Below are 230,686 nucleotides of genomic sequence, written 5' to 3' on the forward strand. Positions count from 1 at the left end.
TTTAACTCCGCCAAATGGCAGTTCAGCTACGGAATCACCGAAACGGTTAATAAATACCATACCGGTTTCAATTCGCGAGGCCAGATTTTTGGCGCGTTCAATATCTTTACAGAAAACGGTTCCGCCCAGACCAAAATTAGAATCATTAGCCAGTGTAATTGCTTCTTCATCATTTTTTACAACATACAACTGTGCTACAGGTCCGAAAAATTCTTCGAAATAAGCCGGATTATCCCGGCTGATATCCGTGATCAGTGTTGGGGCAAAAAAATTATATTCATCTAGCGGATTATTACATAATATCTTAGCGCCATAATCAATGGCAGTATAAAGCTGATCACCCAATATATTCAAGACCTTAAAAGATGAAAGGGGTGCCAGAGTAGTCTTTTCATCCATTGGATCGCTCATAACCACTTGAGCAAAATCATCCTTAACGATTTGGATAAATTGATCGGCTAATTTTTCATGAACGATAAACCGTTTTGCCGCAATACAAGCCTGACCGGCGTTAAACAAACATTCTGTTACTGCAGTATGTGCAGCGGCTACGACATCCGTATCGTCTGTAACGATGAATACACCATTACCTCCCAGTTCCATAGTCGATTTTTTCAGTTTACTACCAGCTAGTTCGGCTACAATACTACCGGTATCTTCAGACCCTGTTAGAGTTACACCTTGTACACGCTGGTCAGCAATGATTGCTACTATCTGATCATAGCTAACATATAAATTAGTATAAGTACCGGCTGGTGCTTTGGCTTTATGCAACAGATCTTCCACCAGTTGGGCACATTGCGGAACATTACTGGCATGTTTGGCTACTACCGGATTGCCTACGGCAATAGCTGGTGCAATTACTCGGATAAGCTGGTAAATAGGAAAACTCCATGATTCAATTGCCAGAATAATACCGATAGGGTGATGTTCTACCCAACCAGTACCTAGTTTGCTCGGATAGGCTATTGGTTTTAATAATTCAGCAGCATGTTTAACACAGTACTGAATAATTTCAATGGAGTTAATAACTTCGTTACGACTCTCTACAATACGTTTTCCCATCTCCATTGTAATAGTACGGGCAATCTTTTCCTGATGCTCTATCATTAATTTGGTCAAGCGCTGTAATAATTCCAGTCTTTCATCAATATTTTTGGGTTGTGACCATTCTGACTTATATAGTGTATGAGCCTGAGTCAGTGCGCTTTCAACTTCAGCATCAGTATGATTGGGAAAAATTTTGATAAGCTGCCTAGTGAGGGGATCAATGGATTGATATGCCATATTTAGCTATCCTTCAAACATATAATTGTAAGGATATTTTGTCTGTAAAATACGGAGCAGGAGAAAACAATTGTCCGAATTATGTGAGAAAAAATTTTAACAAAAATTATAAATATTAATATAGGCTATTAATGAATGTATGGCAGAAAATCAAGTTATCATAAAGCAGTATAGCTAGAATATGATTTACACTATCAGAGAACTGGACAGTATCATGAAAAATATTAAAATTGATTGGTGATTTTCCTTCATTTTATCTAAGAAAAGCAGCCTGTTTTACAGACTGCTTTTTGCAGAAGCAGTGAGCTTATTCCTGATCAAGTACCACCAATTTATGGTTAACAAATTCTTTAATACCCAAATCGCTAAGCTCACGTCCGTAGCCCGAACGTTTAACTCCGCCAAATGGCAGTTCAGCTACGGAATCACCGAAACGGTTAATAAATACCATACCGGTTTCAATTCGCGAGGCCAGATTTTTGGCGCGTTCAATATCTTTACAGAAAACGGTTCCGCCCAGACCAAAATTAGAATCATTAGCCAATGTAATTGCTTCTTCATCATTTTTTACAACATACAACTGTGCTACAGGTCCGAAAAATTCTTCGAAATAGGCCGGATTATCCCGGCTAATATCCGTGATCAGTGTTGGGGTAAAGAAATTATCTTTAGCTGGCTGGTTACCGCATAATACTTTAGCACCATGAGCAATGGCTGCATCCAGCTGTTCTTGTAGTGTTTCTTTGCTTTTACGAGATGAAAGGGGTGCCAGGGTAGTCTTTTCATCCAGGGGATCGCCCATCACTACCTGGGCAAAATCTTCCTGAACAATCCGGGTGAATTGTTCAGCCACTTTTTCATGCACTATAAAACGTTTTGCTGCAATACATACCTGACCGGCGTTAAACAAGCGTCCTGCTACTGCGGTATGTGCGGCGGCTACTACATCTGCATCATCTGTGACAACGAATACATCATTACCGCCCAGTTCCATAGTAGATTTTTTCAGTTTACTGCCAGCCTGTCCGGCTACAATACTGCCGGCACCTTCTGAGCCTGTCAAAGCCACACCCTGTACGCGTTTGTCACCGATAATGGTTTCTATCTGCTCAGGGGTTACAAACAGATTGGTATAAGTACCGGCAGGTGCCTGAGCTTCATGCAGTAGATCTTCCACCAGTTGCGCGCATTGCGGAACATTACTGGCATGTTTGGCTACTACCGGATTACCGACAGCAATAGCCGGTGCAATAACCCGGATAAGCTGGTAAATGGGAAAATTCCATGGTTCAACAGCCAGAATAATACCGATAGGATGATGTTCTACCCAGCCAGTACCCAGTTTGCTCGGATAGGTTAACGGTTTCAATAACTCGGCAGCCTGTTTTGCATAGTACTGAACGATTTCTATGCAATTAACAACTTCATTACGGCTTTCTGCAATGCGTTTGCCCATATCCAGGGTGATAATTCGGGCAATTTTTTCCTGATGCCGTGTCATAATTTCAGCCAGGCGTTGCAGTAAGGCCTGTCTTTCGCTGATATTTTCCGGTTGCGACCATTCAGACTTATATAAAGCATGTGCCTGAGTCAGTGCGTTTTCTACTTCAGCATCTGTATGATTGGAAAAAGTTCTGGCCAGCTCGCCAGTAAACGGATTGATAGATTGATAAGCCATGTTCAGCTATCCTCCACAAGTAAGATTGTAAGAATATTTTGTCTGTAAAAATGCAGAGCAGAAGAAAGCAGCTGTCTGAATCATACTGAAACAGGTTTAATTCGATTAATAAATGTTAACAAAAGCTGCTAATGATTGTACGGCAGAGGAAAAGTTGCTGTAAAGAAGCTTATAAGGATGAATGTAGTGGTTTGGGTAAAGGATATTCAACACCATTATAATGTAATGTGTATTTTCTTTTTATTGACTTAGTTACTTCTTCAACACATTTCCCTTTTTTATTTAATTTACCAATTTGTTTTTGTTCATTATATGAAATAATCAAATCTTTATAATTATTGGTTGTGTTTTTTCCTAATAATAAAGCAGCATTTTTGCTATGGAATTCAGCAATACAATTATCATCCAATTCACCACCATCGTTTTTTAATACTAACTTATTAACAACTAGATTGAGTTTTTCATTTTTTTGCACATAGAGATTAATTATTTGTTCAGAGAAAGGAAAAATACGGGAATAATTTCTAAAGTTAGCACGAATACCAAAAGCTCGGGATTCATTATTAAGCTGATAATGAGCAGTATCGATTTCAAAATCAGTTAATTCAACAGCGTCACTATAAAATGCATCCTGTTCCCATTTATGAGCAATTAATTCACCACTTTGCGTATCCACAAGCAAAACATCAAGATCATAATAAATTGTCCCTTCGATTTCATTAGGAATTGGTAAAACCACAATTGTTTTACTTTTATCAGCAGGCCATATCTTACAAACTGCATTATCACTGCCGCGAGAAGAATGATATTTTTCAAGTAAATGATTAATCCATTTTTCACAGTTAGCACTACTTATCATAGGAAAGCAAAGAGTGATGACTAGTAATAATTTTTTTAAATTTTTCATTGGGTATTTTTTATTATTAGTAAGAATTTACTTTTAAGTGAAAATGTAATATTGCCTATAGTTTTTGATTCTTTCGAATCTAAACAAAAAATTTAATGAAGTTAATTGAATTTCAATTAAAATTTACATAATTAATTTACATAATTTGTATTGGAACATTAATTAAATTTATAAATATAATCACTCCGTGATTTTACTCATGTAATAACAGGAGCTAGCATTATAATTTAGATTGATAATCTAAAACATTCTAATTTTTAATATCTTCTTTATATAACACGAAATAATTTCAATCTGATCATCAGAATCTTCTATTTAATGAATAAAATTCATTGCAACAGAAGCATTCAGTAAAGTTGGTTTGGCACTTAAATCTGATTTGATGCTAATAGAATTTAGTATCACAGCCAGACTATGACTCGTACTACGAAGGGGCCGGCCAGTACCATAAATAAACCAGCCAGAATCATAGTCAGGCTGGCAACCACGCCTTCATCAGCATTACGCTGAATTGCCCGAGAAGTACCAAATCCATGTGCGGCATTACCAAATGCAGCACCATTAGCCAGATGCAGACGGCTGCGGCTTAATGCCAGTGTGATATCACCGAAGAGCATACCTGCCAGTCCGGTTATAATGGTAAATACAGAGACCAGAGCGGCAGAGCCATGAATTTTATTTGCCAGCTCAATGGCAAACGGAGTAGATACAGAACGGGCCATCAGGCTATAGGTCACTTCGTGGTTAAAATGAAACAGACGTGCCATCAGATAAGCGCTGCCCACCCCGACAAACATTCCAACGATAATTGCTGTCATCAGAATCGGTAACTGACGTTTCATTACATCACGATATTGATAAATCGGAATGGCAAAAGCAACAGTGGCCGGACCAAGTAAACCTGAAATATACCGCGTATATTGATTGTATTGGGCATAGCTGATATTAAGCCATTGCATGACAGCTATGGTTAATACACTAAAAGTAATAGCGGGTGACAAAAATATAACTGGTTTAGCGCGATAGCATTTTTTTGCCAGTGCATATAATGCGATTGTCCAGATAAAACAGCCGGCAGCAATTATATTCATAACAGATATCCAGTAAAAATTTATTGTGTGGCAGTCTAAATATGGCGATGTTTAATCCATGCCCGGCGCAGGCGATAACAATATTTAAGAGTAAGTGCAGTACTGCTCATTACCAGGAATGTACCTATGACGATGCTAATAATCAGCTGCCATCCTTCAGCTGCAAACAATGCTTTATATTGCACTACTGCGATAAGAACAGGCATAAAATACAACATTAATTCGCCCAGTAAAGCCTGAGCACCGCTGGCTAACCAGGACAATTTCAGTATATTTAGCTGTAATAAAAGCAATACCAGAACTAGCCCGATTACACCGCCAGATAAGGGAATATGTGTCATTCTTTCGATGCCTGACCCTATCAGCCAGAATAAAATGATTAATAAAATTTGTGCGCATATACGTAAGCAGTTTGTCTGACGAAGGTGTAACATATTCATTTTGGCTTTTCTCTATAACCAGTTATTGAAAACTTACCATTATAATTAGTCTTATTAGGCATAATATGAATTATAATTTTATTATTATTCTTTTTTTGAATATTTATGATTGATATAAAGGCACTTCAGTGCTGGGTTGCTCTGGTTCAGAATCACAGTTTTTCAGTTACTGCGGAAAAACTGGCACTATCCCAACCGAGTGTAAGCAAGATTATCCATGCACTTGAAAATGATTTAAACGTAGCCTTATTGCAAAAAGGCGAAAACGGACGCAAGCGCCAGGTGCTGCCAACGGAAATTGGTCAGTGTGTATATGAACGTTCTCTGCAGATACTTAATCAGGTGTCGCTGCTGAAACAGGAGGTAGAAGATTATCGCGAACTTAAATCGGGTATGTTGCGTATCGGAATGTCGTTATTGGGCAGTCGTTTGCTGACGCCGGCTTTTTTTCGTTTTCATCAGCAATGCCCGGATATTGAACTGGCTTTTATTGAAGCAGGTACTCGTGATATTGAAGCTGCATTGCTAGATAACCGTTTGGATGTAGGGCAGTTGTTGTTACCCGTTAGAGATGAGTTTGAACATATTCCTTTATGTAATTATCCGATGATGGTGCTGTTTCCGCGTAAACGCCTGGTTCAAGTATCAGAATCCATGTCGTTACGCAGTCTGCGAGATGAATCTTTTATTTTGTTTAGTCGTGGATTTGTTTTGTATGAACGAATTGTCAATGCCTGTCGTGATCAGGGGTTTGAGCCAAATGTAGTTTGCTGTACCAGCCAGTGGGAGCTTTTACGTGATATGGTAGCAAAAGAAATGGGCATTGCTTTACTACCCAGTTATTATACGGATGAATTTGACGATAAAATATTTGCAGCTGTTCCGTTAACCGATCCGGCTATTAACTGGAGTCTGTCCATGGCATGGCCTCGCCACAAAAAACTGACACCGGCTGTAAAAGCGTGGCTTAGAGTAATCAGAGAGGAATTTTCACGTTAATAATCAGAATTAATTGTCTGCTTAAGTAGTATAAATAGCAGGGGAGTGAAAAAATGCCGGGTAAACTTATCATTAATTAAAATAATCGCCAGAAATAAGATTGTTTATCTTTACTATTTATTTGATAATGTTGTTTAATATTAATAATTGTTATTATAAAGATATTCAGCTGATAAATTAGATTCAATAAATACCTTAAAAATACTCTGAAAACCAGTTTTGTAACTCCTGTTTCACCTCAAATTGCTGCAATCTAAAATATGAAAGGTTTTTCATGATCAGCAAAGTATTCGGAATACCTTATTATGCTGTTGTATTTACTTCCCAACGCAGCCATGGTGATTTCGGTTATGCGGAAATGGCACAAAATTTATTAAATGAAGCTGAAAAAATGGAAGGGTATTTAGGAGCAGATAGCGTTAGAGATGCGGAAGGAACAGGCATTACCGTTTCATACTGGCGTACACTTGAGGCTATTAATAAATGGAAAAACCATACTTTACACATGGAGGGGAAAAAAATGGGTATCAAGCAATGGTACGAAGAATATTCAATCCGTATCAGTAAAGTTGAAAATGAAAAATTTTTTGAATCTTGTGATTCAAACTCAGATGAATAATAAGGTAATTGGTAATAGCTTCTTATCCGTCTGAGCTTATTATTTATAAATCTGCATCAGTGCAGAATCAGTAGTTTAACCATACATTCTGGTCGCGATTGCTCAGACCATTCAGTTTATTCAATTCTCAGAGTACATATGGTCCTGCATAATTTTTTCATAAACTGCATCAGGGACATAACGGCGAATCATGGCCTGCCAGTTTTGCGGTCCGACCATGCCTTTTATCATGGTTGATGATACTTCGGCATATTCACGCGGTGGTATCAGGAAAATAGTGGAAATTTCCGGCTGTAAGTCATGATTGATATGGCGCATGGAACGCTCATACTCATAATCAGAAGCGGTACGAATACCACGGATAATGAAATCTGCACCAATACTGCGCGCATAATTAACCAGATACTGATTTTGAAAACTGGAGATTTTGACATTGGGAAAATTTGCCGTGATAGCCTGAAGCATTTCTTTACGTTCTTCAACTGAATATGTGGCATTTTTTTCCGGATTCACGCCAATAGCGACGATTAGTTCATCAAATAATGGTTGCGCTTCACGAATCATCCACAGATGGCCATTGGTAGGTGGATCAAAGCTGCCGGCATAGACTGCACGGCGGATGGTTGAATTAGTCATTATTGCGTATTCCGAACTGCTTTTTGTCATGCGAAAAAAATTAACCTGTATGCTGATATTTTGCTGTTGCGTATGAATAATTTAATTATAAACAGTTATTGCTTTTCAATGATTTTATTACAAAGCTGCGCAGCTTAATCAGTTGCGTCTGAATTGTCAAAGCATAATTATTTTTTATTCTTAACAGAAAACTTTAAGCCTGATATTGATAAATGGTGGTTAATAAATGCGGTTATATTTCTGATACTTAGGGTAAAAATCTTGTAAACTTGCCGTGAAGTATTTTGAAACTATAAGTGGTAATATGTAAATAGATTGCCTGGTGGAGTGTTTATTTTTGATAAAGGCAATGAATTAAAAAGATAATAGGAAATAGTATAAAATAATCAATTTTACTGCAATAGTATACAGATTAGTTGGTTTATCTAGTTATTTTGCCATATATGAAACCTCAATCAGGTTTTTTCGTTGTGTATCACTGGAATATTTTCTTTACCAAATTTATATCAGGTTTAGTGTTTATTTTGTTATTTTGTTTAAAATTGAAATCTTTTTATATTTTTCTATTGTTTTTTTTAGTGGCAGTTTCTCTTAATAACTACTATATTTCAGAGATTGAATTGCAGCATAGAGTATTCAGACTTTAATCAGATAAATATTGAATGTATTTTCAGTTTGGCAATGTGTTAGTGTTTATTTGATTGAAATTATTAAAATTTTAAAATTATATTTTTGTTGATAAAATAAAAATGATCACATATATGGTTTTAAATCTGTATTGTTTATCATTTGGTATTCATAATTAGTAACAGAAATGAGATATTAATTACTAACATGATATATTGATGAGAATGGTTTTCATCCTTTACAATCTTAATCTTTTTGCCGCTATTGATTAATTAGAGCAAAATTTGAGTGATATACGGATTATTAAGCAAATGAAAAAAAAATGGGTTAAAAGGTTTGTATGGTTGTTAGTTGTGGTGGTGCTGGCTGCTATTGTATGGAGCCTGTTTTTTAAACCTAAAGATCAGATGAATTTTGTGACAGATGATGTTCGCCGCAGCGATATCATGCAGACAGTTAATGCCACAGGAGAAATTGCGGCGGCACAATTGGTTGATGTTGGTGCTCAGGCTTCTGGCCAGATCAAAAAACTGTATGTCAAACTAGGTCAGCAGGTTAAAAAAGGTGATTTGATTGCTGATATTGATTCTACTACCCAGTTAAATACCCTCAACACTAATAAAGCTAAGCTGGATACTTATCGTGCTCAGTTGGTATCTGCTCAAATTGCATTGAAAATGAAGCAGCGTGCATTTGACCGTGAACGCGCGCTGATGGGGCAGGATGCTACCTCTAAAGCAGATTTTGATAATGCTCAGGATAATCTGGCCGCAGCACGGGCTAACGTGGCTGAGCTGAAGTCACAAATCCGGCAAACACAGATTGCCATTAATACTTCAGAAGCAGATTTAGGCTATACCCGCATTACTGCTCCAATGGACGGTACAGTTGTATCCATTCCAGTAGAAGAGGGACAAACTGTGAACTCCAGTCAGAATACGCCAACGATTGTACAGCTGGCTGACTTAAGCAAAATGCTGAATAAAATGCAGATTGCCGAGGGCGATATGAGTAAGGTTAAGGCAGGAATGCATTTAACTTTTACTACGCTGGCGGACAATAACAAAGTGCGTAAAGCTACTCTTGAAGCAGTAGATCCGGGGTTAACCAAGATGTCTCAGGGAAGTTATGACACCAGTACGGATACAACTGATACAGCTATTTATTACTATGCCCGGGCTCTGGTTCCGAATGATGACGGCACACTGCATATCGGGATGACTACTCAGAATAATATTTTTGTGAAATCTGTTAAAAATGTACTGACTGTATCGAATCAGGCAATTAGGCATAACCGTGGTAAACAAGTGGTGAAAGTGCTGGACGATAATCAGCAGGTACAGGAAAAACAGATTCAGACTGGTATTACAGACGGTATGCGCACAGAAGTGAAATCAGGCCTGAAAGAGGGTGACCGGGTAGTTTTATCTGCGCTGAGCAAGGCAGACGCCAAAAATGGTGTCAGCAAAGAACCTAAAATGCGCGGTCCGAGAATGTAAGCCATGAGTTTATTGGAAATTAAGGCGATCAATCGCTGGTTCGGTACTGGTGAAAACCGGGTTCAGGTGCTCAAAGATATTAATCTGAGCATAGAAAAAGGCGATTTTGTAGCTATTATCGGTCAGTCTGGTTCGGGTAAGTCTACTCTGATGAATATCATTGGCTGTCTGGATGTGCCGTCCAGCGGTTCGTACAAAATTGATGGCGTAGAAACTGCTGCTATGACCGCAGATGAACAGGCCGCTTTGCGCCGTCGCAGCTTTGGTTTTATTTTTCAGCGCTATAACCTGCTCGGCACATTAACAGCACGTGAAAATGTAGCCCTGCCAGCTGTATATGCCGGTATGGAATACGATGAGCGAATGAAACGGGCGGATGAGTTGCTGGCTCAGCTCGGGCTTGCCGGTAAGGAAGAAAACCGTCCCAGTGAACTGTCCGGTGGTCAGCAGCAGCGGGTAAGTATTGCCCGTGCGCTGATGAACGGCGGCGAAATTATTCTGGCAGACGAGCCAACAGGTGCGCTGGATACCGGTAGCGGAAAAAATGTGATGGAAATCCTGCATAAACTGCATGATGCCGGTCATACCATTGTAATGGTTACACATGATCCGACGATTGCTGCTAATGCTAACCGGGTAATTGAAATTAGTGACGGACGGATTATCGCCGACCACAGTAAGAATACAGATATTCCGCCCAGCAATATTGAGAGTATTGAAGAGCATAATTCATGGCATTTTTACCGTGATCAGTTTTTTGAATCTTTTCTGATGTCTATTCAGGCGATTATGGCGCATAAGATGCGCTCGTTTCTTACGATGCTCGGCATTATTATCGGTATTGCTTCAGTGGTGTCGGTAGTTGCACTGGGAAGAGGGTCGCAGGAAAAAATTCTTGAAAACATCAATGCTATGGGCACAAACACGGTTTCCGTATATCCGGGTTACGGATATGGGGATCGCCGTTCTTCGCGTATTAAAACGCTGACTGTTGGTGATGCAGAGGTCCTGAAGCAACAGGACTATGTTGACAGTGTCACTCCGGGTGTTAATACCAGTGGTACGCTGACTTATGATAATCAGTCTCTTTCAGCTCAGTTATACGGTGTAGGTGACCAGTATTTTGATGTACGCGGTATCAAGCTTGCTTTTGGCAGGCTGTTTAATGAGGATGATGTAACTCAGAACAGTCAGGTAGTCGTAATTGATGACAATACCAAAAACAAATTGTTTGCTGATGGTACTAATCCGCTGGGAAAGGTTATTCTGTTTAATAAACGGCCATTGCGTATTATCGGAGTAACAGAACCCAATAATAACGGCTTTTCGGACAGTGACAGTTTACAACTGTTTACTCCTTATACCACGCTGATGAACCGGATTTCCGGCTCTAAATACATTACTTCAGTTACGGTAAAGGTAAAAGATAATGTCAATTCACAAACGGCAGAAAAAGGCATTATTGAATTACTGAAAGTACGTCATGGTACAGAGGACTTTTTTACCCGTAACAGTGACACTATTAAGCAGACAATTGAAAGTACTACCGGCACCATGACTCTGCTGATATCAAGTATTGCGCTGATATCTCTAGTCGTAGGCGGTATCGGGGTGATGAATATCATGCTGGTATCGGTAACCGAGCGGGTGAAGGAGATTGGTATACGCATGGCTATCGGTGCACGTCAGCACAATATTCTTGAACAGTTTCTGATTGAAGCGGTGCTTATTTGTCTGATTGGCGGGTTGGTAGGTGTACTGTTTTCGTTTGCCATCAGTATGCTGTTTAATTTGCTGGCAACAGATTTTGCTATGTCATTCTCAACAATTTCTATTGTGATGGCTGTACTTTGTTCAAGTGTAATTGGTGTGATGTTTGGTTTTATGCCGGCAAAACGTGCATCGCAGCTTAATCCTATTGACGCGCTGTCACGCGATTAATTGTGTTGATGCTGAAATTTAAATCTGGCGGAAATGGCTGTACTGCATTGATAAATGCAGTAAGCGTCAGAATAAAAAGTTACGATGATGAGAGATAATTTTGTGAAAAAACGCAGCGCAGTATGGATGCTGAGTCTGAGTCTGGTGTTAACGGCCTGTGCTACGCATAGTTCCTATCCGCAGCAAAGCATGCATAAAGCCGGAATGCTGAGCAGTGCAGAAATTGCTGCGCAGTATCAGGTTAATGCTAACTGGTGGGAAATTTACCATGATGACACTCTGAATCAACTGGTAAATACTGCGCTGGCTAATAATGTTGATTTGCGTCAGGCAGCACTGACAGCTGAAAAAGCACGTTATAGTGCCCGCCTGACAGCAGTAGACCTGGTACCGAATGCCAGTGGTTCTCTTGGCGCCAGCAGCTCCAAAGATCTGAAACATGGCGGGGTGTCCAGCCGTAATTTTACCGGCCAGCTCGGATTAAGTTATGAACTGGACGTATGGCAGAAAATTCGTGCCAATACCAATGCGGCACGCTGGAAATATCAGGCCAGTGAAGAGGATCTGGCCGCCAGCAGACTCTCACTGATTAATAGTGTCGTCGATAATTATTTTCATCTTGCCTACATTGATGGTGCAATCAGTTTAACTAAAGACAGTATTGAACAATACCGGCAGATTGCCAGAATCTCTCAGGCACAGTATCAGGTAGGTAAAGTCAGCAGCATTAATGCTACTAATGCCAAACAATCGTTACTGAGCGCAGAGAATAATCTGACCTCATTGCAGCAGAACCGGCTGGAAGTATTGCAGAATCTACATAATTTACTCAATCAGCGTCCGGGTGAGGTAACGGATATTCAACCAACATCTTTAAATCAGATTCATTTGAGTGAAGTGAATCTGAATGTGCCATTGTCTGTTCTGGCTAATCGTCCTGATTTACGTGCGGCAGAATATCGTTTGCAATCTGCTTTTTCCAGTCAGCAGGCAACTAAACGTAGCTGGTATCCGAGTATTAGTTTGAATGGTGCGGTTAATTCGCGTTCTGAGGCTGCTTCTTCGGCTTTACATTTTCCTGTCGGTACGGCAAGTGTTAATGTAAATTTGCCTTTTCTCGACTGGCAGACTCTGTATTGGCAGAACAAACAGGCTAAGGCAGATTTTGAAAGTGCTAAACTGACTTTTGAACAATCTCTGACTACCGCCCTTAATGAAGTTGAACGCTATTACCGGCAATACACGCTTAGCCGCAATACATTGGCCAATAATGAACAAAAATACCAGTACGATTTAAAAAACAGTCGCTACTACCATGCCCGCTATCAATACGGTACTAATCCGCTTAGTGACTGGCTGGATGCATTGAATACTCAGTATTCTTCGGCACAAAATGTGTTAAACAACCGTTATAGTGTCCTGCAAAATGAAAATCTGATTTATCAGGCTATGGCCGGACGCTATCAGCCGCAATAATATTCAAGCCGGCCTGTTTGAAAATATACAGGCCGGCTTTTTATAGGTTAGTTGATAATTGAATTATTTTTCTGTTTTCATTACACTAATGACTAACAAAAAAATCGCCCCTCAAAAAGGGGGCGCAAAAAGGAACACAAACCACTACCAATAGAAAAGTGCTAAATAAATTGTTGAACAAAAACAATCTATTTTAAATCTGTGAGTATGTTCAGAAATGGCTGCAAAATATTTGTGAATATTTGTGTCGTTTCGTGAACATAGATGCATCATAAACAAATTATTTTCTAATTGCAAATGATAGTTATTATTATTTGCAAAAATAACTGAGAATTTTATTTATAATTTTGTTTTTAAAAGAAAAATAAATAGTGGTATATATACCCGTTAATAGAGACTATGACAAAAAATACTAAAAAATAATGTTTTATCCGGATAAAACAGCTTGATGACTATTAGTTTGTAATAGTCATCTGTTGGATTTGCCTGCTGAGTAATTTGTTTTACCGGCACGGACGGCTGTTATGCACCGGAGTTGATTTTTTAGTATTATCGGAGTTTTAAGTCAGCGGTGTTCAACCGCATAAAGCATTGAATCAATATGCGTCAAATTATTCTTGATACTGAAACCACCGGACTGTATGCAAACAATGGTGATCGCCTGATTGAATTTGCCGGTGTAGAAATGGTAGACCGGCGCCTTACCGGAAATAATCTGCATCTGTATATTAATCCTGAGCGCGATATTCCAGACGAAGCTGTGGCAGTACACGGAATTACACTGGAAAAGCTACAGGAAATGAATGCACCGGTGTTTGCCGGTGTGGCTCAGCAGATTGCCGACTACCTGCATGGTGCCGAACTGATTATTCATAATGCTGCATTTGATGAAGGCTTTCTGGATATGGAGTTTGAGCGTCTGGGTATGCCCAAGATTGAAACGATTACCAGTGGGATAGTTGATACGCTCAAAATGGCTCGTGATAAATATCCGGGACAGAAAAATTCGCTGGATGCTTTATGTACGCGGCTGGAAGTAGACCGCAGTAAGCGTGTACTGCATGGTGCACTGATTGACTGTGAATTACTTGGTGAAGTTTATCTGGCCATGACCCGAAGCCAGTTCAGTCTGGTAGATGAACTGATGGCTACTGCTGCTGCCAGTGAAAATCAGATTGCAGACAGCAAATATCAGATAAAACATACTGGGTTAACAGTAGTGGAACCCAGTGCAGAAGAACTGGCTGAACATGAAGCTTATTTGCAGGCGTTGGATAAAATAGTTGGTGAACCCTGTATGTGGCGAAAATGGCAGGAAAATAACGGGGATAAATCTGTATGACCCGGCATGTAGTGCTGATTCCTGCCGCGGGTGTCGGAGCACGATTTGGTGCAGAATGTCCGAAACAGTATGTTACTTTAGCCGGTCAGACTGTATTACAGCATACAGTGTCGCGACTGGCACAAATCAGTGCAATTGATCTGTTTTTGATTGTTGTATCAGAACAGGATGAATATATCGATGCTGTCTATCCGGCAGATTTATTACCTCCAGATGTGCATATCCTGCGCTGTGGCGGAGCAACTCGGGCGCAAACTGTGCGCAATGGGATTGTGCAGGCGCAAAAATATTTTAATGTACAGGATAACGACTGGGTACTGGTACATGATGCCGCTCGCTGCTGTGTGAGTACGGATTCTGTAAAACGTTTATTAGCTGCTGTGCAAGATCATGCAGTAGGCGGGTTACTAGCGCTTCCCGTAGCAGATACGCTTAAACAGGCAGATGAGCAACAGCAGGTAAGCCGGACAGTGAACAGGACAGGTTTATGGCAGGCTCAGACTCCACAAATGTTTCGTACCGGTATTCTGGCCAGAGCACTGGCACAAGCAGATTTAGATGTGATTACAGATGAATCTTCTGCCGTAGAGGCGCTTGGTCTGACTCCATTACTGGTAGCAGGGGACATACGCAATCTGAAACTCACCAGTGCACAGGATGCGTTACTGGCTAGCTATTTTTTACAGCAGGACACCATTAAATGAGTTCTTTAAGAATTGGTCAGGGTTATGATGTGCATCAGCTCGTTAGCGGGCGGCCATTGTTACTTGGCGGCGTAAAAATTCCTTTTGATAAAGGTTTGCTTGGTCATTCTGATGCAGATGCGTTATTGCATGCGATTACCGATGCACTGCTGGGTGCAGCCGCTTTAGGTGATATTGGCAAGCTTTATCCGGATACAGCTGCTGCAAATAAAGATGCCGATAGCCGTGTACTGTTACGCGGTGCCTGTGCTGCCGTTCGGGCTGCCGGCTGGTGTGTGGTCAATGTTGATAGTACGGTTATTGCTCAGGAGCCGAAATTGCGTCCTTATATAGATCAGATGCGCATAAATATTGCAGCTGATTTGAATATAGCTGTGGATGCAGTAAATGTTAAGGGTAAAACCAATGAAAAATTAGGCTATCTGGGGCGGAAAGAAGCTATTGAGGCTCAGGCAGTCGTATTGCTGACGGCAGTTTAATCCTGTTGCGGCATCAGTTATAATTTCGTGCAGGAATAATTATTGTTTGAAATGTACTTAAAGTTAAGCTGATCAAGGAGCAGTAGAATGGCCACACAGGATGAGTTGAAACGTCAGGCAGCGCAAAAAGCTGTTGAATATGTCAATGAAAACGAGTATCTGGGTATTGGTACCGGTTCTACCGTGTATTTTTTTATAGAGGCACTGGCACAAAGTAAAAAGCAGATTAAAGGTGCAGTATCCACATCTGCCCTGACCAGTGAAACTTTAAAAAAATTTGGTATTCCGGAAGTAACACTCAATGAAGTGAATGGTTTACCGCTGTACATTGATGGAGCTGATGAAATCAATCATTTATTGCAGATGATTAAAGGTGGCGGCGGTGCATTGTTAAATGAAAAAATTGTTGCCAGTGCTGCTGAGAAATTCATTTGTATTGCTGATGAAAGTAAATATACCAGTCGTCTTGGTCATGTATCGTTACCAGTGGAAGTGACACCCAATGCTCGTTCACTGGTAGCGCGCCGGCTACTGAAACTTGGCGGAGAGCCTGAACTGCGTCTGGGTTTTACTTCTGATCATGGTAATCAGATACTGGATGTAGCTAATTTGAACTTTGATGAGCCGATTAAAATGGAAGATGCCATTAATAAGATACCCGGTGTAGTGGAAAATGGTTTGTTTACTCACCATCCGGCTGATTTACTGGTGCTGGGTTGCAGCGATGGTGTCAAGGTATTAACTGCCAGAGTCTGAATTCGCTGCACAGAAGTATTTAATATTACAATTAATTAATATCTGCGCAGCCAGTTACCTGAAAAAAGGGTAGCTGGCTGCTGTTGTTTTAAAGGTTTATTCTGTTCAGGCCGACATATTTAACAATGTGGTTTTCTGATAAATGCATAAAAGACAAAAAATTCTGACTAACTGGCGTAAAATTCTGGTCTGGGTGGCTGTTATTCTGACAATCGCTAAAGTGTGGTTGCCGGAAAGTATAATTACACCTTTAGCGGAATGGACACAGAAAGCGGACAGTATTGTGCGCTCTGTACAGGATTTGCTTAATGGTAAGCCGCCTGTAAGAGGAAAAAAATGGGCAGTAGCCAGTAAAGGACGCTATTCCGGTAATGTTGACAGTGTGCATGACGGAGATACTGTGCATATCAGAGACAAGGACGGGCATACGCATAAAGTTCGTCTGGCTAATATTGATGCGCCGGAAATCAAACAAGCTTATGGTATAGCCAGTCGCGATGCCTTAAAAGCACGTATTGAGGGTAAGTATGTTGATGTCAATGTGGTTGCTATAGATCAGTATCAGCGTGAGGTTGGTCAGATTATATTAAATAATGCAGATATTAACTTATGGATGGTTCAGCAGGGATATGCATGGCATTACGACTCAATTGCTAAAAAGCAGCAGGATCGATTAGGTTTTGGCCGTTATCAAAGTGCTCAGATACAGGCGCGCCAAAATCGTCTCGGTTTATGGCACAATGCCAGTGCAATAGCACCGTGGCAGTTTCGTCAGCAACAAAAAAACCGATAATGGTTTAATTTCATGAATGCACAAAAGCGCAAGAAAATATTCACTCGTTTGCAGGCCGTCTGTCAGAATCCGACTACAGAGCTGATATATCATTCACCATTTGAATTATTGATAGCTGTTATGCTCTCGGCACAGGCAACGGATGTTTCTGTCAATAAATGCACTGTACATTTATTCCAAATGGCACCCACAGCACAAGCCATGCTGGAGTTAGGAATAGATAAAGTTATGGAGTGTATTCGGACCATCGGTTTATATAAAACCAAAGCCAAACATGTGATGGAAACTTGCCGGATTCTGGTGCAGCAGTATAACGGAGATGTTCCGCAAACCAGAGAAGAGCTGGAGGCATTGCCGGGAGTAGGGAGAAAAACGGCTAATGTTGTGCTGAATACAGCTTTTGGTCATCCAACGATTGCAGTAGATACGCATATTTTCCGGGTATGTAATCGTACTGGTCTGGCACCGGGTAAAACGGTACGTGAAGTTGAGGATAAATTAATGAAGGTGGTGCCGAAACAGTTCAGACTTAATGCACATCACTGGCTTATTTTACACGGACGTTACATATGTAAAGCGCGTAAACCGCTGTGTGAGCAATGTCTGATAAATGATTTGTGCGAGTACCCGGCAAAGTCGACTTTAACCGTCTGATTGTGTAACTTAACGCCTCTTTTCGTTACAATATTATTAATCTTTGCTTGTGTAAGAAAACAAAAAAGTTAGGGAAGTGGATGCGGATAAATCGCAAATATATGTTGACAGCAATTTTGTCAGTGTTGTTGGTAGCAGCAGGTTGTGACAGGCTAGAACAATGGTTTGGCAAAAATAAGGACGGTCAGGGTTTTGTGAAGGAAATACCTGCCGGTACTGATGGGAACAGCAATCAGGTAGCTATGTTGTTGCCCGATTTTACCCGGCTGGTCGACCAGCAAGGTCCGGCAGTAGTCAATATTCAGGCTACACGCAATAACCGTAATATCGATAATGAAGCCGGTCCGGATGCTTTGCCTGACAATGATCCGTTTTACGAATACTTCAAACGCCTTTTGCCAAATGTACCGCAAACCCCGCAGGCAAATGATGATGAATATAATTTTGGTTCAGGTTTTATTATCAGTAAGGATGGTTATATTCTTACCAACACTCATGTAGTCAACGGTATGAATAATATTAAGGTTTTACTGAATGACAAACGTGAATTTCAGGCAAAACTGATTGGTGCTGATGCTCAGTCTGATGTTGCATTATTAAAAATCAATGCCGATGAATTACCGGTTGTAGAACTGGGTAATCCTGAAGAATTAAAAGTCGGAGAATGGGTAGCGGCCATTGGTGCGCCGTTTGGTTTTGATAATAGTGTGACTGCAGGCATTGTTTCAGCTAAAGGACGCAGCCTGCCGGAAGAAAACTATACGCCGTTTATCCAGACTGATGTGGCTATTAATCCCGGAAATTCAGGTGGACCATTATTTAATCTTAAGGGACAGGTAGTAGGAATTAACTCACAGATATACAGCCGCAGTGGTGGCTTTATGGGTATTTCTTTTGCCATTCCGATTGATGTGGCCATGAATGTAGCCGAACAATTGAAAACATCAGGTAAGGTACAGCGAGGCCGGCTTGGAGTAGTTATTCAGGAAGTCAACTATAATCTGGCCAAATCTTTTGGTCTGGATAAAGCTAATGGTGCGCTGATTACTCAAGTTGTTGCCGGCGGACCGGCAGCTAAAGCAGGCTTATTATCCGGTGATATCGTACAAAGTGTGAATGGCGATGAGCTAAAGAATTCAAGCGATTTGCCGGTGAAAGTTGGTTTACTGCCACCAGGTAAGCAAATCGTTCTGGGTATCTGGCGTAAAGGTCAAAAAGAAGAAATCAAGGTAACGCTGGATAATGTGTCTCCGGCTGTAGCTAATCCGGCCAGTTCTGCCAGTAGTACCATTATGCCAACTGACGGAACCAGTTTTGCCGAACACCGTCTCGGTCTGGTATTGCGGGCAACAGCTCAGGGGCTGATTATTGAAGACATCAGCGGGCTGGCTGCACAGGTAGATTTACGTCGTGGCGATATTATTATCGCCGTTGGTCAGAAACTGGTACATGACGAAAAAGATTTTGATAATGCAGTAGCAGCCAGTGGAAAAAATGTACCTCTGTTAATCAGGCGTGCAAACAATACCCTGTTTATTGCTATGATGTTGCCGTAATCTTTTCATAAAGATATTGTTTTTAGGATATGTTCTAGTTGGATTATCAGTTAATCGCACAGGTCGTTTACACCATTATGTAGGTTTTATTAATTGCTCCATTGTTAATGATGGATCACTTTCTGGTCAGACCACACGCGATTCATTCAGAAAAATTTTGGAATAATTTATGTTGTCAGTACATCCCAAAGCATTAGCACGTGGTCCGGTTATGGCTGATGTGGCAGAGTTCAGGTTAAGTGATATCGAACGTGAACGTTTATGTCATCCGGCCATTGGTGGTGTGATTCTGTTCCGGCGCAATTATCAGTCACGTGCTCAGTTAACCGAGCTGGTTGCGGAAATTAAAGCATTAAGAACACCGGAGCTTATTGTCGCTGTTGATCATGAAGGCGGGCGGGTACAGCGCTTTATTCCCGAATTTACCCGATTGCCGGCCATGCGTACTCTGGGACAGTGCTGGGAGCAGCATGGTGCAGCAATGGCCGACAAAATGGCCGAAACAGTAGGCTGGGTGCTGGCTACTGAATTACGTGCCTGTGGCATAGATTTATCATTTACGCCTGTTCTGGATTTGGACTGGGGTGAATGTGCTGTTATCGGTAATCGCAGTTTTCATCAGCAGCCGGCTGTAGTCAGCTCTCTGGCAGTAGCTTTGCAACGTGGTCTGGCTCGTGGTGGTATGGCTTGCTGTGGCAAACATTTTCCCGGGCATGGGGCCGTCAGTGGTGATAGCCATCTTACCTTGCCGGAAGATAACCGCAGCTGGGAAGAATTATGGGCTGATGATATACAGCCATTTAAAGATTTAATTCATAATGGTATGCCGGCACTCATGCCCGCACACGTGGTATACCCTAAAGTTGATCCGACAGAACCGGCAGGATTCTCCACTATCTGGCTGGAGGGTGTTTTACGCGATAAAATGCAGTTTGACGGAGTGATTTTCTCTGATGATTTAACTATGGAAGGAGCCAGCTGCGCCGGTGATATCCATGCACGTACAGCGCAAGCTTTTGGTGCCGGCTGTGATATTGCTCTGGTATGTAATAAACCAGACTGGGTAGATAATCTGCTGACCGATTTTGTCTGGCCGGATATCAGCTGGCTGGCACAGCGCTGGCAGATGATTGCCGGTAAGGGGAGTGCAACAGAATATGTTGCTACTATGCAGACACCTGAATTTCAGGCAGCTCAGCAACTGGTAGCCAGTCTGGCCTCTGCTCAGGATACTCTCAATGGTGTTCAGGTAGGCGAAGCCTGCTAATTATTTCTCCGAACAACAAAAAAGCCATAGTGAAACTATGGCTTTTTTAAACTGCCTATCAGATATCAGGCATTTTTAAAGTCGATTACCATACGACCAGTAAACTTACCGGCAGTCATTTCATCGAAAATATCATTGATATCTTCCAGAGGGCGCATAGTTACTTTTGGTACTACTTTACCTTCTGCACCAAACTGGAATGCTTCACGCAAATCTTCACGTGTGCCTACCAGTGAACCTACCACTTCAATACCATCCAGAACCAGACGCGGAATATTCAGATCCATAGTGTCAACTGGCAAGGCTACAGCAACAATACGTCCGCCGGCACGTACAGAGGCTACGGCTGAATTGAAAGCAGATTTAGCTACAGCAGTAACTACTGCGGCGTAAGCACCACCTACTTTTTCCTGAATGATTTCTTCTACTTTTTCTTTAGCAGGGTTCAGAGTCATATCTGCGCCCATTTCGCGTGCCAGCTCAAGTTGTTTTTCATTGACATCAATAGCAATTACTTTAGCATTAAACACGTTTTTGGCATACTGCAACGCCAGATTACCTAAGCCACCAAGGCCATAAATCGCAATCCACTGACCCGGCTGGATATGAGAAACTTTGATTGCCTTGTAGGTTGTCACACCAGCACAGGTAATACTGCTGGCTGCTTCAGAACTCAGTCCGTCTGGTACTTTAACTGCATAATCTGCTACAACGATACATTCTTCAGCCATACCACCGTCTACAGTATAGCCGGCATTTTTAACTTCACGGCAGAAGGTTTCGCGACCACTGTTGCAATATTCACAATGTCCGCAGCCTTCAAAGAACCAGGCAACACTGGCACGGTCACCCACTTTTAAAGAAGTAACATCTTCACCTACAGCAGTTACAACCCCAATACCTTCATGTCCCAGTGTTACACCAGTTACGTCGCCAAAATCCGCATTTTTTACATGCAAGTCGGTATGGCAAACGCCACAGCATTCCATTTTCAGCAATGCTTCATTGGCTTTCAGTGGGCGTACAGCTTTATCCTGGATGGCAACTTTTTTGTCTTTTGTTACTACGGCTGCTTTCATAATGAACCCTTTTCATCAGTAAAGAAGAAGTGTTTAGTCTGTTAGTTTCTGTTCTCAGATAAACAGACCGGTACAACCAGAAAATCATTTACCGGATAAAATCGATACCGGTATAAATATAATCCTGAATAAAAATGACAGAAAATTATTCAGAGGTGTAAATGTACCTCATATTACCGATTAAATGTCATTTAAAACAGGATTAAAATATTTATTTTCTACCAGTTATTCTGACAGATATATCAGTGCAGTACCAGCACTGGTATATAAAATAATTGTAACTCTAAATAAAGCATCTGCGTAAGACTTAATTGCAGCAAAATACCATATATTTATAAGAAATTTTAATAAATTTCAATGATTCCTTTTTGCTATTGTCCTACTAATCAGATTAGCTCAGGTAAGAAAACATAAAATCTGCATAGAGGCATGCACACCTAAATTAAGACAATAAAACAGTATGCAAAATTAACTATTACATGGGTAAACATTGCTGGAAATCAAGAATAGTATGACTAACGGCATATACATCTGATCCATACACCTATCTGGGTTCGCAGATTCCACTGATAGTGAAATCTGGAAATTATGTCATCTGTGTGCATCCTGATAAGATGCTTTTATAGTCAGTTTTTAAGTTTGAAAATATAGATGTCCGAAGTTCTGTTATCGGCGGAGCTGGTAATTTTAAAAGCCAGTACTGGTTCTCAAGCCTGTTTCTAATCGAAAAAGCGACTAATCCTGAATAGGCCGGATAAAGCATGTTATGATGCGCTCGCTTAATGACCCTGAAACTGAAATTAGATAAACAACATCATGAATACCCAGACTAGCCGGCGCAAACGCGTTCTTAATGGCGTGCTGTTACTCGATAAAGACAGCGGAATGAGCAGTAACAGTGCTTTGCAGCGGGCGCGCTTTTTATATGGTGCGGCCAAAGCAGGGCATACCGGTGTACTGGATCCGCTGGCAACAGGTTTGTTACCCGTATGCTTTGGAGAAGCAACTAAATTTGCTCAGTATCTTCTGGATGCAGATAAAGCTTATATAGCGACTTTACAGCTGGGTGCGGCTACCAGCACAGGTGATGCTGAAGGTGAAATCGTTGCCACTTCCGATACTGTGATTACACTGGCGCAGGTACAGGCAGCCATTTCTGCTTTTAGTGGTGAAATTACTCAGACACCGCCTATGTATTCAGCTATTAAATATCAGGGTAAGCCATTATATGAATATGCCCGTGCGGGTATTACCATCGAACGGAAAAGCCGTCAGGTTACGATTTATCAGATAGATATTATTGACTTTACTTTTCCGCGGCTGGTCATCAGTGTGCGTTGCAGTAAGGGAACATATATACGTACTTTGGCTGAAGATATGGCCAAACATATGGGAACTGTAGCGCATCTGACTGCATTACGCCGCACTGCTACTGCCGGCTTTACAATTGAACAGACTCATTCACTTGCTGCAATCAGTAATCTGGATGAAGCTGCACGGGATAACTGGCTTTTGCCTTGTGATGTACTCGTACAACATTTTCCGGCTGTCACTCTGAATGATAAAGATATTTTGCAGTTACAGCATGGTGTAGCCGTGCATTCTGAGCAAAATTATGGCACAATGTGCCCCTTGCGTATTTATGCTGTTGATGGCCGCTTTATCGGGCTGGTGCAATATCAGGCTGCCAGCAGGCGTTTGAAAGTGCTGCGTCTGATGAATACGGCTTATATCAGTTAAATATGTATCCGGAGTTGGTATTTGTTAATGACATATATTAGCTTGGCCAACTTGTCTGCCGTAAGGCTTTTTTTAAGAGTAAATTACATGTTATCTGTTGAACAAAAAGCACAAATTATTAAAGATTATCAACGTGCCGAAGGGGACACTGGTTCTTCTGAAGTACAAATCGCGTTATTGACTTTCCGTATTAATGATCTGACTGGTCACTTTAAAGCTAACCCGAAAGACCATCACAGCCGTCGTGGTCTGTTGAAAATGGTTAGCTCCCGTCGTCGTTTGCTGGCCTACATCCGCCGCACTAAACCGGATACCTACCGCGAATTGATTGCACGTCTGGGTCTGCGTAAATAAGCATTCTCCATCTGAAAAAAGCCGTCTTTAAAAAGACGGCTTTTTTATACCTTATCGTACCTTTCTACTTTGAGCGAACAACAAAGGTAATTGGCCAAGGCATGGACAGCCTTCGGGATGTCTATAACAAGCTTAAAACAACGGTAGAGAACAGGTTGAGCGTGCGGCAGGATACTTGACCAGAAGGGTACTGAAAAGGTTGCGATTGCGCTGAGTAATGATAAGGATGATGACGAACCAAGTATGTGACAAAATTGAAACAAAATAAATTTTAACGTATTGACTTATAATTTAGTTAAAGCGTTTAATTTCTTTATCAATACTGGCAGTTTTAAGTATATCAGCAGTAACTGCTACCGCTGCTGATCAAAAGCATTCTAGTGTAACTAGTATGTTGAGTAGTAAGAAACAGAATCAAAAATAAGATAATGAAGGATTGCTGCGTTTATCAGTAAGTCAGCTTAAACGGTGCAGCCAGCAACATAATCGTTGTACTGAAGGCCTTATTCCTAATATAGGGTTTCATCAGTGTTATGCAGCCTATACGTATTGTCTTGGCCCTGATAGTGGAGGTATTTTTGACTTACCTGGCGGGGCGGCGAATCATGATTGGTAATGGATATGGACAAATCAGAGTTTTCTCATGAGCAACTAGTTGAGATTAACCAGAGAGCTAATGAATTAGGTAAGGCTCTTGATCAATTTGCTCTAGATTTACGACATAAATATCATTTTTACCCTGATCTAACTGTTCATGCATGTGGAACAGCTTTAGGTAATATGATTAACATAAATATGCTTGTCTATCATCTGTGTCCTGAATTAGCACCACCATATTTACATGGTACTGATTATTCCGTTGTTGTTGAAAGGATCAAACAAGAAAAACAAGAGTTTGATAATGAGATAGCGCGATATGAACAGAAATAAGTTGCAAAATCTTTGTGAAATTAAAAAAAGCCCCAAACGGGGCTTTTTTGTTTAGCTTACAGTCTATGACTTAATCGCGCTTCAGCATATACCATAAAATTTAATAGCTCGCTTATGATACAGACAGCTTGTAATTGTCCTAGCGCCCCTGTTTCAAGCCACGTTTTATCTTCTGCCAGAAAGAGCAGGCAGCGGCATAAGCACTATAACTAATACCTTGCACGCTAAATGCTTTAGCTTCCTGTTTTTGGTTAAATCTTAGCTGTATCCAGCGTATTTCGCGCTTACATTTTCTAAAATGAAATATCAATATTAAAATCAGTATTGGTATTGATTTGTTCAACTGCCGGAGCAATTACGAATTTTTAAAGGCTACTAATTTCTTTGTATTTGTCGCCAATAGCCTTGAATCAAGGCTGAAAAATCAATACTACACACCGGCAGAAGAGAAATGCAAACAAATCTGAATTATCCTATTTCGTTATATAAATCGGGATTTAAACGCGCATTCTGTGTCTGACACCAGTCCAGATGATCCTTATTTAAATGAAAAGCTTTTGCCTGAAATTCTTTCAAAGCTTCCTGCTGTTCTATCTTGCGAGTATATGAGCGTACAAAACGGCGTACTTCATTGGATGTTTCCAGAATCAGACCGGGTACAGACTGTGGCTTACCGGTGGCAGAATCAATGGCGACCATGGTGAAATAACTGGAATTACTATGACGAATTTCTCCGGTAACCAGATTTTCCGCTTCTACACGAATACCAATCATCATGGATGATTTACCTACATAATTGACCCGAGCTTTAATTGAGACCAAATCACCCACATAAATTGGCGTACGGAAATTAACAGTATTAATAGCTGCTGTTACCGTTACAGAACGTGAGTGTTTACAGGCACATGCATACGCGGCCTGATCCATTAAAGCCAGAATACGTCCGCCAAAAATAGTGTTGTTTGCGTTGGTATCTTCCGGATGCATCACAACAGATAACAGTACATCACTGTCAGTTGGTTTTTTATACAAAAATTCAGACATTACTTTGTCCTCAATAATACAGGTACAGCCAGATCCGGTTGAACCAATATGGTGATTTACATTAATAAAATCAATTCTAACATACAAGCAAATAGTTTTAATATTAATGATTTTGGGTAAAGAAAAAATGTTTGGTCAATAGAAATATTTTTATGGCAGATTGAAAAAGACCAAAAATGCATATCCTGAGCTTAACCAGCGTCGTGACAGTCATTGAGTTTGCGATAAGGTAAAAAATATATGTTAGAATTTGACCATAATACAAAATGTATTTATAGCCTGTTACAGGCTTGATTAAAACCTCATTAATAATCATTTTGCAAATCACGCCCGGCCAGAAACCCTACCTATGTATATGCCTGTTACGTGTACATTGTTAGGTTTTTTAGCAGGTGCGGTATCTGCAAAAAATTAGAATGGAAACACAATATGTTTAATAAACACATTAAAACCTTTCAATACGGCAATCAGACAGTTACTTTGGAAACTGGTGAAATTGCCCGTCAGGCAGCCGGTGCAGTAAAAATTTCCATGGGCGATACTGTGGTACTGGTAGCCGTTACAGCTGCTAAAGAAGTCAAACCTGGTCAGGATTTCTTTCCGTTGACTGTAGACTATCTGGAACGCACCTATGCAGCCGGTAAAATTCCGGGCGGATTTTTTAAGCGGGAAGGCAAACAGAGTGAAAAAGAAATCCTTACCAGCCGCCTGATTGACCGTCCGATTCGTCCTTTATTTCCGGAAGGTTTCTACAACGATATTCAGATAGTTGCCATGGTAGTTTCAGTTGATCCGGAAATTGATTCAGATATTCCGGCTATGCTAGGAGCTTCAGCTGCACTACTACTAACAGGTGTACCTTTTGCCGGTCCGATTGGTGCAGCCCGTGTCGGCTATGTCAATGGTGAATATGTTCTTAATCCGACAAAAAACCAGCTCGCTCAGTCACAACTGGATTTGGTTGTTGCCGGTACAGAAAAAGCCGTATTAATGGTGGAATCTGAAGCAGATGTACTGTCTGAAGAAACCATGCTGGGTGCAGTAGTATTCGGTCATGAACAGATGCAGGCAGCCATCCGTGCCATCAATGAATTTGCAGATGAAGTTAATCCGGAAATGTGGGACTGGCAGGCTCCTGTTGCTGATGAAAGCCTGATTGCCAAAGTACGTGAGCTGGCTGGTGCAACAATTGATGAAGCATTCAAAATCAAGCAAAAACAAGCCCGTACAGCAAAACTAGATGAAGCATGGTCTGCTGTTGAAGCGGCTTTGATTACCGAAGAAACTGATACCTTACTGGCTAACCAGATTCGCGGTATTTTCAAAGATCTGGAAAAAGAAGTAGTTCGTGGCCAGATTCTGGAAGGCCAGCCGCGTATTGACGGCCGTGATACCCGTACTGTTCGACCTATTAATATCCGGACCGGCGTATTACCGCGTACACATGGTTCTGCCTTGTTTACCCGTGGTGAAACTCAGTCACTGGCTACAGCAACACTGGGCACTCAGCGTGATGAACAGATTATCGATGCTCTGAGTGGTGAATATACTGACCGCTTTATGCTGCATTACAATTTTCCGCCATACTCAACCGGTGAAGTAGGCCGTATGGGTGCACCAAAACGCCGTGAAATCGGGCACGGCCGTCTGGCAAAACGCGCACTGCTGGCTGTATTGCCTGATGTTGAAGATTTCAGCTATACCATGCGTGTAGTATCTGAAATTACTGAATCCAATGGTTCTTCTTCCATGGCCAGCGTATGTGCTGGATGTCTGAGTTTGCTAAATGCTGGCGTTCCTCTGAAAAGCCATGTTGCCGGTATAGCCATGGGTTTAATTCTGGATGGCAATAAATTTGCTGTACTGACTGATATTCTGGGCGATGAAGACCACCTTGGTGATATGGACTTTAAAGTTGCCGGTACCACTACTGGTGTGACTGCTCTGCAAATGGATATCAAAATTCAGGGAATTACCAAGGAAATCATGCAGATTGCACTGGCTCAGGCGAAAGAAGCTCGTTTGAATATTCTCGGACAAATGCAGGAAGCAGTAAAAGGTCCGCAAGAATTATCTGCACATGCACCACGTTTATTTACTATGAAAATCCATCAGGACAAGATTCGTGATGTTATTGGTAAAGGTGGTGAAACTATCCGTGCATTAACTGCAGAAACCGGTACTGAAATTAATATTGCTGAAGATGGTACGATTACCATTGCTGCCAGCACCAGTGAAGCAGGAGAAGCGGCCAAACGCCGTATTGAAGAAATTACTGCTGAAGTAGAAGTGGGTAAAGTATACGAAGGCACAGTAATCAAGATTCTGGATAACAATGTTGGTGCTATCGTATCAGTTATGCCGGGTAAAGACGGCTTGGTACACATCAGCCAAATTTCACATGATCGTGTGAAAAATGTAAGCGATTACCTGCAAATTGGTCAGCAAGTTAAAGTAAAAGCACTGGAAATTGATGATCGCGGCCGTGTACGCCTGTCAATCAAAGCTTTGCTTGAAAAGGCACCGCAAGAACAAAAACCGGCTGAAAATTAATCATTAATATTGAGTATTCAAGACTGCCTTACATGTAAGGCAGTCTTTTTTTGTAGCAAAATAGAAATATTACATCATTTATAAGGGGTATAACCTATTATAAGAATAATAAGAAATTGCATCATTTAAAGCAGTTTTTTTGAAATCAGTTTTATAATTTGAAAATGTCTTAGATAAAAAATCAACAATGAGATGAGTAATTTCACGATGAATCTCACTTCTATTCCGACTGCCGCCATCCTTACAAATAATTCCTTCTCCTTCTTTTTCTTGATTCAATATATCAATTGCATTAGATTTACAAATTTGGATAAAACTAAAATGCATTGCATCTGGAATAATAATATAAGTTGAGGACGATTTTGGTAGAAATTCTTGTACATAACCCGATTCAAGTTGTGTATTTGTATCACCTATATCAACTCCTGCACCAATAATAAGAGATGGCATTTTGATTTTTTGTAAGCTTTCAATGGTAAACCCTCTTGTCAAACCAGCATCTAATGATACGAATGTTTTTATCCTGGGGTCTGACATATTCTTATTAAGCTCTGAATTTGCCAGACCAAGTTCAGATATCAAATGACAAGCTTTTAAATATGAATATTTATTACAATCTTTCTTAAATGACTCTGTATCAAATCTGGCTCCGGAAAGTGCAATTACTGACCAACCACCAAGCGAGTGGCCTATAGCGGAAATCTGATTTAAATTAATGATATTTGAGAATGTTTGATTTTCAGCCAGTGCATCAATAGTTTTACTTAAATCTTGTGGTCGTAACCATAATTTGGCTGACTGCTCAGTATTCTGATCAAATCCAGTTGTCCCCGGATGATTAGGAGCTGCAACAATATATCCCTTTGTAGCTAATGCATGTGCAAGCCAGCTTAAACTTCGCCAGCTCCCACCGTAACCATGTGAAAGTAAAATTAATGGCGATTTAGTACTCTTTATTTCCGGTACTGCATCAGCAATAACTTCAGAACCATCAAAAATAGCATTATCAGCTATAGTTATTAAATTTTGCTTATTATTAGTGGCATACCAAACAGCAATATCTAGTGGCCTTCCATCTTGTATATCATAGTGAATTCGCTTAAAACCAATATGTTCTGAAGCGTTGGAGATAAGTGGAAAAAGTAAAATAAATGAATTGATAAAGCAAAAAAGTAATTTAATCATAGCATCCCTCTTTAATAAGGGAGTGTTGTTATAATAATTTCAAATAATATAATAAGGAATAAATCAAAGCCATTATCAATAGCAGTAATCAATATTCCGTTATATAAATCAAATTCAAATCCGGAAATGAATATAAAATTTAATTATCAATGATTTCAGCGTTTACTTGTTTTTTATGATAAAGATAATCAGCTTTTCGGAAAACCATTCCGATTAACATCATAACAGTGGAAACTTATCAGCATTTCAAAATATTCAACAAGCTCAACAAGTAATACTGAATTTAATATGTACTAAAAACTATATCTGTTATAGATATGAGAGCTATACTGCTGTTTGCAAACAAATATTGTCAGAGCAATTTATGTAACGGAATCAAGGAAAATTGATTCAGTTATGATTTGCTGATTAAAAAATAGGCAGTTAAATTTAATTTATATATAACAAGAATATAAATTACTTATCCACAGTTTATGTGCAACACCATCCCAATAATCACAGGAATAATGTGTATTTATTCATCTTATCGTATACGCTGACAGATACGTGGATAAAGACTGGGAAAACAATATCAGGTATTATGATTGTGGATAAACTAAAATATATTTATTATATTGACAGGATTGAAGATTTACTTAAGTATATTTTATTTTATGATTTTCCGCCTTTAATATGGATAGTATCTAAAGCTGAAAAAATATCGAAGCAGATTTTGACAAGCACAAGTTGCGAAAATTTGATAGTTCATCAATATTGTATGGAACACAACATGTAAAAGTATAACCATACAGATGCTATTATTATTGCTGTGACAGAAGTTTCCGAACTAAGCTTCAAATCAGGCTTTATCAGAAGCAGGCTGACATTTAAATTTAAGCAAAAGGAATATCTTATAAAAGTCCCGAACTTTATTCTTGTCGCGAAATGGAAAAAAAGAAATCTGAAAAATATCTTTCAGCGTTACATGATTAAATATTCATAAAAATACCAAATAATTATTTCTCAGTATCAGCAGATAATAATATATTTCATAATCAAATATTTCTAATGATCCAATACGAACTCTTTTAAATTAATCACAATAGTCTATTTTCTGTTTTTCAGTGCCGGCTTTGTATTTTGAATTTAATTTTAGCGGTGACAGTGTACAGAAAATACAAAACAGCCATGTAGTAAATATGAGGAAAGTCTATAATGCTGGTTTTCATCGCATAGAGACAGAGAAATGCAGCATATCCACATCATTGGTATCGGCGGAACATTTATGGGAGGAATTGCCGCTATAGCCAAACAGGCAGGCTATCAAGTAACTGGTTGTGATGCCAAAATGTATCCGCCCATGAGTACACAGCTGGCTGATTTGGGCATTGATGTGGTGGAAGGATTTGAAGCAGCACAGCTGGACAGATATCCCGCTGATGTCTATGTAATTGGTAATGTTGCCCGTCGCGGCATGCCTGTCATTGAGGCCATCCTTAATCGTAACTTACCTTATACTTCCGGCCCGCAATGGCTGGCAGAAAATATCCTTCAACAACACTGGGTACTGGCAGTAGCCGGCACTCATGGTAAGACAACGACAGCCAGTATGCTGGCATGGGTGCTTGAAGATGCTGATCTGGCTCCCGGATTTCTGATTGGCGGGGTGCCGCAAAATTTTGCTGTATCAGCGCGCCTGCCTCAGGTACCACCGGCTGAGCAATCTACATCTGAACCAGAGTGCAGTCCGTTTTTTGTCATCGAGGCAGATGAGTATGACACAGCTTTTTTTGATAAACGCAGTAAGTTTGTCCACTATCGTCCGCGTACGGCAATTCTAAACAATCTGGAATATGATCATGCGGATATTTTTCCCAATCTCGCAGCAATTCAGACTCAGTTTCATCATTTGATTCGTACAATTCCCAGTGAAGGGCTGATTGTTGTTAATGAACAATCGGCTGCACTGGATGAAGTTTTACAGCAAGGCTGCTGGTCAGAAGTAGAAGGTTTTGGTCTGAATAAGGATTGGCAGATTGGTGAAATTTATGCAACCGGTGGCTTCGATGTACTCTATCAGCAACAAAAGGTGGGACATATAGAGTGGAAACTACTGGGGCAGCATAACCGCATGAATGCACTGGCAGTAATTGCTGCGGCACGTCATGCAGGTGTGTCAATCCGGCAATCTTGTGCAGCATTGTCTCGTTTTGAGAATGTTAAACGGCGCATGGAAGTCAAAGGTGTTGTTAACGATATTACGGTTTATGATGATTTTGCTCATCATCCGACAGCCATTGCCACAACTATTGCCGGTTTGCGTCAGAAAGTTGTTAATGCACGTATTCTGGCTGTGCTTGAACCACGCTCTAATACTATGAAGCTGGGTACCATGAAAGCTGCTTTACCTGCCAGTCTGGCGGAAGCTGATAAAGTATTCTGTTATGCCGGCGGGGTTGACTGGGATGTTGCGGCTGCACTAAGTCCGTTACAAGATAAAGTAGCAGTTTTTCAGGATATGCAGTCACTGGTTGAAGCTATCACTGCACAGGCAGAGCAGGGGGATCATATTCTGGTCATGAGTAATGGCGGCTTTGGTGGTATTCATCAGCAATTACTGACTCAGTTACAACACAAAGCAAATAATTAATTATTTTTGTACTGAATTCAAGTTAAAACAATAACCTCTGGTTCAGATTTTCTAAAGGCCGGAGCTATCTGTTATTTCAGGTACTCAGGCTTTTATTTTATGTGTGTTTTCAAACAGTGCAGTGTCAGAATAAATATAAAAAATAATGAAATTACATGGTTGATAGTACAACAGAAGCAGAGCGATACAATATTTCAGGAAGCCTCATAAACCGTAGCTTTTGCCATTTCAGTATGATTCATTTTTCCGTATGCATTCTGCCAGCTTTGTGCAGCTTCACGCTGGTCACAGTTTTTGGCTACTTTAATCTGGGTTGGATTCATTTCAGTATAAGTTAAATTCGCCAGATGCTGGCAGTCCAGCGTTTGCGAAATCAATGCCGCAGGAGCTGTAGCACGAGCTGGTACTGAATGAAAATTGCCCAGCAACAATAATAAAGCCATTAACCCATATATTTTTAATAATTTCATAATCCATTCCTTATTTAGAAAAATCTAATAAATTGTTTAATTTTTATTATATTAATTAGAAAAAAATAAATATTCAAGGAATTTATTTCTTAAATATTTAGTTACTTTTCATTTTTCTAAAAATGAAGTATAATAAAAACAAATTTATTGACGTTATTTCTAAGAAATTGCCGGAATTTGTGCATGCAAACATTTAAAGATCGTCTGGCTTCACTGTGGCCGGGTGAGCGCCAGTCTAAAATTGCTACAGACATTGATATGACTATGGCCGGTTTCAGCCGTATCTGGCATGAAGGCGGGTTACCCAAAGCAGAAACCCTGAAACGTATCAAAGAATTAAAAGGTTGCAGTATTGACTGGTTGCTGACCGGAGAGGGGGAGCCCTTTCCTGAACAGCAAACTCAGGCAGCACATGATACGCTGGGTAATCCGGTGAATACTGAAGATTTTGTTTATGTACCGCGTTATGCAATTGAAGCAGCTGCCGGACATGGTAGTTTAGTTGCTAATGAAAAACCGATGTTTACCATGGCGTTTCGCAAGGATTGGATAAATTCAATGATTAGCCCTGAAGTTAGTGGCTTGTCAGTGATTTCGGTCAAAGGCGATTCAATGGAAGGTGTACTCAATGACGGGGATACCATTCTGGTACAGCAAATGAATCATATACGCCGTGATGGTTTGTATGTACTGCGTATTAACGATAATCTGCTGGTTAAGCGTTTACAGCTGATGCCGGGTAATGTAGTGAATGTTATTTCTGCTAATGAAGCCTATCCGAGTTTTGAAATCCGGCTGGATAGTGAAAGTGATGATGTACAAATCATCGGTAAAGTATTGTGGTTTGGCCGTTATCTGTAATGTTCTGATAATAAAATTTCATACTGAAGAGCCAGTTTGATAATCCGGGTATTACTGCAGACACATTATTAACCGGTTAACTCATTTATTCTGGACATAAAAAACTGTCTGAATTCCAAAATTCAGACGGTTTTTTTTGCACGTAAAATTCAGCTTATGGTTTTAGCCTTTATAAGCACTGCCATCAGCCAGTAACCATTCAGGTTCAGCACCTTTATCAATTACATCCTGATTAACAACCACTTTTTTTACATCGTTTAAATCCGGCAAAGCATACATAGTATTGAGCAACGCTTTTTCTACAATTGAGCGTAGGCCGCGGGCACCAGTTTTGCGCGCCATGGCCAGCTTGGCAATTGCCCGTAATGCAGAGGGTTGTACTTGTAGCTCCACACCTTCCATCGCAAACAGAGCCTGAAACTGCTTAATTAATGCATTTTTAGGTTCGGTAAGGATATTAATCAGTGCATCTTCATCCAGCTCAGTGAGCGTTGCAATAACTGGCAGACGGCCGATCAGCTCGGGAATCAAACCGAATTTAATCAGGTCTTCCGGTTCTACCGTCTGAAACAGCTCGCTTACATTGGTATTTTCGTCTTTGCTGTGTACCGCAGCACCAAAGCCGATACCACCTTTTTCAGTACGCTGACGGATAACTTTTTCCAGTCCGGCAAATGCACCACCACAGATAAACAGAATATTAGTAGTGTCTACATTAATAAATTCCTGATTAGGATGTTTGCGTCCGCCCTGTGGCGGCACAGATGCAACAGTTCCTTCTATCAGTTTAAGTAAAGCCTGCTGAACACCCTCACCGGAAACATCACGGGTGATAGAGGGATTATCACTTTTGCGGGAGATTTTATCGATTTCATCAATGTATACAATGCCTTTTTGTGCTTTTTGTACATCAAAATCGCATTTACCCAATAATTTAGTGATAATCTGTTCCACATCCTCACCAACATAGCCGGCTTCGGTAAGTGTGGTGGCATCCGCCATTACAAACGGAACATCCAGTTTGCGCGCCAGAGTCTGAGCGAGCAGAGTTTTACCCGAACCGGTAGGTCCGATCAGCAGAATATTGGATTTAGACAGCTCTACCTGACCTTCTTCCTTACCCAGACGCAAGCGTTTGTAATGATTATATACCGCTACAGCCAGTGATTTTTTTGCTGTTTCCTGTCCGATTACATACTGGTCAAGATTAGCAACAATTTCTGCCGGAGTAGGCAGTTTTTCCTGCCCGTCTCCGTCAGCTGCCGGCATGCCATTCTCTGTAGAAGAAGCACCCGGATTATGTAGCATTTCATTGCATGTATCCACGCACTCATTACAGATTAATGCGTTTTCACCTTCAATTAAATTTTTAACTTCGTTTTCAGGTTTACCGCAAAACGAACAATAACGAATTTCTTTACTCATAAACAGGATTTCATCAAGAAAATAGAGCTTATATTGAATGCCGGACCAAATACATAAGTGATATCGTATCGGATTCAGCCAAAAAACGAGTATATAGTTTTATCAGGCTGATATCAAACTGAATGCTAGTGTGGTTTTAATCACTGAAGAAATCAGTTTGATAATGAAAATCTGATTAAAATATCGTTTATAAACACCTTTTTTAGCCAAATATAATAAGAAAATACCGGACGTAAGCAAATTTGTCTTATAATTAGATTGAGAAACAATATTTTTATTGAATAATTGGACGTTAAAAACTTCTTTCAAACACAGATAATAATTATGTCTGTGTCTCTTTGCGTCCAGTATGAAGTAGTATTCTCTTGAGAAATAAATTACCCTGATTCAGGGTCAAAAAGGAAGTTATCATGTCATGTTTATCACGTCTGCGTCGCTGGCAGTGGGTAAGCCTGTTAAGCAGCAGTCTGTTTTTTGCAGTACCTGCTGTGGCCGGAGATATAGATGTTCTTGGTCAGTTTATCGAACAAAAGCAGGCAGGTGGTCAGTCTGACACACTCAGTACATTTATCAGCAACCATCCTGACGCCAGTCTAGAAACCCGTGCACAGGTTGCCGGTCCTTTATTGAGCTCACAATCGGCACTGATTATGAATAATCAGACCGGTGAAATTCTTTACCAAAAAAATATCAATCAGGTACGTTCAATTGCATCCATTTCTAAGCTGGTTTCAGCAATGGTAGTGCTGGATGCCAATCAGAACATGAATGATCAGATTACCATCACAGATGCTGAAATTGACCGGCTGAAAAACTCAACCAGCCGTCTGTCTGTTGGTACAGTAATGACCCGGCGTGAGCTGTTGCATATTGGTTTAATGAGTAGTGAAAACCGGGCAATCCATGCTCTGGCACGTACTTATCCGGGCGGTATGCCGGCATTTGTAGAAGCCATGAATAATAAGGCGGCTGAGTTGGGAATGACTAATTCACGTTTTTACGAACCAACCGGGCTTGATCCGCGCAATCAGTCCACTGCACGGGATTTGGCTTTACTGGTGCGTGGTGCCAGCCAGTATCCGCTTATCAGACAATACTCAACAGACAATTCCGGTTCGGTATACACCAGTAATGGCAGAGTAGAGCAATATCACAACTCCAATGCACTGGTACGCGAAGGTTTATGGCCGATCGCGCTGCAAAAAACCGGATATATTCGTGAAGCAGGTCGGTCTATGGTGCTGCTGACCAGCGTGCAGAACCAGCCGGTAACCATTGTTTTACTGAACTCTCCCAGTTCAACAACCCGCGTAAGCGATGCCCGCGCTTTACGTTCATGGGCGATGCAGCAATCCTTATAAACCATATATCTGTTATCAAAGAGCCCCGTTAGCGATAACGGGGTTTTTTATCAATAAATCTATCCATTTATATCGTAATGTAACTGTCAAAGCAGTTAATGAACATGATAGAAAGCCAGACATAACGAATTAACATCAGCAACTGAAAGTAATTTAACAGATATGATTAATAGCGTTTTATAAATGAGTCAGTTGATTCGTCTGCATCTTTTGTTTGTAAAATAATGAGCAAGGCATAGTTTCCGAGAATAGTACTGAGTAAAAAGCTTAATCATCAGTGTAAAATATTGGTTCTGAGACTGATAAATATTCCTGAGGTATGAATGAATGGATGTCACCGGTTGATAAACAAGACTCGGTCGTAGCAAAATAGAAATGTAATACCATAATATTGGAAATCGAATAAATATTGACTTATCTCATAAGGGACAAATAGAGGTGTTATCTTTAAACAGAGAAAGATACTGACATGGCAATATTAATTACAGGTGCTTCTGTAGGATTTGGCGCAGAAATGTGTCGTGTGCTGGTTCATGCCGGTTACCATGTTATTGGTGCCGCACGGCGGTTGGATAAGCTGCAAGATTTACAGACAGAACTGGGTGCACAGTTTTTACCATTACAAATGGATGTAGCCGATAAAAGCAGTGTAGATAATGCATTAGCCTCCTTACAGGGTACTTGGGCGGATATTGATTTACTTGTGAACAATGCCGGGCTGGCGCTGGGCATGGAGCCGGCTCAGGAAGCAAACTTTGCTGACTGGGAAACCATGATTCATACCAATGTTCTGGGTTTAACTTATGTCACCCGGCAAATATTGCCACGTATGGTAGCTAAAAATAGCGGCTATATCATTAATCTGGGTTCTACTGCTGGCTCATGGCCATATAAAGGTGGCAATGTTTACGGTGCTACCAAAGCTTTTGTACGCCAGTTCAGCCTGAATTTGCGAACTGACCTGGCTGGTACACGCATACGAGTTACCAATATTGCCCCCGGTTTATGCGGTGATACTGAATTTTCCAATGTACGCTTTCGCGGCGATGATAAACAGGCTGCTGCCGTATATGAAAATATCAGCTATCTGCAACCGGCAGATATTGCCAACACCATATTATGGCTGTATCAGACTCCGGTACATATGAATGTTAACCATATTGAAATTATGCCGGTATCACAAACCTTCGCCGGTCTGAATGTAACCCGTGATTTGGCTTGAGGTTTGAGTCATGACGGATAAACTTGCATGGTCGACAAGAACCACTGAGAAAACGCGCATATTGGCTCAATGTGAAGCACAAGGTGTAACCATTACTCAGTTGCGCGCACAGGTTTTGGATATCGTGCTGAGCATGAGCGGAGTGATTAAAGCTTATCAGGTTTTGGCTCATATGCAGCAAAGTAGTCACAACACAATTGCCCCACCGACAGCGTACAGAGCACTGGATTTTTGGACAGAACAAGGTATTCTGCACAAAATTCCGGCGATTAATGGCTATATATTATGTCGGCATGCTCAGCATGATTGTGGTGAACAATGCCAGCCGGATCATATTCATCACAGTGATTTTGTGCTGGTATGTAATCAGTGCGGAGCAGTGGATGAACAAAGTATGAGCCCGGAATGGGTAGCTTTACGACAGAGGGTAGCTGATAGCGGATTTATACTTAATGATGAACATATTGTTTTGACTGGTATGTGTAGCCAGTGTCGTACTCAAAATGAAAACTTTAAATAAGTTATCCTGTCAGTTTTGGATTCTTAAAACGGTTGAAACCATTCCTTTATCTTTTATGCATAAGAAACGCCGAATTATTCGTGAAAAAATGGTTAATTAAACAACATTATTACCTATACATTCTCAAGGAACTAAGTGAAGTTACCTATCCGGATGGCGTTTTATAATGTTGAATGAAAACTATATGCACTAAATTTTATTGTTATAGCAAATATCCTACTAACGGAATAAATTGTGTCCAAACAGTAATAAAGAAAAACAAATATAGATTACATTAGATTGTTGCGTCTGACATTATTTCCATTATTTATTGTATGACATGCTATCCTGTAATAATTAAATAGGATTGAAAGCGATATTGTCATATCCGATTATAAGCCAGCATTTAAAATAAATGTTAAATAAAGTTTTTTTATGATAAATAAAATTAGAAAATTTGATCTAGAGTAAAGTATCTAATTTTAATATCTGTATTATGAAGTCTGTCTTTGAACTTTTAGAATTTAATTCTTAAAAGATTATAACTATTATTTGATCTGATTCTAAGCAAACGCTGAACTACGGTAGCTAACAGGGAATATAGATTAATAAATAACAGTTAATATTTTACCAATTAAGTTATTGGAAGCAGAATGAATACATTGACATTTCCTATTATCTTTATGCTGGTTTGTATCTATATTGAAGCAATATTATTGAAATGGATTAAAAAGCAGAATATTAATTGGCTTGATATTATCTTCAATTTAAATTCTGGGCATATTGTTTTGTGGTTATTCAGAGGCCTGGAAATTTTATGTTATGCCTATGTTTATCAAAATTGTAGTTTAAATTTATTTTCTTCAACCCCAGTCTTTTATATATGGATATTTGCCGTCTTTGCCTGGGATTTTTGTTTTTACTGGCAGCATCGTTTATTACATACTTTTCGTTTGTTATATGCTGTTCATTTAATTCATCATCAGGGTGAAAATTTTAATCTATCCTTGGCGGTCAGAAATTCCTGGTACTCTTCTTTACTGTCTGCTGTGTTTAATGTTGGTTTAGCTTTTCTCGGATTACCTACCGAAATCTTCTTAGCAGTTTCTATGATACATTATTCTATCCAGTTTTTTAATCATAATGATTTCACACCCCGACTAGGCTTTTTAGAGAAAATTTTTGTCACGCCCAATCATCATCGTGTGCATCATATTAATGACAGATATTATTCTAATCGCAATTTTGGTGGTTCATTTATTATATGGGATAAATTATTTGGTAGCTATGCGGAAATGCCGGAAGGTACGGTTAATTATGGTTCTCCGGGTGTGAAAACATTTAATCCGTTATTGGCCAGTAATTTTCCTTTTATGCAAATATTTAAAATTCGTTTTCAACCTTCTTCGTTTCCTAACAAATTTGTTATTTCAAATTTACTCATGACTTTAGGTTCAACAGCATTGTTTATTTTAGCTATTAGTTATATCTATACATATGGGTACGGTCTGAACGATATTAGTTTAACTCAATATATATTATTTGCTTATCTGGCTGGTGGAACAATTTTTCTGGGCGCGATGTCCGAAGGTCGCCCGTGGGGAATAATAGGCTGGATAATATTAACTATAACTATGCCTTTGTTATTTTTGTATGGATTTCAATGGCATCAGACCTACTGGCAAATTACTATGGCACTGCTGAGCATACATGGCATCATTATTTTCATTAACTGGATAAGAGTGTATCGAAAATCTTTGCCTGTAATCGAACCTTAAAGCCGAGTACGGATAAAATATGAGATCTGAATTAAGAGAACTTGAATACAATTCGCAACAGGATAAAAGTTTAAAAAAAGCTCTTAATGATGCTTTGCAAGAATATCTGACTACACATCAAGATCATCGCTATGCTGACAGGGGTATGAAGTTCAAGTTGGCAATACTTTGTCTGTTTTGTGCTGCAAGCTATATTACGGCATTACATCAAAGCTCAGTAATTTGGTTTTCATTATTTTATTTTTGCTATATTACCTTTGCGCTGCTGCTGGCTATTAATGTAGTACATGATGCTTCGCATAATGTTTTTTTCCGTTCCGGACGAGCAAATAAATGGTTAAATTGTCTTATTACCATTCCCCTGGGTATTGATCCAGACTGTTGGCGTGTTCGTCATGTTATTCAACATCATCCTTACACTAATGTTGAATACTACGATTTAGATATTGATTATAACGGAGTGTTGCGACAAACTCCGTTTCAGGTACATTATTGGTTTATGCGCTATCAGCATTATTATTGGCCAATAGTAGCAGCAATGACATTTCCGGCAATTGTCTGGTGTTTTGACTGGCAGGACAGATTAGGTCTTAAGTTCAATGTTAAAAAATTTACTAGCCAGGGCTGGAATGGATGGATGGTATTTTTACTAGCTAAATGGGTACATATTTTACTGGCGTTCATTTTGCCGGCTTGGGTATGTCCACAATTCAATTTTAGCTGGATTGTACTGGTTTATTGTTTAAGTCAAATGTGTTCTTCTTTGATATTTGTCATATTGATTTTAGGTAGCCATTGGGCTAAAGCTACTTTCTATCAGGCGCCGGAAAATGGATATTTTATGCATGGACGTTTGCAGCATGCTTTTAACACAACGCTCAATTGGCATCTAAAATATGGCTGGCTTGAATATTGGCTGGGCGGATTGAATTTGCACTTAACCCATCATTTATATCCCGGTGTTAGCCACCGGCATTATCATAAGCTGACTCCTATTGTGGCGGATATAGCACAGCAATTCAATATTTCGTATCAGGCTTTATCTTTAATCGGTCTGTTTAAATCCCAACAGGAATTTCTAAAGAAAATGGGAAGCAATTATCGAGAAAATTAGTCGTAATATTTGCTGTTATCCGTGCTAATCAAAGTAAAATAAATCCGCATCTGCCAACGCTTACAAAATTAAGACCAAAATTCAGATAATCTTGTTGAAACGAGAATAATTTGCCAGACGGCTATGTTACGGTTATAAAGAGCATAGCTGAGGATAAAAATTCGGGAGTAACTGATGCAGAATGTAAAAGTAGCTATAGTGCAAATGGTATCTGGTACTCAGGTAGCAGAGAATGTGCGCACAATGCAACGACTGGTGCAACAGGCAGCTGCTGAGGGTGCGGAGTGGGTAGTATTACCTGAATACTGGCCGATAATGGGTAAAGACGAAACAGATAAAGTAGCTATAGCTGAGGTTTTTGGAGATGGGCAATTGCAAACAGCTTTGAAAACTCTTGCTGCTGAACTGGGGATCATATTATTTGGTGGTACCATACCTTTACAAAGTACGGATAAAACCAAAATATTTAATACCATGCTGGTGTACGGATGCTCAGGAGAATTGCTGGGTTTCTACCATAAAATGCATTTGTTTGGTTACACTGGTGCCAATGAGTCTTACGCAGAAGCCGATACAATACTGCGAGGCATGGATGTACCGGAGCTGAGAATTGATAATATCGCAGTGGCACAGGGTATTTGTTACGATTTACGTTTTCCTGAATTTTTCCGTGCCCAGCTTCCGTTTGAAGTACTCGTGTTACCGGCAGCATTCACTTATACCACGGGTAAGGCACACTGGAACACATTATTAACTGCCAGAGCAATTGAAAATCAGTGTTATGTGCTGGCGTCTGCACAGGGTGGGCAGCATCAGAATGGCCGCCGTACATATGGCCACAGTATGATTATTAATCCATGGGGAGAAATCCTTGCTTCTTTGCCAGAAGGAGAGGGGGTTATTTGTGCAGAGCTGGATACTGAATTTCTGCAATCAGTACGAACTAAGCTACCGGCACTACAGCATCGACTGTTGTAAATATGTTTTTTTAAGTTAGTATTTTTTGAACCAGCCTGAATTTAATCCATATTTAAGCCCAATATTTGGACATAATGTCTGAATAATGGGCTTAATAGTTTCAAAAATGGTACATTCACAATCATTTCTTGTCCAAAAATGCGATTCATGGCATGATTATTGATTAAAGTTTGAATTAAGAAGTAAGGGGCAGTAGCGATGAGTGGCGGAACAAAGAAAAAGTCGCATTCTCAGTGGAGCTCGCGGATGGGGTTTATGCTCGCCGCAGCAGGTTCAGCAGTTGGTTTGGGTAATATCTGGAAATTTCCCTATATGGCCGGTCAGATGGGCGGTTCTGCATTTGTGCTTACCTACCTGATTTGCATGTTTGTGATTGGTTTGCCTATTCTGGTGGCTGAGTGGCTGATTGGCCGTCGCGGGCAGAAAAATCCGATTCATACCATGGAAGATGTAGCTGCTGATGAAGGACAATCTAAATCATGGCGCTGGGTAGGTATTATCGGTGTACTTGGTTCATTCCTGATTCTTTCTTTTTACAGTGTTATTGGCGGGTGGGCTGCTGATTACATTTTTCTTGCCGGTACTGGTACTTTTAAAGGTTTAAATGGCGAAGGAACCGGTCAGGTCTTCCAGCAATTTCTTGGTAGTGTAAGCCATTTACTTACATGGCATACCGTCTTCATGTTTGCTACCGCCTTGATTGTAGCCATGGGTGTAGGTGCCGGTTTGGAACGTTCTTGTAAAGTGATGATGCCGGGGCTGGGTCTTTTATTAATTGGTCTGGTGGTTTATGCGGCTGTTGTCAGCGGACCTTCATTTGGTAAGGCTTTTGCTTTCCTATTTACTCCTAACTGGTCTGCTATTACCGGTAAGGCAGTACTGGCGGCATTGGGGCATGCATTTTTCAGCCTGTCTCTGGGCATGGGTATTATGATGGCTTACGGTTCCTATCTGGGTAAAGATGTGAATCTGATTTCTACAGCACGTACTGTAGTTATTCTGGACGTTATTGTTGCCATGTTATCCGGTATGGCCATTTTCCCGCTGGTATTTGCCAATGGTCTGCAACCGGGCGAAGGTCCGGGTCTGATTTTTGTTACCTTACCTATCGCTTTCGGCAATATGGCCGGTGGTACTATTATTGGTGTTGTATTCTTTATTTTCCTGACTTTCGCCGCCCTGACTTCCTCAATTTCATTGCTGGAGCCGACAGTTGAGTTACTGGAAGAAAAAACTCATTTGGGACGTAAATCAGCGACTTTAGTAAGTAGTTTGTTTATCTGGGCATTGGGTATTGCCTGCCTGCTGTCTTTTAATGAGTGGCAGGATATTACAATTTTCGGTAAAAATATATTTGATTCTCTCGATTATCTGACCAGTAAGCTTATGTTACCATTAACCGGTCTTGGCACCATTGTATTTGCCGGCTGGATAATGAATCAGGAAAGAATTCGTCAGGAGCTGAATTTAGGCCAGGCTGTATTTGCTTGTTGGAAAGTGCTATGCCGTTATGTTATTCCGATAGCTGTAATAGCAATTCTGATTTATGGATTTATGTAATCAATATATAGTTAATATTCTCATATCTGAGTAACAAAAAATCCCGGAATTATCCGGGATTTTCTTTTATGGATTCACTAATTACTATAGAAAATGCTTGAAAACAGATATAGATATTTAATAAATATTTGGATTTACATCAAATATCTGCAATTGTTACTATGCTTTAATCTGGTTTAAATCCATTCTGGATAAATAACATAAGATAGTTCAGTTAATAACAGATTTTCTGAAATTTTAGTTTCTTAGTTCAATTTAATCTGTTACATGCTAACGCCGGCTTTGCGTGCGATGGCCAGGCCATCTTCTACACTCATATATTGAGCCGGCTGGATACAATCGCGCAAAACAATTTCTCCCTGGCTGAACATCACCAGTTCATTAACCGCCAGTTGTTGCCACTGCTCATTACAGGTAAGCGGTAATGTGGCAATTACTGCTACACGATCATGTGGTGTAGTAACCGCGGAAAAATCAATAGCCACGTCTTCATCTGCCAGAACAGCCTTACCAAAAGGCGCCTGCCGGATAATATAAAAAAGCAGGGTACTGGCATGGGCAATTAACCAGTCACCATTCGAAAGCATATAATTAAATAAACCATACTGACGCAGCTCAGCAGTAATTTCTGCTATAGCATTAAATAAAACTTCTCGCGAAGGCTTGTGACGAAAGTGCTGGCGTAGCTGCTCAAGCAGATAGCAAAAAGCCTGTTCTGAATCCGTAGAGCCTACTGGGTTGAAATATTCACCTTCAGAAGGATTAAAACGGCGCAAATTGCCATTATGTGCAAACACCCAGTATTCTCCCCATAACTCGCGTACAAACGGATGTGTATTTACTAAATGCACTTGTCCCTGAGTAGCTTTGCGAATATGGGCTATTACATTTTCCGATTTGATTTTATATTGCTGCACCAAATCTGCGACAGGTGAGCTGGCACAAGGCTTATCATCCTGAAGCAGGCGCACTCCGTGCCCCTCGAAAAAAGCAATGCCGAAACCATCTGCATGGCTGTCAGTGAGACCTCCCCGCAAACGAAAACCTTCAAAAGAAAAGACAATATCAGTAGGGGTATTGCAATCCATGCCTAACAACTGGCACATGTATTATTTCTCCATAGATAAATCAACAATGTAATTTTTCATATTTCACCAAATAAAGATTATATATCGTGATTGTATTAATTCCTGCTTTATAAATATAAATCCTTTTGCAAAACGCTAACTATAGTGATATCAGCCTTAATGCTATCAGGGAAATAAGCTAATGCATACAAATAATTCTTAGAAAGATATATATTGTTATGTTGAAGCTATTTAAGAAAAGCAGATAAAAAATAAAGATGGTAATAGTTATTAAATGTGGATGAAAAAATAATTTTAAATGAATGCTGTGATTTGAAAATTATTAGGTTTAGAGGTTTTTTGATATTATTTATTTAGTATATAAATGATTAGGATTTATTAAATTTTATAAATTAATTTTCTATTATTGATAGATAAATTATAACTTAAAATTAAGTAATTACTTAATTTTATGCTAATATTTAACTAAGATTAATTGTTGTTAATTTTTATTGTATAATTACATTCAAGTTATCTATTGGTTTATTTTATAAGAGAATATTTAATGATTTCCTGCGAAATGAATTATAATAATGTAAGTAAAGATGGTAAATATATTAAATTAATATGTAAAAATGTAGGAGAATTTGATGTATTTTCAGGTGCTTCTCCAATGACAAATATTGCAGAATGTGCTTTTAAAATAAATGCAGCTCTGCCACCTGGAAATTATTGGATTGTGGATAGACCTTTTGGTAGTATTTATGGCGAGGCAATAGCATTATACAAAGATTGGGAAAATGGAACAAATCATAGGGAATGGTTTGGATTATATAATGATATTACAATGAGTGACTCTTTATTTGTCAATGGCGTTGAAAGAGGGGGATTTAGATTGCATCCATTACGTCCGGATGGTTCAGGCGTGTCATGGGGATGTATAACTTTTCGAAATATTTCTGATTTCCAAGAGCTAAGAAGCGCCCTTCTTACTACACAAAAAATGAGGATAAAAAATAAAATCTTGGCCTATGGAAACGTTATAGTTACAGGGAGTACTGATTATGCCAAGTGTAAAGAGTAAATTAGTATTTTTTATTATTTTATTTATATTTATCTATATTATTTTGCTATCACTAATATTCTTTATAAATCCTTTATGGAAGTTAATGGAGAAAATATCATTTTATATCGATGGAATATTGAACTCAACAGGAATTGCGCTGGCTGATGGAGAATTAGATCCGGCTGGGTTTTGGGTGGTTTTTGGAATTCCTTTATTGGCTGCATTTATTATTACTTATTGTATAAAAAGATTCGTTAATTTTCATAGTTAGCATAATTTTTAAGTTTAATTTAATAAAAATCTTTTTATAAACTATATGAGTAAAAGTTATGGTTTAAATTTTTAATGCTTTAGTAAATTTTAAGCTAGAGTTGATTAACTAATAATTTGTAGAAATCAATTTAATTATGTTGTCGATTAATATAAACAGTTACTTGAAAGTTAATCCAGTCTCTTTATTCATATTCAAGCGGTATAAATTTTACACCGCCTGTTTTTTAATCAATTAATTGATTATATCATTATATTTTTTATTAATGATTTTTCTTTATCATTTAATCTATCAATCTCTTGATAAATATCTTTATCATGTAATTTTTTTATGACAATTTTCATCTGATTAATGATTTGGGGTAAGTAATCCACAAATCTGTCATAGTAAATATCATTTAAAGCTTGCTTCTTAATTTCTTCATCCTTTCCTTTAATTGTCATTAGTTGATTAGCAATGGCTTCTATTTGCTGAATTTTTTGTTCAACTGCCGCTTTATCCAGATTTTTGAATTGATTTTTTTCTTCAGATTTCTCATTAATCAAGGTAACAACTTCATTTATTGAATCCATCATATCTATGCAATTATATTTAAATGTTAAACCTTGATTTTTTATATCTAATTTTTGTATATCATGAGTTTCTTTATAAAATTTATGATAAGCAGCACTAGCAGCCATTTTTGCTGAAATAAATTCACCATATGCATTTATTATATTATTAAGTAGCTCTGGTTCTTTTTTACAGTCATCAAGCTTATATTCATTGTTATAATAATTTATATAGTTCATTTAAAGACAAAGCTAAATTACTATATCACTCAGTATATACTTTACCAGCTGCATCTAGTTCAGATAATTGAGGCTGGAGTTTTATCAATTTTTCAATAAGTGTGTTGTAATTATTTATTGCTTTATCATCAATACGTTCATGACCACTCATTATCTTTAAATATACGCCCGGATCTTTTTGGATGGTTTGTAAATTACATGTATTATTTTTATCACCGCATAAATCTAATACTTTTTTAGCCTTAGATTCTATATAGTTTAAATTGGACGAATAAATCCGTATATCTAACTTATTCTCTACATCCATAATTTAATTATTAAAAATACTTAACCAAAGATTTGCTTTTTCTGCTTTTGCATATACTTGTTCAATATCATCAGTCGATTTATTTCTTTTTAAATGAGACGATGCTGGGTCTGTTTGTTCTGCTGCTTCGGATTGCTTATCAGCTGAATTTTGTTTAGATTTATCATTACAACCAACTGATACTTAATTTATAACAGTCATTATTGATTAGCGCATTATATATAATGATAAATGAATATTAAATATAACAATTATGTGATTAAATAATAAAATTTAACTATAAAATTGATAAATGACTAATCCATTCATCTTGGGATGATTTCTGTTAAACAAATTTATGAAAAATTGTGTTGTATAGAAGAAACATTGAGCATAAATTGTTTAGTGAATATCTGAGTGCTCTTTTATTATCCGATTTTTTTTATGTATGGATCTAATGGATTTCCTGTTAGTAATTTATTTTGCGTTTAAGTATCACTATATTTTTTGATAAATATTTTTAAATAAATATTAAATAAATCTGAATGTAATAAATGATTATATAAATAATATCAATATCTTTTAATTAAAGATTAATTATATTTTCACCTATGTAATACTAGGTTTAGTTGATAACTAATCAGAGAATTATGATTCTGGCTAAAAACCATCTGACTTGATTTTTTCACTGACGGAAGCATATTGTCTGATTATTTTGCCGGGATTGGAATGATGACAGAAAATAAGATGGTGCAAGCCGATCAGTTAACGAGGTTTATGTTTGATGACTGCCCTGTACGTGGTCTGCATGTGAATTTGCAGCAGGTATGGCGGCATGTGGCAGAAAATAAAATCTATCCTAAGGCAATTCATCAGGCTCTGGGTGAGCTGACTGTAGCTGCGGTATTGTTGGCCAGTAATCTGAAATTTGACGGTAATCTGATTGTACAGGTGCAGGGTAAGGGCGTTTTGAAAATGCTGGTGGCGGAAGCTACATCGGCAGCAACCTGCCGGGCAACAGCACGCTGGGATGAATCTGCTGTCATTGATGACAATATGACACTGGTAGATTTACTTGGCGAAGGAGGAATGTTTGTACTGACTTTGCAGCCCTCACAGGGTGAATCCTGGCAGGGTATGGTCGAGCTTAATGGTAGCAGTATTGCTCAGATGCTGATGAATTATATGGCGCGTTCCGAACAGCTGGCTACGTATATTATGCTTGCTGCGGATGATGATCATGCCAGCGGTCTATTACTGCAAAAGTTACCCGAACAGGATATAGATGAAGATAGCTGGACAGAGTTATCAGCTTTATCTGAGACGCTTACGGTGGATGAGTTGTTGCGGCTGGATGTGCAGACATTGTTATTCAGGCTGTTTCATGAGCATGAGCTAAGGGTGTTTACACCACAGAATGTTGAATTTTCCTGTACCTGCTCGCGCGCTAAGGTTGGCGATATGCTGCTATTGCTTGGCGGGCAGGAAGTAGGTGAGGCTGTAGCGGAGCAGGGTAGTATTGAGGTGAACTGTGATTTTTGTCATGCACGCTATGTATTTGATGAGGCAGATGTGAATTCTTTGTTTGGTACTGATATTGTGGCTACTGCGCAGGAGGAACTGGCCGCACGTCAGCTTAATCATTAAAAGTACATTGATAAAAAATAGCCGGATAAATGTTATCCGGCTATTTTAATGGCTAATACTGATCAGATTCTGATTTAGTGCTGCATCAATGTTTCGATTTCTGCGGTAGTTTTAGGTACAGAAGCAGTGAGTACTTCATTACCGGTTTCTGTAATCAGAACGTTGTCTTCAATGCGGATGCCAATATTATGAAATGCCTGAGGTATATCATCTGCTGAGCTGATATATAAACCAGGCTCTATGGTCGTTACCATTCCCGCCTGAAGCAAAATAGGCTGTTCATTGCTGTCAAAACGGCCACCAACATCATGAACATCCAGTCCGAGCCAGTGTCCAAGCCCATGCATATAAAAACGCCGATAAGTCTGAGTTTCAATATTCTGCTCTAGACTGCCACGGAGTATGCCCAGATCAATCAGTCCCTGGGTTAGCATGCTGATGGCTGTAGCACTGATATTCTGCCAGTTTGCTTGTTTTACAGTAGAGGTAATGCTCGCCTGGTTAACAGCCAGTACTATATCGTAGATATCTTTTTGTGCACTGCTGAAACGCCCGCTGACGGGAAAGGTGCGGCTAATATCACCAGCATACATCTGGTATTCGGCACCTGCATCAATCATGAGTAAATCATTTTGCTGCAATTGACAGTTATTGCTGACATAATGCAGACAACAGGCATTTTTGCCCCCGGCAACTATGCTGTTGTACGATGGATAGCGTGCTCCGCGTTGCATGAATTCATGCAGAATTTCTGCCTCTACCTGATATTCATACTGACCGGCACGAGTAGTCTGCATGGCACGAATATGAGCTTGTGCGCTGATTTCTGCGGCAATGCGCATGATCGACTGTTCATGTTTATCTTTGATAAGACGCATCGGATCAAGGATGCTGGCCAGATTTACCAGGCTGTCAGGTGCAATCGTACTGCCATTGGCACTGCGATAATTGGCTATACGGGCAACTTCATACCATAATTCAATGAGCTTAGGGTCATTTTCAGGATATAGTCCCCACAATGCGAAGAGTCGTCGGTGACCAGTCAGTGCTTGTTTAAGCAAAACCGGCCACTGGTTGATATCATCGGCTGAATCGAAAGCAAATTGCTCTCGTGCAGCTGTATAACCATAACGGAAACCGTTCCAGATTTCGTGTTCAGGGTCTTTATTGCGGCACAGAAGAGTGGAAGTGTGTTCACGTCCATTCAGTATCAATGCTGCTCCGGGCTCAGGAAAACCGGTCAGGTAATGAAAGTAACTATCCTGTCTGAAGGGATATTCTGTGTCATTACTGCGGCGTTGTTCCGGAGCGGCAAATATAATAGCAATACCATCTTCGCCGATTTTATTCAGTACAGTCTGACGGCGTTGCTGGTAAACGGTAATATCCATTTTAATATTTCTCCCTGCTGCTGTTGCGGCGAGCTGTTTGTATTTGACGAGCCAGCCAAAGTGCCAGTGTGGCACCGATGAGGTCGGCCATTGCATCCATTATATCGCCCTCACGTTTAGTGAACAGCGCCTGAATAATTTCGCTGGAAGCAGCCCAGATAATGGCAGTTATAATTAACAGGCGTAGCGGAATTGTGATGCCGGCACTGAAGCAGGATTTGGACAGGAGCCAGAATTGGCCGAAAAATAAGCCAAAGTGACAGATTTTATCAAATTGCGGAATAGGTACCGGATTACCGCTTGCTTTGAAGAATAAAAAATACAGGCTGGCCAGAAACCAGATGGCGGCAAGGAACAGCCATTTATTCATCCATGATAATTTCATAATGAGTCTGTTTCAATTAGCCATTGCTGACACAGGGTAGCCAGACGGTTAAATTTACTGCCGCGTTGTTGAAACAATTGTTGCCATAATTTTACTGTATGTACATCTGGTGCTTCATCAAGGCTGCATTCGTTGAGCCAGAAATCTAAAATTTCAGCGCATTCACCGGCAGAAGCTGTTTGAAAAAGTTCGGTTATAGCTTGCATGAATCAATGGTAATAATATGCAGTTAATGATAAAAACGGACTGAGTAACAGTCCGTTTTATGTTTATTCAGTTTCCAATACGGCTGTAGTATAAACGTTCTGAACATCATCAAGATCTTCAAGTGCGTCTAGTAAACGCTGCATTTTTTCAGCTTCTGCTCCTTGCAGAACGGTTTCATTAACTGCACGCATGGTTACTTCGCCATCGGCCGCGTGCAAACCCGCTGCTTCCAGTGCTTCTTTAACACTGCTGTACTGATAGGGCTCGGTGATGACTTCTTTAGAACCATCTTCCTGTACGATAACGTCTTTAGCACCTGCTTCGAGAGCAGCCTCCATCAGAGTATCTTCATCCACTTCCGGGCTGAAAAGTAAATAGCCCTGATGAACAAACTGAAAAGCTACTGAGCCGTCTGTACCAAGATTGCCGCCATGTTTGGTGAAGGCATGGCGTACATCGGCTACGGTACGGGTTTTATTGTCGGTCAGGCAGTCTACCATTACTGCCGCTCCGCCAATGCCATAACCTTCGTAACGCAGTTCTACATATTCAACACCTTCAAGATTACCTGTACCTTTATCTATTGCCCGCTGAATATTATCTTTGGGCATGTTGGCATCAGTGGCTTTATCCATTGCCAGACGCAGGCGTGGATTGGCATTCGGATCGCCACCGCCCAGACGGGCTGCAATGGTAATTTCTTTAATCAGGCGGGTGAAGATTTTGCCGCGTTTGGCATCCTGACGACCTTTACGATGCTGGATATTGGCCCACTTACTATGTCCTGCCATTTTAAATTCCTTATTGCTGTGTTGATTTTACATACCAAAACAATGCCAAAGCTGAGCGCTTTGGCAAGTTTTAATATCATCAAATAATTGAAATATGGTATTAATTTTACCATATTGCTCTTTTATTGAGTAGATTCTATCCGGATAGTATAAACGGCGGGTAATCTGGATTACTGTTTGCCTGCTGAGGTTTGCCAGTATTTGAGCCATGCCTCGCAGCCGGCATGGATAATGGTGCAGGTTTCTGTAAAATTACCGCTGAAATAAGGGTCTGGTACGTAGTCATATTCGCTGTCTGGTAATAAATCGGTAATTTTGTAGACTTTATCCGGACGACTACACCCAAAAATACGGGATAAGTCTTGCAGGTTTTTATCATCCATAGCAATAATATGATCGTAAATGGCAATATCCTCCGGCCTTACTTCACTACTTTGAAAATCATTAGTACTGATTTGTTTTGCATGCAAAATTTCTTTGGTGCCTGAGTGCATGTCTTCACCATTGTGCCAGCCCGAAGTACCGGCGCTGGCAATTTCAATCTGTTCACTCAGACCTTTTTTTGTTACCAGGTCGCGCAGAATGTATTCTGCCATGGGAGAACGGCAGATATTACCCAGACAGACAAATAATACTTTAGTTGCAGCCATCAGTGACTCCGTGGAAAAAGTGGGTTATGCCCGACCATATTGATAGATTGGGCATAACTAGGCAATTGGGCCTGTGCACTGATTGGTTCATGTAACAGGCGAATATTTTCAACATGGCACTCAGCCAGCAGATCAATGAAATTTTGTATTATGCTGTCAATGTTGTCTGCCTGTGTTAGTGGCCAGCGGAAAATTTGTGGCTGAAGTTCAAATACACTGTCGGTTGCGTTGAAGCCAAATAATATATTCCCGCCTTCCTGAGCAGCAATAACTACGCCAACCCGTGGACTTTGCAGGCGAATCGCTCGGATAGCATTAGTCGTAAAGACATCACAGGCCATTCGCAGACGCATGGCACTGCCAGAGCGTAAGGCGTTTAATGGTGATTGTGGCGCAAGCGGGTTGATAAACAGCGTAGCACCGGCTGTAGCCAGATGAGTTTGCCAGACTTGCATGAGCGGCAGGGCAGTATCTGCCAGATTGCAGTTAAGGGCAGATTGAATGTCTGGTCCGGAAAAACCAAGGGCATAAAAAACCTGTACTGATTGTCCGCTTTCAACTATTAGTGGTGTTTTAGGTAACTGACCAAGAAAATCTGCGGCCATTTGTTGATTTTGTTTAGCAGCATACCATTGACTGGCTTTGATATGGGTCAGGGTAGTATCACTCACAAGATGAGATGCCCATTGAATTTTATTCCATTCATCAGACCATGGACGGTTTTTGAAGATTTCAGCAATGGCTTTTGCGGGTATGCTGTCTGGCAGAGAGATATTTTCTTTAGCACCACCTACTATTATTACGGACAAAGCCAACCATTGTACTTCTGTCTGATTACGTGCTTGTAATACAGTTTCCATACTGTTCCACAGTGCATTGTAAATATCACTATTGGCCGCCATAGCCAGTGCTACTGAAAGATTGGTATAGTGATTTTGTGCCAGCATACGGCTGATTTCAGTTTGCAGGCTCTCACGGGCAAGGGTAGTTAGTGCTTTTGATGTAGGTGTTACAAGACTGGCTGCATGCAGCAGCAGTTCGTTTTTAACCTGATCGGTAGGAAATGCGCGGGTATCAGGCAAACAATGATGGGTGTTCATGATGTTGATCGGTTTTATTTAGTAGACTTAGTAAATATTCTATTGTAACAAATATGATCAATAAAACTCCCTTCATAAAACAACATCTGGTTAAATATGCATTAGGCTTATAGTTTTTACACTATAATATATCCGTTAGAACCTTTGCCTATTAATTGCGCAAACAAATTTGGCAAAGTTTATATGGTGAAGGTTTAGAGCAAGCTATTGAAGTTCCTGAACTGGCTAGTAGTGTAAAAGCCATTCAATCAAGAGCTAAAGCGAACGCTGATATTTATGAATCGATTTTTCCATTTATCCCAAGTAATTATCTTTATAAAAAAATAGAGAAGTTAAAGTAAGATCTTTTGCATCAATATGGCCAGACTTAGATTATAAAAAATTAGATAATTATGTTAAGGAAAAATACAATAAAACAATGGAAATGGCAAATGGAGACTCTAAAATTAAATCTGAAGTACGTCAAAAGAAAAGCATGCTCGAAGACGAAACGATCAAGTATTATTTTGAAAAAGAATTAAAAATGCCATTTAATCCTGTTTTTTGGCAAAACTACGATATTAATCAATTTACTGAATTACAACAAATCAAAGGGTATATTACCCTGTTGCCCATTCACTGGACTGAAGGTGAAAATAATGCCATTCCTTACCATATCCGGTTAGTAACATAAGGATAACAATATGAAAAAAGCTATTTTATTAACAAGTTGTATGACTATCAGCAGTATTACACAGGCTGCTGATTTAACATTTAAACCAGAATGCATTGGATCTTATTCTATTGATCTTCCAGATAATATTGAAATCGCTCTTTTTCCGATTGAGCGTTATTACAACCTAGATCAAATTATCCAAACTATTTTTAGACGGTAAATGGGCTATTCTTTCTACGTTTAATTATAATCGTAATAATATAGATATTGCTGATGGTAAATTTAACAAAAAAATTCTACAAAATATTGTTAACCAATTAAATAGCGATTATGATGAACGATTGAAATCTAAATATGAGTATAAAATTAAAAATATAAATAATAACAATAAATTAGTTGGATATTATAGTGATTATGCTAGTAATCTAGCTTTAATAGCCAATGAACGAATTTATACATTCTATTCGAATGAACGTTACCAAGGTAAGGAAAAAGATTTTGCATTTTACAAACAAAATGCCAAATCAATTATCAATAATTTTAGAACTCGAGAACTGTTTGAAGTGCCTAAAGAAGCAGGGAAATGTATACCCTATGGTTTTGTTGCTGGTAATGATAAAACGATGCCAATTAATATGACGGTCTCTTTCCGCTTAAATGAACATCCCGATATTGTAATTTCATTTTCAGAGAGTACATGGTCATTTACTAATTCATTGAGCTTTAGCAGCAAAGATGAAATCAATCTGTTTTGGAATACGAATTATGATATTAATAATGATAACATTAAAAATATCAAATTATTAGGCTTTCCCTTTAAGTATCGAGATATTAAGATGGATGGACGAAAAGGATTAGCAAGCTTCGTGGAAATACGTTATAAAGATAACGCTCCGTCTGATTACGGTTACTATAGTATTGTCGAATATGATCCAGTAGTTAAACAAAGTTCAAAAAATTACCCATGGTTAATTATGTCAGTAATCGGCAAACAGAGCGAATCCAAAGGCAAAACTCCACTGACGAAAGATGAGATATATGAACTAGCAAAAAAAATTGAAGCCTCAATTAAACGAAGAGCAACAGAGCAATAATTGATCATTAAACCTATTATGATAAAAATTTAACGAATATTTTGTGCCGTTGAGTTAGAGATGTCTTCATCATTTCGTTGCGCAATTGTAAGTGCCCATGAACATAGTTCGGCTAACGCAGGACAGACTTGATGGCCTAAAGGACTTAGTGCGTAAATGACTTTTATTGGTGGTTTTTCACCAAATACTTGACGGGTAATCAGGCGATCTTTTTCCAATTGTTTAAGTTGTAGACTTAATGTCATTTCGGTAATTGCAGGTATATCTTTCCGTAATTCATTAAAACGTTTCTCACCGTTTTTAAGGTAATGCAAAATCACACTTTTCCATTTCCCACCAATTAAATCCATCGCCATGCTGATTGGGCAATCATAATATTTATCATTATAAATGATTTTACTTGATTTGATTTTTGTTCCCATTATGACCTCACTATCTATTTTGATAGATATTGTCATAAAATAATTTTTAAGTAAACTATTTATACCAACTATAAAATTGATAGTTTAAATAACAAGGACATATTATGGCATTAATCATATTGGCTCATCCCAATACAACACAGTCTATTGCTAACAAGACAATCGTTGACACGGTAAGTCAAAACTTACCAAATAGTGAAATTCGCAATATTCATCAGTACTATCCTAATTACAATATCGATGTTAAAGCTGAACAAGCGGCATTATTACGGCACGATTTTATTGCGTTACAGTATCCAATGTATTGGTATAACATGCCTGCAATTTTAAAAATATGGTTTGATGAAGTTTTTACCTATAATTTTGCTTATGGTTCACAAGGTGATAAATTAAAAGGTAAAAAATTATTACCTAGTCTAACTATTGGGCAGCCTGAACAAAATTTTCAGCAAAATGGCCACTTTATGATGGATGATCTATTACAACCTGTTAAGCAGTCAGCACAGTATGCTCAGATGGTCTATCTTGAGCCTATTTTGCTGTACGGTGTTTCAACAGTGTCTGGGCTCAGTCAGCAAACTATTGCGGATAAAGCGCATCAACATAGTTTGAATTTGATTGATAGAATCAGGCAGGGAAAATAACGTTTTAGTTTTATCGACCGGTTTAGGCATAAAAAACCAGACGCTAAGTCTGGTTAGTTTTGTCTGAAATGTAATACTGATATTTGTCTGATATTTTGTGCTTGCGGCAAAAGCTGTACAACAAGCAAACATATGACTATCCAGCTTGAAACTGAAATGTGCTGCCCATATTTTAAATTGACAACAATCATATATTTGGGCTTTTGAGAAAATTATGAAACAGACACACAGTTTTCAGACTGAAGTAAAACAGTTGTTACAGTTGATGATTCATTCTTTATACAGCAATAAAGAAATCTTTTTGCGGGAACTGATTTCCAATGCTGCCGATGCGTGCGATAAATTGCGCTTTGAGTCTCTGAATGATGCTTCTTTGCTGGGAGATGATGCAGAATTCAGGATTAAGGTTACTGCTGATGCAGAAGCTAAAACCATTACTGTATCTGATAATGGTATCGGTATGACTGAAGCCGATATTATTGAACATCTGGGTACCATTGCTAAATCCGGTACCAAAGCATTTCTGGAAAAACTGACTGGCGACGATAAAAAAGATGCCAATCTTATTGGGCAGTTTGGTGTAGGTTTTTATTCTGCTTTTATCGTGGCTGATAAGGTAACTGTTGAAAGCCGCAGGGCAGGTGCTGCAGAAAATCAAGCTGTACGCTGGGTGAGTGCAGGAGACGGCGAATTTACTGTTGAACCGATTAGTAAGTCTGCCCGTGGTACAGATGTAATTCTGCATCTTAAAGATGATGAAAAAGATTTGTTGTCTGACTGGACTCTGCGCCGGATTGTAACGACTTATAGTGATCATATTTCTGTGCCGATTTATATGAAGAAAGCGCCTGAATATGATGAAGAAGGTAATGTAAAAGTTTCAGATGAGCTGGAAGTGGTTAATCAGGCTCAGGCTTTATGGCAGCGGCCGAAAAATGAAATTACCGATGAGCAGTACCAGACTTTCTATCGTCATGTATCACACGATTATGATGATGCTTTAGCGTGGACACATTTTCGTGTGGAAGGACGGCATGAATACACCGGATTGCTGTACATTCCAAAACATGCACCATTTGATTTATATGAGCGTGAACCCAAGCATGGTGTACAGTTATATGTAAAACGTGTATTCATTATGGATGATGCGAAAAAGCTGATGCCTTCTTATCTGCGTTTTATTCGCGGAGTGATCGACAGCAGCGATTTGCCTTTGAATGTATCCCGTGAAATTTTGCAGGAAAGCCGTGATCTGGATGCAATTCGCTCTGGCAGTGTTAAAAAAGTATTGTCTCTTTTAGAAGATCTGAAGAAAAATCAATCGGAAAAATATGCTGAATTCTGGCAGGTGTTCGGTAATACACTGAAAGAAGGTATTGCTGAAGATTTCACTAATAAAGACAAAATAGCCGGTTTATGCCGGTTTGCCTCTACGCATAATGATAGTAGTGAGCAAAATGTTACTCTGGCTGATTATATTGGTCGGATGAAAGAGGGGCAGGAAAAAATTTACTATATTACTGCTGATAGTTATGCTGCTGCTAAAAATAGCCCGCATCTGGAAATTTTCCTGAAAAAAGGTGTTGAGGTACTACTGCTGACTGACCGTGTGGATGAATGGGTGGTAAACAGCTTATCTGAATTTGACGGCAAGGGTTTGGTAAGTGTAGCCAAAGGTTCACTGGACTTAGGTAATCTGGCTGATGAGGAAGAAAAAGCAGCCCAGGCTAAAACAGAAGAAGACAATAAGGAACTGGTAGAGCAGATTAAAACTGCTCTGGGTGATAAAGTTGACGCTGTTCGTGCCACAGCCCGTTTGACAGAAAGTCCGGCATGTCTGGTTGTTGGTGAACATGATATGAGCCAGCATCTGGCAAGAATGCTGGAAGCTTCCGGCGCAGCTGGTCAAATTCCGCAGACCAAACCAACACTGGAAATCAATCCGGATCATCCTTTGATTAAGAAAATTGCTTGTGAACAGGACGAAGTACAGCGCAATGAACTGGCTGAGCTGGTATATGATCAGGCTTTGCTGGCTGAAGGCGGTAAACTGGAAAATCCGGCGGCATTTGTCAAACGCATGAATCATTTATTGCTGACACTAAATCAGTAATATTGTTTTTATCAGACCAAAAGAGCTGCTTTCATAAAAGCAGCTCTTTCAATTCATTAATAAAAATTTTAAACAAAATGTTCAAACATTCTTAAAAATAATTATTTATATTATAATTAACAACTTTTTGTAAAAAATGAAGTTTTTTGGTTTTAACATACTTATAAATTATTTATGGATAATAATAGTATTTAAAAACCATGTGATTCTTCCGATATGGCACTTAGTGAAGCTTGGCTGTTTGGATTTAAATTCTATGAAGAGAATGGATTACCTAAATTTAAACCCACTGAACAGTTTCAGAAAAATTATAATAATTTACCGTGTGAATAAAAGTTTAAGTTAAATAGAAATATATTTGCATTTTTAGTCCATGGTATTTTTATATTTAGCTATGTGGCGTAAAGCTATTTCAATGACATTCTGTTTAATGGTGCTTTATTTTATTATAACGATGTTTATTCCGTTTAAAGCTTCTACTGGTATTAGTGTGGGCGATTTTTCAGCCAGAATGTTTTTTTGGATTCCGGGTTAATTTTCTTATTACTTACATAAAGTAAAAAATCAAAAACTTTCAATATTTTTGAAGGATTATATTAAATAATTTAATAATCTAAACAATTTCTAATTTCTAAAATGACTATTTACTGAATCTCAGTAAATAGTCATTTAATTATCAATATGAAAATATATTTTTTAATATATAAATTTTTATGTGGCTCGGATTTTTCCAGTCTGATATTACAAATGGCATTCTATCAATTTAATAACAGCATCAATGCCAGCGGGCATTGATGCTGTTAGGGTATATACACTTTGTATTTATTTGTACTTTTTATGGTATATCTGAATAAAATATGCCAGAATTAAAAATGCCAGAAAAGGCACGCCAAATAATAAAGTAGCATGGAATATCGGGGTAAACCATGTGGTGATCATGATGCTGATGATTGCCAATAAACCGGCTATAGTGACAAATGGAAAACCGGGTACACGAAATTTCAGTTTTTGCTGTTGCCGCTGCATCCGGATGCGAAAACACAGATGTGTCAGAAATACTGCCCCCCAGCTGAATAATGCACCAAACATAGACAAAGCTATCATAACCGGAAAAGCCGTTTCCGGATTTAAAATATAAACCAGTGCGGCGACAGCAATACCGGCAGAAGATAAAGCCAGTGCATTCAGTGGTACGCCATTACTTTTTACTTTACCGAATATTTGTGGTGCTTCGTTAGCGCGAGACAGACTGAACATCATACGAGTGGCAATATAGAGCATACTGTTCATGGCTGAAAGTGCAGCAACAATGACAATAAAGTTCAGAATACTGTCGGCAAATGGTATACCTACATTTTTCATTACGCTGACAAACGGGCTGGTGCTTCCTTCTTTAATTAATTCCTGCCACGGTACCAGCATGACAATCAGACTGAGTGCAAGCAGATAAAATATCAATAGCCTTGCAAAAGTTCCTTTAAACGCGGTTTTAACTGCCTGTTCAGGATTGGTGGCTTCACCTGCGGCTATAGCGATCATTTCAATACCGAGATAGCTGAATATGGAAATAATAACACCGGTCCAGATACCGGAAAATCCATGCGGAGCAAAGCCGCCGCTAAACATGTTTTGTTCAATTCTGCTGATACTGCTTTGCGTTAGTAATACACTGATGGCCAGTACAATAAATACGATAATGGCAAAAATTTTAATGGTGGAAAACCAGTATTCAACTGAACCGAAAGCTTTGACACTATAGGCATTAACGCCGATCAGGCAGCATGAAAATAGTGCAATCCATATCCATGAATCAACCTGTGGAAACCAGAATTTCATGTATTCAGCGATGGCTGTGACTTCTGTACCCACAGCCAGAACAATACAGGCCCAGTAACTGTAACGCACCAGAAAACCAGCCAGAGGATGCAGATAAAATTCAGCATACGCACCAAAAGAACCCGAAGTAGGGTGCTGCACAGTCATTTCTGCCAGACATCCCATTAAAGCCAGTGCAATCATGCCGCCCAGTGCATAACTGATGATAACAGCAGGGCCGGCAAAGCCAATGGCAAATTTGCTGCCTAGAAATAAGCCGGTTCCTATTGCTCCGCCAATGGCAATCATGCTCATCTGACCGGCGGATAGCTTTTTGTGTAATCCTGTTTCCCGAGACTGAATACGCTCGAAATTACCCATCGTTTTTCCTTAAGATGAGAAGCATAAGCCGAGCAGAATATTCATGCCCGGCCTGTACCTGTGTGGATTAAAGAAATGCAAATCAGGTTACCTGTCCGCGCGTGTGAAACTGTGGCTGTGCCCACTCCTCATTAATTAATACCTGTTTCAGATGTTGAACAGCATGCCAGATATCGGTATAACTCAGATACAATGGTGTAACTCCCAGGCGAATCACTTCCGGTTCGCGATAATCTCCGATTACACCGCGGGCAATCAGAGCCTGAACTATGGCATAACCATGAGGATGACGCAGGCTGACATGGCTGCCACGGTGAGCATGTTCACGCGGTGTAATCAGCGTTAAGTTATGTCCCGCACATTCCTGCTCAGTAAGAGCAATCAGTAAATCAGTTAGCTGCAGAGATTTGTGCCGCAGTGATTGCATATCTGTTTGTAAAAAGATATCTACGCCGCTTTCTATCAGGCTCATAGATACAATTGGCTGTGTACCGCATAAATAGCGACGGATATTGTCTGCAGGTGTATAGCTTTCAGCCATATCAAACGGCCGCGCATGACCCCACCAGCCGGATAATGGCTGGCTGAATGCAGTCTGATAACGCTCATTTACCCACAGCATAGCAGGTGCGCCGGGACCGCCGTTCAAATATTTGTAAGTACAACCAATAGCAAAATCACTGTTACTGGCATTCAGATCAATAGGTACAGCACCGATTGAATGACACAAATCCCAGATAGTTAAAGCACCATGCGAATGTACCAGTACATTGATTGCTGCCATGTCATGCAGGTAGCCGGTACGATAGTTAACATGAGATAACACTACAACAGCAGTGTTTTCATTAATACGGGCGGGCAGATCTGCCGGTGTATCTATTAGATGAAGTTGATAACCCTGATTAATCAGAGCCATGAAACCTTCAATCATATAAATATCGGTAGGGAAAGAATCACGCTCAGCGATAATGATTTTACGATTATTGTCATTATTCTGCTGAATATGGATGGCTGTGGCCAATACTTTAAACAGATTCAGACTGGTTGTATCGGTAACAACGGTTTCATTTTCCTGAGCACCAATCAGCTGACCGACTTTATTGCCTAATCGTACCGGTAAATCCCACCAGCCGGCTTTATTCCAGCTATTAATCAGATCGGTACCCCATTGCTGATTAATCACTGCCTGAGCATTTTCTGCAGCTTTTCTGGGTTTCGCACCCAAAGAGTTACCATCCAGATATATAACCCCTTGTGGTAATTCAAACTGATTTTTTAGGGGAGCCAGAATATCGGCGGCATCCCATTGCTGACATTGTTCTAGTGTAATCATTTTGTGCCGGTTGAATTTCAAAATGAATAGTGTACTGAATTGTTGCCAGTTATGGCGAATAAAATTTAAATTAATTTATCCGAATATTTATCTTAATCAATCTGTGTCAAGATAGATAAATATTATTCTGTTTTATTCTGCTGGCTGCCGATTTTAAATATTTGTGCCACTATACCCATTATCAGGATGATGGCCGCCAGTATGCTGGTATATATTACTTCATATTTATAGGTTCCTTCGATAATCATGATAATAATCGAAGCAATAATCAGCCCGATAACCAGATAAGTCAGCCATGGAAAGCACCACATTTTAAATGTCAGTGTCTGCCCTTGTTTTTCCAGTTTTTTTCGTAGAAATAATTGTGAGCAGCTGATAGCGAGATAAACATACAGGGCAATCGTACCGGTAGCTGTCATCAGTACATCGTAAACATCCATTTTGGCGGTAGCGGTGAGATACACTGCAAATAGGGTAAAGACACAGGAAATAAGCACGCCAATTTGCGGACTGCCATTTTTCGAGGTATAGGACATGATCCGATGAGCATCGCCGCGTTTTGCCAATGAATATAACATGCGCGAACAGGTATACAGAGCTGAATTAAAACAGCTTAAAACTGAAGTAAGGACAACAAAGTTGACGATATGACGTGCCTGAGGAATTCCCAGTGAGGTTAATACTACACTGTATGTTCCCCATGTGGCGTCATTCAGCCGCGGGTCGTTATACGGAATCAGACAAACGGTAATAAAAATCGAACCTACATAAAACAGGATGATGCGCCAGACAACAGATTTTGTGGCTTTACGAATTTCTGTAGCCGGATGGCTGGATTCTGCAGCAGCAACAGTAACGATTTCAGCACCAATATAGGCAAACATAACACCCAGCAATGCAGTTACCACAGATGATGATCCTTTAGGCATGAATCCCTGATCAGTTAAGTGTGTCCAGCCTTTTGCATCTGCCTGACCCCACGGCCATAAATAGATAATAGCCAGACTGCCTACAATCAGAAACAATACAATGGCGACTACTTTGATTAAAGCAAACCAGAATTCAAATTCCCCGTAATTTTTAACATCCATCAGATTGATAACAACCAGAGCTACGGTTACTGCCAGCATATAGCTCCAGATGGGAAATACAGGAAACCAGTTATTAAGAATTTTACCGGCTACATAGGCTTCCCAGCCCATGAGCAATGCCCAGAAAAACCAGTATAACCAGCCAATGCTGAAACCTGCCCAGCGGCCGATAGCAGTATCAGCATATGTGGAAAAAGAACCGCTATCCGGATGAGCTACAGCCATTTCTCCTAACATGCGCATAATCAGCATGACCAAAAGACCGCCGGCACCATAGGCAAGAATGGCTGCGGGTCCCGTATGGTAAATTACAGAGCCGGAGCCAATAAATAAAGCCCCTCCGATCACGCCAGCAATAGAAATCATAGTCAGATGGCGTGATTTAAGTCCGTTTTTCAGTGTGGATGATGTGCTCAAATTAATTCTCCTTTGGAAAGAGTAATATCAGACTGAAACACCTTTTGCTAGCTGAATTCAGTCAACAACGCCCCATCCTGATTTATGCAGTGCATTCAGGATTTTTATAATTATGAAGAAAGCGGCAGCGAAGCAGATTATGGCTGCCGCGGATTCAGGAATTACTGGTCAATGCCGGCAAGAAGTACATATTTAATTTCAACGTAATCTTCTATACCGTATTTAGAACCTTCCCGACCAAGACCGGATTGCTTGACGCCGCCAAAAGGTGCTGCTTCATTTGACAGCAGTCCTGTATTGATGGCTACCATGCCATAATCCAGATTTTCGCTGACGCGTACTATTCTGCCGATATCACGACTGTAGAAATAACTGGCTAGCCCGAATTCGGTGTCATTAGCCCAGCTGACAACTTCTTCTTCGCTTTCAAAACGAAATACCGGCGCCAGCGGACCGAAAGTTTCCTCACGAGCAACTTTCATGTCCTGAGTAACATTTTTCAGTAATGTAGGCTGGAAGAATAATTCTCCGTGATTATCTGCGGTTCCGCCGGTAACGATTTCCGCCCCTTTGCCAATAGCATCAGTAATATGTTCCTGAACTTTGTTAACTGCACCTGCATCGATTAATGGTCCGACAGTTACGCCCTGATCCAGTCCGTTGCCTATTTTCAGTTTGGCAATGGCCTGAGCCAGTTTATCCACGAATTCATCATATACAGCACTTTGTACGTACAACCGGTTGGCACATACGCAGGTCTGGCCGGCATTGCGGAATTTAGAAATCATTGCACCTTCTACGGCTGCGTCGATATCAGCATCATTGAAGACGATAAATGGCGCATTACCACCCAGTTCCATAGATACTTTTTTTACTGTACCGGCGCACTGAGCAATCAGTTTACGACCTACTTCGGTAGAGCCGGTAAAACTGAATTTTTTTACCCGGTCGTCTTCAGTTAATACTTTACCAATTTCACTGGAGCTGCCGGTAATGACATTGACTACTCCGGGCGGGATGCCGGCACGCTGTGCCAGCTCAGCAATGGCCAGTGCAGATAATGGTGTTTGCGAGGCCGGACGAATAACAAAAGTACAGCCGGCAGCCAGAGCCGGAGCAATCTTGCGGGTAATCATCGCATTCGGAAAGTTCCACGGCGTAATGGCTGCACATACGCCGATTGGCTGCTTAAGTACCATAATCCGTTTGTCGTTTGACGGCGCGGGTATGGTGTCACCATAAATACGCTTGGCTTCTTCTGAATACCATTCCAGATAAGATGCACCATAGGCAATTTCACCTTTAGCCTCAGCCAGCGGCTTCCCCTGTTCTGAAGTCAGGATAATGCCCAGATCTTCCTGATGCTGCATCATTAGCTCAAACCAGCGGCGCAGAAGATTACTGCGTTCTTTAGCTGATTTGGCTTGCCATGGTTTCAATGCTGCATGTGCTGCTGCTACAGCACGTTCAGCTTCTGCTGTACCCATGCGGGGCACGTCTGCCAGATTGTTTCCGGTAGCCGGATTGATAACTGAAATAACTGCGCCATTATCGGCGTTCAGCCATTGTCCATTTATATAACACTGGGTTTTTAATAATGCAGAATCATGCAATTGCATAGTTTTTTCCTAAAAAAACTGAAACAGACATGACAGGCTGCCGGTAAAATATTCTACCGGAGCAGCCTGCAGACAATGAATATTATTGAGCCTGACGCAGGGCAGTTTCAAGTATATTCAATGCTTCATCAAATACATGATCTTCAATAGTAAGCGGATAGAGACAACGAATTACATTGTAATACTGTCCGCAGGTCAGAATCATCAGACCGTTTTCCAGCGCCAGTTGCTGTACTTTTTTGGTACGTTCAGCATCTGGTTCTGAGGTACCGGGTTTAACTAATTCAATGGCGACCATAGAGCCTGGTCCGCGTACTTCTGCAATAGACGGAATAACTTCTTTTAAATTATTAAAGCGTTCTTTCAATCTGTTACCCAGAATATTGGCGCGCTCGCACAGTTTTTCTTCTTCGATAACATCAATAACTGCATCAGCAGCAGCCAGTCCCAGCGGACTACCGGCGTAAGTGCCGCCCAGGCCGCCTACTACAGGAGCATTCATGATGGCTTCTTTGCCTACTACACCGGAAAGCGGAAAACCGCCGGCCAGGGATTTGGCAATGGTCATTAAATCAGGCTGTACGCCGGTCAGTTCGGTAGCAAACATTTTTCCGCTACGGGCAAAGCCGGACTGAATTTCATCAAAAATCAGCACAATTCCGTGTTCATCCGCCAGCTGGCGTAAGGCACGCAGAAATTCATTTGGTGTAACATTAAAGCCGCCTTCACCCTGAACTACTTCGATAATAATAGCAGCAACATCACTGGGCGCCAGATGGCATTTGAAAATATTATGAAGACCGTGCAAGGCATCTTCAATGCTAACGCCATGCAGTGTATTCGGATAAGGTGCATGTACGATATCAGCAGGGAACGGCCCGAAATCTACTTTATAGGGTGCGATTTTGCCGGTTAAAGCCATAGTGAGATTGGTACGGCCATGAAAGGCACCGTTAAATGCGATTACACCACGTCTTTTGGTATAGGCACGGGCAATTTTAATGGCATTTTCAACAGCTTCAGCACCAGAGGTAACAAACATTGTGCGTTTGTCGTCGGCAATAGGTGCTCTGGCATTAATTTTTTCGGCAACCTTAGCATACAGCTCATATGGAACAGTATTAAAACAGGTATGCGAAAATTTCTGCAGTTGATCAGCTACTGCTTTTTGTACTTTGGGATGCAGATGACCAGTATTCAGAACGCCGATGCCTCCGGCAAAGTCAATGTAACGCTTACCTTCAGGAGTCCAGAACTCAGCGTTTTTAGCGTGATCAATATAAAAATCGCACATGAAACCAACGCCACGAGGAGCTGCGGCCAGTTGACGCTGACGAACATTGCTTGTTTGACTCATAATATTTTCTCCAAAAAAGTGCAGACCGGCCTAAGCAGGTTTTTACTAATATCAACCGTATGATATGTGTTCTGACAATATAATTAACTGACTGAATCTATCAGTCTTATAATTGATTGGTTTATTCGGTTAAATTACGGGATTAAATTTATACTGTCAATCTGGGTAAATATTCTGCTAACGTAGAATATTGAAAAAAATTCAATAAGAATGAAATTAAATGTTTTTATAATTGGTATTATTGGTAATTAATATTAATTATAAATATTATTTTAAGAATTAATTGCTTAATTTATGCGTATATTCTTAATTGCTGAGCGTCTGCAAGCAGGCAAATAAAGTGCAGCCTTATTTGATTATTGATTTCAAAGATGTATAGATGTCAGTGTTAATTAAAAAGGCTAAACCGATTGGGTTTAGCCTGATAGATATTGGGGGCGTGTAGTGTTATTCAGTTAAAACTAATCAATACTGCTGTTAAGAAACTATTTTTGGTATGGACTGGTTTAGCAATAATGAGACAGAAAATAAATAAAACAGATACCATTGCAAGTGCAATCGCATAAATCATATGATAGCCGAAGTTGGCAGAAATTACGTCCTGTAACAAACCAAGCAAATAGTACTGTATAAAGGCAATTGTTAAACAAATTAGAAATTAAATAGTTCAATTGGGAAGCTGATCCTGAAAATACAAGATACAGACATTGGCACCCTTGATTAATTTTAATTTTTATTGAACATGTCGAAGTAGGTTTGGTTAACGAAACAACTATTGTAATTCCCACTCATTTTTGATGTCTTCAATTGATGGATTAGATTTTACTTTACCATTTACAAATACCAGCGGAAAAGCCATTGTTTTGACATACTCAACTCTGTCAATCATCTGATTTATTTCTCTTTCTGACATTTTGGCTAGATTATGATTGAAAGTGTAACCACTAATTCGGGTAGCAGGAATATTCTGTTTATTTAATTCTGTGGCCAGATAATCAGCAATCTTTGCCTGTCGTGACGGACAATTGATTGGAGCCATAATGACAATTCCCTTACTTCCGGGAAGATTAACTGATATATCCAGAAAACCATATTGATCAGTTCTGGATTTGATATCCTGATCAAAATCAAAATCAGTACTGGAGTTGATATCCTGAACAAATATTTTTTTTTCTTGTTTGCTTTTATGCCATTGATAACCCGCAAAACACAGAGCAAAGAATGCTACTATTGTTAGAATAACTCTGTTCATTAATCTTCCGCTTTTTGAGATTATCCGGTTATTTACAAATGTATATGCTTAATATCAAAGTAGAACCAAGCAAAAATAAAGTACGGGTTTATCAATTGGTTTTGCATCATGCGGATTGTAAACTTTCCTTGTCCTATTCGCAATATTTTGTATATTAATGTTAATTAAAAAAAACAATTTGTTAAATTCAAATAGGCTTTTTATCACTGAATGACGGAGAATTTATTTTTCTTTCTAAATTGTCTGAGTAATTCAGAGAAGCTCCTATTATTCTTTTGATAATAATTTTTGTTAATATATGATTTTTCCCAAACACCCACATTGCAACCAAACCTGTAACTATTTAGCGCCTTCAATGATGGCATCTTGAGTATGCTCAATAATTTTGCTACTGCCTGACTATCAATCAAAGGGCTTACGTTAACACCTGCATCCATACCGTGACTAAGGTCAAATTGTTGATAGTTTCTTAGAATTTAGGCACAAACTGGTCGTTGACAGCGCTTTGCACATAAATATGATTGGCACAGACTTAGGTTTGTCCGTCATTGTGGAATTTGAAAATTATGGCGGTGGTTACTGCTGCATCAATATCTGTATCATTGAAAATAATAGATAAAGCTTTTCCCAAGTTCTATAGAAACTTTTTTACTGAAAATGCTTATTACGCAATAAGTTTTGTTCCAACTTCGTTTTTAAAGTAATCCGGGTGGCAGTTACCGCACATACAGCTTCTGCGGTAACCATTTTAGGATTATCAGCCAGTTTTTCACCGATTGCAAGATTGGATACGGGTATGATTTTTTATCATCTGCATTTAATTATTCACCATCAACTTAGCACTGGGTTTTGAATAATTTAGAATCATACAACTGCGTTTTATTTTCCCTGAAATATGACTATTTAAACGTTTACAACTGTTAAACGATAATATGATAGTGTCAGATAGTTTAGGAAAAATATTTGTTTGTTAATGCAGATTTTTGGTGGTATGAATTTATTTATTACTACAGTGCTTTACTGATATTGATAATAGATGTTTTAAGATAAGCCTATAGTCAGTTTTAGAATCTTGTTAGAATGGTGATTACGGTGCTGATCAGTGATTAACCTTTGAGGGCGATTTAATTGTTGAAGGCGGTGGCTGAATAATCAGGCACAAGATGAAAGATAAAATTACCATGGCTAAAGAAATGGTATAGATACTCTGATGGCCGAAGTTGGCCGAAATTACGCCCTGCAACATACCGGCCAGAATAATACTGCAAGAAATACAGTTATTAAACAATGTAGAAGCAACACCCGTACGTTTAGGTAATAAATCCTGGAAATAAATCAGGCCGATACTGGCTATTATGCCGATAAATAAACCATTAAAGAATTGTAAACCAATCAGCATCCATTCGTTTTGGGTAGAAACCATACCGATATAAAATATGATGCCGCAAATGACTGCAAAACAAATCAGATTTTTATTACCAAAGCGCGGTACCAGCATGCTGGCAATCAGCATAGCGGGAATTTCAATGGCAGCAGCTATGCCCATCAAATGTCCGGGCAGTGACGGTGAACCGGGCAGAATGTCATCGATATATAAAGGCATATCAATCAAATACATCATATTGGCTGTACCCATACTGATTGAAGCGATAAACAGCAAAATGACATTAGGATTATTGAAAATCTTTTCTTTTGGCTCTTGTTTTTTAGTAACAGATGTTGGACGTTTTATGACAGGAAAGCACAGAAAAACGATCAGCATGGCTACAAAAAACATAGCTGCCGCACTCAGATACATAATGGTAAATCCGTAATTCACGGCTAATGCAAATGATAATGGCGGACCGATTACCCAGGCCAGTGACAATTGTGCCCGTAAAATGCCATTGAAAACGACAACGTTGCGGCCAGTTTTATCTGTATATTCACGTGCAGATGCAAAAATTTGCGGCATAGCAGCAGAGGTAAATGCTGAAAAAAATATGCCTATGGTAACGAGGATAAAGTATTGGCGCGAAAATGCAAATGTAATGCAATTTCCTATGCCCATTAGACAACAAAATAGAATAATATTCCGTCGAACACCTTTATTATCAGAGTATTGTGCCAGCAGAAAGCTGATGACAATGCCGGCAACGGCATTGATTGAGTAAAACAAACCTACCTGATATGGATTAACCTTCACATCTTCGGCAAGATAACGGCTGAGTGTCGGTGCCTGCAATGCACCGGCAATACCAATAATAAATGCGGCAACCAGAAAAGAACCCAGAATAATATAAGCCTTTTGTTTTATCGCAAGGTTTTCTTTCATAACTGACTTTTCTATTCTGAAAAGTCAGTTATATCATAAATCATGGTTATAGGTATTTAAAACTCTTAATAAGAATGTCATATTTTATTTAATAAAGCACATAAGTTATTGTTAATTTGTTAATTAAATTTCAAATTTGAATATTTATTAAATTTAAATTTATTGATAGTAAATATAAATACAGTATATATGAAATCGTGTTTGATAAAAAATAGCAATATGATTATAAAAGCCGATAAATTTTTATCTAAAAATAATTGGCAGAGACCAGTGTTTGTATAAAAAATATTTGATTATTACAAATTAGTTTATACGATTAATTTAAAATGAAATTTTTTGGTGAATTTGAATAATTTTTCAACGAAAGTTTCAAGTAATTGAGGATACAAAAAGTTGTTAATGGCTTTTTATAGTATTGACGATACCGGACTAAGCCATCAGAAGCTGTTTATTAACAAAATTGTGCAGGATTAATCGGTTACAGGGTAAGCAGGATAATCCTGCAAAAGTAAATATTTAAATCAGCTTCTGTGTATGCAGCAGATTTTCAATTTGTTCTTTATTCCAGTTATTGCTTACAGCCAGTGTCAGGATAGCCACAGCAGTTTCCAGATTACATTTACCGCCGTTGATAACACCGGCTGCACGCAATTCATGTCCTTGTGCGTAAACAGCAGAGGCACATCCCTGTAAAACCTGACTGATATTCAGAACAGGTATAGATTGCTCACTAATCTGTCTGATTGCAGTCAGAAAATTCCTATCATTAGGGGTATTGCCATTGCCATAGCTTTGTAGAATTACTCCGTCAGGCGGATTGTGAGTAAGACTGGCGGTAATCATTGTCAGATTAGCACCCGGAGTCAGAGTAAAGCAGTGAATTCTGGCTGATGTACTGATGTCATATTGTGCAGATAGGTCTGAATTGCCGGCAACAGGCAGATTAGTATTAAACCATCCTTCAGATTCTGACCATTGAGCCAAGGAACCAAACTGCGGATTGGCAAATGCGTCTGCCTGTTCTGTACTGATTTTGCTGCTGCCGACGGCCGGCCAGAGCTGTCTGTTAAAGGCAATGGCAGTTTGGGTAAAACCCGGCAGGCTGAATGCAGCTAGTGCAGTACGCAGGTTTTGTGGTGCATCACTGTTATCAGCTTCCAGGGGTAGCATGGCTCCGGTAAGGATAATGGGGATATTCAGTTTCGGCCGTGCCAGCGCAATTATATTGGCACTGTAGGCCATGGTATCGGTACCGTGCAGAATGAGCAGACCATCATAATTTTCAGCTTTGCTGTCTATCCAGTTAAGCCATGTCTCCCAGTTTGAAAGGGTAATCGCTGAAGAATCAATCAGTGGTTCACAAATAAACCAGTCGCATTTGAGCTGGTGACTGTATTCCTGAAAAATGGGCGCAGCCAGGCTGGCAAGATTGGCAGCCGGAGCCAGTCCGGCCGGTGTTTGCTGCATACCAATGGTTCCGCCAGTGTAGTAAACAGCCAGATGTTTCGGGGAGTTCATATATACAGCCTTTCATACGGTTACTGGTATTAGTGCAAGCATATCACGAACGGGTTTTGTTTACTCTGGCTTACGCGTACAATAAGGTTTTTTCTGTGTCTGAAGAATGGTAATCATGATTCGTACTCGTTTTGCTCCCAGTCCTACCGGTTTTTTGCATATTGGTGGTGTGCGCACTGCTTTGTTTTCTTGGGCATTTGCACGTAAACATCATGGAAAGTTTATATTACGAATTGAAGACACGGATCTGGAACGTTCTACCGCTGAATCAGTGCAGGCAATTATGGACGGTATGCACTGGGTTGGTCTGGACTATGATGAAGGTCCGTTTTACCAGACAAAGCGCTTTGACCGTTATGCTGAAGTTTTACGTGAGTTAGTGGCTTCCGGTCATGCTTATTATGACTATACCAGTCGTGAAGAGCTGGAAGCAATGCGGCAAGAAGCTGAGGCACGTGGTGAACACTTCTGGTATGACCGCCGCTGGCGGCCGGATGAAGGCAAAACACTGCCACCTGTACCCGAAGGTGTTCAGCCGGTCGTACGTTTTAAAATGCCGCTAACTGGTGAAACAGCATGGGATGATTTGGTTAAAGGTCATATTGCCATTGCCAATCAGGATCTGGATGATCTGATTATTGCGCGTGCCGATGGTACCCCTACTTATAATTTCTGTGTAGTTGTAGATGATTATGATATGGGTATTACGCAGGTTATCCGAGGTGATGACCATGTCAACAATACGCCTAAACAGATTAATATTCTTTTAGCTATGGGTGCAGCTTTGCCTCAATATGCTCATTTGCCAATGATTCTGAATGAAAAAGGCGCAAAAATGAGTAAGCGACGGGATGCAGTTAGTGTAGTTGATTATGACCGGCAAGGTATTTTACCTGAAGCTTTACTGAATTATCTGGCGCGACTCGGCTGGGGACATGGTGATGATGAATTCTTCACGATGGAACAGTTTGTTGAATGGTTTGATTTAAAAGATGTTAGCCCTTCAGCCAGTCGTTTTGATCATGAAAAGCTGTTGTGGCTGAATGCGCAGCATATTAAAGCCAGTGATAATTCCCGTCTGGCTGAGCTGGTGCGCCCGCGTCTGGCACAGCAGGGCATTGAAGTGACTGAGCAGCCGGATTTGGCTGAAGTGATAGCACTGGTTAAGGAACGTGCTCAGGATTTAAATCAGCTAGCTGAAGAATGCAGATATTTTTATGTTAAAGCCACTCCCGGAGAAAAGGAAGTAGCTAAACACTGGGATGCTGATGCTTCGGCACGTATGCAGCGCTTTGCAGCCCGGCTTGAACAGTTATCACATTGGGATGCGGAAAGTATTCACGCTCTTTTTGCACCATTTTGTGAAACAGAAAATATTAAAATGGGTAAATTGGGTATGCCTTTACGTCTGGCTGTATGTGGTACAGGAAAAACCCCGTCGATTGATCAGGTGCTGGCTTTATTAGGGCGTGATGAGGTGTTACGCCGTCTGCGTCAGAACTGAGTTTGATTTGCATTTACACAGGCTGCCGGTCTTGTGATTATTTGTCTTGAGACAGATATTACAGTACCGGCAGCCTGTGTTATTTAGGCTGATAATATTGAGTAAAAATTTTTTGTGTGTAAATAAAAAGCTGATTATGGATGTAAATTGTGTATTTATGGCTTTTTTGTGTAAGTTTGATACACAATTAATTATGCCGGCAGGTTGCTGCTATGCTCTGCCTGTGGCACAATCTGCGCCGGTTTTGGATGAATGTAAATGAATACAAAAGCAAATTTATCACAACGTATTGTTGTTGGCATGTCCGGTGGAGTGGATTCATCGGTTACAGCCTGGCTGCTCAAGCAGGGCGGTTATGATGTGCGCGGTGTCTTCATGCAAAACTGGGAAGACGATAACGATGACGAATATTGTTCTATCAAGCAGGATTCACTGGATGCAGTAGCAGTGGCTGATCTGATTGATATGGATATTGATATTGTTAATTTTGCAGGTCAGTATAAAGATAATGTCTTTGCATATTTTCTTCAGGAGTATCAGGCTGGTCGCACACCCAATCCTGATGTATTGTGTAATGCAGAAATTAAATTCAAATGTTTTCTGGAACATGCGCTGAACGGTGGTGCAGATCTGATTGCAACAGGACATTATGCACGTAAGGATGTACGCGATGGCGTACATTATCTGCTCAAGGGGCTGGATCAGAATAAAGACCAAAGTTATTTTCTGTATCGACTGCAACCATACCAATTACAGCGTGCATTGTTTCCGCTCGGTGACCTGGAAAAATCTGAAGTACGCCGATTGGCGGAGCAGGCTCAGCTACCCACATCCGGAAAAAAAGACAGTACCGGAATCTGCTTTATTGGTGAACGCCCATTCAGACAATTTTTACAGCGTTATCTGCCTACTAATCCGGGAGCAATGGTGACACCGGAAGGTAAGATTGTAGGTGAGCATGAAGGACTGATGTATTACACACTAGGGCAGCGCAAAGGTTTGGGTATCGGAGGCGACGGTGAGCCGTGGTTTGTTGCCGGGAAAAATTTGCCGAATAATGAGCTTCTGGTTGTGCAGGGACATGATCATCCACTGTTGTTCAGTCGCAGCCTGATTATGCATGATTTAAGTTTTACGACACCAGAGCGTCCGGCAGAAGGGCGCTATGGCGTGAAAACACGTTATCGCATGCCTGATGCGGCGGCTCAATTGCGTTATCTGGCTGATGATTGCGCGGAACTGGTATTTGATGAACCACAATGGGCTGTGACGCCCGGTCAGTCTGCTGTACTGTATGCTGGCGCTGTGTGTCTGGGTGGTGGTATTATCAGAGATACCGACAGTCATAGTATTCAAAATAATTAATTTAATCACTTATATCAACAGACTGGCTGGTTACAGTCAGTCATCTTGCAGACAATGCTGATGTTCTGATTTGATGTTTTCTTTGCAGTCTGTTTTGACTGATATTTCCTTACTTCACTTTAAATTAGACGCATTGTTGCAGAGGAAAAAGATAATGGAAAAAATCTGGTTACAAAGTTATCAGGAAGGGGTGCGGGCAGAAGTAGATGTGCGTGCATATTCGTCAATTATTGACGTTCTTGACACCAGTGTGAAGAAATTCGGCCCGCAGCCAAGCTTTTCCAATATGGGTACTACACTCACGTATACTCAAACTGCTACTTTTGTAAATCAGTTCACCTCATATTTGCAGAATGTATTGAATCTGCAAAAAGGTGAGCGGGTAGCAATTATGATGCCTAATGTATTGCAGTATCCGATTGCGGTATTCGGGGTGTTACAGGCTGGCGGCGTAGTTGTGAACGTTAATCCTCTGTATACGCCGAGGGAATTGGCTCATCAGTTGATTGATTCCGGTGCGACTGCGATTATCGTACTGGAAAATTTTGCGCATACTGTGGCTCAGGTACTGGAGCAGACTGCAATCAGGCAGGTGATAGTGGCCAGTATGGGCGATATGCTTGGCTGGCTGAAGGGTACTGTAGTGAACTTCATGCTGCGCAAAGTCAAAAAAATGGTGAAGCCTTTTCGGATTGAGGGAGCAGTTACTTTTCTGCAGGCTCTGGAATTAGGGAAAAAACAACGTTTTACTCCGGTACCGCTTGAGCTGGAAGATTTGGCCTTGTTGCAATATACCGGCGGAACAACCGGTATGTCCAAGGGCGCAATGCTGACACACGGTAATATTGTAGCCAATATGCAGCAGGCATCAGAGTGGATTAAGGCAAATCTGGTGCCCGGACAGGAAGTAGTAGTAACACCATTGCCGCTATATCATATTTTTTCACTTACTGTGAATATTATGATTTTTGCTAATGCCGGTTCCAAAAATATTCTGATTACCAACCCACGTGATATTAAAGCTTTGGTCAAAGTTCTGAAAAACAATCGGGTAACGGTAATGAGTGGCGTTAATACTCTATTTAATGCACTGATTCATAATGAAGAATTTAAAACGATTGATTTTTCAACCTGGAAACTGGTGCTAGGTGGAGGAATGGCAACTCAGAAAATGGTGGCGCAGGAATGGAAAGCCATTACGGGTGTGCCCATTATTGATGCTTATGGTCTAACTGAGGCCAGCCCCGGCGTGTGCGCTAATCCGCTGAATAATCCTGAATATACGGGTACTGCCGGTTTGCCGGTTTCGAATACAGATATTGAAATTCGTGATGATAACGGCAAGGTTCTCGGGGTTGGTGAAGTAGGAGAATTATGGGTTCAAGGGCCGCAAGTAATGAAAGGCTACTGGAACCGGCCGGAAGAAACAGCTAAAGTTCTTGATAGCCGTGGTTTTGTGGCTACCGGTGATATGGCTGAAATTGATGCTAAAGGTTATGTAAAACTGGTAGATCGCAAAAAAGATATGATTCTGGTATCGGGTTTTAATGTATATCCGAATGAGGTAGAAGAGGTTGTAGCCGCTATGCCTGAGGTGCTGGAAGTGGCTTGTATCGGTGTACCTAATGAAAAATCAGGCGAAGCAATCAAGTTATTTGTAGTAAAACGGGATCCGAATCTGACTTGTGAACAAATTATTGCCTATTGTCGCCAGAATCTGACCGGTTATAAGGTGCCTAAAGATATAGAGTTTTGCTCAGAATTGCCCAAATCTGCTGTAGGAAAAATTTTGCGTAAGGATTTGAGAACATAAAAATAATATTTTGTTATAAAAAATGGATACTGCTAATATAGGAGCAGTATCTTTTTTTATTCAGTAAATAAAATGTAATAATTTATTTATTATGGGTATCAAGCATAATAAATGATATAAACATATTTATAGGTTTTATTTGTTTAATATTAAAATTTTGTTTAGTTATAATAAATAAATGAATTTACTAATTTTTTAGCTTAATTTATTGTTAAAACTGAATTGTAAATCAATCCAATTTCGATTGTAATTCAAATGAAATATTTAATTTAGAATGAATATTTTTAGTATTTGTTGTTGGCAATAATAAGAAAGCTGGAATTTTATTTTTAATTTTAAATCTTTATTCTACTTTCAGTTACTTAGCAGAAATTCTTTAGATTAAGTTGATAACTAAAAACTGATATTGCTTTTTGGAGCTAATTCTAATCATGTAAATATGCTCATGCTACTGAGGATAATAGTCAATTTTCTTTCTTATTTGAATACAATTAATATCAATAGCATAATGATATTATTCATTATATTTATGCAGCAAATATGTCTGAATTAAATAGTAATCAGGCTGGAATGCTGGGTAAATTCATATCCAGAACACTTTGTTTCTGGCTTTCACGAAATTCTGCCAGTTTTTGTGCCAGCTGCGGATTGTCATTGGCCAGCATGGAAATGGCAAATAAAGCAGCATTGGCTGCACCAGCTTCACCAATAGCAAAAGTGGCTACTGGTACGCCTTTAGGCATTTGGACAATAGACAGTAGTGAATCTTCACCGCGCAAATATTTACTTGGTACAGGTACGCCCAGAACAGGAACGGTAGTTTTGGCAGCAACCATGCCCGGCAGATGAGCAGCCCCGCCAGCGCCGGCTATAATCGCTTTCAAGCCTCGGGAACGGGCGGTTTCAGCGTATTCAAACATTAAATCCGGAGTACGGTGTGCGGATACAACCTGTATTTCATAAGGAATACTGAATTGTTGCAAAAACTGCTCTGCCTGTTGCATAACCGGATAGTCACTATTGCTACCCATAATAATGCCAATTTGCGGAGTGTTCATCGAGTTCCTTTTTTGATTGGTAACAGGTTTTTTAATTGATGCCTGGCTTTAACAGCGGCATTACTGTTTGGATAACTATTGATAATGTGCTGATAAGTAAGGCGGGCAATATCCTGCTGCTGTAAATGAGTCTGACATTGTGCCACCAGATAAAGGGCGTTGGCACTTTGACTGTTTTGCGGATAAAGGCTGTTAAAGCGCTTGCCGATATTAATTACCGATTCACAATTATTCAAACGGGAATGGTTTTGCAGCAGCAGCCACATGCGCTCTTGTGCCTGGGCGCTACCATTGCCACCACTATCAGCATTTTTCAGCAGACGAATGCTTTGGCTATAAAGACCGGCATTATATAGCCGACGTGCTTCGCTGGTATTATCATTAGTAGCGGGGGCTTTGGTCGGAGTATTGTGACTGACCGGAGTACGTACATTCAGGTAGCGCGATAATGTATCTTGTTGCTGACGAATATCATTCATCTGGTTTTGCAGGCCATTGATCTGTACCTGTAAAGCATTCAATTGCGTCTGAATCTGGTCAAGCTGCTCAGTGGATTGGTTAGTATTTGTATGTACTTCTTCCGCTACAGAAGTGCTAGCTGCAACAGAGGGGGATGGTATGTTACTGCAAGCACTGATACAAAATGTAACTATCAGGATTAGGCTGAAATAGTATTGATTTAAACGTGAATTCATGTATTTTTCTCCTCCGGTTGTTTATTATTATCTTTTCTGAATAAGTGTTAAACCATCACCAAGTGGTATAGTTAACGGAATTATCCGCGTATCGTTTATCAAACTGGCATTGAACTGACGCATAATATGAACACTTTCTGATTCATTAGCATTGGCTGTCTGTGCAACACGGCCGTGCAATAAGACATTATCAATGGCGATAATACCGCCGGGACGAACCAATTGCAGGCAGCGCTCAAAATATTGAGGGGTGGGTATCTTATCCGCGTCTATCAGAGCAATATCGTAATAATTGTTTTGATTACTGGTAATCAGTTTATCGAGGGTTATTATTGCCGGCTGCAGATACAGCTGGATTTTATGGCTGACATTAGCCTCTTGCCAGTAGCGGCGGGCAATATCGGTATAGGTTACGTTAATATCACAGGCAGTGATATGTCCGTCTTCCGGCAGTGCCATTGCCATAGCTGTACTACTGTAACCGGTAAAAACACCAATTTCCAGATAGTTGCGAGCCTGAATCATCCGTGCAAGCCATACCATTAATTGAGCCTGTTCCGGTGCGATACTCATATTACCCTTGCGATGCCGTGCCGTTTCAGCACGCAGCTGTGCCAGTAGTGGCGCTTCTGCAGGGTTTATTCCGGCAAGATATTGCCTCAGCTCCGGGGTATTCAGACAACCGTTCTGGCTCATAACGGGTTAAACAGGGATTATTCAGTCAGATAGGTATAGCCTTTTTTCGGCAATCTGGAGGCGGCAAAGTTTGCCTCATCTTCTGGATTGAGCTGTACATCCCATAGCATGCCGCGATGTTCGATTTGTGCTTGTGCTTCTTCTGGGTGCTTAGTCAGAAATTCATTCAGAAACTGGGTAGTGTCAGACTGATAATTATACATATCGGTTTCTTCTTACATGATGAGTTCAGAAACGGGTGTATTATATACAAAGTAGGCAGTGGTAGTGAAAAAAATGCCGGCAGATTGCACTTGTCTGTGCGGTGAGGAATGATGAGATACAGATAGATAGGTTATACTATAGTACTTTATCGGTCGTGGTTGCTGCGGCACGCGAGTATTTTTTCACAAGCTTTTGTATTATTTATGCTAACAAAGTGGTTACATAAGGTTTTGCCGAGAAAGTCTGCCCGGCTTGGCAAAAGGCGGGAAATCTCATTGGCACAACACCATATTCAGGCAGATGATCTGAGTTTTGCGGCGGAAAAAGTCATTACCCGCTTACAGAGAGAAGGTTATCAGGCTTATGTGGTGGGCGGTGCTGTACGTGATTTACTGCTTGGAGTGGCACCAAAAGATTTTGATATAGCAACAGATGCTACACCCGAACAGGTGCGAAAACTTTTCCGGCGCAGCCGTATTATTGGCCGGCGTTTTCCGATTGTGCATGTTATGGTTGGCCCGGAAACTATCGAAGTAACAACTTTTCGCGGCGGTGCGGTTAACAGCCATAATGAGTTGGGCCGGATAATGAAAGATGTGAGTTTCGGTACATTAGAACAGGATGCAATGCGCCGGGATTTTACTGCCAACGCTTTGTACTACGATCCGAAACGACAAGTTATTCTGGATTTTCATCATGGGGTTGAAGATATTCTCAACCGGCGTTTGGTAATGATTGGTAATCCGGTCGAGCGCTATCAAGAGGATCCGGTGCGCATGCTGCGGGCAGCCAGATTATCTGGAAAACTTGGCTTTACCGTAGATAAACATACATCTAAACCAATAGCTGAATGTGCGCAGCTTTTAAAGCGGGAGCCGCCGGCACGGCTTTTTGATGAAGTGCTGAAAATTTTGTTCAGTGGTTATGCACAGGCCTGCCTGCGTCAGATGAATAAACTTGGTCTGAAAGATATTCATCCGTTGCTTGATGCATTAATGCCGGGCGGAGAGGATAATGACAATATTGCTGCATTGGCGCTGCATAATACAGATGAACGGCTGCGGGCAGATAAATCAGTTTCTATGGGTTTCGTATTAGCTGCTATATTATGGCCGCATATCAGAAAGGCATGGCAGCGGGAGCTGAATAACGGTATGCGCTCAAGTGCTGCTATGAATGCAGCAATTAGTTCAGAACGCCATTACGTAGATAAAAACTGGGGTGTGCCGCAGCGATATAGTGTAACTATGCGTGAAATCTGGAGTTTGCAGCCGCAGTTTGAGATTATGCGCGGGGCTCGTCCTTTCCGCTTACTCGGACAGCCGCGTTTTCGTGCTGCTTTTGATTTTATGTGTCTGCGTGCCAGTCTAGGGGAATTATCTCAGGAAACAGTTCAGTGGTGGCAGGCTTTTCAGCATGCTTCAGAGGCAGAGCGAGAGCAGTTAATCCGTACAGCCTCACAAATAGAAAAAACTTCAACAAGACAAAAAAGATACCGTAACAAACACGCTAACAAACTCAAGCAGGAGGAAACATGAATTTAGTTACAGCGGTAATTGCTTTAGGGGCTAATCTCGACAATCCACGTAAACAGGTTGAAGCAGCTCTGGCGGCTTTAAATCAGGTAAAAGGATTGCGGGTAAAGGCAATTTCACCTCTTTATAGTACGAAACCAGTAGGTATCACTGATCAGCCGGATTTTGTCAATACAGTTGTTCTGGTTCACACGACTAAGAGTGCTCATGAGTTATTAAACACTTTATTAGAGCTGGAAAATAAACTTGGCAGGATACGTGATGTCCCGAACGGACCGCGTGTGATTGATCTGGATCTGATAGATTATAATCATCAGAATATTAATGATGCCGATCTGGTCTTACCTCATCCGCGTGCATGTGAACGGGCTTTTGTGATGGTTCCGCTGGCTGCAATTGCGCCGTATTATGTAATCGGTACTCATGATAATGCTTCTGCGGTAGCTGCAACATTATTAAAAAAAGAGCCGGATGCGGTGACTATTATTACTGATATAACTGATATTATTGACGATCAGGAATAAAAGCAGGGGAAAAAGGAGTATGGATTATCGCTACATAGTCGTAGAAGGATCCATTGGCAGTGGTAAATCTGCTTTAAGCCGCCGTCTGGCGCAGCATTTTGATGCTTTACTGCTGTCGGAAATTCCGGAAAGCAATCCGTTTCTGGAAAAATTTTATCTGAATGCGGCAAATCACGGGCTGGCGACAGAGATGCATTTTCTAATGCGCCGTTGTGAGGCAATAAATGTAATTTATGCTGAAGATGAGCGACGCTCGCGGATTGTAGCTGATTTTCTGCTTGAAAAAGATCAGATATATGTGCCGGTAATTTTACGTGAAGAAGAGCAGACTCTGTACTGGCAGATTAAGCAGAAAGTGATGCCGAAATTTCCGGTACCGGATCTGGTTATTTATCTGGAAGCTGATGACGAGTTACTTGACAAACGTTTGCACCAGCGGGATGACGGAATGGTAAATCTGTTTCCGGCTGGTTATTTACAGCAGATTCACGCAGAATATCGTCGGTTTTTTCATTTATATCAGCATGCTCCGCTATTGATTGCTAATACTAATGAGCTGGATTTTCTTGGTAATGACGATCATTTTGAACTGTTGCTGAACACCATTGCCAATATGCAGGGCAGTCGTAATTATCTCAATTTGAGCGAATAATTATTTAAAATTGTTTGGTGAAATAATTATTTCTGTTGTCTGCGTGGATATTTCAGTCAATCTGATTTGTCGTAAATTAGCTATATCGGCATTTTATGCCGTTTAATTTGAGTAAAAAAATATCAATGACAATATTCTGTTAATATGGTATTTATTTTCTCTTTGCGATGGATTTCAGACTTACAAACTGTACTTTTTATAGAAAAAAGTACAGTTTTTGTATATGGAATTGCAAAATTCAGATACGTATTTTTCCGGCATTATCGAGGATGAAATTACTGGTTTAGTACCAACATCTGGATATATCCATATTAGATAAATAGTTTTAAAGATATCCCGGTCAGATGAGAATAAAGGATGGCAAAATATTTGTTAATCTGTTCTGGTTTGGCTGTAGTCTGTGGTATTTTGCCGGTCATTACAACTAGCCGGATATTTGTTGTAACAAATTTGGGTTTCTTTAGCCGGAATGCAGGTTAAAAATAAATGAGCTGTTATTACCGGCAGTATTTTCTGATAAAACATAAATAGCGGATTTATCTGTATATGCATACTATTCATACTTTAAGGAAAATGAAGGCAGCCGGTGAAAAAATTGCCATGCTGACTTGTTATGATGCCAGTTTTGCCCGTCTGATGAGCGATGCCGGTGTTGATATATTGCTGATTGGTGATTCGCTTGGTATGGCGGTACAAGGGCAAACATCTACTATACCAGTTAGTGTTGATGATATCTGTTATCACACGGCTGCTGTAGCACGGGGTAATCAACAGGCAATGATTCTGGCTGATCTGCCTTTCGGTGCCTATCAGCAAAGCAAAGAACAGGCTTTTGCTGCTGCAGTACGCCTGATGGTTGCCGGTGCACATATGGTGAAACTGGAAGGGGGGGCATGGATAGCAGAAACCACACAGTTTTTACAGCAGCGAGGTATTCCGGTGTGTGCCCATATCGGACTGACACCACAATCTGTTCATACACTCGGAGGCTATAAAGTACAAGGTCGTGGTGAAGCCGCGGCACAATTAATGGCCGATGCTCAGGCTCATGCACAGGCTGGTGCTGATATGGTATTAATGGAGTGTGTACCCGGCCGGCTGGCAGCAGAGGTGACAGCAGCACTTAGCTGTCCGACAATCGGTATTGGTGCAGGTGTCGACTGTGACGGACAGGTTCTGGTAATGCATGATATGCTGGGTATTTATCCGGGTAAAACAGCTAAATTTGTCAAAAATTTTATGCGGGATCAGGATAGTATTCAGGCAGCTGTCAGTGCCTATGTTCGCGAAGTAAAAGCAAAAACTTTTCCGGCAGCAGAACATATTTTTGCTGATTGAAAGTTTGAATTAAATTTCTGTTTTTAATTGAAAATATTATATTTTTTTGTGGGTTTTTCTTTACAAATAGTCAATAGGCATATTTTGCGGATATTTATACGGGCTTGTTTTTTTTTCTGGAAGTATATATAAGTTAATTCGTTGACAAATAAAAATTTTCAGGGAGATGCTTATGGCGCTTGCCAAGCCTTACCCCCGTGCTTTAACTATTGCCGGATCTGATTCCAGTGGCGGAGCAGGTATTCAGGCGGATTTAAAAACCTTTGCTGCGCTGGGCGCATACGGTACCAGTGTGATTACAGCCATTACTGCACAGAATACTTTTGGTGTTCAGCAGGTTATGGTAGTACCACCGGATATGATAGAAGCGCAGTGTGCGGCAGTAATGTCTGATATTCGTATTGATGCAGTCAAAATTGGTATGCTGGCTGATATTGACAGCATCCGTACGGTTGCTCAATCACTGCAACAATATCATTTGCCCTTTACTGTACTGGATCCGGTCATGGTGGCTACTTCCGGTTCAGCTTTGTCGATTGAAAATACTGTGCAGACAATGAAGCAATTGCTGATGCCGCTGGCTGATATTCTGACACCTAATCTTTTTGAACTGTCTATCATGACACATAAGCCGATAGCCACTACGGATAAAGAAATGCTCGAGCAGGGACAGATTTTACTGGATGAAGGCTGTCATGCGGTACTGGTAAAAGGCGGGCACCGTAATAATTCTGAAGATGCTGCAGACTGGCTGATGGAACGGGATAATGAACCGGTATGTTTTAAAAGTCTCCGGATTCATACTTCACATACTCATGGTACCGGCTGTACTCTTTCAGCTGCGATAGCCGCTTTGCGACCACAGCATGAAAATCTGGCTAATACAGTTGCGGCTGCCAAAAGTTATGTACATGGTGCGATTGAGGCAGGGCAACACTGGCATCTGGGACATGGGTATGGTCCGTTAGCGCATTTCTGGCGTATAAGGCATGATTAGTAGTTTTGCCGCTATGCTAAAATTGGCAGCTTGACGGGTATAAGGCCGACTGCAAGGTATAAATTGCTTTTTTATCAGACAGGGGAAGTTTTAATGCAGACATGGCATCAGGCAATTGGTGCAGAAAAACAGCAACCGTATTTTCAGCATATTCTGGAAACAGTACGTGCTGAAAGGCTGGCCGGTAAGGTGATTTATCCGCCGGCACAAGATGTGTTCAATGCGTTTAAGGTAACTGAATTTGCTCAGGTTAAAGTGGTTATTCTTGGTCAGGATCCTTATCATGGTCCGCAGCAGGCGCATGGTTTGTCTTTTTCTGTACGGCAAGGTGTAGCCATTCCTCCTTCACTAGTCAATATATATAAACAACTGGCTGAAGATATACCCGGTTTTCGTATTCCGCAGCATGGTTATTTGCAGCACTGGGCAGAGCAAGGTGTATTGTTGCTTAATACCGTTTTAACCGTGCGCGCCGGTCAGGCACATTCACATGCAGAGCTGGGCTGGGAAACTTTTACCGACCATGTGATTGCTGTCTTAAATGCTGAACGTGAACATATTGTATTTATGCTTTGGGGCAGCCATGCCCAAAAAAAAGGTGCTATGATTGACCGGAAAAAACATCTGGTATTAACTGCACCTCATCCGTCTCCTTTATCTGCATACCGTGGTTTTTTCGGATGCAGGCATTTTTCACGGGCTAATGCATATCTGCAGGAGCATGGAATAAGCCCGATAGACTGGCAATTGTAAGATATCCGGCTGACCAGAAGCCGGCCTGATAAACAGTACGGTTGTGTTTTTGCCGGAAGCATCAATAAAACCATGTTAAATCTGAATCCGCAACAACACGAAGCTATTCACTATCTTGATGGACCATTACTGGTGCTGGCCGGAGCCGGCAGTGGTAAAACGCGTGTTATTACTGAAAAAATTGCTTATCTGATTACACAAGCACATTATCCTGCCCAGCAGATAGCTGCAATTACCTTTACTAATAAAGCGGCACGGGAAATGCAGGAGCGTGTTGGTCATTTATTAAGTAAATCGCAAACCCGCGGTTTAACTATATGTACTTTTCATTCGCTGGGTATGCGTTTTTTACGTGAGGAAGCAGCAGCTGCGGGATATAAAAAACAATTTTCTATTCTCGACAGTGCCGATGCGGGCAAAATCATCAGTGAATTACTGGGCAGTACCGGCAGGGAAATGGTGTTTAAAGCCCAGCATCAGATTTCACTGTGGAAAAATAGCCTGCTTTCTCCGGAAACTGTTATTCGGCAGGCTGATGATACGTGGACACATCAGATGGGGCAGTTATATGCCTCTTATCAGGATACTCTGACCAGCTATCAAGCAGTAGATTTTGATGATCTAATTCGGATACCGGTTGAGCTGCTCCAGTCACAGGCAGACATTCGCTATAAGTGGCAGCTTCGTTTGCGTTATTTGCTGGTAGATGAATGTCAGGATACCAATACCTGTCAGTATGCGCTGATGCGTCTGCTTACTGGTGCAGAAGGTAAGTTTACTGCCGTAGGTGATGATGATCAGAGTATTTATGCCTGGCGTGGTGCCAATATGGAAAATCTGCGTTTGCTGCAACAAGATTATCCGGATTTAAAAATTATTAAACTGGAGCAGAATTATCGCTCTACTGCACGTATTCTGCGTGTAGCCAATCAGGTGATTGCCCATAATCCCAAACTTTTTGCTAAAACATTATGGAGTGAATACGGGTTGGGTGACATGATTGATGTTATTGCCTGTAAAAATGAGGCTCATGAAGCTGATGTAGTCGTCAGCAGAATTGCTCATCAAAAACTGATTGGTGGTGATGCAGTACATTACCGGGATTTTGCGATTTTATATCGGGGTAATCATCAGGCGAGAGTTTTTGAAGAGGCATTGCGCAGCCGGAGAATTCCATACAGACTTTCAGGCGGACAAAGTTTTTTTGATAAGGCTGAAATCAAAGATGTTCTGGCTTATGTTCGTTTACTTGCGAATCCGGACGATGATCCGGCATTTCTGCGCGCAGTAACGACACCACGGCGAGGAGTAGGTGAAACCACACTGGCTAAGCTGAATAATTATGCCAAAGTGGCACAATGCAGTTTATTTGAAGCTGCACGCAGTATGGATGCACTGGCAGAGCTGTCAGCAAAAAGCCGTGAACCGTTACAGCAGTTTATGGCTTTGCTGGTTGATTATCAGGCACGTGCTACTGTGGAAGATGCCGGACAATTGTTGCACAGTTTGCTTGCCGATATAGCTTATGAAACACATTTGCTCAACACGGAGGAAGGACGGGCCGGAGAAATTAAATGGCGCAATGTGCAAGATTTGCTCAGTTGGATAGGCAAAAAAGGTGAAGAAGATGGCCGGAATATTCTGGAAATAGCCCAGACTATAGCGCTGATGACATTGCTTGATGGTAAAGAAGATGAAGATGCAGATATGGTGAGTATGTCCACTCTACATGCGTCTAAAGGTCTAGAGTATCCGCATGTGTTTCTGGTAGGCTGTGAAGAAGGAGTATTTCCGCATGCTGACAGTATCGAAGAAGACAATATTGATGAGGAACGCCGGCTGATGTATGTGGGTATTACCCGTGCACGGCAAACTCTTACTCTTACACATTGTCATAAACGCAAACGTGCTGGTTCCTGGGAATTTCATGAACCCAGTCGTTTTATTGATGAAATGCCGGGCGAAGATATTCGTTTGCTGGGACGTAAGGGCAGTGAACCCATTGTTAGTCAGTCGGAAGGTAAAAGTATTCTTGCCGGAATGATGGCACGGCTGGATAGCCTGCAATAGCAGTCTGTAACGTCATGTGGTTTGCACCATTACATGTTAAAATACAAATTGTTTGCTGCCTGTGCAGCTTGATTATGGAAAAAAATTATGAAAATCGCCAAAAATTCTGTTGTGATGCTGGATTATGAAATGTTTGATGCTGATAACCAGCTGATCGATAAAACTGAAGAACCGATTAGTTATTTACATGGTGGCTATGACGGTATTTTTCCATTAGTGGAAGAGCAGTTACATGATAAAATAATTGGCGATGTAGTGGATGTAACACTGGCACCCGACGATGCATTTGGCGAACAGGAAGAAGATCTGATTCGTATCGAACCATTGGATGTGTTCCCAGTTGAAGTTAAAGTGGGTATGATGTTTGAAGCGGATGATCCGGAAACCGGAGATGTAATGGTTTATCGTATTACCGATGTGGCTGATGGCAAAGCTGTAGTTGATGGTAATCACCCATTGGCTGGTCAGCGTATTCGTTTTAAAGCAACGGTAAAAGATATTCGCCCTGCTACTGAAGAAGAACTGGAACATGGTCATGTTCATGGGGCGCATGATCACCATCACCATTAAATTGCAGATATTATTCAATAATTAAATCAAAAGGAAGTTTTGCTGTATGCATAAACTTCTTTTTTTGATTTTTACTGGTAATATTCAGCACAATAATATTTTTATAATAAAATATTAGGAAATTGTTATGAAAATTACTAAAAATTCTGTAGTGACGATAGAATGGGAAATATTTGATCTTGATAATAAACTGATCGAAAAATCTCCAAAACCGTACAGCTATTTGCAAGGTGGCTATCGTGGTATTATGCCTATGGTGAAAGAACAGTTATATGATAAAACTGTTGGTGATATAGTCGATATAAAACTGGTGCCGGCTGATGCGTTTGGTGAAATTGATGAAGACCTTATTTTTGTTGATCAGCTGGATAATCTTCCGGGCAAAAAAGATGACATATATGTAGGGCTGCTATTAGAAATTAAAGACAGGAAAACTGGTGAAGTACGTCTATATCGTGTTACCGATGTGTCTGATAATAAAGCTGTAATAGATGGTAATCATCCTTTGGCCGGTCTTCATATACGTTTCAAAGCAGTTGTAAAAGATATTCGTCCGGCTACTGCTAAAGAACTGAAACGAGGTTCTGTTTAAGAGTAAATGGCGGTTAACTCTTAATAATTGCTTAGTTATTAAAATTATATAAAATAAAGGGAATTTTTGCTTTAAACAAAAACTTCCTTATGCAGTATTACTGATAATATTTCACATTATAATGGCATATAGGCTATCGTTGACACTGATTTACTGATTCACAGTATTAGATTCAGACGGTATGATAAAGCATGCATTCATTTTCTTATTAATGCCATTATGACTCCCGAACAAATTCTTGTTGCTGCCCGTCCGTATTCATTGTTTCTAAGCCGTCTGCTGGATAATCAATTACTTAATACAGACAAACTTTATCCCTGGCTGCAGCGGCAACTGACCATTGATGATTTCCGGAATTTCGCTGACTGGGCGCAATTACAGAGCAGTGAAAATGAAGATGAACTGGTACGCCAGTTACGCCTGCTGCGCCGTTATGTAATGGCACATATTATGGCTCGTGATTTGGCGCGGGTAAGCGATTTAAATGAAGTCACTGTAACCATTACCCATCTGGCGGATTTCGCTATAAATATTGCTGAGCAGTATGCACATGCCTACTATGCTGGTTTGTACGGACAGCCAATCGGTCAGTATAGCGGGGATAAGCAACGCCTTAGTATTGTAGGTATGGGGAAAATGGGTGGCTATGAGCTGAATGTATCTTCTGATATTGATTTAATTTTTGTGTTTCCGGAAGCTGGAGATACTGATGGTAAACGACAGAAGAGCAATCAGGAATTTTTTACAAAAGTCGGACAGAAAATCATTGCTCTTTTAAATGATATTACCGGAGATGGTCAGGTTTTTCGGGTTGATATGCGTTTGCGTCCAGATGGTGATTCCGGAGCACTGGTAATCAATGAAACCGCATTGGAACATTATCTGATTCAGCAGGGACGGGAGTGGGAGCGTTATGCATGGACAAAGGCACGTCTGGTCACTGACTATCCGAATAATATTGCAGCACTGGTACGACCTTTTGTGTATCGCAAATATCTGGATTTTAATGCTTATGACGGCATGCGCAACCTGCACCGGCAGATACAGCGTGAAGTTACCCGTAAAGGTATGGCCGATAATATCAAGCTTGGTGCCGGTGGTATCCGTGAGGTGGAATTTGTTGCCCAGATATTCCAGTTAATACGGGGCGGACAGGTACGCAGCCTACAATTAAAAGGTACACAGGAAACGCTGCATGCTTTACTTCAGCACGGAATGCTGTTGGATGATAGTGTCGATACATTACTGAAAGCCTATTATTTTTTGCGAGATACCGAACACCGGCTGCAATATTGGGATGACCAGCAAACCCAGATGTTACCAACTGGTGAAAAGCAGCAGCAAATGCTGGCACAAAGTATGGGATACAGCGACTACAAAGATTATCTGGCTGCCCTGAATCAGCACAGACAGGCTGTGCACCAGATTTTTGAAGCAATATTTACTGAACCGGAAGACAAAGCCAAAGTAAACGATCCAGATATGCTGCGTGTATGGCAGGATGAAAGTGACAACAAAGAAAAAATCGCTTTGCTGACTGCGCACGGGTTTGATGCAAAAAATGTATTGCAGCGGCTGCAACAATTGCATCATGGCAGTCAGTACCGGCAGTTATCGTCCACTGCACAACAGCGTTTTGACGAAATCATACCGTCAGTGCTTAGTATTGCCGCAAAATGTCCGCAAGCGGATGTTACTTTAGCCCGTTTACTGGATTTTCTTGAGGCCATCGGCCGGCGCAGCTCCTATCTGGCATTTATGCATGAGCATCCTGAGGCTCTGGAAAAACTGGCTAGTTTAATGAGCCAGAGTAGCTGGGTAGCTACTTATCTGCAGCAGCATCCGGTTTTGCTGGATGAACTGCTCAGCAATGAATTAATGCGTATAGATACTGATTGGGCAGCTCACTCGATTGAACTGGAGCATCAGCTTGATGAGTGTCATGGTGATGTTGAAGCCCAGATGGATGTTTTACGCCGGTTTCAGCATGCATGGACTTTCCGTCTGACTGTGCAGGATCTGGCTGGCTTGTGGACAGTTGAGTCCTTATCCGACCAGCTTTCCGCTTTAGCAGATCTGATTATTCAAACTGCACTTACAAGAGTGTGGACTGAGTTACCACGCAGGCATACTGATACTGCGCACTTTGCTGTGATTGGTTATGGCAAATTAGGCGGCAAAGAGCTGGGCTATACTTCTGATTTGGATTTGGTTTATGTATTTGATGATAATCATCCGGATGCTGTCGATACTTATACTCGTCTGGCACGCCGCTTGACCAGCTGGCTCACTGTTCCAACTGGCGCCGGCATGCTCTATGATATTGATTTACGTCTGCGTCCGAACGGAGATTCCGGTTTTACCGTCACACATATACAGGCTTATGAGCGCTATGAACGTGAAAGTGCATGGACATGGGAACATCAGGCTTTGACACGTGCCCGCTTTATTGCCGGAGACAGTATAGTTGGCAGACGCTTTGATGCTGTACGGAATGAGATACTGTGTCGTCAGCGTGATGCAGAGCAGCTTCGGAAAGAAATTATTGCCATGCGCGAAAAAATGTTCCCTACACATCCGCCAGTTGACAGTAACGTGAAATATGCCCGCGGCGGTGTCGTTGATGTAGAATTCATTGTGCAGTATCTGATTCTGTCTTTTGCACATCAGTATCCGCAATTATTACAAAATTATGGCAATATTGCTTTACTCAGTATTGCTGCTAAGCTGGGGCTGATTGACACTAAACTGGCGGAAGGCAGCCGTACTGCGTATCGTTATTATCGGCAGCTACAGCATAACACCCGTCTTCGTGACGCAGTCACTACGCCCATAGATGCTTCCTTACTTGAATATTATCAGGTAGTGAAGAAACTATGGAAACAGGTATTTGCCGCCGAACCGTCGAAGTAAATATTTTATCTGTCGGTTTTCACTTCCGCTAAATATAAAATCCTTATTCATCAGTTAAATTCCATCGTTATGCTGCTTGATATGAACAAAGCAGACAGCTACAATCAAAGGTCGCACTAGCTTTCAAACTGGTCTACTGTAGTGAACCAACTGATATTTGACTTTGACGATCGTAGCTATCCCGGATTTGATAAATTTCTTGGCCATACCAATGCGGAACTGATTTATGTGTTACAGCATCAGGCTGACCCGTTTATCTTTGTCTGGGGGGAAGCAGGCAGTGGTAAAAGCCACTTGCTCAAAGCATGGGTGGCTCAAGCACAGTCACGCGGGCTGAAAGCTGAATATGTTGATGCAGCTAGAGAAGGCCTGGGACACTGGCTGTTCGATCTGGACTGTGTTGCCGTAGACCAGATTGAATTACTCAGTGCCACTGAACAGCAGCAACTATTTTCTCTTTTCAATCATTTTCGCAACAGCCGACACGGTAATCTGCTTTTAAGTTCAGCAATTCCTCCTCAGCAGCTAATGATCCGTGAAGATTTACGTACACGCATGGCCTATTGTCTTGTCTACGAAATCAAACCATTAAGTGATGAAGAAAAATTCAATGCTCTGGTAGGCATGGCTCATGCAAGGCAAATACCGGTTGATGCAGAAGTAATCCGCTATTTGCTGGCTCACTGGCGCAGAGATCTGGATAGCTTGCTGCTGATGCTCAATACCCTGAATGATTATTCACTGGCGCAGGGTCGACGCATCACTCTTACATTATTGCGCCAGTTACTTAAACAACAGGAAAATGCATGAATCTGGCTATTTTTGACCTTGACCACACACTGATTAACTGTGATTCAGATAATGAATGGCCGAAGTATCTGATGCAAAAAGGACTGGTAGATAAATCGTTTGTTGACATGAAAAACGACAAATTCTACCAAGATTACCTGAATGGCTGTCTGGATATTGATGAATTTCTAAAATTCCAGCTTGCACCACTGGCGCGCTTTAGCCGCGCAGAGTTGGATGAAATGCATAATGAGTATATGCGTGATTTTATCGTGCCGCATATTTCTACTATGGCTAAAATGCTGGTTCAAGGACACCGCGATGCTGGTGATGAAATGCTGCTTTTGTCTGCTACTAATGAATTTATTATCGCACCCATTGCAAAAGCGTTTGGTATTCAGAATATTATCGGCGTGCAGTTAGAAACAGATGCAGACGGTAACTATACCGGACACTATACAGGTACGCCCAGTTTTAAAGAAGGCAAAGTTACCCGCTTGCAGCAGTGGCTAGCACAGCGCGGACAGCAGCTGGAAGATTTTAGTAAAGTGTATTTTTATAGCGATTCGCATAATGATTTGCCCTTGCTCAATTTGGTAACTGATCCGGTTGCCGTTAATCCTGATGATAAACTGGTGCAGTATGCCCATCGCCATGGCTGGCCGATACTGAATTTTATGTAATGATGTATCATAACTTTGGCAAACAGCGGAAAATTTATTCAAAATTTCTGGATTAGAAATTATATTTCCTGAAATAAATGGTAGTGTTGAATATAATAACTTAGCAGTAAAAGTGGTTCCAAAAATTACAGAGGAAGAAAAATAAAATTTTGTGGATGAGTGATTGAACTATGTAATATGAATGATTTATTTACCTTCATTTTTATCAGCCAGAATTCATCAATCACCTTATCCACTAAACGAGAGAGTTTTTGAAATCTTAGCTTAGCAAAGATAGTAAGGAGTATCAGTGGTGTTGAATGAGGAAAAACCAGTGGTATGCGCCTTGGTCAATTGGAATAATGGATCGGTATAATTTTGAATTGGCTAAACTGGTCGTAACATCAGAATTTCAAAGTAAGCATATTGGTGCAAAGTTTATAGAGGTTGTCATAATCAAAGTCAGAGAGCAGGGAGAAAAAAGCTCTATTCAAGCTATACTAGCTTGAAGCCTACATACAACTCTATCAGTAAGCTGGTTTTAAAAAAAACTGAACATACAAGTGTTTTTAAGAAGTCAATATTCAAATGGTGCTGAATTTGTAAAATTACATTACGAATACATTAAAATTTTTATACATAAAAACATACAAAGAATAAGTTGGCTTATTTTTACAAATAAGCTGATTTATTTACGATATATAAATATATATAGTTATATAGTTTCTGCATAAATTTTTACTGAAATTAATTAAAAAAGTGTGTTAATTTAGTTAAAACGTAAATCTAATAAAATTATTTTATAGTAAGTATTATTTAAATAAAAATTATGGTTACTTTAGCTCAAGGTACTATTTTAAGTAATGAGAAATTATGTGAATTGTTTCTTTGCTCACCTCAAGGGGGGATGCGCAAATCAAACAGAACGAATACATTGGTGCTCATCACTAATCATATAAATTCTATATATAACGATATATGGAAAGATGATATTTTATACTATACAGGTATGGGGCAATTGGGAGATCAGTCTTTAGAATCTGCACAAAATAAAACCTTAGCCAATATTGAAAACAATGGTGTAAAAGTGCATTATTTTGAGGTTTTCAAAACAAATGAGTACACTTATATAGGTGAAATGCTTAAAGCCAGTGAGCCCTATACAGCACAGCAATTAGATGTAGAAAAACAATGGCGGCAAGTTTATATTTTCCCTCTTCGTTTAAAGGCAGGGGGACTTCCTAATGAAGTTATAAATCATTATGAGAATGAGAAATTATCTTCAATAAAAAGCTTATCTGATAAAAAGCTGTTAGTTAAAATTCGACAGCAAAATGATGGAGCTAAACAAACTAAAACCAGTAAAATGACGGTTAAAGTGCCACGTTATCGACGCAGTATGGAGTTAGCAGAGTATGTAAAGCGTCAGGCTAAAGGTCATTGTGATTTGTGTGAACAACCTGCTCCTTTTACTAATAAAGAACATCAACCTTATTTAGAATGTCATCATATAATATGGTTATCACAGAATGGTGCGGATACACTAGATAATATAGTTGCACTTTGCCCAAATTGCCATCGAAAAATGCACATAGTACAAGATGAGAACGATATCAAAAGATTAATTAATATTGCTTATCAACGTATGCAAGAATTGGATCATAAAAGCTGATTTAGAGAATCATTTATTTTCATAGTTAGATATGTTTATTCAATTTGGTATTTACGATAAACAGATAAATAAAATCTTTCATATTAATAAAATTTCTGTCGCCGGCCGGTATTATGAATACCCGCCAGCATTACCGACGGCATTATTCTTACAATACAAGAATCGCGCGAAAGTCATTGATATTGGTTAATGTCGGCTTTGTTATCAGTAATTGTCCGGTTGTACTAAAAAAATCATATGCATTATGATTATTCAGCATGTCGTGTGCTGATATTCCGGCTTGTTCGGCACGGAGTAATGTATCAGGTGTTATCCATGCTCCGGCATTATCTTCGCTGCCATCAATACCATCTGTATCGGCAGTCAGTGCATAAATATTGTTTGCTCCATTCAGAGCAATAGCCAGTGCCAGTAAAAATTCAGTATTACGACCGCCGCGTCCTTGTTGCCGGTTTAAGGTAACAGTGGTTTCTCCACCACTGAGAATCAGCAAAGGTTTATTGCGCTGATGCCGGTTTTGCTGAAACAGAGCGATTCCGGCCATCACCTGAGCCACTTCACGTGCTTCGCCGCCTATACGGTCTCCCAGATACAGTACTTCAATACCCTGATGGATTGCCCGGTTTTGCACAGCAGTAAATACCTGATCAGGACTAATAATAATGTGAGCACTGCTGTTCTGAAGATTTTTAGGTGTTTCAGCCTCTGCTTTGTTTAAATAGGCGATAACACTTGCAGGGAGGTCGATTTGGTATTGATTTACAATACGTTTAATATCAGCCAACGTGGTAGGATCGGGCACACCTGCGCCGGAGCCTATGGTACTGATATCATCACCAACTACATCTGAAATAGCCAGAGTGGTGATATGTGCTGGTGCTGCTGCGGCAGCCAGTCGGCCGCCTTTGATGCGAGAAAGATGTTTCCGCAGCGTATTCATGGCGTCTATGGGAACACCATTACTAAGTAACTGGCGGTTAATATATTGCTTATCAGCCAGTGTGATACTGCTAACCGGCAGTGTGGTCAGAGCGGAAGCGCCACCTGAAACGAGATAATAAACCTGATCCTGCGGATTTAATCCGCTAACAGCATTAAGTAAGGCCTGAGCAGCAGTCTGTCCGGCAGAGTCCGGTAGAGGATGACTGGCTTCCAGTACTTTGATGTGCTTTGTAGGAATGCTGTGTCCGTAACGGGTAACAACGACACCGGATAGTGGCGGATAGTCTTGCGGCCATATTCTTTCCCATTCAGCCGCCATGGCAGCAGCAGCCTTGCCTGCACCGACAACTATTACCCGTCCGCATGGATTTTTCTGTGGTATCCAGTTACTCATTTTATTCACCGGACTGGCTTCTTCGATCGTATAGCAAAATAATTGCTGTAAAAAGCTGATGGCATTATCGTGGCTGAGCATACAGTTGTCCCCTTAAATTTTATTTGAGTTTTAGCGGTTTTTAGCAGTTTCAAATTTTTCTGCCAGAAAATCAATAAAGCTACGCACTTTAGCACTGAGAAATTCACGATTCATATAGGCTGCATACAGTGTATGGCTTTCCGGACAAGCAATGTGTTCGATGGTTTCTAAACGTTTGTGTTGTATATCTTCTCTCACCATCCATTCAGGTAAGTATGCCAGCCCCATATGATTAAGCGCCATCTGGTGTATCAGCAGAGCACTGTTACTGGTACAGGCAGGAATAAGCGGTAAATCAAGATGAACATATTGTGGTAACAGACCATAATGCTGTTTCAGGTCTGCTACAGTATGCGGAATGCCGTATTTTTGCAGATATTTTGGGCTGGCTACCCATAAAAAATCAATGCGGGTAATCGGTTTAACGATGAGATTGGGTTCAGGGTTATTGGTGACACGTAAAGCAAGATCAATACCTTCTGCAACCAGGTCGGTACGCCGGCTGTCCAGATTAACGGATAAACTCACTTCTGGAAATTGCTGTCGGTATTCAGACAGAATTTCACCAAAATGGCGTGAAGCACACCAGTTTGGAGCAGTAATTTTAAGTAAGCCCTGCGGTTTGACCGTACCAGCCTGTGCAACACGTTTGGCTTCGGTAAGTGTATCCAGTGCTTCTACGCAGCGATGATAGTATTCCTGTCCGGCTTCGGTAAGGCTGATGCGGCGGCTAGTACGGTTGAGTAGTTTAGCCTGAATGTTTTTTTCCAGATGATGCAGGTGTTTACTGGCCATCGCTGTAGAAATATCCATAAATTCAGCTGCTTTAGTAAAGCTGCCTAACTCTACTACGTAACGGAAAACCCACATGCTTTGTAATGTGTCCATTTTGTTTCTTTAAAGGAAATAATTATTGAATAAAAATGATATCGTTTCTTTTTAGTAAATTCAATACACTATTTTTATGTTTTTATGAATAAATTTTATAAATTAATATGATTAAGATAAATAAAATTCATACTATTGATACTGAATTTGCTTTGAGATTATTGTGTCTGGTAACAGCATTTTTTATACAGTATGCTCGGCAAAATTCTGACTGTGGTTATTTTCTATGACTGACGGAAATGAATCAATAGTATTATTTTCGGTAACAGATGTTGCTGATATGCTGAAATGATTAGGAAATATTCTGCTGAAGATTGGTTTATTTGTGCAAACTGCGGTTTTTATTTTGGGCAGATAGATGGTTGCAGCTTGTTTGTTTTTCATGTTCATCCAAACAACATTGATACCTTACTGACACCTATACTAAATCAGGGTGAGCAGGCAGTATTATACTGGTTTATTTTTCTGTATTTGTTTGTTGCCGGAGGTGGTCATTTTACGGCAGAGAATCGGTTTAAATATTGGCAGATTATCACTAGATTGGCGTTTTTAGTTGAAAGCTTGTTTTATATACCTGATAAAATTCTAATTATATACATTGGGTTATGTATGTTAAGCGCAAAATTAGATTACTTAATACTGAATATAAATTTAAGCGAGGATGGATAATAAGTCTGCATTAATTAAAATTGATTATTGTAGTAAAAGTATTTACTTTAATTGAATTTAATATCATTTCAATTAAAAAATATTCAATAAATTTTTTCATTAATATTTTTAATGCATAAGCATAAACAGGCTTTTAAAGTTCTAGAAAATATTCATTATGAATGATAGATTAAATATGATATTTACAATGTACAGTGGTTGATTATACTGGTAATAAAGCGGTGTGTGATTTTGTTAAATAACGCTATAATGTGAATAATTTTTATCTTGGTAATATTGAATAAATTGCTCAGATAAAAGTGACTTTATTTAGCGTGCTCTTTTAAGAAAAGCTTATTGGTGTTGAAAACCTAAGACTGAGAAAAGATATGGATGAATTAATTAAAGAAGCAGCATTACATTTTCACGAAGAACCCCGACCGGGTAAAATTCAGATTACACCGACAAAACCATTGGCTACTCAATATGATTTGTCACTGGCTTATTCACCGGGTGTGGCTGCACCGTGTATGGAAATTCACCGTGATCCCCTGAATGCATACAGATATACTGCACGCGGTAATCTGGTTGCTGTTATTTCCAACGGTACAGCGGTACTTGGTTTAGGTAATATCGGAGCACTGGCCGGAAAGCCGGTAATGGAAGGTAAGGGGGTTCTGTTTAAAAAATTCGGTGGTATTGATGTATTCGATATCGAAATTAATGAAACTGATCCGGACAAACTGGTAGATATTATTGCTTCACTGGAGCCGACATTCGGCGGTATTAACCTTGAAGATATTAAAGCACCGGAATGTTTTTATATTGAGAAAAAACTGCGTGAACGCTGCAATATTCCGGTATTCCATGATGATCAGCATGGTACAGCTATTATTACTGCTGCAGCAATTAAAAATGCTCTTGAAGTTGTTGGTAAAGATATCGGTCAGGTCAAGCTGGTATGTTCCGGTGCCGGTGCAGCAGCAATTGCCTGTCTGGAACTGTTGGTTGCTCTGGGTATGAAGCGTGAAAATATCACTGTGTGCGATTCAAAAGGTGTGATTTACCAGAATCGTGAAGAAAACATGGTGGAATCAAAAAAACTGTTTGCTATCCCGGATAACGGTCAGCGGAAACTTGCTGATGCTGTTCATGATAAAGATATTTTCCTTGGATTATCTGGTCCGAATGTATTGAGCGTGGATATGCTCAAAACAATGGCTAAAGATCCGATTATTCTGGCCATGGCCAACCCGACTCCGGAAATCTGGCCACCTGAAGCTAAGGCTGCACGACCGGATGCGGTAATTGGTACCGGCCGTTCTGATTTTCCGAATCAGGTAAATAATGTTTTATGCTTCCCGTTTATTTTCCGTGGTGCGCTGGATGTTGGTGCAACTACCATTAATGAACAGATGAAGCTGGCCTGTGTGCATGCTATTGCAGAACTGGCCAAAGCTGAGCTGAGTGATGAAGTCTCAGCTGCTTATGGCAATACAGAGCTTTCTTTCGGACGTGAATATCTGATTCCGAAGCCATTTGACCCTCGTCTGATTGCTGTAGTGGCGCCTGCTGTAGCCAAAGCCGCTATGGATTCCGGTGTCGCAACCCGTCCGATTGATGATATGGATGCTTATGTAGAGAAACTCAGTCAGTTTGTCTATAAATCCAGTCTGTTTATGAAACCGGTATTCTCTCAGGCGAAAAAAGAACTGAAACGTGTGGTATTATGTGAAGGTGAGGATGAGCGTGTTCTGCATGCCACTCAGCACATTGTCAACCACAAGCTGGCCTTCCCGATTCTGATTGGCCGGCCGGCAGTAATTGAAGCTCGTTCGAAAAAACTGGGTCTGACTATACAGCCAGGCAAGGATTTTGAGATTGTTAATAATCAGGATGATCCTCGCTACCGTGAATACTGGCAGGCTTATTACGAGCTGCGTAAACGTCACGGTGTCACCGAGGAAATGGCACGGCGCCGGATGATTAGCAGTTCTACTCTGATTGGTGCAATGCTGGTACGAATGGGCAGTGCTGATGCATTACTGTGTGGCACGGTAGGTCGTTTCCATGATCATTTCAATATTCTGGAAGAAGTAATTGGCTATAACAATCCTGAACAGAATGCCTGTGCTATGAATGCACTGATTATGACCTCAGGTAATATGTTTATTGCTGATACCTATGTTAATCCGGAACCGACTGCGAAGCAGATTGCTGCTAATACACTGATGTGTGTTGATGAAATGAAACGTTTTGGTATAGAACCAAAAGTGGCTTTGTTGTCCAATTCAAACTTCGGTTCACTTGATCAGCCAAGCAGCACCAAAATGCAGGAAGCGCTTGCTTTAATTAAAGAGGCAGCTCCGGAGCTAAACGTTGATGGTGAAATGCAGGGTGATCTGGCACTGGATGAAAAACTGCGTCAGAAACTGATGCCGGACTGCAAACTCAAAGGTGCTGCAAACTTATTGGTAATGCCGAATGTTGAAGCAGCGAATATCAGTTACAATCTATTACGTACTTCATCTCATGGCGTAACGATTGGCCCGATCCTAATGGGTATGAATGAATCTGTACATATTGTAACTCCTATGGCTTCTGTACGCCGTATAGTAAATATGGTGGCTTTGGCTGCTGTAGATGCCCAGCGTAAATAATCGCTGAATTTTGGAAGAGTCTGCAGGCTGTCTGTGTTTTCAGACAGCCTTTTTGTGTCAATTATGGAGACAGTTTATGAGTAATGTGTCAGCACCCCAAACTGCACCTAACTATATTACTCCTGCAGGATATCAGGCTTTACAGGATGAGCTTTACCATCTGGTTCATAAAGAACGCCCCGAAATTGTTAATGTTGTGAACTGGGCTGCCGGTAATGGTGACCGAAGTGAAAATGGTGATTATTTATATGGAAAACGCAGATTGCGTGAAATTGACCGGCGTATTCGGTTTCTGACTAAAAGACTGGAAGCCGCGCAAGTTATAGATCCGGAGACACGTGAACCCAGTGATCAGATTTTTTTTAGTGCTACTGTAACTATTTTGCGCGGCAATGGTCAGGAGCAGACTGTACATATTGTTGGTACAGATGAGATTGATACCAGTAGAAATAAAATTTCCTGGGTATCACCGCTTGCACGTGCTTTATTGAAAGCTCATGAGGGTGATGAAGTACGTCTGCATGGTCCTGAAGGAGTGGAAAATATCGAAGTATTGACAGTGGAATATATTCGTATTGATTAATATTCACATCTTTCTAATAATAATGTTAATATTCTGGGTAAAAGTTAATTTTTGCAATGTTTATACTGAAATATTGCCATAATAATTTATTTGTAAAATAAATTTCATATGAATTGTGCTGAACTGATTATCTATAAGTACTTTCATAATGACAAACTTAATATCAATGCCGAATTCTTTATAACTGTGTTAAAACATGAACCCAAAACTTGATCCTGTTTTCAAACAACTCAATGCTCTTATTTTAGGTAAACAAGAATTATTAATACAAATTGTTACCTGTGTACTGGCTCGCGGTCATATCCTGCTTGAAGATGTGCCCGGTGTTGGTAAGACTACTCTGGCACAAGCACTGGCTGCTGTAATGGGATTAAATTACCAGCGCGTACAATTCACTAATGATATGTTACCTGCTGACTTACTTGGTGTTAGTATTTTTCAGCCAAAATCCAACGAATTTATTTTTCATCCTGGTCCGGTTTTTAATTCTTTTTTACTGGCAGATGAAATCAACCGTGCTTCTCCCAAACTGCAATCGGCTTTGCTTGAAGCCATGGAAGAAGGGCAGGTTTCTGTAGATGGTAAAACCTATGTGCTGCCGAAACCATTTCTTGTAGTTGCTACCCAGAATCCGACAGAACAGCTGGGTACTTATCCTTTACCTGAATCGCAGCTGGACCGGTTTATGATGTGTCTGAGTATCGGCTATCCGGCAGAAAAAGAAGAAAAACAGCTCTACATCTCAGGCGGGCGTCGCCAGTTTGTGCCACGCCTTAAAGCTGTATGCAATGCGGAAATATTACAGCAATGGCAGGCAGAAGTATCCAAAATTAATTTATCAGCAGCCGCTGCAGATTATATTTATCGGCTGGTTGCTGCTACGCGGAATCCGGGTACATTTGCAGTCGGACTGAGTCCTCGCGCCGGATTGGCTGTAGTACAGGCCGCCAAGGCCTATGCATGGATTCAGGGGCGGGCACATGTCGTTCCTGAAGATGTGAAAGCAGTATGGGTGGCTGTGGCCGCACACCGGCTGCAACCACTGCAAAGCCAGAACAGAAGTAGTACTTTACTTTCAGGAATGCTGGATCATGTGGCTGTTGTCTGAGGCACCCGTTCCTACACTTATTGACGGGCATACACCTTTACGGGCACGTAGTGTACGTGTCAATCTGACGCGTATGGGCTGGGGCATGGTTATTGCCTGTATCCTGTTATGGATTATGGCCGTTAATTATCAGGTGAATGTAGCTTATGCGCTAGTATTCTGGTTATTAGGCATATTATTGTTCGGAGCACTTGCCGGTATTCGTCAGTTAACCGGGATAGTATTAACGATTGAACCACAACCAGAATATTATGCCGGTAAAGAATGCGTACTGACTTTGCGAGCCTGTGACAGCTGTAAACGTACACGCTGGTTATGGCTTCAAACAGCACAGGAAATAACAGGCACAGCCAGTGACTGGGAATTGTGGACAATTACACCGGAAAATACAGATTTTCTCTGGGCATTACCGCCCCAGAAACGCGGTATCCTGCCACGGTTATTATTAGCCGGAGCAAGTATGGCACCGTTTGGGTTATTAATGATTAAAACTCAATGGGAATTTACTGATGAGGTTATTATTTTTCCAGAACCTGTAGAACATACCAGTCCGATTGCACGCACCAGTGATAATGAACCTGGAACTTTAATCAGTCTGAGCGGTCAGGATCCGGCTTATTTGCTACCACATCAGAATACAACTTCATTGCGGCAGATTGCATGGAAGCACTATGCCAAGACAGGTAATTTACTTGATAAATATTTTGAACAGGGAGGAAAACGGGTACAGCCATTACTGATTTCCTATCGGGATTATCCGCCAGGAACCAGCATGGAAAAAATGGCCAGTATGATGTGTTATCGGGTATTGGCAGCAGATGCAAGCGGGGAGAAATATGTGCTTGAATTGCCACGGCAGCGCTATGAAGTAACGACTGGTCAACGGATAAAATGTTTGAATGCTTTAGGTAGATGGTAATGTGGCTTGCTGATCCGGTTTTTTTACGTAAATCTCCTCCTGTACGCACTCAGTTTATTTTATTGATTATGCTGGCGTGGGTGGCTTTACCCTTATTATTTGATTTGCCACTAAGTGTTGGCGCTGCATTCGCATTGTTGTGGATGGGGCGCATTGCTCTGCTGTTTACCAGTATTAAAAAATTACCATTATGGGCACTGGTAATATTGCTGCTTGCTACTTCTGTATGGGTATATTTTCGTGTTGGAACAATTATTGGCCGGGATGCCAGCGTTTCCCTGCTAATGTTGATGATAGTACTCAAAGCATTTGAGGGTGAAACCTTACGCGACTGGCAAATATTATTGTTAGCACAGTTAATCCTGATGGGTGGAGGGCTGCTGTTTAATCAAAGTATATTAATGGCACCCTGGCTGGTTGTGGCGTTGTTCTGTCTGATTTCATCTCTGGGGTTACTGGCGGGTATCAAACCGGTGACGGCAATACGGCAGGGTGCTTTGATTTTAATTTTGTCTTTTCCACTGGCCGTTATTTTATTTATGGTGGTGCCACGCAAAGATACGCCATTATGGGGTGTGCCGCAGCCGCAGCAATCAGCAGTTACAGGATTGTCGGATACTCTTGAATCAGGAAATGTCAGCAATCTGATTCTGAGTAATGAACTGGCTTTCAATGTTATCTTTGATAATGATGTTATTCCACGCAATGCTGATATGTATTGGCGTGTGATGGTAATGGGTAAAAATGAAAACGGGATATGGCATGCGGTAAAAGAGCAATATACTGATGAAGATACTTTACAACTACCCGGCAGAGCTTTGCTGGCACAACAAGCTAATAGCAAAATGGTAGGGTATCAGCTGTTCATTCAGGATGATCATGGTCGTATACCGGCGCTGGATCAGCCCTTACCTGATGTTCAGGCTGATTTAAGCCGGCGTGTGGGTAATGTTGTCAGAGTCAACAGCAGTCGCGAAGGTCTGCGCCGGATACATTTATATTCTCAGATGACTCCATACCTGCGTCAGCAAATGGACCAAGCTTTACTGAATTATTATACCCAGTTACCGGCAAGGCTTAATCCTGAAACCCGCAGACTGGCACAACAGCTGGCTGGAAAATCCAAAAGCAGTGAAGAGTTTATTCGTCATATACTAACTTATTTTAAAAGCTCTCATTTTCAATATACTTTAACACCGAAACGCAATCAGGAGACACAAAATAAAACAGACTATTTTTTATTCGAGGGGCGTGAAGGTTTTTGTGAAGACTATGCAGATGCTATGGTATGGCTGGCTCGTTCAATTGGTGTACCGGCACGAATCGTAATTGGTTATCAGGGAGGAGAGTATCACCCTGACAATAAGTTCTGGCAAATTCGCAGTAAGGATGCACATGCATGGACTGAAATCTGGATTGCAGAAAAAGGACTATGGAAGCGGGTAGACCCGACCAGCGCCGTTTCTTCAGTGCGTGTAGACAAAGGGGTAGAAAGTGCTTTACCGGCTGCACAGGGTGCCGGTTTGGCTCCAGTTTATCCGTTATTGCAGAAATATCTGGATAATGGTCAGTTTTACTGGCAGCAATGGGTGGTTAATTATGATACCGGCAGTCAGAAGTCAATACTTAGCTGGCTGAATTTAAAAGATATACCTGTGTATGTACTGATAATAGTTATTGTAATTGCAATTATCATTACAGCACTCCCGCTGGTTTTCTGGTTACGTCGTCAGGGTAATGCGCAGTCACAGCCATTAACTGATGGAATTAATTTGCTTAAACAGGCTGTTATAGAAGGTGGAGAATCAGAAATATCCGCTATCGGACCACTTGAGTTAGAGGATATTCTCGCAAAGCATAATTTACTTAATGATGATTTAATTGCACTACTGAATCAGTATATAGACTGGCAATATGGGGCAACAGGGATGCCGGACAAAAGGAGCCAGCGCAAATGGCTGCGTAAAATGAAACAGGCAGTACGTAACCTGTAGATTTTGTTATTAATCTGTTTTGATTAAAAAATTTTCAAACAGATATTAAATATTGAAACAAAAATTACCCGGCTATCAATGTATCAGAAGTCGGGTAGTTTATTATTATATTAAAATACCATATTATTTTTAGAGTAAGAAATTTTCAGAATTATCCTGTAAAACCTGATTTCCGAATTACCTCTAATAAATAATTTTTATTTGAATTGAAAAATAACAATATTTTAAATTCTTTAGAATAAAATAAATAATTAATTTTAATGTATAATTATTTAATTTTAAAAAAACATAAAATTAAAATAGAGTGTTGTTAAAAATATAATATTTTTTAATTTTGGTGTTGCTTTAAGATTGTTGACGCCGCCGGATAATTGTATTTTGTATCACTAAAATTTTATTTCATATTAATGGCTATCTTTATGAATTAGAAAAATATTTTGTGTTAAATGTATAAAAATTTTTGATGTCTATTTTCAAAATGTCAGAAGAAAAAAGAAATAAAGAATATTAATTAGCCACAGTGCCAGACTTTTTTTCCTAAAATTATAAAGTTATCTAGATGATTATAAGAAATTTTAATAGTTTCATAATCACCATTTGAGCTTATGAGATTTATACCATCAACAGTTTGACGGATTTATCTTATAAAAAAATGTTTATTGTAAATAATAGCATATGTTTCACCATCAACAGGTTCAACATCATTAGTGTTTATCATAACAATATTGTTATTTTCCAAGTTAGGAGCCATGCTGTTACCTTTTACATGCATAGCACGCAAATCATCAGAGATTAAATTTTTTGATTTGAACCAATTATTATTTATGAGTAGGGGTTCTTCAAATTCTGATAAAACCCAATTGATATTTTCATGATTTTTTGATAAATCAATATTGTATATCATAATTTTTTCATATCCGTCACTAGGACCGGGGTTTTCAGTTAGTTTTGGATTTTCATCTGTTTGTATAAAATTTTTCCCTGTATATAGCCATGTAACCGTTACTCCTAAAATTTTTGCTACTTCCTCTAACCGTTTTCTTTTTGGAGCTGTGGCTTTAGCTTCATCTTTATTTTCCCATAGTTGGATAGCTGTAATTGATATATTTAACTTCTCTGCTAATTCAGCTTGGGTTAAACCTTTATTAGTTCTAGCTTGTCTAATACGGCTATGAATAGTGTGCATAAATTTTGACTTATTTTTTATTTCAAATGATAAGAGATTCAAAAATATAATTAAATTATTAATTTAAATAATTATTTTTGATTAATGTGTAAAAAAGTGCCCGCTGTATCAATCTGTCAGCGGGCCTGTTAAAAGGTTTAGATGTTATTTTTGATCATATCGATAACTTCTTTGCCTTTACCTTCGAGGATAGCTTTAGAACCATACCAAACCATGTTTTTCACATTTTCATAGCTGATTGCCGGCGGCATTATCAGTTCTTTATCACTGATTACAACATCCAGTAATGCCGGACCTTCGTGTGCAAGGAATGTTTTTACAGCAGCCTCCAGCTCAGAAGATTTGCTTACGCTTTGGGCACTGAAACCACAGCCTTCTGCAATGGTTTTGAAGTCTCCGTTTTTCAGGTCAACATAGACTTCTACCAAACCTTCGCCTTTTTGTTCCTGCTCCACGAAGTTCAGGGAACTGTTGTTGAAAACAACTATTTTAATCGGCAGATTTTCCTGTTTGGCAGTAAGCAGATCACCCATCAGCATGGCTAAACCGCCATCTCCGGATAAAGAAATGACTTGTCTGCCCGGAAAGGCTTTCTGGAAACCATAAGCCTGAGGCATACCGTTTGACATGGTGCCGTGTTTAAGGCTGGTCAGGAAGCGTCGTTTGCCATTCATGGTTAAATAACGGGCTCCCCACAGCATTGGAGTTCCTACATCTGCGGTAATCAATGCATCATCACTGGCATACTTATCTATCAATTCTATTAGTTGCTGTGGGTGAATTGGATGTTTGTCATCCGGAGTGGCATACGTTTCAAATTTATCCATAATTTTGGCAAATAAAGCGGTATGGTGCTCCAGAAAACTGCTGTCGTTACGAGTCTGTATTTTCGGCAAAATTGTTTGCAGAGTGGTTTTAACATCACCAACCAGCCCCAGATTAATCGGGTGACGCAAGCCTAACTGAGTAGCTTCATGGTCAATCTGGATGATATTTGCCTTTTCCGGATAATATTCAGACCATGCAAAGCTGCAACCGAGTAATAACAAGGTATCGCAGTTTTTGATTGCATCATAACCAGCCTTAGTACCAAACATCCCGGTCATACCCACCTGATAAGGGTTATCCCAGGCAATGCTGTCTTTAGCACGGGAAGTGTGTACAACTGGTGCCTTTAGTTTTTCTGCCAATGCAATTACTTCATCATGTGCATCTTTAGCGCCAAAACCAGCGTAAATGGTGATTTTATTTCCCTGATTAATCGCTTTAACCAGTTCTTCTATTTCGTTATCATTCGGGCGGGTAACTGGCTGCGGGCACCATATTTTTATTGGTTTTTCAGCTACTTCCATTTTACTGATATCGCTAGGCAGGATGACAACTGCTACACCGCGTTTATTAATGGCGGCCTGTGCGGCCTGAGTGAATATACGCTGAGCTTCTTCCGGCTGGTTTACCATCTGGCAGAAAACGCTTGTATCCTGATAGACTTTGAGGAAATCCACTTCCTGCGGGAATCCGGTGCCCATAGAAGTGGCAGCCAGCTGACTGGCAATAACGATTACTGGTGCATTATTGCGGTTGGATTCGTATAAGCCGTTAATCAGATGCAAGCTGCCAGGACCACAGGAACCAGCACATGCAGTAAGTTTGTTTGTAATCAGAGCTTCAGCGCCGGCAGCAAAGGCAGCTGCTTCTTCGTGACGTGTATGCACCCAATTAATACTACTTTTTTCTATCGCTTTGCCAACAAAGTTCAGCGTATCACCGATGATGCCGTAACAGTTGCTGACACCGGCTTCGGTAAGAACATCAACCAATATTTCTGATACAGTTTTCGTTTTAGACATGCTGTATTTCCTCTTAAAATTGATTATTTATTTCAAAAATAATAAAGTAAATATTTTCTTACTATTTATTTATATAACCATATGTTATAAATAAATAAAATTTTTATATTAATTCTTTATCAATATTGTTTGTATTGTAATATTGTGTAATCAACAAAACAAGATTATTGTTGAAAATCATTTAAAATCGATATTTTCGAATAAATTTTTATAAAAATGGCAGCCTTTATGTTTTGCCGGCTGCCAAAAAACCGCTTATTAATCAGATTGCGCGGTCATCAAACAATGGAATGCGGGTAATCCGGCTAATGCTGTGCATATAATCCAGCACCGGCGCAGTCCATTCGATTCCTTTGACCATAGTCATATTGCGCAGTAAGGGAAATAAAAGAATATCTTCCATTCCAAAAGTACCATTACTACCATGATCATTCACAATCAACGGCGATAGTGCAATCAGATCGGCATTGAACCGGTTAATATAGGTTTGACTATTTTGTAAATGATGCTGAAAATCACCAAAAATAGCAGTTTTTTTGTTGATGAAATAATTGATGGCATTCTGAGTAGCAAACTCAGGCAGGTTGATACTGATGCAGCGCGGTAAAGTCAGGAAATTGCGGTAAGTATCAACAATTTTTATCCAGCCCTCAATTTCAGGCCGTACTGTATTGTTTATAAGAGTAGTACCAGAAAGCTGGTCAATGTAGTGAACGATATCCAGACTTTCACCCATGGCAGTACCATCATCTTTTACCAGAATTGGTACCATTTTTTTTCCGATTAATTTATTCGGAGTGTCTTCGTCATCATTCAGCAGATAGATATTTTCTACCGGTACTATTTTTTTACCGAATACCATTCTGGCTCGTACACAGTAGGGACAATGGTCATAAATATAAAGTTGCATTCAGATTTCCTTTTCGGATTTAGTGTGTTGATTAAATGTACAATATACAAAAAATATCATGTTTTAATATTTATACTGATAGTTTCGTATTGTTAAATAAGCGATAAATACTGTCAGGTAACAATAATACTGATTAAAATAATCTGTTATTGTAGATTGTGTATTACAAATATTAATTAATATTATACATATATTAATTAAACTTAGTTTACGGTTTTTTCATGAGTTGCGATGTCTTTAATCAAAATCTGGATTTTTTTCAAAACTTACAATTACATTTGGCTGATGCCCTGGCAAAAGAAGATGGTACTGCGGGGTTTGTAACAGATGAATGGTCTGGCAAATTGGGAAACGGGCGCAGTATGGTTCTCAAACAAGGAGCTGTGTTTGAACAGGCTGGCGTTAATTTTTCTCATGTTAAAGGTACCGCTATGCCGGCTTCAGCTGTGCGAAAACGCCAGTATCTGGCAGGAGCTCCTTATGAAGCAATGGGGGTGTCACTGGTGGTGCATCCGTGTAATCCATATGTACCTACCAGTCATGCGAATGTACGCTTATTCATTGCATATCCGGAACGCAGTAACCCGGTTTGGTGGTTTGGCGGCGGTTTTGATTTGACCCCTTTTTATCCATTTATTGAAGATATAGTGCATTGGCATAAGGTTGCTTATGATGCGTGTCTGCCTTTTGGTGAAACGGTATATTCAGAATTTAAAGAGTGGTGTGACCGTTATTTTTATCTGCCTCATCGGCAGGAACAGCGAGGCGTAGGAGGATTATTTTTTGATGATTTAAACCGCTGGGATTTTGCTCGTTGTTTTGCTTTTATACGAGCAATAAGTGCTGCTTATTTACAAGCTTATCTGCCTATTGTGGCGCGGCGCAAAAATATGGATTTTGGCGAGCGTGAACGTCAGTTTCAGTTATACAGGCGCGGACGTTATATTGAATTTAATTTATTGTGGGACAGAGGCACTCAGTTTGGTTTACATGCCGGCGGGCGAACAGAATCTATTTTGATGTCTATGCCGCCTTTAGCCCGCTTTGAATATCAGTATGAACCGGTACCTGGTTCTGCTGAAGCCGGTCTGGCCGGATATTTACAGGCGCGTGACTGGCTGGCAGAAGCAGAAAACTGTCTGGTTTGAGTAGTAAAATTATTATATATACTGTTTAACTTTGTTTTTTGTTCAATCCTTGCTGGCAGGATAGTGCTGTAAGCAGACACAGGCAAATTGGCATTATCATGTCGGGCGTAATATTGGTTATTTCCAATACAAATAATATGGCGGTAAGAGGCATTTTTTGCTGTACTGCTAGAAAAACGGTAGCTCCGGTCACAACTGCGGCGACTATGGGAACAGGTGGCAGCATGCTGTTCCATGCAGTGGCTGCCAGTAATGCAATCAGACCGCCAAGCATCATCGAAGGAGTAATAAATCCCCCGTATGCTCCGGCACGGGTGGCCAGTAGAAGCGCCAGCCATTTACCGATTAATAGTGCCAGAGCATAATGCCAGCTTATCTGGTCATTAAATAACAGTTCATTACCGGCTTTTCCGTTACCAAGTATCTCCGGTAGTTGCATGGACAAAACCCCGATGAGTATAAAGGCACCGATACTGATAAAGATCAGCTTGGGGCTAGTACGCAGAGCCGGTTTGCAACAGGCGAGCTGGTATTGTAACAGCCATGAGAATGCAATAATCAGTGGCCCCAGCAACAACGACCAGATTAACAGTGGACTGTTCAGGGTAATTGCCGGTAGCTGATAGGCTGGCTGGCTACCCAGTCCGATCCGGCCTACCCATGCTGCGGTTGTACAGCAGATTAAAGCTGCAATAACAGTATTGCGCTGGAAACTGAATAATAACGTTTCCAGGGCAAACAGAGCACCGGCCAGAGGTACATCAAAAACCGCGGACAGACCGGCGGCTGCACTACAGGCAAGCAGGACTTTTCTCTCTTCTGTACTGATGTTAAATCGCCGGCCGATAAAATCTGCAATAGCTGAACTGATTTCACGTGGCGCTGTCTCACGTCCGAGAGGTGAACCCATGCCTACTGTGAATATCTGTAACATACCATGAAAGAAAGTAGAAACTAACGGTATAGGTGTAGCATTGTTGCCAATTGCCTCCCTGATATCAACCAGTTTGGGAGCAAAACGGTGCAGCAGGTACCAGCCGGCGCCCACTATTACGCCACATGCACTTAATGCAAGTAAACGATGTATGGCTGTGGTTTGTTCGACAATATTACGAAATGTGATGCCGTCTGTACGGACTATTCCGTACACTAACTGCTGAATAAAATGCAATAATCCGATAAGTGACATGCCTGCCACGCCGGCGATGGCACCACAAAATAGTAATAAGGCAATCAGTTTCGGATTTAATCTGAACATGGCATGATAAATTTGCGATAAATCAAAGGTACTTTTGCTTTTTAAATAACGATATTGTAAACGACAGCACAGACTTTGCCGAATTTTGGCACGCGTCTGTGTTAAAATCAGAATATTTTGTCAGGAATTTAAAGGAAGTATTACGGTGATCAGTACCAATAAAATTACGATGCAGTTTGGCGCGAAGCCATTGTTTGAGAATGTATCGGTTAAGTTCGGTGGGGGCCATCGTTATGGGTTGATTGGTGCCAATGGCTCGGGTAAATCAACTTTTATGAAGATTCTCGGCGGTGATCTTGAACCTACTAGTGGTGAGGTGGCCATTGATCAAGGCCTGCGTCTGGGTAAGCTGAGACAGGATCAGTTTGCGTATGAGGATATGCGCGTACTGGACGTGGTACTGATGGGGCACACAGAAATGTGGGCAGCCATGACAGAACGCGACGCCATTTATGCTAATCCGGATGCCACTGAAGATGATTATATGCGCGCGGCCGATCTGGAAACAAAATTTGCCGAGTATGACGGCTATACAGCTGAGGCACGGGCGGGAGAATTACTTGCCGGTGTCGGTATTGATGAACATCTACATAATGCCAGCATGAGTGAAGTTGCACCGGGTTTTAAACTGCGCGTATTACTGGCACAGGCACTGTTTTCCAAACCGGATGTGCTGTTGCTGGATGAACCGACCAATAATCTGGATATTAATACTATTCGCTGGCTGGAAGGTGTGTTGAACAGCTATGAATCCACCATGATTATTATTTCGCACGACCGCCATTTTCTGAATGAAGTATGTACTTATATGGCCGATGTGGACTATGGTGGCATTACTTTGTATCCGGGCAATTACGATGATTATATGCTTGCCTCTACACAGGCACGTGAACGTACTTTAAAAGATAATGCTAAAGCTAAGGAAAAACTTCAGGAATTACAGGAGTTTGTGGCACGTTTTTCTGCTAATAAATCCAAGGCAAGACAGGCAACCAGCCGGGCGAAACTGGCTGATAAAATTAAGGCAGATATGGTGGAAGTGAAACCTTCCAGCCGTCAAAGCCCGTTTATCCGCTTTAATTTTGATGATAAGAAAAAGCTGCATCGGCAGGCACTTGAAGTTGAGGATTTATCAAAACGTTTTGACCGGCAATTGTTTAAAAAACTGAGTTTGATGCTTGATGCCGGTGAACGTCTGGCTATTATCGGCCCTAACGGTGCTGGTAAATCTACGCTGCTGAAATTACTGGCTGGTGCATATAATGAAGCATACAATGATGGCATTAAAGCAGATAGCGGTACTATAAAATGGGCAGAGAAAGCACAGGTTGGCTATTACCCGCAAGATCATGAAAATGATTTCGATGTATCTATGACTCTGACTGAATGGATGCGTCAGTGGGGCAAGGAAGGCGATGATGAGCAGGTGATTCGCGGTACTTTAGGTCGTCTGCTTTTTGGCAGTAATGAAGTCGGCAAGCAGGTACAGGTACTTTCCGGTGGTGAAAAAGGCCGTATGCTATATGGTAAACTGATTTTGCAGGAACCTAATGTGCTGGTAATGGATGAACCTACAAATCACATGGATATGGAAAGTATTGAGGCACTGAATATGGCGCTGGAAAAATTCCCGGGTACTCTTGTGTTTGTATCTCATGACCGCCAGTTTGTTTCCAGTCTGGCTACACAGATTATTGAGCTGGATGGTGAAGGTGGTTATGAATATTATCTGGGTGATTATGAAGGTTATCTGGCTAAAAAAGGTGTAGTTTAATATTTATAAGCTGCCTGTGTTTACAGGCAGTTTTTTTATATGGGAAAAAAATGAATACCGGCAAAAGTAACGCAGTTGAGCTGATTGAATGTAATGAAAAAGAACATGCGGCAGCCATTCTGGCGCTGTTTAACGATACTATCGCCACCTCAACTGCACTGTATGATTATGAGCCCCGTTCACTATCATTTATGCATGGCTGGTTTGCAGCTAAGCGTGAGCGCAATTTTCCGGTTATCGGTGCAGTAAATAGTCAGGGTGAACTGTTGGCTTTTGCTTCATGGGGTGCATTCCGTGATTATCCTGCCAATAAATATACGGTTGAACACAGTGTATATGTACGTAATGACTGTCGCCGGCAGGGACTGGCACGCAAACTGATGCAGGAACTTATTGTACGTGCACGTCAGGCTGATTTACATGTATTAATGGGTGTGATTGATGCAGCCAATGACAGCAGTATTGCTCTGCATGAACAGCTTGGCTTCAAACATGTCGGCACATTGCCTCAGATTGGTTTTAAATTTGGTCACTGGCTAGATGCGGCACTTTATCAGTTAATTCTGGATACACCAGCTCAGCCTGTCGATGGTTAATAATAATTCGGCTTTTTACAAAGCTCGCAACCAATACAAAATCATATCTTAGCCGGCTTTAAGCCACCAGTGCACAGTTACTAAACCCAGAATAGTCAGCAGTAAAGAACCGCCTGTATGCAGCAGTATATGTGTTACTGCCAGAGTATAACGTTGTGACAAAAGCATTTGCACGGCTTCGAGTGAGAAGGTGGAAAACGTAGTCAGCCCGCCGAGAAAACCAGTAATAACAAATAGACGCCATTCCGGAGCGATCTGGGTAAAGTGTATACACAATGCACTGAACAGACCAATCAGATAAGCACCGATCCAGTTTGCCAGCAGTGTGCCATAGGGCAAACCGGAATGAAGCGTATTCAGCGAGATTCCCAGAAGCCAGCGCATGATGGCACCCAGAGCTGCGCCGGCAGCAATGGCAAATAAAGATAAATACATAATCAATCCAATCATACGACGAATATATAATTAATAATTTTAAACTAAAGCCGGACATGCCATATTGCCTTCTGCTGCTGAAATGACTACGCTAGTGTTTTTAGACATGTAGAAAGTATCAATATGGATCTGACTGAAACCAAAATTTCCAGTAAAGAAGTTTATCGCGGTTCCTTTTTAAATGTTTTAGAAGACACTGTTCGTTTACCCAATGGCAACCAGGCACAGCGAGTAGTTGTACAGCATCCGGGTGCCGCGGCTGTACTTGCGGTTACGGCTGAGCAAAAAGTGGTATTGGTACGACAGTGGCGCTATCCGGTAGGTGAGGCTTTACTGGAAATCCCCGCTGGTAAGCTGGACGGAAAAAATGAAGATCCTGCGCATGCTGCTTTGCGCGAGCTGGCTGAAGAAACCCCTTATACTGCTGCTGAAGTAAAACTGATACATACTTTTTATACTGTTCCCGGTTTCGGTGATGAAAAAATGTATCTTTATCTAGCTGAACATGTGCAACCAAATAGTGTTCTGGCGGCGGATGAAGATGAAATTATTGAACCGGTGTTGCTCAATCGTGAGCAAGTGCGTTCGGCACTGGCAAATAATCAGATTCATGATGGAAAAACGCTGATTGCTTTACAGTACTGGTTGTTATATTGTTAATAAATTTATATTTGTCATGAAAATAATCCCGTTACCCGCACTTTCTGATAACTATATCTGGCTGTTGCAGCAAGAAAATCAGGCTATAGTAATTGACCCGGGCGAAGCACCTGTTGTCATAAATTATCTGACTAAACACAACCTGACCCTGGATGCTATCTGGCTTACTCATCCTCATTATGACCATATTGATGGGGTGGCGGAATTAAAAAAACATTATTCGCAATGCCAGATTACCGGTTGCATTGATTGGCATGTTGTGAATATACCCGTAACTGAAGGCAGTAAATTTCAGGTATTCGGTCAGCATGTAACAGTTTGGCATATTCCCGGGCATACTACAGATCATTTGGCTTATTTAGTATGCGATTCTGCTGGTCGTTACAGAGTATTTTGTGGTGATACTCTGTTCAGTGCAGGCTGCGGACGAGTCAACGGGACTATGGCTCAATTGTTCAGCAGTTTGCAGCGTTTAAACAGTCTGCCGCCTGATACCTTATTTTATCCGGCACATGAATATACCGCAGCAAATTTGAAATTTGCACAAGCTGTTGAACCGAATAATTCTGCAATCAGAAATGCATTAATACAGGTAGATAAATTACCTACCTTACCGGTAAGTCTGGCACATGAACGCACTATCAATCCTTTTTTGCGTACCAGTCAGCCGGAAGTGATGGCCACATTACGCCAAAAAGGTCTCTCAGAGCAGCAGCTTGCCCAACCATTGGCAGTGTTTACTTATTTAAGGGAGTGGAAAAATCATTTTTAAAATTAATCACAGTGTGACTTTTTGCATGCTATGATTATTTCAACATAATAACTAAGGAATAAATGAGTTGAAACTGAGCTAAAGAATGGCGACTGATAATCTTAGCCGGCATATAAAGCTTTCAATTTGTCTGAATATGAAAAAATCATCATATTGCATGGACTGGACTAAGTTGCTCAGTACCCAGCGCTTTAAGCCCGAAAATGGGTATATTGTGCCTACAGTGACCGCTTCAAGTGAAGAGGGGGCGGATGCACTGCGTACTGATTTTCATATTGATTATGATCGTGTGGTTTTTTCCAGTGGTTTTCGCCGTCTCGCCCGTAAAACGCAGGTTCATCCGTTTGCCTTACATGACCATACGCATAATCGTCTGACTCATAGTGTTGAAGTTGCCAGTGTCGGGCGCAGTCTTGGAAATCGGGTCGGTGTAATGCTGAATGCCGGCCATTTCCTGCCATCTGGCAGCCATGCTGCTGATATCGGGGCGATTGTACAGGTTGCCTGTCTGGCTCATGATTTCGGTAATCCGCCATTTGGTCATACAGGTGAAGATGCTTTGCGTGAGTGGTTCCGTGATCCGCAGCATGCTCATTATTTACAGGAATTGAGCAATACAGAACGCAATGATATCGAAACCTATGAAGGAAATGCACATAGCTTGCGTCTGGTAGCCAGTCTGGAAATGTATCAGAATAATGGCGGAATGCGTCTGACTGCTGCTGTTATCGGTGCTTTAATTAAGTATCCGTGGACCAGTTCTGCGCCGCATGGCCGGAATAAATTCAATATTTACCAGACTGAGCTACCCTTTATGTGCTGTATTGCAGAACAGCTGGGGTTGCCGCAAACCGGTGAAAATCAGTGGGTGCGCCATCCGCTTTCATATTTAATGGAAGCAGCTGATGATATTTGTTATGCATTGCTGGATTTGGAAGATGCTGTTGAGATGGGATTATTACAGGTAGCGGACATAGAGCAAATTCTATCCAGGTTGACAAATAAAGAATATTTCTGGCAGTCTTATAGCAGTCAGGAGCGCTGTGCCCGCTTGCGCGGAATTGCTATCGGAAGAGCAGTAGACGATATTGCGCATACTTTTATTAAGCATCATCGGGATTTATTGAATGGTTCATTTCGCGGTAAAGATTTGCTTGCTCTGGCTAGTCCGGATGTTAATGAAGCACTGAACGCTGCAAAAGAGCTGGCTCGCACACGTATATTCCGCCATCAAAGCAAGCTGATTACTGAAATAGCTACTTTTCCTTGTCTGGGTTCGATACTGGGTTTGCTTGTACCTGCGGTGCATGCCTTTATTAAAACCGGTCAGCTCAGTAAAAGACAGGAGCTGGCATTGTCATTATTAAAAGAACAAAAACTGGATAAAAAGGATGGTTTATATCTGGGATATATGAAAGTTCTGGATTTTGTAGGTGGTATGACTGACAATACTGCGGCAAAGCTGGCGCGTGAAGTATCCGGAATCGGAATGCTGTAGAATTTTTGCTTATATGGTTTCAAAATAAATATATAAAAATCAATATATTTATCTATTTGTTTTCATTTTTATCTATTTTTGGCTTGCCAAAATACCATTTATTGCGTATTATCGCGCTTCTTGATTTTCGGTGACTCTTAAACGAGTTCGAAAGCAGTGCATCCGTAGCTCAGTTGGATAGAGTATCTGGCTACGAACCAGAGGGTCGGGCGTTCGAATCGCTCCGGGTGCACCATCAAGCTATGCGCCCATCGTCTAGCGGTTAGGACATCGCCCTTTCACGGCGGTAACCGGGGTTCGATTCCCCGTGGGCGTGCCAGATTTTAAAACCTGTTTGATTTTTCAAACAGGTTTTTTTATTTTAGCTTGAAATATTGCTGGTTTAATTGTTTAGTCCTGAGAATATAGCTGCTAAATTTTGTCATTAAATTTTTCAGGTTTCACTGGAGCTGTTAATACAGATAAATATTTTATACGCCCAAATAAGCAGACCGTTGAGATAGCCACCGTTGCAAGTGTTTATTGACTACTTCAGGTTGCTGGCTAATCAGAACAGGCGCTAAATCACGTGCTTTTTCCAGTATAGGCAGATCTTCTTCCAGATTGGCAAAACGCAGCATCGGGACACCACTCTGGCGTGCTCCCAGAAACTCTCCCGGTCCGCGAATATTCAAATCTTGCCGGGCAATTTCAAAGCCGTCGGTATTTTCATAAATTACTTTCAAACGTGCTTTGGCTACATTACTAAGAGGTTCACTAAATAACAATACACAGCGGCTGGCTGCTGCTCCACGTCCCACCCGACCGCGAAGCTGATGCAATTGTGCCAGTCCCATACGTTCAGCATGTTCTATTACCATCAGACTGGCATTAGGTACATCTACACCAACTTCAATCACAGTTGTAGCTACCAGTACCTGAATACTGCCTTCAACAAATGCTGTCATAACAGCTGCTTTTTCTGCCGGCTTGAGCCGTCCATGTATTAAGCCTATATTCAGTTCTGGTAACGCCGTCTGTAATTGAGCAACTGTATCTACGGCAGTTTGTAATTGCAGTACTTCAGATTCTTCAATTAACGGGCAGACCCAGTATACCTGTCGGCCTTGTGCACAGGTATGCTTTACCAGTTTTTCAACTTCCTGACGGCGGGCCGTGTTTACCAGACGGGTTATAACAGGTGTTCGTCCGGGAGGCAGTTCATCAATGACAGAAACATCCAGATCGGCAAAAAAACTCATTGCCAGTGTGCGTGGTATTGGTGTGGCGGACATCATCAGCTGATGTACATCTTCACCTTTATTTTTTAATGCCAGACGCTGGGCAACACCGAATCTGTGTTGTTCATCAACAATAATCAGACCCAGATTATGAAAAGTAACATCATCCTGAAATAGAGCATGCGTACCTATTGCCAGCTGAGCAGTACCATCTGCCAGTTCTTTCCGTGCTTCATCACGAGCTTTTTTGCGCATACTGCCTGAAAGTCTAGCAATCCTGATTCCTAAAGGTGAAAACCATTGTGTGAATTTCAGATAATGTTGTTCAGCCAGAATTTCTGTGGGTGCCATGACCGCTACTTGAAAACCGGCTTCTATTGCAATTGCAGCTGCCAGAGCACAAACAATAGTTTTACCGCTGCCCACATCTCCTTGTAGTAAACGGTGCATCGGGTGTGTCTGGGCTAAATCATCAGTGATTTTAGCAAGAGCACGCTGCTGAGCTTCTGTTAAGGTAAAACTCAGATTAGCCAGTAAGTGCTCACTAATATGGCCGTTACCAGTTAAAGCTTTTGCATGCCCGTTTAAGCGTTGCTGGCGTGCCAGCCTCATGGATAACTGCTGAGCCAGCAATTCATCAAATTTCAGCCTTTGCCATGCCGGTAAAGTACCTTCATGTAAATCACGCGCAGTGTACTCTGGTGGCGGAGAGTGCAGAAAAATCAGGCTTTCCAGCAGGGGAGGTAATTGTAACTGCTGTAATAAGTCAGCCGGCAGTGTATCATCTGCCGGCAAGTGCTTAAGTGCAGCCTGAATCAGCCGGCGAAGGGCAGGCTGGTTTAGTCCGTTAACGGTGGGATAAACCGGAGTAAGGCTTTCTGCTAGTCCTTTATCAATATCAGTGCGAATTTTTGGGTGCACCATCTCATCGCCAAAAAAACCATGTCTGATTTCACCCAGAGCCCGAATCACATTACCTTCTGCCAGTTGTTTTTGCTGATTAGGATAAAAATGCAAAAATCGCAGGTACAAGACATGTCCGGATACATCCTGAACTTGTACTACCAGCTGTTTACGCGGACGAAATTGTATTTGCTGATGAATAACAGTCGCTTCAATCTGTACCGGCACCCCGTTCTGTGCATCACCAATCGGCGTAATATGTGTCTCATCTTCATAGCGTAACGGTAAGTGTAAAGCCAAATCCCATATATTAGTAATATTGAGTTTGGTCAGTTTGGCAAGCGTATTGGCACTTACTGGAAAGGGAAAATCAGCAGTAGACATAGTGACAAACAGTAAAAGCATATTACAACATGGTTACGATAGCATGTTTGCACATATAGCGCTAATCTGACCACTTTAATCATATTTAAATAATTGGTCAGAATATCAAATTAATACACTGTGTATTTTGATTAAAAAATAAACCCGCTTCGCTATCCAGACAGCGAAACGGGTACTCTGACAGAATAAATTAATCTTGTCGCTCTACCTGTGTTACATCACGTACAGCACCGGTATCAGCACTTGTAGTCATGGCTGCATAGGCACGTAAAGCAACAGAGACATGACGCTGACGTTTAACGGGTTTCCATGCACGAGCACCGCGACTTTCCATTTCTGTGCGGCGTTGTACCAACTCTGCATCAGATACAGCCAGATGTATCCGGCGTTCAGGAATATCAATTTCGATAATATCTCCTTCCTGTACCAGCCCGATATTGCCGCCTTCAGCAGCTTCAGGAGAGGCGTGACCAATCGAAAGCCCCGAGGTGCCCCCTGAAAAACGACCGTCTGTAAGCAGAGCACATGCTTTACCCAAACCTTTAGATTTCAGATAACTGGTCGGATAAAGCATTTCCTGCATTCCGGGCCCGCCTTTGGGACCCTCATAACGGATAATAACCACATCACCAGCTACTATTTGATTACCCAGAATGGCTTCAACAGCCTCATCCTGACTTTCAAACACCCGGGCACGGCCGGTAAATTTAAGGATACTGTCATCTACACCAGCCGTTTTAACTACACAGCCGCGTTCAGCGAGATTACCGAATAACACAGCCAGACCACCGTCCTGAGAATAAGCATGCTGTTTATCACGGATACAGCCATTTTCACGATCCAGGTCCAGAGAAGGCCACATCGCGTTTTGTGAGAAAGCCTCAGTTGAACGGATTCCGCCCGGTGCAGCGCGATAACGTTGTATTGCCTCAGTATTGTTCTGATTGCTTACATCCCAGTGCTTAATCGCATCTGCCAGTGTAGGCATATGTACAGTATGTACACTGGTATCTAGTAAACCGGCATGATTAAGCTGGGATAAAATGGCCATAACACCGCCGGCACGATGCACATCTTCCATGTGATATTTCTGTGTAGCCGGAGCCACTTTACACAGGCAGGGTACATGGCGGCTTAACTGATCAATATCAGCCATTTTAAAATTAACACCGGCCTCGGTCGCAGCTGCCAGCAAGTGTAATACCGTATTGGTAGAACCACCCATAGCAATATCCAGACTCATAGCATTATTAAAAGCTGCCTTAGTTGCAATACTGCGCGGAAGCACACTGGAGTCATCCTGTTCGTAATAGCGTTTGGCTAATTCAACAATACGCCGGCCTGCTTCAAGAAAAAGTTCTTTACGTAATGCATGAGTAGCGAGTAAAGAACCATTACCTGGTAAGGATAAACCCAGAGCTTCAGTCAGACAGTTCATTGAATTAGCTGTAAACATACCTGAGCATGAACCGCAGGTAGGGCAGGCACTGCGCTCTACTTGTGCAACTGTTTCATCGCTGATTTTATCGTTACCAGCCTCAATCATTGCATCAATCAGATCCAGCTTGCGGATTTGTTGCTCACCATTGGTGGCTGCAATTATTTTACCGGCCTCCATTGGACCACCGGAGACAAAAATAGTCGGAATGTTCAGGCGCATGGATGCCATAAGCATTCCTGGAGTAATTTTGTCACAGTTGGAAATACACACCAGTGCATCAGCACAATGTGCGTTGACCATATATTCCACACTATCCGCAATCAGGTCGCGTGAAGGCAGACTATAAAGCATTCCTTCATGCCCCATAGCGATGCCATCATCAACCGCGATGGTATTAAATTCCTTGGCAATACCGCCAGAACGTTCGATTTCACGTGCTACCAGCTGACCTATATTATGCAAATGCACATGTCCAGGAACAAACTGGGTAAAAGAATTGGCTATGGCAATAATGGGTTTGCCAAAATCATTATCAGCAACACCTGTTGCACGCCAGAGCGCACGTGCACCGGCCATATTACGCCCATGTGTAGAAGTTTGTGAACGGTATTGTGGCATTATGCATTCCCTTGTATTGGTTTTTATCTGTAAATGTAAAACAACTGCCAGCATGGTACGCAGGCAGTTGATGTTTGTAAACTTAGAACTGAGTTGATTATATAATTTTAACAGGTTAATTTCAGACAACACAGAAATTAATATAGCTGAAACGACATATCAGTATGTAATATTCTCAAGTTATATATAATTATTTTTTTATGACAATTGTTTTGGCCAAATAATCTTGGAAAGTACGACAATTCGCCTCTGTTCTAAACAACATTAAAAAGCAAACAAATGTAATTAAATAGTTACATATTTGCTCAGTAGAATTCTCATTAAGATTGAAAATTTTAATCAATAAGTATGAAAAAGTACTGATAATTGTATGAAACAAAATTTCACGAATTAGTACAGTACCGACAAATCCCGGATTGCGTCCGTCAAGGTTAATAACTTTAATTTTCATCAGGCGCTTACCAAAGGATTGACCAGTTTTACTCATCATAATCCATTGTGCTGTGATAAATGGAATTGAAGGTATTAAAAGACATATGGTTAAAGCTATGTCATCTATATGCATAAGTTTAGGCTGGGAACCCTCGTGAAATATATATAGCCTAGTACCCACATAACAACAGACTAAAAAAAATGCAAGGTTAATTATATACGCAGCACTTCTTTGCCATGGAGTGGCGAGTTCAACTTCTATTTCCGAATTGTGAAAATCATCATAATCATAATTATTCTTTGAAAAATTCTTCTGAGAATTGGGCATAGTGTATTTCCTTAAAATTTGATAAAAAAGTATTAAAGGAATGTATTGTTGCTCAAGCATTAGTCGTAAGTACTTTTTATAAATGACAAATTTAAATAAGATTAAATTATAAATAAGTTAAATATAGTAAATTATTTTATTTATTTCTCTGTTAATTCGTCAATCATTAGTTTCCCAGATTAATTTTTCTATTTATCATGACAAAATATTCAATCAGAGAATTTTAGCAGAAATTTTAATAATATATATAAATATTTCATTAATTATTTTAAATATATACAATTTATATTAATATTAAACAAGATAAATTTATTTGAGGTTAGCATGAGTAAAATACAGGATTTTACAAAAATACAAGGTTTGTATGAAAAAGATGATATTTCTACACAAGATTATGTTGCTGCAACTTCATTACAACGCATAATAGCAGGTATGATCAATATACAATTATTTCTCGCTCCTGCAATTGTCATGTATATTGTTTTACATATTCGTGCTTATTCGAATATTTTTTTTTATATTACTCTTGCTTGTATTATATTTTTAATAATTCTTCCGGCCTGGCAGTGTTACTGGATGCGGACACAAGGGCAGTCTATAGGTAAAAAAATAATGGGTATCAGGGTAATACACCTTGATAATAGTTCGCCTGATTTTTGGACTAATGTAATAAAAAGGGAGATCATTTATTATTTATATTTATTTTTTCTTGTAATAACTATTTTTTATTTACCAGATCTACATAATGAGGATTTTTGGAATTTTTTCTTACTGACGTTGCTTAAGCTATGGTCATCAGTAACAACACTTCCGTTATTATTTATCATTCTTTTGGTAAATATATTCAATTTAACGTGTCTATATCGACTACTTTCAGATAAATTTTTATCTATCACTTTACAGGATAAACTTGCAAAAACCAAAGTAGTACAAAATATTTCAAAATAGCTTTATAAAAAATATATTAATATTATTTGAGTAATTTTAAATTTAGTCAGCCTCAAGAAATTTTAATTTTTCCTGAGGCTTCTTAGTTATTTAATTTTTACAACGATTGTATTAGCTAAAAAGTCTTGCAGTGTACGATAATTTGATTTTCTTATAAATAACATAATTATACAAATAAAAAGAAATAAAGTTGAAAATTCAGTGAATATGCATAAAATCCTATATAAATAATTTAAAAATTTATAAATAAAATTCTGGTAAACTCCAACATTTTTAGCGAAATCCATTAGATTGGGTGGCACATCTATTATTATTATTAACATTGTAAAAAGGATAAGAGTAATGAATGTATAAAAAATTTCACGGACTAATACTACATTGAAAAAGCCAGCTTTCTTACCATTCTTTTTAATAACTTTGATTTTCATTAATCGCTTACCAACAGATTGACCTGTTAGACTCATTTGTATAAATTGAAACACAACATAAATGAGTAAAGGTAATATGATATATAAGAATATTCGTAATGGTTGATGTACACCTCCCTCAAACTCATCATCCATAAATAAGAATGAAAAAATAGATTCTATTGGCTTATCAGTTCTATAATTTGCAAAAAACCATAATTCAAAAGGATTTATAATATTTTGTGAATGATTCGATTCATAATCAGTTTGAAAATTGTAAACATGTAAAGAAATGTAAAATATAAAATAATAAATTGCATAATTAATTAGATATGCTGTAACTCTTTTCCATGGCGGAGCCAGTTCAACCAGGCCGCCTTTTTCTGTCATTAAGAAATTATGTTTATCATTTAATGCTGAAGATTGTTGAGTACAGGACATAAATTTATAAATCTCTTAGTGTGAAATCAAATTCAATATGCTTATAAATCAGCAATGTTTAAGTTAATTTTTATAAAAAATAATATTATATATTTACATAATATTATTTGATAATAATATCAGAATTTATTTATATTTCATTAGATTTATTTGGTAAATATGTTTTTTTTATAAATAAAACAGATATTTTTAAATAAAATATCTGTTTTATGATGTAGCTAATCCGTTTTTATATCATGCAGATGTTCTCAATTCAGCCGAGAGTTTATCCAGAATACCATTAATGAATTTATAGCCATCGGTACCACCAAAGGTTTTAGTAATTTCGATAGCTTCATTGATGATTACTGGATGGGGTGTTTCCGGCATGGCAGAAAGTTCATGGCAGGCCATCAGCAGTACAGCCCGTTCAACTGGATTAAGCTCATCTTCGTGGCGGTCCAGCAGAGGACGGATCCGTTTCATGTAATCACGCTGATTGTTATAGGCACCAAAAAATATCTGGGTAAACAATTCTTCATCAGCTTTGGCGAAATATTCATTATCACGGATATTCTGCGCAATAATAGCAGCTGATTCTTCGTTATTCAGTTGTGCCTGATATAAAGCCTGAACAGCAAACTGACGGGCACGACGACGTGGTGTAATCATTGACATGTATACAATGTCCTTGTTTAATAAATAATCAATATTGAATTTTAAGCAGATTGGCCATTTCTACTGCCACTATAGCCGCTTCACTGCCTTTATTGTGCATACGTGCCAGTGCCTGAGCATCGTTTTCGGTAGTCAGTATAGCATTGGCAATGGGTATATTGTGATCCAGACTAACTCGGGATACACCTGCGGCGGCTTCGTTGGACACCAGCTCAAAATGATAAGTCTCACCGCGGATAACCACTCCGATGGCCACCAATGCATCAAATTTGCCGCTGTCAGCCATGCTTTTTAATACCAGAGGTACTTCTAAAGCACCCGGTACAGTAGCCAAAGTTATATCGCTCTCTTTAACCCCCAGTTTAATTAAACGGCTGCAACAGGCTTTGACCAGCTCTGCTCCGATAGGATTAGTAAAGCGTGCCTGTACAATGCCTATACGCAGGCCAGAGCCGTTATGTTCCGGGGTGATGGTATTCATTCAGTTTCCTTTTTTCATCTGTTACGTCTCAAGCACCATTGCATTGTCCGGAATAAAATACTTATATCACAGACACACAAGTATTTATGCTTAGCATTCTGATTTTACCGAATTTGCCAATAGGGTGGAATGTTTAAACTGTTTTTTTCTGTTTGTGTCTGGGCTTAAGTGAGCCCAGATAAATGGCCAGTAAGGTCAGTGCCGTACCAGTCCATTGCACAGTATTTATCGGTTTATTCAGCAAGAAAAAATCGATCAGAATCGCAGCAACAGGTTCACTTAATAATAATAAACCGGTTAAAGTCAGTGACAGCAACGGTACGGCATAAGCAATTAACCCCCAGGCAAAACACTGCATGACCACACCATAAATCATGATCAGAAGAATATCTTTTGTGTTAGTAGGCCAGAAATGACCTGAATCAATGAGAATACTTGGCACAATTAATGCACCGACTGCTCCGACACTGACCAGCAGCATTAGCGGAAATAATGCAACCGGCTCTGCCAGATGTGCCTGACGAATACATGCCATAGAGGCAGCCATTGCTGCACCGGAAATCAGACCGATAAAAATACCATAACCACCATGTGAATTGTGTCTGAGTTCAGGGTGGGCGATCAGTAAAATGCCGATTACAGACAATATCATGCTGAATAGTTGTAATTTGCTCTGTCGTTCGCCGAAGAAAAACCAGGCAATTGCCGCCAGAAAAAAAATCTGCATACTGTTGAGCAGAGTAGAAATTCCCGGACCTACTGCATGAATGCTTTCATGCCAGAATGCCAGATCAAAACCTAAAAATACACCTGATAGCATACAAAACCGTTTTGCTTTATTGCTTTCAGGCAGTTTCTGACCAAAATAGCGACTTAAAATCAGAAAAACGATACCACCAATGAATACACGCCATAATGCAATGGCATAAGAACCAATAGATACAAATTTAACAATCAGGCTGCCGAGTCCGAAAACAACGCAGCCGAAAGTTAAACCGGAAGCAGCCCATTTTTGCGGGGTCAGTTGCATTAGATACCATCCTTAAATAACAGCCATTACAATAGGCTGTCGGAAAATACCCGATGCCGATGTTCAATGGCAACAGATAATTCAGACAGCCTGAGGTGGGGTATTGTATTTAATTGTGTTACTAAAATATATACTTGTTTAGTAAAGAATTATTATCGGGATGGTTCTTCAAACCCGGTAACTTCCAGACCAAATCCATTCAGGCCGGTAAAGGCAGAAGGCTTACCCATTACCCGCATGCGTTTGACTTTTAAACCAGCCAGTATCTGAGCACCGATACCATAAGTTTTACTATCCCACTGTCTGGTCTGATGAGTGCCTTTGGGTAAGGTGCGGTCTAATAAAGTGGCTCCGGTTTCAGTACGGTGCATCAGTATAATTATACCGGCATCAGCTTGCTGTATACGTGCCATAGCTTCAGGTAGTGGCCATGTATGCAACTGATCCGGTTGCAGAAAATCCATGGCGCTAAATGGTTCATGTACTCTTACCAGCACTTCACCGGCAGTTTCCGGATCGCCTTTAACCAGTGCCAGATGGGTTTCACCGGATAATTGATCAACATATACATGCTGAGTAAAATCTCCCCATGTTGTATGGATAGTATTTACTCCCAGTTCTTCTATCAGACTTTCGTGACGGCTGCGATATTCAATCAAATCAGCAATAGTGCCAATTTTAATATCATGTTTTTCAGCAAAAACCATTAGCTCTGGCATACGGGCCATAGTGCCATCGTCATTAATGATTTCACAGATAACGGCTGCCGGAATCAGGCCGGCCAGTTTGGCTAAATCAACGCTTGCCTCAGTGTGTCCGGTACGAACCAGAACACCGCCTTTTTGTGCACGTAATGGAAAAATATGACCCGGCTGGACAATATCTTCTGCTTTGGCTGTAGGGGAAACTGCTGCCTGTACAGTATGGGCACGGTCTGCTGCGGAAATACCGGTAGTAATACCATGTGCTGCTTCTATGGAAACCGTAAAATTAGTACCATACTGAGCGCCATTATTCTGTGTCATCAGTGGTAAGCGGAGGCGATCTACTATTTCTTCTTCCAGAGGCAGGCAAACCAGACCCCGGGCATATTTAATCATGAAATTGATGGCTTCAGGTGTGACAAACTGTGCAGCCATGATTAAATCACCTTCGTTTTCACGGTTTTCTGCATCAGTAATAATAACCATTTTACCGGCTTTTATGTCGGCAATAATTTCAGGAATGGTGGCAATACTCATGATAGTAAACAACGCTCCCTTAATAAAATAAAGGTTATTTTACTCTGGATTACCGGGACTGGTGCGCTTTTATCTTAGCGTTATTCGAATGCCGGCTACGAAATTACCGGAATAAAAAAATTAAAATAAACAGATTAAGCTGCAATATCATTAATCAGGCAGGAAATTATATAAATAATAATGATTTTTTACTCAAGTTACAGAATAGGCAATGAGATAATAAAATTTTACTCGCAGGCATTATTGATGAATAAAAGATGAGTCAGTCGCTTGCTTTATTTATTCAGGTACTGGCAAGTTGAATTTTTGAAAAAGGTAAGCTCCAGTCAGTTAGTGAATTTTTCTCACAAAACTTGCCAACTTACCAACAAAGATTATTCTGGCAGTCATAAGATTGTACAATCTGCTATAAAGCAGACTCATAAATTAATTCTGCATGTTCAGATTAAAGTGGAAATTTTTTGAAAGTAACGACAGAATGGTATGGTAAATAATGTTACGCGGTATATAAAAAGATGTTTATAAAGGTTTCTGCTTATTGATTGCATGAGCATATGGCGGAATATCTCAGTAAGATGTTTTGAAAACAGGTTGATTGTAGAAGAGTGGATAAATACAGACTTGGAGGAATAGCTTTTATCATCGAGATAAAATAATATTTAATTATATTTTCTATTCTTTTAATTAAATACCTTATAGATAAGAATTTTTTTTAATCAGCTGCACTTTATGGAAAACAGTTTCGGGAAGAAAATTCGAGCCAGATTTTACCTGATAGATATCTATAGAAGCCAGTAATTGGCTCATTTGATTTAATCCGATATCAATATTATTTCTGAACTTTAATAGTATAGATTTTTTAAATTTGCTTCCCGTACACATCGTGCCGTAAGCTATATCTGCAAGCTCAATGGTAATTGTCCCAGTCATTTCTTATTTATATAGTCAGAATAAATAAATCTTATAATTACAAAAATAAAGTATTCGATAAATTTGTTAGCTATTAAATTCAATTTTTTATTAAAAATTTTATTCCAGATATAAATTTATGTGAATAGGATTGTATTGCCTTAAATACCTTATGAATTAAACTTAGAAGACATAATATTATATATCAATTGATGTCTGAATATATGTATGTATTTAAACAAATTAATCTAGATTTGTCTGAAATAATAAAAAATTAAATTGTAGTTTTTAGAATAAAAATAATATTGAAAATCTAAATTATTAAAGTTATAATTTGTTTATAAATGTAAAGAAAAGTTTATTTATGAAAATATAGGAATAGTAATGAGCTCTTTTACTCCAACAGTATTTTTTTCGCGTTTATGTTCTTCTTTAGCAATTATAATTTGCTATGGATATCCAATATTGTTGTATATCGGATTAATTTATAAAGATAACAAAAATAATGATTTAATTCTACTTTTGTTATCAGTCTACTTTATACTTACTATACTTGTTTTAATGATTTTAGGATGGGCTCTTAACTGTAAATCAAATATTTGGATTAAGACAGTTGTCATCATCGCGTCATGTTGTGCTATTCCTCATTTATTATTCAGTTTGGTATTTCTGCTAGGTATTTTCTGCCTCCCTTTATACATATTTACTTATTACCTAGCTTATTGGTATTTGAAAGGTGGTGCAAATTACCAGCCCACAACAAAGCCAAAGAGAATTAGATTAAAGGTAATCAGCTAAAATATGTCATCAATAAAGTTATAGTATGATTTAGTTTTTATATTTAAAAAATATCTATTAAAAAAATATAAAATATCAGTAGGATAACTGGCCATGAAATATTTCATTAATTAAAACTAATTGCCACATCTGCTCGTATTGAGTTTGTTAAATAAGTTAATAAATTTAATAAATTTAATAAATATATTGTATTTTAAATCAATATTATTACAGAGGATAACTATTATGGATAAAGAATATACTATGGCTACATTTCTACGTCGTTTTATTATCTCTGTCATGTGTCTGATTATAGGGTTACCATGTTTCTTTCTAGGTATTGTAGGTGAAAATGAAGCATTTCCGTTTTTACGTTTATTGCATATTATGCCTATGCCGGAAAATATGAGCGGTAGTGAGGTTTTTTATTTCACATTGGGAGTAATGGCTTTTCTAGCCACAGTAATATTATTAATTATGATGTTCGGATGGATATTTGATATTTCTACTAATCGTTTTCTGAAAATATTGGTGCTTATTGGCTTTTGCTGTGGTTTTCCTAACACTATATTGTGTTTGAGTTTTAGTGACCTGCTAGGAATAGGATTATTGATTTTACCTGCAACAATATTATCTATATATCTGTCACTTTGGTACTTTAATATTTATGATAAGACTCAGTTTAAAGATAAAATTAATAACTTATAATTATTTATAGCCGAATATTTTGAAACTGATTAATACTTATTTGGATAAATAGTAATCAGTTTCTGTATATTTATATAACATATTTTGTATATAAGCAAATTTATAATTAATTTTTTACTTTATTTATATACTGTTGCATATATTTCTGCGCGGTATCAACAATTGCCTGTGTCTGAGCATCCACTTCGAGATTGATGCGATCATTTACCTGACAGCTTCCAAATAAAGTCCGGTTCATGGTTTCGGGAATCAGATGAACGTTAAATTCAGTAGTGGTTACCTCGCCGATGGTCAGGCTGCAACCGTTCAGCCCGATAAAACCTTTAGTAAGGATATAAGGGGCTGCACTTTCAGGGAGATTAAACCAGACAGTACGATTATCAGGGGTGTCTTCAATTTTACTAATGGTGGTCGTAGTAAAAATATGACCACTCATAATATGACCGCCAATTTCATCCCCATAGCGTGCAGCCCGCTCAATGTTTACCGCATCACCTACTTGTAGTTGTCCTAAATTGGTTTTGGCCAGACTTTCCGCCATGACATCAAAACATACTTCATCACCTTTAATAGCTGTAATGGTCAGGCAGCAGCCATTATTGGCAATAGAAGCACCGATAGTCAGGTTGTCACAGGCTCCCTCAGGGAGACGTACCTGTATTGTGCGCAATTGTTCATACTCTTGAATAGAGGTAACGGTACCTAAACCGCAGACAATTCCTGTAAACATTTATAATCCCTTTAAACAGATCAGGCAGATTGTGTATGTCTGGTTTTTGCAGCCTTTAACCGGGCTTCTTTGCGAATGGCTCCTTCCTGAAAACGGCGAGCCTCTTCTTCGCTGGCAATACATAGCGGCGGTACAACTGTAGGTTTGCCGTTTTTGTCTACAGCAACCATGCTGAAATAACAACTATTAGTGTGACGTGCACTGCGATGCTGGATATCCTGTGCTTCCACGCGAATACCAACTTCCATAGAAGTTCGGCCGACATGGTTAACTGACGCATAAAAAGTAACGAGTTCGCCCACGTGAATTGGTTCTTTGAATATTACCTGATCAACTGATAATGTTACTACATATTCGCCAGAATAACGACTGGCACAGGCATAGGCTACCTGATCCAGTAGCTTGAGTAAATCTCCGCCATGTACATTTCCGTGAAAATTTGCTAATGCTGGAGTCATAAGTACAGACATGGAAAGCTGATGCTGCGCACCTTGCGGTGGTAAAGGTGTAGGTTTCATGGAATAGCCTCTGATGTGTATTTCTGTATTAATTATTGTCTTTCTATGAAGACTGATTGTTATTATAGAAGCTATTGATAGTTATAACCAGCGCCGTCTGTAGAAATAAATTAATAAGCTAATAATTATAGTCGCCATAAGACCGAGTACCACAAAATAACTATAATGCCAGTGTAATTCAGGCATGTTATCAAAATTCATCCCATAGATACCGGTAAGGACATTCAGTGGCATGACGATGATAGTGATAACGGTAAGCATGCGCATTTGTTCATTCAGATGGTTTGACTGATAGGATAAATGCACATCCATCATGCCCATTACAGTATCTCGTGCACTGTCGAGCGTTTCCATTAATTGCTGGGTATGGTCATACACGTCAAGTAAATAAACATGGGTGTTCTGACTGAACATGGAAAATTCTCCGTGTACAATTCGGCCGACAATATCACGGATAGGGGAAAGGGTACGGCGCAGATTACTGGCATCACGTTTTAACTGGTGGATCAGAATCAGTAAGTTTTTATTACTGTTGCTAAACAGGCGTTTGTCTACACCTTCAACCCGATTATCGAATTCATCTACAGTAACGAAATAATCATCAATGATACGATCCAGCAATGAATACGCCAGAAAATCAATTCCTTTGCGGTAGATATCGCTGTAATTATGCTGAATATATTTACGGATAATATGCAGTAATCCGAGCGGTTCAAACTGGAAAGTAATAATATAATTCTGACCAATGATGATATAAATCTGGTTATATTGCAGTTTTTGTTTTTTATAAACAAAAACTCTTGCGGCTACAAACAGATAATGTCCGTAGTCTTCAATTTTCGGACGCTGCTTGCGACTAAGCATGTCTTCCATGGCCAGTTCATGGATATTAAAAGGCTGTAATAGCTGATGCAGCTGTTCGTTATCAGTAATACCAATCAGGTGAATCCATGTAAGACAGTCTGTATCAGGTGCCGGTATGTTTTTACTGCATATATCATCGCCGGTGAAGCTATGATTGATTAGTTGCTTTTCTTTAATCCGGATAATAGTCATGGATTGTGCCGGCATGTTGCTGACATTGCTGCGATGTACCAGACTAGGCAGATTATGGGTCTGAGCCAGTTTGTTACTGGAAACATTCGGCGTTGTACTCATGGGACATCCTTGACTGATTTCTGGTTTACATGGCTTTGATTTCTAACTGTAATCCAATTTTCTGCCATAAAACAGATTCCTGCAATAAGACACTGTCAGTAAGCGGATTGTGTTTTAACCATTCTTTACCCAGGCTGATGGTCAGTTTCCTTAACTGTTGGTCATAGTGAATGTCACAATGATTCACCGGTATCTGAATGTCTTGCCGTGCACGGCAGAACAATGCAGCCAGCCGTAGTGACAATATACCCAGCCAGAGCATTTCCTGCTGACTGAATTCGGCTATTTTCCGTAGGTCGCCGCGCTGTCCTAATACCATTGTGGCCAGAATATGCTGTTCTTTACGTGAAAAACCGGGCATATCAGCCTGATCGAGAATATAGGCTGCATGCTTATGAAAACCAGTATGGGAAATATCCAGACCAATTTCATGTACCAGCGCAGCCCAGTGTACATATTGCTGCCATTGTTCCGGATGATCAGGAGAGACAGAGGCGGACAGATGATTGAATATCATTTGAGCCAGCACGGCTACCCGTTCTGCCTGGATGGTGTCAACATGATATCGCTGCTGAAAATCAGCTATAGTCTGGTTGCGCATATCATCACCAAGTTGTCGTCCGATCATGTCGTAAAACACACCATCCCGCAGTGCGGCATCGGTTACTGTCATTTCGCTGATATTCAGTTCGGCAAAGGCGGCAATCATTACAGCCAGTCCGCCGGCAAAAACCTCTGTCCGGTCTGATTTTAAGCCTTCCAGTTTGGCTTTTTTGGTGCTTCCGGCTGCAATAATATGATTGGCAATTTTGTGCATTTGTGTTGCGGTAATTGCATCGATGGTTGTGTCACCGGCTGCAATCACATCGCGAATAGAGCGGGCAGAGCCGGAGGTACCAATAGCGTGATGCCAGCCAATATTTTTGAGTGCGACGGAAATACGCTGAATTTCTGCCCGTGCATTGTTGACTGCGGCCTGAAAATTTTTATGGTGTATTTTACCGCGCGGGAAGAACCGCATACTGTAGGAAACACAGCCAAGATTCAGGCTTTCAGTAATGGCAGGCTGTAAATCCTGTCCGATAACAAATTCAGTAGAGCCGCCACCAATATCTATTACCAGCATGTTTTCACCCTTAGGCGGTAAGGTATGAACCACACCGGTATATATCAGTCTGGCTTCTTCGCGTCCGGCAATAATATCAATCGGAAAACCCAGTCTGGCTTCGGCAAGCGGTATAAATTGGCTGATATTTTTGGCAACGCGAAAAGTATTGGTTGCAACAACTCTTACCTGATCAGGATTGAAACCACGCAGCCTTTCTCCAAATCTGGCCAGACAATCCAATGCGCGTTGCTGAGAATCCTGATCAAGATTTTTTTGTTCGTCCAGTCCTGCTGCCAGCCTTACCATTTCTTTGATGGAATCAATAACCTGTAAATGGCCGTTCTGATTGTGGCAAATCTGGAGACGAAAGCTGTTAGAGCCTAGGTCTACAGTAGCGAGCATGTCTTGCGTGGTCATAATAAATATTTTTTAGTTCAGATAGGCATAATGTTACCGTATCCCTACCACAACTGCCATGAAAGGCTGTTTTACCAAATGCTGCCGGCGAAAATGATACACAAGTAACAGTGAATTTTATTTTTGGATAAAAATAAAAAGAGGAAATTTGTGATTGAATGTACTTAAGTATTTTGGCAGAGCTGAATACTTTTCACTTTACGTCCAAACAAATATAACCATCATTTACCAGTTTAGTTTAAAATAAGTGAGATCCATCATACAGACAATAATAATTTTCAAATTATCATGCTTGTTAGTTTTTTTGGAAAATCATGTTTTGACTAGTATATGAAAATAAAATTATTAATTAATGATATTAGAGGCTTCAAATTAAGCCCCAATAAAGGTGTTAGTTTTTATATTGAAGATGATAATACAAAAATTCTAATGGATTGTGGATCTGAATGGAGTGAGAATTTAACTCTAAATAACATAAATTATATAGTTTTATCGCACGGTCATTATGATCATTCTGGTGGAATAAAACATGTAAATATAAATCAGGATGCATTAGAAAAAATAACGCTGATAGCGCATCCTGATGCATTAGAAAAAAGATATGCCATCAATCCATTAAAAACTCGATCGGATGGCAGGTTATCTTTGGAAAAATTGAAAACAAAATTTGATATAAAGTTAACAACAGAAGCTCTTTGGTTAACAAAAAAAATGGTATTTCTTGGTGATGTTGGTGGATGCAAATTACCCACAGGAATTATTAAAACTGATAATAAAATAAGGTTAGACTATATTAATGATGATTCTAGTTTAGTTTATTGTTCAGAAAAGGGATTAGTCATTATTACCGGATGCAATCATGCTGGTTTGAAGAAACATATAAATAAAGCTATCAGAATAACTGGGGATAAGAGAGTTTATGCAATAGTTGGTGGATTACATTTTAATGGGCTTTCGGTATTAAAATTACCATTCGTGCTTAGAATTTTAAAAAAAACAAATACGACTAATTTTTATACATGTCATTGTACAGGTAAAATTGCAGAAAAAATATTAAATTCAAAAAAAATGTCTACTGGTGATATATTAGAGTTTATATAATCTATATTTTGTCTTAATGATAGTGTTGTTATGTTAAAAACTTTAAATATGTGATGGCTTGTTTGTCGACCAATATCATAGAAGAGACATCTGCCCACTTTTTTGGCGAAGATCGCTTAACACTAGGATATAGGTGTATTAGTGAAGTCATAGAAAATGACGACATGATGTATTACTCTCTCAAAAGAGAATAAATGGGCAAGAAATGGTACAAAGGGTATACTAATCATATTTGCAAAATTGAATATGAAAATTTTTTCATTCTTAAAGACTTAACATTTGCTATTATGCTGGCAGATTGCAGAAGTGTATAAAGCTTGAGTCAGCTAAAATCCGGATACAATTCAGACCGCTTTATCCCACAGATAAAGCGGTCTGAGAATCAGCTTGAGACTAATATTTTACAGACTGTAATACATTTCAAATTCAAGCGGATGTGGTGCCATACGGATGCGTTTTACATCATCGCTCTTGAATTCAATATAGCTGTCGATCCAGTCCTGACTGAATACGCCGCCACGGGTTAAAAATTCATGGTCTGCTTTCAGTGCTTCCAGTGCCTCTTCTAAAGAAGCACATACGGTTGGTACCAGAGCATCTTCTTCCGGTGGTAAATCGTACAGATTTTTATCTGAAGGATCGCCCGGATGAATTTTATTCTGGATGCCGTCCAGTCCCGCCATTAACAAAGCGGTGAAAGCCAGATAAGGATTAGCGGTTGGATCCGGGAAGCGAGCTTCGATACGGCGGGCTTTTGCACTGGCAACGTACGGAATACGGATAGAAGCTGAACGGTTTTTGGCAGAGTAGGCCAGTTTAGTCGGGGCTTCAAAATGCGGTACCAGGCGTTTGTAAGAGTTGGTTGACGGATTAGTCAGCGCATTCAGTGCTTTAGCATGTTTAATGATACCGCCGATGTAGTACAAAGCCAGATCAGACAAGCCGGCATAGCCGTCACCAGAAAACAGATTTTGTCCGTCTTTCCAGATAGACTGATGTACATGCATACCGGAACCATTATCACCCAGAATAGGTTTTGGCATGAAAGTAGCAGTTTTACCAAAGTTGTGCGCTACATTCTGGATGACATATTTCATATCTTGTGTCCAGTCAGCACGGCGTACCAGTGTATTGAAACGGGTACCGATTTCCATCTGACCGGCAGTGGCAACTTCGTGGTGATGTACTTCTACCGGAATGCCGATCGCTTCCAGTGTCTGGGTGCAGGCAGAACGTAAATCCTGACCGGAATCAACAGGTGCTACAGGGAAATAGCCGCCTTTAACGCCCGGGCGGTGTCCGGTATTCTGACCGTCATATGATTTACCGCTAGACCATGCGGCTTCTTCAGAATGAATTTTATAACGGGTACCGCTCATATCGGTTTGCCATTCTACGCCGTCAAACACGAAAAATTCCGGTTCCGGACCAAAGAATGCAGTATCACCGATACCGGTTGATTTCAGATAAGCTTCGGCACGTTTTGCGATGGAGCGCGGATCACGGTCGTAACCCTGACCATTGGCCGGATCGATAACATCACAGGTTAAAACAACTGTGGTGTCATCATAGAAAGGGTCAATAAATGCTGTCGATGCATCTGGTCTCAGAGTCATATCGGAAGCCTGAATTCCTTTCCAGCCGGCGATGGAAGATCCATCAAAAGCCTGACCGTTTTCAAACCATTCTTCAGGGTCTTCCAGCACAATTCTGGCTGGCACGGATACGTGCTGCTGTTTGCCTTTTGTATCGGTAAAGCGCAAATCAATGAATTTGGCATCATTTTCTTCAATCAGGCTAACTACTTTTTTTATTGACATATTTAAGGCTCCCATTAAGGTCTGGAGAGTGACAAACTCTCCGGCAAGTTAAAGTGATTCTGCCACATTCAATTTGTAAAAAAAACGCATTGATGTAAAAAAAGCCGGTTTTTTATAATGGATTAAATTAATTTATTTAAAAACATGTTGTTATATATATCTATTTTGGTTTATATCAGAATTTGTGAACTATCAGATTTAGTTATTCAATACAGAAAAATTTAATAAATCAAATACCGTCAGGAAATAAAGAAGAGCCAGGTTGATGTATCAGGCAAAATATTAACGGTAAATAAAGGGCATTATTTCAAATTTTCTTATGTAATTGATTCGGAATGCTGATATTTGAATCGAATCGTATTGATTTGTTTCAGCCCGTAAGTTATCTGTTAACTCATAATTAACGGGCTGAAATTGATAAATATTAATTATTTATTTGATTTTTCCGTATTTTTTCAAAATTGCTAACAGTTGATCCTGTGGTAGTGCCTGAACCAGATTGTGGTCACGACCTTCCATGGTTTCAGCTGCACATAAAGCATTTAATACTGCTTCTTCAACTGCTTCTACTGTGGCAATATAAAGTGGATCAATAATTTCATCGCTCAGCATATCAATTTTGCTGATGCCCAGACTGTAAGCATTTTCATTAGCGGTAGAGAAAGCCAGAAAAATGTCGCCGGAACCGTTATCACCATAAGCGCCAAGTAAGCCGATGCCAATAGGGACACGTTTGGTGAGTTTACTCAGTTGCCAGGGAAGTAACGGGGCGTCGGTAGCCAGAATCACAATGATAGATCCTGTTCCCGGTTTGGGGGCAAAAGTATTAATTACTGGCATGGTTTCAGGGCCAAATTCATCTTTCAGCGGAATACCACAAATTTGAAAAGTATCGCGCATACCATGGTTGGCCTGTACCAGTACACCCAGAGTAAATTCACCGGCTTCTGTGCTTACTATACGTGATGCGGTGCCGGTACCACCTTTGAAATCATGGCAGATCATGCCGGTGCCACCACCGACGTTACCTTCAGCAATGGCACCTGCGTGTGCATTATTTAAAGCCTCAAGTGCATGTTCAGGCCTGATATGAAAACCATTGATGTCGTTTAATAATCCGTCCCATGTTTCGCCCACTACCGGATAAAAATATCCTACGCCGTCAACAGGCTGACCATTGTTAACATATGGAAAATAAAAATGATTATCTATCATCCATTTGCTGGTGGTATCGCGAACAATACCTACGCTGTTAGTATTGGTAATGAGTACCGGACCATGCATTAAACCTGAATCATCCAGCCAGTGTGTGCCGGTTAATTCTCCATTGCCGTTTAAATCATGCCTGCCGACGAATACAGCACTACGTTGTTTACCTCTGGGCAAAATAGCGGTTACACCAGTACGGGCAAAGGCTGAACCCGGACCTGTATATTCATCCGGTGTACCATAGATAACGGTACTGTAGCCAACTTCAATGCCGCATACATCGGTTATCGCATTGTTTTTGCCAGTGGTGCCGGTTAGAGGAATTCCTAATTCCCGTGCACGTTTCTTAGTCATAATATTTCTCCTTTTTACATGTATCATGTTGTTTATCTTGATTATATTGTAAATATCAGCTTTTGCAGCATTTTTACAATAATTGTTTGAAATTACTGGTGGTGTACGGCTGCTGCTCTTTTTTTGCTTTAAGAGCGGTAAGTAATGCCTGGTAACGACTGCGGGTCAGTGGATAACCAATGGCACACAGTGCAGCAATAATGCCGGCTAATGCATGAATCCATGTGTTTAATTCCAGAATAGCCTGTTGTGCCAGTGGTGGCTGAATAATGGTTTCCTGACCTGTGGATGATATATATCCATGTTTCTCCAGATAAAAACCAATAAACCAAATGGCCAGTGCACTACCGAATTTTTGTAAGAATGACATTAGGGCTGTAATTGCTCCTTCTCTTCGTTTGTTGTTAATAAAATCATCCAGCTCACTAATGTCGTACATCATGGAATAATATATAGTCCAAAAATAACTATTACCAAGTTGCAGCAGAATTAAAAAAATTATCAGCATAGTTCTGTTAGGAAATCCGCAAAAAAAGAATACGCCTGTGCCTATTGAGCTGATGAGCATAGACAGATAATAGACATTTCTTTTATCAAATTTCTGCGCGGTATAATTTACAGCGGGAAGCCAGGCAAGAGCCAGTAAGCTGTAAATCAAAAAACAGATCGCAGCATCTTTTTCGCTGTATGCCATGTTGTTTAAGAATAAATAATATAAGGCTCCGGTACTGAGCGCGTAAGCAGCCGACCAGAAAAAAACTGATGCGCCAAGAAATTTACTTGATGAAAGACGCCAGATTTCAATCATATTACTGATAACTTCGCGAATAAAAGCCAGAAGCCGGTTTCTGCTGTGTATTCGGCTTGTTTTTTGCCGGACAGGCAGTTCATAACCACGAGTCAGAAACCAGCAGGTGAGTCCGCTCAGTAAAGTCAGAACAGCAAATATCACACTCACGCCGTGCCAGCCGCTGCTGACATTGAATCCATGATCTACAATCCATTTAACAATCAGCGGCGGAGCGGAAGAAGATACAAGAACGGCTGCATTAAGTGCATAACCCGCCCATACCCGAAGCGAAGTACGTTCATCAAAGTTATTGGTCATTTCTGCACCTAAAGTGTAGAAAGGTATGACGTAAATTTTGTAAGCAGACCAGAACAGAATGGCAATTATGGTGAAATAAACCGTTTTCTGATTGGTGCTGAGAGATGAAATATCAGTATAGAGCAGTAACAATAGCAGGGTATATGGCAGAATAGCTGCCAGCATTAATGGTCTGCGCCGCCCCCAGTGTGAACAGATATTATCTGAAAACTGACCGACCAGCGGATCAGCTACAGCATCCCAGATAACAGCAATCAGAACAATGGTACCTGCCTGAGCAGCAGGAATGCTGGCAACGTTTGTCAGAAAAAAAAGATAAAAAACATAAAAAAGATTATAGGCGAGTGAATCAGCCATTTGTCCGATGGCATACCCCAGTTTAACGTGTAAGGGTAATTTATTGAATGTGTGAAGAGTGACAGGCCGGCGAGTATGCATGATTCATCCTGATAAAAACTATATCAATTGGCATTGCAATATGCATTGCATAAAAATTTTTGCTTCAGATACTGGCCTGATATCAAATTATTTTTTGAACGTGCTGATTGATTAAATGCCAGCTGATTGATAAGTAGTTTTGTGTTTACCTGGATGTAGTCAGGTTTTATTACAGCTAATCGATAATCCGAAAATTAAAGAGTAAGCGTGGGTAAATCATACGGTAAATTGAAGTTAAATAAAAATAAATTTTTACAATTGTTGCTAATTTGTCTGGTTTTCAGGCTAAAAAATTAATTTTATTCAGGCAGAAGTTTATTTAGCGGCCAGATATGCATGCGTATCAAAGCCAGCGTCTGCTTATCATGAAAGAAAAATTAATGGTTTTATGATAGGGTTTTGTCTTTGACCAGTGTAGTCTGGATAATGGCAACAGTTATTTACATAGCAGAGGGGAGTCAATGAGTATATTTGCAGTATTGGGTAATCCTGTAGCGCATAGCCGTTCTCCGCAAATTCATCAGGCTTTTGCTGCTCAGCACGGTCAAAAGTTAATTTATGAGCGGCGTCTGATTGCTTTAGATGATTTTGCTGCACAAGCCAGAGAATTTTTTAAAGCTGGTGGAACCGGGGCTAATGTTACTGTGCCTTTTAAGTATGAGGCTTATATTCTGGCTGATGTGCTGACTGAACGGGCTAAAGCAGCAAAAGCTGTTAATACCTTATTCTGGCGCAACGGACAGTTGCTGGGAGACAATACTGACGGTATTGGTCTGGTGCGGGCAATTGAAGAATTATTGTCTTTTTCTCTGAGTAATAAACATATATTACTGCTAGGAGCGGGTGGAGCAGCGTGTGGTGTCATTCAGCCACTTTTACAGCAACTGCCGGCTTCACTGACCATTGCTAACCGCTCAGCAGAAAAAGCGCAGCTGCTTGCTCAGGAGCATAATGTAAAGTGGTGTGCGGTAACGCAGATAAAACCGGAATATGATGTCATTATCAATGCTACCTCAGGTAGTTTACACGGGCAGAAATTACCTGTGTCTGCGCCAGTACTGGCCAGAGCGCAACTGGTTTACGATATGATGTATTCGGCAAAACTAACCCCTTTTTTGCTTCAGGCTCATGAAGCAGGGTGCCGGCATCTGGCTGATGGTCTTGGTATGCTGGTAGCGCAGGCAGCAGCCTCATATGCATTGTGGCATGGTTTTAATCCTGATATCCGGCCGGTAACCGAGCAGATACGTAAAGAAATGGAACGGTCATGAAAATCGTGCGTAATTTGTTAATTGTACTCGTTACGCTGTTTTTGCTGTTTAATGTTTATATTTATGGCAGTCTGTTAATCTATCGGACAGTGGCACCGCACCGCACCATGTTTATGTTGTTACGTATGCATGAGCTGGTTGAAACCCGTCCGGATACGCAGTTGAATTATCAGTGGGTAGCTTACAACCGTATTTCGCCAAATCTGAAAAAAGCGCTAATTGCTTCAGAAGATGCGCGTTTTGCCGAACATGATGGTTTTGACTGGAATGGTATCCGTACGGCAATTAAAAAAAATGAACGTCAGGGTAATATTAAGGCTGGCGGGTCAACCATCAGCCAGCAGCTGGCTAAAAATCTGTTTTTATCTGAAAGTCGCAGTTACTGGCGTAAAGCAGAAGAAGCAGTGATTACTTCGCTGCTTGAAGCTACAACCAATAAAGACCGGATTTTTGCACTATATCTGAATGTTATTGAGTGGGGATATGGGGTATACGGTGCCGAAGCGGCCAGTGAAACGATTTATGGACGAACCGCCATGCAGTTGTCTCCGCAACAGGCAGCCAAACTCGCTGCGCGTGTACCCAGGCCGCTTTATTACATTGATCATCCGCGAGATAAAGAAATTCGCCGTAAAGCCAATGTAATTTTACGGCGAATGGGTTCTGCACAATTGCCGGATAATGACCAGTAACTGCAAAGAGTATTGGTTAATTAGTCACTCCGGATTAACCGCGTCGGCGTAAATCTTCTACTTCATCCAGTAATTGCAGAATCAGTGCAGTGGCACTCGCGCTGGCATCAAAATCACGATGAATACGCCATGCACGGCGGGCAATAGCCATATGATAGCCACTATAGCGCGCCAATTGCGGTTCCTGTGCAACAGGAATAACGCTTTCAGCAATCAGGCTTAATATCCAGTTACTCTGATTGTCACAGGCACGAACCAGATCATCAAAGCTTAATTCAATATCTTGTTGATTTTTATTCATTCTTCGCTCCTGTTATCAAACATGATTCTGGGGTTTAAAACCGGCATAATGCGTGGCAAGTGCCTGCCATGCGGCACGGTCTGCTTCATTACTGGCTTGTGGCAGCACAATATTTATCAGCAGATACAAATCACCGGCTGCTTTTGCCGGTATACCTTTACCTTTCAGGCGCATTTTCTGCCCGTTGTGGCTGTTGGCAGGAATATTGACACTCAGTTTGCCGGCCGGAGTAGTAATATCTGTTTTACCGCCTAATGCAGCAGTCCAGGGAGCGACGTTGATACGCTGGTAAACATCTTTACGGTTCTGGACATATAAATTATCCTGATTACGGAAACTGATTTTTAAATATAAATCTCCGGATGAACCACCGTTAAAACCAGGTAATCCTTGACCGCTAAGCCGGATTTGCTGACCTTCAGTAATACCTGCTGGAATTTTTACATTGAGTGTTTTACGCTCATAAGCCATTTGTCCCTGAGCATTCAGTGTAGGCATATCCAGGGATAAATTACGCTGTGCTCCCTGATAGGCTGCGGCAATATCAATAACCAGCTCAGCATGCTGGTCTTCTCCGCCTACCGGACCGCTTCGGCGTTGTTGAAAGCCTTGTCTTGCACTGCTGCCGAAAGCAGAGAACAAATCGTCAAAACGAAAATCGCCATTGCCAAAGGGGCCGTTCTGGCCAAAGTGACTCGGGTCAAAATCATACTGCTGATAACTATAATCACCCTGGCTGCCTCCAGCCTGCCGGCCGCTATGTCGGAACGGGTTATCCAGCATTTCATCATATTCAGCCCGTTTTTCCTTATCATGTAAGGTTTCATAAGCAATATTGATTTCACTAGTTTTAGCTACGGCATCAGGATCTTTACTTACGTCTGGGTGATATTTGCGAACCAGTTTACGATAGGCTTTTTTGATATCGTCTTCGCTGGCCTTTCGATCAACACCCAGAATTTCATAATAATTGCGTTCAGCCATATTTTATCCTTTGCTGAAATTTCTATTCGTTTTCAAAATACTATTTAAATCAAAATAAGGTCAAATAATTAAGATTTAAAGTGCTTATTTTGGGTAGTAAAAACAATTAATAAAATGTATATTTGTGTTTTAATTATAGATAAATAAAAATGAAATGATTAAATTTTGAAGTCTGAAAGAAATTAAAACTTGATTTAATAATGCGGTAAAGAAAAATTGTAATAATCCAGCTAATATGATATTGATTAGATTAAATAAATTATAAATTGAGATTGAAAATAACAAAAAGTGAAATAATTTTATGGGATCAATTTATGATAATTGTTTAACATATAAACTATAAATAAAATTCTAAGAAATTAAAACTAAGATAAAAAATAAAGAAAATCTCATTTGTCTGAATAAAACTGATATTGATAACTTGATTTAGGTTTGGTTGTTTAAAGCAGCGAATAAACAAATATGATTACTCAGTAATAGCGTTTGTATAAAATAAAATTTATTTGTTAATAAATGTCAACTAATGTGCAGAAGTTCAAAAATAATTCCAATTCTGAATTTATTAATAAAAAATAGTTTTTGTTAATGATAATTACGTATTTGGTATTAATATAACTTATTATATTTACTTTTGTTTTATCTAATTACCTGTTTTTGGCATAGTAAAAATCATTTACCACGTTCTGATAAACTTTCTGTGATGATTTGTTTACTTGTTTTAAATCAGAAAATTGGTGTAAAAATACATTGCTGTTTAGGTATTACGCTGGTACGATTTAAACGAAAATACAGTATGTTGCATCACAATAATATATGCTTTTATTCAACTAAGATTATGCAGATTTATTGTAAGTTGTTTGAATTTATTTGTATTTCTTTTAATCAATTTGGTAAAGCATCTGGTTAATAAAGAAAATGATAAATGAAATAGCAACAACATAAAGTGTTTTGTTCATGACTCAATCCCAAATGAAAGAGGATATTGCTATGTCTGCTGACTTCCATGATCAAGATATCGATCCGATTGAAACCCAGGAATGGCTGGATTCGCTCAGCTCGGTGCTGAAAGAAGAGGGACCTGAACGTGCGCATTATTTAATGGAAAGCCTGGTGCGCTATATCCGCCGCCGGGGTATTTATATGCCGTTCAGTGCCACAACAGCCTATCTGAATACTATTCCTGTTGGTAAAGAAAAAAAATCACCGGGTAATCATGAATTAGAGCACCGAATCCGATCACTGGTGCGCTGGAATGCAGCAGCACTGGTATTAAATGCCAGCAAAAAGAATCTTGAGCTGGGCGGGCATATTGCCAGCTTCCAGTCTTGTGCTACTTTATATGATGTTGGTTTCAACCACTTCTGGCATGGTAAAACAGATAATCAGGAAGGCGATCTGGTATTTTTCCAGGGTCATAGTGCACCTGGTTTCTATGCACGTGCATTTGTTGAAGGCCGTTTAACTGAAGAACAGATGAGTAATTTCCGTCAGGAAGTACATGGTAATGGTCTGTCTTCTTATCCGCATCCATGGCTGATGCCTGACTTCTGGCAGTTCCCGACAGTATCTATGGGTCTGGGACCAATCCAGGGTATTTATCAGGCTCGTTTGCTGAAATATCTGGAATCCCGTGGTCTGGCGAAAACTCAGGGTCGTAAAGTATGGGTATTCTGTGGTGACGGCGAAATGGATGAGCCGGAAAGTCAGGGCGCAATTGCACTGGCTGCCCGTGATGGATTAGATAACCTAATTTTTGTTGTTAACTGTAACTTGCAGCGTCTGGACGGACCGGTACGCGGTAACGGTAAAATTATTCAAGAACTGGAAGGCAACTTCCGCGGTGCCGGCTGGAATGTATTGAAAGTAATCTGGGGCAGTAAGTGGGATGCATTGCTGGCCCAGGATAAAGATAATCTGCTGAAAAAACGCATGGAAGAATGTGTTGATGGTGATTATCAGATGTATAAATCACAGAATGGCGCATATGTGCGCGAACATTTCTTCAATACGCCTGAACTGAAAGCCATGGTGGCTAATATGTCAGACGATGAAATCTGGTCACTGAACCGCGGTGGTCACGATCCGCATAAAGTGTATGCCGCTTACTATGAAGCCGTTAATAATCCGGATGGCCGTCCTACTGTAATTCTGGCCAAAACCATTAAAGGTTATGGTATGGGTGCTTCTGGTGAGGCGCAGAATACTGCTCACCAAGCTAAGAAAATGGATATGAAATCTTTGAAACAGTTCCGTGATCGTTTCCAGATTCCGGTAACTGATGAAGAGATGGAGCATACTCTGCCATTCTTCCGTCTGCCTGAAGACAGCGAAGAAATGAAATACATGAAAGAGCGCCGTGCTCAACTGGGTGGCTTCCTGCCTTACCGTCATCCTGATTCTGAGCAACTGCCAATTCCGCCATTAAGTGAATTTGAAGCTCAGTTGCAGGATAGCGGAGACCGTGAATTCTCTACAACAATGGCCTTCGTACGTATTCTGAGTACACTGCTTAAAGATAAAAATATCGGCAAGCGGATTGTGCCGATTGTGCCGGATGAAAGCCGTACATTCGGTATGGAAGGTCTGTTCCGTCAGTATGCTATCTGGAATCCAAAAGGTCAGATTTACACTCCGCAGGATCACGACCAGCTGATGTTCTATAAAGAATCTAAAAATGGTCAGATTTTCCAGGAAGGTATTAATGAGCCGGGTGCAATGAGCTCATGGATTGCTGCTGCAACAAGCTATTCCAATAATGATTGCCCGCTAATCCCGTTCTATATTTATTATTCAATGTTTGGTTTCCAGCGTATCGGCGATCTGGCCTGGGCTGCCGGTGATCAGCGTGCCCGCGGCTTTATGCTGGGTGGTACATCCGGTCGTACAACTCTGAACGGTGAAGGCTTGCAGCATCAGGATGGTCACAGCCATATTCAGGCTGAGCTGATTCCGAACTGCATTTCCTATGATCCGTCCTTCTCTTATGAAGTTGCTGTCATTATTCAGCATGGTATGCAGCGCATGTATGTAGACCGTGAAGATGTGTTCTATTACATCACTCTGATGAACCAGAACTATAAACATCCGGCTATGCCGCAGCGTGAAGGAATCGAACAGCAGATTCTGAAAGGTATGTATCTGTTGCAGGAAGGTGGCAGCGGTAAACTGAAAGTGCAGTTAATGGGTTCCGGTGTTATTTTGCAGGAAGTGATTGCTGCAGCAGAACTGCTGAAACAAGATTTCGATGTTGATGCCAATATCTGGAGTGTGACTTCATTTAACGAACTGTACCGCGATGGTATTGATATCGAACGCTACAACCGTCTGCATCCGACCGATACCCAGAAAGTACCTTATGTGACTCAATTACTGTCTGGTCATGAAGGTCCGATTGTGGCTTCAACCGATTATGTACGTCACTTTGCTGACCGTATTCGTGCTTATGTACCACAGGATGTGTTCACAGTTCTGGGTACAGATGGCTTTGGTCGCAGTGATTCCCGTGACAATTTACGTGAGTTCTTTGAAATCAACCGTTACCACGTGGCTGTAGCTGCTCTGAATGGTCTGGCTGATGAAGGCAAGATCAGTAAACAGGTAGTACAAGATGCTATCAATAAATATGGTATCAAGGCTGATGTAGAACCGAGCTGGGCACGTTAATAAACCCAATGCCTGAAGTTCATTCGGATTTCAGGCAGGTTTTGCTGGCTGTGCAAGCTAATGATTGTCGGACGCAGGCTTAAGCCTGCTGTCATCAAAGGACATAATGATGAGTCAGATTGTAGAAATAAAAGTGCCTGATATCGGTAATTATACTGGTGTCGATGTTATTGACGTGGCGGTCAAAGTTGGCGATAGCATTGCGGTAGACGATACCCTGATTACGCTTGAAACAGATAAAGCCACTATGGACGTTCCTGCTGATAAGGCTGGTGTGGTGAAAGAAGTTTTGGTTAAAGTAGGTGATAAAGTATCTGAAGGTAATGTGATTGTGAAAGTAGAAACTTCTGCTGCCGCAAGTGAATCTTCATCTGCTGGTACCACTACCGAAGTTCCGGTTAAAGCAACAACTACCGAAGCAGCCGGTACAGCTGCTCAGTCTGTTGCTGTGAAAGTACCGGACATCGGTAATTTCTCGAATGTTGATGTAATTGAAGTAGATATTAAGGTTGGTGATGATGTGGCTGTTGATCAGACACTGGTTACCCTGGAAACTGATAAAGCGACGATGGATGTACCGTCTACTGTTGCTGGTAAAGTAACGGCTGTACATGTAAAAGTTGGCGATAAAGTATCAGAAGGAAGTGCTCTGATTGAAGTGGCTGTTGCTCCGGCAAGTGCTACTGCCGCACCGTTAACGCCGGAACAAAAAGAAGCTTCTGAAATCAAAAAACAGGTTGCTGCCACACCATCTGCTGAAAATAATGAATTACGTGCCGAAATCAAAAGCCATGTACCTCAGGCTTTTGGCAGCTCTGATATTGATGAGAAAAGTTTTGAAAAAGCCCATGCCAGCCCGTCTGTACGCAAACTGGCTCGTGAACTTGGCGTTGATTTAGGACGTGTAAGTGGTAGTGGGCGTAAAGGACGCATTACCCCTATTGATCTGCGTGAATTTGTTAAATCGGTTATGCAGAAGGTTGAGCAGGGTGGTAGCGGTGCTTCTCTCGGAGGCGGGCTGGATTTATTACCATGGCCTAAAGTAGATTTCAGCAAATTTGGTGAAATTGAAGTTAAAGAACTGTCACGAATCAAGAAAATCTCCGGTCAGAATCTGGCTCGTAACTGGGTAATGATTCCTCATGTTACTTTGCATGAAGATGCAGACATGACGGATCTGGAAGCTTTCCGTAAACAGCTGAATAAAGAATGGGAGCGTGCAGGTATTAAAGTATCTCCGCTGGCTTTCATCATTCTGGCCTGCGTGAAAGCATTACAGGAATTCCCTGAATTTAATTCTTCGCTTGATGGTGATAACCTGATTCTGAAGAAATACATTCATATCGGCTTTGCCGCTGATACGCCGAATGGTCTGGTTGTGCCGGTTATTAAAAACGCTGACCAAAAAGGTCTAAAAGAAATCACGCAGGAACTGGCTGATATGAGTAAGCGTGCCCGTGAAGGCAAGCTGAAACCTCAGGAAATGCAAGGCGCTTCTTTCACCATTTCTTCTTTAGGCGGTATTGGCGGTACAGGCTTTACGCCTATTGTTAATGCACCAGAAGTAGCTATTCTGGGCGTTTGTAAATCACAAATCAAACCGACCTGGAATGGTAAGGAATTTGAGCCGCGCTTACAATGCCCGCTGTCCCTGTCTTTTGACCACCGTGTGATTGATGGTGCAGCCGGTATGCGTTTTCTGGTATTTATCAGCCAGCTGCTGGCTGATTTCCGCCGCGTATCTCTGTAAGTTTTTAAATAACAGGCTGCCTGAAAACAGATTGGTTTCTGGCAGCCTGTATACATGAAATACAGGCAATTACTGTTGTATCTGATGCAACAGTCAGGCAAAAGGTAAGACCATGAGCTTAATTGAATTGAAAGTACCGGATATCGGCAATTATAAAGATGTCGATATTATTGCGGTAGAAATCAAACCGGGCGATACCGTTGCGGTAGATGACACACTGATTACGCTGGAAACAGATAAGGCTACGATGGATGTACCGGCAGAAATAGCCGGTGTGGTGAAAGAGGTTAAAGTTAAAGTTGGTGATAAAATTTCTGAAGGTGGTGTGATTGCAGTAGTAGAAGCTGCTGCTAAACCTGCAGCAAGTGCTCCTGCGGCTGAAAGTGCACCGGTAGCAGCACCTCAGGCAGCCAGTTACTCCGGCAGCAGTGATGCTGAGTACGATGTTGTTGTACTTGGCGGCGGCCCGGGTGGATATTCTGCGGCTTTTGCCGCAGCTGATGAAGGCCTGAAAGTTGCTATCGTGGAACGTTATGCAACTTTGGGCGGTGTTTGTCTGAATGTTGGTTGCATTCCATCCAAAGCTTTACTGCATAATGCAGCTGTAATCGATGAAGTTAAAGAACTGAAAGCCAATGGCATTGAGTATCCGGCACCAAAAATTGATATCGACCAGTTGCGCAGCTACAAGGAAAAAGTAGTAGCGAGAATGACCGGCGGTCTGGCCGGCATGGCTAAAACCCGTAAAGTTGATATTATTCGCGGTAATGGTCGTTATATCGATCCACATCATATTGAAGTCAAACTGACTTCAGGTGAAGGACGTGTTGAAACCGGTGAAACCAAAACACTGGCTTTTAAAAATACCATTATTGCTGCCGGTAGCCGCGTAGTTAATTTACCGTTTATTCCTGAAGATCCGCGCATTGTTGATTCAACAGGCGCTCTGGCACTGAAATTTGTGCCGGAAAAAATGCTGATAATCGGCGGCGGTATTATTGGTCTGGAAATGGGTACAGTGTACAGCACACTGGGCGCACGTTTGGATGTAGTAGAAATGATGGATGGTCTGATGCAGGGTGCTGACCGCGATATGGTCAGAATCTGGCAGAAGAAAAACGAACATCGTTTTGATAATATTATGCTGAATACCAAAACCACAGCTGTTGAAGCTAAAGAAGATGGTATTTACGTGACATTTGAAGGTGCTAAAGCTCCGACACAGCCGCAACGCTATGATTTGGTTCTGGTTGCAGCCGGTCGTGCACCTAATGGCAAGCTGATAGGCGCAGAAAACGCCGGAGTGGCCGTTACAGATCGCGGGTTTATTAATGTAGATAAGCAGATGCGTACTAATGTACCGCATATTTTTGCCATAGGTGATATTGTGGGTCAGCCGATGCTGGCGCATAAAGCTGTACATGAAGCCCATGTGGCTGCTGAAAATTGTGCCGGTCACCAGGCGTATTTTGATGCACGTGTTATCCCTGGGGTGGCTTATACCAATCCGGAAGTTGCATGGGTAGGCATGACAGAAGATCAGGCGAAAAAAGATGGGGTGAAAATCACTAAATCCGTATTCCCCTGGGCTGCTTCCGGCCGTGCCGTAGCCAATGGTTGCAGCGAGGGTGCTACTAAGCTGATTTTTGATGCTGACAGTGGGCTGATAATCGGTGGTGCAATTGTTGGTCCGAGTGCCGGCGATATGATTGGTGAAATTTGTCTGGCTATTGAAATGGGTTGTGATGCAGATGATATCGGTCGCACCATCCATCCTCATCCGACGCTGGGTGAATCAATAGGTATGGCAGCTGAAGTCGCTATGGGTACGTGTACTGACCTGCCGCCACAGCGTAAAAAGTAAGAACTAAAATTCTTATGTTACAGGCTGTCCGGTTATCCCGGATAGCTTTTTTATTGGATGAAAAAAGGTAAATTCGGAAATAATTGATTAAATCAGCTGGTCTGAATTGAATAATATTTGCAAAAAAATATCAGTATCTGATACGTAAATTACATTTAGACATTCCAGTACAGTGCTTATTCGGTTATTATCAAAATAAATATGCTGATAAATCACTATCCGTGTATTGCTGTGAGCTTATATTTTATTAATCAGTATGAGTACAATTGAATGAATATGAACAGCAAAACCTCTTCTGGTATTGCACCCTGGATTATAGGTGGGTTGGTGCTGCTGGCAACCATCAGTCTGTTTATAGGACTAAAACCGATTTTAATGCCTTTTGCCGCAGCCGGAGTACTGGCCTATATTTTAAATCCGCTGGTAGTAAAACTGCATAGTCTTAAGATTTCCCGCTCGCTGGCAGCAATGTTGGTGATGTTTCTGGGACTGAGTGTTATTGTGATTTTGCTGCTGATTGTGATACCGATGCTGATTAATTTGCTGGACAGTATTTATGAGAAACTGCCTGCTTTTCTTGACTGGGTGCATCACAGTCTTGTTCCATGGCTTAATCAGACATTTCATATCCGTATCCGCTGGGATGCGGATTATATGTCCAAGTATGTAGCACAATGGATTCAAACTCATAATGCCAGTATTAAAGATGCCGCTTCAAAAGTTTTACCTGTAGTATGGCAGCATAGCAGTGGTATGGTAGAGTGGGTGACCAATCTGCTGTTACTGCCTTTTCTTTTATATTATTTTCTGCTGGACTGGAATCGCTGGACCTCCGGTATCCGTCATCTGATTCCGCGCCGTGCCTTACCTACTTATAATCGTATCGCTACCAATATGGATACGGTATTGGGCGAATTCCTTCGCGGCGAATTGCTAGTAATGGTAATTATGGGCATGGTTTATGGTCTGGGGCTGGCATTGGTAGGGCTGGAATCCGGATTTGCCATAGGTATGGTTGCCGGTTTACTGGTATTTGTGCCTTATCTGGGTGCTTTTACCGGTTTGCTGCTGGCCACGCTGGCAGCATTGTTGCAGTTTGATGGCTGGACAGGACTATTACTTGTCTGGGGTGTATTTGCCATTGGTCAGTTTCTGGAAAGTTTCTTTGTTACTCCGAAAATTGTGGGCGACAGAATTGGTCTGTCGCCGTTCTGGGTTATTTTCTCATTGATGGCATTCGGGCAGTTACTTGGTTTTGTCGGTATGCTGCTGGCGTTACCACTGGCTGCAATATGTCTGGTATTGATTCGGGAAGGAACTCAGGCGTACTGGAGAAGTGATTATTTCCGTAAATTGCCGGAAAATAGCATAATCAAGGATGAAAAAACACAGCAGGACAAGTAATCTTGGCTTCTTGTTTTTATATGTTGCCTGCTGAAAAAACAACACCGGTACTTGCATTTATGCTGTGAAGTCATTAAAATTCTGCGTTTCATGATTTGTATATGTATGTTAGGAGATATTGATGGCCAATAGTGCACAATCTCGTAAGCGCGCCCGTCAGGCACTGAAACAACGTGCCCATAACGCTAGCTTGCGTACCGCTTTTCGCACTGCGGTTAAAAAAGTATTGAAAGCCGTTGAAGCTGGTGACAAAGCAGCTGCTCAGGTTACCTACAGCGAGAGCGTTAAAGTGATTGATCGCATTGCTGATAAAGGTGTTTTCCATAAAAATAAAGCTGCACGTCATAAAAGCCGCCTGGCTGCCAAAATCAAGGCTATGGCTGCTTAAGCTGATTTTTGTCATTGCATGAGACGATTCTCATGATTGCTATTATCACGAGGCTGTTTCCATTGTGGGCAGCCTTATGTTCTATCTTTGCCTATTATAATCCTGCCGTTTTTATTCCTCTGAAATCTCATATCTCTGAAATGCTGATGCTGGTGATGCTATCCATGGGCATGACGCTGAGAATTGAGGATTTTACCCGAGTATTGAGGCGTCCGGCGCCTATTGCGGCAGGTATTGGTCTGCATTATCTGATTATGCCACTGGCGGCATGGCTGATTGCCAGATTGCTGAACATGTCACCAGAATTGCAGGCAGGAATGGTGCTGGTAGGATGTGTGGCCAGTGGTACTGCTTCGAATGTGATGGTGTTTTTATCCAAAGGTGATGTTGCACTGTCTGTCACAATCAGTGCTTTGTCTACTGTAGTGGGCATTTTTGCTACGCCACTATTGGCAAAACTTTATATAGCTGCATCAATCGAAGTACCTGTCGTAAATATGCTCAGGGAAATTTTGCTGATTGTTGCCTTACCTATTGCTATAGGGGTAAGCATTAATTATTTTGCGCCGAAACTGGTAAAAAAAATTATACCTTCACTACCACTGATAACGATGTGTATGATTATTATTGTGCTATCAACTGTGGTGTCATTAAGCAGCGATAAAATCGGAATAAAAACGGTAATTGTTGTTGCTGGTGTGATTTTGCATAATGCTTTAGGGCTGATTGGCGGTTACTGGGGTGGACGGTTGTTTGGTTTTGATAAATCCATCTGTCGCACACTATCTCTGGAAGTAGGGATGCAGAATTCTGGCCTGGCAGCAGTATTGGGATCTGAATTTTTTGGTTCGATGGCTGCTTTACCGGGCGCAATATTTTCATTATGGCATAATATTTCCGGTTCATTTCTCGCCAGCTACTGGTCGGGAAAGCCTACAGGTACAAGTAACGACCATGTGAAACGTGAAGATGTCAGTTTACATTAATTTGATATACCAAAAAGCCCGGTTATTAGTCCGGGCTTTTTTATTGAATAATGCTTTGCTGAATTAAATATACAGGTATTGATTTTGTATGTATATAGACGAAATTTTGTATTTTAGGATGTGCAGTCAGTACCTGGCATTATAATCAGTATTCATCTTCGTCAGGCAGCGAAGTATCAGCCCACGCCTGCCGGATAGCTGAGTGAATAATATCCATACTAAAACCGCGGTAAGCAAGAAAATGCATACATTTATGTTTTTCTTTTAAGTCAGCGGGAGGCTGACGATATTTTTTTTGCAAAACAGCTATAGCATTATTTATCTGTTGTTCTCTGTCCGGTAAATAATCTGCAATCAGAGCTGCATCCACACCTTTTTGCTTCAGGCTTTGCTCTAAACGCAGATTACCATGCAGCCGGCTTTTACTATTGATATAAGTTTCCGTATATCGCTCATCTGATTGCCAGTGCTTTTGTGCCAGTTCATCCAGTAATGCTTCAAGATTGTCGTTTTCATCTGCATAAGGATGCAGTTTACGTGCCAGCTCAACTCTGCTGATTTCCCTCCGTGCCAGTATGGCAATGGCACGGGCACGTAAACTGATTTTTTGCTTCATGCACGGATTTCGCTGTTAGCATGAAGACGTATGCCATCATCAATCTGAGGCAGATGATCAACAATAATGTCCGGTTTAGTCTGTGTGTTTTTTGCCAGCTGTGCCATATCTGCATAACCCCATGTGACGCCACAACTTAAAGCTCCGGCTGCTTTAGCAGCCAGAATATCATTAGCAGAATCACCAACCATCAGTAAATTTCCGACGGGTACGCCTAATACTTCTGCTGTATGCAATAAAGGCATAGGAGAAGGTTTTTTTTCAGCCAGTGTATCGCCACCTACAACCAAACTGAATGAATCAGCCAATCCAAGCTCACATAATAATTCCACTGCCAGAATTTCATTTTTATTTGTGATTACTGCTAAAGGCAAACCACGGGCACGGAATAATGCCAGTGCGGTTTCTACTTCAGGATAGGGGCGGGTGTGAACACTCAAATGAGTACGGTAATAGGAAATGAAAGCAGTAAATCCCTGTGTCCAGATTGCTTCATCCACCAGACCGTCCCGATTACCACTGAGAGCTCGGTGTACTAGGCTGGATAAACCGTCACCTACATAGGTAGTCAGTTCAGATTCTGGCAGTGATGACAGTCCTAGTTCCGCGCGCATATGATTGGCAGCAGCACATAAATCGGCGATTGAATCGACCAGGGTACCATCCAGATCGAATGCTATGGCATGAATATCATTCCATTTCATGATTGGCTTATTGATTGGGTAAAAGACATGCTTATTTTATCATGTTCAAATAACCAGTAAGGCTGCCGGTAGCAGTATATTTACTCTGTTTAGCAATTCGGAATTATTTAGGTTCAGACATAGCCGGATAAAACTACAGGCAATTAATCCGGTTGTAGTTAGTTTATAACTGGCTGAATGGGATCACGGCTGAATATATAAGCTATATGCTGTTTAAACTTTGTACCGGCATGCAGAATATTATTCGGAAATGCATGGTGATTCGGAGCATCCGTATAGCCTTGCGGTTCAAAACAGATTGCTGCAAATGGCAGAAGTGATTTACGTGCCGGTATCTGCTGCTCAGGCAGATTTTGAGCATTATAGACCACCATTACAGGTGCATCTGTTTTTACTGCCATGGACAAACCGGTATCCGGAGCACTTAAGCGCGCAACAATGTTGTTTGCTGAATTTGGTGGTAATACATAGGCCGTATCAATAATACTGCTGCCTATGGGACGTGCTGAATGAAAATCAAACGTTGCCGGTGCTTTATGAATAACACCAGTTGGTATCATATCTTTATCAGTCACGATGACTTCTTGCGGTAACAACCATAACTGATGTTCGCTAATCGTGCTTTCTCTCAGAGCCAGATTAAAATAACTATGCTGAGTCAGATTAATTAAAGTATCACGATCTGATTCAGCGCTGAAATCAATATTCAGCTCGTTATTTACTGTCAGGGTATAGCATACCTGTACATTCAGGTTACCCGGATAGCCTTCCTCACCATCGGCACTAAAAAGCTGCATGGTAACCGAAGCGCAATGTTCATCATTGTGGGTAGCACATACTTTCCACCATTTCTGATCAAAACCAGTATACCCGCCATGCATATGATGTTCTCCCTGATTAGCAGTCAGGTGGAGCAGTTCATGGTTGAGCGGTGCATGGGCAAAGCTGATGCGTCCGGCATGCCGTCCGATTACAGCGCCCAGATGGGGATTGTTGGTACGATAACTGGTGCTGGCATAATCCTCAGCATTATTGAAACCCAGAACACATTGCACAGGATTACAATCTCTGTCAGACATGATGATCGAGGTAACTATGGCACCGAAATCCATAACAGATACCTGCATCCCCTGACTGTTTGTCAGTGTCCACAATGTGGCACTTTCACCGTCTACCAAACCGAATGGCTGAGTACTAATCGTACATAATGAATGATCATTTGATTTCATTCTGTCCGGCCTCTTCATCAAGATTATGTAAGAACGCCAGTTTTTCGGCGATTTTAATTTCCAGCCCGCGAGTTACCGGCTGATAGAATGCCGGTTCATCCATCCCTTCAGGCATGTAGGTTTCTCCGGCCGCATAGGCATTAGGTTCATCATGGGCATAGCGGTATTCACGCCCGTAGCCCAGCTCTTTCATTAACTTAGTCGGTGCATTGCGTAAATGAACCGGTACTTCATTGGAAGGGTGTTTTTTGACAAAAGCACAGGCTTCGTTATACGCAAGATAACCGGCATTGCTTTTTGCCGCACACGCCAGATACAGTACTGCCTGTGCCAGAGCCAGTTCCCCTTCAGGGCTGCCAAGTCGTTCAAAAGTCTGCGCTGCATCATTGGCTATTTGCATCGCTCTTGGATCAGCCAGACCAATATCTTCCCATGCCATACGGATTATACGTCTTGCCAGATAGCGGGGATCAGCACCACCATCCAGCATCCGGGTAAACCAGTACAGAGCGGCATTTGGATGAGATCCGCGTACTGATTTATGCAGTGCAGAAATTTGTTCGTAGAAGCTGTCGCCGCCTTTATCAAAACGGCGTAATTGCGTGCCAAGACTGCCGGCAGTTAACTCTGCGCTAATTTCAGTTTGCTGCTGTGCTTGTGCGGTATGAATCAGTTGTTCCAGTAAATTCAGAAAACGCCGGCCATCACCATCAGCGCTGTTAAGGATTAATGTCTGTGCATCCGAGCTGATACTGAATGAGTGAAACTCAGGCAGGCTGAAAACTTTATTTTGCAATTGTTTCAGTTCTTCAATGCTGAGTGAGTGCAGGGTATACACCTGTGATCGGCTTAGCAGTGCCGGATTAACCTCAAAAGAAGGATTTTCTGTTGTAGCGCCTATAAAAGTAAATAAGCCGTTTTCGACATAAGGTAAAAATGCATCCTGCTGTGATTTATTAAAGCGATGTACTTCATCGACAAAAAGTATGGTGCGTTGTCCCTGTTGTAAAGCCAACTGAGCTTTTTCAACCGCAGTACGGATTTCTTTTACTCCGGAAAAAACCGCTGATAAAGGAATAAACAGAGCATTAAAGCTTTGTGCCAGAATCCGTGCCAGAGTGGTTTTACCCACGCCGGGAGGACCCCATAACAGCATGGAATGCAGATGTCCGGTTTCTACAGCAATACGCAGAGGTTTACCTGCACCAATCAGGTGTTGCTGCCCGATTACTTCGTTCAGATTTTTCGGGCGTAACTGTTCTGCCAGTGGTGGTAAAGGTTTCTGATTAAATAAATCCATAACGTGTCATTCAGTACACGATAATTCGTGTAATATATTGTACCTGATTATGAAAACTTTGCAGGGCTGGTAACCATCGGATTATGGGTATAATGCAAAAAAATATATATATAATATTAAAGAGAAAAATTGTGTTTTAGACTCTAATTTGATTAAACTGAATAAAATTTATGAATAAAATATTATTTTTACTGGTATTTATTTTGGTTGCTATAGGTGCTTTTATGACCTATGAAAAAAAGTCTAAAGTGAGACTTGTATCTGGTATTGCAGAATATATGATTAATCAGGAATGTCAGCGTCAGATTAGCCAGCCAGTAAGCAAACAAGTAACAGAATCAATTGACGTACCTGATGTAAGCAAGCAATATTGTAACTGTATTGCTGTGCATGCTAGTCGCAAACTGCATGTTAAAGAAATTGTACAAATGATCAATTCGCAGAACCGCCAGCAAAAGGTAAGTAAATTTTCTGCATCTTTTGCCACAGTATGCAGACAAAGCTTACAGCGTTATTAACTATAGCTCAAAGATGATTGAATAATCATACAGGAGAAACAATGAAATATATTAGTACCAGGGGGCAGACAGCACCAAAAAATTTTAGTCAGGCATTAATGGCGGGCCTTGCAGATGACGGTGGTTTATTATTACCACAAAGCTATCCGCATATTGATACATTTACTCTTCATGAGTGGCGGTCATTAAGTTATGCTGAACTGGCTATGCAGATTATCAGTCTGTTTGCTACTGATATTCCCAAAGAAGATTTACAGAAGATAGTCAGTAAGACATATACAAAAGAAATATTCGGAAGTAACGAAATCACTCCGGTCAGAACTTTGCATGATGGTATTCTGATTGAAGGACTTTCAAATGGTCCGACGCTGGCATTTAAAGATATGGCCATGCAATTATTGGGTAATTTGTTTGAGTATGTGCTGGAACGTGAAAACCGCTTCCTGAATATTATCGGCGCCACAAGTGGCGATACCGGTTCTGCTGCTGAGTATGCTCTGCGTGGCAAAAAACGGGTAAATGTATTTATGTTGTCGCCATATGGAAAAATGAGTGATTTCCAGCGTGCTCAGATGTATAGTCTGAAAGACGGTAACATTTTTAATATTGCTGTTAAAGGCATGTTCGATGATTGCCAGGATATTGTAAAAGCGCTGCAGAATGATCATGCTTTTAAGGCACACTATCATTTAAGTACAGTTAATTCTATCAACTGGGGTCGTATTGTTGCGCAGGTGGTGTATTACTTTAAGGGCTATTTTGCGGCTACCAGTACTAATGAACAGAAGGTTTCATTCTGTGTACCCAGTGGTAATTTTGGTAATGTGCTGGCAGGGCATATTGCCCGAAGTATGGGTCTGCCTATTCATCGCCTTATTGTTGCTACAAATGAAAACGATGTGTTGAATGAATTTTTCAATACCGGCCATTATCGCCCCCGTGATGCGGCACATACATTTGTTACTTCAAGCCCGTCTATGGATATTTCCAAGGCTTCTAATTTTGAACGCTTTGTTTATGATTTGCTTGACCATGATGGTTCTCATGTGCAAAAACTCTGGCAGCAGGTTGCAGCTGGTGAGGAGTTTGATTTAAGCCATATGCTGAATAAAATTCAGCATCAGTATGGTTTTGCTGCTGGTAAAAGTACTCATGCTGATCGTTTGCAAACCATTGCTCAGGTGTATCGGGAAGACAATGAATTGATTGATCCGCATACAGCAGATGGCGTAAAGGTAGCGCGACAGTTGCGCGAAGCCGGCGAAATCATTGTGTGTCTGGAAACTGCTCTGGCAGCTAAATTTGCACAGACCATTCATGAGGCAGTTGGAAGTAATGTAACCATACCGCGCCCTGATAATCTAGACGGACTTGAAGATTTACCACAGCATGTTACCGTGATGGATAATGATGCGGCTGCGGTTAAACGGTTTGTGGAAACACAATTGGATAAATAAAAGTAGACATAAACGTTTTTAATTTTAAAGGCCGGCATAATTATGCCGGCCTTAGTTTTTCAGGTTAGAAATTATCTGGGTTTTCCAGTTTATCTACTTTCTGTTTTAGTTCTTCAGGAGTCAGTGCAATTTCTTCACTTGGATTAGCCGCTGCAGTGGCTACTGCAACAGGATTATAGACAGAAATGTATTCTGACCCGTCAGAACGATCCTCAATAGTGTACATCACTCCGCTGCGGTTGAAACGGTGGCACTGGCGCTGATACCAGCCCCTGAACCCGGTTTTAGGTTCATTCGGGTTGTAATAGAATGCGTTGAGTATTTCCGGTAAGCCAAGGCCGCATACCACACCGGATAGCAATACACAGATAAATGTATAGCCAACCAGAATATCGCTGTATTTAGCCAGTGCCGGCATATTGGCTACAGCCAGTATCAGGGCGAGAGAGATACCACCGCGTACACCGCCCCATGACAAAATGGTAAGGCTGCCATGATAGCTTTTCTTATAAACTTTTGGGAACAACATAAATGCCAGTATGTTTCCGGCAAAACGGCTCAGATGCAGTAATACGAAAGCTACGATACCGCCGATAACCAGAGTTTTGCTCATATCAACGATAAACAGTTCCAAACCGATTAAGGTGAACAGAAATGAATTAATGATACCTTCTACAGCGTGCCAGAAATTATTAACATCATCTATTTCTTTTTTCTGTAAAACTTCCTGCCATTTATTTCCTACAATCAATCCACCGACTACACAGGCAATCGGCCCGGACGCATGAGCAAAATAAGCCACCAGATAAGAACCGGAAGCCAGCAAAGCTGTTGTCAGAATCAGTGATTCATTTTCATGTTTGCCATGCAACAGACGCAATGCGCCAATCCCGAAAATGAAGCCGATAATAACAGCAACAGCAATTTCATAAAAGAAGTTTTCAACAACACCAAAAGGTGAAACGTGCTGACCATTAATCAGGGTAAGAATAGTCATGAATACTACGATACACATGGCATCATTGAATAATGATTCACCTTCCAGTTTAACCATTAAATGGCGCGGAGTACGTACTGAGCTCAGTACACCTTTAATACCGATAGGGTCTGTTGCACCCAGAGCAGAGCCCAGTAACAGCAGCACCAGTAAAGGTACAGGATCACCAACCAGAAACTGAAATCCATAAAGCAGACCGCCGAATAACACTGAACATAACAATAAACCGAGGGTAGCCAGAATCAGAATTTGTCTCCAGTAACGCTTTAAATCAGAAATCTTAAATTTAAGAGCAGAGGAGGTCAGGATAAAGCAGATTACGCCGTTTACCAGAAAATCATAAAAATTAATATGACTTACGGCTGCCTTTAACGCCATGATATCTACATGGATAAAATGATTACGTCCGAATAAATTCATGCCCCATTGCAGTGCAAATACCAGAATGGCTGAAACAATCGGTACGCCAATGGCCTGCGGCATATCAAATAAGCGTTTATTTAATAATGTGGTGACAATAGACAGTGAAAAAATAACCGTTATTGCCTGTAAAAAAAGTACACTACCCATGCAAACAGTTTTCCTTTATTTAAGTATTGTAATAAGTTGCTGATGAATCGAATCTGTCGCAGTTTGTAGCAGGTTCCCCTTGAATCAAAACTTGCAATAATAACTTACGAATCAAATTCATCCAGTAAATCAGGTGCTGGAATAAAATAGAGACTGCCGCTTACCGGTGTACTGAAATCCAGCAGACGGTCTACGTGACCTTCATCATTTCCGGTAAACATATGCTGCAGCATTTGGCGTGTTACTGCAAATGAACGTGCATAACCGATAAAAAACGTACCGTACTCATTTTTTGACGGATGAGCAAATGCTACATTGGCACGAATAATTTTCAGTTCATTGCCTTGTGCATCATAAGCCTTACTCACGTTACTATGTGCAGTTTTCGGCTTTTCTTCATCTGAAAGCTCAATGTCATTAAAACGGCGCCGGCCAATGACTTTTTCCTGTTCTTCTACTGATAATTGCCGCCATGCCTGCATGTTATGCAGATATTTCTGAGTAAAGGCATAACTGCCGTTGCGGAATAACGGATCTTCCTCACCTACCAGAGCATATTCTGCTTTGGATACATCTTCCGGATTTTCGGTACCGTCAACAAAACCGATGATAGCGCGACCATCCAGATAACGGAAACCACTTACTTCATCAATGGAATAAGTCGCATCAGCCAGTAATTCATCAATCATTGCGGCCATTTCATAACAAATATCCTGACGATCGGCACGGATATGAAAGAAAAGATCGCCTGCTGTCGCTACGGCAGTATGTTTTTCGCCTTTAATAGCAGTAAAAGGAACCAGTTCCTTAGGCTTTGGTTTACCCGGCCGCAGTTTATCCCAGGCTTCCGAACCAATCCCCATTAATGCATTAAAATTTTCATCATGAAACCGGCCATGCATGCTGCGTACTAACGCTGAAAAACCAGTAATAAATTCGAGTACCTTGGTAATCGCTGCCTGATTATTCTGTATCCCTAACGTAATAAATAAAGCACTTTTACCCGGATAAGCTAATACTGAAGGTGTTCTGTATATTGTCATTAATAAATACTTTCCTAAACCATTATTATAATGAAATCAACGTACGTTATTAAGTACAAACTGACATGAATTTAAATATTTTTAACCATGTCATAAAAAATCGCCTGTAAATACGTTCAGCACTGTAAACCGAACCGAGTAATAAATCCGGCTTTTCTCACTGCCTGTATTAGTAACGCAATTAATAAATGGGGATACTTATACATAAGATATGAAAATTATCGATAAAATATGATAATTATAACCTAAAAGCGTATAAAAGCTTTTAATTGCTGATATTTTTCCGCTAGTATAGATTACTTACTATTATTTACTATTACCCTGAGAAAGCAATGCATCACTCATTTCCATTGGTTGAAACCATCGTAGGTGGTTTATTTTTCGCCTTTGTGCTCGGTTATATCGCACATAAGCTGCGTATGCCCCCGCTGGTCGGCTATCTGCTGGCCGGCATAATTGTCGGACCGTATACCAAAGGATTTACTGCTGATATGCATTTATCACAGCAACTGGCCGAACTGGGCGTGATTTTGCTGATGTTTGGGGTGGGGCTGCATTTTTCTATTCGCGATTTACTTGCAGTTAAGCGGGTAGCGATACCGGGTGCACTTATCCAGATTGTTCTGGCTACTTTACTTGGCTGGTTGCTTGCCTGTCTGGCCGGCTGGACTACAGGTGCCGGTATCGTCTTCGGATTGGCTCTATCTTGTGCTTCAACTGTTGTCTTAATAGCGGCTTTACAGCGCTGGCATTTGGGGGACTCTACACAGGGGCGAATTGCCACCGGCTGGCTGATTGTTGAAGATATTGCCATGGTGTTTGTGCTGGTGATGATTCCGGCTCTGGCACCGGTTTTATCAGGAGAGGGTGTTGTTTCCAGTGCAAATTTGCTTTATTTGCTGGGTAAAACCGGAGTACAAATCATTGCATTTATACTGGTTATGCTTTTTCTTGGTCGCAGAATAATTCCATGGTCTTTACAGCGTGTAGTGAGCACGGGAAGTCCTGAGTTGTTTCGTCTGGCTGTCATTGCTATTGCTTTAGGCTGTGCCATACTGGCCAATTACTTATTCGGTGTGTCGTTTGCTCTAGGTGCTTTTTTTGCCGGAGCCATCATCAGCGAAACCAGTATGAATCACACTGCTGAAGAAGCATCCGGCGGCTTACGTGATTTTTTTACCGTACTGTTTTTTGTTTCAGTGGGTATGCTGTTTGATCCTAGTATTATTGTCCGTAATCCATTATTACTATTAGCCACTTTATTAGTGGTGGTAATAGGTAAAAGTGCGGGAGCATTTTTGATTGTGCGTGTATTCGGCTATCCGCCTCAAACTGCACTAACAATTGCTGTTGCGCTGGCTCAGATCGGTGAGTTTTCCTTCATGATTGCCAGTCTGGGCGCGGTATACAATATTTTGCCGCAATTAGCCAGTGATCTGATTCTGGGTAGTGCACTAATATCCATAATCTGTAACCCGTTTTTATTTGTCTGGCTTAACCGCTATCTGGAAAAACAGTCACAGCAAAAAACTTCTGCTACAACCATTGTGTCCGAGAGTAATCGATTATCAGATAAACCTCATGCCAAAGTAGCTGCACCGATTAAGCCGGTTTCAATCTATTTTGTAGATGAAGATATGGCTATTGCTCCTGCGGTGAGCGATCATACGGTGTTGGTGGGAGCAGGTCCGGTCGGACAAGAAATAATCAGGCATTTACATGCACGTAATGAAACAGTCTATGTACAGGAAAATCGTTTAGAAGTTGTTACAGAGTTGCGTGCACGTAAGATACCCGTTGCCTATGGGCATGCATTATCAGATGGGATGCTGGACGCTGTATTTGTCGCTCAGGCTAAAAATCTGATTATTACTATTCAGAATAAAACTGAAGTGATATCAATTATAAAGGCTGCTATCGCACTTAATCCGCAATTGCACATAGTCACATTCAGCAGATATGAACAGGATAAACAGTTGTTTATTCAGGCAGGGGCAACTAAAGTTGTTGACAGTCAGCTCGTACTGGCCAATGAAATTATGCAAGCATTCGGACAGGTCTGAAAACTGACATTGATTCCAATAGAGTATCCTGAGAATGATATTTTCTGAAACAGGCGTAAATCAATAATTATCTAATATTGGTTTGCGCCTGTTTTGGTTTAATTACTTATGGTATCGATGAATACTTCCAGTTGTTCACGGTTAGTAATTTTGCTGTCTATTTTGATATATATACTGTGTTCTTCAGGAATAATCAGTACCTGATGTACACCAGCCTGTTCAAGTAATTGTTCTCGCGCATTGTCAGGTAAAACACGACCCTGTTTCAGGATAATGCGCAGACTGGCCAAATAGGGTGGTTCGTGCATTGTCAGGCTCAGCAGAAGCCAGATAAAAGTTAATCCTGTGCCGAAGATAAAAACACTATGTGCACCGGTATGTGCAGCCAGCCAGCCTCCGATTGTTCCTCCGCAGGCTACGCCCAGAAACTGTCCGGTTGCATAGATGCCCATTGCAGTGCCTTTATAACCTGCCGGTGCTTCTTTACTTACCCATGAAGGCAAGAGTGCTTCCATCAGATTAAAAGCAATAAAGAATAATAAAACACCTGTGACAAGCGGCCAGAAAGAAATATTAGCCAGCCATAATACACTTTCAGCAATCAACAGTCCGGCAACACACAAGATAAACACTTGCTTCATTTGCCGTTTGCTTTCAGCGTAAATAATTGGTGGCAGAACAGTAATGAAAGCAATCAGCATCGTGTATAAATAAATCTGCCAATGTCTGGCTGCCGGAAAGCCTGCCTGTTCTAGTTGTATAGGCAGTGCAACAAAAGTCGACATAAGCAGAAAATGCATGCAGAAAATACCGATGTTCAGCTTAAACAGGGCAGAGTTGCGCAGTACAGTACCAAAACTTCCGCGTACAATGCCTGATTCACGGTTAAGTATATGAACAGTACTGTCGGGTACAAAAAACAATGTCAGGCCGATAGCAGCCAGTGCCAGTACCGCAATAACCCAGAATAATCCGTGTAAACCTATTGCATGTGTAATGATAGGGCCGCAGACCATGGCAATTGCAAAAGTGATACCAAAGCTAATACCAATGAAAGCCATGGCTTTGGTGCGGTTTTGTTCGCGCGTCAGGTCAGATAATAATGCCATTACAGCTGCTGCGATAGCACCACTACCTTGTAATGCACGTCCTAATATGACTCCCCAGATAGAGGATGTTAAGGCCGCAATAAAGCTGCCCAGAGTGAAAATCAACAAGCCGCCTACAATTAAAGGTTTACGCCCGAATCGGTCAGACCACAAACCAAAAGGAATTTGTAATATAGCCTGCATCAGACCATAAATTCCGATTGCCAGTCCGATTAGGCTTTCACTTGCTCCCTCTAATTTCATACCATAAGTAGTCAAAACAGGAAGAACCATAAACATGCCCAGCATGCGCAGCGAAAAGACTGCCCCTAACCCCCAAGTTGCACGCCTTTCGGCAAGATTCATGTGTGTATCGGTGTTGTTCTTGGAATTCATGTTTAATACTGCTTAAAAGAAAAACCTGCCTATTGTAAAAGAAACAAAGGCAGGTTGGGTTGGTTTGCGTATTGTTATATATTTATGTCACGGTATCAGCCAGCAAAGCTTAATACAGTTTGTGAGGCCGGAGTCATAAAATCTACCGACATCATTATGCTTAAGGTAGTGATAGCAATAATCGAAAACACAAACAGTTTGCGCGCCCATATACGATCATTATTCTGTGCTTTATAGCCGGATAATGCCATACACAGCCACCACACGCTGACAGCAGCCGCAACAACCAGATATTTGTAGCCGGCGTAGCCGCCTATTGACAGCATCAATGTTGCAAACATAAAGGCAATAATATAAAACGTGATATGGTGTTTTGCTACAGCAATGCCTTTTACTACCGGTAAAACCGGAATATTAGCCGCCTGATAATCCTTAAAGCGGTAAATCGCGATTGCATAGGAATGCGGCATCTGCCAGAGACTGAAAATCGCCAGCAGAATAAGTGCACCAGCATCAAAATTATTGCTTACAGCGCAATAACCGATTACTGGTGGTGCAGCACCCGACAGACTGCCAATTAAAGTTCCGTAAACAGAATGCCGTTTCATATAGAGACTGTAAATCCCTACATAAACCACAAAACCCATTACAGATAACCACATGGCTAAGGGATTTGCACCAAAATAAAGCACAACAAATCCGGCAATACCCAGTATCGTGGCCAGTGCAAATGTTACACGGGCAGAAGCTAAGCCCCGCACAAGCACACGATTCTTAGTACGCTCCATTTTCGGATCAATATCACGGTCAATCAGGTTATTAAACGCACAGCCGGAAGCTACTACCAAAGACACGCCCAGCAGAGTAAGGATTAGCAGGTAGCCGTTTATGCTGCCTTTTGACGCCAGTAAAAACCCGCCGACAACCGAAATCAGGTTGCCGACGATAATACCTGGTTTTGTTACTTGCAGGTATGGCTTAATCATGAACTGCCTTTAACCTAACACCATGTTTGCGTTGAGGCTCCACATAATCCAGATGGAAAGACCTACCAGCAATACAATCACAATAGCAGTGAAGATAAATGAAATCAGATTCCAGCGCTCTTCAGGATTACTGCCTAGATGCAGAAAGCATACCAGTTGAACAATAAGCTGCAAAACGGCCGTAATCACAATCACAGCAAACAAGGTTTCTTTTAGAAGGTTGGAGTGCATCACCACATAAAAGGGAATCAGAGTTAAAACTACCGACAGGATAAATCCGATAATGTAGTTTTTAGCACTGCCATGTTGCGGAATATGGTCTTGATGGTTTGACTGACTCATAACGCTACCCCCATCAGATAAACAATTGAGAACACGCAAATCCATACGATGTCCAAAAAGTGCCAGAACAGGCTCAGGCAGTTGATGCGCATGCGGTTAACACTGGTAAGACCGCGTGAAGCTACCTGAATCATCATTACAGCCATCCAGATTAAACCGGCAGTAACGTGCAGACCGTGGGTGCCGACCAGAGCAAAAAAGCCAGAAAGATAACCACTGCGGTCAGGACCCATACCACTTGTAATCAGGTGATGAAATTCATACAGTTCCATCCCGATGAAGCATGCACCGAATACAAAAGTAATCACCAGCCATAATAAAACCTGACTCTGATTATTGCGATTCATTGCCAGCACGGCAAAGCCGTAAGTAATGGAACTCAATAAAAGAGCAAAAGTTTCTACCAGCACAAAAGGCAGCTCGAAAATGTCTTTGCCGCTTGGACCACCTGCTGTGCCCGGCAGGAGCACGATATAGGTGGCAAACAGACAGGAGAACAAAATCAAGTCACTCATCAGGTAAATCCAGAACCCGAATACCTTCAGTGAACCGTTGTCGTGGTGAGCGTGCTCATGCGCACTACCGTGAATCAAGGTTTCAGTTGACATTATTTCAGTCCTGCTTTAGTTAATTCATTAAAACGTTTGCTTTCAATAGCTTCGATTTCAGCAACCGGAACGTAGTAATCCACATCCGTGTCAAAGCTCTTGACAATAATGCTGATAATCATGCCGGCAAAGCCAACGATAGCCATCCACCAGATATGCCAGATCAGGGCAAAACCGCAAATCATTGAGAACACTGCAATCACTAAACCGGCAGCAGTATTTTTCGGCATATGAATTTCTTCATATTTGGCTGGTTTCTTGTAAGCAATACCTTTTTCTTTCTCATCCCAGAATGCATCACGGCTTTCAACCTGTGGCTGCACAGCGAAATTATAGAAAGGTACAGGGGAGGAAGTAGACCATTCCAGAGTACGACCATCCCACGGATCACCCGTAACATCAAGGTTTTCCTTACGGTGCAGGCAGGAAACTACAACTTGAATCACCATGCATACTACGCCCAGAGCGATAATGGCAGCACCACTGGCAGCAACGCACAGCAAATTATGGTAAGCCGGATCAATGTGCTGACTCAGACGGCGGGTCATACCCATGAAGCCCAGTGCATATAAAGGCATGAATGCTACAAAGAAACCGATAAACCAGCACCAGAAAGCCCGTTTGCCCCATTTTTCATCCAGCTTAAAGCCGAATGCTTTCGGGAACCAGTAGTTAAGCGCTGCAAACAATCCAAACACTACACCACCGATAATGGTGTTATGGAAGTGAGCGACTAAGAACAGACTGCCATGTAGTACAAAGTCCGCACCCGGTACAGCAAGCAGTACACCGGTCATACCACCTACGGAGAATGTAATAATAAAGCCTACAGTCCACAGCATCGGCACATGGAAGGAAATACGACCTTCATACATGGTAAACAGCCAGTTGAAGATTTTTACCCCGGTCGGGATAGAAATAATCATGGTGGCGATACCGAAGAATGCGTTGACATTGGCACCGGAACCCATGGTAAAGAAGTGGTGCAGCCATACGATGAAAGACAATATGGTGATACACACAGTTGCCCATACCATTGAAGTATAGCCAAACATGGTCTTGCGTGAGAATGTAGCTGTAACTTCTGAGTACACACCAAAGATTGGCAGTATCAGAATATATACTTCCGGATGACCCCATGCCCAGATCAGGTTGATGTACATCATCATGTTACCGCCCAGTTCATTAGTAAAGAAGTGGGTGCCGAGGTAACGATCTAATGTCAGCATGGCAACAGAGGCTGTCAGGATAGGGAAAGAAGTCAGAATCAGAATATTGCTACAAAAAGATGCCCAGCAGAAAATAGGCATTTTCATCATAGTCATGCCCGGGGCACGCATTTTCAGGATAGTAGCAATAAAGTTAACAGCACTAACTGTTGTCCCGATACCTGATATCTGCAAACTCCATATCCAGTAATCAACACCTACTCCCGGACTGAACTCCAGACCAGACAGAGGCGGGTAGGACAACCAGCCGGTTTGTGCAAATTCACCGATTCCCAGTGATAAGTTAACCAGTACCACACTCACAGCAGTAAACCAGAAACCCAGATTATTCAGGAATGGGTAGGCCACATCGCGCGCACCCAGTTGCAGCGGGATGACAAAGTTCATCAAGCCGATTACAAAAGGCATGGCAACAAAGAAAATCATGATTACACCATGAGCGGTGAAAATCTGATCGTAGTGATGTGGTGGCAAAAAGCCGTCACTGGTGCCTGAAGAGGCTAAAACCTGCTGACTACGCATCATCACTGCATCGGCAAAACCACGAACCAACATCACGATAGCGACAATGATATACATGATACCGATGCGTTTGTGGTCAACTGTAGTAAACCATTCTTTCCACAGATAGCCCCATTTATGAAAATACGTAATCGCACCTACCAGCGCCAGACCTATGACGATGATAGCCATGATCGTTACCATGACAATTGGCTCATGGAACGGTATCGCATCTAAAGTTAATTTTCCAAACATTTTTTATTTCCTCGCAAGCTTACTCAGCACTGCTGGCTGTACTGGCCTGTAGAGCTGCAGGCATATTGTGATTGGCAAATTTGGCAATCACATTGCCATACAAACCCGGATTTGCGCTGGAGAAATATTCCACCTGATGGAATTGACTTGGCGCAGCCAGTTTGTTGAATGAAGCCATGTCATTAAGTGTATTGGGTGACTGTTTCACCTTATCCACCCATTGATTGAAGCTAGCTTCATCCGGTGTTGCAATGGCAGTAAATTTCATGCCAGAGAAACCGGCACCGCTGTAGCTAGATGAAATACCTTTATATTCACCTGCTGTGTCAGCAATTAAATGCAGCTTGGTCTGCATACCGGCCATAGCGTATATCTGACTGCCTAACTGAGGAATAAAGAACGCATTCATCACTGTATTAGAAGTGATTCTGAATTCCACTGGGGTATCTTTCGGGAACGCAACTTCATTAACAGTGGCAATACCTTGTTCCGGATAAATGAACAGCCATTTCCAGTCTAATGAAATTACCTCAATTACCACTGGTTTTTTATCACTTTCCAGCGGACGATAGGGATCCAGAGAATGAGTGGTCTTCCATGTGATTGTTCCCAAGGTGAGAATAATCAGGATAGGAATACCCCAAACTATGGCTTCTAGTTTGTTGGAATGCGCCCATTTCGGTGAATATTTGGCATTATTACCCTCTCTGTATTTCAGAGAAAATAAAATTGCCATGATAATCACCGGAATTACGACTATTAACATCAAGCCTATGGCTGTCAGTATTAGTGTGCGTTCTTCCTGACCTATATGGCCTTTTGGGTTTAGCAGAGCAGCATCACAGCCGCTTAAAAAAAGCGAACCGATCAGCATCGTCAATACTATCCCTGAGAGCTTACTTAATTTCATGTAACGACCTCAACATTACGGGAAACACGATTAACGTTTGTAAAAAACGGGTTCTACTATTTTAAGACAATGTTGCCGCACTGTATATTGCACCTTTGGCAGGCTGATTAAAAATTTAGCAGCTAAAATAAAAAAACAAAATTTATTTATTAATTTTTTGTTTATAAAATATATATTTATAAAAAAATATTTTAATATTTTATTGTCATAATAAAAGATTTTCTGTTTAAGTTATATAAACCAGAATTTTATTAATATATAAATTTCATGATGCAATTTTACTTACAATCTAAATTTTGTATCAATAAATTCAATTTTTTATTTATTATAACTAACTGATTTATAATCAAAAAATATTATCTTAATTTTGAAACTAAAAATACAGATTACTTTTTTACTAAAATAAAAATATAAATGTTAAGATTGCAAAAAAGTTAATCTATATCAATTTTCTGTGAATTTTTTTAAAAAAAGTTATAGTAAAAGAAAATTTCAATATGATTAAAAGTTCTAATGGATTAAGTTTATATATAATTTTTTGTATTTTATAAGTTTTTATCAAATTTTTTGAATAAAAAATTATACTGGAGTGTTGTAAACATAGCGACTGAATAAAAAAACGAGTTGATTTCGGTATATGAAATGGTATAAATGAAATAGCTGAAGTAAACAATTTAATTCAATTTAGATAATTATTTTGTTTGTGACTTTAAGTTTTGATAACACTTACGAGTTAACATCCTGATGTGAATTTAGCAATTTTTATGCCATCTTTGGTGATTGCTGTTGAGAAAATAATATTCATTGTGATTATTCAAGATAATGCTTAAATGTTTTAGTAATTAATATATCTAATGTTAAGAATAATGGCATATTTATTTTGCTCTGATAGATAATCTACTGAGTAAATCTGAAGAAAATAAGCAGACATTCAAACATAAAAATGCATTAATCTGCCAGTAAGCGGTTTTGCTTTGCTGGCAGATTAATGCATATATTTAATATATTACTAAAACCTGCTATTTTGTTGTAATTGCCGTGCTGCTTCCAATGCAAAATAGGTCAGAATACCGTCTGCACCGGCTCGTTTGAATGCAAGCAGGCCCTCTAAAATTACTTTATCAGCATCAAGCCAGCCATTACTGATGGCTGCCTGCAACATAGCATACTCACCAGATACCTGATAGGCGTATGTAGGAACACCAAATTCATCTTTAACCCGTCTGATTACATCCAGATAAGGCATACCCGGTTTAATCATTACCATATCGGCTCCTTCAGCTATATCAAGTGCTACTTCATGCAGCGCTTCATTGCTGTTAGCAGGATCCATCTGATAAGTATATTTATTACCTTTGCCCAGATTACCGGCACTGCCTACAGCACTGCGAAACGGACCATAAAAAGCTGAAGCATATTTGGCAGCATAAGACATAATCCGGGTATGAATAAAACCATTTTCTTCCAGTGCTTCGCGGATAGCTCCGACACGTCCATCCATCATATCACTTGGAGAAAGAATATCCGCACCGGCTGCTGCGTGTGAAAGTGATTGTTTGATAAGCGCTTCTATCGTTTCATCATTTTTAATATACCCATTTTCATCCGGCAGGCCATCCTGCCCGTGGGTTGTATAAGGATCTAGAGCCTGATCTGCCATTACACCCAGCTCTGGAAAACGGGATTTCAGAGCACGGATAGCACGCTGAATGATACCGTTTTCATCCCATGCAGCCCGTCCGTCAGTGGTTTTACTATCAGGATCAGGAACACCAAATAAATCCAGAACCGGTACGCCCAGTTTTAAAGCCTGTTCAGCGACTTTTAATAATTCATCAATAGATAAACGTTCTACTCCGGGCATGCTGTCAACAGACATACGCCCAGTTTGTTCATGCACAAATACCGGCAAAATAAAATCATTGGCTGTCAGTATGGTTTCACGCATCATACGCCGTGAAAAATCATCATGTCGCATACGCCGCATACGTGTATTGGGCATAATTCGAGGAGGAAAGTTCATAATAGTAATCCCGTTTTTTATAAACGCGTCAACCTATAGGCTGACTAAAATTATTGTCAGTAAAGCTTTGTGAAATTCGGATTGCTATTCTAAACCCTTTCAGGCAGGACTTCTAATGACATAATTCAGTATTGATTATTAATAAAAAACTATTAAAGTTTGGTTTGTAATTAAAATTGTATTTTAAAGATATAATTAGGAAAAAACATAATTGATTTTAAAATTCCTTGTGTTGGTATTTACTTAAAATTGCTGAACAAAGTCAGACTGAATTACTTAATAGAATAATTTTTTTTTGCTGATAGAAAAGAAAACTGATTTTTCAATGAATTTAGCGTTCAATGCGATTATTTAGTGAAAATCAAGCTAAAACTTATACTCCACATAATAATCCCTATAACAAAATCTAATATTTTCCATGAACGGTTTTGATTAAATAAAGGAGATAAAAATTTTGCACCATAGCCCAATGAAAAAAAGAACAACCATGATGAAAGCATAACTCCAAGTGTAAATAAATAAAGATTATCTTTAAATGATACTGATATTGAACCAACTAAAATAACTGTATCCAGGTACACATGTGGATTTAACCATGTAAAAGCCAGACAAACGCCAATAACTTTCATTAAGGAACTTTTATCAATCAGGCTGGGTTTCAGTGCTGAATTTTGATTCAATGCAGAATAAAAACTTCTTATGCCATACATAAATAAAAAAGTAGCACCAAAATATTTGGCATAAATAATAATTTCCGGATAGCGGTTAAGGACTTTAGAAAATCCGGTTACCCCTAAATAAATCAGAATAGTATCTGATACTGAGCAGATCAGGCATACCCAGAAAACATATTGCTGCTTTAAACCTTGTTTTAAAATAAATGCATTTTGAGCACCGATAGCTATAATTAATGAAAAGCCAAGGCCTAGTCCTGATAGCAAAGCAAACATTGAGTTTTACCTATTAAATTATTGAAATGTAAAATAATTAATGCAATTCCTATTGCTTGTTATATTAAAATATATTTATATAAAAAGTTTATTTTATTAATAATTTTGCTGAAAGCTTTATTAATCCAATAGATACGACGGTTTTTAAAATTATTCAGAAAATGGCTGGATAAAAATAGGCTTTGATGAAATCTAGTTTAGGAATCACGATTTAATTCATTTAAAAACAGGTTGTTAAGTTTTACTCAGAGGGCTGACAACTGCATACAAAGGCAGATGGTCGGAAAGTTTTTGCCATGGCTGACCTGTTAATGATTTTGCTTCGTGTATTTCCAGATGGCGGGTAAAAATCCTGTCGAGACTTAAAATAGGCAGGCGGGCTGGAAAAGTTTTCGGTGCATGGCGATAAGCATAAAATGCATCATGTAAATTTAATTTTAAGCCTAAGCTATCATGAGAGCGCTGGCGCCAGTCATTGAAATCTCCGGCTAAAATTAATGGATTGGCCGGATCTATTTCACTTTGGATATAGTCGTAAATAGTTTGGTACTGTTTTATACGGTCTGGTTCACGCAAATTCAGATGAGCACACAGGCATACTAATGGTCGTGGCCATTTAGGCGGCTGAATTTCACAATGTAGCAGCCCGCGCTGCTCAAAACTGTTAACACTGATGTCCAGATTATGGCAGGTTACAATCGGTAGCTGACTTAAAATAGCATTACCATGATCACGAAATTTATAACGGGCATTGCGACCATAACTTACATTATAGGCTAGTTGTTCGCCGAGAACCTGATAATGAGGTTGTTTAGGAAAATCCGGTATATTTTCTGCCCGTTTGCTATTGATTCCTTGCACTTCCTGTAAAAACAGTATGTCCGGAGCCAGCTGATGCAGGGCGGCAGCCATTTGAGGAAGTTGTACTTTTTTATTAAGTGCCGACATGCCTTTATGTATGTTATAGGAGGCAATGGTGATTTTATTCATGAAAATGGCCGGTGATTTTAAATTACCAGTGTTGGAGTAGTTGCAGTATTGCTGAGCGGTTCGATGGCGAAAATACTTTTTCCGCAGCCTGTTCAGGCGAACACCATATATAGTCTAAATGTTCGCGTGGTGACAGAAGAATAGGTGTTTCTGCTGTAACACACAGGGAAAAGATATGCTCGGTATTATGAGTAACTCCGGGAGCATAGCGATGACGCCAGTGCGGATAAATTTCGTAGATACTGGATTGCTGCCAGTTAAAAATATCATTGCTGTAAATACCGGTTTCTTCTGCCAGTTCCCGTTTTGCAGTCTGCTCAATTGTTTCTCCCGGTTCCAGGCTGCCGGTTACGGATTGCCAGAAACCGGGCTTATCTGCGCGCTCCAGTAGCAGTATCTGCCGGTTGTTATCATAAATAACAATCAGTACAGATACCGGTTGTTTATATGGTTGATTATTACTCATGATTAGATTGCTGAGCTGAATGATAGGATAAAGTACTTAATGCTGTGGGTAAATGTTCCGGATGGTTCGGTTCACTCTCTGTTTTTTCTGCACCGGCCTTACTATCGCAGACAATCGGATCTGCTTTATCATTCAGAATACGTATCTCCTGCTGGGGAAACGGAAATTCTATGCCGACTTCTTTAAAACGATTCCAGATTTCCAGCAAAATAGCAGAATTGATACTCAGAAAACCATTTTCCGGATCACGAATCCAGTAATTAACATACAGATTAATTCCGGAATCAGCAAAGCCGGTAACATAACTGTTGGGTTTAGGATCATCACATACTCTTGCCTGCTTGGTTGCAGCCTCTTTTAGTATTTCCAGAGCCTGAGGCAGATCAGTATTATAAGCTACCTGCAAGGTCAGATTATTTGACATGATTTTGCTGGAATAAGAATCATTGATAACTGTATTGGAAACAAAAGTATCATTCGGAATCAGGGCTTCTGAGCCGTCACTGCTGCGTAATACTACAAAACGGGCAGTTATTTTGGTTACATAGCCTGTGAAGTTATTAATATTCAGTCTGTCTCCTGGACGTACGGAATGATCTGCCAGAATGATGAAACCGGATACATAATTGCTGGCAATTTTCTGTAAACCAAGTCCGAGACCAACACCCAGAGCGCCACCAAAAACAGAAAGAATGGTTAAATTAATTCCCACCATCGGCAGAGCAATCAGTACGGCAACTACGACCAGTAATGTTTTAACGATTTTCACTAGTACATAGCGCAGATTGACATCAAGTTTTTCTGCTTTAAGAATACGTTTTTCGGTAAAACGAGACAGCCACATAGCAATAATAATGGCAATCCCGACAATAATACTGCCGGTGATTACTGTATACAGGCTCAGACTGGTTGAGCCTATGGGCAGAGCAAGTGACTTGAGCAGGCGGATAATAAAAGTATCCAGACTCGTCAGCCATAGGATGAAACACACCCATAGCAGGGTGGATAATGAGCGTTCATAATGCTCATTAAAACGGTTATTCGGAATGGCGTTGTGCAATACGGCCATGATGATGCGAATCATCATTAACCAGCGTGCAGTAAAAACTGTTATTTGTAACCATAATACCGACTCACCTGTGCCGGCACGCCAGATAATCATAGCAATAATAGTGCAGATAAATAGCAATACGGGCCATAACAGGCGTGTAAACAGATGGTACAGAAACGGAAGTTTAATGTTGTTCTGATTTTCAATACGTTTGGATACGGCCGACAAAATTTTCAGACTGAACCAATAGGTACCAATCATTATTATCATTGCACAGACCAGCTCCAGCCAGCCAGTATGGGTTTTTAAGCTATGTACTATCAGGCGTGCCAGAAATTCTTTGCGGGCAAACATGGAGTCAAAATAGTTATTCATGGTAGGGCAAAGAAAAGAAATTTAAAACTGCTCTAATGTTAGGCGTTTTAATAGGTTTCTGTAAACTGTCATTATCAAAATTAGCGCTGAATGATGAAACAGTTATATATTGCAGTATTGGTGAATCAATAGTATTTCTGAGTATAGATTGATTTAAAATAATTTAATAAAACAAATATTTATATTGATTTAAATAAATCCGTTCAGTCAAGTTGCTAATTATTTGATTCCGGATACAAAGATGCTTATAATAGCAGGTTTTCCAACCTTGCCCTTTGCACCTTCGCATGGTAAAGGGATCGATTAGCCACAAGGAGTACTCATGCGTCATTATGAAATCGTGTTCATTGTCCATCCGGATCAAAGCGAACAGGTCGGTGCTATGGTTGAACGTTACAAAACCATGATTACCGAAGCTAACGGTAAAATTCACCGTCTGGAAGACTGGGGCCGCCGTCAGCTGGCTTACCCGATCAATAAAATTCATAAAGCACACTATGTGTTAATGAATATTGAAACCACACCTGAAGTGATTGACGAAATTGAAACAGCATTCCGTTTTAATGATGCTGTATTGCGTCATCTGACTGTAAAAATGGACGCAGCAGTAACTGAAGCTTCTCCGATGATGAAAGACGAGAAGTCTAAAAATCTGTTAGCCGGTAACAGCACTGAAACTGCTTCAGAAGAAGCAGCTGAAGCCTGATTAATTTACTGAGGCCGGTTTGCTGAATCAAATATGCCTGTGTGCACAGATTAAAAGTCTAGACAATTTACGCTATACGCCTGCCGGTTTGCCGGTTCTGACCATGTGGCTTACCCATGAGTCATGGCAAACGGAATTGCAGCAGCAGTATTTGGCAAAAGTGGAAATTCAGGCGAAAGCACTGGGTGATTTAGCTGAAAACTGGTCGTATCTGCCGGGAAATATGGTTGAAGTCAGCGGATTTCTCAGCCAGAAAGGTATATACCATTCTCGTCCGGTACTGCATATCCAACAAATTCGTGAATATAAAGGTTAAACGACATGGCTCGTCAATCATTCAAACGTAGAAAATTTTGCCGCTTTACTGCGGAAGGTATCAAACAGGTAGACTATAAAGCAGTTGATTTGTTAAAAGATTTTATTACTGAAAATGGTAAAATCATTCCGGCACGCATTACCGGAACCAAAGCACATTACCAGCGTCAGCTGTCTACAGCGGTAAAACGTGCCCGTTTTCTGGCTTTGCTGCCTTACACCGATCAACATAAATAATAAGGAAGAGTTATTATGCAGATTATTTTGTTAGAAAAAGTCGGTGGCCTGGGCAATCTGGGTGATCTGGTTAATGTAAAAAACGGCTATGCCCGTAACTTTCTGATTCCTCAGGGTAAGGCTCAGCGTGCCAATGCTGCCAATCTGGCTGCTTTTGAGGAAAAACGTGCTGAATATGAAGCACATCAGGCTGCTGTTCTTGCTGATGCTGAAGCACGTAAACTGAAACTGGATGGTCAGAATATCAGTGTAGCGCAAAAAGCCGGTGTTGATGGTCGTCTGTTTGGTTCTGTAACGACTCATGATATTGCAGAAGCTATTAAAGCTGCTATTGGTGTTGAAGTAGTTAAAGCTAATGTGCGTCTGCCTAATGGTCCTTTGAAAGCCATTGGTGAATATGAAATCGAAGTAGCTCTGCATAGTGATGCTGTTGCTGCTATCACAGTAACTGTTGTGGCTGCTGCAGAATAAATATAACTGACACACATCAGGAAAGTATAAGCTGTCCGGATTAATCCGGACAGCTTTTTTGTTATTGATGGTAAAATTAGTTTAAAATGTGCATGAAGCATATGCTAGGAACCATAATAATGAAATTAGTCAGGATAATAAGTGCAGCTTTGTTTCTGTCTGCTTGTCAAAGTACCCATCCAATTCACGAAAAACCACTTCAGCCTACTGCTACAACCAGTGTATCGTCACCAGCTGATAATAAAGTGTTTGCTTTGACGGACAGTGGAATAGATTTACTGAAACGTAATGATGTAAATCGTTTTATTGATTCTGAAGTTAAGCGGGGACAATACAGCAGGGATCAACTGGAAAATTTTTTCCGGCAGGTAAGTTACCGGCCAAGTATTGTTCGTGGTATGGATAAACCGGGAACATCTTTACCGTGGTATACATTTGCACAGAATAATGCCAATAATGTTCGTATTAATACCGGAAATATCTTCTGGAAAAATAATACCGGAATAATTCAGGCAGTATCGAAACGTTATGGAGTAGCACCGCAATTACTGGTGGCGATTGTCGGGATTGAAACCAATTACGGCAGTACTATGGGCTCATATCGGGTTGCTGATGCACTGACAACATTGGGCTATCACTATCCGCGGCGGGCTGAATATTTTCAGCGTGAGCTATCTGAATTTTTGCAACTGGCTTATGAAGAAAAGCAGGATCCATTAAGCTTTAAGGGCAGCTTTGCCGGGGCGATGGGTATGCCACAGTTCATGCCATCCAGTTTTCGCCAGTTTGCCGTTGACTGGGATGGTGACGGACATCGGGATATCTGGCGTAATTCTGGTGATACACTGGCCTCAGTGGCCAATTATATGAAACAGCATGGCTGGCAGTCTGGAGCGCCTATTGCTGTTCCGGTAAATATGCAGCCAACACCGCGATTACAGCAAATCATTGATGAGCCTACTTCGCTTAAATACACCGCAGGTCAGTTGCGTCAGTTAGGCGTAATCATTCCCGCGCAGATTAAAGATCAGGAAAAGGGTATTTTATATCGTCTGGAAAGATCTCCCGGCGAATATGATTACTGGTTTGGTCTGAATAATTTCTACACTATCTGGCAATATAACCATAGCCGGCATTATGTGGCTGCCGTTCGTCAGATTGCGAATAATTTGGCAGATGCCAATGCTAATTTATAAATGAGTATTCATTTGCAATCATCAGCCATCTTGTTATACAGATGGCTTTTATTTTGCTATGGAAAATAGTAATTGATTAAAATAATTATTAAAAAATTTAAATAAAGATGAAACTAATCTGGTGTAATTTTTACCTGTATTAATATTGCAGGATATTCAATTAAACCATAGTCAGATTTATCATTGAAATGAGGATAAATGTTTGATTAATGATTATTAAATTAGTTATAGTAGAAGCTATTAATATTAGTTTATGTGTTCAATTAAGTTTTTATCTTTCATTGCCGATAACGCTGATTTAAAATTTTATCTAAATATGGCTATTTGTGTTTATTAGATAATGAGTAAGCTAGTGATTTACCTGCATTTCCTCGATAACACTTTCTATAATCTGATAAGCCAGTTTAGCTGCATCTAATTTTTGATTGATAGAATTTTGATCATCATTATCAGGATTATTCTTATAATTAATTGTAAAAGAGTATAAGTAGGAAACTTCCCAATTATTAGTAAAATCATGAGTTATATAGCATTTTAAATCATAATCAGTCGGGCAATTAATAACAAGAGGTTCCGTTACAGATGGTAACCAACCGGGATTGGGAACGGTTATGACATTATAGTAGTGATCAAAAAACTTAAACATTTGTACTTGATTATCAAATTTTAAATTTTCAATCAATTCAGTGTGATGATTCACTATTTCATAATTTATTTTTTCTTCTTTAGTATAAATATATTTATTATCCAGATCATGTTGAAATTGTTGCCAGGGACTTTTAGTATTCTTATCTTTTTTTATCAGTTCGAATTCAAGCCATTCAAATTTTATTTGTCTGGTTGCCGGATTTTCACAATAGCCGGCCATTTTTTTTGAAACTGGATGTTGGCATAAAGTATTTAAATCAATATTTATTTTACCAATGGAGTCGATTAAAGTTGGTTGAGAAGCTGAAAACTGCCTGCAAAAATTCTTTTGAGCAGTATTAAAAATATAATCTTCTAACTTAGGAGCAAGGCTTCTAATCCAAAATGATGGATATTTGGAGATCGGGTAAATACGTAAGTTAATATCTTCTGATAAAGCCACTAATCGGCCATTTTGTTTGCATTCACTGTCTGGACGGTTTTGCAAGTATTCTATTAACGGCGGAGCGACAAGATAGGCTGGCCAGAAAAAGGTACATAAGAATGGCAAAACAATATAAACAATAACAGAATAAAATTTTTGCTTAATGCCTTGAAAACGAGCGGTGAAGGATTGACAGTAGCGAAGAATAACTGGAAAAAGTGCTCCTGTTATTGAAAATAAAAAAATATAGATGTCAGCAAATATCAGGCTGAAAACTAACCATCCGGCAATAATAATGGCAAAGCCTATTTTGATAAATTTATAAATTTTTCCATAAACAATTATCAGGGTAGGAAGAAAAACGATGTAGAAAAAAGGCAGTATAAATATCCATACAAAAACATAACTATCAGTATGATAATAAGGATGATCCATGTACAGGCTCATTAAAAATATCTTTTTAAAATTATATTGACCCTGTTATTAATATAAATTAATTATTTTATTTAAAACAAATAATATTGATATATTGTGTATTTATATCAAATTATTGGTAGGTTAATTTGTAATTACAAACTCTTTTGACAAGGATAAATAAATCTCTGGTAATTTTTACTCATCCAAATGCTTAGATTAAGAGTAAAAATATTTAATATTGGAATAATGTGATTGTTAAACGAGGCTGCTCAAGTAATGTTATATATTTCATAAATTAAGATTGGTTTATAATTAAGCATACAGACTAAGTGTGTGGTTACATGTATTCAGATAGTTTTTTCATGTAGCAAATGACTTTTTATTTCTTTTTGTTTTTATTTTCGTGTAGTTATATTTACTAAGAACGATTTGTGTAAAATATTTGTACTTTAATTTATTATTGATGATTTAAGCATATTAAATATATATTCTGCAATCTTAACTATTTAAAGTAATAACAACAGATGTTAAAGCAAGTTGAGGTTGTTTCATCTGATTGTTTCACCTAGTTTGTGGCTTCGGTATAACCTTTTATGCTGGTTTTTGGTTACAATAAAGTGCTTGTTTAGATTGCGCTGAACAAGATTTATTTTGCCTTTAAGTTTTGCTGTGGCTGGCAGTTGCGGATGGTTATGACTTATCAAGTATTGGCACGAAAATGGCGACCAAAAAAGTTTGCCGATTTAGTAGGACAGGAGCATGTAGTCAGGGCATTGTTAAATGCGCTTGATAAAGGACGTTTGCATCATGCTTATATGCTTACGGGGACTCGCGGTGTAGGTAAAACCACCATTGCCCGTATTCTGGCCAAAAGCCTGAATTGCCAGCATACTGAACATGGTGAGCCATGTAACCAATGTGATTCTTGTCGCCAGATTGATGCCGGCCGTTTTGTTGATGTGCTGGAAATTGATGCTGCTTCCAATACAGGAATTGATAATATCCGCGAAGTACTCGAAAACGCACAATATGCGCCAACTATGGGGCAGTATAAAGTCTATATCATCGACGAAGTGCACATGTTGTCGAAAAGTGCTTTTAATGCCATGCTCAAAACTTTAGAAGAGCCGCCTGAACATGTAAAATTTATTCTGGCGACAACAGATCCGCAGAAAGTACCGATTACGGTTTTAAGCCGGTGTTTGCAATTTGTCTTGCGCAATCTGAATAGTACTCAGGTACATGATCATCTGGTTTATGTATTACAGCAGGAACATATTGTTTATGAAGATCCGGCATTATGGCTGTTAGGCCGGGCTGCTGCCGGCTCAATGCGTGATGCACTCAGCCTGCTTGATCAGGCTATTGCCATTGGTTCAGGAAAGGTGACTGAATCTGATGTGCGGAATATGATTGGTGCGGTTGATAAAAGTTATTTGTATGCGCTTTTGGAAGCCTTGGCTGTACGGGATGGTCAGGCATTACTGGCTAAAGCGGAGGAAATGGCCAGTTGCGCGGTAGGATTTGATAGTGCGTTAACTGAGCTGGCTCTGTTATTACAGCGATTAACAATACTGCAATCTGTTCCGGCAGTCGGCGTTGATGATCCTGAGTATGCGGCTTTAACTCGTTTTGCGGGTTTGTTTTCAGGAGAGCAGATTCAATTATATTATCAGTGTGTATTACGAGGTAAGGCAGATTTGCCGCTTGCTCCGGATGAGAAAGCCGGGTTTGTCATGACCCTATTGCGGATGCTTGCATTTGCACCTCTGGCTGCACTGAATAGACAACGTTTGCATGGACAAATCGACGGTACACAGTTGCATGATGTGCCAGTAAACAATAAGCAGATGGATAATATACCAACTGTTTCTGAAGAAAATAGTCCAGCTTCAGTATCTGAAGCACTGTCAGAGACAGCATCTGATGCAACTACTGAAGTACCGGTAACATTAGAAACTGAAATAATCGAAAAAAAATCGTCGTCGATAACAGCTGCTGATAGCAAGATATTAAATGATTCTTCACCTGCTTTGCAGGAACCTCAGTTTGTAACGATTAGCGATGAGCCTCCGCCACCCTGGGAAACAGGTGTTGATGACTTATCCTACGAGGCTGTGAGTGTGTTTGAGTCTGTAGAATCAGTCAATGCAAACGCGGCAGAAAAGTATGATGAAGATACGGATATATCCGCAGAAAAACCCAGAGATGATCAGAATTTATCTCTGGTAAAAAATGATTTTCCGCCTTTGACGGCAGAGAACTGGCCGGAAATTTTAACTTTGCTGGCACATCGTCTCGGTGCAGTACAGTTGTTCAGTCAGCATACGGCGATTGTTGCTTATGATGAAAATAGTGGTGATTTAACTATTGCTCTGGCTGAGCAGGGTGAGCCGACAGCCAATCGTGAGTTATTAAACCGGCTAGCTGAATCGTTGTCAGAAGTTTATCAACGGCCGATACATCTGCATACCTGTAGCTGGCAGGAGCAGAGTATGCCGGAAACACCGCAAATGCGTCAGCAGCGATTACATGCAGAACAACAACAGCAGGCAAAGACAGTGTTAGAAGCGCAGCCCGCTGTAAAGATGCTGATGGAAACTTTTAATGCAGAATGGATACCGGAAAGTTTACATCTGGATAAAGAATAATTGCCATTATTTGTTTAATTTTTTCTCTCTATTTAATTGACGTGTAAGGAAGATATTATGTTTGGAAAAGCAGGTTTGGGTGGTTTGATGAAGCAGGCGCAACAGATGCAGGAACGTATGAAAAAGGCGCAGGCTGATCTGGCTAATGTAGAGGTGGAAGGTGAATCTGGGGCTGGTATGGTTAAGGTAACCATGAATTGTCACTATGGAGTAAAACGTATCCATATTGATGACAGTTTGCTTGCAGATGCTGCTGATGACAAAGAGATGCTGGAAGATTTGATTGCAGCAGCGGTTAACGATGCCGTACGTAAAGCTGAATCAACTTCTTCAGAACGTATGAGTCAGTTTACTCAGGGTATGAATTTACCAGCCGGTATGGGAGATTTATTTAAATAATTATGCCAATAAAAAAGGGTAACGGTTACGTTACCCTTTTTTATTGTTTTTAGTTTAAGTTGTTATCATTAAAACCATTGTTTTCTGCTTAGTTATGAAACTAAGCAGATAAAATGTTATATTGAAGTTCAGAAGTCAGGATGATAAGTGATCCGGATTAGTCTGATGGTAATCTTACATGGTATACAAATGTCAGGTTGGGTAAGGTGAAGATATTTGGTCTGAGTTGGTGAAGCCAGTTCCGTTTCTTCCGGCTTGATGAGAGTTTAATTACATGAGAGCTATATAAAATAGTCTATAGTTTTTATGGAATAGATCCGGGTAGTCAATTAGTGAAAACGGGCTGGTTTTATGTATGACTTAAGAGTTTGTTACAGGTAAAGAATGAGTACAAAACAAGTGGATGCATTTAGCCGCTTAACCAATGCATTAAAAGTATTGCCTAATGTTGGCCCTAAAACAGCGCAGCGCATGGCATATGAATTATTACAGCACCAGCGTCAGGGCGCAGAAGAGCTGGTGGAAGCAATTCAAGCTGCTTTATTACAGGTACAGCATTGTCGTTTATGTAATACTTTCTGTGAAGGTGAATTGTGTGCAATTTGTTCTGATGAGCAGCGTGACACCAGGCGATTAATGATAGTACAAATGCCGGTGGATGTAGCCAGTATGGAATCAGCACATTGCCATGATGGTATGTATTTTGTATTGATGGGACAGGTTAATCCTGCTCAGGGAGCAGATTTGCAGGCCATTGCTTTGGATAAACTGGTAACGCGATTACAGCATCATGAAGTAGATGAGATTATTATTGCTACCAATTTTACTGCTGAAGGAGATGCTACTGCGTATGTGCTGGCACAATTACTGGCTGAGTTTCCGGCAAAAGTTACGCGTCTGGCGCGAGGTATGCCACTCGGAGCAGAACTGGAATACATAGATGCGGGTACTCTGGCTCAGGCTGTTTATGAACGCCGTAATGTAAAGTAAACAGTATAATTTACAGATAAAATCGGCTTAATGGCAGAATGGAGAATAAAAATATCACTAGGAAAGATTAAGCCAGTTAGAGATTCATTTAAAAAATCAGACAGAGTAATTTTAGTAATTACTCTGTCTGTTATTTTGTGGTTGTATTTCTGATTATTATCAGGCGGTGGCGGATTCGCTCAGAAATAGCTGATAAGCGGCATTGTGAGTTTGTTCCTGATAGATATAACCCACATTATCCAGAAATGCATGGAATTTTTCTGCATCAGCCGGGGGAATATTCAAACCAACCAGTACGCGGCCGAAATCGGCTCCGTGATTGCGATAATGAAACAAAGTAATGTTCCAGTCGGATTGCATATGTATCAGAAAACGTCTCAGGGCACCCGGTCGCTCAGGAAATTCAAAACTAATCAGACGTTCATTAGCAACTTTGCTGGTACGACCACCGACCATATACCGGATATGCAGTTTGGCCATTTCGTTATGAGTGAGATCCAGAGCTGGCAAACCATTGTTGTTCAGTTCCTGTACGATAGTCTGTAAATCAGCAGTATCATTGCTTTGAATACCAACAAATATATGAGCTTTCTGATCATCACCATAGCGATAATTGAATTCGGTAATATTTCTATTACCGATTAAATCAATGAAAAGACGAAAGCTACCAGGTTTTTCCGGGATGGTTACCGCAAAAATCCCTTCATGTCCCTCTGTCAGTTCACAGCGTTCAGAGACGTGGCGCAGTTGATGGAAATTCATATTTGCACCGCTGGTTACTGCGATTAGATTTTGATGCTGACATTGATTCCGGGCGATATAGGCTTTTAATCCGGCAAGAGCCAGTGCACCGGAGGTTTCCGTAATACTGCGGGTATCATCGAAAATGTCTTTAATTGCAGCACAAATACTATCGGTATCTACAATAATAATGTCATCCAGTAAGTCTTTGCATAGTGTGAATGTTTCTTCACCCACCAGTTTAACTGCAGTACCATCCGCAAACAGACCTACTTCTTTAAGTTCTATGCGTTTGCCGGCAGCAATAGATTGCTTCATAGCACAGGCATCTTCAGTTTCTACGCCGATTACTTTGACCTCCGGACGTACATTTTTAATGTACGCCGCCATTCCTGCAGCCAACCCGCCGCCACCAATAGCAACAAATACAGCATCAATAGGTTTCGGATGCTGGCGTAATATTTCCATACCGATGGTACCCTGTCCGGCAATGACATCCGGATCATCAAACGGTGGAATATATGTGAGGCCACTTTCGGCAACCAGTTGCATAGCATGGTTGTAGGCATCATTATAGGACTCACCAGCCAGTACTACTTTGCCACCGCGTTTTTTTACAGCATCGATTTTAATTTGTGGTGTGGTTTGTGGCATAACGATAGTTGCTTCACACCCCAGTTTTTGTGCTGAAAGTGCTACGCCCTGAGCATGGTTGCCGGCCGAGGCCGTGATGACACCTTTTTTCAGGGCATTTTTATCTAGTTTGGCCATTTTGTTATAGGCCCCGCGGATTTTGAAAGAGAATACAGGTTGTAAATCTTCCCGTTTCAGCCAGATGTGATTGTTCAGTCGATCTGACAGATTAGCAGCATAATCCAAGGGTGTTTCAATGGCCACATCATATACTGCGGCAGTAAGAATGCGGGTAAGGTAGTTTGTGTGATTGTTCATAATGTAGAATGAAAAACTGATTTTATTTTGCAGATTATCTGTTTAACTGAATTAATCAAAAATTAACGATAACGCGGCTGTTTTTTTTATGCAAGTAAATTTGCCAATATTGCTTCTCTTGTGCAGACTACTGTTTATAATAAGCGGTTATGGAAGTAGTTAATCGCGGTTAATTCAGATTTAAATTTGATAATAGAAATGATGAGAAATTTTTTTCGCTGGCTCATTACAACTATGCTGATGAGTGTTTTGCTACCGGCACATGCTGTAACTATGCCTGAAATTAATGCTGCTGCATATGCAGTGGCAGATCAGCAAAGTGGTACAGTTCTGGCTAGCCATGATAAAGATGCCCGGATTGAACCTGCTGCACTGACAAAGCTAATGACAGCTTATCTGGTATTAGATGCTTTGCATACGGGTAAACTGAAAGCGCAGCAACCGCTAAAAGTTTCCGCTACCGGCTGGCAGGCAGACGGTAGCCGGATGTTTTTACAGCAGGGTGTTCCGGTAAATGTGGAAACCGTTGTGCAGGGTATGCTGGTTATCTCAGCTAACGATGCAGCAATTACGCTGGCTGAGGCTGTGAGCGGAAACGAAAAAGCATTTGTGCGCAAGATGAATGCTGAGGCGCAAAAAATGGGACTGACAAATACCAATTTTGTCAATTGCACCGGATTACCGGCAGAGGGACAATATAGCAGTGTGGGGGATCTGCTGCTGCTGGCTCAGGCTTTGGTGCGCGATTTTCCGCAATATCAGAGCTGGTTTGCTAAAAAATCTTTTGCTTATAATGGTGTTACTCAGTTAAACCGTAATTTGCTCCTATTCAGAGATGATCAGGTAGATGGTCTGGCAGTAGGCTACACTATACATGGTGGTTACAATCTAGTTGTAAGCAGTAAACGCAATGAACGCAAAATTGTAGTTGTACTGGTAGGAGCTGACAGTAGTGAGGCCAGAGCGGCAGAGGGAAGTAAATTATTAAGCTGGGCTCTGACTAATTTTAATACGGTCAGATTATATCCGGCCGGACATAAAGTAAGTGATATTACTGTTTATAAAGGTGCACACAGGAAAGTAGCAGCAGGTTTTTTAGGTGATGCTTATGTCACTTTACCTTCTGGTAGTGCTAAACAATTATCTGTAGAGCTGGAGTCTGTTCAACCAGTGGTAGCTCCGGTGTACAAAGGCCAGAATATCGGAACTTTAAAATTGCTGTCAGGTAAACAGGAAATTGCCCGACAGAATGTTGTGGCACTGGAAAATGTGGGCGAAGCAAGCGGGTTTGGTCGCTGGCTGGATGGTATCGCCATGTGGTGGCATAACCTTTTTAACCGATAAAGCCGGCTGCTTTTTGAGAGATAAGCATTTATCTAAGCGACTAATTAATCAGTTTAACGGTAATATGTGCTGAATTGATTGATTTGTTTTAAAAAATAAACCCATCAGCTGATGGGTTTATTTTTAATTTCAGTTATTCATATGGATGACGGAGCAGAATGGTTTCTTCTCGATCAGGACCGGTAGAAATCATGGCAATCGGAGCACCGCAAATTTCTTCAATACGTTTCAGATAGGCTTTAGCATTGTCTGGTAGTGCGTCGTATGATTTCAGACCAAAAGTGCTTTCCTGCCAGCCTGGCATTGTTTCATAAATAGGTGTACAGGCAGAAACGGCGTCGGAACCACAAGGCAAAATATCTATTTTTTGCCCGTTATAATCATAACCGACACAAATATTAATGCTATCCATGCCGTCCATAACGTCCAGTTTAGTTAAACATAAGCCGGAAATACCATTTACTTGGATAGACCGTTTCATCAGAGCAGCATCAAACCAGCCGCAGCGGCGCGGACGTCCGGTTACTGCACCAAATTCATTGCCGCGTTCTGCCAGACCTTCACCCACGCTATCGAAAAGTTCGGTCGGGAATGGTCCGGAACCAACTCGTGTTGTGTAAGCTTTGACAATACCCAGTACGTAATCAATTTTAGTCGGTCCTACACCAGAACCAACAGCTGCCGCTCCGGCAATACAGTTAGAGGAGGTAACGAAAGGATAGGTACCGTAATCAATATCAAGGAAAGTACCCTGAGCACCTTCAAACAGCAAGGATTCACCACGGGCATTCATGTCGTTCAGTTCACGGGAAACATCTCCGACCATTGGTTTTATCTGATCGGCCAGTTCCAGAGTCTGTTGGTAAATTTTTTCAGCATCAAGTGCTTCCTGACCATACAGGCCGGTAAGCTGGCAGTTATAAATAGCTACTGCATCTTTAATTTTCTGCTGTAAAACATCAGGCTGAAATAAATCCATAATACGAACTGCACGCCGGGCAATCTTGTCTTCATATGCAGGTCCGATACCACGACCGGTCGTGCCGATTTTCTTATCGCCTTTAGCTGCTTCACGAGCATGATCCAGAGCGATATGATAGGGGAGAATTAAGGGACAGGTCGGTGCAATGGTTAATTGTTTGGTTACATCAATACCCGCCTGCTGTAATTCAGCCATTTCGCTAAGCAGGGCTTCTGGTGATACGACAACACCAGAACCGATAAAACAACGTTTACCTGTATGTAAAATACCACTGGGAATCAGGCGCAAAACAGTTTTTTTGCCATTGACCACCAGAGTATGCCCTGCATTATGTCCGCCCTGATAACGTACCACGCCGGAGGCACGTTCAGTCAGCCAGTCTACAATTTTACCTTTGCCTTCATCACCCCACTGGGTGCCGACAACAACGACGTTTTTTGCCATATGGTTTTACCTGCTCATACTAAGGGTTAATTATTGCTACAAAGGAATCAGCTGCCATTGCTGGTTTTGCCATACCAGCTGGCGGTCGCATCCTCTGATATCGTTACATTCGGGAGTGTAATCAATAATGACACACTCACCGGCTGAACGCAGTTGCTCTATTTCGGTTTTTGCAGCAGAGGCATCTTGTACGCTGACTTTTATGCCGCGCAGTTTTTCTACCGGAGGCAGATGCCCGATTAAATCACGTAAATCAAAACTAAAGCCAGAAGCAGGGCGGTTACGGCCAAAATATTTACCCAGACCATTATAACGTCCGCCTCGTGCCAGTGCGTCCGGCCAGTCTTCGCTATAGGCAGCAAACAGCAACCCGGTATGGTAGTTGTCTACTCGCAATTCACTTAAATCAATAAATATATTATGGTTTGCAAATGCTGTGCAGATTTGCCGGAGCTGCTGTAATGCTTCACTTATTTCCGGCAGGTCTGGCAGACAGTCTGCGGCAGTCTGCAATACTGTCTGGGTTCCATATAATGCAGGTAAAGCGACGAAAGCTTTAATCCATTGCTCAGGAAGCTGCCATTGTTGTACACACTGCTGAACTGCGGCAGCATCTTTAGCCTGCATCAGTTGTAATAAAGTTGCCGCCTGTTGTGTAGTCAGGCTGGCAGCATTAGCCAGTGTATGAAAAATACCGATATGCCCAAGTGACAGTGTTGGTTTGGGTACATTGACAATGGCCAGGCTTTTGAGCATTAAATCAATAAGTTCGATGTCGGCTTCGATACCCGCGTACCCATATAATTCAGCACCGATCTGTAAAGGCTCCCGGGTACTTAAAAATCCGTCAGGCCGTGCATGTAAAACCGGACCGGCATAACACAGTCGGTTAATCCCGCTATTGGCTGACAGCAGATGAGCATCTATACGGGCAACCTGAGGTGTGATATCTGCACGCAGGCCAAGTTGCCGGCCACTAAGCTGATCGACAACACGGATGGTTTTTAGTGACAGCCCTTCATCAATACGGGTAAGTAAAGACTGGCTGTATTCAAGTAAAGGGGGGCTGACGAGTTCGTAGCCATGGACGCGATAAAGTGCTAACAGCTGTTCTTTGGCGCTTTCAAGCTGGCGCGCCGCTGAAGGTAGAATGTCGGCAATATATTCGGGCAATTGCCAAGACTGCATTGGGATTCCTCACAAAATACAAGCCACACTGAACCTGACGGAACAGTGTGACGTGGACGTGGAAAGGCAGCTGAATGTTGTGCCTGAGGTCTTTTAAAATATCACTTTATCACAATTTAACGTTTTTATACCAGAGACAATTAGATTCTGATTACCATTTTACCCAGCCTGTAGCCCAGGTAACTAAAATGATACCGCCAAATATAATTCGGTACCACGCAAAAGGGACATAATTTTTATGAGCAACAAAGCGCAGTAAAGCCTTCACTGCTACCAGGGCAGAAAGAAATGCGGCAACAAAACCAATAGCAATCAACAATAAATCATCCCGGGTAAACTCATGCAGATGCTTAAGCATGTCGTAACCGGTGGCAGCAATCATTACTGGTACGGCCAGAAAAAAAGAAAACTCTGTTGCTGCTTTGCGCTCAATCCCCCAAAGCATGCCGCCCATAATCGTACTTCCAGAACGAGATGTACCGGGAATTAATGCCAGAATTTGCGCCAGTCCGACGATAAGTGCATCGCGAGGCCGCATGTCCTCAACAGTTTTAACTTTCGGTTCGGTACGGCTCTGACGTTTTTCAATCCAGAGAATCAGTAAACCGCCTATTACAAGTGCTGTAGCAACAGTAATTGGATTAAACAGATAATGCTTGATTTGTTCACTGAACAGTAAACCCATGATGGCTGCGGGAATAAAGGCTATAGCCAGATTAAGAACGAAACGGTTGGTAGCCGGTTCTTTACCAATATGGGTAATGATATGAGCAAATCGGTGTTTATATTCAAAAACAATGGCAAGAATTGCACCAAGCTGTATCGTAATGTCGAATACTTCACCTGTAGTCTCAAATTTCAGCAGATTACCGACTACTATCAGATGTCCGGTACTGGAAACAGGCAGAAATTCGGTCAAACCTTCTACAATGCCCAGAATCAGGGCTTTTAAAAACAAGACAATATCCATTTTATTTACTGTATTTGTGTATTTAAGCCATGAAATTTATACAAAACAATAGTGTGTTTAAGGTTAAACACACTATTGTTTTGATCGAAGACCAGAGTCTATCGATTGGCAGAGGCTGCCAGTGAGGCACCTATGCTTTTGGGTAGTTTACGTGTGCTTGCAGCATGTGCGCTATTCTCATTGCGTACTTTTTCAATTAGTTCATTCATTGTTTTCATTCCTGCAGCAAACCCTTGCGGAAATTTAAGTACGTATTTGCCGCCTACAATAACAGTAGGTGTTGACGTAATATTGTATTTTTCGCCCATTTTACGCATGCTGGTTGCTGCAGCAGAGTTTTCCAGACTGTTATAGGCTTTTACCAGTTTCTGACCGTCAAATGCAGTCTGTTTTACTGCCCATTTATTGAATACGTCAGGTTGCCATAATTCAATATGTTTATTAAAAACAGCATCAAAAATCAGCGGGTCTGCCTGTAATTTCATGCCGGTACTGTTTACTGCTGCAGCTACACGGGCAAGATTGAAATAAACATCATCATCCCAGACAACATGAACGGGTCGCAGATAGGTATCAGGCGCAAAAGATTTCATTTCTTTGAGCATAAATGGCTCAAGATGTGAGCAGTGGATACAGCTGTAGGAGAAAAATTCCAATACTTCCACTTTGTTTTTATGCAGTTGAGGAATGGGTGTTTTTAGTACATCGTAATCTACGGATTCTGTTGCAGCTTGTGCCAGAGCGCTGATACAAGCCAGTGTTGCCAACAAAGATGTTATAAATTTTTTAAGCATGTTAATTTCCTGTTTAATAAATCCGGATGACTCAGGATGCTGTTCTGGTCAGGCTGTCAATGTTATGCTGCTGTAAAATTCGTTTAATCTGCTCAGCCTGATTCCGAGTCAGCTTATCAGTCTGAACACGATATTTGATTGTACCGTTCACTTTAGCATTATGTACGCTGCTATTAATTCCCAGCATTACTAGTTTGGCACGCTGGGCATCAGCATCAGTACGGTTGTTATATGAACCGATTTGTAAAAAAACTTTGTCTTCACTATGCTGCTTTGCTGCAGCACGCTGAGCTTTTTCAAGACTACCGTTATTCAGAATTTGTTCCGGAGTTATATCTGTATGACTGACTGGGGGTGCTTTTCTGGGTGTTTTTTCTGGTGTTTTATGTGGTATGGGTGGTTGTGTTGTCGGTGTGTGTTCAATAGTAATGTCATTTTCAATCCCTCCCACATTGACCGGTTGTGAAGCTGGTATAGTTTCCGGAGTTTCACCTGTGGTTCCTGAAGACGCAGGAGTATCAGGAGTAAAGATTTGAGAAGATGCTGTTGTACTATTGGCCGGAGTAAGTATTTCGGGTTGTGGCGGAACAGAAGCAGCGGGATTATCAAGATTTTTAAAATCTGATTTGCTTTTATTCAGGAAGAACAGGATACAGGCAATGATTAAGGTTGCAAGAAGCAAACCTATTATAAAGCTGACAAGCCCCTTACCTGCCTGACGAAGTGGTGTGTACATATGCATGTTAAAAGCCTTTATGTTTGGCATTATATACGGCAAATTCTGTTCAGAACCGCAAGTTATCTGTATAGATAACATTATCAATTTCAGTTCTGCTGATATTATAAAGCACGGCGGAAACTTATGGCGCGTAAAATGTGACTGGTTTCAACATCATGTATATCATTCATATCTGCTAAGGTACGTGCAATACGTAAAATACGATGAAAACTGCGTGCTGACAGCGACAATTTTTCCATCACACTGGCCAGGGTTTGTTTGGCTTCAGGGGTGATTCGGGCTATATCATCCAGTTCACGGTTGCTCAGTTGAGCATTGATTTTACCCTGACGCTGATACTGGCGCGAGCGTGCTGTTTTGACACGCTCACGAATACTGCTGCTGTTTTCACCGTTTGCCTGCTGTAGCAAATCACTGGCAGGTAAACTAGGCACTTCAATTATCAGGTCTATACGGTCAAGCAGCGGACCGGAAATTTTATCACGGTAACGGTTTATGGCTTCGGGCGTACAGCGACATGGTTTAACTGGATGTCCGAGATAGCCACAAGGGCAGGGGTTCATTGCTGCTATCAGCTGGAATTCAGCTGGATAAGTAGCCTGACGTGCTGCGCGTGAGATATGAATTTCTCCGCTTTCCAGTGGTTCACGCAGAACTTCAAGAACTTTCCGGTCGAATTCCGGCAGTTCGTCCAAAAATAAAATACCATGATGTGCCAGTGAAATTTCACCTGGTCGGGGATCGGAGCCACCACCTACCAGTGCAACAGCCGAAGTACTATGGTGGGGCGAGCGAAATGGCCGGTTCAGGCGGTATTTTTGCCGTCCGTGAGGCAACAATGACTGTAATGACCAGACACTGACGAGCTCTTTGGCTGTAAGTGGCGGTAAGATACCGGGTAGACGTTGTGCCAGCATAGATTTACCGGTTCCAGGCGGTCCGGACATGAGGATGCTGTGACCGCCGGCTGCGGCGATCTCCAGTGCCAGTCTAGCTGTTTGTTGCCCGCGTACATCGGCCATATCAGGATAGTGTGTTTCATCAGGCTGTTGTTGTATATGTTGTACATCAACAGGGGAAAGTGGTTGATCCTGATTAAGATGAGCTGCTACTGCCAATAATGTATCAGCGCCATAAACATGCGCATCAGGTAACAGGGCAGTCTGAAAAGCATTATCTGAGGGCAGAATAAATGAACGCTGGTACTGTCTGGCTGCTTCTGCCATGGCGATAGCCCCGCGGATAGGCCTGATCTGACCGGACAGGCCAAGTTCTCCGGCCAGTTCATACTGATGCAGATTGGTACCATCAATCTGACCGGATGCTGCCAGTATGCCGATAGCTATCGGTAAATCAAACCGGCCTGATTCTTTGGGTAAATCAGCGGGTGCCAGATTAACGGTAATTTTTTTAGCCGGAAAGTCAAAACCGGACTGAATAATAGCCGCTCTTACCCGATCTCTGCTTTCTTTAACTTCTGTATCCGGCAGACCAACAATGCTGAATGCAGGTAAGCCGTTGGCCAGATGAGCTTCTACCTCTACAAGTGGTGCTGCCATGCCAGCCAGAGCACGACTATAAACAACTGCCCATGACATGGCGTAATTCCTTAGTCAGACAAATCAGTATGATTATCTGTCGGAGCAACCGGATCGGTGGTTTCATGGTTGTTATTATTTTGTGCTAACAACGCTTCCAGCGCGATCACTCTGCTTTCCAGTTCAGCCAGTTTTTCCCGGGTTTTTAGTAAAACCTGTTGCTGAATATCGAATTCTTCACGTGTAATCAAATCCATCCGGTTAAAAGCACTGCCAAGCATGGATTTAACATTTTTTTCCATATCTTTGATGGGACTGTTACTGATGGTATCGCCGAGTTTATCGCTGATGTCTTCAAAAAATTTTTTGCTGATCATGACCTGAATCCTTTTAATGGCAAGGTAATCAATGTCTGTGATTGTACGGGTGAAACAGTCTGAGATGCAATGCTTATATGCTGTGCTGTTTACGGTGCAGTGAACACAATATTGTAATGCTTGCCGTCAACAGTTAAATCACCAAGAAAGTCATTACGTTCGTCAACACATACGGGCAATACGGCACGGTAAGCTGTCCATACCCCCTGTCCCTGCGGTTTGAAGTCGGTACGATTAAAACCCAGACTCATATTGCGCATGGTGAAATGTATGCTGATTCGTTTTACAGAAGCAGGTACTTTACGCATGCTGATATCAAAAGGTTTAGTGATATCTGCCGGAGGCGTAAATTGAATGACAGCTCCTCCAGGTAATATACATCCGGTGCGGACATTACAGTTACTGAGGGTGCTCAAAGCATCGGTACGGGTGTTATGCCAGAAAACTATGCCAATAATAAGCGGAACAGCTATGATAAAAATAAGTAGTCCGATGATAACAGCAGTTGATTTTTTTGCGGGCTGATTCATGAGATTAGCTGACCAATATAAATTAAGAAAAATTATCCGGTAATTGCAGTACAGGTGGTCGTGAATACACAGAGGTGGTAATACTTATTATTGTTGTTCCAGTATGATGCCATGAACACCCAGTGTCATCCAGTCTGGCTGTGCAATGAGCTGAGCGTTTGTTTGCTGTAAAACCATAACGGGTACAGAGGAAGGCTGATTATGCAGCAGATGAAGCAGCAGATGAATATCTTCATGCTGGCCTACCGGCCAGATTATCGCCGCAGCTGTTTGTGCCTGTAGCCACTCTTCACTGTTATGACATATAGCCCAGATAGCGCTGACAGGATGCAGATTCGCCAGTTGCTGTAGCTGATTTGCTGGTGTGTAAATAATTGATTCTGCTGCTATTCCTGAATGGTAAGGGTATATTTTTAAGGCAGGTTCCTGCTTTGACGCGGTATAAAAACCTGTATTTAAATTTCCGCTCATATGAGCAGGGATGGCTAATGCGGCCAGAATAGGTGCATTAGCAGGTAATATGGGGGTAACAGTAAGACAACCTGGCTGCTGCCAGCTCCAGCTTTGCTGTTCTCGTGCAGTTAGTTGTCCCTGCCACTGATCGGCAGCAATGCGATAAAATTGCAAATGTACGTGGGCATGTTCGTAACGATGAGTTTTGCTTATCCATGGTGTAGCTGAATTAACGGTTATGCCCAGTTCTTCGGCAAATTCCCGCTGCAATGCCGCCAGTGGACTTTCCCCTGATTCTACTTTACCGCCTGCAAATTCCCAGTACCCCGCATATGCTTTACCTGCTGGACGTGAACTAAGCAGAAATTCACCGCGCTGGTTATAAAGGACACCGGCAACTACTTCGATGAGATTATCCTGCGTCATTTAGCATACTCTGCTACAGCAAAAGCCACTATGTAGTCGTCTTCATCTGTGAGACTCAGATGGATACGGCCAATGTTTTTTTGTTTGAGCCATTGTGCTAATGGCTTTTCAACAATAAATTCAGGCCGGCCGAGTTCATTATGACCGATTCCGATATTGCGTAAGGTTACTGGACTGCGCAGACCGGTATGGACGGCTTTGGCAAAAGCTTCTTTAGCGGCAAAGCGTTTGGCCAGAAACTGTACAGGATGATTGGCTGAAGGCCACTCTAGTGCTTCAATCCGTGACAGCATTTTTGCGGCTACGGCATTGGCACCATAGGTTTTACACATTTTGGCAATACGCTCAATTTTAACTAAATCTGTACCTATGCCGTAAATCATGTTGTTCCTTTTGCTGGTAAAAGGTTAGGTTAATAAGGAAGGCTGCGTGCACGGAAAATAGTGGTCTTCATTTGTTCAATGGCTTGTGGTAAGCCGATGAAAATAGCCTGAGCAATCAGGGCATGACCAATATTCAGTTCGTTTATAGCCAAAATTTTAGCAATAGGGGTGACATTGTGAATATTCAGACCATGGCCGGCATTAACAATTATGCCCATTTCACTGGCCTGATGAGCTGCTTCTTCGATTCGTGTCAGCTGCTGCCGGCGCTGATGGATTTGAGGTGCATCAGCATAAGCACCGGTATGCAGCTCAATAACTGGTGCACCGACTTCCTGACAGGCCTGTATCTGTCGGCTATCTGCATCAATAAACAGTGATACGCGTATCCCCGCAGCTGTCAGTTTCTGGACATATTCTGCTACTTTATCCTGTTGTGACAGAACATCCAGTCCGCCTTCTGTGGTAATTTCCTGTCTTTTTTCCGGTACGATACATACGTCGGCAGGCTGAACAGCCAGAGCGTTGTCAAGCATTTCCGGGGTAAGTGCCATTTCCAGATTAAGACGGGTGCTGATGGCATTTTTTACGGCAAATACATCAGCATCATGAATATGGCGGCGATCTTCACGTAAATGCATGGTAATCAGATCGGCACCATGTGTTTCGGCAAGCAGTGCTGCTTCCAGCGGGCTAGGATAGATACTGCCGCGAGCGTTACGTACTGTTGCTACATGATCTATGTTTACGCCAAGTAACATAAGTTTTTACCTAGTGCTGAGTTAAATGGATGTCACGATACTTTACCTTTTTCCGGCGGTAAAGATAACCGGTTTAACTTTATTTATCTGCAAATAAATCGTTGTCAAAAAGGTCTGGATTGTGTTCCGGTGTATCGGTTCGAAGATGGCAGACCAGATGCAAATCGGTTTTTACCTGACAGCAGCAGGGAAGTATCTCTCCCGGGGCGATAAAGGCCAGTGGCTGTTCTGCATAACTGACCTGTCCGGATAGCAGTTTGAGCCGGCATGAACCACAATAACCGCTGCGACACTGATATTCAACTTCATGTCCGGTACGTTCCAGACCTTCCAGCAGTGTTTCATCCTGCTGAAGAGTGAATGTTTTGTCGCAGGTGGTGATTAAGCTCATTTTAGCTGAAGCTGCTCCGGTAGGTTTTGTTGAAAACTGGGTTCAGACAGAAGTTTTAAAGTTCAAAATCGCTTAAGTCGTCTTCATTAAGTTCGGCATCAATCTGACCAACCAGATATGAGCTGACTTCTACTTCCTGTGGTGCTACCTGAACATTGTCGGAAGACAACCATGCATTAATCCACGGAATGGGATTTTGTTTGGCATGTTCAAAAGCCGGCGGTAAGCCTACAGCCTGCATACGCAGGTTGGTGATATATTCGACATACTGACCAAGAATATCTTTGTTCAGACCAATCATGGATCCGTCTTTAAATAAATATTCTGCCCAGTCTTTTTCCTGTATGGCAGCACGACGGAAAAGCCGGAAACATTCTTCTTCCGTTTCAGCCGCTATCACCGCCATTTCCGGATCATCTGCACCGGTACGCATCAGGTTAAGCATTTGCTGAGTGCCAGTGAGGTGTAAAGCTTCATCACGGGCAATCAGTTTGATGATTTTGGCATTGCCTTCCATCAGTTCGCGCTCAGCAAAAGCAAAGGAGCATGCAAATGAAACATAAAAGCGGATTGCTTCCAGTACATTGACACACATCAGGCATAAATACAGCTTTTTCTTCAGTTCATGTAAATTGATTACAATGGTTTTACCGTTAATTTCATGTTCACCTACGCCCAGTAAGTTGTAGTACTGGGTATATTCGATTAAATCATCGTAGTAACAGGCAATTTCTTCAGCACGGGCAATAATGTGCTTGTTTTGTACAATATCATCAAATACAACTGAAGGATCATTCACGATATTGCGGATAATGTGTGTGTAACTGCGTGAATGAATGGTTTCAGAAAAAGACCATGTTTCAATCCATGTTTCCAGCTCAGGAATAGATACTAGAGGCAGTAAGGCAACATTAGGACTGCGCCCCTGAATGGAATCAAGCAGGGTCTGATATTTCAGATTACTGATAAAAATATGCTTTTCATGCTCTGGTAAATTGGCATAATCGATGCGATCACGCGATACATCGACTTCTTCAGGGCGCCAAAAGAATGAAAGCTGTTTTTCAATCAGTTTTTCAAATATATCAAATTTCTGCTGGTCATAACGGGCTACATTAACCGGCTGTCCGAAGAACATCGGTTCTGTCAAGGCATTATTCGGTTTTTGACAGAATGTACTGTAATTCATAGACAGATGTTCACAGGCCATGGCGATACTCTTTATTTAATTAATGTAGAAAAAGGAGATAAGGGTGCTGATGCACCCTTGTTTAATCAGATTTTGCAAGCACCGCTGGCGCAACCGTCATCCTGAATACTGGTTTGCATATCATCGGCACCATCACGGGTATTCTGGTAATACAAAGTTTTCAGACCAAATTTATAGGCTGTCAGCAAATCTTTGATTAATTGCTTCATCGGGACTTTTTGTCCTTCAAAACGCTGCGGATCGTAATTGGTATTGGCAGATATCGACTGGTCGATAAATTTCTGCATAATACCGACTAAATGCAGATAACCTTCATTATTTGGCATATCCCAGAGCAATTCATACTGGTTGTGCAGACGTTCGAATTCCGGTACTACCTGTTTAAGAATACCGTCTTTGGACGCCTTGACAGATACCAGCCCGCGTGGTGGTTCAATACCGTTTGTAGCATTGGCAATCTGGCTGGATGTTTCTGATGGCATAAGTGCCGTTAGTGTGGAATTACGCAGGCCGTGTTTAACTATATCGGTACGCAATGACTCCCAGTCCAGATGCAGAGGTTCCTGACAGATTTTATCCAGGTCTTTTTTGTATGTATCAATCGGTAATAAACCCCGAGCATAAGTAGTATCGCTGAATTTAGGGCATGCTCCCAGTTCCTGTGCCAGTTTGACAGAAGCTTTCAGCAGATAATATTGAATGGCTTCAAAAGTCCGGTGCGTAAGGTTTATGGCAGAACCATCACTGTATTTAACGCCATTTTTAGCCAGATAGTATGCAAAGTTAATGACACCGATACCTAATGTCCGCCGGTTCATGGTAGCCAATTCAGCTGCTTTGATAGGGTAGTTCTGATAATCCAGCAAAGCATCCAGAGCACGGGTAGCCAGCTCGGCCAATTCTTCGAGTTCTTCCAGATTTTCCAGTGCACCCAGATTAAATGCTGAAAGGGTACAGAGAGCTATTTCCCCCTCAGGGTCTTTAATGTCATTTAACGGACGGGTAGGTAAAGCAATTTCCAGACACAGATTTGACTGACGAACCGGAGCCAGCTTCGGGTCAAACGGGCTGTGGGTATTACAATGGTCGACATTCTGAATGTAAATACGTCCGGTACCGGCACGTTCCTGCATTAATAATGAAAATAAATCCACGGCCGGAATACTGCGGTGGTTGATGCTGTTGTCTTTTTCGTATAAAACATAAAGACGTTCGAATTCGTCCTGATCAGCAAAAAATGCATCATATAATCCTGGGACATCTGAAGGTGAAAACAGACTTATATTTTCACCCTTAATCAGGCGGGTATACAGCAGGCGATTAATTTGTACACCGTAGTCAAGATGCCGTACACGGTTTTCTTCAACTCCACGGTTGTTTTTCAATACCAGCAGATTTTCTACTTCCAGATGCCACAAAGGATAGAACAGGGTAGCAGCACCACCGCGGACACCGCCTTGTGAGCAGGATTTCACAGCTGCCTGAAACATCTTATAAAATGGAATACAGCCTGTATGCTGTGCCTCTCCGCCACGGATTTCGCTGCCCAGTGCACGGATCCGGCCAGCATTAATGCCAATGCCTGCGCGCTGAGATACATACTTCACAATTGCACTGGTAGTTGCATTGATGCTATCAAGACTATCATCACATTCAATCAGTACGCATGAAGAAAACTGACGGGTTGGGGTGCGAACACCTGACATAATTGGTGTTGGCAGGGAAATTTTAAAAGTACTGATGGCATGATAGAATTTTTTTACATAAGTCAGTCTTGTAGCCTGAGGGTAACGGGCGAACAGGCACATTGCTACCAGCATGTATAAAAACTGCGGACTTTCAAAAATTTGTTTGGTAACACGGTTCTGAACCAGATATTTGCCTTCCAGCTGTTTAACTGCAGCATATGAGAAAGTTAAATCACGGTTATGTTCTATGCAGTCATTCAGTTCATCAAATTCAGCGCGAGAATAATCTTCTAAAATATGTTTATCGTACTTACCTGATTCTGTCAGCTTACTCACATGATCATACAGGTGAGGTGGCTCAAACTGGCCGAAAGCAATTTTACGCAGATGAAAGATAGCTAAGCGGGCTGCCAGATACTGATAATCCGGTGTTTCTGTGGAAATCAAGTCGGCTGCTGCTTTAATAATGGTTTCGTGAATATCGTCAGTACGAATACCATTATAAAATTGAATGTGTGAGCGCATTTCGACCTGAGATACGGATACATTATCCAGGCCTTCTGCAGCCCATGTAACGACCTGATGAATTTTATCCAGATTGATGTCTTCCAAACTACCATTACGTTTGGTTACTTTAAGGTTGGCAACCGCATTCATGAGTTATTCTTTCTAGCACAATTGACGCAGAAAAAAACAGTGCCAACACAAAATGTAGTGGTCAACTGTTATTTCAAACACAATATACTGGTTTTTTGCTTTAAAAAAAAGACTTGTCAAAACTGACTATATCCGCTTCTTCATAATGGTTGGGTTAAGTGAAGTAATGATTTTTGTTGATTGACAAGCAGTTTGCTTTGATTTGTCTCAATTTGAATAAAATTGTAAAAAAAATTATTAATTTTTTTGTTTTATTAGTTTTTTTATATCAGGGGATAAGTTTATGCTGTATATATCTACATTTACAGGAAAAAAGAAAAACTGCCTAAAATATAAGCTCAGCACAGCTTCGTTTAATTTCAGGCAGCAATGACAACGATTAGTATCTAGTGTTGCAATAGTGACTCATCTAGTTTTAAGTCATTGTTGTAATTGATACTAATCTGACTTTCAAGAACTGTTCGGGCAATGGACTTGGCTTCTTCGAGTGAATGCATGGTATAGCTGCCACACTGATAGCGGTTAAGTTCAGGTATGCGGCTCTGATCAGTTACCGCAAGCACATCCTGCATAGATTCCGCCCAGGCTTTGGCCACAGTTGCTTCATCAGGTGTTCCGATCAGACTCATATAAAAACCGGTGCGGCAGCCCATTGGTGAGATATCAATAATTTCTACTTGATCACTGTTAAGATGGTCGCGCATGAATCCGGCAAACAAATGCTCAAGAGTATGCATGCCTTTTTCAGGCAGTATAGTCTGATTCGGTTTGCAGAAGCGTAAATCAAATACAGTAATGTCATCTCCTTTGGGTGTGGTCATATTCTTAGCCACACGTACCGCCGGAGCATGCATACGGGTATGGTCTACAGTAAAACTGTCGAGTAATGGCATGATGATTCCCTCGCAATTATCAGTTTAAAATTTTTCGTGCATTGGCAAACAGACGGTACCAGCCGGACATTTCCGGCCAGTCACGCGGAGCCCAGCTCATTTGCGCTGTCTGGAATACCCGTTCAGGATGCGGCATCATAATGGTGACGCGGCCGTCCGTACTGCTGACACCGGCAATACCGGCCGGAGAGCCATTCGGATTGAGCGGATATATATCCGTTACCTGATTCTGACCATCAATATACTGGAGTGCAACAGAAAGATCTGCCGGTATGGCGTCATTGGTCAGATGAGCAAAATCTGCTCGTCCTTCACCATGACTCACTACTACCGGTAAACTACTTCCGACCATATCAGCCAGAATTAATGATGAGGAAGCCGGAATAGTGACCATACTCAGGCGAGCTTCAAACTGTTCGGAAATATTGCGCCGAAAGCGTGGCCAGTTATCTGCACCCGGGATGATTTCAGCCAGATTGCTGAGCATCTGACAGCCGTTACACACGCCTAGTGTCAGTGTATCCTGTCTGTCAAAGAATTCTGCAAACTGTTGTCGCAGTTGTTCATTAAATAGGATACTTTTTGCCCATCCTTCTCCGGCGCCTAGTACATCACCATAGCTGAATCCGCCACAGGCAGCCAGCAGTTGAAAATCACTTAATTTAACCCGTCCGCTTAGTAAATCACTCATATGAACATCGTAAGTTTCGAAATTAGCGCGGGTAAATGCAGCCGCCATTTCTAATTGTCCGTTAACGCCTTGTTCACGAAGAATGGCAACTTTAGGCTGCTGATGTCGATGAATATAAGGTAAAGCAATATCTTCTTCCGGATTAAAGCTCAGGCTGGCAAATAATTCTGACATCTGTTCCTGCTCCAGTAAGGCAAATTCACTGTCTGCACAGCAAGGATTATCGCGTAAGCGTTGCATTTGATAACTGGTTTCACTCCACCTCTTTTGCAATTCAACCCGGTTTTCATTGAGTAAAACAGTATTACCATGCTGAACCATTAACCGGTCAGTTGTATTGATGTGACCAAGCACATGTAAAGTTTCAGCCATGCCGGCAGAGGCAAAAGCATTCTGAATGCTGGCAAGGTCATCATTGTGTATCTGAATAACCGCACCAAGCTCTTCTGTAAACAGACTGCGTACAGCGGCATCTTGCAGCTTCTGATTCTGGCTGTGCTTATTGGTTTGCCGGATGAGAGATGCAATATCAATAGTCACCCCGATATGGGCAGCAAACATCATTTCAGCCAGTGTTACTACCAATCCGCCATCACTGCGGTCATGATAGGCCAGAATTTTATGTTCCTGAATCAATGACTGAATAAGTGTGAAAAATTTAGAAATGATTTCGGGATTGCTGATATCCGGAGCTAAACCGCAGAGATTTTTCCATACCTGCTGCAAAGCACTTCCACCCATTCGGCTGTATCCTTGACCGAGGTCAATGGCCAGCAGGGTAGTATCTGCAATATTCTGTAACTCTGGTGTCACTGTGTTGAGCACATTCTGAACCGGTGCAAAGGCTGTGATGACAGCGGATAAAGGCGAAACTACCCTTTTTTCTTCACCGGCATCATGCCAGCGTGTTTGCATTGATAATGAATCTTTGCCTACAGGTATACTGATTTGCAGTTTCTGGCACAGTTCGGATACGGCTTTGACAGTCTCATACAGACGGGCATCTTCTCCGGCAAAACCACAGGCAGCCATCCAGTTGGCAGAAAGTTTAATTTTGCCCATTTCTCCGATGTCTGTGGCAGCAATATTGGTTAATGCTTCACCAACTGCCATACGCCCTGAGGCTGCACCGGAAAATAAGGCTACAGGTGATTTTTCACCCATACTCATGGCTTCGCCACGTAAGGTATTAAAGCCCATTTTGGTTACGGCAACGTCTGCAACCGGTGTCTGATATCTTCCAATCATCTGATCGCGATGCGTGAGGCCGCCAACACTGCGGTCGCCAATAGTAATCAGAAATTGTTTGCTGGCTACAGCAGGCAGACCTAATACTCTGTACAGACTTTCACGAATATCCAGTTTACTTCCGTCAAAAGGAGGAATCTCTTCAATAACGGCAGAATCTGTACGGGTCACTTTAGGTGGTTTGCCCAGTAACACGTCCAGAGGAATATCTACCGGGTTGTTATTGAATAATTCATCACGTAATTGTAGCTGGCCATCATCAGTAGCTGTGCCGACAACAGCAAACGGACAACGTTCACGCTGGCATATGGACTGAAATATTTCCAGATTTTCAGGCTGTACTGCCAAAACATAGCGTTCCTGAGCTTCATTACACCAAATCTGCAACGGATTAAGGCCGTGTTCTTCAAGTGGTATGCGGCGTAACTGAAAGATTGCCCCGCGGCCGGCATCGTTGACCAGCTCCGGAAAAGCGTTAGATAAACCACCTGCACCAACATCATGGATGGATATAATCGGATTTTCTGAGCCAAGTTGCCAGCAGCGGTCAATAACTTCCTGTGCGCGCCGCTCAATTTCAGGATTACCACGCTGCACTGAGTCGAAATCCAGATCAGCATGATTTGCTCCGGTACTCATACTGGAGGCTGCTCCGCCGCCCAGCCCGATCAGTAAGCCCGGTCCGCCCAGCTGAATAAGTAATGCACCTGCAGGAATATTGTCTTTGAAAACCTGCTGAGCCTGTATATTACCTAGTCCGCCTGCAATCATAATAGGTTTATGAAAGCCGCGCATAGTACCACTGAATAATTCTTCAAAGGTACGGAAATAGCCGAGCAAATTAGGACGACCAAATTCATTATTAAAGGCCGCGCTACCGATCGGGCCATCCAGCATGATATCCAGCGCACTGCTGATATGTGCTGGCTTACCGTACTGATTACGTGTAGTTGTATATTGTTCCCATGGCTGAGTAAATTCGGGAATACAAAGATTAGAAACACTGAAACCACTTAAACCCGCTTTAGGACGTGCGCCTTTTCCTGTAGCGCCTTCATCACGGATTTCCCCACCAGAGCCGGTTGCAGCGCCGGCAAAAGGTGCGATAGCGGTAGGGTGGTTATGGGTTTCCACCTTCATCAGAATATGTGTTTCTTCAGTGCTGAATTGATATTTCTGCTGTTGATTTGCCTGTGGGTAAAAGCGTTCTATACTGGCACCGGCAATGATTGATGAATTGTCTTTGTAAGCGACCAGTGTACCTTCAGGATACGCCTGATGCGTAGCCCGAATCATGCCAAATAGGGATTCAGGTTTGGCTTCATCATCAACAATAAATTTGGCATTAAATATTTTGTGTCGACAATGTTCTGAGTTTGCCTGAGCAAACATCATCAGTTCTACATCGGTAGGATTACGTTGCAGTTGCTGATAATTTTCAACCAGATAATCTATTTCATCTGCGGATAATGCCAGCCCCATTTGCTGGTTAGCTGCTTGCAGAGCTGTTTTGCCATTTGCCAGTATGTCAATACTGGTAAAACTTTTTGCCGCAGTTGTGTGAAACAGTTGTGCAGCGTCCGCTACAGCAGTTAGTACACTTTCTGTCATGCGGTCGTGTAGTATGGTTTGCCAGCTATCCTGTTCCTGCTGACTAAGCTCGCGCGAAAATGAATACAGGATGCCGCGCTCAATGCGCTCAATTACGTTTAGTCCGCAATTGTGTGCAATATCGGTTGCTTTGGATGCCCACGGTGAAATAGTGCCCAGACGGGGTGTAACCAATAATTGCGTGCCTGTCAGAGTATTGCTGTTCTGATGGGTAGCACGTAAAAGTTGAAGCAGTTTTTGCTGTTGACCAGAATCAAGTTCGGTGGCTGAAGCCACAAAATAGCGATATTCGCTGTTTATCTGAATATTACAATCCAGTTGTAATCTGGCTGCCTGCTGTAACAATTTTTCGATACGAAACGGGGATAGTGCGGCCTCGCCGCACAGTGACAGAACAACTGACATGATGAGAGTAGCTCACTTTAGTAGTGGGTTTTGGCTGAAACGCAATTTTACGCGAAAAATAAGTGCTTTGCTTAAATTTATGTTATTAAATCATGGTAGTTTGAGTTTCAGATAAGGATATGGTAGTTTTTAGCACTGTGGATACAGTAAAAAGGAACATGGCGGCATGAAAAAAATTGAAGCAATTGTTAAACCGTTTAAGCTGGATGATGTACGTGAAGCTTTGTCTGATGTAGGTTTCAGCGGAATGACTGTGTCTGAGGTAAAAGGTTTTGGTCGGCAGAAAGGACATACAGAAATTTATCGCGGCGCTGAATATGCAGTAGATTTTCTACCCAAGGTAAAAATTGAGCTGGTATTACCGGATGACAGAGTAGAACAGGCGATTGAGGTAATTATTGCCGCTGCTCATTCCGGCAAAATCGGAGATGGTAAAATTTTTGTATTGCCGGTAGAAAGCGCTATTCGTATTCGAACTGGAGAGCGGGACGATACGGCAATTTAAAAAAAATAGTCAGAATAAATAGAAAACCGTCTGAGAATAGCAGTAATAACATAACTCAAGTATGTTAGTACAATATTTTAGTACGGTTTTCTTATCTTTAAGATATTAGCTTGGCTTTTTACCAAATTGCCACAGAGTGAACATAATAGTCGCAGCAATAAAAAATTTAAGTAAATCAAAACCGGCAAATGGCAGATAGCCTAATTGCAATGCATGATAAATACTGGTATGCAAATAAAAAGCCAGATAAAAAACACCAAAGACAAATATAACCTGATGAGCAAGTGCAAAGGCGCATAATCCGCTGAAAAAATGTCGGTCATAGCCTCTTTCAGCAGCCCAGCCGGCGATATACGCACTAAATATGAAACCGTACAGATAACCTGCAGAGGCTGATACCAATACATTTATTCCGCCATGCCCACCCGCAAAAAAGGGCAGACCGCAGGCGCCGAGCAGTAAATATTCAAGTATGGCTAATACAGCAAGCTTCCGCCCTAAAAATGCACCGAGCAGTAAAACTGCCAGCGATTGCAGCGATAAAGGGACGGGGTGCAGAGGAATGCTTATATTGGCTGATATAGCCATTAATAATGCAGCTAATGTAGTAGCAAGTAATTGGTGCGACCACTGGGTTAACCTATAGTGCTGTAAAAGATAAGGCTGATAGGTTCGCGATAAAATTGAGGTCATGGATTGGTTATATTTAGTTGAATATCAGGGAGAAAAAAAGAGGTTCGCAATTAATAAAAAAGCGGCCGAAGCCGCTTGAATATAAAATTACAATACGTAACGAGCCAGATCCTCACGTTCAGCTATATCCTGTAAACGCGCATCAACGTAAGCTGCATCGATGGTTATATCGCCGGCAGGCGCATCAAAGGAAACTTCTTCAAGTAATTTTTCCATAACCGTATGCAATCGGCGTGCTCCAATATTTTCGGTTTTTTCATTAACCTGAAAAGCGATTTCAGCAATACGGGCAATGCCGTCATCAGTAAATTGCAGATTGACATCATCAGTAGCCAGTAAAGCAGAGTACTGTTCAGTCAAATTAGCGTGGGTCGTTGTCAGAATGGCTTTAAAGTCTTCTACACTCAGATTATCCAGCTCAACACGAATCGGAAAGCGCCCCTGTAATTCAGGGATTAGATCACTGGGTCGATTAAGATGAAATGCGCCAGATGCAATAAATAAAACATGATCAGTTTTAATCATGCCATACTTAGTTTGTACAGTTGTCCCTTCAACCAGAGGCAGTAAATCACGCTGCACACCCTGACGTGAAACATCTCCGCCATGGCGACTGCTGTCAGTAGCAATTTTATCGATTTCATCCAAAAATACGATGCCATTTTGTTCAACTGACTTAATTGCCTGTTCACGTAATTCTTCTTCGCTTACCAGTTTAGCTGCTTCTTCATCCAGCAGTAATTTCATGGCAGCGTTTACTTTCATTTTCTGAGCTTTGGTTTTACCATGTCCCATGCTGCTGAACATATCTTGCAACTGATTAGTGAAGTCTTCCATTCCCGGAGGACCCATAACAGACATGGTCGGAGAAGGACTAGCGGCAACCTCAATCTCGATTTCCTTATCGTCAAGCTCGCCTTTACGCAGCATCTGACGGAATTTCTGCCGGGTATGATTTTCCGGTTGAGCTTCCTGTGGCTCACCAGCAAAACCGACACTGCGTGGCGGAGGCAGCAGAGCATCCAGAATACGGTTTTCTGCGGCATCCTGAGCACGGTCGCGGTTTTTAGCGATTGTCTGGTTACGAATATTTTTCAGCGCAATTTCAATCAAATCGCGAATAATACTGTCAACATCACGGCCTACATAGCCTACTTCAGTAAATTTGGTAGCTTCTACCTTAATAAAAGGTGCGTTGGCCAGACGGGCAAGTCTGCGGGCTATTTCAGTTTTACCTACACCAGTAGGCCCGATCATCAGAATATTTTTCGGAACGATTTCGCTTTGTAAGGGTTCGGCAACGCGACTGCGGCGATACCGGTTTCTCAGCGCTACTGCTACTGCACGTTTAGCCTGGGTTTGCCCGATAATATGATTATCTAATTCATGAACGATTTCGCTCGGGGTCATTACAGATGTACTCATCTTGTTCCAATCTTGAGATATGACCGTTTTAAAATACAAATTAAACGGCCAATAAAATTACAAGGTTTCAATAGTGTGGCTCTGATTTGTGTAAATGCAGATGTCACCGGCAATCTCGAGGGACTTTTTAACTACCTCAGCCGGTTCAAGCTCGGTATTTTCCATTAATGCACGTGCTGCCGACTGGGCAAAAGCACCACCGGAACCAATAGCTGCAATGCTTTGTTCCGGTTCGAGCACATCACCATTTCCGGTAATTACCAGTGTGTTTTTTTTATCTGCCACAATTAACATTGCTTCCAGACGGCGTAATGCGCGATCGGTACGCCATTCTTTAGCCAGCTCAATTGCAGCCAGCATCAGTTTACCCTGATGTTTTTGCAATTTACTTTCAAATAGTTCTATCAGGGTAAATGCATCGGCGGTACCACCGGCAAACCCGGCCAGCACCTGATTGTTATACAGTTTGCGCACTTTGCGTGCAGTCCCTTTAATAATGGTATTACCCAGTGTCACTTGACCATCACCACCGATGGCGACGTTTTCACCGCGGCGAACGGAAATAATGGTTGTACCGTCGAATTGTTGCATGTCTCGTGATCCTTTGCTGACCAGCAGCCGGATAGCTGCCGGAGAAAATAACTGCATTTAAATAAGGGCAGTTAATACCGCTTTCAAGTTAAACTATTATTTATTTTGATTTATTAATAACTTAACTTCAATTTTAGCTGGTTAAGGATGTAAATTGGGCATGGAAGTTACTATTTTTACACATATACAAAAACGGCAACCTTTCGGTTGCCGTTTTGCCAAACACAATCAATTATTTTTTATTTTTATATACTTTTTTGGTGGTTACAGTTTTGGTAGTTTTAACAGTTTTGGTGTTAGCCGGAGCTGCTACTGCTACTGTATTATCTACTACGCAGTTTTGGGTAACGATTTGCGGATCAATTTTTTCCACACCGTTAACAACACGTTTAACTGGCTGTAACAAACCAAGAGCACTTACTTTATCAACAGTATCACTGGTAGCAATAGCTGTTCTCCAGGTAATGCCTTCAGGAGAAACGAAAGTATTGTAATTAACATCACGTGGATCACGCATCATTACTGGAGAAAGCTGGTCCTGATATTTTACCTGAGCAGCCACGACGTTCTGGCCTTGCAATCCATACATTGCACTCAAACGGGTTTTAGCTGCACCGGTACCACAGAGATAAAATACTTCTTTACTACCGTCGATATTTGTAGTGTTTCTGTCAGGTACTGCAGATACTGCAGTACCTGCAGGTGCAGGCGTTTGTACAGCAGGTGCATTATGATGATTTTTAGAAGCGCAGCCAGTTAAAACAAGCATTAACAATACAGCAGGAACAAAAACTTTTTTCATGATAACTCCTTAAATGTTTGTGAATAAAATTTTAAATAACATAAACCATCATACTTGGCTTAGGTAAAGATGCAATAGATCTATCTTAGTCTTTTTTTAGCTAATGTAGGGTGGGATTAAAAAAACTAATTAAATGTTATTGTTATTATGTTAATAATAACGAAATTAAAAACGCTGTACAACACAATGTTTTAAGAGGGATATTTATTTTCTGAGCCCAATATTTAAAGATTATGGCCATTAAATTGACTATAATTAATTTTCAATATTTAACTTTATTTCACTTGGTATCTGTACCACGCTCCTGTTATTAAAATTGAAAGCAGTCAGGCTGCCACCCCAAAGAGCACCGGTATCCACACACACAACATTATCAGCCTGATATAAACCTAATGCTGACCAGTGACCGAATAGAATAGTTTTATCAGTATTTTGCCGGTTTGGTGCTTTAAACCAGGGTAAATAATGAGCCGGTAAATTAGTGAGCATCCCTTTATAATCAAAATCCATTGCTCCATCATCAGTCAGTGCACGCATCCGGGTAAAGCTATTAGTGATAAAACGCAATCTCTCATCGCCACTGAGATTATTGTTCCAGCGAACAGGTTTATTGCCATACATTTGGGAAAAAAATTGTTCCGGAGTATTTTGCAATACGGTTTCCACTTCCTGAGCCAGTAGCTGTGCCTGATCGCATGTCCATTCCGGCCAGATCCCTGCATGTACCATGACATAATTGTCCTGCTGGCGATATAAAGGCTGTCGGAGTAACCAGTCAATTAATTGTTTTCTGTCGGGCGCATTCAGAATGTCACTAATTGTATCTGCACGTTTGAGTTTGCCATAACCATAATGCAGTGCAAGTAAATGTAAGTCATGATTTCCCAGAATAGTCTGCATACAGCCATCATGCTGTTTTACCAGACGCAATGTGGCCAGTGATTGTGGACCCCGGTTTACCAGATCTCCGGTAAGCCATAAGGTATCAGTACCGGGATTAAAATTCAGTTTATCCAGCAGTTTTTTAAACTCTGTCAGACATCCCTGTAAATCACCAATCACATACTGTGCCATATTTATCTCCTGAGAAATCGGGATAAAGCTAATCAAACTGGTTTGTGCCGATTAGTCTTTTTACTTGTCTAGTACCAGAATGGCTTCAGCTTCAACCAGAGCACCTTTAGGTAAAGCAGAAACTTCAACAGCAGCACGAGCTGGATAAGGAGTTGTAAAGTATTGCGCCATAATCTCATTAAACGTAGCAAAATTACTCAAATCAGTCAGATAGGCATTTACTTTTACCAAGTCATTCAGACTGCCTCCGGCAGCTTCTGCAACCGCCCGAAGATTTTTAAACACCTGATGTGTCTGTTCAGCAAAACCGCCATCAACGATTTGCATTGTTTCAGCTACTAACGGAATCTGACCGGAAAGATATACTGTATTGCCAGCACGCACTGCTTGTGAATAAGCACCGATAGCGGCCGGTGCTTTCTCAGTATGAATAATATTTTTTCCCATGTTTTTACTCCTTGGTATGAAAAGGGGTTATCAGTCTTTCAAAAATAAAGCCAGTAAATCGTTCAGAAAAGTACGTCCGAGTGCAGTCGGACGTAAGTTTAACGGATCTGCGTCCATTAAACCTCGCTCTACAGCCTGAGTAATCGCACATTGAATAGAGGTAACAGGCAAGCCGGTACGCTCTCTAAACCATGTAGTAGGAACTCCATCAGTTAATCTCAGAGCATTCAGCATAAATTCAAAAGGTAAATCCTGTGCAGAAATTTGCCGGCGGACAATAGCACACTGAGGTTGCTGCTGCATCGCTTGCAGATAATCTTTCGGATGCCTGCACCGAGTAGTGCGCTCAATTGCCTGAGCACTGGATATCTTACCATGAGCGCCAGCTCCGATACCGATATAATCGCCAAATTGCCAGTAGTTCAGATTATGCCGACATTGTTGCTGAGGGTGGGCGAAGGCAGACGTTTCATAATGATGAAAACCTGCCTGTGACAGTGATGTATGTACAGCTTCTTCTATATCAGCAATATGGTCATCATCTGGTAGCTTCGGAGGAGGTGAATGGGCAAAAGGTGTATTGGGCTCTAGTGTAAGCTGATAAGCGCTAATGTGCCTTACGCCAGTTGCAATTGCTGTATTAATATCTTCCTTTGCCTGTTCGACAGTTTGTCCTGGTAAGGCATACATCAAATCAATATTGAGTTTAGGAAACAGGATTAAGCCTGATTCAATGGCATTTAGCGCTTCTTTGCGGTTATGAATTCTTCCCAGTGCAGCCAGTTTGTCATTGGCAAAACTTTGTACTCCGATGGAAAGTCGGTTTATACCAGCTGCTGCATAGTCTGCAAAACGATCGCGTTCAAATGTGCCCGGATTGGCTTCAAGGGTAATTTCTGCTGTGGGTATCAGATTAACCCGTGCACGAATGCCGCTTAAGAGCTTTTCAAATGCAGATGCGGAAAACAGACTAGGTGTCCCTCCGCCGATAAAAATTGTGTGAACAGACCTACCCCAGAAATAAGGCAGTTCAGTTTCCAGATCAGTTAATAAGGCATCAATATACTTCTGCTCATCCAGTTCCTGCTTAAGCTGATGCGAATTGAAGTCGCAATACGGACATTTTCGAACACACCATGGAATATGAATATACAGAGATAGTGGCGGTAAACTGGTCAAAACTGGCGTAATAGAATGCGGTATTTGCAGAGAAACGGGAAACTCAGACATGAGTATTCAGGCCATACTGCTGACGCAGTTTATCCATTAAAATATTTAATGCCTGAGCACGATGACTTATCCGGTTTTTTTCTTCCTGACTCATTTGTGCTGCAGTCAGTTTATGGTCTGGAACATAAAAATGCGGATCGTATCCAAAACCATTGCTTCCTGCAGCAGAGGATTGCCACAACCCCGGCCAATTGGCTTCAGCAATTAATGGCTGCGGATCATCAGGATGACGCACCAGAACCAGTACACATACATAAAACACACTTTTGTCACCGCAATTGCGTAATTCATCATCCAGCTTGGTGTTATTGGCAGTATCTGATTTCGGTTCTGCACCTGCATAACGTGCTGAATGGACACCAGGTTTGCCATGCAGTGCATTGGCACAAATACCAGAATCATCGGCTAATGCCGGTAAGCCACTATAACGGCTGGCATGACGTGCTTTAGCGAGTGCATTTTCAACAAAGGTAACATAAGGTTCCGGGCACTCAGAAATATTAAATTCAGACTGCGGAACAACTTCGATATTTAAAGATTTAAACAGGCGGCTGAATTCAGCCAGCTTGCCCTGATTATTACTGGCAAGAACAATTTTATTCATGGTTTGCATCATTTGAGGATAACACTTGATTAATTTGCCGGTATGCACGTTCACGCAAAGTAAACGCCAGCGCAGCAAATTGCCCCAGTACACTAATGAAAGCGAGTAAACAGCAGATTATCGCAATAGTGTGCTGTTGATGTACCCAATAATAACAGCCCAGCACAACCCAGCCAATAAACATAAATGTACATGAAGCCAGAATGAGTAATAAAAGTTTGAGTTTCGTCATTCGTGGGATATTTTAAAAATTAACCAATTGAATAGAGAAAGGTTGATTAATTAAATTAGTAAGAGTATATCTAAATTATTATCTATAATTTAAATAAAATAAATCGGTCTTAGCAATAAAAGATTCACTACATTTAAAAATAATCAATAATACACAATTCTCATCTTCTAATTTTAGCAAATTCCCCATTGAATTACGGAAAATAGTATTTTTAAATGAAGTCATAAAGCAAAATATATTTAGAATAGGTAATATCATTGAATGTGTAGGTAGTGCTTAAGAACAATGTAATCTTATTAGGATTCAGTTGCACGTTTCTTGCATTTGATCTTGTAAATAATCAATAACATTTTTGCAATTAAAACTATCAGAATAACTAATAATAGTTATCAATTATTAAATACTAAAATTTATTTAAAGCTTAATAATGGTTTTACGGTGTTGATTTTTAGTTAATTTAAGTTTTGATAAAATCTAATTATTTTAATGGTGAATGGAGTTAGTACTATCAATCCAAGAATAGCAATAACAAAGCAGCAGATACTGTACCATAATGGAAAACGTATATCTGCAAAAAAAATCGTTCCGAGAACAAGTGCTGCAATTTCTGTCATTGAAAGAAAACAATAAATAATAAGTAATTTTTTCATGTTTATCGTGTCAGAATCATTATTTTATATCTTAAGTGCCATTAATACTTATTGATACTTTCCTTTATAATCATGCAAATCTAAGTCCGTTGTTGACCAGTTTAACTAAGAATAAAGATAATTGCTTAACTAAATCAAAAAAAGCCTGCAATAAGCAGGCTTTTTTGATTAGCGCAATTGCTGGTCCAGTTGCTGAAGCCATTTTTTTGCATCTTTTCCAGTATAAGATGAGCCATCTTCGTTCGCCAGACTGACACGTGTGCCTCCGTCTTTCAATGGTACGGCCAATACAAATAGACGAGGCTGCTGTTTTGGCTGCTGTTGCTGCTCAGCTTTTTTACTGCGTCCGAACATACGCCCGAATAATCCCGGCTTTTTATTGGTAACAGAAGAGGCTTCAGCTGCAGCTACTTCAACCAGATAAGCATATTGACTCTGGTTTTCACCAATTACATTCAGACCAATACGATCCAGAGCCAGCGCAACACGTCGCCAGTTACGTTCCTGCGGGCCGAGCAGATAAATACTGTTGCCATCAATTTTAGCTAAGTTATTTTCATTCGGATCTAGTTTTTGAGCAGCTAACTGTTGCTGTACCTGTTTGGCGTCTGCACCAAGATATTGCATAAAGCGTGCAAGAAAAGCTGCTTCCAGCTCAGGCTCATTAGGTCTTGGCTGCCAAGCAGTGCTGTCACCATCTTTGCTGGTATAGACTTCTTTCATACCTTTCTGGCTGAAGAATACATCTGTACCGCCTTTACTGTTACGTTCCAGACGAATAGTGAACATATCCCGCTCGCCGCTGGAGTAAACACCACCCAGACCTACTTTTTCAAATATACCGCGAATCACATCAGATGGCAGTTTGGCACGGTTTTCCGCCCAGTTGGTTTGCATCAGACCAATAGATGGTTCTTCACGCTCGATGGTAAAGCCCTGTTCCTGCCAGAAAGCTCTGAGCAACGGCCATAATTCAGCAGCCTGTTTATTGTCGATAGTCAGCCAGCGAATACTTCCATCACGCTGAAAATGAATATTCGGTACCTGAGTCAGTACCTGTGCATTCGCGTTATTCTGAGTTTTGCCCGCTTTTTTGTTCATGTCACTGGCGCGTACAGCCCCATTAATCAGTGAACCACCGGGTGCACTGAAACGATTTCCCTGATTCGGATCAGTCAGATCTGGAGGTACATCCAGTCGAACAATTTTTTTATTGTCAGACTGATAATCCAGTTTAGGAAGATTTTCTTTTTTGCTGGCACAAGCGGCAAGACTGGCTGACAGCAATGTTAATGCAACGGTTTTACTTATATTCATATAGGCCACTTTCTGTGTGCATTATTATGGCAATGTTGGCTGTGTTAAATTAATTCGGCTTCCTGCATGGCGGCCAGTACCGTAGCCTGTCCGGCAGCAGTAAGTTCTGTAATGGGCAGGCGGCAAAACGGACTGATTTTACCCAGTTTAGACAGCGCCCATTTGGTTGGTGCAGGGCTTGGTTCACAGAAAAGATCACCATGCAGACGCTGTAATTTATCATTTAAAGCGCGTGCACCTGTAATATCTCCGCGCAAAGCTGCATGACACATATCTGCAAACAATTTCGGAGCAACATTAGCAGTAACGCTGATTACACCATGCCCGCCACACAGTAAAAATGCCAGAGCAGTAGGATCATCACCGGAATAAACTGCAAAATTTTCAGGTACGTGCTTAAACAAATAACATGCGCGGCCAATGTTGCCAGTGGCTTCTTTTATACCAACAATATTGTCAATTTCTGCCAGACGTAAAGCAGTGTCCGGTTGCATATCGGCAACAGTGCGACCCGGGACATTATACAAAATCATGGGGATACTGGTTGCTTCGGCAATAGTTTTAAAGTGGCGGTAGATACCTTCCTGATTCGGTTTGTTGTAGTAGGGTACTACAGACAAAGTCATATCAGCACCAGCCTGCTGAGCCTCCTGAGCCAGATAAATTGCTTCGTGAGTATTGTTGGCGCCAGTACCAGCAATCACTTTCACGCGTCCGGATACATGTTCTACAGCAGTTTTGATGACATTCAAATGCTCATCTACGCTGAGTGTGGCTGATTCACCGGTTGTTCCCACGGCGACAATGGCATCGGTTCCGGACTCGATATGCCAGTCAATAAGCTGTTTGTATTGTTCATAATCAATACTGCCATCTTCATGCATAGGCGTTACGATGGCAACCAGGCTGCCTGTCAACATAATTCTACCCTTTACAGGTGAGCTAAAAATGTGATGATTGTAGCGTATTTTTTGCTTACATGGAAAACTGCCGGTATTCAAACCACTTTTGATAAAAGTAGTTTGCTTGTGTTAAAGATTCTATTCCTCAATAGTTTGCTCTGGATTAAACAGTGCCGTATCGCTTAAAATACGCTGCTTTATATACATTTCACACATGCATAAAGCAAATAAGGAAGGATGACATGGCCGATAATTCCTCTGTTCGTAAGCAGAATGAACACTCTGATCTGGTCTATGGTCTGGAGGAAAAACCTCCTGTTTTAAATGGTTTGCTTAGTGCATTAACCCATTTACTCGCTCTTTTTGTCCCTATGGTGGCACCGGCTCTTGTGGTGGGCGGTGCGCTGAAACTGCCGGCTGACATGACTGCTTATCTGGTCTCAATGTCTATGGTGGCTTCAGGTGTAGGTACTTATATTCAGGTACACCGCTTTGGTGTTATTGGTTCGGGGCTGTTATCAATTCAATCAGTTAATTTTTCATTTGTCACTGTTATGATTGCGCTGGGGCTGGGCATGAAAGAAAGCGGGATGAATGAAAATACTATGATTTCAACTTTACTGGGCGTCTCATTCGTGGGCGCCTTTTTAGTAATCGGGGCATCATGGCTGTTACCTTTTCTGAAAAAAATCATCACACCTACTGTAAGCGGAGTTGTGGTATTGATGATAGGACTGAGCCTTATTCATGTCGGTATTACTGACTTTGGCGGTGGTCTTACTGCAAAAGCAAATCATACTTTTGGTTCATGGTCTAATCTTGCTCTGTCCACATTTGTACTGTTTACTGTATTGTTATTTAACTGTTTTAAAAATGCATGGTGGCGTATGGCCGGCATTGCGGTAGGTTTGATATCAGGTTATGTAATTGCTATTTTTATGGGAATTGTAGATTTTTCCAATCTGCACGATTTACCCTTAATTACAATACCGATTCCATTTAAATACGGCTTTGCTTTTGACTGGCATGCTTTTATGGTGGCCGGTACCATTTATCTTTTAAGTGTATTTGAAGCAGTAGGTGATTTAACTGCTACCGCCATGATTTCTAATCAGCCGGTAGATGGTCCGTCGTACACAAACCGTTTACGCGGCGGAGTAATGGCTGATGGTCTGGTATCCGTAATTGCTACAGCACTGGGTTCATTGCCGTTAACCACTTTTGCTCAGAATAATGGCGTAATTCAGATGACGGGAGTTGCTTCCCGGTATGTCGGTAAATATATTGCTGCTATTCTGATTATACTTGGCTTATTTCCATGGGTTGGTGCTATTTTTACCACTATTCCCAGTCCGGTTTTAGGTGGGGCAATGGTGGTTATGTTCGGTTTGATTGTCACCGCCGGTATCAGAATTATTATTACTGCTGGTATCCGACGCCGTGAAGCAGTTATCTGTGCTACATCACTGGGGCTTGGTCTGGGTGTGGCTTTTGAACCGGAAGTGTTTGCTCAGTTACCAATATTGTTTCAAAATCCGATTTGTATGGGCGGAATTGTAGCGATTATTCTAAATATAGTGTTGCCACATGATAAAAGTGAACCTGCTGTTTATTTAAGTGACGATATTCCACATTAATTAATATCTGAAAAAAGGTTGCCAAAAATATTGGCAGCTTTTTTTTATAAATTTAAAATAATAATTTTAAATAGTAAGCTCTATTTTAATTAATGAGTACTATAAATTACATGGAAAAATTTAATTATTTGTAATTCTGAATGGTATTAGTTTTGTATTAAAAATTACTTTTAGTTTGATATTATCCTTTGATTTAATAACAATATCAGGCAGGTAAATAGCTTGTTTTGTCAGAATTCAGAAAATTGTTAATCTATGCATTTTCCTTTGAAAGCAGATTAGCACCGTCAGTTGAATGCAGACGGGCAAATATCCAGCTTGAAAGCAAAGTGAACACGCCGAGAATAATAAAAGTAATGCGAAAGGCGGTAGTAATATTGTGATTGATAAAGCTGGCACGACTGAAAGATTGCAAAAGTAATGCGCCAATTGCTATACCGAAACTTAATGCCAGTTGCTGGTTAACAGCCATCAGACTGGTGCCGCTACTAACCTGATTAGAACGTAAATCAGCCAATGTAATGGTATTCATACCAGTAAATTGTAAAGAGTTGCAGGTGCCCAAAATACACAGATGTAATAATATCAACCATTGCGGTGTACTGGCACTGATTAAAGCGAGTGACATAATCAGTATACCGATAATACGTGTGTTCCAGGCAAGTGTATTACGATAACCAAAATGATTCATTAAGGGCTTCAGAAAGGGTTTGGCAAATATAGCTGCCAAAGCAAGAGGCATCAGCAGCCAGCCTGAATTTACCGCATCATAGTTAAAAGCAACCTGAAATAATAAAGGCAATAATAAAGGCAGAGCACTCATGCCAAGGCGGCTTACTAAATTACCTGCCAGCCCCAGACGAAATGTACGCACCAGAATTAAATGCGGAGGATACAAAGCACGGTTGTTCTGGCGTGCATGAGCAAGATAGGCAAATAAAGCACCAATACCTGCAATAGCAATCATACAGCCAAATAAAATATTGTTAGCATGTGACATGGTTTCAAAAGTAAGCGTCATGCAAAAAGCAGATGCCGAAAACAGAAAGAAACCTAATCCATCAAAGTAATTTGCTGGTCGGTTAAAATTGGGCATGATATACCAGGTAACCAGTAATCCTAATAACCCTATCGGTACATTAAGCAAAAATATCCAGTGCCAGCTGGTATATACCACAAGATAGCCACCAATAATCGGTCCCAGTACCGGACCGATCAGTGCCGGCATAATGGCGTAATTCATAACAGTTATAAGTTTTGAGCGGTCGTAAGCCTGCATCATGGTTAAACGGGCTACAGGAGTTAACATTGCGCCACCCAAACCCTGAATGATTCTGGCCAGTACCAGTAAAGCCAGATTATTACTTGCGGCACACAGTACAGATCCGATAATAAATATGACCATGGAACCCATAAAAAGTTTACGTGTTCCTAATTTATCCGACAGAAAACCAGACAGAGGCATCATTATTGCCAGAGTTAATGCGTAGGCAATAATTGCAGATTGCATATTAAGCGGCGACTGCCCCAAATCGGCAGCCATCGAGGGCAGAGCAGTATTCAGGATAGTAGCATCCAGCTGCTGCATAAAAATGGCTATTGCCAACAAAATGGGCAAAAAGCGTGAGGGTTTACTGTCGTTAATAGTAGCCATAATTGCTGTTTATCAATGATGGTCTCATTCATTATAACAGATTCATGCAGAGCATTAATTTATTGTAAATACATACATTATAACAGATTCATGCAGAGCATTAATTTATTGTAAATACATAAAATTTAGTAAGTATGTTTTTATTTTTTTATAAATTTTAAATGATAAAACAATAATTGTTAATTTTTTAAAAATTAAATATAAAAATTTTATTAAAAAAATCCAAAATTCAAATATATATTCATATTAGATATTATTTTAAGCAGGTATCTGGTATAAAAATAGCTTAGAAAATGAATGAAATATTATGAGTAATCGATGAACAAAATCAGTAATCAAAATTAATACAGAAATTTTAACAGACAATATAAAAATTTAAGTGTTAAATCCTCATTAAGTCCAATGATATGTTTAATTAATGATTTGAAAATTTATATTCATATTTTTAACATCATTAGTTTTGGGCTTTAACAAGTAAATTAATTCGTTGTATCCAATAAAAGTAACATTTATTAATATAGAATGTACTAGCGTACTTTAATAATATTACTGTGCAGCCCTGATTTAAATTAAAACAGAAAGAAACTTTAAGTTGTATGTTTGAATATTTTGTAATCAAGGTTGTAAAACAAAATTTATTACATAGATTTATTTCACGAATAATGCTGCAATATTCGACAAAAGTTTCTGTACTATGAAAATAGTGTTGTGTAGAAAATAGTTTAAATTCGAGAATGCTAATGAAAAAATTACTTTTTATTCTCTTGAGTTTAAGTATTAGTATGCCTGCATACTCTGAAAGTCCGCAATTGCGCTACATAAAAGAAATGTATGAATGAAGTGTATCTTCAGAGAAAAGTAGTTCTAATAATTTTGATTACGATTATTATAGAAAATACTTTGATAAGAATATCCGGAAGTTATATATGAGGAATGATAATTATCAGAAAATCTTGCATAGACTATGATGTTCTATGGCAAGAGTAAGATTTAGATCCTTTTGCTAAATTAATATTTATTCAGTCAGATAAAGACAGAGTTAAAGTAATTATTGATGCAACAAAAGGGTTTGAAGAACGTTTTGTTATTTATCAGATTAGATGTCAAAAAGATAATGATTATAAAATTACTGAAATATTTGAATAGGGAAAATTTTTAAAAACAATTAACTAACTGTCTTAATGATATTTACCGCACTGAAATTAAAAAACATCGCAATTAATAGACTATATATTTAATCGGCGGATGTAGATAATATGAAAAGGCTGCTTTTACTTTTTTATTGCAGTCTTCTTTAGTAAAAGCTACTGATTTAAAAGGGCAGAACCAAACAAAATTTTTCTTTACAGGCGTGATTTGTACCAGTGTGTCTTTTTGAAAATCGGAAAGCATTGATGTATGCAGAGCTAAAGGTAGGGACTGATTACTCACCAATATTATTATGTGCTAAGTAACTTGATTAAAAAAGTTATACTTGTGGAAAAGCTCAAATAAACAAAAATATGCCTCCTCGTGTTTTTGTAATGCAGGCTTAACTTAGTGTGCGAATAAAATTTACCTTACCAGTATAGTTTTAATAAAAAAATAAAATTAACTATTTGGATGCGTATCTGATTTTTTTGTATATATGATTTATAGGAGTTGATGGATGTATAATAAAAGGTATCATTAAAATGATAATATTTATTTACAATGTCGACCTACACAGTTGAAATTGAATAATGACTCACTAACCAAAAAAATATTTATCGAATAAAAAATTAAAAATTTTGCTTTTTAAATATTTTCAAGTGATTGTATTTTTGAAAAAGGTTAGATATAAATTAAACCGTGCTGCCTTAACAAAGTGAACACGGTTTATTATATTATTACATTATATTTACATACGCAATGTATCTACAACGTCGATCATAAATTCCATATCTTCCTGAGATAAATCTGTAAAGCCTTCTGGATAGCTTAATGCTTTAACAATATTGGTACCATCCGGATCATCTGCCATTTTACATAATATTTCTCTTAATGGCTCAGCCTGGGCGGCTGCATCCTGATGGTACAGCATAACATGAGATACTTCGTTAATCCGGCTTTTCAGCAAAACTTTTAGTTGATCTTTGGTAACAGAGTTGAAACTTTCATATACGTTTGCCTGAATAATGCCGATTTTTGCTTGCTGGCGAATGACGCTGGAAGCCACCATAAGGAAGTTATCTTTACGATTGATAACTAACTCATCATCATTTAGATTAGCAGGTTCCAATAAACGTAAACCAATAAAGTTTGCGTCTTCATTATTAGAAAGAGCCAGTTCTACCGTACCTTTGAGATCTTCGATAGCGTTTATATCTGAATCTGCGGCAGTAACAATAACGATTTCATCAGGTTTATTTTTAGGTTTAACCAGTGGTAAATATCCCTGCTCACGAACATAGCTACCTGCAGCAAAAGGATTAACAAAAAGCATTGAAACTTTTTCTTTATCCTGTTGTGCTTTAACTTCATCAAATGAAGGAGGCATCAGCAAGGAAATATTCTGGTCACTTTTCTTTTGCAGATAATTATTGAGTAAATACCAGGTGCTGAACTGATCAGGTAAATAATCGGGTACAACCATTAAACTAAGCATATTATTTTCCTTCCTGTTCGGATTTCAGCATTTCTACATACTTGGCACTCATTTCGTTAACACGCTCGCGGCTTGGTTTACGACGAATTGAGCTATAACCAATTACTTTTCCTTGACGTAAGTTAGGAATTACAGTGGCATATACCCAGTAGTGTCCGCCATCTTTACGCAGATTTTTGACATAACCATACCAGCGCTCCCCTCTTTGCAGAGTTGCCCACATATCGGCGAATGGTGCTTTTGGCATGTCAGGATGGCGTAACAGGCAATGTGGTGCACCAATAATTTCATCACGTGCCCAGCCGCTAATATCAACAAATACGTCATTAGCATGCGTAATGATGCCATCAAGATCTGTACGAGATACAATCAAAGCACCGTCAGGATAAGGAAATTCCTGATTGGTTACATATACAGTCGACTCTGTATCTTGTTGATAATATTTTATTTTATGCTCAGAAAACTCACTTTCTGGCTTTGGTTGAATCCAACGACTCATATCCATATTTGGTCCTTCAATTTTGGTTTAATCTGATAAAGAATGAGTGTGCTTAAAATTGCATTTCAGATTTTGTATGCTTTTACTATGGCGGTGCTTATTTCTGCTTTAATACGTTTATCGCCACTATAAATTTCTGAGAATACATATATGTGATGCGTTTTAGTATTGCTATAAAAACATTTAAACGCCCTTTTATATAATTGATCCATTTTTCTTTAGGTTTAATTGACAGCAATTCAGTCAGCGTTTAGAAAATATCCAGATTAAAGGGTAGCAATTACCAGATTTCTAAGCTGATTTTTTACAGTATTGTGTACTGATTAAAAAAGCTGTCAATAAAATTTTCAATTACACATTCACACGAACAGATATTTAAATAGCATTACATATTTCAGATCTAATGATTGATTCTTAATCAAAATGATCAGCTAGTTCTTTCAATGCACGTTTAGCTTCGAACAAAATCAGACCCAATTTGGCTTCATGAGTGGTGGTAATGGTTAATAAAATAGCTTCAGATGCCTGAAACAGCAACATGTAACCTTTGTCAGTATGGATAATGGTATTGTCCAGAGTACCTTTTAATACTTCTTTAGCTGAGCGGTTACCCAAAGACAATAAAGCTGCAGCCATCGCACCAATGCGGTCTTCATCCATGCCACTTTGTAAAGCTGAAGCAATTGGCAGACCGTCAGTTGAAATAACTGCTGAAGAAGTAATATCCGGGGTACTGTTCAGGGTTTTTAATACGTTTTCGATAAAATCATATTTCATGAAAGTTCCTCTAAATTTGACTGTAACTTTGTCAATTATAAAGATGGGTGAATTTTTTTGCAAAAAAATGTTATTAAATTTTATTAATTATCTTTATTTAAATTTTCTATTTTATTTACAATTATTTATTTTTTATGACTTAAATTCAATTAATATCAGTGTTTAAAATTTTTGATTACAATCTTAATCAATTTAGCGGATATGAAATTTGGTCTGAATTATATCATTATGAATAATAAATTACAAAAATTTGACTATTTTAATTTAACTATTATTTGATTTATGTCAAAAATAGTTAAATTTTTAATATTGAAGGTTATTGACTATAAATTAAGCTGGTTACTCAGTTATATAAAATTTCAATATTTTATAAGGTATTTATATGAATGATTATTTATTTTTAATATAAATTTTTGATTTTAAATTTAAATTATATTTATAAATTAATTTATAAAGGTTGCTATCGATAGTGTGATAACAACCTTTAATCAGATTCATCAGATGTCGGTTTCTACTTTATCACCTTCAGCCTCCATCCATATTCTTCTGGATGCGGCTTCACCTTTTCCCATTAATTTGATAAAAATATTTCGGGTTTCACTGTTCTCTTCATCCGGGATATGTACTTGTAACAGACGGCGTGTATCTGGATTCATAGTCGTATCTTTAAGCTGATCCGGATTCATTTCGCCTAAACCCTTAAAGCGATTTATATGGTAAGTACTTTTTTCTAGTTGCAGCCTGTCCTTAATGCTGTCCAGTTCGGCCTGATCCTGAGCATAAATTTTGCGTGCAGGTTTGCTTTTACCCTGTGCATTTACATCTATACGAAAAAGTGGCGGTTGGGCAACATAAATGTGTCCTGCCTCTATCAATCGTGGGAAATGGGTATAAAACAAGGTAAGTAACAGAACCTGTATATGAGCGCCGTCAACATCGGCATCTGATAATATGGCTATTTTTCCATAGCGCAAGCCGGATAAATCGGGATTATCGGTTCTTCCGTGCGGATCTACTCCGATGGCAACTGAAATATCATGTATTTCAGCATTACCAAATAATTGGTCGCGGTGAATTTCAAAACTGTTTAAAACTTTACCACGCAAAGGAAGAATCGCCTGAGTATTTTTATCCCGAGCTAGTTTGGCTGAACCACCGGCAGAATCACCTTCAACCAGAAACAATTCATTTTCGCGGATGTCTTCACTTTCACAGTCAGTAAGTTTGCCTGGTAAAACAGCTACGCCGGAACCTTTTTTCTTTTCAATTTTTTTAGTTGAGCGCATTCGTGCCTGTGCCTGGCTAATAGCCAGTTCAGCTATTTTTTTTCCAGTATCAATATTCTGGTTTAACCAGAGTTCTAATGGGTCACTGCACACTGCAGCTACCAGTTTGAGTGCATCACGACTGGTTAGTTTATCTTTTGTCTGTCCCTGAAACTGCGGATCAAGCAAACGGGCAGAAAGAACAAAAGCAACACGTGAAAAAACATCGTCTGATTGTAGTTTTACGCCGCGCGGAAGTAAATTATGATGATTGATAAAGTTGTTTACAGCATGAAAAACTGCCTGTTTCAGCCCAGCTTCATGAGTACCACCCAGAGCGGTAGGGATCAGGTTAACGTAACTTTCGCCGGGAGCATGTCCTTCCTCTAGCCAGGTTAATGCATAAGCTGCACCTTCACCCTGATTAAAGTCAGTTCCATGATTTGAGTTTAAATAATTTTCACTGGAGAAAATGGGTGTGGCAGTCTGGCTGTCTGAGAGTAAGTCAAGTAAATAGCTTTTCAGGCCATTCGGATAATGCCAGTTTTGTGTCTGAGCTTCATCCGTATCATTCTGGTAGCGAGTAAGTGTAACATTCACGCCGGGTAACAAAACTGCTTTAGCACGTAAATTGCGTTCCAGTTCAGGCAGATTGTATTGCGGATTATCGAAGTAATGTCCGTCAGGCCAGACACGAACTTCGGTACCACTGTCTTTAACGGCGCATTTACCGGTTACAGACAAAGGTTTAATGACGTTACCACCAGCAAAGGCAATATGATAAATATTTCCAGCTCTTTTAACAGTAACTTCGAGCCGGGAAGACAGTGCATTTGTCACGGAAACGCCAACACCATGTAAGCCACCTGAAAAAGCATAAGCACCGTCGCCGCTTTTTTTATTGAATTTACCACCAGCATGAAGTTGGGTGAAAACCAGTTCAACTACGGGTACTTTTTCGGTTGGGTGTAATCCGGTGGGAATGCCGCGACCATTGTCTCTGACGGTAACGGATCCATCGGGATTCAGAGTAACATCGATATTTTGTGCATAGCCGCCCAGAGCTTCGTCTGCGGCATTATCAATTACTTCCTGAATGATATGGGTAGGGCTATCCGTTCTGGTATACATACCAGGGCGTTCTTTAACTGGTGCCAGACCCTTCAGAACGGTGACACTGGATTCATCATAAGTTGTGGATTTGCTCATAATTTATTTTTAGATAAGTATTAATCGCAATATAAAACAAATTACCGTAAAAAATTTATTTTTTCGGTAATTTGTTTCAGATTCAGAATTTTGGTGTAATCTTCAATACAGAACTATTCACAGGCAATCATTCAGCCAGTGAATATTTATCATCATGATTTTGTCGAGTTTGAACAAATTCAGTCCAGCTGGGCAGTTCGTGTAAAAAGCGTGAAAGCTCGTGTAATGCATTCAAATAGACATTTCTTTTGAATTCAATAACTTCATCAACAGGAGCCCAGTATTGGTGCCAACGCCAGGCATCAAATTCGGGGTGGTGGGTAGCACGCAGGTGAACATCACTTTCCCGCCCGGTCAGCCGTAGCAGATACCAGATCTGTTTTTGACCTTTATAAGAACCACGCCATTCGCGTTTAATCCAATGTGTAGGTACATCATAACGTAACCAGTCCCGAGTGCGTCCGATTATTTTGACATGATGAGGCAACAGACCGACTTCCTCCATCAGTTCGCGATACATGGCTGCTTCTGGACTTTCCCCCGGCTTAATGCCTCCTTGAGGAAACTGCCAAGAGTGTTCGTGTACTCGTTTGCCCCAAAAAACCTCGTTTCGGTCATTGGTAATGATTATCCCGACATTGGGGCGATAACCTTCTCTATCTAACATGGTAGTTCGCCCAATAAATAAATTGAATTTTCGCACAAATCACGCGCTGAGACCAGTAAGGATTAAATTTGAAATATCATATCAAGTTAAGTAAATTTTATATCATATCGGCATGTTTGAATTTCTATAGTTAGAAATCTGGGTTTATATCCGGGTACCACTTTAAGCAAGAGATAAAGATTAATTGAATATTTGAATTCGTATTAATTAATCAAATTGTACATAGATGAGTCTGGGTATTAAGAATCGATACGTGCTGATTTATGAAAGCTCCAGTGAGGATTATTGTTATTTGTATAAGGTGTATTCGTTCTACATAATTTTTATTCATAGTTTTAATAAACCAGATAATAAATAAATCTTAAATCCTTTAAAAGCGTAAAAAACCTGTATCTTTATAAAAGATAGTAAAAAATTAGTTTAGTTATATAGATAAAACTAAAATTATTAATGAAATAAATGCTAATACAAATACGAATAAATTTAATAATTTTGTTTTCGCTGTGATCTTTAGCTTAGAATTTATTTTTGATGATTATAATATTTATTCTATGGTAGCAATTATTTAGCTTATGAAAACTGTATTCAATTCTATAGAGGTAAAAATATTAAAGAATTAGTTATTAAAAAATATTTCTATACTAATTAATAATTATTGAATGCTGCAAAAATAATAGAGTCTGTGTTTAACAATTAGATTAAAATAGATTCAACTGAAAAGATTTCACTTTATCACGATCTTTTTTATATTTTATAATTTTATTATAAACAAAAACTAATGAATTTACAGTTATTTAATGTAGGTAATAACGTTTCTAAAAAACTAATTTTCTTTGCTTTTAGCAGGCTTAAATGTAGATCAATAAAAAAGAGCCCTATCTGAAAAGATAAGGCTCTTTTTATCAATTAAGTTTTATTGATGAATAGGTTCCAGGTTGTGAATGGCTTTTTCATTTTCATGAGTTTGTTCTTTGCCATTTCCAGTCTGAGTATGTTGATAAAAAGCAGCTCGTTTCGCTGCCTGAAAAATTTGTAATCTACGACGATGTTGCATAATAAAAATCCTTTCTCGCTTGCTGGTGTGGAGCACCAACTGTTGTTATTTATAACTTGGAAGTACAATTTTACTGATAAGATAATAATATTTGTCAGTATTGTGTACAGTTATTATTTTTAACATGATGATTTATTTATTCATCAAACAATATATAAGATATAACAGATTTTTGCAAGACAGTATTGTTAGTCTGTCTTTAAATTGAAGAGGAATTGATTATCAGAAGAATTGTAGAATGGGGTAGATGGTCAGGCCAAATCTTAACCTGACCATTTATTATGATATTTAAATTTATTGTTTAGGTTGACTGTTATTGCTACGTCTGTTTGGCTGACTACTATGCTGACGGGCTGCTGGACTATTATGACGTGAGCGGTTTGGCTGCTGTTCACCGGACTGGCGTCGTTTGGCTCCCCAGTTGCTGTTTTTGCTTTGGTTACCAAACGAGCGACGACCTTTATTCGCTATTTTACCTGCGCGCTTACGGGTTGGTTCCATGCCGGTAATGGTTTGTTCAGGTAATTTACGATTCAGGTAGCGTTCAATTTTATGTACTTTAATGTACTCGTTTACTTCTGCAAAGGTAATGGCCAGACCGGTGCGGCCGGCGCGACCTGTACGACCAATACGATGTACATAGTCTTCGGCCTGCTTGGGTAGGTCATAGTTAATAACATGTGTAATGGTTGGTACATCAATGCCACGGGCTGCAACATCAGTCGCAACCAGTATTTTAATCCGGCCTTTGCGTAAATCCATCAATGTACGGTTACGCCAGCCTTGAGGCATATCTCCATGCAAGCAGTTAGCTGAGAAGCCTTTTTCATACAACTCATCAGCCAGTTGTTCAGACATGGCTTTGGTAGCAGTAAATATTACAGCCTGATCAATGCTGGTATCACGCAAGAGGTGATCAAGTAGGCGGTTTTTATGTCGTATATCATCACAGTAAAGCAGTTGCTCATCAATTTTGCCCTGCTTTTCTTCGCGGGCAATATCAATTTTTTGCGGCTGCTGTGTCAATTTCTGAGCAAGCTTACCAACCATGCCGTCCCATGTGGCTGAAAATAACAAAGTCTGCCGCTCAACAGGGGTAGCCGCAACGATGGTCTCAATATCATCAATAAAACCCATGTCCAGCATCCGGTCTGCTTCATCCAGAATAAGCACTTCCAGCCGGCCAAAGTCAATACGACCCTGACGCATGTGATCCATTAAACGTCCCGGTGTGGCAACGATTAGGTCAATCGGACGGGATAATGCGCGAATTTGCTGACCGAATGCAGTACCGCCTACTAGTGTTACTGTGCGCAGCCAAGGCATGTTTTTACCGTAAATCTGGGCATTTTTTTCAACTTGCTGGGCCAGTTCACGTGTAGGGGTTAATACCAGAGCTCTGGGTCCTTTGCCTGATTTTTCGCTGCGTTTAAGCAATTTTTGCAGAGTAGGTAATAAAAATGCAGCTGTTTTGCCGGAACCGGTTTGAGCAGAAACCATTAAATCCTGATTGTTCAGAACAGCCGGAATAGATTCCAGTTGCACCGGAGTAGGGGTTTCGTAGCCGGCAGCGGTAAGAGCTGTAGTAAGTTGTTTGTCTAAATGTAAATCTGAAAAAGACAATGTCATGATTTTCCTTTGGTTAAACGACCAACCAAACGTGATAATCTAGTTTATTGATGTGAAATTAGATTACTGGGAACTGTTGCTAGCTTAAGCCAAGAAGAAAATAAACAAAGAAAAGATAGCAATTGGTTGTCGTAAGCGTGTGTGTTTGGGTATTTTATACATCGGCGACAACCAGACAACGGACGCATTGCTGCGAAGGGCGGCATTATAAACAATTAAAGTAATGTTGAGTTCGCCGTATTTATTTAAGGTTGTAAACGATGGTTTCAAATTATCGACTAAATTATAAGATATATTATGTTTTTAAGCAATAGGATAGTCATGTCATAATGAGTAAATTTGCAAGGGAATATAAAATTTTTTCCGTTACAATATGACTGTTAATGTACCGAACGGTAGAAATTTGAAATTTTATTTATGAGTAATGATATAGGTGCTTTTGCCAACCGCCTAGGCAAAAATATTAAACATTTGCGTAAATGGGCGCAGCGTCAGAATATTGAAGCATGGCGCATGTATGACCGGGATATACCGCAATATCCATTTGTTGTGGATATTTATGCTGATCATGTACATTTACAGGAATATGATACTGGCTGGCTAATGCATAAAACTGATTATGAAGACTGGCTGGCTGAAGTAGTAGAAGCTATTTTATTTGTGACTGGTTTGCCCAAAGAGCATATTCATATCAAAAAAAGACTGCGGCAAAAAGGTAAAGATCAGTATGAAAAAACCGGTATTACCGGTACGGATTTCGTGATTCATGAACATGGGCGTTCATTCTGGGTAAATCTGGATAAATATCTGGACACAGGTTTATTTCTTGATCATCGTAATACCCGCCAGAAAATAGGCCTTCTTGCAGCGGGAAAACGTTTTTTGAATTTATTTGCGTATACGGGCAGTTTCTCGGTATATGCTGCAACTGGTGGTGCCTTATTCAGTGAAACTGTAGATTTGTCAAATACATATTTGCAATGGGCGCAACGAAATTTTGAATTAAACGGGCTGGATAAGCAGATTCATCAAATAGTTCGAGCTGATGTGTTTCAATATTTGCAAAAAGCGGCTGAAGAAAAAAAACAGTTTGATTTGATTGTAATGGATCCACCAAGTTTCTCAAATAGTAAGAAAATGCTGGATATACTGGATATTCAGCGTGATCAGGAAAAACTGATAGATGGTGCAATGCGTTTATTATCAAAGCAGGGTAGTTTGTATTTTTCAAATAATCTGCGCAGTTTTGAATTAAATCCGGTTTTGGAACAGCGTTATGATGTAAGTAATATTTCCAAAAAAACAATACCTGAAGATTTTCGTAATACACGCATTCATCAATGCTGGGAAATCCGGAAGGGTTAATTAACGAGTAGATATTCGGGAGGAAATAATGATTCGATCTGCACGAATGTTTTTGGCTACTGGTATATTGAGTTTATCTGGGTTGTTGTTATCTGTTGCTGAGGCAGAGGTCATCTATCATTCCGGACATGGTGAACGTCATGTTATTGTCGATTTGCCTGTTTCATCAACTACAACCATTAATAAAACTGTACATATTGATGCTCCTGCCGGTACAACTGTAATATATACGGATACTCCGGTTTATCCGGCAGCATTGCCTTATCCGCATTATCCGTCAGTTTTGCCATATCCGCCTGTTTATCCTGTTGCATCCAGTATCAGTTTACGTCCGGTAAATCATGGTTGTTTGCGCAGTGATGGTATGTCTTCAGTCTGGCAATCTGTAGTTGTTGATTCCTGTGCCGGAGATAAAATTAGTGAAGCTTTTTATTTTCATCAGGGTCAGGTGTGGTTCAATAACCGCTGTCTGGCGGTAAAAAATAATGTGGTGGGTACGGTTTATTGTGAACCAGACAAGAATAATAATTGGTTGCTGCTAGGCAGGCAGCTTCGCGACAAAAACAGTAATTTATGTGTGGATGGCTCACAAAGGCGCTTGCAATTGCAGCCTTGTACTAATGAGGAAAGTCAGCAATTTCATTAATATTACTGCTAAGTATATTTAATAAATTATATTTATATAATTTATTAAATAATTTTATATTTGTAATATTTTGTTTTAATAATAAAATTTTATAGATATTAAATAGATATCAGCTAAATCTTAATATTTATTTTATGTAATTATTTATTTTTTTATGTTAAAATAATGCATATTTGTAACAATTTACACTTATCAGAATTTTATCCATTATATTTATGAATCATAAATGTAGGTATATGTCTGGGCTAAATTCAGACTAATTTGTTCTGATTCAGTAACTAATGCAGGGTAAAAGTGACAGTTGCTGAGAATTTTTGCTTAAATTATTAATATGGTAAAAATAACAAGTTTGTGCTCAATATGGCGATTTCATACTGATGTCTGTAACTGCAAAAATGTTTAATTTCAGCTAATATTGTTTATCTTCTGGATAAGGTTACTTTAATACCGTTATGTCTCGTTTTTCTTCCTGTATTCTGCCACCAGCGATGCTGGGTATTTTAGGTGGTGGTCAGCTGGGTGCGATGTTCACTGTAGCTGCTAAA

General features: G+C 40.6%; 201 protein-coding genes, 2 tRNA genes and 2 pseudogenes (1 of these 205 cut by a window edge). 93 read left to right on the top strand and 112 right to left on the bottom strand.

Annotation, left to right across the window (positions count from 1 at the left end; all coding sequences use genetic code 11):
* The 5 genes from GY065_RS03145 to GY065_RS03165 form a co-directional block, all read right to left on the bottom strand.
* The coding region (locus GY065_RS03145) for an aldehyde dehydrogenase family protein (protein ID WP_174833049.1) at positions 1-1,287 on the bottom strand (1,287 nt) is incomplete at its 3' end.
* 307 nt (positions 1,288-1,594) lie between these two features.
* Complete coding sequence (locus GY065_RS03150) at positions 1,595-2,965, bottom strand: NAD-dependent succinate-semialdehyde dehydrogenase (protein WP_174833050.1); 1,371 nt, start codon at positions 2,963-2,965, stop codon at positions 1,595-1,597.
* Positions 2,966-3,134: 169 nt separating this feature from the next.
* Positions 3,135-3,872 (bottom strand): hypothetical protein, encoded by a 738-nt coding sequence (locus GY065_RS03155; protein WP_174833051.1) that lies wholly within the window; start codon positions 3,870-3,872, stop codon positions 3,135-3,137.
* A gap of 401 nt (positions 3,873-4,273) precedes the next feature.
* Positions 4,274-4,963, bottom strand: a complete 690-nt coding sequence (locus tag GY065_RS03160; protein ID WP_037474659.1) for an LrgB family protein — start codon at positions 4,961-4,963, stop codon at positions 4,274-4,276.
* Positions 4,964-4,998: 35 nt separating this feature from the next.
* Positions 4,999-5,403, bottom strand: a complete 405-nt coding sequence (locus GY065_RS03165) for a CidA/LrgA family protein (protein WP_037474662.1) — start codon at positions 5,401-5,403, stop codon at positions 4,999-5,001.
* Between the two features lie 105 nt (positions 5,404-5,508).
* On the opposite strand from GY065_RS03165, the gene GY065_RS03170 reads away from it, so the two are divergent.
* Together GY065_RS03170 and GY065_RS03175 are read left to right on the top strand one after the other, a co-directional pair.
* Positions 5,509-6,402, top strand: coding sequence for a LysR substrate-binding domain-containing protein (locus GY065_RS03170; protein ID WP_037474665.1), 894 nt, complete (start codon positions 5,509-5,511; stop codon positions 6,400-6,402).
* Between the two features lie 274 nt (positions 6,403-6,676).
* On the top strand, positions 6,677-7,021 hold the full coding sequence (locus GY065_RS03175) for an antibiotic biosynthesis monooxygenase (RefSeq protein ID WP_174833052.1): 345 nt from the start codon (positions 6,677-6,679) through the stop codon (positions 7,019-7,021).
* Positions 7,022-7,141: 120 nt separating this feature from the next.
* On the opposite strand, the gene coaD is transcribed toward GY065_RS03175, so the two are convergent.
* Positions 7,142-7,657, bottom strand: a complete 516-nt coding sequence (gene coaD, locus GY065_RS03180; RefSeq protein ID WP_037474668.1) for a pantetheine-phosphate adenylyltransferase — start codon at positions 7,655-7,657, stop codon at positions 7,142-7,144.
* Positions 7,658-8,595: 938 nt separating this feature from the next.
* Between coaD and GY065_RS03185 the strand changes: the two genes are divergently transcribed.
* From GY065_RS03185 to nagZ, 11 genes are all read left to right on the top strand, one after another.
* A complete protein-coding gene (locus GY065_RS03185; protein ID WP_174833053.1) occupies positions 8,596-9,783 on the top strand; it encodes an efflux RND transporter periplasmic adaptor subunit in 1,188 nt (395 codons plus the stop codon).
* A gap of 3 nt (positions 9,784-9,786) precedes the next feature.
* A complete protein-coding gene (locus GY065_RS03190) occupies positions 9,787-11,724 on the top strand; it encodes a MacB family efflux pump subunit (RefSeq protein ID WP_174833054.1) in 1,938 nt (645 codons plus the stop codon).
* Positions 11,725-11,826: 102 nt separating this feature from the next.
* Positions 11,827-13,200, top strand: coding sequence for a TolC family protein (locus GY065_RS03195; protein ID WP_370579077.1), 1,374 nt, complete (start codon positions 11,827-11,829; stop codon positions 13,198-13,200).
* A 601-nt stretch (positions 13,201-13,801) separates the two neighbouring features.
* The gene (dnaQ, locus tag GY065_RS03200; RefSeq protein WP_174833055.1) at positions 13,802-14,542 is read left to right on the top strand and encodes a DNA polymerase III subunit epsilon; all 741 of its coding nucleotides are present in this window, start codon (positions 13,802-13,804) and stop codon (positions 14,540-14,542) included.
* Positions 14,539-15,246, top strand: a complete 708-nt coding sequence (gene ispD, locus GY065_RS03205; RefSeq protein WP_174833056.1) for a 2-C-methyl-D-erythritol 4-phosphate cytidylyltransferase — start codon at positions 14,539-14,541, stop codon at positions 15,244-15,246. Before dnaQ ends, ispD begins: the two co-directional genes overlap by 4 nt.
* Entirely contained in the window at positions 15,243-15,725 is a 483-nt protein-coding gene (gene ispF, locus GY065_RS03210; protein ID WP_100126398.1) for a 2-C-methyl-D-erythritol 2,4-cyclodiphosphate synthase, read from the top strand. The genes ispD and ispF overlap by 4 nt, the downstream gene beginning before the upstream one ends.
* An 87-nt stretch (positions 15,726-15,812) precedes the next feature.
* Positions 15,813-16,481: a ribose-5-phosphate isomerase RpiA gene (rpiA, locus tag GY065_RS03215; RefSeq protein ID WP_037393496.1), complete on the top strand. Its 669-nt coding sequence runs from the start codon at positions 15,813-15,815 to the stop codon at positions 16,479-16,481.
* Positions 16,482-16,623: 142 nt separating this feature from the next.
* Entirely contained in the window at positions 16,624-17,274 is a 651-nt protein-coding gene (locus tag GY065_RS03220) for a thermonuclease family protein (RefSeq protein ID WP_174833057.1), read from the top strand.
* A 12-nt stretch (positions 17,275-17,286) separates the two neighbouring features.
* Entirely contained in the window at positions 17,287-17,928 is a 642-nt protein-coding gene (gene nth / locus GY065_RS03225; protein ID WP_174833058.1) for an endonuclease III, read from the top strand.
* Positions 17,929-18,014: 86 nt separating this feature from the next.
* Positions 18,015-19,484: a Do family serine endopeptidase gene (locus tag GY065_RS03230; protein ID WP_174833197.1), complete on the top strand. Its 1,470-nt coding sequence runs from the start codon at positions 18,015-18,017 to the stop codon at positions 19,482-19,484.
* 169 nt (positions 19,485-19,653) lie between these two features.
* Complete coding sequence (nagZ, locus tag GY065_RS03235; protein ID WP_244621477.1) at positions 19,654-20,751, top strand: beta-N-acetylhexosaminidase; 1,098 nt, start codon at positions 19,654-19,656, stop codon at positions 20,749-20,751.
* 65 nt (positions 20,752-20,816) lie between these two features.
* Here nagZ and adhP read toward each other — a convergent pair whose 3' ends face one another.
* Entirely contained in the window at positions 20,817-21,830 is a 1,014-nt protein-coding gene (adhP, locus tag GY065_RS03240) for an alcohol dehydrogenase AdhP (RefSeq protein ID WP_025330295.1), read from the bottom strand.
* A gap of 816 nt (positions 21,831-22,646) precedes the next feature.
* On the opposite strand from adhP, the gene truB reads away from it, so the two are divergent.
* From truB to GY065_RS03255, 3 genes are all read left to right on the top strand, one after another.
* Positions 22,647-23,570, top strand: a complete 924-nt coding sequence (truB, locus tag GY065_RS03245; RefSeq protein ID WP_041879133.1) for a tRNA pseudouridine(55) synthase TruB — start codon at positions 22,647-22,649, stop codon at positions 23,568-23,570.
* 87 nt (positions 23,571-23,657) lie between these two features.
* On the top strand, positions 23,658-23,924 hold the full coding sequence (gene rpsO / locus GY065_RS03250) for a 30S ribosomal protein S15 (RefSeq protein WP_025330297.1): 267 nt from the start codon (positions 23,658-23,660) through the stop codon (positions 23,922-23,924).
* Positions 23,925-24,539: 615 nt separating this feature from the next.
* Positions 24,540-24,854, top strand: a complete 315-nt coding sequence (locus tag GY065_RS03255) for a hypothetical protein (RefSeq protein ID WP_041879136.1) — start codon at positions 24,540-24,542, stop codon at positions 24,852-24,854.
* Positions 24,855-25,147: 293 nt separating this feature from the next.
* On the opposite strand, the pseudogene GY065_RS13535 reads toward GY065_RS03255, so the two are convergent.
* Positions 25,148-25,216: pseudogene (locus GY065_RS13535) on the bottom strand (hypothetical protein); the annotation flags it as partial.
* 106 nt (positions 25,217-25,322) lie between these two features.
* Positions 25,323-25,898, bottom strand: coding sequence for an acyl-CoA thioesterase (locus GY065_RS03260; RefSeq protein WP_041879139.1), 576 nt, complete (start codon positions 25,896-25,898; stop codon positions 25,323-25,325).
* A gap of 429 nt (positions 25,899-26,327) precedes the next feature.
* On the opposite strand from GY065_RS03260, the gene pnp reads away from it, so the two are divergent.
* Positions 26,328-28,451, top strand: coding sequence for a polyribonucleotide nucleotidyltransferase (gene pnp, locus GY065_RS03265; RefSeq protein ID WP_174833059.1), 2,124 nt, complete (start codon positions 26,328-26,330; stop codon positions 28,449-28,451).
* Between the two features lie 78 nt (positions 28,452-28,529).
* Here pnp and GY065_RS03270 read toward each other — a convergent pair whose 3' ends face one another.
* The gene (locus GY065_RS03270) at positions 28,530-29,636 is read right to left on the bottom strand and encodes a prolyl oligopeptidase family serine peptidase (protein WP_174833060.1); all 1,107 of its coding nucleotides are present in this window, start codon (positions 29,634-29,636) and stop codon (positions 28,530-28,532) included.
* A 1,225-nt stretch (positions 29,637-30,861) separates the two neighbouring features.
* Here GY065_RS03270 and mpl point away from each other — a divergent pair.
* Positions 30,862-32,265, top strand: coding sequence for a UDP-N-acetylmuramate:L-alanyl-gamma-D-glutamyl-meso-diaminopimelate ligase (mpl, locus tag GY065_RS03275; protein WP_174833061.1), 1,404 nt, complete (start codon positions 30,862-30,864; stop codon positions 32,263-32,265).
* A 194-nt stretch (positions 32,266-32,459) separates the two neighbouring features.
* Here mpl and GY065_RS03280 read toward each other — a convergent pair whose 3' ends face one another.
* Complete coding sequence (locus tag GY065_RS03280) at positions 32,460-32,735, bottom strand: hypothetical protein (RefSeq protein WP_025330303.1); 276 nt, start codon at positions 32,733-32,735, stop codon at positions 32,460-32,462.
* A 183-nt stretch (positions 32,736-32,918) separates the two neighbouring features.
* Here GY065_RS03280 and GY065_RS03285 point away from each other — a divergent pair, with 183 nt between their 5' ends.
* On the top strand, positions 32,919-33,596 hold the full coding sequence (locus GY065_RS03285) for a helix-turn-helix transcriptional regulator (protein ID WP_025330304.1): 678 nt from the start codon (positions 32,919-32,921) through the stop codon (positions 33,594-33,596).
* Positions 33,597-33,758: 162 nt separating this feature from the next.
* Here the strand turns inward: GY065_RS03285 and clpX are convergent, their stop codons facing one another.
* Positions 33,759-35,021, bottom strand: coding sequence for an ATP-dependent Clp protease ATP-binding subunit ClpX (clpX, locus tag GY065_RS03290; protein ID WP_025330305.1), 1,263 nt, complete (start codon positions 35,019-35,021; stop codon positions 33,759-33,761).
* Between the two features lie 410 nt (positions 35,022-35,431).
* On the opposite strand from clpX, the gene GY065_RS03295 reads away from it, so the two are divergent.
* The 7 genes from GY065_RS03295 to GY065_RS03325 all read left to right on the top strand — a co-directional run bounded on the left by GY065_RS03295 (position 35,432) and on the right by GY065_RS03325 (position 43,533).
* Complete coding sequence (locus GY065_RS03295) at positions 35,432-36,382, top strand: D-alanyl-D-alanine carboxypeptidase family protein (protein WP_025330307.1); 951 nt, start codon at positions 35,432-35,434, stop codon at positions 36,380-36,382.
* 469 nt (positions 36,383-36,851) lie between these two features.
* On the top strand, positions 36,852-37,604 hold the full coding sequence (locus tag GY065_RS03300) for an SDR family oxidoreductase (RefSeq protein ID WP_174833062.1): 753 nt from the start codon (positions 36,852-36,854) through the stop codon (positions 37,602-37,604).
* A gap of 10 nt (positions 37,605-37,614) precedes the next feature.
* Positions 37,615-38,124, top strand: coding sequence for a Fur family transcriptional regulator (locus GY065_RS03305; RefSeq protein WP_174829938.1), 510 nt, complete (start codon positions 37,615-37,617; stop codon positions 38,122-38,124).
* Positions 38,125-38,786: 662 nt separating this feature from the next.
* Entirely contained in the window at positions 38,787-39,881 is a 1,095-nt protein-coding gene (locus tag GY065_RS03310; RefSeq protein ID WP_244621484.1) for a sterol desaturase family protein, read from the top strand.
* Between the two features lie 19 nt (positions 39,882-39,900).
* A complete protein-coding gene (locus tag GY065_RS03315; protein WP_174829940.1) occupies positions 39,901-40,995 on the top strand; it encodes an acyl-CoA desaturase in 1,095 nt (364 codons plus the stop codon).
* Between the two features lie 174 nt (positions 40,996-41,169).
* Positions 41,170-41,973 (top strand): carbon-nitrogen hydrolase family protein, encoded by an 804-nt coding sequence (locus GY065_RS03320; protein WP_174833063.1) that lies wholly within the window; start codon positions 41,170-41,172, stop codon positions 41,971-41,973.
* Positions 41,974-42,171: 198 nt separating this feature from the next.
* Positions 42,172-43,533 carry a sodium-dependent transporter gene (locus GY065_RS03325; RefSeq protein ID WP_041879162.1) on the top strand — a complete coding sequence of 454 codons (1,362 nt, stop codon included), beginning with the start codon at positions 42,172-42,174 and terminating at the stop codon, positions 43,531-43,533.
* Between the two features lie 263 nt (positions 43,534-43,796).
* Here GY065_RS03325 and GY065_RS03330 read toward each other — a convergent pair whose 3' ends face one another.
* Positions 43,797-44,639, bottom strand: a complete 843-nt coding sequence (locus GY065_RS03330; protein WP_174833064.1) for a class II glutamine amidotransferase — start codon at positions 44,637-44,639, stop codon at positions 43,797-43,799.
* Positions 44,640-45,180: 541 nt separating this feature from the next.
* Here GY065_RS03330 and GY065_RS03335 point away from each other — a divergent pair.
* Both GY065_RS03335 and GY065_RS03340 read left to right on the top strand, forming a co-directional pair.
* Positions 45,181-45,684, top strand: coding sequence for a DUF2778 domain-containing protein (locus tag GY065_RS03335; RefSeq protein WP_202984030.1), 504 nt, complete (start codon positions 45,181-45,183; stop codon positions 45,682-45,684).
* An 85-nt stretch (positions 45,685-45,769) separates the two neighbouring features.
* The gene (locus GY065_RS03340) at positions 45,770-45,937 is read left to right on the top strand and encodes a hypothetical protein (protein ID WP_174833066.1); all 168 of its coding nucleotides are present in this window, start codon (positions 45,770-45,772) and stop codon (positions 45,935-45,937) included.
* Between the two features lie 242 nt (positions 45,938-46,179).
* Here the strand turns inward: GY065_RS03340 and GY065_RS03345 are convergent, their stop codons facing one another.
* Positions 46,180-46,728, bottom strand: coding sequence for a DUF3829 domain-containing protein (locus GY065_RS03345; protein ID WP_174833067.1), 549 nt, complete (start codon positions 46,726-46,728; stop codon positions 46,180-46,182).
* 25 nt (positions 46,729-46,753) lie between these two features.
* Positions 46,754-47,035: a hypothetical protein gene (locus GY065_RS03350; protein WP_174833068.1), complete on the bottom strand. Its 282-nt coding sequence runs from the start codon at positions 47,033-47,035 to the stop codon at positions 46,754-46,756.
* Positions 47,036-47,746: 711 nt separating this feature from the next.
* Between GY065_RS03350 and hslO the strand changes: the two genes are divergently transcribed.
* The gene (gene hslO / locus GY065_RS03355; protein WP_174833199.1) at positions 47,747-48,661 is read left to right on the top strand and encodes an Hsp33 family molecular chaperone HslO; all 915 of its coding nucleotides are present in this window, start codon (positions 47,747-47,749) and stop codon (positions 48,659-48,661) included.
* A gap of 74 nt (positions 48,662-48,735) precedes the next feature.
* On the opposite strand, the gene GY065_RS03360 is transcribed toward hslO, so the two are convergent.
* The 6 genes from GY065_RS03360 to GY065_RS03385 form a co-directional block, all read right to left on the bottom strand.
* Positions 48,736-50,052: an aminopeptidase P N-terminal domain-containing protein gene (locus GY065_RS03360; RefSeq protein WP_174833069.1), complete on the bottom strand. Its 1,317-nt coding sequence runs from the start codon at positions 50,050-50,052 to the stop codon at positions 48,736-48,738.
* 1 nt (position 50,053) lies between these two features.
* Positions 50,054-50,437, bottom strand: coding sequence for a VanZ family protein (locus tag GY065_RS03365; protein ID WP_174833070.1), 384 nt, complete (start codon positions 50,435-50,437; stop codon positions 50,054-50,056).
* Positions 50,434-50,643, bottom strand: a complete 210-nt coding sequence (locus GY065_RS03370; protein WP_025330322.1) for a hypothetical protein — start codon at positions 50,641-50,643, stop codon at positions 50,434-50,436. Before GY065_RS03370 ends, GY065_RS03365 begins: the two co-directional genes overlap by 4 nt.
* A gap of 63 nt (positions 50,644-50,706) precedes the next feature.
* A complete protein-coding gene (locus GY065_RS03375; RefSeq protein ID WP_174833071.1) occupies positions 50,707-51,435 on the bottom strand; it encodes a YebC/PmpR family DNA-binding transcriptional regulator in 729 nt (242 codons plus the stop codon).
* Positions 51,436-51,605: 170 nt separating this feature from the next.
* Positions 51,606-52,085 (bottom strand): low molecular weight protein-tyrosine-phosphatase, encoded by a 480-nt coding sequence (locus tag GY065_RS03380; protein ID WP_025330324.1) that lies wholly within the window; start codon positions 52,083-52,085, stop codon positions 51,606-51,608.
* The gene (locus GY065_RS03385; RefSeq protein ID WP_174833072.1) at positions 52,085-53,185 is read right to left on the bottom strand and encodes a conjugal transfer protein; all 1,101 of its coding nucleotides are present in this window, start codon (positions 53,183-53,185) and stop codon (positions 52,085-52,087) included. The genes GY065_RS03380 and GY065_RS03385 overlap by 1 nt, the downstream gene beginning before the upstream one ends.
* Positions 53,186-53,340: 155 nt before the next feature.
* Here GY065_RS03385 and GY065_RS03390 point away from each other — a divergent pair, with 155 nt between their 5' ends.
* The 4 genes from GY065_RS03390 (at position 53,341) to GY065_RS03405 (ending at position 54,934) form a co-directional block, all read left to right on the top strand.
* Positions 53,341-53,526, top strand: a complete 186-nt coding sequence (locus tag GY065_RS03390; RefSeq protein WP_084563879.1) for a hypothetical protein — start codon at positions 53,341-53,343, stop codon at positions 53,524-53,526.
* A gap of 83 nt (positions 53,527-53,609) precedes the next feature.
* Positions 53,610-53,858 carry a hypothetical protein gene (locus GY065_RS03395; RefSeq protein ID WP_174833073.1) on the top strand — a complete coding sequence of 83 codons (249 nt, stop codon included), beginning with the start codon at positions 53,610-53,612 and terminating at the stop codon, positions 53,856-53,858.
* 10 nt (positions 53,859-53,868) lie between these two features.
* Positions 53,869-54,060, top strand: a complete 192-nt coding sequence (locus GY065_RS03400; RefSeq protein ID WP_174833074.1) for a hypothetical protein — start codon at positions 53,869-53,871, stop codon at positions 54,058-54,060.
* Between the two features lie 121 nt (positions 54,061-54,181).
* Positions 54,182-54,934: a T6SS immunity protein Tli4 family protein gene (locus GY065_RS03405; RefSeq protein ID WP_194241822.1), complete on the top strand. Its 753-nt coding sequence runs from the start codon at positions 54,182-54,184 to the stop codon at positions 54,932-54,934.
* Positions 54,935-54,963: 29 nt separating this feature from the next.
* Here the strand turns inward: GY065_RS03405 and GY065_RS03410 are convergent, their stop codons facing one another.
* Positions 54,964-55,356: a helix-turn-helix domain-containing protein gene (locus tag GY065_RS03410; protein WP_084563738.1), complete on the bottom strand. Its 393-nt coding sequence runs from the start codon at positions 55,354-55,356 to the stop codon at positions 54,964-54,966.
* Between the two features lie 104 nt (positions 55,357-55,460).
* Between GY065_RS03410 and GY065_RS03415 the strand changes: the two genes are divergently transcribed.
* On the top strand, positions 55,461-56,000 hold the full coding sequence (locus GY065_RS03415) for an NAD(P)H-dependent oxidoreductase (RefSeq protein WP_174833075.1): 540 nt from the start codon (positions 55,461-55,463) through the stop codon (positions 55,998-56,000).
* 214 nt (positions 56,001-56,214) lie between these two features.
* The gene (gene htpG / locus GY065_RS03420; protein ID WP_174833076.1) at positions 56,215-58,113 is read left to right on the top strand and encodes a molecular chaperone HtpG; all 1,899 of its coding nucleotides are present in this window, start codon (positions 56,215-56,217) and stop codon (positions 58,111-58,113) included.
* A gap of 822 nt (positions 58,114-58,935) precedes the next feature.
* Here the strand turns inward: htpG and GY065_RS03425 are convergent.
* The 8 genes from GY065_RS03425 to GY065_RS03460 all read right to left on the bottom strand — a co-directional run bounded on the left by GY065_RS03425 (position 58,936) and on the right by GY065_RS03460 (position 71,210).
* Entirely contained in the window at positions 58,936-60,309 is a 1,374-nt protein-coding gene (locus GY065_RS03425) for an amino acid permease (protein WP_174833077.1), read from the bottom strand.
* 82 nt (positions 60,310-60,391) lie between these two features.
* On the bottom strand, positions 60,392-61,642 hold the full coding sequence (gene kynU, locus GY065_RS03430; protein WP_174833078.1) for a kynureninase: 1,251 nt from the start codon (positions 61,640-61,642) through the stop codon (positions 60,392-60,394).
* Between the two features lie 122 nt (positions 61,643-61,764).
* Positions 61,765-63,150, bottom strand: coding sequence for an amino acid permease (locus GY065_RS03435; RefSeq protein WP_244621478.1), 1,386 nt, complete (start codon positions 63,148-63,150; stop codon positions 61,765-61,767).
* Between the two features lie 161 nt (positions 63,151-63,311).
* Entirely contained in the window at positions 63,312-64,769 is a 1,458-nt protein-coding gene (locus GY065_RS03440) for an NAD-dependent succinate-semialdehyde dehydrogenase (protein WP_084554051.1), read from the bottom strand.
* A gap of 82 nt (positions 64,770-64,851) precedes the next feature.
* Positions 64,852-66,126, bottom strand: coding sequence for a 4-aminobutyrate--2-oxoglutarate transaminase (gabT, locus tag GY065_RS03445; protein ID WP_174833079.1), 1,275 nt, complete (start codon positions 66,124-66,126; stop codon positions 64,852-64,854).
* Positions 66,127-66,898: 772 nt separating this feature from the next.
* Positions 66,899-67,378, bottom strand: a complete 480-nt coding sequence (locus GY065_RS03450) for a hypothetical protein (protein WP_174833080.1) — start codon at positions 67,376-67,378, stop codon at positions 66,899-66,901.
* Positions 67,379-68,477: 1,099 nt separating this feature from the next.
* The gene (locus GY065_RS03455) at positions 68,478-69,692 is read right to left on the bottom strand and encodes a sugar efflux transporter (protein WP_174833081.1); all 1,215 of its coding nucleotides are present in this window, start codon (positions 69,690-69,692) and stop codon (positions 68,478-68,480) included.
* 516 nt (positions 69,693-70,208) lie between these two features.
* Positions 70,209-71,210, bottom strand: a complete 1,002-nt coding sequence (locus GY065_RS03460; RefSeq protein ID WP_174833082.1) for an asparaginase — start codon at positions 71,208-71,210, stop codon at positions 70,209-70,211.
* 112 nt (positions 71,211-71,322) lie between these two features.
* On the opposite strand from GY065_RS03460, the gene gltX reads away from it, so the two are divergent.
* From gltX to GY065_RS03475, 3 genes are all read left to right on the top strand, one after another.
* The gene (gene gltX, locus GY065_RS03465) at positions 71,323-72,714 is read left to right on the top strand and encodes a glutamate--tRNA ligase (RefSeq protein ID WP_174833202.1); all 1,392 of its coding nucleotides are present in this window, start codon (positions 71,323-71,325) and stop codon (positions 72,712-72,714) included.
* A gap of 258 nt (positions 72,715-72,972) precedes the next feature.
* Positions 72,973-74,079, top strand: coding sequence for a tRNA 2-thiouridine(34) synthase MnmA (mnmA, locus tag GY065_RS03470; RefSeq protein WP_174833083.1), 1,107 nt, complete (start codon positions 72,973-72,975; stop codon positions 74,077-74,079).
* A 154-nt stretch (positions 74,080-74,233) separates the two neighbouring features.
* Positions 74,234-75,892: an AMP-binding protein gene (locus GY065_RS03475; RefSeq protein WP_174833084.1), complete on the top strand. Its 1,659-nt coding sequence runs from the start codon at positions 74,234-74,236 to the stop codon at positions 75,890-75,892.
* Between the two features lie 560 nt (positions 75,893-76,452).
* Here the strand turns inward: GY065_RS03475 and purE are convergent.
* From purE to GY065_RS03495, 4 genes are read right to left on the bottom strand one after another with little or no spacing between them, the layout of a single operon-like run.
* A complete protein-coding gene (gene purE, locus GY065_RS03480) occupies positions 76,453-76,950 on the bottom strand; it encodes a 5-(carboxyamino)imidazole ribonucleotide mutase (RefSeq protein WP_174831396.1) in 498 nt (165 codons plus the stop codon).
* On the bottom strand, positions 76,947-77,645 hold the full coding sequence (locus GY065_RS03485; RefSeq protein WP_174833085.1) for a tetratricopeptide repeat protein: 699 nt from the start codon (positions 77,643-77,645) through the stop codon (positions 76,947-76,949). Before GY065_RS03485 ends, purE begins: the two co-directional genes overlap by 4 nt.
* Before the next feature lie 27 nt (positions 77,646-77,672).
* Positions 77,673-78,341, bottom strand: a complete 669-nt coding sequence (locus tag GY065_RS03490) for an O-methyltransferase (protein WP_174833086.1) — start codon at positions 78,339-78,341, stop codon at positions 77,673-77,675.
* A gap of 17 nt (positions 78,342-78,358) precedes the next feature.
* Positions 78,359-78,544, bottom strand: coding sequence for a DUF3460 family protein (locus tag GY065_RS03495; RefSeq protein WP_084585198.1), 186 nt, complete (start codon positions 78,542-78,544; stop codon positions 78,359-78,361).
* Positions 78,545-78,748: 204 nt separating this feature from the next.
* Between GY065_RS03495 and pcnB the strand changes: the two genes are divergently transcribed.
* From pcnB to GY065_RS03560, 13 genes are all read left to right on the top strand, one after another.
* Positions 78,749-80,083, top strand: a complete 1,335-nt coding sequence (gene pcnB, locus GY065_RS03500; RefSeq protein ID WP_174833087.1) for a polynucleotide adenylyltransferase PcnB — start codon at positions 78,749-78,751, stop codon at positions 80,081-80,083.
* The gene (gene folK, locus GY065_RS03505; protein WP_174833088.1) at positions 80,080-80,604 is read left to right on the top strand and encodes a 2-amino-4-hydroxy-6-hydroxymethyldihydropteridine diphosphokinase; all 525 of its coding nucleotides are present in this window, start codon (positions 80,080-80,082) and stop codon (positions 80,602-80,604) included. The genes pcnB and folK overlap by 4 nt, the downstream gene beginning before the upstream one ends.
* 19 nt (positions 80,605-80,623) lie before the next feature.
* On the top strand, positions 80,624-81,256 hold the full coding sequence (locus tag GY065_RS03510; RefSeq protein WP_174833089.1) for a deoxynucleoside kinase: 633 nt from the start codon (positions 80,624-80,626) through the stop codon (positions 81,254-81,256).
* 546 nt (positions 81,257-81,802) lie between these two features.
* Positions 81,803-82,594, top strand: a complete 792-nt coding sequence (panB, locus tag GY065_RS03515; protein WP_084547688.1) for a 3-methyl-2-oxobutanoate hydroxymethyltransferase — start codon at positions 81,803-81,805, stop codon at positions 82,592-82,594.
* A 172-nt stretch (positions 82,595-82,766) separates the two neighbouring features.
* Positions 82,767-83,591, top strand: a complete 825-nt coding sequence (gene thiD, locus GY065_RS03520; RefSeq protein ID WP_174833090.1) for a bifunctional hydroxymethylpyrimidine kinase/phosphomethylpyrimidine kinase — start codon at positions 82,767-82,769, stop codon at positions 83,589-83,591.
* Between the two features lie 93 nt (positions 83,592-83,684).
* The gene (gene ung, locus GY065_RS03525; protein WP_174833091.1) at positions 83,685-84,344 is read left to right on the top strand and encodes a uracil-DNA glycosylase; all 660 of its coding nucleotides are present in this window, start codon (positions 83,685-83,687) and stop codon (positions 84,342-84,344) included.
* A gap of 72 nt (positions 84,345-84,416) precedes the next feature.
* Positions 84,417-86,414, top strand: coding sequence for a DNA helicase Rep (rep, locus tag GY065_RS03530; protein WP_174833092.1), 1,998 nt, complete (start codon positions 84,417-84,419; stop codon positions 86,412-86,414).
* Between the two features lie 87 nt (positions 86,415-86,501).
* Positions 86,502-86,984, top strand: a complete 483-nt coding sequence (locus tag GY065_RS03535) for a peptidylprolyl isomerase (protein WP_174833093.1) — start codon at positions 86,502-86,504, stop codon at positions 86,982-86,984.
* A 127-nt stretch (positions 86,985-87,111) separates the two neighbouring features.
* Positions 87,112-87,576, top strand: coding sequence for a peptidylprolyl isomerase (locus GY065_RS03540; protein WP_174833094.1), 465 nt, complete (start codon positions 87,112-87,114; stop codon positions 87,574-87,576).
* A 219-nt stretch (positions 87,577-87,795) separates the two neighbouring features.
* Positions 87,796-90,489 (top strand): bifunctional [glutamate--ammonia ligase]-adenylyl-L-tyrosine phosphorylase/[glutamate--ammonia-ligase] adenylyltransferase, encoded by a 2,694-nt coding sequence (gene glnE, locus GY065_RS03545; RefSeq protein WP_174833095.1) that lies wholly within the window; start codon positions 87,796-87,798, stop codon positions 90,487-90,489.
* A 141-nt stretch (positions 90,490-90,630) separates the two neighbouring features.
* A complete protein-coding gene (hda, locus tag GY065_RS03550; RefSeq protein ID WP_025330353.1) occupies positions 90,631-91,299 on the top strand; it encodes a DnaA regulatory inactivator Hda in 669 nt (222 codons plus the stop codon).
* Complete coding sequence (locus GY065_RS03555; RefSeq protein ID WP_174833096.1) at positions 91,296-91,961, top strand: HAD family phosphatase; 666 nt, start codon at positions 91,296-91,298, stop codon at positions 91,959-91,961. Before hda ends, GY065_RS03555 begins: the two co-directional genes overlap by 4 nt.
* A gap of 808 nt (positions 91,962-92,769) precedes the next feature.
* Entirely contained in the window at positions 92,770-93,612 is an 843-nt protein-coding gene (locus GY065_RS03560) for an HNH endonuclease (RefSeq protein WP_202984031.1), read from the top strand.
* Between the two features lie 148 nt (positions 93,613-93,760).
* Here GY065_RS03560 and GY065_RS03565 read toward each other — a convergent pair whose 3' ends face one another.
* Positions 93,761-95,029: a glycerate kinase gene (locus GY065_RS03565; RefSeq protein ID WP_174833097.1), complete on the bottom strand. Its 1,269-nt coding sequence runs from the start codon at positions 95,027-95,029 to the stop codon at positions 93,761-93,763.
* 30 nt (positions 95,030-95,059) lie between these two features.
* Positions 95,060-95,917, bottom strand: coding sequence for a LysR family transcriptional regulator (locus tag GY065_RS03570; protein ID WP_174833098.1), 858 nt, complete (start codon positions 95,915-95,917; stop codon positions 95,060-95,062).
* Between the two features lie 288 nt (positions 95,918-96,205).
* On the opposite strand from GY065_RS03570, the gene GY065_RS03575 reads away from it, so the two are divergent.
* The 6 genes from GY065_RS03575 (at position 96,206) to GY065_RS03600 (ending at position 103,829) form a co-directional block, all read left to right on the top strand.
* Positions 96,206-96,586: a hypothetical protein gene (locus GY065_RS03575; protein WP_174833099.1), complete on the top strand. Its 381-nt coding sequence runs from the start codon at positions 96,206-96,208 to the stop codon at positions 96,584-96,586.
* Between the two features lie 368 nt (positions 96,587-96,954).
* Positions 96,955-99,225, top strand: coding sequence for an NADP-dependent malic enzyme (locus tag GY065_RS03580; protein WP_174833100.1), 2,271 nt, complete (start codon positions 96,955-96,957; stop codon positions 99,223-99,225).
* Positions 99,226-99,301: 76 nt separating this feature from the next.
* Complete coding sequence (gene greB, locus GY065_RS03585) at positions 99,302-99,808, top strand: transcription elongation factor GreB (RefSeq protein WP_174833101.1); 507 nt, start codon at positions 99,302-99,304, stop codon at positions 99,806-99,808.
* A gap of 196 nt (positions 99,809-100,004) precedes the next feature.
* Positions 100,005-100,916, top strand: coding sequence for a MoxR family ATPase (locus GY065_RS03590; RefSeq protein ID WP_174833102.1), 912 nt, complete (start codon positions 100,005-100,007; stop codon positions 100,914-100,916).
* Positions 100,900-101,835: a DUF58 domain-containing protein gene (locus GY065_RS03595; RefSeq protein WP_174833103.1), complete on the top strand. Its 936-nt coding sequence runs from the start codon at positions 100,900-100,902 to the stop codon at positions 101,833-101,835. The genes GY065_RS03590 and GY065_RS03595 overlap by 17 nt, the downstream gene beginning before the upstream one ends.
* On the top strand, positions 101,835-103,829 hold the full coding sequence (locus tag GY065_RS03600; RefSeq protein WP_174833104.1) for a transglutaminaseTgpA domain-containing protein: 1,995 nt from the start codon (positions 101,835-101,837) through the stop codon (positions 103,827-103,829). Before GY065_RS03595 ends, GY065_RS03600 begins: the two co-directional genes overlap by 1 nt.
* Before the next feature lie 637 nt (positions 103,830-104,466).
* Here GY065_RS03600 and GY065_RS03605 read toward each other — a convergent pair.
* The 3 genes from GY065_RS03605 to grxB all read right to left on the bottom strand — a co-directional run bounded on the left by GY065_RS03605 (position 104,467) and on the right by grxB (position 107,775).
* Positions 104,467-105,015: an XRE family transcriptional regulator gene (locus GY065_RS03605; RefSeq protein ID WP_174833105.1), complete on the bottom strand. Its 549-nt coding sequence runs from the start codon at positions 105,013-105,015 to the stop codon at positions 104,467-104,469.
* A 137-nt stretch (positions 105,016-105,152) separates the two neighbouring features.
* Positions 105,153-106,865, bottom strand: a complete 1,713-nt coding sequence (locus GY065_RS03610; protein ID WP_084562654.1) for a thiamine pyrophosphate-dependent enzyme — start codon at positions 106,863-106,865, stop codon at positions 105,153-105,155.
* A 262-nt stretch (positions 106,866-107,127) separates the two neighbouring features.
* Positions 107,128-107,775, bottom strand: coding sequence for a glutaredoxin 2 (gene grxB, locus GY065_RS03615; protein WP_174833106.1), 648 nt, complete (start codon positions 107,773-107,775; stop codon positions 107,128-107,130).
* Between the two features lie 221 nt (positions 107,776-107,996).
* Here grxB and hemF point away from each other — a divergent pair, with 221 nt between their 5' ends.
* Positions 107,997-108,923 carry an oxygen-dependent coproporphyrinogen oxidase gene (hemF, locus tag GY065_RS03620; protein ID WP_174833107.1) on the top strand — a complete coding sequence of 309 codons (927 nt, stop codon included), beginning with the start codon at positions 107,997-107,999 and terminating at the stop codon, positions 108,921-108,923.
* A gap of 25 nt (positions 108,924-108,948) precedes the next feature.
* On the opposite strand, the gene GY065_RS03625 is transcribed toward hemF, so the two are convergent.
* Positions 108,949-110,181 (bottom strand): chloride channel protein, encoded by a 1,233-nt coding sequence (locus GY065_RS03625; RefSeq protein ID WP_174833108.1) that lies wholly within the window; start codon positions 110,179-110,181, stop codon positions 108,949-108,951.
* Between the two features lie 145 nt (positions 110,182-110,326).
* Here GY065_RS03625 and GY065_RS03630 point away from each other — a divergent pair, with 145 nt between their 5' ends.
* Complete coding sequence (locus GY065_RS03630; RefSeq protein ID WP_025330365.1) at positions 110,327-111,955, top strand: ABC-F family ATPase; 1,629 nt, start codon at positions 110,327-110,329, stop codon at positions 111,953-111,955.
* Between the two features lie 50 nt (positions 111,956-112,005).
* A complete protein-coding gene (locus tag GY065_RS03635; RefSeq protein WP_100116310.1) occupies positions 112,006-112,551 on the top strand; it encodes a GNAT family N-acetyltransferase in 546 nt (181 codons plus the stop codon).
* 48 nt (positions 112,552-112,599) lie between these two features.
* On the opposite strand, the gene crcB is transcribed toward GY065_RS03635, so the two are convergent.
* Positions 112,600-112,986 (bottom strand): fluoride efflux transporter CrcB, encoded by a 387-nt coding sequence (gene crcB / locus GY065_RS03640; protein ID WP_037392000.1) that lies wholly within the window; start codon positions 112,984-112,986, stop codon positions 112,600-112,602.
* Between the two features lie 123 nt (positions 112,987-113,109).
* Between crcB and GY065_RS03645 the strand changes: the two genes are divergently transcribed.
* The 5 genes from GY065_RS03645 to GY065_RS03665 all read left to right on the top strand — a co-directional run bounded on the left by GY065_RS03645 (position 113,110) and on the right by GY065_RS03665 (position 116,235).
* The gene (locus tag GY065_RS03645; RefSeq protein ID WP_037391996.1) at positions 113,110-113,646 is read left to right on the top strand and encodes an NUDIX hydrolase; all 537 of its coding nucleotides are present in this window, start codon (positions 113,110-113,112) and stop codon (positions 113,644-113,646) included.
* A 16-nt stretch (positions 113,647-113,662) separates the two neighbouring features.
* Positions 113,663-114,418, top strand: a complete 756-nt coding sequence (gloB, locus tag GY065_RS03650; protein ID WP_174833109.1) for a hydroxyacylglutathione hydrolase — start codon at positions 113,663-113,665, stop codon at positions 114,416-114,418.
* Between the two features lie 157 nt (positions 114,419-114,575).
* The gene (locus GY065_RS03655; protein WP_174833110.1) at positions 114,576-115,916 is read left to right on the top strand and encodes a deoxyguanosinetriphosphate triphosphohydrolase; all 1,341 of its coding nucleotides are present in this window, start codon (positions 114,576-114,578) and stop codon (positions 115,914-115,916) included.
* 158 nt (positions 115,917-116,074) lie between these two features.
* A tRNA-Arg gene (locus GY065_RS03660) sits at positions 116,075-116,151 on the top strand.
* Positions 116,152-116,160: 9 nt separating this feature from the next.
* Positions 116,161-116,235, top strand: a tRNA-Glu gene (locus GY065_RS03665).
* A 151-nt stretch (positions 116,236-116,386) separates the two neighbouring features.
* Here GY065_RS03665 and recG read toward each other — a convergent pair.
* From recG to GY065_RS03680, 3 genes are all read right to left on the bottom strand, one after another.
* Complete coding sequence (gene recG / locus GY065_RS03670) at positions 116,387-118,423, bottom strand: ATP-dependent DNA helicase RecG (RefSeq protein WP_174833204.1); 2,037 nt, start codon at positions 118,421-118,423, stop codon at positions 116,387-116,389.
* 190 nt (positions 118,424-118,613) lie between these two features.
* The gene (gene ilvD / locus GY065_RS03675; protein ID WP_174833111.1) at positions 118,614-120,482 is read right to left on the bottom strand and encodes a dihydroxy-acid dehydratase; all 1,869 of its coding nucleotides are present in this window, start codon (positions 120,480-120,482) and stop codon (positions 118,614-118,616) included.
* Positions 120,483-120,672: 190 nt separating this feature from the next.
* A complete protein-coding gene (locus GY065_RS03680; RefSeq protein WP_174833112.1) occupies positions 120,673-121,242 on the bottom strand; it encodes an RDD family protein in 570 nt (189 codons plus the stop codon).
* A gap of 324 nt (positions 121,243-121,566) precedes the next feature.
* Here GY065_RS03680 and GY065_RS03685 point away from each other — a divergent pair, with 324 nt between their 5' ends.
* Entirely contained in the window at positions 121,567-122,190 is a 624-nt protein-coding gene (locus tag GY065_RS03685; protein WP_174833113.1) for an RDD family protein, read from the top strand.
* An 86-nt stretch (positions 122,191-122,276) separates the two neighbouring features.
* Here GY065_RS03685 and GY065_RS03690 read toward each other — a convergent pair whose 3' ends face one another.
* The 5 genes and pseudogenes from GY065_RS03690 to ribBA all read right to left on the bottom strand — a co-directional run.
* Entirely contained in the window at positions 122,277-123,038 is a 762-nt protein-coding gene (locus tag GY065_RS03690) for an RDD family protein (protein ID WP_174833114.1), read from the bottom strand.
* 234 nt (positions 123,039-123,272) lie between these two features.
* Entirely contained in the window at positions 123,273-123,689 is a 417-nt protein-coding gene (gene nusB / locus GY065_RS03695; RefSeq protein WP_084586444.1) for a transcription antitermination factor NusB, read from the bottom strand.
* A 34-nt stretch (positions 123,690-123,723) separates the two neighbouring features.
* Entirely contained in the window at positions 123,724-124,176 is a 453-nt protein-coding gene (gene ribH / locus GY065_RS03700; protein WP_100116341.1) for a 6,7-dimethyl-8-ribityllumazine synthase, read from the bottom strand.
* Between the two features lie 133 nt (positions 124,177-124,309).
* On the bottom strand, positions 124,310-125,206 hold the full coding sequence (locus GY065_RS03705) for a DMT family transporter (protein WP_100116340.1): 897 nt from the start codon (positions 125,204-125,206) through the stop codon (positions 124,310-124,312).
* 152 nt (positions 125,207-125,358) lie between these two features.
* A pseudogene (gene ribBA, locus GY065_RS03710) lies at positions 125,359-126,441 on the bottom strand (bifunctional 3,4-dihydroxy-2-butanone-4-phosphate synthase/GTP cyclohydrolase II); the annotation flags it as partial.
* Between the two features lie 1,938 nt (positions 126,442-128,379).
* Between ribBA and GY065_RS03715 the strand changes: the two are divergent.
* A complete protein-coding gene (locus GY065_RS03715) occupies positions 128,380-128,841 on the top strand; it encodes a hypothetical protein (protein WP_174833115.1) in 462 nt (153 codons plus the stop codon).
* Positions 128,842-128,947: 106 nt separating this feature from the next.
* Here the strand turns inward: GY065_RS03715 and GY065_RS03720 are convergent, their stop codons facing one another.
* The 4 genes from GY065_RS03720 to ppx form a co-directional block, all read right to left on the bottom strand.
* Positions 128,948-129,571, bottom strand: coding sequence for a riboflavin synthase subunit alpha (locus tag GY065_RS03720; RefSeq protein WP_084585089.1), 624 nt, complete (start codon positions 129,569-129,571; stop codon positions 128,948-128,950).
* 20 nt (positions 129,572-129,591) lie between these two features.
* Positions 129,592-130,089, bottom strand: a complete 498-nt coding sequence (locus GY065_RS03725) for an acyl-CoA thioesterase (protein WP_025330379.1) — start codon at positions 130,087-130,089, stop codon at positions 129,592-129,594.
* 81 nt (positions 130,090-130,170) lie between these two features.
* The gene (gene corA / locus GY065_RS03730) at positions 130,171-131,247 is read right to left on the bottom strand and encodes a magnesium/cobalt transporter CorA (protein WP_084549883.1); all 1,077 of its coding nucleotides are present in this window, start codon (positions 131,245-131,247) and stop codon (positions 130,171-130,173) included.
* 25 nt (positions 131,248-131,272) lie between these two features.
* Entirely contained in the window at positions 131,273-132,772 is a 1,500-nt protein-coding gene (ppx, locus tag GY065_RS03735; protein WP_174833116.1) for an exopolyphosphatase, read from the bottom strand.
* A 330-nt stretch (positions 132,773-133,102) separates the two neighbouring features.
* On the opposite strand from ppx, the gene GY065_RS03740 reads away from it, so the two are divergent.
* Complete coding sequence (locus GY065_RS03740) at positions 133,103-133,873, top strand: MBL fold metallo-hydrolase (RefSeq protein WP_174833117.1); 771 nt, start codon at positions 133,103-133,105, stop codon at positions 133,871-133,873.
* A 401-nt stretch (positions 133,874-134,274) separates the two neighbouring features.
* Here GY065_RS03740 and glnA read toward each other — a convergent pair whose 3' ends face one another.
* The 3 genes from glnA to GY065_RS03755 form a co-directional block, all read right to left on the bottom strand.
* Positions 134,275-135,693 carry a type I glutamate--ammonia ligase gene (gene glnA / locus GY065_RS03745; RefSeq protein ID WP_025330382.1) on the bottom strand — a complete coding sequence of 473 codons (1,419 nt, stop codon included), beginning with the start codon at positions 135,691-135,693 and terminating at the stop codon, positions 134,275-134,277.
* A gap of 432 nt (positions 135,694-136,125) precedes the next feature.
* Positions 136,126-137,256 carry a P1 family peptidase gene (locus GY065_RS03750; protein WP_198206653.1) on the bottom strand — a complete coding sequence of 377 codons (1,131 nt, stop codon included), beginning with the start codon at positions 137,254-137,256 and terminating at the stop codon, positions 136,126-136,128.
* Positions 137,257-137,329: 73 nt separating this feature from the next.
* On the bottom strand, positions 137,330-138,802 hold the full coding sequence (locus GY065_RS03755; RefSeq protein WP_174833118.1) for an MFS transporter: 1,473 nt from the start codon (positions 138,800-138,802) through the stop codon (positions 137,330-137,332).
* A 461-nt stretch (positions 138,803-139,263) separates the two neighbouring features.
* Between GY065_RS03755 and aroE the strand changes: the two genes are divergently transcribed.
* Entirely contained in the window at positions 139,264-140,073 is an 810-nt protein-coding gene (gene aroE, locus GY065_RS03760) for a shikimate dehydrogenase (protein ID WP_174833119.1), read from the top strand.
* Positions 140,070-140,765, top strand: coding sequence for a monofunctional biosynthetic peptidoglycan transglycosylase (gene mtgA / locus GY065_RS03765; RefSeq protein WP_174833120.1), 696 nt, complete (start codon positions 140,070-140,072; stop codon positions 140,763-140,765). The genes aroE and mtgA overlap by 4 nt, the downstream gene beginning before the upstream one ends.
* 34 nt (positions 140,766-140,799) lie before the next feature.
* Here mtgA and GY065_RS03770 read toward each other — a convergent pair whose 3' ends face one another.
* Positions 140,800-141,066, bottom strand: coding sequence for a chaperone modulator CbpM (locus GY065_RS03770; RefSeq protein ID WP_025330386.1), 267 nt, complete (start codon positions 141,064-141,066; stop codon positions 140,800-140,802).
* Positions 141,067-141,081: 15 nt separating this feature from the next.
* The gene (locus GY065_RS03775) at positions 141,082-142,050 is read right to left on the bottom strand and encodes a DnaJ C-terminal domain-containing protein (protein WP_100116846.1); all 969 of its coding nucleotides are present in this window, start codon (positions 142,048-142,050) and stop codon (positions 141,082-141,084) included.
* A 954-nt stretch (positions 142,051-143,004) separates the two neighbouring features.
* On the opposite strand from GY065_RS03775, the gene aceE reads away from it, so the two are divergent.
* The 6 genes from aceE to GY065_RS03805 all read left to right on the top strand — a co-directional run bounded on the left by aceE (position 143,005) and on the right by GY065_RS03805 (position 152,105).
* Positions 143,005-145,713 carry a pyruvate dehydrogenase (acetyl-transferring), homodimeric type gene (aceE, locus tag GY065_RS03780; RefSeq protein ID WP_370385963.1) on the top strand — a complete coding sequence of 903 codons (2,709 nt, stop codon included), beginning with the start codon at positions 143,005-143,007 and terminating at the stop codon, positions 145,711-145,713.
* 109 nt (positions 145,714-145,822) lie between these two features.
* On the top strand, positions 145,823-147,463 hold the full coding sequence (gene aceF / locus GY065_RS03785) for a dihydrolipoyllysine-residue acetyltransferase (RefSeq protein WP_174833121.1): 1,641 nt from the start codon (positions 145,823-145,825) through the stop codon (positions 147,461-147,463).
* A gap of 112 nt (positions 147,464-147,575) precedes the next feature.
* A complete protein-coding gene (gene lpdA, locus GY065_RS03790; protein ID WP_174833122.1) occupies positions 147,576-149,327 on the top strand; it encodes a dihydrolipoyl dehydrogenase in 1,752 nt (583 codons plus the stop codon).
* Positions 149,328-149,603: 276 nt separating this feature from the next.
* Positions 149,604-150,731, top strand: coding sequence for an AI-2E family transporter (locus GY065_RS03795; protein WP_174833123.1), 1,128 nt, complete (start codon positions 149,604-149,606; stop codon positions 150,729-150,731).
* Positions 150,732-150,852: 121 nt separating this feature from the next.
* Positions 150,853-151,119, top strand: a complete 267-nt coding sequence (gene rpsT / locus GY065_RS03800; protein ID WP_025330392.1) for a 30S ribosomal protein S20 — start codon at positions 150,853-150,855, stop codon at positions 151,117-151,119.
* A 32-nt stretch (positions 151,120-151,151) separates the two neighbouring features.
* Positions 151,152-152,105, top strand: coding sequence for a bile acid:sodium symporter family protein (locus GY065_RS03805; RefSeq protein WP_100116851.1), 954 nt, complete (start codon positions 151,152-151,154; stop codon positions 152,103-152,105).
* A 145-nt stretch (positions 152,106-152,250) separates the two neighbouring features.
* Here the strand turns inward: GY065_RS03805 and recX are convergent, their stop codons facing one another.
* The 4 genes from recX to GY065_RS03825 all read right to left on the bottom strand — a co-directional run bounded on the left by recX (position 152,251) and on the right by GY065_RS03825 (position 155,954).
* Complete coding sequence (recX, locus tag GY065_RS03810; RefSeq protein ID WP_174833124.1) at positions 152,251-152,721, bottom strand: recombination regulator RecX; 471 nt, start codon at positions 152,719-152,721, stop codon at positions 152,251-152,253.
* Positions 152,718-153,425 (bottom strand): phosphoglycolate phosphatase, encoded by a 708-nt coding sequence (locus GY065_RS03815; protein WP_174833125.1) that lies wholly within the window; start codon positions 153,423-153,425, stop codon positions 152,718-152,720. The genes recX and GY065_RS03815 overlap by 4 nt, the downstream gene beginning before the upstream one ends.
* A 158-nt stretch (positions 153,426-153,583) precedes the next feature.
* Positions 153,584-154,654 (bottom strand): aldose epimerase family protein, encoded by a 1,071-nt coding sequence (locus tag GY065_RS03820; RefSeq protein WP_174833126.1) that lies wholly within the window; start codon positions 154,652-154,654, stop codon positions 153,584-153,586.
* Positions 154,641-155,954: a replication-associated recombination protein A gene (locus GY065_RS03825; protein WP_174833127.1), complete on the bottom strand. Its 1,314-nt coding sequence runs from the start codon at positions 155,952-155,954 to the stop codon at positions 154,641-154,643. Before GY065_RS03825 ends, GY065_RS03820 begins: the two co-directional genes overlap by 14 nt.
* A 170-nt stretch (positions 155,955-156,124) precedes the next feature.
* Here GY065_RS03825 and GY065_RS03830 point away from each other — a divergent pair, with 170 nt between their 5' ends.
* The gene (locus GY065_RS03830; RefSeq protein WP_174833128.1) at positions 156,125-156,472 is read left to right on the top strand and encodes a hypothetical protein; all 348 of its coding nucleotides are present in this window, start codon (positions 156,125-156,127) and stop codon (positions 156,470-156,472) included.
* Between the two features lie 41 nt (positions 156,473-156,513).
* Complete coding sequence (gene thrC / locus GY065_RS03835) at positions 156,514-157,929, top strand: threonine synthase (protein ID WP_174833129.1); 1,416 nt, start codon at positions 156,514-156,516, stop codon at positions 157,927-157,929.
* A gap of 64 nt (positions 157,930-157,993) precedes the next feature.
* Here the strand turns inward: thrC and GY065_RS03840 are convergent, their stop codons facing one another.
* The gene (locus GY065_RS03840; RefSeq protein ID WP_100116860.1) at positions 157,994-159,496 is read right to left on the bottom strand and encodes a sodium:proton antiporter; all 1,503 of its coding nucleotides are present in this window, start codon (positions 159,494-159,496) and stop codon (positions 157,994-157,996) included.
* A 104-nt stretch (positions 159,497-159,600) separates the two neighbouring features.
* Positions 159,601-160,539, bottom strand: coding sequence for a Dyp-type peroxidase (locus GY065_RS03845; RefSeq protein ID WP_174833130.1), 939 nt, complete (start codon positions 160,537-160,539; stop codon positions 159,601-159,603).
* A gap of 332 nt (positions 160,540-160,871) precedes the next feature.
* On the opposite strand from GY065_RS03845, the gene GY065_RS03850 reads away from it, so the two are divergent.
* Positions 160,872-162,602, top strand: coding sequence for a cation:proton antiporter (locus GY065_RS03850; protein WP_174833131.1), 1,731 nt, complete (start codon positions 160,872-160,874; stop codon positions 162,600-162,602).
* A 98-nt stretch (positions 162,603-162,700) separates the two neighbouring features.
* On the opposite strand, the gene GY065_RS03855 is transcribed toward GY065_RS03850, so the two are convergent.
* From GY065_RS03855 to GY065_RS03905, 11 genes are all read right to left on the bottom strand, one after another.
* Positions 162,701-164,086 (bottom strand): MFS transporter, encoded by a 1,386-nt coding sequence (locus tag GY065_RS03855; protein ID WP_202984032.1) that lies wholly within the window; start codon positions 164,084-164,086, stop codon positions 162,701-162,703.
* 95 nt (positions 164,087-164,181) lie between these two features.
* Positions 164,182-165,072, bottom strand: a complete 891-nt coding sequence (gene cyoE, locus GY065_RS03860) for a heme o synthase (protein ID WP_041880326.1) — start codon at positions 165,070-165,072, stop codon at positions 164,182-164,184.
* A 9-nt stretch (positions 165,073-165,081) separates the two neighbouring features.
* Positions 165,082-165,414: a cytochrome o ubiquinol oxidase subunit IV gene (gene cyoD, locus GY065_RS03865; protein WP_174833132.1), complete on the bottom strand. Its 333-nt coding sequence runs from the start codon at positions 165,412-165,414 to the stop codon at positions 165,082-165,084.
* Positions 165,411-166,022 carry a cytochrome o ubiquinol oxidase subunit III gene (locus GY065_RS03870; RefSeq protein WP_025330406.1) on the bottom strand — a complete coding sequence of 204 codons (612 nt, stop codon included), beginning with the start codon at positions 166,020-166,022 and terminating at the stop codon, positions 165,411-165,413. The genes cyoD and GY065_RS03870 overlap by 4 nt, the downstream gene beginning before the upstream one ends.
* Complete coding sequence (gene cyoB, locus GY065_RS03875; RefSeq protein ID WP_174833133.1) at positions 166,022-168,007, bottom strand: cytochrome o ubiquinol oxidase subunit I; 1,986 nt, start codon at positions 168,005-168,007, stop codon at positions 166,022-166,024. The genes GY065_RS03870 and cyoB overlap by 1 nt, the downstream gene beginning before the upstream one ends.
* A gap of 19 nt (positions 168,008-168,026) precedes the next feature.
* A complete protein-coding gene (gene cyoA / locus GY065_RS03880) occupies positions 168,027-168,917 on the bottom strand; it encodes a ubiquinol oxidase subunit II (protein ID WP_174833134.1) in 891 nt (296 codons plus the stop codon).
* A 1,009-nt stretch (positions 168,918-169,926) separates the two neighbouring features.
* Positions 169,927-170,940: a porphobilinogen synthase gene (gene hemB / locus GY065_RS03885; protein ID WP_174833135.1), complete on the bottom strand. Its 1,014-nt coding sequence runs from the start codon at positions 170,938-170,940 to the stop codon at positions 169,927-169,929.
* A 347-nt stretch (positions 170,941-171,287) separates the two neighbouring features.
* Complete coding sequence (locus GY065_RS03890) at positions 171,288-171,890, bottom strand: LysE/ArgO family amino acid transporter (RefSeq protein ID WP_174833136.1); 603 nt, start codon at positions 171,888-171,890, stop codon at positions 171,288-171,290.
* Positions 171,891-172,124: 234 nt separating this feature from the next.
* Positions 172,125-172,880 (bottom strand): endonuclease/exonuclease/phosphatase family protein, encoded by a 756-nt coding sequence (locus GY065_RS03895; protein WP_174833137.1) that lies wholly within the window; start codon positions 172,878-172,880, stop codon positions 172,125-172,127.
* Positions 172,881-172,902: 22 nt separating this feature from the next.
* Positions 172,903-173,346 (bottom strand): dihydroneopterin triphosphate diphosphatase, encoded by a 444-nt coding sequence (nudB, locus tag GY065_RS03900; protein ID WP_174833138.1) that lies wholly within the window; start codon positions 173,344-173,346, stop codon positions 172,903-172,905.
* A complete protein-coding gene (locus tag GY065_RS03905; RefSeq protein ID WP_174833139.1) occupies positions 173,339-174,772 on the bottom strand; it encodes a mechanosensitive ion channel family protein in 1,434 nt (477 codons plus the stop codon). Before GY065_RS03905 ends, nudB begins: the two co-directional genes overlap by 8 nt.
* 322 nt (positions 174,773-175,094) lie before the next feature.
* On the opposite strand from GY065_RS03905, the gene rpsF reads away from it, so the two are divergent.
* The 5 genes from rpsF (at position 175,095) to mltB (ending at position 177,697) form a co-directional block, all read left to right on the top strand.
* On the top strand, positions 175,095-175,478 hold the full coding sequence (gene rpsF / locus GY065_RS03910) for a 30S ribosomal protein S6 (protein ID WP_025330414.1): 384 nt from the start codon (positions 175,095-175,097) through the stop codon (positions 175,476-175,478).
* Between the two features lie 19 nt (positions 175,479-175,497).
* Positions 175,498-175,794: a primosomal replication protein N gene (gene priB / locus GY065_RS03915; RefSeq protein ID WP_041880709.1), complete on the top strand. Its 297-nt coding sequence runs from the start codon at positions 175,498-175,500 to the stop codon at positions 175,792-175,794.
* Between the two features lie 5 nt (positions 175,795-175,799).
* Positions 175,800-176,030 carry a 30S ribosomal protein S18 gene (rpsR, locus tag GY065_RS03920; RefSeq protein ID WP_025330416.1) on the top strand — a complete coding sequence of 77 codons (231 nt, stop codon included), beginning with the start codon at positions 175,800-175,802 and terminating at the stop codon, positions 176,028-176,030.
* A gap of 15 nt (positions 176,031-176,045) precedes the next feature.
* Positions 176,046-176,501: a 50S ribosomal protein L9 gene (gene rplI / locus GY065_RS03925; RefSeq protein WP_041880712.1), complete on the top strand. Its 456-nt coding sequence runs from the start codon at positions 176,046-176,048 to the stop codon at positions 176,499-176,501.
* 119 nt (positions 176,502-176,620) lie between these two features.
* Positions 176,621-177,697, top strand: coding sequence for a lytic murein transglycosylase B (gene mltB, locus GY065_RS03930; protein ID WP_174833140.1), 1,077 nt, complete (start codon positions 176,621-176,623; stop codon positions 177,695-177,697).
* 349 nt (positions 177,698-178,046) lie between these two features.
* On the opposite strand, the gene GY065_RS03935 is transcribed toward mltB, so the two are convergent.
* On the bottom strand, positions 178,047-179,204 hold the full coding sequence (locus GY065_RS03935) for a hypothetical protein (RefSeq protein WP_174833141.1): 1,158 nt from the start codon (positions 179,202-179,204) through the stop codon (positions 178,047-178,049).
* Between the two features lie 674 nt (positions 179,205-179,878).
* Between GY065_RS03935 and dnaX the strand changes: the two genes are divergently transcribed.
* The 3 genes from dnaX (at position 179,879) to recR (ending at position 183,226) form a co-directional block, all read left to right on the top strand.
* Positions 179,879-181,837 (top strand): DNA polymerase III subunit gamma/tau, encoded by a 1,959-nt coding sequence (gene dnaX, locus GY065_RS03940; protein WP_174833142.1) that lies wholly within the window; start codon positions 179,879-179,881, stop codon positions 181,835-181,837.
* A gap of 57 nt (positions 181,838-181,894) precedes the next feature.
* Positions 181,895-182,236 carry a YbaB/EbfC family nucleoid-associated protein gene (locus tag GY065_RS03945; RefSeq protein WP_025330421.1) on the top strand — a complete coding sequence of 114 codons (342 nt, stop codon included), beginning with the start codon at positions 181,895-181,897 and terminating at the stop codon, positions 182,234-182,236.
* A gap of 384 nt (positions 182,237-182,620) precedes the next feature.
* Complete coding sequence (gene recR / locus GY065_RS03950; protein ID WP_174833143.1) at positions 182,621-183,226, top strand: recombination mediator RecR; 606 nt, start codon at positions 182,621-182,623, stop codon at positions 183,224-183,226.
* A 159-nt stretch (positions 183,227-183,385) separates the two neighbouring features.
* On the opposite strand, the gene ilvA is transcribed toward recR, so the two are convergent.
* Complete coding sequence (gene ilvA, locus GY065_RS03955) at positions 183,386-184,918, bottom strand: threonine ammonia-lyase, biosynthetic (protein WP_174833144.1); 1,533 nt, start codon at positions 184,916-184,918, stop codon at positions 183,386-183,388.
* Positions 184,919-185,116: 198 nt separating this feature from the next.
* Here ilvA and GY065_RS03960 point away from each other — a divergent pair, with 198 nt between their 5' ends.
* Positions 185,117-186,262 carry a D-alanyl-D-alanine carboxypeptidase family protein gene (locus GY065_RS03960; RefSeq protein WP_244621480.1) on the top strand — a complete coding sequence of 382 codons (1,146 nt, stop codon included), beginning with the start codon at positions 185,117-185,119 and terminating at the stop codon, positions 186,260-186,262.
* A 133-nt stretch (positions 186,263-186,395) separates the two neighbouring features.
* Here the strand turns inward: GY065_RS03960 and GY065_RS03965 are convergent, their stop codons facing one another.
* The 16 genes from GY065_RS03965 to purL all read right to left on the bottom strand — a co-directional run bounded on the left by GY065_RS03965 (position 186,396) and on the right by purL (position 204,641).
* The gene (locus GY065_RS03965) at positions 186,396-187,688 is read right to left on the bottom strand and encodes an adenylosuccinate synthase (protein ID WP_174833145.1); all 1,293 of its coding nucleotides are present in this window, start codon (positions 187,686-187,688) and stop codon (positions 186,396-186,398) included.
* A 36-nt stretch (positions 187,689-187,724) separates the two neighbouring features.
* Complete coding sequence (locus tag GY065_RS03970) at positions 187,725-188,876, bottom strand: ATP phosphoribosyltransferase regulatory subunit (protein ID WP_100116165.1); 1,152 nt, start codon at positions 188,874-188,876, stop codon at positions 187,725-187,727.
* Between the two features lie 151 nt (positions 188,877-189,027).
* A complete protein-coding gene (locus GY065_RS03975) occupies positions 189,028-189,846 on the bottom strand; it encodes an undecaprenyl-diphosphate phosphatase (protein ID WP_174833146.1) in 819 nt (272 codons plus the stop codon).
* A 98-nt stretch (positions 189,847-189,944) separates the two neighbouring features.
* A complete protein-coding gene (locus tag GY065_RS03980) occupies positions 189,945-190,640 on the bottom strand; it encodes a thiol:disulfide interchange protein DsbA/DsbL (protein WP_174833147.1) in 696 nt (231 codons plus the stop codon).
* Positions 190,641-190,671: 31 nt separating this feature from the next.
* A complete protein-coding gene (locus GY065_RS03985; protein WP_174833148.1) occupies positions 190,672-191,382 on the bottom strand; it encodes an SPOR domain-containing protein in 711 nt (236 codons plus the stop codon).
* Positions 191,383-191,480: 98 nt separating this feature from the next.
* The gene (locus GY065_RS03990) at positions 191,481-192,977 is read right to left on the bottom strand and encodes a YifB family Mg chelatase-like AAA ATPase (RefSeq protein ID WP_174833149.1); all 1,497 of its coding nucleotides are present in this window, start codon (positions 192,975-192,977) and stop codon (positions 191,481-191,483) included.
* A gap of 11 nt (positions 192,978-192,988) precedes the next feature.
* The gene (locus GY065_RS03995; protein WP_078475299.1) at positions 192,989-193,294 is read right to left on the bottom strand and encodes an accessory factor UbiK family protein; all 306 of its coding nucleotides are present in this window, start codon (positions 193,292-193,294) and stop codon (positions 192,989-192,991) included.
* Between the two features lie 89 nt (positions 193,295-193,383).
* Entirely contained in the window at positions 193,384-193,824 is a 441-nt protein-coding gene (locus GY065_RS04000) for a hypothetical protein (protein WP_078475298.1), read from the bottom strand.
* Positions 193,825-193,911: 87 nt separating this feature from the next.
* The gene (locus GY065_RS04005; RefSeq protein ID WP_174833150.1) at positions 193,912-194,703 is read right to left on the bottom strand and encodes an NUDIX domain-containing protein; all 792 of its coding nucleotides are present in this window, start codon (positions 194,701-194,703) and stop codon (positions 193,912-193,914) included.
* Complete coding sequence (gene acpS / locus GY065_RS04010) at positions 194,700-195,086, bottom strand: holo-ACP synthase (protein ID WP_025330433.1); 387 nt, start codon at positions 195,084-195,086, stop codon at positions 194,700-194,702. Before acpS ends, GY065_RS04005 begins: the two co-directional genes overlap by 4 nt.
* A 29-nt stretch (positions 195,087-195,115) precedes the next feature.
* Positions 195,116-195,847, bottom strand: coding sequence for a pyridoxine 5'-phosphate synthase (pdxJ, locus tag GY065_RS04015; RefSeq protein ID WP_100125318.1), 732 nt, complete (start codon positions 195,845-195,847; stop codon positions 195,116-195,118).
* Between the two features lie 79 nt (positions 195,848-195,926).
* A complete protein-coding gene (gene yfaE / locus GY065_RS04020; protein ID WP_025330435.1) occupies positions 195,927-196,238 on the bottom strand; it encodes a class I ribonucleotide reductase maintenance protein YfaE in 312 nt (103 codons plus the stop codon).
* Positions 196,239-196,293: 55 nt separating this feature from the next.
* A complete protein-coding gene (gene nrdB / locus GY065_RS04025) occupies positions 196,294-197,427 on the bottom strand; it encodes a class Ia ribonucleoside-diphosphate reductase subunit beta (RefSeq protein WP_025330436.1) in 1,134 nt (377 codons plus the stop codon).
* An 86-nt stretch (positions 197,428-197,513) separates the two neighbouring features.
* Entirely contained in the window at positions 197,514-199,793 is a 2,280-nt protein-coding gene (gene nrdA / locus GY065_RS04030) for a class 1a ribonucleoside-diphosphate reductase subunit alpha (protein WP_174833151.1), read from the bottom strand.
* A 386-nt stretch (positions 199,794-200,179) separates the two neighbouring features.
* Positions 200,180-200,686 (bottom strand): S-ribosylhomocysteine lyase, encoded by a 507-nt coding sequence (gene luxS / locus GY065_RS04035; RefSeq protein WP_174833152.1) that lies wholly within the window; start codon positions 200,684-200,686, stop codon positions 200,180-200,182.
* A gap of 19 nt (positions 200,687-200,705) precedes the next feature.
* Positions 200,706-204,641 (bottom strand): phosphoribosylformylglycinamidine synthase, encoded by a 3,936-nt coding sequence (purL, locus tag GY065_RS04040; protein WP_174833153.1) that lies wholly within the window; start codon positions 204,639-204,641, stop codon positions 200,706-200,708.
* 166 nt (positions 204,642-204,807) lie between these two features.
* Between purL and GY065_RS04045 the strand changes: the two genes are divergently transcribed.
* Positions 204,808-205,146, top strand: a complete 339-nt coding sequence (locus tag GY065_RS04045) for a P-II family nitrogen regulator (protein WP_078475291.1) — start codon at positions 204,808-204,810, stop codon at positions 205,144-205,146.
* Between the two features lie 105 nt (positions 205,147-205,251).
* On the opposite strand, the gene GY065_RS04050 is transcribed toward GY065_RS04045, so the two are convergent.
* From GY065_RS04050 to dapA, 11 genes are all read right to left on the bottom strand, one after another.
* Positions 205,252-205,839 carry a biotin transporter BioY gene (locus GY065_RS04050; protein ID WP_174833154.1) on the bottom strand — a complete coding sequence of 196 codons (588 nt, stop codon included), beginning with the start codon at positions 205,837-205,839 and terminating at the stop codon, positions 205,252-205,254.
* Positions 205,840-205,926: 87 nt separating this feature from the next.
* Positions 205,927-207,264: an ATP-dependent protease ATPase subunit HslU gene (gene hslU / locus GY065_RS04055; RefSeq protein ID WP_174833155.1), complete on the bottom strand. Its 1,338-nt coding sequence runs from the start codon at positions 207,262-207,264 to the stop codon at positions 205,927-205,929.
* A gap of 57 nt (positions 207,265-207,321) precedes the next feature.
* Complete coding sequence (gene hslV / locus GY065_RS04060; protein WP_025330443.1) at positions 207,322-207,855, bottom strand: ATP-dependent protease subunit HslV; 534 nt, start codon at positions 207,853-207,855, stop codon at positions 207,322-207,324.
* A 232-nt stretch (positions 207,856-208,087) separates the two neighbouring features.
* A complete protein-coding gene (locus GY065_RS04065; RefSeq protein WP_174833156.1) occupies positions 208,088-208,657 on the bottom strand; it encodes a hypothetical protein in 570 nt (189 codons plus the stop codon).
* A 255-nt stretch (positions 208,658-208,912) separates the two neighbouring features.
* Positions 208,913-209,731 carry a symmetrical bis(5'-nucleosyl)-tetraphosphatase gene (locus GY065_RS04070; RefSeq protein WP_174833157.1) on the bottom strand — a complete coding sequence of 273 codons (819 nt, stop codon included), beginning with the start codon at positions 209,729-209,731 and terminating at the stop codon, positions 208,913-208,915.
* A 60-nt stretch (positions 209,732-209,791) separates the two neighbouring features.
* Positions 209,792-210,178 (bottom strand): RidA family protein, encoded by a 387-nt coding sequence (locus tag GY065_RS04075; RefSeq protein ID WP_100125324.1) that lies wholly within the window; start codon positions 210,176-210,178, stop codon positions 209,792-209,794.
* A 30-nt stretch (positions 210,179-210,208) separates the two neighbouring features.
* Positions 210,209-211,408, bottom strand: a complete 1,200-nt coding sequence (gene hemW, locus GY065_RS04080; RefSeq protein WP_174833158.1) for a radical SAM family heme chaperone HemW — start codon at positions 211,406-211,408, stop codon at positions 210,209-210,211.
* On the bottom strand, positions 211,401-212,012 hold the full coding sequence (gene rdgB, locus GY065_RS04085) for an RdgB/HAM1 family non-canonical purine NTP pyrophosphatase (protein ID WP_174833159.1): 612 nt from the start codon (positions 212,010-212,012) through the stop codon (positions 211,401-211,403). Before rdgB ends, hemW begins: the two co-directional genes overlap by 8 nt.
* Positions 212,005-212,244, bottom strand: a complete 240-nt coding sequence (locus tag GY065_RS04090; protein WP_174833160.1) for an NGO_0222 family membrane protein — start codon at positions 212,242-212,244, stop codon at positions 212,005-212,007. The genes rdgB and GY065_RS04090 overlap by 8 nt, the downstream gene beginning before the upstream one ends.
* Before the next feature lie 818 nt (positions 212,245-213,062).
* Positions 213,063-214,211 (bottom strand): outer membrane protein assembly factor BamC, encoded by a 1,149-nt coding sequence (bamC, locus tag GY065_RS04095; protein WP_174833161.1) that lies wholly within the window; start codon positions 214,209-214,211, stop codon positions 213,063-213,065.
* Between the two features lie 44 nt (positions 214,212-214,255).
* A complete protein-coding gene (gene dapA / locus GY065_RS04100; protein WP_174833162.1) occupies positions 214,256-215,131 on the bottom strand; it encodes a 4-hydroxy-tetrahydrodipicolinate synthase in 876 nt (291 codons plus the stop codon).
* A 224-nt stretch (positions 215,132-215,355) separates the two neighbouring features.
* Between dapA and GY065_RS04105 the strand changes: the two genes are divergently transcribed.
* Positions 215,356-216,750 (top strand): nucleobase:cation symporter-2 family protein, encoded by a 1,395-nt coding sequence (locus GY065_RS04105; RefSeq protein WP_037394020.1) that lies wholly within the window; start codon positions 215,356-215,358, stop codon positions 216,748-216,750.
* Positions 216,751-217,003: 253 nt separating this feature from the next.
* Here GY065_RS04105 and GY065_RS04110 read toward each other — a convergent pair whose 3' ends face one another.
* From GY065_RS04110 to GY065_RS04145, 8 genes are all read right to left on the bottom strand, one after another.
* Positions 217,004-218,404, bottom strand: a complete 1,401-nt coding sequence (locus GY065_RS04110; RefSeq protein ID WP_174833163.1) for a DHA2 family efflux MFS transporter permease subunit — start codon at positions 218,402-218,404, stop codon at positions 217,004-217,006.
* A gap of 1,879 nt (positions 218,405-220,283) precedes the next feature.
* Positions 220,284-221,030, bottom strand: coding sequence for a phosphate/phosphite/phosphonate ABC transporter substrate-binding protein (locus GY065_RS04115; RefSeq protein WP_174833164.1), 747 nt, complete (start codon positions 221,028-221,030; stop codon positions 220,284-220,286).
* Between the two features lies 1 nt (position 221,031).
* Complete coding sequence (locus GY065_RS04120) at positions 221,032-221,535, bottom strand: PAS domain-containing protein (protein WP_244621481.1); 504 nt, start codon at positions 221,533-221,535, stop codon at positions 221,032-221,034.
* Positions 221,536-221,943: 408 nt separating this feature from the next.
* The gene (locus GY065_RS04125) at positions 221,944-222,306 is read right to left on the bottom strand and encodes a roadblock/LC7 domain-containing protein (RefSeq protein WP_100117186.1); all 363 of its coding nucleotides are present in this window, start codon (positions 222,304-222,306) and stop codon (positions 221,944-221,946) included.
* 497 nt (positions 222,307-222,803) lie between these two features.
* Positions 222,804-224,780, bottom strand: a complete 1,977-nt coding sequence (locus tag GY065_RS04130) for a DNA topoisomerase IV subunit B (protein ID WP_174833165.1) — start codon at positions 224,778-224,780, stop codon at positions 222,804-222,806.
* A gap of 127 nt (positions 224,781-224,907) precedes the next feature.
* Positions 224,908-225,447 (bottom strand): RNA pyrophosphohydrolase, encoded by a 540-nt coding sequence (locus GY065_RS04135; RefSeq protein WP_037394009.1) that lies wholly within the window; start codon positions 225,445-225,447, stop codon positions 224,908-224,910.
* A 913-nt stretch (positions 225,448-226,360) separates the two neighbouring features.
* The gene (locus GY065_RS04140; RefSeq protein WP_157784913.1) at positions 226,361-226,501 is read right to left on the bottom strand and encodes a hypothetical protein; all 141 of its coding nucleotides are present in this window, start codon (positions 226,499-226,501) and stop codon (positions 226,361-226,363) included.
* Positions 226,502-226,795: 294 nt separating this feature from the next.
* Entirely contained in the window at positions 226,796-228,130 is a 1,335-nt protein-coding gene (locus tag GY065_RS04145; RefSeq protein ID WP_174833166.1) for a DEAD/DEAH box helicase, read from the bottom strand.
* A 417-nt stretch (positions 228,131-228,547) separates the two neighbouring features.
* On the opposite strand from GY065_RS04145, the gene GY065_RS04150 reads away from it, so the two are divergent.
* From GY065_RS04150 to GY065_RS04160, 3 genes are all read left to right on the top strand, one after another.
* Positions 228,548-229,495: a class I SAM-dependent methyltransferase gene (locus GY065_RS04150; protein WP_174833167.1), complete on the top strand. Its 948-nt coding sequence runs from the start codon at positions 228,548-228,550 to the stop codon at positions 229,493-229,495.
* A gap of 28 nt (positions 229,496-229,523) precedes the next feature.
* Positions 229,524-230,141 (top strand): ricin-type beta-trefoil lectin domain protein, encoded by a 618-nt coding sequence (locus GY065_RS13540; protein ID WP_174833168.1) that lies wholly within the window; start codon positions 229,524-229,526, stop codon positions 230,139-230,141.
* A 452-nt stretch (positions 230,142-230,593) separates the two neighbouring features.
* Positions 230,594-230,686 carry the beginning of a 5-(carboxyamino)imidazole ribonucleotide synthase gene (locus GY065_RS04160; protein ID WP_174833169.1) on the top strand. The gene runs 1,083 nt beyond the window's last position, so the window shows 93 of its 1,176 coding nt (coding positions 1-93); it begins with the start codon at positions 230,594-230,596; its stop codon lies beyond the right edge, outside the window.

The organism is Snodgrassella sp. ESL0323 (assembly GCF_013346865.1).
In the GTDB taxonomy this organism is placed as follows: Bacteria; Pseudomonadota; Gammaproteobacteria; order Burkholderiales; family Neisseriaceae; genus Snodgrassella; species Snodgrassella alvi.

Bases quoted from the DNA above. Each gene is read 5' to 3' on its own strand.
- GY065_RS03495 (WP_084585198.1), bottom strand. From the start codon at position 78,544: ATGTATAATTATCAGTCTGACACTACCCAGTTTCTGAATGAATTTCTG.
- purL (WP_174833153.1), bottom strand. From the start codon at position 204,641: ATGTCAGTTGTTCTGTCACTGTGCGGCGAGGCCGCACTATCCCCGTTT.
- GY065_RS03400 (WP_174833074.1), top strand. From the start codon at position 53,869: ATGAAAAAAGCTATTTTATTAACAAGTTGTATGACTATCAGCAGTATT.
- GY065_RS03440 (WP_084554051.1), bottom strand. From the start codon at position 64,769: ATGCAATTGCATGATTCTGCATTATTAAAAACCCAGTGTTATATAAAT.
- aceE (WP_370385963.1), top strand. From the start codon at position 143,005: ATGACTCAATCCCAAATGAAAGAGGATATTGCTATGTCTGCTGACTTC.
- GY065_RS03690 (WP_174833114.1), bottom strand. From the start codon at position 123,038: ATGTCCTGTACTCAACAATCTTCAGCATTAAATGATAAACATAATTTC.
- rpsT (WP_025330392.1), top strand. From the start codon at position 150,853: ATGGCCAATAGTGCACAATCTCGTAAGCGCGCCCGTCAGGCACTGAAA.
- hslV (WP_025330443.1), bottom strand. From the start codon at position 207,855: ATGCAACAATTCGACGGTACAACCATTATTTCCGTTCGCCGCGGTGAA.
- GY065_RS03155 (WP_174833051.1), bottom strand. From the start codon at position 3,872: ATGAAAAATTTAAAAAAATTATTACTAGTCATCACTCTTTGCTTTCCT.
- GY065_RS03490 (WP_174833086.1), bottom strand. From the start codon at position 78,341: ATGAGCCAGAACGGTTGTCTGAATACCCCGGAGCTGAGGCAATATCTT.
- GY065_RS03160 (WP_037474659.1), bottom strand. From the start codon at position 4,963: ATGAATATAATTGCTGCCGGCTGTTTTATCTGGACAATCGCATTATAT.
- GY065_RS03315 (WP_174829940.1), top strand. From the start codon at position 39,901: ATGAGATCTGAATTAAGAGAACTTGAATACAATTCGCAACAGGATAAA.
- GY065_RS03850 (WP_174833131.1), top strand. From the start codon at position 160,872: ATGCATCACTCATTTCCATTGGTTGAAACCATCGTAGGTGGTTTATTT.
- GY065_RS03385 (WP_174833072.1), bottom strand. From the start codon at position 53,185: ATGAACACCCATCATTGTTTGCCTGATACCCGCGCATTTCCTACCGAT.
- GY065_RS03755 (WP_174833118.1), bottom strand. From the start codon at position 138,802: ATGCATACTCGCCGGCCTGTCACTCTTCACACATTCAATAAATTACCC.
- GY065_RS03165 (WP_037474662.1), bottom strand. From the start codon at position 5,403: ATGAATATGTTACACCTTCGTCAGACAAACTGCTTACGTATATGCGCA.
- GY065_RS03980 (WP_174833147.1), bottom strand. From the start codon at position 190,640: ATGCTTAAAAAATTTATAACATCTTTGTTGGCAACACTGGCTTGTATC.
- GY065_RS03570 (WP_174833098.1), bottom strand. From the start codon at position 95,917: ATGGACACATTACAAAGCATGTGGGTTTTCCGTTACGTAGTAGAGTTA.
- aceF (WP_174833121.1), top strand. From the start codon at position 145,823: ATGAGTCAGATTGTAGAAATAAAAGTGCCTGATATCGGTAATTATACT.
- GY065_RS03905 (WP_174833139.1), bottom strand. From the start codon at position 174,772: ATGAATAACTATTTTGACTCCATGTTTGCCCGCAAAGAATTTCTGGCA.
- truB (WP_041879133.1), top strand. From the start codon at position 22,647: ATGAATACCCAGACTAGCCGGCGCAAACGCGTTCTTAATGGCGTGCTG.
- gloB (WP_174833109.1), top strand. From the start codon at position 113,663: ATGAAAATAATCCCGTTACCCGCACTTTCTGATAACTATATCTGGCTG.
- rpiA (WP_037393496.1), top strand. From the start codon at position 15,813: ATGGCCACACAGGATGAGTTGAAACGTCAGGCAGCGCAAAAAGCTGTT.
- kynU (WP_174833078.1), bottom strand. From the start codon at position 61,642: ATGATTACACTAGAACAATGTCAGCAATGGGATGCCGCCGATATTCTG.
- recX (WP_174833124.1), bottom strand. From the start codon at position 152,721: ATGAAGCAAAAAATCAGTTTACGTGCCCGTGCCATTGCCATACTGGCA.
- GY065_RS03830 (WP_174833128.1), top strand. From the start codon at position 156,125: ATGAATAAAATATTATTTTTACTGGTATTTATTTTGGTTGCTATAGGT.
- recR (WP_174833143.1), top strand. From the start codon at position 182,621: ATGAGTACAAAACAAGTGGATGCATTTAGCCGCTTAACCAATGCATTA.
- GY065_RS03680 (WP_174833112.1), bottom strand. From the start codon at position 121,242: ATGCCCAATTCTCAGAAGAATTTTTCAAAGAATAATTATGATTATGAT.
- GY065_RS03715 (WP_174833115.1), top strand. From the start codon at position 128,380: ATGGATAAAGAATATACTATGGCTACATTTCTACGTCGTTTTATTATC.
- ispF (WP_100126398.1), top strand. From the start codon at position 15,243: ATGAGTTCTTTAAGAATTGGTCAGGGTTATGATGTGCATCAGCTCGTT.
- pcnB (WP_174833087.1), top strand. From the start codon at position 78,749: ATGCTAACAAAGTGGTTACATAAGGTTTTGCCGAGAAAGTCTGCCCGG.
- GY065_RS03510 (WP_174833089.1), top strand. From the start codon at position 80,624: ATGGATTATCGCTACATAGTCGTAGAAGGATCCATTGGCAGTGGTAAA.
- mnmA (WP_174833083.1), top strand. From the start codon at position 72,973: ATGAATACAAAAGCAAATTTATCACAACGTATTGTTGTTGGCATGTCC.
- GY065_RS03295 (WP_025330307.1), top strand. From the start codon at position 35,432: ATGTCATGTTTATCACGTCTGCGTCGCTGGCAGTGGGTAAGCCTGTTA.
- GY065_RS03975 (WP_174833146.1), bottom strand. From the start codon at position 189,846: ATGGATATTGTCTTGTTTTTAAAAGCCCTGATTCTGGGCATTGTAGAA.
- GY065_RS03270 (WP_174833060.1), bottom strand. From the start codon at position 29,636: ATGATTAAATTACTTTTTTGCTTTATCAATTCATTTATTTTACTTTTT.
- glnE (WP_174833095.1), top strand. From the start codon at position 87,796: ATGACTCCCGAACAAATTCTTGTTGCTGCCCGTCCGTATTCATTGTTT.
- nth (WP_174833058.1), top strand. From the start codon at position 17,287: ATGAATGCACAAAAGCGCAAGAAAATATTCACTCGTTTGCAGGCCGTC.
- nrdA (WP_174833151.1), bottom strand. From the start codon at position 199,793: ATGAATGCGGTTGCCAACCTTAAAGTAACCAAACGTAATGGTAGTTTG.
- GY065_RS03795 (WP_174833123.1), top strand. From the start codon at position 149,604: ATGAACAGCAAAACCTCTTCTGGTATTGCACCCTGGATTATAGGTGGG.
- dnaX (WP_174833142.1), top strand. From the start codon at position 179,879: ATGACTTATCAAGTATTGGCACGAAAATGGCGACCAAAAAAGTTTGCC.
- GY065_RS03985 (WP_174833148.1), bottom strand. From the start codon at position 191,382: ATGCATATGTACACACCACTTCGTCAGGCAGGTAAGGGGCTTGTCAGC.
- GY065_RS03365 (WP_174833070.1), bottom strand. From the start codon at position 50,437: ATGAAATTATCATGGATGAATAAATGGCTGTTCCTTGCCGCCATCTGG.
- GY065_RS03820 (WP_174833126.1), bottom strand. From the start codon at position 154,654: ATGAAATCAAATGATCATTCATTATGTACGATTAGTACTCAGCCATTC.
- GY065_RS04145 (WP_174833166.1), bottom strand. From the start codon at position 228,130: ATGACATTGTCTTTTTCAGATTTACATTTAGACAAACAACTTACTACA.
- cyoA (WP_174833134.1), bottom strand. From the start codon at position 168,917: ATGAAATTAAGTAAGCTCTCAGGGATAGTATTGACGATGCTGATCGGT.
- GY065_RS03175 (WP_174833052.1), top strand. From the start codon at position 6,677: ATGATCAGCAAAGTATTCGGAATACCTTATTATGCTGTTGTATTTACT.
- GY065_RS03825 (WP_174833127.1), bottom strand. From the start codon at position 155,954: ATGGATTTATTTAATCAGAAACCTTTACCACCACTGGCAGAACAGTTA.
- GY065_RS03565 (WP_174833097.1), bottom strand. From the start codon at position 95,029: ATGCTCAGCCACGATAATGCCATCAGCTTTTTACAGCAATTATTTTGC.
- purE (WP_174831396.1), bottom strand. From the start codon at position 76,950: ATGAACACTCCGCAAATTGGCATTATTATGGGTAGCAATAGTGACTAT.
- GY065_RS03595 (WP_174833103.1), top strand. From the start codon at position 100,900: ATGTGGCTGTTGTCTGAGGCACCCGTTCCTACACTTATTGACGGGCAT.
- GY065_RS03285 (WP_025330304.1), top strand. From the start codon at position 32,919: ATGCAAACATTTAAAGATCGTCTGGCTTCACTGTGGCCGGGTGAGCGC.
- cyoE (WP_041880326.1), bottom strand. From the start codon at position 165,072: ATGATTAAGCCATACCTGCAAGTAACAAAACCAGGTATTATCGTCGGC.
- GY065_RS03890 (WP_174833136.1), bottom strand. From the start codon at position 171,890: ATGTTTGCTTTGCTATCAGGACTAGGCCTTGGCTTTTCATTAATTATA.
- GY065_RS03535 (WP_174833093.1), top strand. From the start codon at position 86,502: ATGAAAATCGCCAAAAATTCTGTTGTGATGCTGGATTATGAAATGTTT.
- ppx (WP_174833116.1), bottom strand. From the start codon at position 132,772: ATGACCACGCAAGACATGCTCGCTACTGTAGACCTAGGCTCTAACAGC.
- acpS (WP_025330433.1), bottom strand. From the start codon at position 195,086: ATGATTTACGGCATAGGTACAGATTTAGTTAAAATTGAGCGTATTGCC.
- ribH (WP_100116341.1), bottom strand. From the start codon at position 124,176: ATGAATACCATCACCCCGGAACATAACGGCTCTGGCCTGCGTATAGGC.
- crcB (WP_037392000.1), bottom strand. From the start codon at position 112,986: ATGTATTTATCTTTATTTGCCATTGCTGCCGGCGCAGCTCTGGGTGCC.
- GY065_RS13540 (WP_174833168.1), top strand. From the start codon at position 229,524: ATGATTCGATCTGCACGAATGTTTTTGGCTACTGGTATATTGAGTTTA.
- GY065_RS03870 (WP_025330406.1), bottom strand. From the start codon at position 166,022: ATGTCAACTGAAACCTTGATTCACGGTAGTGCGCATGAGCACGCTCAC.
- GY065_RS03635 (WP_100116310.1), top strand. From the start codon at position 112,006: ATGAATACCGGCAAAAGTAACGCAGTTGAGCTGATTGAATGTAATGAA.
- GY065_RS03895 (WP_174833137.1), bottom strand. From the start codon at position 172,880: ATGAATAAAATCACCATTGCCTCCTATAACATACATAAAGGCATGTCG.
- greB (WP_174833101.1), top strand. From the start codon at position 99,302: ATGAGTAATGTGTCAGCACCCCAAACTGCACCTAACTATATTACTCCT.
- dnaQ (WP_174833055.1), top strand. From the start codon at position 13,802: ATGCGTCAAATTATTCTTGATACTGAAACCACCGGACTGTATGCAAAC.
- dapA (WP_174833162.1), bottom strand. From the start codon at position 215,131: ATGTTGACAGGCAGCCTGGTTGCCATCGTAACGCCTATGCATGAAGAT.
- adhP (WP_025330295.1), bottom strand. From the start codon at position 21,830: ATGAAAGCAGCCGTAGTAACAAAAGACAAAAAAGTTGCCATCCAGGAT.
- GY065_RS04150 (WP_174833167.1), top strand. From the start codon at position 228,548: ATGAGTAATGATATAGGTGCTTTTGCCAACCGCCTAGGCAAAAATATT.
- GY065_RS04075 (WP_100125324.1), bottom strand. From the start codon at position 210,178: ATGGGAAAAAATATTATTCATACTGAGAAAGCACCGGCCGCTATCGGT.
- GY065_RS03410 (WP_084563738.1), bottom strand. From the start codon at position 55,356: ATGGGAACAAAAATCAAATCAAGTAAAATCATTTATAATGATAAATAT.
- GY065_RS03485 (WP_174833085.1), bottom strand. From the start codon at position 77,645: ATGAATTCACGTTTAAATCAATACTATTTCAGCCTAATCCTGATAGTT.
- GY065_RS03330 (WP_174833064.1), bottom strand. From the start codon at position 44,639: ATGTGCCAGTTGTTAGGCATGGATTGCAATACCCCTACTGATATTGTC.
- GY065_RS03685 (WP_174833113.1), top strand. From the start codon at position 121,567: ATGAGTAAAATACAGGATTTTACAAAAATACAAGGTTTGTATGAAAAA.
- corA (WP_084549883.1), bottom strand. From the start codon at position 131,247: ATGAGTACAACGCCGAATGTTTCCAGTAACAAACTGGCTCAGACCCAT.
- panB (WP_084547688.1), top strand. From the start codon at position 81,803: ATGCATACTATTCATACTTTAAGGAAAATGAAGGCAGCCGGTGAAAAA.
- GY065_RS03350 (WP_174833068.1), bottom strand. From the start codon at position 47,035: ATGGATGTAGAGAATAAGTTAGATATACGGATTTATTCGTCCAATTTA.
- GY065_RS03645 (WP_037391996.1), top strand. From the start codon at position 113,110: ATGGATCTGACTGAAACCAAAATTTCCAGTAAAGAAGTTTATCGCGGT.
- GY065_RS03255 (WP_041879136.1), top strand. From the start codon at position 24,540: ATGGATATGGACAAATCAGAGTTTTCTCATGAGCAACTAGTTGAGATT.
- GY065_RS03260 (WP_041879139.1), bottom strand. From the start codon at position 25,898: ATGTCTGAATTTTTGTATAAAAAACCAACTGACAGTGATGTACTGTTA.
- GY065_RS03720 (WP_084585089.1), bottom strand. From the start codon at position 129,571: ATGTTTACAGGAATTGTCTGCGGTTTAGGTACCGTTACCTCTATTCAA.
- GY065_RS03990 (WP_174833149.1), bottom strand. From the start codon at position 192,977: ATGTCATGGGCAGTTGTTTATAGTCGTGCTCTGGCTGGCATGGCAGCA.
- GY065_RS04000 (WP_078475298.1), bottom strand. From the start codon at position 193,824: ATGAATCAGCCCGCAAAAAAATCAACTGCTGTTATCATCGGACTACTT.
- nudB (WP_174833138.1), bottom strand. From the start codon at position 173,346: ATGAGTAATAATCAACCATATAAACAACCGGTATCTGTACTGATTGTT.
- GY065_RS03705 (WP_100116340.1), bottom strand. From the start codon at position 125,206: ATGCAACTGACCCCGCAAAAATGGGCTGCTTCCGGTTTAACTTTCGGC.
- GY065_RS04045 (WP_078475291.1), top strand. From the start codon at position 204,808: ATGAAAAAAATTGAAGCAATTGTTAAACCGTTTAAGCTGGATGATGTA.
- GY065_RS03220 (WP_174833057.1), top strand. From the start codon at position 16,624: ATGCATAAAAGACAAAAAATTCTGACTAACTGGCGTAAAATTCTGGTC.
- rep (WP_174833092.1), top strand. From the start codon at position 84,417: ATGTTAAATCTGAATCCGCAACAACACGAAGCTATTCACTATCTTGAT.
- hslO (WP_174833199.1), top strand. From the start codon at position 47,747: ATGACAGAAAATAAGATGGTGCAAGCCGATCAGTTAACGAGGTTTATG.
- GY065_RS03170 (WP_037474665.1), top strand. From the start codon at position 5,509: ATGATTGATATAAAGGCACTTCAGTGCTGGGTTGCTCTGGTTCAGAAT.
- GY065_RS04110 (WP_174833163.1), bottom strand. From the start codon at position 218,404: ATGGCTACTATTAACGACAGTAAACCCTCACGCTTTTTGCCCATTTTG.
- glnA (WP_025330382.1), bottom strand. From the start codon at position 135,693: ATGTCAATAAAAAAAGTAGTTAGCCTGATTGAAGAAAATGATGCCAAA.
- GY065_RS03770 (WP_025330386.1), bottom strand. From the start codon at position 141,066: ATGAATAAAAATCAACAAGATATTGAATTAAGCTTTGATGATCTGGTT.
- GY065_RS03370 (WP_025330322.1), bottom strand. From the start codon at position 50,643: ATGCAAGCTATAACCGAACTTTTTCAAACAGCTTCTGCCGGTGAATGC.
- GY065_RS03305 (WP_174829938.1), top strand. From the start codon at position 37,615: ATGACGGATAAACTTGCATGGTCGACAAGAACCACTGAGAAAACGCGC.
- thiD (WP_174833090.1), top strand. From the start codon at position 82,767: ATGGCGCTTGCCAAGCCTTACCCCCGTGCTTTAACTATTGCCGGATCT.
- rpsF (WP_025330414.1), top strand. From the start codon at position 175,095: ATGCGTCATTATGAAATCGTGTTCATTGTCCATCCGGATCAAAGCGAA.
- GY065_RS03610 (WP_084562654.1), bottom strand. From the start codon at position 106,865: ATGTCTAAAACGAAAACTGTATCAGAAATATTGGTTGATGTTCTTACC.
- rpsR (WP_025330416.1), top strand. From the start codon at position 175,800: ATGGCTCGTCAATCATTCAAACGTAGAAAATTTTGCCGCTTTACTGCG.
- GY065_RS03995 (WP_078475299.1), bottom strand. From the start codon at position 193,294: ATGATCAGCAAAAAATTTTTTGAAGACATCAGCGATAAACTCGGCGAT.
- GY065_RS03575 (WP_174833099.1), top strand. From the start codon at position 96,206: ATGATTAGGAAATATTCTGCTGAAGATTGGTTTATTTGTGCAAACTGC.
- GY065_RS03935 (WP_174833141.1), bottom strand. From the start codon at position 179,204: ATGGATCATCCTTATTATCATACTGATAGTTATGTTTTTGTATGGATA.
- thrC (WP_174833129.1), top strand. From the start codon at position 156,514: ATGAAATATATTAGTACCAGGGGGCAGACAGCACCAAAAAATTTTAGT.
- GY065_RS04135 (WP_037394009.1), bottom strand. From the start codon at position 225,447: ATGTTAGATAGAGAAGGTTATCGCCCCAATGTCGGGATAATCATTACC.
- GY065_RS03845 (WP_174833130.1), bottom strand. From the start codon at position 160,539: ATGACAATATACAGAACACCTTCAGTATTAGCTTATCCGGGTAAAAGT.
- hemB (WP_174833135.1), bottom strand. From the start codon at position 170,940: ATGAACTTTCCTCCTCGAATTATGCCCAATACACGTATGCGGCGTATG.
- GY065_RS03395 (WP_174833073.1), top strand. From the start codon at position 53,610: ATGGCAAATGGAGACTCTAAAATTAAATCTGAAGTACGTCAAAAGAAA.
- nrdB (WP_025330436.1), bottom strand. From the start codon at position 197,427: ATGAATTACAGTACATTCTGTCAAAAACCGAATAATGCCTTGACAGAA.
- recG (WP_174833204.1), bottom strand. From the start codon at position 118,423: ATGTCTACTGCTGATTTTCCCTTTCCAGTAAGTGCCAATACGCTTGCC.
- GY065_RS03280 (WP_025330303.1), bottom strand. From the start codon at position 32,735: ATGAAATTATTAAAAATATATGGGTTAATGGCTTTATTATTGTTGCTG.
- GY065_RS03855 (WP_202984032.1), bottom strand. From the start codon at position 164,086: ATGAATTCCAAGAACAACACCGATACACACATGAATCTTGCCGAAAGG.
- clpX (WP_025330305.1), bottom strand. From the start codon at position 35,021: ATGAGTAAAGAAATTCGTTATTGTTCGTTTTGCGGTAAACCTGAAAAC.
- GY065_RS03190 (WP_174833054.1), top strand. From the start codon at position 9,787: ATGAGTTTATTGGAAATTAAGGCGATCAATCGCTGGTTCGGTACTGGT.
- GY065_RS03725 (WP_025330379.1), bottom strand. From the start codon at position 130,089: ATGAAACCTACACCTTTACCACCGCAAGGTGCGCAGCATCAGCTTTCC.
- GY065_RS03415 (WP_174833075.1), top strand. From the start codon at position 55,461: ATGGCATTAATCATATTGGCTCATCCCAATACAACACAGTCTATTGCT.
- rplI (WP_041880712.1), top strand. From the start codon at position 176,046: ATGCAGATTATTTTGTTAGAAAAAGTCGGTGGCCTGGGCAATCTGGGT.
- GY065_RS03655 (WP_174833110.1), top strand. From the start codon at position 114,576: ATGGACTGGACTAAGTTGCTCAGTACCCAGCGCTTTAAGCCCGAAAAT.
- GY065_RS04120 (WP_244621481.1), bottom strand. From the start codon at position 221,535: ATGGATATGAGTCGTTGGATTCAACCAAAGCCAGAAAGTGAGTTTTCT.
- GY065_RS03945 (WP_025330421.1), top strand. From the start codon at position 181,895: ATGTTTGGAAAAGCAGGTTTGGGTGGTTTGATGAAGCAGGCGCAACAG.
- luxS (WP_174833152.1), bottom strand. From the start codon at position 200,686: ATGCCATTACTCGACAGTTTTACTGTAGACCATACCCGTATGCATGCT.
- rdgB (WP_174833159.1), bottom strand. From the start codon at position 212,012: ATGAATAAAATTGTTCTTGCCAGTAATAATCAGGGCAAGCTGGCTGAA.
- cyoD (WP_174833132.1), bottom strand. From the start codon at position 165,414: ATGAGTCAGTCAAACCATCAAGACCATATTCCGCAACATGGCAGTGCT.
- GY065_RS03475 (WP_174833084.1), top strand. From the start codon at position 74,234: ATGGAAAAAATCTGGTTACAAAGTTATCAGGAAGGGGTGCGGGCAGAA.
- GY065_RS03310 (WP_244621484.1), top strand. From the start codon at position 38,787: ATGCTGGTTTGTATCTATATTGAAGCAATATTATTGAAATGGATTAAA.
- GY065_RS03150 (WP_174833050.1), bottom strand. From the start codon at position 2,965: ATGGCTTATCAATCTATCAATCCGTTTACTGGCGAGCTGGCCAGAACT.
- ispD (WP_174833056.1), top strand. From the start codon at position 14,539: ATGACCCGGCATGTAGTGCTGATTCCTGCCGCGGGTGTCGGAGCACGA.
- GY065_RS04115 (WP_174833164.1), bottom strand. From the start codon at position 221,030: ATGCTTAGTTTAATGGTTGTACCCGATTATTTACCTGATCAGTTCAGC.
- GY065_RS03455 (WP_174833081.1), bottom strand. From the start codon at position 69,692: ATGAAAGAAAACCTTGCGATAAAACAAAAGGCTTATATTATTCTGGGT.
- folK (WP_174833088.1), top strand. From the start codon at position 80,080: ATGAATTTAGTTACAGCGGTAATTGCTTTAGGGGCTAATCTCGACAAT.
- GY065_RS03775 (WP_100116846.1), bottom strand. From the start codon at position 142,050: ATGGCTGAACGCAATTATTATGAAATTCTGGGTGTTGATCGAAAGGCC.
- GY065_RS03450 (WP_174833080.1), bottom strand. From the start codon at position 67,378: ATGAACAGAGTTATTCTAACAATAGTAGCATTCTTTGCTCTGTGTTTT.
- GY065_RS03360 (WP_174833069.1), bottom strand. From the start codon at position 50,052: ATGGATATTACCGTTTACCAGCAACGCCGTCAGACTGTACTGAATAAA.
- lpdA (WP_174833122.1), top strand. From the start codon at position 147,576: ATGAGCTTAATTGAATTGAAAGTACCGGATATCGGCAATTATAAAGAT.
- pdxJ (WP_100125318.1), bottom strand. From the start codon at position 195,847: ATGTTACTTGGCGTAAACATAGATCATGTAGCAACAGTACGTAACGCT.
- bamC (WP_174833161.1), bottom strand. From the start codon at position 214,211: ATGAATATAAGTAAAACCGTTGCATTAACATTGCTGTCAGCCAGTCTT.
- GY065_RS03320 (WP_174833063.1), top strand. From the start codon at position 41,170: ATGCAGAATGTAAAAGTAGCTATAGTGCAAATGGTATCTGGTACTCAG.
- GY065_RS04065 (WP_174833156.1), bottom strand. From the start codon at position 208,657: ATGAAAAAAGTTTTTGTTCCTGCTGTATTGTTAATGCTTGTTTTAACT.
- GY065_RS03605 (WP_174833105.1), bottom strand. From the start codon at position 105,015: ATGCACACTATTCATAGCCGTATTAGACAAGCTAGAACTAATAAAGGT.
- gabT (WP_174833079.1), bottom strand. From the start codon at position 66,126: ATGAGTCAAACAAGCAATGTTCGTCAGCGTCAACTGGCCGCAGCTCCT.
- GY065_RS03300 (WP_174833062.1), top strand. From the start codon at position 36,852: ATGGCAATATTAATTACAGGTGCTTCTGTAGGATTTGGCGCAGAAATG.
- GY065_RS03185 (WP_174833053.1), top strand. From the start codon at position 8,596: ATGAAAAAAAAATGGGTTAAAAGGTTTGTATGGTTGTTAGTTGTGGTG.
- GY065_RS03335 (WP_202984030.1), top strand. From the start codon at position 45,181: ATGAATTATAATAATGTAAGTAAAGATGGTAAATATATTAAATTAATA.
- mpl (WP_174833061.1), top strand. From the start codon at position 30,862: ATGCAGCATATCCACATCATTGGTATCGGCGGAACATTTATGGGAGGA.
- ung (WP_174833091.1), top strand. From the start codon at position 83,685: ATGCAGACATGGCATCAGGCAATTGGTGCAGAAAAACAGCAACCGTAT.
- GY065_RS03425 (WP_174833077.1), bottom strand. From the start codon at position 60,309: ATGGGTAATTTCGAGCGTATTCAGTCTCGGGAAACAGGATTACACAAA.
- GY065_RS03345 (WP_174833067.1), bottom strand. From the start codon at position 46,728: ATGAACTATATAAATTATTATAACAATGAATATAAGCTTGATGACTGT.
- GY065_RS04125 (WP_100117186.1), bottom strand. From the start codon at position 222,306: ATGAAATATGATTTTATCGAAAACGTATTAAAAACCCTGAACAGTACC.
- GY065_RS03340 (WP_174833066.1), top strand. From the start codon at position 45,770: ATGGAGAAAATATCATTTTATATCGATGGAATATTGAACTCAACAGGA.
- GY065_RS04005 (WP_174833150.1), bottom strand. From the start codon at position 194,703: ATGACGCAGGATAATCTCATCGAAGTAGTTGCCGGTGTCCTTTATAAC.
- GY065_RS03380 (WP_025330324.1), bottom strand. From the start codon at position 52,085: ATGGCTGCAACTAAAGTATTATTTGTCTGTCTGGGTAATATCTGCCGT.
- cyoB (WP_174833133.1), bottom strand. From the start codon at position 168,007: ATGTTTGGAAAATTAACTTTAGATGCGATACCGTTCCATGAGCCAATT.
- ilvD (WP_174833111.1), bottom strand. From the start codon at position 120,482: ATGCCACAATACCGTTCACAAACTTCTACACATGGGCGTAATATGGCC.
- yfaE (WP_025330435.1), bottom strand. From the start codon at position 196,238: ATGAGCTTAATCACCACCTGCGACAAAACATTCACTCTTCAGCAGGAT.
- pnp (WP_174833059.1), top strand. From the start codon at position 26,328: ATGTTTAATAAACACATTAAAACCTTTCAATACGGCAATCAGACAGTT.
- hslU (WP_174833155.1), bottom strand. From the start codon at position 207,264: ATGAGTACATCTGTAATGACCCCGAGCGAAATCGTTCATGAATTAGAT.
- GY065_RS03590 (WP_174833102.1), top strand. From the start codon at position 100,005: ATGAACCCAAAACTTGATCCTGTTTTCAAACAACTCAATGCTCTTATT.
- GY065_RS03555 (WP_174833096.1), top strand. From the start codon at position 91,296: ATGAATCTGGCTATTTTTGACCTTGACCACACACTGATTAACTGTGAT.
- GY065_RS03325 (WP_041879162.1), top strand. From the start codon at position 42,172: ATGAGTGGCGGAACAAAGAAAAAGTCGCATTCTCAGTGGAGCTCGCGG.
- GY065_RS04070 (WP_174833157.1), bottom strand. From the start codon at position 209,731: ATGGCACAGTATGTGATTGGTGATTTACAGGGATGTCTGACAGAGTTT.
- mltB (WP_174833140.1), top strand. From the start codon at position 176,621: ATGAAATTAGTCAGGATAATAAGTGCAGCTTTGTTTCTGTCTGCTTGT.
- rpsO (WP_025330297.1), top strand. From the start codon at position 23,658: ATGTTATCTGTTGAACAAAAAGCACAAATTATTAAAGATTATCAACGT.
- hemW (WP_174833158.1), bottom strand. From the start codon at position 211,408: ATGTCTGAGTTTCCCGTTTCTCTGCAAATACCGCATTCTATTACGCCA.
- grxB (WP_174833106.1), bottom strand. From the start codon at position 107,775: ATGCAACTTTATATTTATGACCATTGTCCCTACTGTGTACGAGCCAGA.
- htpG (WP_174833076.1), top strand. From the start codon at position 56,215: ATGAAACAGACACACAGTTTTCAGACTGAAGTAAAACAGTTGTTACAG.
- GY065_RS04090 (WP_174833160.1), bottom strand. From the start codon at position 212,244: ATGACGAAACTCAAACTTTTATTACTCATTCTGGCTTCATGTACATTT.
- GY065_RS03970 (WP_100116165.1), bottom strand. From the start codon at position 188,876: ATGCAGTCTTGGCAATTGCCCGAATATATTGCCGACATTCTACCTTCA.
- GY065_RS03960 (WP_244621480.1), top strand. From the start codon at position 185,117: ATGATGAGAAATTTTTTTCGCTGGCTCATTACAACTATGCTGATGAGT.
- mtgA (WP_174833120.1), top strand. From the start codon at position 140,070: ATGAAAATCGTGCGTAATTTGTTAATTGTACTCGTTACGCTGTTTTTG.
- GY065_RS03965 (WP_174833145.1), bottom strand. From the start codon at position 187,688: ATGGCAAAAAACGTCGTTGTTGTCGGCACCCAGTGGGGTGATGAAGGC.
- coaD (WP_037474668.1), bottom strand. From the start codon at position 7,657: ATGACTAATTCAACCATCCGCCGTGCAGTCTATGCCGGCAGCTTTGAT.
- GY065_RS03750 (WP_198206653.1), bottom strand. From the start codon at position 137,256: ATGACTAAGAAACGTGCACGGGAATTAGGAATTCCTCTAACCGGCACC.
- ilvA (WP_174833144.1), bottom strand. From the start codon at position 184,918: ATGAACAATCACACAAACTACCTTACCCGCATTCTTACTGCCGCAGTA.
- GY065_RS04050 (WP_174833154.1), bottom strand. From the start codon at position 205,839: ATGACCTCAATTTTATCGCGAACCTATCAGCCTTATCTTTTACAGCAC.
- GY065_RS03560 (WP_202984031.1), top strand. From the start codon at position 92,770: ATGGTTACTTTAGCTCAAGGTACTATTTTAAGTAATGAGAAATTATGT.
- nagZ (WP_244621477.1), top strand. From the start codon at position 19,654: ATGTTGTCAGTACATCCCAAAGCATTAGCACGTGGTCCGGTTATGGCT.
- GY065_RS03540 (WP_174833094.1), top strand. From the start codon at position 87,112: ATGAAAATTACTAAAAATTCTGTAGTGACGATAGAATGGGAAATATTT.
- GY065_RS03815 (WP_174833125.1), bottom strand. From the start codon at position 153,425: ATGAAATGGAATGATATTCATGCCATAGCATTCGATCTGGATGGTACC.
- GY065_RS04130 (WP_174833165.1), bottom strand. From the start codon at position 224,780: ATGAGCAAATCCACAACTTATGATGAATCCAGTGTCACCGTTCTGAAG.
- hemF (WP_174833107.1), top strand. From the start codon at position 107,997: ATGAGTTGCGATGTCTTTAATCAAAATCTGGATTTTTTTCAAAACTTA.
- GY065_RS03580 (WP_174833100.1), top strand. From the start codon at position 96,955: ATGGATGAATTAATTAAAGAAGCAGCATTACATTTTCACGAAGAACCC.
- GY065_RS03460 (WP_174833082.1), bottom strand. From the start codon at position 71,210: ATGAACTCCCCGAAACATCTGGCTGTTTACTACACTGGCGGAACCATT.
- GY065_RS04140 (WP_157784913.1), bottom strand. From the start codon at position 226,501: ATGCAACATCGTCGTAGATTACAAATTTTTCAGGCAGCGAAACGAGCT.
- GY065_RS03600 (WP_174833104.1), top strand. From the start codon at position 101,835: ATGTGGCTTGCTGATCCGGTTTTTTTACGTAAATCTCCTCCTGTACGC.
- GY065_RS03740 (WP_174833117.1), top strand. From the start codon at position 133,103: ATGAAAATAAAATTATTAATTAATGATATTAGAGGCTTCAAATTAAGC.
- nusB (WP_084586444.1), bottom strand. From the start codon at position 123,689: ATGATTACACCACGTCGTCGTGCCCGTCAGTTTGCTGTTCAGGCTTTA.
- GY065_RS03805 (WP_100116851.1), top strand. From the start codon at position 151,152: ATGATTGCTATTATCACGAGGCTGTTTCCATTGTGGGCAGCCTTATGT.
- GY065_RS03625 (WP_174833108.1), bottom strand. From the start codon at position 110,181: ATGTTCAGATTAAATCCGAAACTGATTGCCTTATTACTATTTTGTGGT.
- GY065_RS03840 (WP_100116860.1), bottom strand. From the start codon at position 159,496: ATGGGTAGTGTACTTTTTTTACAGGCAATAACGGTTATTTTTTCACTG.
- GY065_RS03375 (WP_174833071.1), bottom strand. From the start codon at position 51,435: ATGGCAGGACATAGTAAGTGGGCCAATATCCAGCATCGTAAAGGTCGT.
- aroE (WP_174833119.1), top strand. From the start codon at position 139,264: ATGAGTATATTTGCAGTATTGGGTAATCCTGTAGCGCATAGCCGTTCT.
- GY065_RS04105 (WP_037394020.1), top strand. From the start codon at position 215,356: ATGGCCGATAATTCCTCTGTTCGTAAGCAGAATGAACACTCTGATCTG.